This window comes from Aliarcobacter skirrowii CCUG 10374, from assembly GCF_003544835.1.
GTDB classification, from domain to species: Bacteria; Campylobacterota; Campylobacteria; order Campylobacterales; family Arcobacteraceae; genus Aliarcobacter; species Aliarcobacter skirrowii.
Genome location: NZ_CP032099.1, coordinates 1,613,666 through 1,844,351, shown reverse-complemented (window position 1 = coordinate 1,844,351; position 230,686 = coordinate 1,613,666). Strand labels below are relative to the sequence as shown.

233 protein-coding genes, 3 tRNA genes and 1 pseudogene (2 of these 237 cut by a window edge) are annotated in these 230,686 nt (G+C 28.0%); 151 read left to right on the top strand and 86 right to left on the bottom strand.

The genetic code is table 11. The features are described 5' to 3' along the window. A protein-coding gene (locus tag ASKIR_RS09610; RefSeq protein WP_066350439.1) for a sodium-dependent transporter crosses the window boundary here: on the top strand, window positions 1-319 show its end. It extends 1,028 nt beyond the left edge of the window; the window shows 319 of its 1,347 coding nt (coding positions 1,029-1,347); the start codon falls outside the window, past its left edge; the stop codon is at window positions 317-319. Between the two features lie 36 nt (window positions 320-355). Here ASKIR_RS09610 and recA read toward each other — a convergent pair whose 3' ends face one another. Continuing rightward, window positions 356-1,405, bottom strand: a complete 1,050-nt coding sequence (recA, locus tag ASKIR_RS09605) for a recombinase RecA (protein ID WP_066350438.1) — start codon at window positions 1,403-1,405, stop codon at window positions 356-358. A gap of 93 nt (window positions 1,406-1,498) precedes the next feature. Beyond that, on the bottom strand, window positions 1,499-1,687 hold the full coding sequence (locus ASKIR_RS09600) for a hypothetical protein (protein WP_066162194.1): 189 nt from the start codon (window positions 1,685-1,687) through the stop codon (window positions 1,499-1,501). A gap of 108 nt (window positions 1,688-1,795) precedes the next feature. Here ASKIR_RS09600 and pseB point away from each other — a divergent pair, with 108 nt between their 5' ends. From pseB to ASKIR_RS09505, 19 genes are read left to right on the top strand one after another with little or no spacing between them, the layout of a single operon-like run. Next, on the top strand, window positions 1,796-2,788 hold the full coding sequence (gene pseB, locus ASKIR_RS09595; protein WP_066162191.1) for a UDP-N-acetylglucosamine 4,6-dehydratase (inverting): 993 nt from the start codon (window positions 1,796-1,798) through the stop codon (window positions 2,786-2,788). Next, entirely contained in the window at window positions 2,785-3,915 is a 1,131-nt protein-coding gene (gene pseC / locus ASKIR_RS09590) for a UDP-4-amino-4,6-dideoxy-N-acetyl-beta-L-altrosamine transaminase (RefSeq protein WP_066350436.1), read from the top strand. The genes pseB and pseC overlap by 4 nt, the downstream gene beginning before the upstream one ends. Continuing rightward, window positions 3,908-4,606 (top strand): pseudaminic acid cytidylyltransferase, encoded by a 699-nt coding sequence (gene pseF / locus ASKIR_RS09585; protein ID WP_066350435.1) that lies wholly within the window; start codon window positions 3,908-3,910, stop codon window positions 4,604-4,606. The genes pseC and pseF overlap by 8 nt, the downstream gene beginning before the upstream one ends. After that, window positions 4,603-5,514: a UDP-2,4-diacetamido-2,4,6-trideoxy-beta-L-altropyranose hydrolase gene (gene pseG / locus ASKIR_RS09580; RefSeq protein WP_066350433.1), complete on the top strand. Its 912-nt coding sequence runs from the start codon at window positions 4,603-4,605 to the stop codon at window positions 5,512-5,514. Before pseF ends, pseG begins: the two co-directional genes overlap by 4 nt. Then, window positions 5,511-6,536 carry a pseudaminic acid synthase gene (gene pseI, locus ASKIR_RS09575; protein WP_115588083.1) on the top strand — a complete coding sequence of 342 codons (1,026 nt, stop codon included), beginning with the start codon at window positions 5,511-5,513 and terminating at the stop codon, window positions 6,534-6,536. The genes pseG and pseI overlap by 4 nt, the downstream gene beginning before the upstream one ends. A gap of 21 nt (window positions 6,537-6,557) precedes the next feature. After that, window positions 6,558-7,538, top strand: coding sequence for a hypothetical protein (locus ASKIR_RS09570; protein ID WP_066350430.1), 981 nt, complete (start codon window positions 6,558-6,560; stop codon window positions 7,536-7,538). Between the two features lie 12 nt (window positions 7,539-7,550). Continuing rightward, window positions 7,551-8,231 carry a PIG-L deacetylase family protein gene (locus ASKIR_RS09565; protein WP_066350429.1) on the top strand — a complete coding sequence of 227 codons (681 nt, stop codon included), beginning with the start codon at window positions 7,551-7,553 and terminating at the stop codon, window positions 8,229-8,231. Continuing rightward, the gene (locus ASKIR_RS09560) at window positions 8,228-8,767 is read left to right on the top strand and encodes a GNAT family N-acetyltransferase (RefSeq protein WP_066350428.1); all 540 of its coding nucleotides are present in this window, start codon (window positions 8,228-8,230) and stop codon (window positions 8,765-8,767) included. Before ASKIR_RS09565 ends, ASKIR_RS09560 begins: the two co-directional genes overlap by 4 nt. Before the next feature lie 10 nt (window positions 8,768-8,777). Beyond that, a complete protein-coding gene (locus ASKIR_RS09555; RefSeq protein WP_066350493.1) occupies window positions 8,778-9,068 on the top strand; it encodes a hypothetical protein in 291 nt (96 codons plus the stop codon). Continuing rightward, entirely contained in the window at window positions 9,068-9,769 is a 702-nt protein-coding gene (locus tag ASKIR_RS09550) for an SDR family NAD(P)-dependent oxidoreductase (protein WP_066350427.1), read from the top strand. The genes ASKIR_RS09555 and ASKIR_RS09550 overlap by 1 nt, the downstream gene beginning before the upstream one ends. Next, window positions 9,769-11,109 carry an ANL family adenylate-forming protein gene (locus ASKIR_RS09545; protein ID WP_066350425.1) on the top strand — a complete coding sequence of 447 codons (1,341 nt, stop codon included), beginning with the start codon at window positions 9,769-9,771 and terminating at the stop codon, window positions 11,107-11,109. The genes ASKIR_RS09550 and ASKIR_RS09545 overlap by 1 nt, the downstream gene beginning before the upstream one ends. Next, window positions 11,106-11,954: a LicD family protein gene (locus ASKIR_RS09540; protein ID WP_066350424.1), complete on the top strand. Its 849-nt coding sequence runs from the start codon at window positions 11,106-11,108 to the stop codon at window positions 11,952-11,954. The genes ASKIR_RS09545 and ASKIR_RS09540 overlap by 4 nt, the downstream gene beginning before the upstream one ends. 9 nt (window positions 11,955-11,963) lie before the next feature. Beyond that, a complete protein-coding gene (gene aepX, locus ASKIR_RS09535) occupies window positions 11,964-13,256 on the top strand; it encodes a phosphoenolpyruvate mutase (RefSeq protein WP_066350422.1) in 1,293 nt (430 codons plus the stop codon). Further along, window positions 13,256-14,329 carry a thiamine pyrophosphate-dependent enzyme gene (locus tag ASKIR_RS09530; RefSeq protein WP_082946361.1) on the top strand — a complete coding sequence of 358 codons (1,074 nt, stop codon included), beginning with the start codon at window positions 13,256-13,258 and terminating at the stop codon, window positions 14,327-14,329. Before aepX ends, ASKIR_RS09530 begins: the two co-directional genes overlap by 1 nt. Next, window positions 14,326-15,399, top strand: a complete 1,074-nt coding sequence (locus ASKIR_RS09525) for a phosphonoacetaldehyde reductase (protein WP_066350420.1) — start codon at window positions 14,326-14,328, stop codon at window positions 15,397-15,399. Before ASKIR_RS09530 ends, ASKIR_RS09525 begins: the two co-directional genes overlap by 4 nt. Window positions 15,400-15,401: 2 nt before the next feature. After that, window positions 15,402-15,806, top strand: coding sequence for a sugar 3,4-ketoisomerase (locus tag ASKIR_RS09520; protein WP_115588084.1), 405 nt, complete (start codon window positions 15,402-15,404; stop codon window positions 15,804-15,806). Further along, a complete protein-coding gene (locus ASKIR_RS09515) occupies window positions 15,796-16,308 on the top strand; it encodes an acyltransferase (RefSeq protein WP_115588085.1) in 513 nt (170 codons plus the stop codon). The genes ASKIR_RS09520 and ASKIR_RS09515 overlap by 11 nt, the downstream gene beginning before the upstream one ends. Continuing rightward, window positions 16,308-17,411 (top strand): DegT/DnrJ/EryC1/StrS family aminotransferase, encoded by a 1,104-nt coding sequence (locus tag ASKIR_RS09510; RefSeq protein WP_115588086.1) that lies wholly within the window; start codon window positions 16,308-16,310, stop codon window positions 17,409-17,411. Before ASKIR_RS09515 ends, ASKIR_RS09510 begins: the two co-directional genes overlap by 1 nt. Then, window positions 17,395-18,501, top strand: a complete 1,107-nt coding sequence (locus tag ASKIR_RS09505) for a glycosyltransferase family A protein (RefSeq protein ID WP_066350415.1) — start codon at window positions 17,395-17,397, stop codon at window positions 18,499-18,501. The genes ASKIR_RS09510 and ASKIR_RS09505 overlap by 17 nt, the downstream gene beginning before the upstream one ends. On the opposite strand, the gene ASKIR_RS09500 is transcribed toward ASKIR_RS09505, so the two are convergent. From ASKIR_RS09500 to ASKIR_RS09440, 13 genes are read right to left on the bottom strand one after another with little or no spacing between them, the layout of a single operon-like run. Further along, entirely contained in the window at window positions 18,496-19,698 is a 1,203-nt protein-coding gene (locus tag ASKIR_RS09500; protein WP_115588087.1) for a glycosyltransferase, read from the bottom strand. The genes ASKIR_RS09505 and ASKIR_RS09500 overlap by 6 nt on opposite strands. Before the next feature lie 16 nt (window positions 19,699-19,714). Then, window positions 19,715-20,884, bottom strand: coding sequence for a nucleotide sugar dehydrogenase (locus ASKIR_RS09495; RefSeq protein WP_115588088.1), 1,170 nt, complete (start codon window positions 20,882-20,884; stop codon window positions 19,715-19,717). Window positions 20,885-20,909: 25 nt separating this feature from the next. After that, on the bottom strand, window positions 20,910-21,638 hold the full coding sequence (locus ASKIR_RS09490) for a class I SAM-dependent methyltransferase (protein ID WP_115588089.1): 729 nt from the start codon (window positions 21,636-21,638) through the stop codon (window positions 20,910-20,912). Next, window positions 21,628-22,497 (bottom strand): class I SAM-dependent methyltransferase, encoded by an 870-nt coding sequence (locus ASKIR_RS09485; RefSeq protein WP_115588090.1) that lies wholly within the window; start codon window positions 22,495-22,497, stop codon window positions 21,628-21,630. The genes ASKIR_RS09490 and ASKIR_RS09485 overlap by 11 nt, the downstream gene beginning before the upstream one ends. Window positions 22,498-22,512: 15 nt before the next feature. Continuing rightward, entirely contained in the window at window positions 22,513-23,487 is a 975-nt protein-coding gene (locus ASKIR_RS09480; protein WP_115588091.1) for a leucine-rich repeat domain-containing protein, read from the bottom strand. Beyond that, entirely contained in the window at window positions 23,480-23,920 is a 441-nt protein-coding gene (locus ASKIR_RS09475) for a flavodoxin family protein (protein WP_115588092.1), read from the bottom strand. The genes ASKIR_RS09480 and ASKIR_RS09475 overlap by 8 nt, the downstream gene beginning before the upstream one ends. Beyond that, window positions 23,920-24,672, bottom strand: a complete 753-nt coding sequence (locus ASKIR_RS09470; RefSeq protein WP_115588093.1) for a class I SAM-dependent methyltransferase — start codon at window positions 24,670-24,672, stop codon at window positions 23,920-23,922. Before ASKIR_RS09470 ends, ASKIR_RS09475 begins: the two co-directional genes overlap by 1 nt. Beyond that, window positions 24,669-25,499, bottom strand: coding sequence for a class I SAM-dependent DNA methyltransferase (locus ASKIR_RS09465; protein ID WP_115588094.1), 831 nt, complete (start codon window positions 25,497-25,499; stop codon window positions 24,669-24,671). The genes ASKIR_RS09470 and ASKIR_RS09465 overlap by 4 nt, the downstream gene beginning before the upstream one ends. Before the next feature lie 12 nt (window positions 25,500-25,511). Beyond that, window positions 25,512-26,201 (bottom strand): WbqC family protein, encoded by a 690-nt coding sequence (locus ASKIR_RS09460; RefSeq protein WP_115588095.1) that lies wholly within the window; start codon window positions 26,199-26,201, stop codon window positions 25,512-25,514. Beyond that, entirely contained in the window at window positions 26,201-27,283 is a 1,083-nt protein-coding gene (locus ASKIR_RS09455) for a DegT/DnrJ/EryC1/StrS family aminotransferase (RefSeq protein ID WP_228254658.1), read from the bottom strand. The genes ASKIR_RS09460 and ASKIR_RS09455 overlap by 1 nt, the downstream gene beginning before the upstream one ends. Continuing rightward, a complete protein-coding gene (locus tag ASKIR_RS09450) occupies window positions 27,276-28,289 on the bottom strand; it encodes a TDP-N-acetylfucosamine:lipid II N-acetylfucosaminyltransferase family protein (protein ID WP_115588096.1) in 1,014 nt (337 codons plus the stop codon). The genes ASKIR_RS09455 and ASKIR_RS09450 overlap by 8 nt, the downstream gene beginning before the upstream one ends. Next, window positions 28,286-29,311 carry a hypothetical protein gene (locus ASKIR_RS09445; protein WP_115588097.1) on the bottom strand — a complete coding sequence of 342 codons (1,026 nt, stop codon included), beginning with the start codon at window positions 29,309-29,311 and terminating at the stop codon, window positions 28,286-28,288. Before ASKIR_RS09445 ends, ASKIR_RS09450 begins: the two co-directional genes overlap by 4 nt. After that, entirely contained in the window at window positions 29,308-31,182 is a 1,875-nt protein-coding gene (locus ASKIR_RS09440; RefSeq protein ID WP_115588098.1) for a 6-hydroxymethylpterin diphosphokinase MptE-like protein, read from the bottom strand. Before ASKIR_RS09440 ends, ASKIR_RS09445 begins: the two co-directional genes overlap by 4 nt. A gap of 145 nt (window positions 31,183-31,327) precedes the next feature. On the opposite strand from ASKIR_RS09440, the gene ASKIR_RS09435 reads away from it, so the two are divergent. Beyond that, entirely contained in the window at window positions 31,328-33,358 is a 2,031-nt protein-coding gene (locus tag ASKIR_RS09435; RefSeq protein ID WP_115588099.1) for a 6-hydroxymethylpterin diphosphokinase MptE-like protein, read from the top strand. A gap of 85 nt (window positions 33,359-33,443) precedes the next feature. Here ASKIR_RS09435 and ASKIR_RS09430 read toward each other — a convergent pair whose 3' ends face one another. From ASKIR_RS09430 to trmA, 3 genes are all read right to left on the bottom strand, one after another. Further along, window positions 33,444-34,352: a flagellin N-terminal helical domain-containing protein gene (locus ASKIR_RS09430; RefSeq protein ID WP_115588100.1), complete on the bottom strand. Its 909-nt coding sequence runs from the start codon at window positions 34,350-34,352 to the stop codon at window positions 33,444-33,446. Window positions 34,353-34,510: 158 nt separating this feature from the next. Beyond that, window positions 34,511-35,413 (bottom strand): flagellin N-terminal helical domain-containing protein, encoded by a 903-nt coding sequence (locus ASKIR_RS09425; protein WP_115588101.1) that lies wholly within the window; start codon window positions 35,411-35,413, stop codon window positions 34,511-34,513. Window positions 35,414-35,603: 190 nt separating this feature from the next. Beyond that, window positions 35,604-36,740: a tRNA (uridine(54)-C5)-methyltransferase TrmA gene (trmA, locus tag ASKIR_RS09420; RefSeq protein ID WP_066351599.1), complete on the bottom strand. Its 1,137-nt coding sequence runs from the start codon at window positions 36,738-36,740 to the stop codon at window positions 35,604-35,606. A gap of 88 nt (window positions 36,741-36,828) precedes the next feature. Between trmA and ASKIR_RS09415 the strand changes: the two genes are divergently transcribed. The 14 genes from ASKIR_RS09415 to hypF all read left to right on the top strand — a co-directional run bounded on the left by ASKIR_RS09415 (window position 36,829) and on the right by hypF (window position 53,911). Next, the gene (locus tag ASKIR_RS09415) at window positions 36,829-38,424 is read left to right on the top strand and encodes a helicase-related protein (RefSeq protein WP_066162068.1); all 1,596 of its coding nucleotides are present in this window, start codon (window positions 36,829-36,831) and stop codon (window positions 38,422-38,424) included. Window positions 38,425-38,473: 49 nt separating this feature from the next. Beyond that, complete coding sequence (locus tag ASKIR_RS09410) at window positions 38,474-40,408, top strand: ankyrin repeat domain-containing protein (RefSeq protein WP_115588102.1); 1,935 nt, start codon at window positions 38,474-38,476, stop codon at window positions 40,406-40,408. A gap of 12 nt (window positions 40,409-40,420) precedes the next feature. Further along, window positions 40,421-41,722, top strand: a complete 1,302-nt coding sequence (gene glmU, locus ASKIR_RS09405; protein ID WP_115588103.1) for a bifunctional UDP-N-acetylglucosamine diphosphorylase/glucosamine-1-phosphate N-acetyltransferase GlmU — start codon at window positions 40,421-40,423, stop codon at window positions 41,720-41,722. Next, window positions 41,719-42,933 carry a bifunctional phosphopantothenoylcysteine decarboxylase/phosphopantothenate--cysteine ligase CoaBC gene (coaBC, locus tag ASKIR_RS09400; RefSeq protein ID WP_115588104.1) on the top strand — a complete coding sequence of 405 codons (1,215 nt, stop codon included), beginning with the start codon at window positions 41,719-41,721 and terminating at the stop codon, window positions 42,931-42,933. The genes glmU and coaBC overlap by 4 nt, the downstream gene beginning before the upstream one ends. Beyond that, window positions 42,926-43,612, top strand: coding sequence for a di-trans,poly-cis-decaprenylcistransferase (locus ASKIR_RS09395; RefSeq protein WP_115588105.1), 687 nt, complete (start codon window positions 42,926-42,928; stop codon window positions 43,610-43,612). The genes coaBC and ASKIR_RS09395 overlap by 8 nt, the downstream gene beginning before the upstream one ends. A 3-nt stretch (window positions 43,613-43,615) precedes the next feature. Next, on the top strand, window positions 43,616-44,107 hold the full coding sequence (locus tag ASKIR_RS09390; RefSeq protein ID WP_066351575.1) for a prepilin peptidase: 492 nt from the start codon (window positions 43,616-43,618) through the stop codon (window positions 44,105-44,107). Next, on the top strand, window positions 44,104-45,120 hold the full coding sequence (locus ASKIR_RS09385) for an LptF/LptG family permease (protein WP_066351572.1): 1,017 nt from the start codon (window positions 44,104-44,106) through the stop codon (window positions 45,118-45,120). Before ASKIR_RS09390 ends, ASKIR_RS09385 begins: the two co-directional genes overlap by 4 nt. A gap of 3 nt (window positions 45,121-45,123) precedes the next feature. After that, window positions 45,124-45,846 (top strand): tRNA pseudouridine(38-40) synthase TruA, encoded by a 723-nt coding sequence (gene truA, locus ASKIR_RS09380; protein WP_066351569.1) that lies wholly within the window; start codon window positions 45,124-45,126, stop codon window positions 45,844-45,846. 61 nt (window positions 45,847-45,907) lie between these two features. Beyond that, a complete protein-coding gene (locus ASKIR_RS09375; RefSeq protein ID WP_066351567.1) occupies window positions 45,908-47,074 on the top strand; it encodes a hydrogenase small subunit in 1,167 nt (388 codons plus the stop codon). Continuing rightward, window positions 47,074-48,810, top strand: a complete 1,737-nt coding sequence (locus ASKIR_RS09370; RefSeq protein ID WP_066351565.1) for a nickel-dependent hydrogenase large subunit — start codon at window positions 47,074-47,076, stop codon at window positions 48,808-48,810. Before ASKIR_RS09375 ends, ASKIR_RS09370 begins: the two co-directional genes overlap by 1 nt. A 10-nt stretch (window positions 48,811-48,820) precedes the next feature. Then, complete coding sequence (gene cybH / locus ASKIR_RS09365; protein ID WP_066351563.1) at window positions 48,821-49,489, top strand: Ni/Fe-hydrogenase, b-type cytochrome subunit; 669 nt, start codon at window positions 48,821-48,823, stop codon at window positions 49,487-49,489. Next, a complete protein-coding gene (locus ASKIR_RS09360; protein ID WP_066351560.1) occupies window positions 49,486-50,046 on the top strand; it encodes a HyaD/HybD family hydrogenase maturation endopeptidase in 561 nt (186 codons plus the stop codon). The genes cybH and ASKIR_RS09360 overlap by 4 nt, the downstream gene beginning before the upstream one ends. Continuing rightward, window positions 50,030-51,649, top strand: a complete 1,620-nt coding sequence (locus ASKIR_RS09355; RefSeq protein ID WP_115588106.1) for a hypothetical protein — start codon at window positions 50,030-50,032, stop codon at window positions 51,647-51,649. The genes ASKIR_RS09360 and ASKIR_RS09355 overlap by 17 nt, the downstream gene beginning before the upstream one ends. A gap of 12 nt (window positions 51,650-51,661) precedes the next feature. Further along, window positions 51,662-53,911 carry a carbamoyltransferase HypF gene (hypF, locus tag ASKIR_RS09350; protein ID WP_066351555.1) on the top strand — a complete coding sequence of 750 codons (2,250 nt, stop codon included), beginning with the start codon at window positions 51,662-51,664 and terminating at the stop codon, window positions 53,909-53,911. Here the strand turns inward: hypF and ASKIR_RS09345 are convergent. Continuing rightward, window positions 53,892-54,539: a hypothetical protein gene (locus ASKIR_RS09345; RefSeq protein WP_066351553.1), complete on the bottom strand. Its 648-nt coding sequence runs from the start codon at window positions 54,537-54,539 to the stop codon at window positions 53,892-53,894. The two genes, hypF and ASKIR_RS09345, sit on opposite strands and share 20 nt — an antisense overlap. Window positions 54,540-54,656: 117 nt before the next feature. Here ASKIR_RS09345 and hypB point away from each other — a divergent pair, with 117 nt between their 5' ends. The 15 genes from hypB (at window position 54,657) to mltA (ending at window position 66,221) form a co-directional block, all read left to right on the top strand. Continuing rightward, window positions 54,657-55,436 (top strand): hydrogenase nickel incorporation protein HypB, encoded by a 780-nt coding sequence (hypB, locus tag ASKIR_RS09340; protein WP_066351551.1) that lies wholly within the window; start codon window positions 54,657-54,659, stop codon window positions 55,434-55,436. A 128-nt stretch (window positions 55,437-55,564) separates the two neighbouring features. Then, entirely contained in the window at window positions 55,565-55,846 is a 282-nt protein-coding gene (locus ASKIR_RS09335; protein WP_066351549.1) for a HypC/HybG/HupF family hydrogenase formation chaperone, read from the top strand. Window positions 55,847-55,850: 4 nt separating this feature from the next. After that, entirely contained in the window at window positions 55,851-56,975 is a 1,125-nt protein-coding gene (gene hypD, locus ASKIR_RS09330) for a hydrogenase formation protein HypD (protein ID WP_066351547.1), read from the top strand. A 9-nt stretch (window positions 56,976-56,984) separates the two neighbouring features. Beyond that, entirely contained in the window at window positions 56,985-57,125 is a 141-nt protein-coding gene (locus ASKIR_RS10315) for a nucleoside triphosphate pyrophosphohydrolase family protein (RefSeq protein ID WP_164698892.1), read from the top strand. After that, on the top strand, window positions 57,126-58,124 hold the full coding sequence (gene hypE, locus ASKIR_RS09325) for a hydrogenase expression/formation protein HypE (protein ID WP_066351544.1): 999 nt from the start codon (window positions 57,126-57,128) through the stop codon (window positions 58,122-58,124). A gap of 40 nt (window positions 58,125-58,164) precedes the next feature. Then, window positions 58,165-58,506: a hydrogenase/urease nickel incorporation protein HypA gene (gene hypA, locus ASKIR_RS09320; protein ID WP_066351542.1), complete on the top strand. Its 342-nt coding sequence runs from the start codon at window positions 58,165-58,167 to the stop codon at window positions 58,504-58,506. A 90-nt stretch (window positions 58,507-58,596) separates the two neighbouring features. After that, window positions 58,597-59,322, top strand: a complete 726-nt coding sequence (locus ASKIR_RS09315; RefSeq protein ID WP_066351536.1) for a DUF4198 domain-containing protein — start codon at window positions 58,597-58,599, stop codon at window positions 59,320-59,322. 1 nt (window position 59,323) lies between these two features. Further along, window positions 59,324-59,926, top strand: coding sequence for a CbiM family transporter (locus ASKIR_RS09310; RefSeq protein ID WP_066351535.1), 603 nt, complete (start codon window positions 59,324-59,326; stop codon window positions 59,924-59,926). Continuing rightward, window positions 59,923-60,402, top strand: a complete 480-nt coding sequence (locus tag ASKIR_RS09305; RefSeq protein WP_066351533.1) for a hypothetical protein — start codon at window positions 59,923-59,925, stop codon at window positions 60,400-60,402. Before ASKIR_RS09310 ends, ASKIR_RS09305 begins: the two co-directional genes overlap by 4 nt. Next, entirely contained in the window at window positions 60,399-61,043 is a 645-nt protein-coding gene (locus tag ASKIR_RS09300; protein ID WP_066351531.1) for an energy-coupling factor transporter transmembrane component T family protein, read from the top strand. Before ASKIR_RS09305 ends, ASKIR_RS09300 begins: the two co-directional genes overlap by 4 nt. Next, complete coding sequence (locus ASKIR_RS09295) at window positions 61,040-61,690, top strand: energy-coupling factor ABC transporter ATP-binding protein (protein WP_066351524.1); 651 nt, start codon at window positions 61,040-61,042, stop codon at window positions 61,688-61,690. The genes ASKIR_RS09300 and ASKIR_RS09295 overlap by 4 nt, the downstream gene beginning before the upstream one ends. 86 nt (window positions 61,691-61,776) lie before the next feature. After that, window positions 61,777-62,568 (top strand): heat-shock protein, encoded by a 792-nt coding sequence (locus tag ASKIR_RS09290; RefSeq protein ID WP_066162040.1) that lies wholly within the window; start codon window positions 61,777-61,779, stop codon window positions 62,566-62,568. A gap of 9 nt (window positions 62,569-62,577) precedes the next feature. Continuing rightward, on the top strand, window positions 62,578-63,174 hold the full coding sequence (gene grpE, locus ASKIR_RS09285; RefSeq protein WP_066162037.1) for a nucleotide exchange factor GrpE: 597 nt from the start codon (window positions 62,578-62,580) through the stop codon (window positions 63,172-63,174). Between the two features lie 83 nt (window positions 63,175-63,257). Continuing rightward, a complete protein-coding gene (gene dnaK / locus ASKIR_RS09280) occupies window positions 63,258-65,141 on the top strand; it encodes a molecular chaperone DnaK (protein ID WP_115588107.1) in 1,884 nt (627 codons plus the stop codon). A gap of 18 nt (window positions 65,142-65,159) precedes the next feature. Continuing rightward, window positions 65,160-66,221 carry a murein transglycosylase A gene (mltA, locus tag ASKIR_RS09275; protein ID WP_066351603.1) on the top strand — a complete coding sequence of 354 codons (1,062 nt, stop codon included), beginning with the start codon at window positions 65,160-65,162 and terminating at the stop codon, window positions 66,219-66,221. 33 nt (window positions 66,222-66,254) lie between these two features. On the opposite strand, the gene ASKIR_RS09270 is transcribed toward mltA, so the two are convergent. Together ASKIR_RS09270 and ASKIR_RS09265 are read right to left on the bottom strand one after the other, a co-directional pair. After that, a complete protein-coding gene (locus ASKIR_RS09270; protein ID WP_066162030.1) occupies window positions 66,255-66,479 on the bottom strand; it encodes a hypothetical protein in 225 nt (74 codons plus the stop codon). 143 nt (window positions 66,480-66,622) lie between these two features. After that, window positions 66,623-66,865 (bottom strand): hypothetical protein, encoded by a 243-nt coding sequence (locus ASKIR_RS09265; RefSeq protein WP_066162027.1) that lies wholly within the window; start codon window positions 66,863-66,865, stop codon window positions 66,623-66,625. Between the two features lie 73 nt (window positions 66,866-66,938). Here ASKIR_RS09265 and ASKIR_RS09260 point away from each other — a divergent pair, with 73 nt between their 5' ends. From ASKIR_RS09260 to ASKIR_RS09225, 8 genes are all read left to right on the top strand, one after another. Then, the gene (locus tag ASKIR_RS09260) at window positions 66,939-67,742 is read left to right on the top strand and encodes a phosphatidylserine decarboxylase (protein WP_066162024.1); all 804 of its coding nucleotides are present in this window, start codon (window positions 66,939-66,941) and stop codon (window positions 67,740-67,742) included. Then, on the top strand, window positions 67,717-69,102 hold the full coding sequence (locus ASKIR_RS09255) for an EAL domain-containing protein (RefSeq protein WP_174694316.1): 1,386 nt from the start codon (window positions 67,717-67,719) through the stop codon (window positions 69,100-69,102). Before ASKIR_RS09260 ends, ASKIR_RS09255 begins: the two co-directional genes overlap by 26 nt. Before the next feature lie 56 nt (window positions 69,103-69,158). Then, complete coding sequence (locus ASKIR_RS09250) at window positions 69,159-69,383, top strand: hypothetical protein (protein WP_066351514.1); 225 nt, start codon at window positions 69,159-69,161, stop codon at window positions 69,381-69,383. A 52-nt stretch (window positions 69,384-69,435) separates the two neighbouring features. Continuing rightward, window positions 69,436-69,852 carry an ATP-dependent zinc protease family protein gene (locus ASKIR_RS09245; RefSeq protein WP_066162014.1) on the top strand — a complete coding sequence of 139 codons (417 nt, stop codon included), beginning with the start codon at window positions 69,436-69,438 and terminating at the stop codon, window positions 69,850-69,852. Between the two features lie 9 nt (window positions 69,853-69,861). Next, window positions 69,862-70,794, top strand: a complete 933-nt coding sequence (gene rimK / locus ASKIR_RS09240) for a 30S ribosomal protein S6--L-glutamate ligase (RefSeq protein ID WP_115588110.1) — start codon at window positions 69,862-69,864, stop codon at window positions 70,792-70,794. 78 nt (window positions 70,795-70,872) lie between these two features. Continuing rightward, on the top strand, window positions 70,873-71,235 hold the full coding sequence (locus ASKIR_RS09235) for a thioredoxin family protein (protein ID WP_066162008.1): 363 nt from the start codon (window positions 70,873-70,875) through the stop codon (window positions 71,233-71,235). Between the two features lie 8 nt (window positions 71,236-71,243). Beyond that, on the top strand, window positions 71,244-73,019 hold the full coding sequence (dsbD, locus tag ASKIR_RS09230) for a protein-disulfide reductase DsbD (protein WP_115588111.1): 1,776 nt from the start codon (window positions 71,244-71,246) through the stop codon (window positions 73,017-73,019). 41 nt (window positions 73,020-73,060) lie between these two features. Beyond that, the gene (locus ASKIR_RS09225) at window positions 73,061-73,807 is read left to right on the top strand and encodes a sulfite exporter TauE/SafE family protein (RefSeq protein ID WP_115588112.1); all 747 of its coding nucleotides are present in this window, start codon (window positions 73,061-73,063) and stop codon (window positions 73,805-73,807) included. Window positions 73,808-73,843: 36 nt separating this feature from the next. Here ASKIR_RS09225 and ASKIR_RS09220 read toward each other — a convergent pair whose 3' ends face one another. Together ASKIR_RS09220 and ASKIR_RS09215 are read right to left on the bottom strand one after the other, a co-directional pair. Further along, entirely contained in the window at window positions 73,844-75,250 is a 1,407-nt protein-coding gene (locus ASKIR_RS09220) for an anion permease (protein WP_115588113.1), read from the bottom strand. A gap of 68 nt (window positions 75,251-75,318) precedes the next feature. Continuing rightward, on the bottom strand, window positions 75,319-76,608 hold the full coding sequence (locus ASKIR_RS09215) for a tellurium resistance protein TerC (RefSeq protein ID WP_115588114.1): 1,290 nt from the start codon (window positions 76,606-76,608) through the stop codon (window positions 75,319-75,321). Window positions 76,609-76,675: 67 nt separating this feature from the next. Between ASKIR_RS09215 and maf the strand changes: the two genes are divergently transcribed. Then, window positions 76,676-77,224 carry a septum formation inhibitor Maf gene (gene maf / locus ASKIR_RS09210; protein WP_115588115.1) on the top strand — a complete coding sequence of 183 codons (549 nt, stop codon included), beginning with the start codon at window positions 76,676-76,678 and terminating at the stop codon, window positions 77,222-77,224. Here maf and ASKIR_RS09205 read toward each other — a convergent pair. From ASKIR_RS09205 to gap, 10 genes are all read right to left on the bottom strand, one after another. Beyond that, complete coding sequence (locus ASKIR_RS09205) at window positions 77,219-78,361, bottom strand: MFS transporter (protein WP_228254659.1); 1,143 nt, start codon at window positions 78,359-78,361, stop codon at window positions 77,219-77,221. The two genes, maf and ASKIR_RS09205, sit on opposite strands and share 6 nt — an antisense overlap. Before the next feature lie 97 nt (window positions 78,362-78,458). Continuing rightward, window positions 78,459-79,481, bottom strand: a complete 1,023-nt coding sequence (locus ASKIR_RS09200; RefSeq protein ID WP_066351493.1) for a cytochrome-c peroxidase — start codon at window positions 79,479-79,481, stop codon at window positions 78,459-78,461. Between the two features lie 121 nt (window positions 79,482-79,602). After that, entirely contained in the window at window positions 79,603-81,408 is a 1,806-nt protein-coding gene (gene dxs / locus ASKIR_RS09195; RefSeq protein WP_115588116.1) for a 1-deoxy-D-xylulose-5-phosphate synthase, read from the bottom strand. Window positions 81,409-81,415: 7 nt separating this feature from the next. Beyond that, entirely contained in the window at window positions 81,416-82,519 is a 1,104-nt protein-coding gene (gene hisC, locus ASKIR_RS09190; RefSeq protein WP_066409072.1) for a histidinol-phosphate transaminase, read from the bottom strand. An 18-nt stretch (window positions 82,520-82,537) separates the two neighbouring features. Further along, a complete protein-coding gene (gene pheA, locus ASKIR_RS09185) occupies window positions 82,538-83,620 on the bottom strand; it encodes a chorismate mutase (RefSeq protein WP_066351485.1) in 1,083 nt (360 codons plus the stop codon). A 9-nt stretch (window positions 83,621-83,629) separates the two neighbouring features. Then, complete coding sequence (gene lysA, locus ASKIR_RS09180; RefSeq protein ID WP_066409074.1) at window positions 83,630-84,838, bottom strand: diaminopimelate decarboxylase; 1,209 nt, start codon at window positions 84,836-84,838, stop codon at window positions 83,630-83,632. A 24-nt stretch (window positions 84,839-84,862) separates the two neighbouring features. Next, window positions 84,863-85,687: an enoyl-ACP reductase FabI gene (fabI, locus tag ASKIR_RS09175; protein WP_115588117.1), complete on the bottom strand. Its 825-nt coding sequence runs from the start codon at window positions 85,685-85,687 to the stop codon at window positions 84,863-84,865. Continuing rightward, window positions 85,687-86,397 carry a triose-phosphate isomerase gene (locus ASKIR_RS09170; protein WP_115588118.1) on the bottom strand — a complete coding sequence of 237 codons (711 nt, stop codon included), beginning with the start codon at window positions 86,395-86,397 and terminating at the stop codon, window positions 85,687-85,689. The genes fabI and ASKIR_RS09170 overlap by 1 nt, the downstream gene beginning before the upstream one ends. Beyond that, window positions 86,398-87,600, bottom strand: coding sequence for a phosphoglycerate kinase (locus ASKIR_RS09165; RefSeq protein ID WP_066161972.1), 1,203 nt, complete (start codon window positions 87,598-87,600; stop codon window positions 86,398-86,400). An 8-nt stretch (window positions 87,601-87,608) separates the two neighbouring features. Continuing rightward, window positions 87,609-88,607: a type I glyceraldehyde-3-phosphate dehydrogenase gene (gene gap, locus ASKIR_RS09160; RefSeq protein ID WP_066161969.1), complete on the bottom strand. Its 999-nt coding sequence runs from the start codon at window positions 88,605-88,607 to the stop codon at window positions 87,609-87,611. Between the two features lie 90 nt (window positions 88,608-88,697). Between gap and nadD the strand changes: the two genes are divergently transcribed. Both nadD and rsfS read left to right on the top strand, forming a co-directional pair. Beyond that, complete coding sequence (gene nadD, locus ASKIR_RS09155; RefSeq protein ID WP_115588119.1) at window positions 88,698-89,246, top strand: nicotinate (nicotinamide) nucleotide adenylyltransferase; 549 nt, start codon at window positions 88,698-88,700, stop codon at window positions 89,244-89,246. Continuing rightward, a complete protein-coding gene (rsfS, locus tag ASKIR_RS09150; RefSeq protein ID WP_066351473.1) occupies window positions 89,236-89,562 on the top strand; it encodes a ribosome silencing factor in 327 nt (108 codons plus the stop codon). Before nadD ends, rsfS begins: the two co-directional genes overlap by 11 nt. Window positions 89,563-89,578: 16 nt before the next feature. On the opposite strand, the gene argS is transcribed toward rsfS, so the two are convergent. From argS to ASKIR_RS09105, 9 genes are read right to left on the bottom strand one after another with little or no spacing between them, the layout of a single operon-like run. Beyond that, on the bottom strand, window positions 89,579-91,168 hold the full coding sequence (gene argS, locus ASKIR_RS09145) for an arginine--tRNA ligase (protein ID WP_115588120.1): 1,590 nt from the start codon (window positions 91,166-91,168) through the stop codon (window positions 89,579-89,581). 34 nt (window positions 91,169-91,202) lie between these two features. Continuing rightward, window positions 91,203-91,439, bottom strand: coding sequence for a twin-arginine translocase TatA/TatE family subunit (locus tag ASKIR_RS09140; protein ID WP_066161955.1), 237 nt, complete (start codon window positions 91,437-91,439; stop codon window positions 91,203-91,205). A gap of 60 nt (window positions 91,440-91,499) precedes the next feature. Beyond that, window positions 91,500-91,886 carry a fluoride efflux transporter CrcB gene (gene crcB / locus ASKIR_RS09135; protein WP_066161952.1) on the bottom strand — a complete coding sequence of 129 codons (387 nt, stop codon included), beginning with the start codon at window positions 91,884-91,886 and terminating at the stop codon, window positions 91,500-91,502. Beyond that, a complete protein-coding gene (locus ASKIR_RS09130; RefSeq protein WP_066409085.1) occupies window positions 91,876-92,562 on the bottom strand; it encodes a lysophospholipid acyltransferase family protein in 687 nt (228 codons plus the stop codon). Before ASKIR_RS09130 ends, crcB begins: the two co-directional genes overlap by 11 nt. Then, entirely contained in the window at window positions 92,549-93,622 is a 1,074-nt protein-coding gene (locus ASKIR_RS09125) for a hypothetical protein (RefSeq protein WP_115588121.1), read from the bottom strand. The genes ASKIR_RS09130 and ASKIR_RS09125 overlap by 14 nt, the downstream gene beginning before the upstream one ends. A gap of 20 nt (window positions 93,623-93,642) precedes the next feature. Beyond that, on the bottom strand, window positions 93,643-94,314 hold the full coding sequence (purQ, locus tag ASKIR_RS09120) for a phosphoribosylformylglycinamidine synthase subunit PurQ (RefSeq protein WP_115588122.1): 672 nt from the start codon (window positions 94,312-94,314) through the stop codon (window positions 93,643-93,645). Window positions 94,315-94,316: 2 nt separating this feature from the next. Further along, window positions 94,317-94,562, bottom strand: coding sequence for a phosphoribosylformylglycinamidine synthase subunit PurS (purS, locus tag ASKIR_RS09115; protein ID WP_066161941.1), 246 nt, complete (start codon window positions 94,560-94,562; stop codon window positions 94,317-94,319). A gap of 46 nt (window positions 94,563-94,608) precedes the next feature. Then, window positions 94,609-95,562 carry a phosphoribosylaminoimidazolesuccinocarboxamide synthase gene (locus ASKIR_RS09110; protein WP_066161938.1) on the bottom strand — a complete coding sequence of 318 codons (954 nt, stop codon included), beginning with the start codon at window positions 95,560-95,562 and terminating at the stop codon, window positions 94,609-94,611. A gap of 8 nt (window positions 95,563-95,570) precedes the next feature. Continuing rightward, entirely contained in the window at window positions 95,571-96,878 is a 1,308-nt protein-coding gene (locus ASKIR_RS09105) for a S41 family peptidase (protein WP_115588123.1), read from the bottom strand. Window positions 96,879-96,989: 111 nt separating this feature from the next. Between ASKIR_RS09105 and ASKIR_RS09100 the strand changes: the two genes are divergently transcribed. Together ASKIR_RS09100 and ASKIR_RS09095 are read left to right on the top strand one after the other, a co-directional pair. After that, complete coding sequence (locus ASKIR_RS09100) at window positions 96,990-97,568, top strand: hypothetical protein (protein WP_066356628.1); 579 nt, start codon at window positions 96,990-96,992, stop codon at window positions 97,566-97,568. A 3-nt stretch (window positions 97,569-97,571) separates the two neighbouring features. Beyond that, window positions 97,572-98,555 carry a hypothetical protein gene (locus tag ASKIR_RS09095; RefSeq protein WP_115588124.1) on the top strand — a complete coding sequence of 328 codons (984 nt, stop codon included), beginning with the start codon at window positions 97,572-97,574 and terminating at the stop codon, window positions 98,553-98,555. Window positions 98,556-98,559: 4 nt separating this feature from the next. On the opposite strand, the gene ASKIR_RS09090 is transcribed toward ASKIR_RS09095, so the two are convergent. The 5 genes from ASKIR_RS09090 to ASKIR_RS09070 form a co-directional block, all read right to left on the bottom strand. After that, entirely contained in the window at window positions 98,560-99,558 is a 999-nt protein-coding gene (locus tag ASKIR_RS09090) for a tRNA pseudouridine(13) synthase TruD (RefSeq protein ID WP_066161926.1), read from the bottom strand. Then, window positions 99,555-99,926, bottom strand: a complete 372-nt coding sequence (dksA, locus tag ASKIR_RS09085) for an RNA polymerase-binding protein DksA (protein WP_066161923.1) — start codon at window positions 99,924-99,926, stop codon at window positions 99,555-99,557. The genes ASKIR_RS09090 and dksA overlap by 4 nt, the downstream gene beginning before the upstream one ends. Window positions 99,927-100,016: 90 nt before the next feature. After that, window positions 100,017-100,092, bottom strand: a tRNA-Cys gene (locus ASKIR_RS09080). A gap of 45 nt (window positions 100,093-100,137) precedes the next feature. After that, window positions 100,138-100,226, bottom strand: a tRNA-Ser gene (locus tag ASKIR_RS09075). A 13-nt stretch (window positions 100,227-100,239) separates the two neighbouring features. Continuing rightward, a tRNA-Leu gene (locus tag ASKIR_RS09070) sits at window positions 100,240-100,326 on the bottom strand. Window positions 100,327-100,505: 179 nt separating this feature from the next. Here ASKIR_RS09070 and ilvD point away from each other — a divergent pair. From ilvD to ASKIR_RS09045, 5 genes are all read left to right on the top strand, one after another. After that, window positions 100,506-102,194 (top strand): dihydroxy-acid dehydratase, encoded by a 1,689-nt coding sequence (gene ilvD / locus ASKIR_RS09065; RefSeq protein ID WP_115588125.1) that lies wholly within the window; start codon window positions 100,506-100,508, stop codon window positions 102,192-102,194. A 92-nt stretch (window positions 102,195-102,286) separates the two neighbouring features. Next, window positions 102,287-103,705, top strand: coding sequence for a Do family serine endopeptidase (locus tag ASKIR_RS09060; protein WP_115588126.1), 1,419 nt, complete (start codon window positions 102,287-102,289; stop codon window positions 103,703-103,705). A gap of 12 nt (window positions 103,706-103,717) precedes the next feature. Next, window positions 103,718-104,395, top strand: a complete 678-nt coding sequence (locus ASKIR_RS09055; RefSeq protein ID WP_217226786.1) for a response regulator transcription factor — start codon at window positions 103,718-103,720, stop codon at window positions 104,393-104,395. After that, the gene (locus tag ASKIR_RS09050) at window positions 104,392-105,609 is read left to right on the top strand and encodes an ArsS family sensor histidine kinase (protein ID WP_115588128.1); all 1,218 of its coding nucleotides are present in this window, start codon (window positions 104,392-104,394) and stop codon (window positions 105,607-105,609) included. The genes ASKIR_RS09055 and ASKIR_RS09050 overlap by 4 nt, the downstream gene beginning before the upstream one ends. Before the next feature lie 131 nt (window positions 105,610-105,740). After that, on the top strand, window positions 105,741-108,059 hold the full coding sequence (locus ASKIR_RS09045) for a TonB-dependent receptor domain-containing protein (protein ID WP_115588129.1): 2,319 nt from the start codon (window positions 105,741-105,743) through the stop codon (window positions 108,057-108,059). A gap of 36 nt (window positions 108,060-108,095) precedes the next feature. Here ASKIR_RS09045 and ASKIR_RS09040 read toward each other — a convergent pair whose 3' ends face one another. Further along, window positions 108,096-108,566 (bottom strand): hypothetical protein, encoded by a 471-nt coding sequence (locus ASKIR_RS09040; protein WP_115588130.1) that lies wholly within the window; start codon window positions 108,564-108,566, stop codon window positions 108,096-108,098. Window positions 108,567-108,587: 21 nt separating this feature from the next. Beyond that, a complete protein-coding gene (alaS, locus tag ASKIR_RS09035) occupies window positions 108,588-111,143 on the bottom strand; it encodes an alanine--tRNA ligase (protein WP_115588131.1) in 2,556 nt (851 codons plus the stop codon). A gap of 198 nt (window positions 111,144-111,341) precedes the next feature. On the opposite strand from alaS, the gene trxA reads away from it, so the two are divergent. The 4 genes from trxA (at window position 111,342) to purF (ending at window position 114,861) form a co-directional block, all read left to right on the top strand. Next, window positions 111,342-111,659, top strand: coding sequence for a thioredoxin (gene trxA, locus ASKIR_RS09030; protein ID WP_066351435.1), 318 nt, complete (start codon window positions 111,342-111,344; stop codon window positions 111,657-111,659). A 135-nt stretch (window positions 111,660-111,794) separates the two neighbouring features. Further along, a complete protein-coding gene (gene trxB / locus ASKIR_RS09025) occupies window positions 111,795-112,724 on the top strand; it encodes a thioredoxin-disulfide reductase (RefSeq protein ID WP_066351432.1) in 930 nt (309 codons plus the stop codon). 4 nt (window positions 112,725-112,728) lie between these two features. Beyond that, window positions 112,729-113,502 (top strand): 4-hydroxy-tetrahydrodipicolinate reductase, encoded by a 774-nt coding sequence (gene dapB / locus ASKIR_RS09020; protein WP_066351431.1) that lies wholly within the window; start codon window positions 112,729-112,731, stop codon window positions 113,500-113,502. A gap of 12 nt (window positions 113,503-113,514) precedes the next feature. Beyond that, window positions 113,515-114,861 carry an amidophosphoribosyltransferase gene (purF, locus tag ASKIR_RS09015; protein WP_115588132.1) on the top strand — a complete coding sequence of 449 codons (1,347 nt, stop codon included), beginning with the start codon at window positions 113,515-113,517 and terminating at the stop codon, window positions 114,859-114,861. 23 nt (window positions 114,862-114,884) lie between these two features. Here the strand turns inward: purF and ASKIR_RS09010 are convergent, their stop codons facing one another. The 3 genes from ASKIR_RS09010 to ilvC are packed head-to-tail and all read right to left on the bottom strand — an operon-like array spanning window position 114,885 to window position 117,884. After that, window positions 114,885-115,670, bottom strand: a complete 786-nt coding sequence (locus ASKIR_RS09010) for a DNA-processing protein DprA (RefSeq protein WP_066161887.1) — start codon at window positions 115,668-115,670, stop codon at window positions 114,885-114,887. 39 nt (window positions 115,671-115,709) lie between these two features. Continuing rightward, window positions 115,710-116,822, bottom strand: coding sequence for a divergent polysaccharide deacetylase family protein (locus ASKIR_RS09005; protein WP_115588133.1), 1,113 nt, complete (start codon window positions 116,820-116,822; stop codon window positions 115,710-115,712). Between the two features lie 39 nt (window positions 116,823-116,861). After that, window positions 116,862-117,884, bottom strand: a complete 1,023-nt coding sequence (gene ilvC, locus ASKIR_RS09000; RefSeq protein ID WP_066351408.1) for a ketol-acid reductoisomerase — start codon at window positions 117,882-117,884, stop codon at window positions 116,862-116,864. A gap of 89 nt (window positions 117,885-117,973) precedes the next feature. On the opposite strand from ilvC, the gene ASKIR_RS08995 reads away from it, so the two are divergent. Beyond that, window positions 117,974-119,821 (top strand): RNB domain-containing ribonuclease, encoded by a 1,848-nt coding sequence (locus tag ASKIR_RS08995; protein WP_115588134.1) that lies wholly within the window; start codon window positions 117,974-117,976, stop codon window positions 119,819-119,821. Here the strand turns inward: ASKIR_RS08995 and fliW are convergent. Continuing rightward, window positions 119,816-120,190 (bottom strand): flagellar assembly protein FliW, encoded by a 375-nt coding sequence (gene fliW, locus ASKIR_RS08990; protein WP_115588135.1) that lies wholly within the window; start codon window positions 120,188-120,190, stop codon window positions 119,816-119,818. The genes ASKIR_RS08995 and fliW overlap by 6 nt on opposite strands. 66 nt (window positions 120,191-120,256) lie before the next feature. On the opposite strand from fliW, the gene holA reads away from it, so the two are divergent. The 4 genes from holA to rpsR all read left to right on the top strand — a co-directional run bounded on the left by holA (window position 120,257) and on the right by rpsR (window position 122,502). Beyond that, window positions 120,257-121,243 (top strand): DNA polymerase III subunit delta, encoded by a 987-nt coding sequence (gene holA, locus ASKIR_RS08985; RefSeq protein WP_066161875.1) that lies wholly within the window; start codon window positions 120,257-120,259, stop codon window positions 121,241-121,243. An 84-nt stretch (window positions 121,244-121,327) separates the two neighbouring features. Beyond that, entirely contained in the window at window positions 121,328-121,684 is a 357-nt protein-coding gene (gene rpsF / locus ASKIR_RS08980; protein WP_066161872.1) for a 30S ribosomal protein S6, read from the top strand. A 21-nt stretch (window positions 121,685-121,705) separates the two neighbouring features. Further along, complete coding sequence (gene ssb / locus ASKIR_RS08975; protein WP_066161870.1) at window positions 121,706-122,221, top strand: single-stranded DNA-binding protein; 516 nt, start codon at window positions 121,706-121,708, stop codon at window positions 122,219-122,221. A 14-nt stretch (window positions 122,222-122,235) separates the two neighbouring features. Continuing rightward, on the top strand, window positions 122,236-122,502 hold the full coding sequence (gene rpsR / locus ASKIR_RS08970; protein ID WP_066161867.1) for a 30S ribosomal protein S18: 267 nt from the start codon (window positions 122,236-122,238) through the stop codon (window positions 122,500-122,502). A 73-nt stretch (window positions 122,503-122,575) separates the two neighbouring features. Here the strand turns inward: rpsR and cysS are convergent, their stop codons facing one another. Further along, window positions 122,576-123,976 carry a cysteine--tRNA ligase gene (gene cysS / locus ASKIR_RS08965; RefSeq protein WP_115588136.1) on the bottom strand — a complete coding sequence of 467 codons (1,401 nt, stop codon included), beginning with the start codon at window positions 123,974-123,976 and terminating at the stop codon, window positions 122,576-122,578. 1 nt (window position 123,977) lies between these two features. Continuing rightward, entirely contained in the window at window positions 123,978-125,150 is a 1,173-nt protein-coding gene (gene nusA / locus ASKIR_RS08960) for a transcription termination factor NusA (RefSeq protein ID WP_066409121.1), read from the bottom strand. 152 nt (window positions 125,151-125,302) lie between these two features. Between nusA and ASKIR_RS08955 the strand changes: the two genes are divergently transcribed. The 4 genes from ASKIR_RS08955 to ASKIR_RS08940 are packed head-to-tail and all read left to right on the top strand — an operon-like array spanning window position 125,303 to window position 129,060. Beyond that, complete coding sequence (locus ASKIR_RS08955) at window positions 125,303-125,545, top strand: HP0268 family nuclease (protein ID WP_066351399.1); 243 nt, start codon at window positions 125,303-125,305, stop codon at window positions 125,543-125,545. Between the two features lie 19 nt (window positions 125,546-125,564). After that, entirely contained in the window at window positions 125,565-126,869 is a 1,305-nt protein-coding gene (miaB, locus tag ASKIR_RS08950; protein WP_115588137.1) for a tRNA (N6-isopentenyl adenosine(37)-C2)-methylthiotransferase MiaB, read from the top strand. After that, the gene (locus tag ASKIR_RS08945) at window positions 126,869-127,480 is read left to right on the top strand and encodes a lysophospholipid acyltransferase family protein (protein WP_115588138.1); all 612 of its coding nucleotides are present in this window, start codon (window positions 126,869-126,871) and stop codon (window positions 127,478-127,480) included. The genes miaB and ASKIR_RS08945 overlap by 1 nt, the downstream gene beginning before the upstream one ends. A 14-nt stretch (window positions 127,481-127,494) precedes the next feature. Further along, window positions 127,495-129,060 carry a hypothetical protein gene (locus ASKIR_RS08940; RefSeq protein ID WP_066409131.1) on the top strand — a complete coding sequence of 522 codons (1,566 nt, stop codon included), beginning with the start codon at window positions 127,495-127,497 and terminating at the stop codon, window positions 129,058-129,060. A gap of 16 nt (window positions 129,061-129,076) precedes the next feature. Here ASKIR_RS08940 and mqnE read toward each other — a convergent pair whose 3' ends face one another. The 6 genes from mqnE to thiS form a co-directional block, all read right to left on the bottom strand. Then, on the bottom strand, window positions 129,077-130,138 hold the full coding sequence (mqnE, locus tag ASKIR_RS08935) for an aminofutalosine synthase MqnE (RefSeq protein ID WP_066356591.1): 1,062 nt from the start codon (window positions 130,136-130,138) through the stop codon (window positions 129,077-129,079). Between the two features lie 6 nt (window positions 130,139-130,144). After that, a complete protein-coding gene (locus tag ASKIR_RS08930; protein WP_066161843.1) occupies window positions 130,145-130,465 on the bottom strand; it encodes a hypothetical protein in 321 nt (106 codons plus the stop codon). Beyond that, complete coding sequence (locus tag ASKIR_RS08925; protein ID WP_066351379.1) at window positions 130,446-131,108, bottom strand: carbonic anhydrase; 663 nt, start codon at window positions 131,106-131,108, stop codon at window positions 130,446-130,448. Before ASKIR_RS08925 ends, ASKIR_RS08930 begins: the two co-directional genes overlap by 20 nt. Then, window positions 131,095-132,198, bottom strand: coding sequence for an aminotransferase class I/II-fold pyridoxal phosphate-dependent enzyme (locus tag ASKIR_RS08920; RefSeq protein WP_066356589.1), 1,104 nt, complete (start codon window positions 132,196-132,198; stop codon window positions 131,095-131,097). Before ASKIR_RS08920 ends, ASKIR_RS08925 begins: the two co-directional genes overlap by 14 nt. A 157-nt stretch (window positions 132,199-132,355) precedes the next feature. Beyond that, complete coding sequence (locus tag ASKIR_RS08915; protein ID WP_066161832.1) at window positions 132,356-132,688, bottom strand: YraN family protein; 333 nt, start codon at window positions 132,686-132,688, stop codon at window positions 132,356-132,358. Window positions 132,689-132,690: 2 nt separating this feature from the next. Continuing rightward, window positions 132,691-132,891 (bottom strand): sulfur carrier protein ThiS, encoded by a 201-nt coding sequence (gene thiS, locus ASKIR_RS08910; protein WP_066161830.1) that lies wholly within the window; start codon window positions 132,889-132,891, stop codon window positions 132,691-132,693. A gap of 123 nt (window positions 132,892-133,014) precedes the next feature. On the opposite strand from thiS, the gene pyk reads away from it, so the two are divergent. After that, complete coding sequence (gene pyk, locus ASKIR_RS08905; RefSeq protein ID WP_115588139.1) at window positions 133,015-134,496, top strand: pyruvate kinase; 1,482 nt, start codon at window positions 133,015-133,017, stop codon at window positions 134,494-134,496. Window positions 134,497-134,502: 6 nt separating this feature from the next. On the opposite strand, the gene ASKIR_RS08900 is transcribed toward pyk, so the two are convergent. From ASKIR_RS08900 to prpB, 5 genes are all read right to left on the bottom strand, one after another. Next, the gene (locus ASKIR_RS08900; RefSeq protein ID WP_115588140.1) at window positions 134,503-135,723 is read right to left on the bottom strand and encodes a murein transglycosylase domain-containing protein; all 1,221 of its coding nucleotides are present in this window, start codon (window positions 135,721-135,723) and stop codon (window positions 134,503-134,505) included. Between the two features lie 3 nt (window positions 135,724-135,726). Beyond that, window positions 135,727-136,905 carry a 2-methylaconitate cis-trans isomerase PrpF gene (gene prpF, locus ASKIR_RS08895; protein WP_115588141.1) on the bottom strand — a complete coding sequence of 393 codons (1,179 nt, stop codon included), beginning with the start codon at window positions 136,903-136,905 and terminating at the stop codon, window positions 135,727-135,729. A 220-nt stretch (window positions 136,906-137,125) separates the two neighbouring features. Beyond that, window positions 137,126-139,717: a Fe/S-dependent 2-methylisocitrate dehydratase AcnD gene (acnD, locus tag ASKIR_RS08890; RefSeq protein ID WP_066351368.1), complete on the bottom strand. Its 2,592-nt coding sequence runs from the start codon at window positions 139,715-139,717 to the stop codon at window positions 137,126-137,128. 69 nt (window positions 139,718-139,786) lie between these two features. Further along, window positions 139,787-140,896 carry a citrate/2-methylcitrate synthase gene (locus ASKIR_RS08885; RefSeq protein WP_066158764.1) on the bottom strand — a complete coding sequence of 370 codons (1,110 nt, stop codon included), beginning with the start codon at window positions 140,894-140,896 and terminating at the stop codon, window positions 139,787-139,789. A 48-nt stretch (window positions 140,897-140,944) separates the two neighbouring features. After that, window positions 140,945-141,832 (bottom strand): methylisocitrate lyase, encoded by an 888-nt coding sequence (prpB, locus tag ASKIR_RS08880; protein ID WP_066158767.1) that lies wholly within the window; start codon window positions 141,830-141,832, stop codon window positions 140,945-140,947. Between the two features lie 172 nt (window positions 141,833-142,004). Here prpB and ASKIR_RS08875 point away from each other — a divergent pair, with 172 nt between their 5' ends. Together ASKIR_RS08875 and ASKIR_RS08870 are read left to right on the top strand one after the other, a co-directional pair. Continuing rightward, on the top strand, window positions 142,005-142,979 hold the full coding sequence (locus tag ASKIR_RS08875; protein WP_066158770.1) for a hypothetical protein: 975 nt from the start codon (window positions 142,005-142,007) through the stop codon (window positions 142,977-142,979). Window positions 142,980-142,993: 14 nt separating this feature from the next. Further along, a complete protein-coding gene (locus tag ASKIR_RS08870; RefSeq protein ID WP_066351366.1) occupies window positions 142,994-143,932 on the top strand; it encodes a D-2-hydroxyacid dehydrogenase in 939 nt (312 codons plus the stop codon). Between the two features lie 8 nt (window positions 143,933-143,940). On the opposite strand, the gene ASKIR_RS08865 is transcribed toward ASKIR_RS08870, so the two are convergent. Next, window positions 143,941-144,855, bottom strand: coding sequence for a L,D-transpeptidase (locus ASKIR_RS08865; protein ID WP_066351363.1), 915 nt, complete (start codon window positions 144,853-144,855; stop codon window positions 143,941-143,943). A 76-nt stretch (window positions 144,856-144,931) separates the two neighbouring features. On the opposite strand from ASKIR_RS08865, the gene ASKIR_RS08860 reads away from it, so the two are divergent. From ASKIR_RS08860 to ASKIR_RS08850, 4 genes are read left to right on the top strand one after another with little or no spacing between them, the layout of a single operon-like run. Further along, window positions 144,932-146,098, top strand: coding sequence for a MotA/TolQ/ExbB proton channel family protein (locus ASKIR_RS08860; protein WP_066351361.1), 1,167 nt, complete (start codon window positions 144,932-144,934; stop codon window positions 146,096-146,098). A gap of 4 nt (window positions 146,099-146,102) precedes the next feature. Beyond that, complete coding sequence (locus tag ASKIR_RS08855) at window positions 146,103-147,113, top strand: OmpA family protein (protein ID WP_066351602.1); 1,011 nt, start codon at window positions 146,103-146,105, stop codon at window positions 147,111-147,113. Then, window positions 147,091-147,249 (top strand): hypothetical protein, encoded by a 159-nt coding sequence (locus tag ASKIR_RS10310; protein ID WP_164698890.1) that lies wholly within the window; start codon window positions 147,091-147,093, stop codon window positions 147,247-147,249. The genes ASKIR_RS08855 and ASKIR_RS10310 overlap by 23 nt, the downstream gene beginning before the upstream one ends. Next, window positions 147,246-147,668 (top strand): hypothetical protein, encoded by a 423-nt coding sequence (locus tag ASKIR_RS08850; RefSeq protein WP_066158782.1) that lies wholly within the window; start codon window positions 147,246-147,248, stop codon window positions 147,666-147,668. The genes ASKIR_RS10310 and ASKIR_RS08850 overlap by 4 nt, the downstream gene beginning before the upstream one ends. A 3-nt stretch (window positions 147,669-147,671) precedes the next feature. Here the strand turns inward: ASKIR_RS08850 and ASKIR_RS08845 are convergent, their stop codons facing one another. From ASKIR_RS08845 to ASKIR_RS08825, 5 genes are all read right to left on the bottom strand, one after another. Continuing rightward, window positions 147,672-149,591 (bottom strand): methyl-accepting chemotaxis protein, encoded by a 1,920-nt coding sequence (locus tag ASKIR_RS08845; RefSeq protein WP_066351359.1) that lies wholly within the window; start codon window positions 149,589-149,591, stop codon window positions 147,672-147,674. Window positions 149,592-149,700: 109 nt separating this feature from the next. Beyond that, window positions 149,701-150,393, bottom strand: a complete 693-nt coding sequence (locus ASKIR_RS08840) for a class I SAM-dependent DNA methyltransferase (protein WP_066351357.1) — start codon at window positions 150,391-150,393, stop codon at window positions 149,701-149,703. Further along, window positions 150,393-151,001, bottom strand: a complete 609-nt coding sequence (gene hisG / locus ASKIR_RS08835) for an ATP phosphoribosyltransferase (protein WP_066351355.1) — start codon at window positions 150,999-151,001, stop codon at window positions 150,393-150,395. The genes ASKIR_RS08840 and hisG overlap by 1 nt, the downstream gene beginning before the upstream one ends. Then, window positions 150,979-151,614 (bottom strand): type III pantothenate kinase, encoded by a 636-nt coding sequence (locus tag ASKIR_RS08830; RefSeq protein ID WP_066351353.1) that lies wholly within the window; start codon window positions 151,612-151,614, stop codon window positions 150,979-150,981. The genes hisG and ASKIR_RS08830 overlap by 23 nt, the downstream gene beginning before the upstream one ends. Continuing rightward, window positions 151,601-151,933: a hypothetical protein gene (locus tag ASKIR_RS08825; protein WP_066351350.1), complete on the bottom strand. Its 333-nt coding sequence runs from the start codon at window positions 151,931-151,933 to the stop codon at window positions 151,601-151,603. Before ASKIR_RS08825 ends, ASKIR_RS08830 begins: the two co-directional genes overlap by 14 nt. A 70-nt stretch (window positions 151,934-152,003) precedes the next feature. On the opposite strand from ASKIR_RS08825, the gene ASKIR_RS08820 reads away from it, so the two are divergent. The 7 genes and pseudogenes from ASKIR_RS08820 (at window position 152,004) to ASKIR_RS10430 (ending at window position 160,831) form a co-directional block, all read left to right on the top strand. Further along, window positions 152,004-152,774 (top strand): threonine/serine exporter family protein, encoded by a 771-nt coding sequence (locus tag ASKIR_RS08820; protein ID WP_066351342.1) that lies wholly within the window; start codon window positions 152,004-152,006, stop codon window positions 152,772-152,774. Window position 152,775: 1 nt separating this feature from the next. Next, the gene (locus ASKIR_RS08815) at window positions 152,776-153,243 is read left to right on the top strand and encodes a threonine/serine exporter family protein (RefSeq protein ID WP_066351341.1); all 468 of its coding nucleotides are present in this window, start codon (window positions 152,776-152,778) and stop codon (window positions 153,241-153,243) included. Window positions 153,244-153,445: 202 nt separating this feature from the next. Then, entirely contained in the window at window positions 153,446-154,357 is a 912-nt protein-coding gene (locus tag ASKIR_RS08810) for a substrate-binding domain-containing protein (protein WP_066351340.1), read from the top strand. 9 nt (window positions 154,358-154,366) lie between these two features. Continuing rightward, the gene (locus ASKIR_RS08805) at window positions 154,367-156,964 is read left to right on the top strand and encodes a bifunctional diguanylate cyclase/phosphodiesterase (RefSeq protein ID WP_066351336.1); all 2,598 of its coding nucleotides are present in this window, start codon (window positions 154,367-154,369) and stop codon (window positions 156,962-156,964) included. An 859-nt stretch (window positions 156,965-157,823) separates the two neighbouring features. Beyond that, a pseudogene (locus ASKIR_RS08800) lies at window positions 157,824-159,203 on the top strand (methyl-accepting chemotaxis protein); the annotation flags it as partial. Further along, window positions 159,188-159,580, top strand: coding sequence for a PAS domain-containing protein (locus ASKIR_RS08795; RefSeq protein WP_066180922.1), 393 nt, complete (start codon window positions 159,188-159,190; stop codon window positions 159,578-159,580). The pseudogene ASKIR_RS08800 and the gene ASKIR_RS08795, both read left to right, overlap by 16 nt. 3 nt (window positions 159,581-159,583) lie before the next feature. Then, complete coding sequence (locus ASKIR_RS10430) at window positions 159,584-160,831, top strand: methyl-accepting chemotaxis protein (protein WP_115588144.1); 1,248 nt, start codon at window positions 159,584-159,586, stop codon at window positions 160,829-160,831. Between the two features lie 62 nt (window positions 160,832-160,893). On the opposite strand, the gene ASKIR_RS08785 is transcribed toward ASKIR_RS10430, so the two are convergent. Then, on the bottom strand, window positions 160,894-162,723 hold the full coding sequence (locus ASKIR_RS08785; RefSeq protein ID WP_066350343.1) for a menaquinone biosynthesis decarboxylase: 1,830 nt from the start codon (window positions 162,721-162,723) through the stop codon (window positions 160,894-160,896). Between the two features lie 314 nt (window positions 162,724-163,037). On the opposite strand from ASKIR_RS08785, the gene ASKIR_RS08780 reads away from it, so the two are divergent. From ASKIR_RS08780 to ASKIR_RS08685, 20 genes are all read left to right on the top strand, one after another. Further along, window positions 163,038-163,400 (top strand): NADH-quinone oxidoreductase subunit A, encoded by a 363-nt coding sequence (locus tag ASKIR_RS08780; protein WP_066160072.1) that lies wholly within the window; start codon window positions 163,038-163,040, stop codon window positions 163,398-163,400. Then, entirely contained in the window at window positions 163,391-163,906 is a 516-nt protein-coding gene (locus ASKIR_RS08775) for an NADH-quinone oxidoreductase subunit B (RefSeq protein WP_066160075.1), read from the top strand. Before ASKIR_RS08780 ends, ASKIR_RS08775 begins: the two co-directional genes overlap by 10 nt. Then, window positions 163,899-165,533, top strand: coding sequence for an NADH-quinone oxidoreductase subunit D (locus ASKIR_RS08770; protein WP_066350342.1), 1,635 nt, complete (start codon window positions 163,899-163,901; stop codon window positions 165,531-165,533). Before ASKIR_RS08775 ends, ASKIR_RS08770 begins: the two co-directional genes overlap by 8 nt. After that, window positions 165,533-166,018 (top strand): NADH-quinone oxidoreductase subunit NuoE family protein, encoded by a 486-nt coding sequence (locus tag ASKIR_RS08765; RefSeq protein ID WP_066350341.1) that lies wholly within the window; start codon window positions 165,533-165,535, stop codon window positions 166,016-166,018. Before ASKIR_RS08770 ends, ASKIR_RS08765 begins: the two co-directional genes overlap by 1 nt. After that, window positions 166,008-167,267, top strand: a complete 1,260-nt coding sequence (gene nuoF / locus ASKIR_RS08760) for an NADH-quinone oxidoreductase subunit NuoF (RefSeq protein WP_066160083.1) — start codon at window positions 166,008-166,010, stop codon at window positions 167,265-167,267. Before ASKIR_RS08765 ends, nuoF begins: the two co-directional genes overlap by 11 nt. 9 nt (window positions 167,268-167,276) lie before the next feature. Then, window positions 167,277-168,563 (top strand): citrate synthase, encoded by a 1,287-nt coding sequence (locus tag ASKIR_RS08755; protein WP_066350339.1) that lies wholly within the window; start codon window positions 167,277-167,279, stop codon window positions 168,561-168,563. A 21-nt stretch (window positions 168,564-168,584) separates the two neighbouring features. Then, window positions 168,585-170,021 (top strand): NADH-quinone oxidoreductase subunit G, encoded by a 1,437-nt coding sequence (locus ASKIR_RS08750; protein WP_066160089.1) that lies wholly within the window; start codon window positions 168,585-168,587, stop codon window positions 170,019-170,021. After that, a complete protein-coding gene (locus ASKIR_RS08745; RefSeq protein WP_066350337.1) occupies window positions 170,018-171,295 on the top strand; it encodes a complex I subunit 1/NuoH family protein in 1,278 nt (425 codons plus the stop codon). Before ASKIR_RS08750 ends, ASKIR_RS08745 begins: the two co-directional genes overlap by 4 nt. Before the next feature lies 1 nt (window position 171,296). After that, on the top strand, window positions 171,297-171,797 hold the full coding sequence (locus ASKIR_RS08740; RefSeq protein ID WP_066160094.1) for a NuoI/complex I 23 kDa subunit family protein: 501 nt from the start codon (window positions 171,297-171,299) through the stop codon (window positions 171,795-171,797). Further along, window positions 171,797-172,324 (top strand): NADH-quinone oxidoreductase subunit J family protein, encoded by a 528-nt coding sequence (locus ASKIR_RS08735; RefSeq protein WP_066160097.1) that lies wholly within the window; start codon window positions 171,797-171,799, stop codon window positions 172,322-172,324. Before ASKIR_RS08740 ends, ASKIR_RS08735 begins: the two co-directional genes overlap by 1 nt. Window position 172,325: 1 nt before the next feature. Beyond that, the gene (nuoK, locus tag ASKIR_RS08730) at window positions 172,326-172,640 is read left to right on the top strand and encodes an NADH-quinone oxidoreductase subunit NuoK (protein ID WP_066160100.1); all 315 of its coding nucleotides are present in this window, start codon (window positions 172,326-172,328) and stop codon (window positions 172,638-172,640) included. Next, window positions 172,637-174,526 carry an NADH-quinone oxidoreductase subunit L gene (gene nuoL, locus ASKIR_RS08725; RefSeq protein WP_066350335.1) on the top strand — a complete coding sequence of 630 codons (1,890 nt, stop codon included), beginning with the start codon at window positions 172,637-172,639 and terminating at the stop codon, window positions 174,524-174,526. Before nuoK ends, nuoL begins: the two co-directional genes overlap by 4 nt. A 1-nt stretch (window position 174,527) precedes the next feature. Next, complete coding sequence (locus ASKIR_RS08720; protein ID WP_066350333.1) at window positions 174,528-176,015, top strand: complex I subunit 4 family protein; 1,488 nt, start codon at window positions 174,528-174,530, stop codon at window positions 176,013-176,015. Further along, window positions 176,015-177,535 (top strand): NADH-quinone oxidoreductase subunit N, encoded by a 1,521-nt coding sequence (locus ASKIR_RS08715; protein WP_066160199.1) that lies wholly within the window; start codon window positions 176,015-176,017, stop codon window positions 177,533-177,535. Before ASKIR_RS08720 ends, ASKIR_RS08715 begins: the two co-directional genes overlap by 1 nt. Before the next feature lie 172 nt (window positions 177,536-177,707). After that, window positions 177,708-178,508, top strand: coding sequence for a fumarate reductase cytochrome b subunit (locus tag ASKIR_RS08710; RefSeq protein ID WP_066160108.1), 801 nt, complete (start codon window positions 177,708-177,710; stop codon window positions 178,506-178,508). After that, window positions 178,508-180,493, top strand: a complete 1,986-nt coding sequence (locus tag ASKIR_RS08705; RefSeq protein ID WP_066350331.1) for a fumarate reductase flavoprotein subunit — start codon at window positions 178,508-178,510, stop codon at window positions 180,491-180,493. The genes ASKIR_RS08710 and ASKIR_RS08705 overlap by 1 nt, the downstream gene beginning before the upstream one ends. Next, window positions 180,493-181,224, top strand: a complete 732-nt coding sequence (locus ASKIR_RS08700; RefSeq protein WP_066160114.1) for a fumarate reductase iron-sulfur subunit — start codon at window positions 180,493-180,495, stop codon at window positions 181,222-181,224. The genes ASKIR_RS08705 and ASKIR_RS08700 overlap by 1 nt, the downstream gene beginning before the upstream one ends. Window positions 181,225-181,321: 97 nt before the next feature. Then, window positions 181,322-183,661 (top strand): dynamin family protein, encoded by a 2,340-nt coding sequence (locus ASKIR_RS08695; protein WP_115588145.1) that lies wholly within the window; start codon window positions 181,322-181,324, stop codon window positions 183,659-183,661. Then, the gene (locus tag ASKIR_RS08690; RefSeq protein ID WP_066350329.1) at window positions 183,661-185,676 is read left to right on the top strand and encodes a dynamin family protein; all 2,016 of its coding nucleotides are present in this window, start codon (window positions 183,661-183,663) and stop codon (window positions 185,674-185,676) included. Before ASKIR_RS08695 ends, ASKIR_RS08690 begins: the two co-directional genes overlap by 1 nt. Beyond that, complete coding sequence (locus ASKIR_RS08685; RefSeq protein ID WP_066350328.1) at window positions 185,677-186,111, top strand: hypothetical protein; 435 nt, start codon at window positions 185,677-185,679, stop codon at window positions 186,109-186,111. It abuts the gene before it with no gap. 15 nt (window positions 186,112-186,126) lie between these two features. Here ASKIR_RS08685 and ASKIR_RS08680 read toward each other — a convergent pair whose 3' ends face one another. The 6 genes from ASKIR_RS08680 to ASKIR_RS08655 form a co-directional block, all read right to left on the bottom strand. After that, window positions 186,127-187,125 carry a beta-ketoacyl-ACP synthase III gene (locus tag ASKIR_RS08680; RefSeq protein ID WP_066350326.1) on the bottom strand — a complete coding sequence of 333 codons (999 nt, stop codon included), beginning with the start codon at window positions 187,123-187,125 and terminating at the stop codon, window positions 186,127-186,129. 14 nt (window positions 187,126-187,139) lie between these two features. Further along, window positions 187,140-188,171, bottom strand: coding sequence for a phosphate acyltransferase PlsX (gene plsX, locus ASKIR_RS08675; protein WP_066350324.1), 1,032 nt, complete (start codon window positions 188,169-188,171; stop codon window positions 187,140-187,142). Further along, window positions 188,171-188,323: a 50S ribosomal protein L32 gene (gene rpmF / locus ASKIR_RS08670; protein ID WP_066160132.1), complete on the bottom strand. Its 153-nt coding sequence runs from the start codon at window positions 188,321-188,323 to the stop codon at window positions 188,171-188,173. Before rpmF ends, plsX begins: the two co-directional genes overlap by 1 nt. Window positions 188,324-188,335: 12 nt before the next feature. Next, on the bottom strand, window positions 188,336-188,710 hold the full coding sequence (locus tag ASKIR_RS08665; protein ID WP_066160135.1) for a DUF177 domain-containing protein: 375 nt from the start codon (window positions 188,708-188,710) through the stop codon (window positions 188,336-188,338). 6 nt (window positions 188,711-188,716) lie between these two features. Continuing rightward, window positions 188,717-189,130 (bottom strand): nucleoside-diphosphate kinase, encoded by a 414-nt coding sequence (ndk, locus tag ASKIR_RS08660; RefSeq protein ID WP_066160137.1) that lies wholly within the window; start codon window positions 189,128-189,130, stop codon window positions 188,717-188,719. Window positions 189,131-189,203: 73 nt separating this feature from the next. After that, complete coding sequence (locus ASKIR_RS08655) at window positions 189,204-189,476, bottom strand: DUF362 domain-containing protein (RefSeq protein WP_066160140.1); 273 nt, start codon at window positions 189,474-189,476, stop codon at window positions 189,204-189,206. A gap of 166 nt (window positions 189,477-189,642) precedes the next feature. Here ASKIR_RS08655 and ASKIR_RS08650 point away from each other — a divergent pair, with 166 nt between their 5' ends. The 8 genes from ASKIR_RS08650 to ASKIR_RS08615 all read left to right on the top strand — a co-directional run bounded on the left by ASKIR_RS08650 (window position 189,643) and on the right by ASKIR_RS08615 (window position 198,245). Further along, the gene (locus ASKIR_RS08650; RefSeq protein WP_066160143.1) at window positions 189,643-190,239 is read left to right on the top strand and encodes a peroxiredoxin; all 597 of its coding nucleotides are present in this window, start codon (window positions 189,643-189,645) and stop codon (window positions 190,237-190,239) included. 162 nt (window positions 190,240-190,401) lie between these two features. Continuing rightward, complete coding sequence (rho, locus tag ASKIR_RS08645) at window positions 190,402-191,724, top strand: transcription termination factor Rho (RefSeq protein ID WP_066160146.1); 1,323 nt, start codon at window positions 190,402-190,404, stop codon at window positions 191,722-191,724. A 139-nt stretch (window positions 191,725-191,863) separates the two neighbouring features. Beyond that, complete coding sequence (gdhA, locus tag ASKIR_RS08640) at window positions 191,864-193,216, top strand: NADP-specific glutamate dehydrogenase (RefSeq protein ID WP_066350322.1); 1,353 nt, start codon at window positions 191,864-191,866, stop codon at window positions 193,214-193,216. A 101-nt stretch (window positions 193,217-193,317) separates the two neighbouring features. After that, window positions 193,318-194,100 carry a glutamate racemase gene (gene murI, locus ASKIR_RS08635; protein WP_066350321.1) on the top strand — a complete coding sequence of 261 codons (783 nt, stop codon included), beginning with the start codon at window positions 193,318-193,320 and terminating at the stop codon, window positions 194,098-194,100. Beyond that, a complete protein-coding gene (locus tag ASKIR_RS08630) occupies window positions 194,097-195,800 on the top strand; it encodes a DNA polymerase III subunit gamma/tau (protein WP_066350319.1) in 1,704 nt (567 codons plus the stop codon). The genes murI and ASKIR_RS08630 overlap by 4 nt, the downstream gene beginning before the upstream one ends. 11 nt (window positions 195,801-195,811) lie before the next feature. Continuing rightward, window positions 195,812-196,648 (top strand): DsbA family protein, encoded by an 837-nt coding sequence (locus ASKIR_RS08625; RefSeq protein ID WP_066350317.1) that lies wholly within the window; start codon window positions 195,812-195,814, stop codon window positions 196,646-196,648. Further along, window positions 196,648-197,586 carry a hydroxymethylbilane synthase gene (gene hemC / locus ASKIR_RS08620; RefSeq protein WP_115588146.1) on the top strand — a complete coding sequence of 313 codons (939 nt, stop codon included), beginning with the start codon at window positions 196,648-196,650 and terminating at the stop codon, window positions 197,584-197,586. Before ASKIR_RS08625 ends, hemC begins: the two co-directional genes overlap by 1 nt. A 116-nt stretch (window positions 197,587-197,702) precedes the next feature. Then, a complete protein-coding gene (locus ASKIR_RS08615; protein WP_066350314.1) occupies window positions 197,703-198,245 on the top strand; it encodes a hydrolase in 543 nt (180 codons plus the stop codon). A 9-nt stretch (window positions 198,246-198,254) separates the two neighbouring features. Here the strand turns inward: ASKIR_RS08615 and ASKIR_RS08610 are convergent, their stop codons facing one another. From ASKIR_RS08610 to ASKIR_RS08595, 4 genes are read right to left on the bottom strand one after another with little or no spacing between them, the layout of a single operon-like run. Beyond that, window positions 198,255-198,617: an ArsC/Spx/MgsR family protein gene (locus ASKIR_RS08610; protein WP_066350313.1), complete on the bottom strand. Its 363-nt coding sequence runs from the start codon at window positions 198,615-198,617 to the stop codon at window positions 198,255-198,257. An 8-nt stretch (window positions 198,618-198,625) separates the two neighbouring features. Further along, the gene (locus ASKIR_RS08605; protein WP_066160169.1) at window positions 198,626-199,558 is read right to left on the bottom strand and encodes an ABC transporter ATP-binding protein; all 933 of its coding nucleotides are present in this window, start codon (window positions 199,556-199,558) and stop codon (window positions 198,626-198,628) included. Beyond that, window positions 199,555-201,126, bottom strand: a complete 1,572-nt coding sequence (locus ASKIR_RS08600) for an ABC transporter permease (RefSeq protein ID WP_066160171.1) — start codon at window positions 201,124-201,126, stop codon at window positions 199,555-199,557. Before ASKIR_RS08600 ends, ASKIR_RS08605 begins: the two co-directional genes overlap by 4 nt. Further along, window positions 201,117-202,124 carry a Fe(3+) ABC transporter substrate-binding protein gene (locus tag ASKIR_RS08595; RefSeq protein WP_066160173.1) on the bottom strand — a complete coding sequence of 336 codons (1,008 nt, stop codon included), beginning with the start codon at window positions 202,122-202,124 and terminating at the stop codon, window positions 201,117-201,119. The genes ASKIR_RS08600 and ASKIR_RS08595 overlap by 10 nt, the downstream gene beginning before the upstream one ends. Window positions 202,125-202,280: 156 nt before the next feature. Here ASKIR_RS08595 and ASKIR_RS08590 point away from each other — a divergent pair, with 156 nt between their 5' ends. The 22 genes from ASKIR_RS08590 (at window position 202,281) to rimM (ending at window position 223,706) form a co-directional block, all read left to right on the top strand. Then, on the top strand, window positions 202,281-202,850 hold the full coding sequence (locus tag ASKIR_RS08590; RefSeq protein ID WP_066350312.1) for an anthranilate synthase component II: 570 nt from the start codon (window positions 202,281-202,283) through the stop codon (window positions 202,848-202,850). Between the two features lie 3 nt (window positions 202,851-202,853). Further along, window positions 202,854-204,050 carry a glycosyltransferase family protein gene (locus ASKIR_RS08585; RefSeq protein WP_066350310.1) on the top strand — a complete coding sequence of 399 codons (1,197 nt, stop codon included), beginning with the start codon at window positions 202,854-202,856 and terminating at the stop codon, window positions 204,048-204,050. Next, on the top strand, window positions 204,047-204,667 hold the full coding sequence (locus ASKIR_RS08580) for a hypothetical protein (RefSeq protein WP_066350308.1): 621 nt from the start codon (window positions 204,047-204,049) through the stop codon (window positions 204,665-204,667). The genes ASKIR_RS08585 and ASKIR_RS08580 overlap by 4 nt, the downstream gene beginning before the upstream one ends. Window positions 204,668-204,867: 200 nt before the next feature. Further along, a complete protein-coding gene (rpsL, locus tag ASKIR_RS08575) occupies window positions 204,868-205,248 on the top strand; it encodes a 30S ribosomal protein S12 (RefSeq protein WP_066160183.1) in 381 nt (126 codons plus the stop codon). Between the two features lie 15 nt (window positions 205,249-205,263). Beyond that, window positions 205,264-205,731: a 30S ribosomal protein S7 gene (rpsG, locus tag ASKIR_RS08570; protein ID WP_066350306.1), complete on the top strand. Its 468-nt coding sequence runs from the start codon at window positions 205,264-205,266 to the stop codon at window positions 205,729-205,731. A gap of 9 nt (window positions 205,732-205,740) precedes the next feature. Continuing rightward, window positions 205,741-207,849, top strand: a complete 2,109-nt coding sequence (fusA, locus tag ASKIR_RS08565; protein WP_066350304.1) for an elongation factor G — start codon at window positions 205,741-205,743, stop codon at window positions 207,847-207,849. 122 nt (window positions 207,850-207,971) lie between these two features. Further along, window positions 207,972-208,835 (top strand): NAD(+)/NADH kinase, encoded by an 864-nt coding sequence (locus tag ASKIR_RS08560; protein ID WP_066350302.1) that lies wholly within the window; start codon window positions 207,972-207,974, stop codon window positions 208,833-208,835. A 2-nt stretch (window positions 208,836-208,837) separates the two neighbouring features. After that, window positions 208,838-210,370, top strand: coding sequence for an AAA family ATPase (locus ASKIR_RS08555; RefSeq protein ID WP_066160193.1), 1,533 nt, complete (start codon window positions 208,838-208,840; stop codon window positions 210,368-210,370). A gap of 61 nt (window positions 210,371-210,431) precedes the next feature. Continuing rightward, entirely contained in the window at window positions 210,432-213,320 is a 2,889-nt protein-coding gene (locus ASKIR_RS08550) for a methyl-accepting chemotaxis protein (RefSeq protein WP_115588147.1), read from the top strand. 98 nt (window positions 213,321-213,418) lie between these two features. Beyond that, a complete protein-coding gene (locus ASKIR_RS08545) occupies window positions 213,419-214,708 on the top strand; it encodes a peptidase U32 family protein (protein ID WP_066160386.1) in 1,290 nt (429 codons plus the stop codon). A gap of 3 nt (window positions 214,709-214,711) precedes the next feature. Next, complete coding sequence (locus ASKIR_RS08540; RefSeq protein WP_115588148.1) at window positions 214,712-215,968, top strand: glycosyltransferase family 9 protein; 1,257 nt, start codon at window positions 214,712-214,714, stop codon at window positions 215,966-215,968. A gap of 39 nt (window positions 215,969-216,007) precedes the next feature. Continuing rightward, complete coding sequence (gene purE / locus ASKIR_RS08535) at window positions 216,008-216,502, top strand: 5-(carboxyamino)imidazole ribonucleotide mutase (RefSeq protein ID WP_066350349.1); 495 nt, start codon at window positions 216,008-216,010, stop codon at window positions 216,500-216,502. After that, window positions 216,503-216,733, top strand: a complete 231-nt coding sequence (locus ASKIR_RS08530) for a glutaredoxin domain-containing protein (protein WP_066350352.1) — start codon at window positions 216,503-216,505, stop codon at window positions 216,731-216,733. A 1-nt stretch (window position 216,734) separates the two neighbouring features. Beyond that, complete coding sequence (gene glyQ / locus ASKIR_RS08525; protein WP_066350356.1) at window positions 216,735-217,616, top strand: glycine--tRNA ligase subunit alpha; 882 nt, start codon at window positions 216,735-216,737, stop codon at window positions 217,614-217,616. A 134-nt stretch (window positions 217,617-217,750) separates the two neighbouring features. Beyond that, window positions 217,751-218,503, top strand: coding sequence for a Nif3-like dinuclear metal center hexameric protein (locus ASKIR_RS08520; RefSeq protein WP_066160401.1), 753 nt, complete (start codon window positions 217,751-217,753; stop codon window positions 218,501-218,503). Next, window positions 218,496-219,224 carry a zinc ribbon domain-containing protein gene (locus ASKIR_RS08515; protein WP_066350358.1) on the top strand — a complete coding sequence of 243 codons (729 nt, stop codon included), beginning with the start codon at window positions 218,496-218,498 and terminating at the stop codon, window positions 219,222-219,224. Before ASKIR_RS08520 ends, ASKIR_RS08515 begins: the two co-directional genes overlap by 8 nt. Before the next feature lie 57 nt (window positions 219,225-219,281). Then, the gene (gene waaA / locus ASKIR_RS08510) at window positions 219,282-220,376 is read left to right on the top strand and encodes a lipid IV(A) 3-deoxy-D-manno-octulosonic acid transferase (protein ID WP_235657620.1); all 1,095 of its coding nucleotides are present in this window, start codon (window positions 219,282-219,284) and stop codon (window positions 220,374-220,376) included. Beyond that, window positions 220,367-221,119: a pseudouridine synthase family protein gene (locus ASKIR_RS08505; RefSeq protein ID WP_066354943.1), complete on the top strand. Its 753-nt coding sequence runs from the start codon at window positions 220,367-220,369 to the stop codon at window positions 221,117-221,119. The genes waaA and ASKIR_RS08505 overlap by 10 nt, the downstream gene beginning before the upstream one ends. A 149-nt stretch (window positions 221,120-221,268) precedes the next feature. Continuing rightward, the gene (ffh, locus tag ASKIR_RS08500) at window positions 221,269-222,621 is read left to right on the top strand and encodes a signal recognition particle protein (RefSeq protein WP_066350361.1); all 1,353 of its coding nucleotides are present in this window, start codon (window positions 221,269-221,271) and stop codon (window positions 222,619-222,621) included. A gap of 77 nt (window positions 222,622-222,698) precedes the next feature. After that, complete coding sequence (gene rpsP, locus ASKIR_RS08495; RefSeq protein WP_066160414.1) at window positions 222,699-222,926, top strand: 30S ribosomal protein S16; 228 nt, start codon at window positions 222,699-222,701, stop codon at window positions 222,924-222,926. A gap of 6 nt (window positions 222,927-222,932) precedes the next feature. Continuing rightward, entirely contained in the window at window positions 222,933-223,172 is a 240-nt protein-coding gene (locus ASKIR_RS08490; RefSeq protein ID WP_066160417.1) for a KH domain-containing protein, read from the top strand. A gap of 3 nt (window positions 223,173-223,175) precedes the next feature. Then, the gene (rimM, locus tag ASKIR_RS08485) at window positions 223,176-223,706 is read left to right on the top strand and encodes a ribosome maturation factor RimM (protein WP_066160421.1); all 531 of its coding nucleotides are present in this window, start codon (window positions 223,176-223,178) and stop codon (window positions 223,704-223,706) included. A gap of 4 nt (window positions 223,707-223,710) precedes the next feature. Here the strand turns inward: rimM and ASKIR_RS08480 are convergent, their stop codons facing one another. The 3 genes from ASKIR_RS08480 to flgG are packed head-to-tail and all read right to left on the bottom strand — an operon-like array spanning window position 223,711 to window position 225,900. Further along, on the bottom strand, window positions 223,711-224,724 hold the full coding sequence (locus ASKIR_RS08480) for a hypothetical protein (protein WP_066350363.1): 1,014 nt from the start codon (window positions 224,722-224,724) through the stop codon (window positions 223,711-223,713). Next, window positions 224,725-225,096 carry a hypothetical protein gene (locus tag ASKIR_RS08475; protein ID WP_066160426.1) on the bottom strand — a complete coding sequence of 124 codons (372 nt, stop codon included), beginning with the start codon at window positions 225,094-225,096 and terminating at the stop codon, window positions 224,725-224,727. A gap of 15 nt (window positions 225,097-225,111) precedes the next feature. After that, window positions 225,112-225,900, bottom strand: a complete 789-nt coding sequence (gene flgG / locus ASKIR_RS08470; RefSeq protein ID WP_066350364.1) for a flagellar basal-body rod protein FlgG — start codon at window positions 225,898-225,900, stop codon at window positions 225,112-225,114. Between the two features lie 160 nt (window positions 225,901-226,060). Between flgG and ASKIR_RS08465 the strand changes: the two genes are divergently transcribed. The 6 genes in view from ASKIR_RS08465 to fliG are tightly spaced (at most 18 nt apart) and all read left to right on the top strand, a layout consistent with a single transcriptional unit that may run on beyond the window. After that, on the top strand, window positions 226,061-226,432 hold the full coding sequence (locus ASKIR_RS08465; RefSeq protein WP_066350365.1) for a response regulator: 372 nt from the start codon (window positions 226,061-226,063) through the stop codon (window positions 226,430-226,432). 18 nt (window positions 226,433-226,450) lie between these two features. Beyond that, complete coding sequence (locus tag ASKIR_RS08460; RefSeq protein ID WP_066350367.1) at window positions 226,451-227,338, top strand: hypothetical protein; 888 nt, start codon at window positions 226,451-226,453, stop codon at window positions 227,336-227,338. A gap of 14 nt (window positions 227,339-227,352) precedes the next feature. Further along, on the top strand, window positions 227,353-228,072 hold the full coding sequence (locus tag ASKIR_RS08455) for a flagellar hook-basal body protein (RefSeq protein WP_066350368.1): 720 nt from the start codon (window positions 227,353-227,355) through the stop codon (window positions 228,070-228,072). Beyond that, window positions 228,072-228,467 carry a flagellar basal body rod protein FlgB gene (gene flgB, locus ASKIR_RS08450; RefSeq protein WP_066350369.1) on the top strand — a complete coding sequence of 132 codons (396 nt, stop codon included), beginning with the start codon at window positions 228,072-228,074 and terminating at the stop codon, window positions 228,465-228,467. The genes ASKIR_RS08455 and flgB overlap by 1 nt, the downstream gene beginning before the upstream one ends. A 12-nt stretch (window positions 228,468-228,479) precedes the next feature. Then, entirely contained in the window at window positions 228,480-230,195 is a 1,716-nt protein-coding gene (gene fliF, locus ASKIR_RS08445; RefSeq protein ID WP_228137888.1) for a flagellar basal-body MS-ring/collar protein FliF, read from the top strand. Between the two features lie 9 nt (window positions 230,196-230,204). Beyond that, window positions 230,205-230,686, top strand: partial view of a flagellar motor switch protein FliG gene (gene fliG / locus ASKIR_RS08440; RefSeq protein WP_066350370.1) — the beginning only. It continues 529 nt past the right edge of the window; only the first 482 of its 1,011 coding nucleotides appear in the window; the start codon lies at window positions 230,205-230,207; the stop codon falls past the right edge of the window.

Sequence of the window (230,686 nt, the reverse complement as noted above, 5' to 3'; positions counted from 1 at the left end):
AGTATCATCTTTTGCTTATATTATAGGATTTATAGCAATTTTATCCTTTTCAAATGAGTTTAAAGAGTATCTTATTTTTTATGAAAAATCACTCTTTGAGTGGTTGGATTTTTTAACTTCAGCAATATTAATGCCACTTGGTGGAATTGCAATTTCAATTTTTGTAGCTTTTGTAGTGGATAAAGAGATAATTAAAAAAGCATTAATCCCATATTTAGGAGAGTTCTTATTTGCACTTTGGCTTATAGTTTTAAAATACATAACACCATTTGCTATATTTGTTTTGATGTTAAAAGAGGTAGGAGTTGTAAGTTTTTAAGAAGTTTGAGACAATTTAAAATTGTCTCAAAAAGTATTAATCTTCCAAAGAAGAGCTATCCTCTTCACTATCATCGCTTCCTGTAATAATTGCATCATTTATTCCCATAGAGTTTAAAATTTTATCTTCAATCTCTTTTGCAATAGCTGGATTATCTCTTAAGAAGACTTTAGAGTTCTCTCTTCCTTGTCCAATTTTTGTATCACCATAACTAAACCAAGCTCCAGCTTTATCAATAATATCTAGTTTAACACCATAATCAACAAGCTCACCAGTTTTTGAGATACCTTCTCCAAACATAATATCAAACTCAGCTTGTTTAAATGGAGCAGCAACTTTATTTTTTACAACTTTTACTTTTACTCTATTTCCAATTGAGTTCTCGCCCTGTTTTAAAGTTGCAATTCTTCTAATATCAAGTCTTACTGATGAGTAGAATTTTAAAGCATTTCCACCTGTTGTTGTCTCTGGGCTTCCATATCCTGTCATTCCAATTTTCATTCTTATTTGGTTAATAAAAATTACTGTACAGTTCATTTTGCTTAAAAGTCCAGTTATTTTTCTTAAAGCTTTACTCATAAGTCTAGCTTGAACTCCAACTTGCTGATCATCCATATCACCATCAATTTCTACTTTTGGTGTTAAGGCAGCAACTGAGTCCACAACAACTAAATCAACAGCACCACTTCTAATAACAGTTTCAAGTATCTCTAAAGCTTGCTCTCCAAAATCAGGTTGGGAAACAAGTAAATTGTCTGTATCAACTCCAATATCTCTTGCATATTTTACATCTAAAGCATGCTCAGCATCTATAAATGCACAAACTCCACCCGCTTTTTGAGCTTCTGCAATTGCGTGAAGTGTTAAAGTTGTTTTTCCAGAACTTTCAGGTCCATAGATTTCAATGACTCTTCCTTTTGGTAAACCTCCAACACCAAGAGCTAAATCAAGACCAAGTGAGCCTGTACTAATAGCTTCAGTTGGAATTACCTCTTTATCTCCTAATCTAATAAGCGTACCTTTTCCAAAAGCTTTGTCTATTTGTTTAATAGCAAGTTCAAGTGATTTTTTTTGATTTTCATCCATGATTTTTACCTCGTTTTTTGATTTTTCTTTTTATGCCGAAATCTTAGCACAATTTTTTAAAAGTTCTTAAAAATATTACAATTTGCAATATTTTTACTCTTTATTTAAATTTTGAATAGTCTCAATTACCTTTATATGGGCTTTTACTCTTTGTTGCATAGTATGAGATTTTATATGTTTTGCCAATATTTTTGTATATTTTTTATAATTTCTTGAATCTTTTTGTAAAGTTGCAAGTTTTTTTTGAATTTTTAAAATATTTTCAGGTATTACTTCTCTCATCTTCTCTTTTTCCGTAAAATTTGAGTTTATTATTACATAATTAAATAAAATATTAAATAAATTAAAAATTTGATAGAATCTACTTCAAATATTAAAATAAGGCTTTTTATGTTTAATGGTAAAAATATACTTATAACTGGTGGAACTGGAAGCTTTGGTAAAAAATATACAGAAATTTTATTATCAAAATATAGACCAAATAAGATAATTATTTTTAGTAGAGATGAGTTAAAACAGTATGAGATGGCTCAAGAGTTTAATGCTAAATGTATGAGATATTTTATAGGGGATGTAAGAGATAATCAAAGATTAAAACAAGCTACTAAGGATGTTGATTTTATAATTCATGCAGCTGCACTAAAACATGTTCCAATAGCTGAATATAATCCTATGGAATGTATTAAAACAAATATTGATGGTGCTCAAAATGTAATTGAAGCAGCCTTAGAAAACGGTGTAAAAAGAGTAATAGCCCTTTCAACTGATAAAGCTGCAAATCCTGTAAATCTATATGGTGCTACAAAGTTAGCAAGTGATAAGCTTTTTGTTGCTGCTAATAATCTTGTGGGAAATCAAGATATTAAATTTTCAGTTGTAAGATATGGAAATGTTGTAGGAAGTAGGGGTTCGGTTGTTCCTTTTTTCAAAAAATTAATCTGCGAAGGTGTAAAAGAGCTTCCAATAACAGATGAGAGAATGACAAGATTTTTTATAACACTTGAAGATGGTGTAAATTTTGTCTTAAAAAATTTCGAAAGAATGCAAGGAGGAGAGATATTTGTACCAAAAATTCCATCTATGAAAATAGTTGATATGGCAAAAGCATTAGCTCCAAATTTAAGTCATAAAATTATTGGAATAAGAGCAGGTGAGAAACTTCATGAGATTATGTGTCCAGCAGATGATAGTCATCTAACTTTGGAGTTTAATGATCACTATGTAATAAAACCAACTATTAAATTTACAAGTGGGGCAGATTTTTCAAAAAATCTTTTAGGTGAAGTGGGAGTTCCTGTAGAGCAAGGATTTGAGTATAACTCTGGAAACAACACAAAATGGCTAAGTAGTGAAGAGTTTTTGAAAATGGTAGATAAATCATGATAGATTTTATTCCATATGGAAAACAAAGCATTGATGAAGATGATATAAATAGTGTTGTTGAAGTTTTAAAATCAGATTTTTTGACAACTGGTCCAAAAATAAAAGAGTTTGAAGATGAGCTTTGTAAATATACAAATGCAAAATATTGTGTGGCTGTAGCAAATGGAACAGCTGCACTTCACTTAGCTTCTTTAGTTTTATTAAACAAAGGCGATAAAGTAATAACCACTCCAAACTCTTTTGTAGCAACATCAAATAGTATTTTATATGTTGAAGCAATTCCTATTTTTGTAGATATACAAGAAGATGGAAATATAGATTTAGATTTGTGTGAAGAAGAGCTTAAAAAAGATAGTTCAATAAAAGCCTTATATGTAGTAAATTTTAGTGGAAATATAGTAAATCAAAAAAAATTAAAATATCTAAAAGAGAGTTACAATATAAAAATATTAGAAGATTGTGCTCACTCTTTAGGGGCAAGTTTTGGAAATATAAAAGCAGGAAGCTGTGAAAATAGTGATTGTAGTATCTTATCTTTTCATCCAGTAAAACATATAACAACAGGAGAGGGTGGAGCTGTTACCACAAACTCTAAAGAGATTTATGAAAAATTATTAGAGCTAAGAGCTCATGGAATAAAAAGATTTCCTGATACTGCTCCTTGGTACTACGAGATGCACTCTTTAGGATTTAATTATAGAATCACAGATATGCAGGTTGCTTTGGGAATTAGTCAATTAAAAAAACTAGATAGTTTTATAAAAAGAAGAAAAGAGATAGCTTTAAAGTATGATAAAGCTTTTTTAAATAGTTTTGTAAAACCACTTTATAGTTTTACTAATAACTCATCTTATCATCTTTTTGTTGTAAAAGTTGATTTTTCAAAATTAAATATCTCAAAAATAGAACTATTTAACAAAATGAGAGAGAAAAATATAGGGCTTCAACTTCACTATATTCCTATAAATAAACAGCCATACTATAAATATCTTGGATATGGAAACGAAGATACACCTATTATGAATAGATACTATAACGAGTGCTTTTCTCTTCCTATGTACTCAAGTTTAAGCAATGAAGAGCAAGAGTATGTTATTAAAACTTTGTTTGAGGTTTTAAATGTTTAATTGCGTAGCAATAATTCCAGCAAGAGGTGGAAGCAAAAGAATTCCCAAAAAAAATATAAAATTATTTCATGGTAAACCACTTATTGCTTATAGTATTGAGGTTGCTATAAAATCAAAACTTTTTTCTAAAGTTATTGTTTCAACAGATGATGAAGAGATAGCAAAAATTGCTAGAAGTTATGGGGCAGATATTCCATTTATAAGACCAAAAGAGTTAAGCGATGATTTTATAGGAACTGGAGCTGTTGTAAATCATGCTATAGAATTTTTAAAAGCTCAAGGTGAAAAAATAGATTTCGTATGTACAATCTATGCAACCGCTCCATTTTTACAAGAGAAATATCTAATTGAAGCTTACGAAAAATTAAAAAATTCAAATGCAAGAAATGCTTTTTCCTGCACATCTATGCCATATCCAATTCAAAGAACTTTTAAAATAACAAAAGATGAAAGATGTGAAATGTTTTGGCCAGAAAATTTTTCTAAACGAAGTCAAGATTTAGAAGAAGCTTTTCAAGATGCTGGACAGTTTTATTGGACAAATTTAAATGTAAAATCAGATGATATTATATTTGGTAAAGATAGTATTCCAATAATACTTCCTAGATATTTGGTTCAAGATATAGATACACTTGAGGATTGGACTAGAGCTGAATTTATGTATGAAGCTATACAAAAAGAATTAAAATGAATATTTTAATAAGAGCTGATTCATCTTCATATATTGGAACTGGACATATTATGAGAGATTTAGTTTTGGCTAAACAATATAAAAATGAAAATATCATTTTTGCTACACAAGATTTAGTTGGAAATATAAATCATAAAATTATTGAAGCAGGTTATAAAATAGAACTTCTAAAATCAAATGATTTTAAAGAGTTAAATGATTTAATAAAAAAACTAAATATTGATATGGTAATAATTGATAATTATAATATAGATTATAATTTTGAAAAAAAATTAAAAGAAGATAACTCAAGTTTAAAATTTTTTGTTTTAGATGATACTTATGAAAAACATTTTTGTGATATTTTATTAAATCATAATATATATGCAGATGAAAAAAAATATAAAAACAAAGTGCCAAAGCATTGCGAACTGCGATGTGGAGCTAAATATACACTCTTAAGAGATGAGTTTTTGGAAGCTAAAAAAGCCAAAAAGAGAGTAAAGAAAAAAAATAAAACAATATTTTTGGCAATGGGTGGAGCTGATCATAAAAATTTAAATATAAAAATTTTAAAAGTAGTAGAAAAGTTTAAAAAATCTTTGAAAGTAAATTTAGTAACTACAACAGCAAATAAAAATTTAGAAGAGCTAAAAGAGTATTGTAAAGATAAAAAGTGGATAAATCTACAAATTAACTCAAATGAAGTTGAAAAATTAATGAGCAAGAGTGATTTTGCAATTGTAACTCCAAGTGTTACAGCAAATGAGATTTTTTATTTAGATTTGCCTATGATTACTATAAAAACAGCTAAAAATCAAAAAGAGATGTATAAATATTTAAAGAAAAAAGGGTATTTTACAATGAAAAAGTTTGACAAACAAAAGTTAAATAAATATTTAAAACTATTTTTAAAGAGGTCAGTATGAAAATAGGTAATTTTGATTTAAATAAAGATGGAGTTTATATAATTGCAGAACTTAGCGCAAATCATAATGGAAGTTTGCAAACAGCTTTGGATTCAATAAAAGCTGCAAAAGAGATAGGTGCAAATGCAATAAAACTTCAGACATCAAAACCAGATGGAATTACTTTGAACTCAAAAAATAAAGATTTTATGATAGATGGTGGGACATTGTGGGATGGAAAAAATCTTTATGAACTCTATGAACAGGCTTACACTCCTTGGGAGTGGCATAAAGAACTTTTTGATTATGCTAGAAGCATAGATATTGATATTTTTTCAACACCTTTTGATAAAAGTGCAGTTGATTTTCTTGAACAATTTAATCCAAGTGCATATAAAATCGCCTCTTTTGAAATAACTGATTATGAGCTTGTAAGATATACAGCTTCAAAAGCTAAGCCTATTATTATAAGCACAGGAATTGCAACTATTGATGAGATACAAGATGTTGTAGATATTTGTAGAAGTGTAGGAAATGAGAATATTATTCTTCTAAAATGTACAAGTGAATATCCAGCACCATTAAATGAAGCAAATTTAAAAACAATACCAAATATGAAAGATACTTTTGGTGTTGAGGTTGGATTTTCTGATCATACTATGGGGCATATTGCACCAGTAGTTGCTGTATCTTTTGGAGCAAAAGTAATAGAGAAGCACTTTATTTTGGATAAAAATATTGGTGGATTAGATAGTGAATTTTCTTTAGATAAAAAAGAGTTTGAAGAGATGATAAAAGCTGTTAGAGATAGTGAAAAGTTAATTGGAAGAGTTGATTATAGTTTAAATAAAAAAAGAGAAAAACAGCGTCGTTTTGCAAGAAGTTTGTATGTATCAAAAGATATAAAAGAGGGCGAAGTTTTTAGTGAAGATAATATAAAAAGTGTAAGACCTTTTTATGGACTGCATCCAAAATATTTAAAAGATATTTTAGGTAAAACTGCTGGGAAAGATTATAAATTTGGCGATAGATTAACAATTTAGTTGATATTAATTAGGAGCTTTATGATAAAAAAGTATTTAAAATTGTTTGAAGAATCTCTTTTTAAAGTACAACAATATACAAAATTTTCTAATACTCAATGGCAAATTTTTTTAGATAGCTATGAGAAAATTTTTAGAAAAATAGATAAAGAAGTTTTTGTTTGGTACTTTCAAAAAAATAATAGTTTTAATATACTTCAAAAAAATAATGAGTTTATTGGTATTTATGGTCTCATAGAAATAGTTATAAATTATAACTCACAAAATATAAACTCTTTTTTATGCCATAATGTAGGAATAAAAAAAGAGTATTCAGGAAAAGGATTGTTTCAATTTTTAGCAGAAAAGAGTTTAATAAGAAATTGTAATGAGAATAATTTAATTCTTGGTTTTCCAAATAAGGCTTCTTTTAAGGGACATATTAGAGTTGGTTGGGAACAAATATCAAATATGAGGTTTTTAAAATTTGACAATTTATATTCTAATGTTGAACTTTCAACTATTTATAAATTTGAAAATGTAGAAAGATTTGACCATAGACTTGAAAGTGCTATGACTAATTTTAGAGATAATTTTTCAGTATCCTTAGTGAAAGATTATAAATATCTAAATTGGAGAATTGCAAAGCCTAATAATAGTTATAAATGTTTTTTAATAAAAGAAGAAGAATCAATTCAAGGCTATTTAATTTTAAAAGAATATCAATATGAAAATGAAACTAGATTACATTTAGTAGATTTTAATTTTAAAGATGAACATGTGTTAAATGAAATTATTAAATTTTCAATAAAGTATTTTCAAAATGGTAAATATAAATTTATAAATACATGGAGTGTTGAGAACAGCATATATGAGAATATATTTTTTAAAAATAATTTCATAATCCAAACTGATTTCCCATCTTATCCAGTTATATTATTTCAAAAATCTAATGTTTTTTATTTTAACAAAATAGATAAATCTAAAATATTTTTTACACTTTTTGATAATGATGTATTTTAAGTAAGGATAATTATGAATAAAAAAATATTAATAATAGCAGCCCATCCAGATGATGAGGTTTTAGGATGTTTTGGAACAGTTGCAAGACTTATAAAAGAGGGATATGAAGCTTATACTTTGATATTGGGTGAAGGAAAAACAAGTAGAGATGAAAAAAGAGTAGTTGAAAATAAAAAAGATGAAATAGAGATTTTAAATAGCGAAATAAAAAGAGCAAATGATACCATAGGAATAAAAAAAACCTTTATTTATAATTTTGCTGATAATAGATTTGATAGTGTTGATTTACTTGATATTGTAAAAGTAATTTCAAAAATAAAAGAAGAGATAAAACCAGATGTTATTTTTACTCATTATGAAAATGATTTGAATATAGACCATCAAATTACATACAAAGCTGTTATAACTGCAACAAGACCTATGCAAGATGAGTGTGTAAAAGAGATTTATAGCTTTGAAGTTTTATCATCAACAGAATGGAATTATCCATTAACATTCTCCCCAGATACATTTTTTGATATAGAGGATACCTTGGATTTGAAAATTAGTGCTATGAAAGAGTATAAATCAGAACTTTGTACTTATCCACATCCAAGAAGCATTGAAGGAATAGAGCTAAATGCACAATATCAAGGTATGAGAGTTGGCAAAAAATATGTTGAAGCTTTTAAAAGTGTAAGAGTAATAAGATGATATTAAAATTTAAGAATTTTATAAATTTATATGAAGAAGAGAAAATAGATATATTGGTAATAAGGAATAGTAAATATATAAGAGAAAATATGAGTAATGATAATATTATAGAAAAAGATTCTCATTTTAATTGGATTGAAAATTTAGTAAATGATGAAAATAGTAAGTATTTTGCAATTTTTTTTGATAATAAACTTCAAGGTTCGGTATATTTCAATATTAATCAACAAAATGAATGTTTTTGGGGAATATATTTAGATGAAAGAAGTTCAGCTATTATCTCATCTTTAAGTGCGTATATTTTTCTAGAATTTATAATAAACACTATGAGTATTGAAAAAATATTTTCATCTGTAAAAAAAAATAATTCTCAAGCATTAAATTTTAACAAAAATTTTGGATTTGAAATATTCAAAGATGATGAAGATTTTTTTTATTTGAAACTATCAAAAGAAATTTGGGAAAATAGTAAAAAATCAAGATTACTAAAACCAATTAAAAGATATTTAGATAAAATTGAATATTACTTTGAATAGTGAGGAAGAGATGCAAGAAAAAATTGAAAAAATTATAATAGATACTTTAAAAGAGTTAAATGAAGAGTTAGAAAATGAGGCATTTTTGAATCCAAACTCAAAAACAAAACTTTATGGTGGAAATGGAGCAATGGACTCTTTAGCGCTTGTTAGTTTTATAGCTGATTTAGAAGATAAAATTTCAGATAAATTTGAAAAAGATATTATCTTAGCAGATGAAAAAGCTATGAGTGCAAAAACTTCACCTTTTAGAAATATTGAGAGTTTAACTTCTTATATAAAAAGTTTATTGGAAAACTAATGAGTAAAGTAGTTGTTATAACTGGAACTTCAAAAGGAATTGGAAAAGCAATGGCTTTATACTATCTAAATAAAAATTTTGTAGTTGCTGGTTGTAGTAGAAGCAGTAGTTCAATAGATTATGAAAATTATAGACATTTTGAATTAGATATTACAGATGAAAAAGCTGTTGTAAGTATGATAAGAGCTATAAAAAAAGAGTTTAAAAAAATAGATATTCTTATAAACAATGCTGGAATCGCATCTATGAATCATATTCTTACAACTTCAAATGAGTCAATATCAAAACTTTTTAATACAAATTTTTTAGGAACTTTTTTATTTACTAGAGAAGTAGCAAAAGTTATGATGAAAGAAAAATATGGAAGAGTAATAAACTTTTCAACTATTGCAAAACCACTTAGACTAGAAGGTGAAGCTGTTTATGCTGCAAGTAAAGCTGCAATTGAGAGTTTTACTCAAACTTCTTCAAAGGAGTTAAACTCTTTTAATATAACAGTAAATGCTATTGGTCCAACTCCAATAGAGACTGATTTAATAAAAGCTGTTCCAAAAGATAAAATTGAAGATTTATTAAATAAGCAGACAATTAAGAGATTTGGAACATTTGAAGATATTATAAATGTAGTTGATTTTTTTATTGATGATAGAAGTAGTTTTATAACTGGTCAGATAATTTATCTTGGTGGAGTTAATAACTAATGAGTTTTATACTAGAAAAATTTAAAAGTTTTAACTCTAAAAATGCAATAGTTTTTGAAGATAGAATATACAGTTATGAAGAGTTTATTAAGCAAATAAAAGATTATAAAAATATTTTAGATAAGCACAATATATCTTCGAAAGTTGTTGTAATTTTGGGTGATTACTCTTTTTATAATCTAGCACTATTTTTTGCTCTATATGAAAATAAAAATATAATTGTACCAATTACTTCAAATATAAAAAAAGTTCAAGATGATTTTATAAAAGAGTCATTTTGTCAAACTATTATAAAAACTGATGAAAAAAATCTTTTAATACAAAATTTAAAAACTACATTTTCGCATAATATGATAGATAATTTAAGAGAAAAAAATAGTTCTGGTCTTATTCTTTTTTCAAGTGGAAGTACAGGAAAACCAAAGGCTATGGTACATAACCTTGATACTTTAATAAATTCTTTCAAAGATAAAAAAGAGAAATCTATGAATATGTTGGTTTTTTTGATGTTTGATCATATTGGTGGATTAAATACAGTTTTTAATGCTTTATCTATGGGAGCTTGTTTGATTATTCCAAAAATAAAAGATGCAAAAACTATTTGTGAACTTATAGAAAAATATAAAATTATGGTTCTTCCAAGTAGTCCAACTTTTTTAAATCTTATTTTAATCTCTGAAGAGTATAAAAACTATGATTTAAGTAGCTTGCGAATGATTACTTACGGTACTGAAACAATGCCACAATCACTTCTTTTAAAATTAAAAGAAGTTTTTCCAAAGGTTAAATTTTTACAAACATTTGGAACAAGTGAAACAGGAATTAGCACTACTAGTTCAAAATCATCAAACTCTTTATTTATGAAACTTGAAGATATAAATGGTGAATATAAAATAGTAGATAATGAACTTTGGCTTAGAAGTAAAACTCAAGTTTTAGGCTATTTAAATGCTTCAATGGATAGTTTTACAAGTGATGGTTGGTTTAAAACTGGAGATTTAGTTGAGGTTGATGATGAGTATATAAAAATTATTGGAAGAGCTAAAGAGGTTATAAATGTAGGTGGTCAAAAAGTTCTTCCTTCTGAGATTGAATCTATTATTTTAGAGATGGAAGAGATTAGCGATTGTATGGTTTATGCAGAGCAAAATGCAATTACAGGACAAACTGTTGTTTGTGATGTAGTTTTAAATAAGAATATAGAAAATATCAAAAAAAGAGTAAGGGTTTTTTGTAAAGATAGATTAGATGCTTATAAAATACCTACAAAGGTGAATGTAGTTGATAAAACAAATTTTAGTGATAGATTTAAGAAAATTAGAAATAAAGGTAGCATTTGAAAAATATTGTACTATTTGGTAGTGGAAATGGAGCTAAAGAGTATCTTCTTAAAAATAAAGATGACAATATTTTGGCGCTATTTGATAATGATATAAAAAAACATGGAACTTCTTTTGAAGGTATCAAAATTTATTCTCCAAGCAAGATAAATAGTTTTAATTTTGATGAGATAGTTATAGTTTCTCAATGGGCAAAAGATATTTATGAGCAACTAATAAATGAGTTAAAATTAGATAAAGAGAAGATTATTATTCCTGCAAAAAAAGATATAAAAGAAGCAAATAGACCATTTGAAGATAAGCAAACAATAGAGTTAGGGAGAAATATAATTAAAGAGTTTTCAAAATTGGCTATGCAGGATAATATAGTTTTGTATTTAGATTTTGGAACTTTGTTAGGAATTGTTAGAGATAAAGATATTATAGAGTGGGATGATGATATTGATTTTTCTGTATCAAATATATCTAAAGATGTTTTGGATGATTGGGTACAAAATAGTTTGAAAAATTTAAAATTTCCTTATAAAATGTTAATTGAAAATAAAGAATTTTGCTATATGATTAAATTTGAAAATAGTCTTAGGAGTTTTGAAACAACTATTAATCTTAGAGTAACTAAAGAAGATTATTCTATACATTTACCAAGTAAAGGGATGTGGTATGCTTCTAAAATACACTTTGAGAAGTATGATATTGTTAACTATCAAGGGCAAGATGTTTTTGTTCCATATGATTATGAAAATTATTTAACTTTTCTTTATGGTAATTGGAGAATACCAAAAAAAGATATAACAATGGCAGATTATGCAAATTTAGGAAAAGTTGAAATTAATAAATTTATATAAGGGTTTATGATGAGTAAAAAAGTTTATGTAGGAATGAGTGCTGATTTAGTACACCCAGGGCATATGAATATATTAAAAATAGCAGCAGAGTATGGTGAAGTTACAGTTGGACTACTTACAGATAAAGCAATAGCAAGTTATAAAAGACTTCCTTATATGACTTATAGTCAGAGAAAATCTGTAATAGAGAATATCAAAGGTGTAAAAGAGGTAATTCCTCAAAATACTCTTGATTATAGACCAAATCTTGAGCTTTTGAAGCCAGATTTTGTAGTTCATGGAGATGATTGGAAAGAGGGAGTTCAAGCAAAAACTAGACAACAAGTTATTGATACTTTAGCTTTATGGGGTGGAGAATTAATAGAGCCATCTTACACTGATGGAATATCTTCAACAGCACTAAACAAATCTCTAAAAGAACTTGGAACTACTCCTGATATTAGAAGAAGTAGGCTTAGAAGATTAATTGATTCAAAAGAAGTAGTAAGAATTATGGAAACACATAATGCTTTAAGTGGTTTAATAGTTGAAAATATAAAAGCAAATAATGGTATTGAATATGATGGAATGTGGTCAAGTTCTCTTACAGATTCAACTTCAAAAGGAAAACCCGATATTGAAGCAGTAGATGTAACTGCTAGAATAAATACAGTAAATGAGATATTTGAAGTTACTACAAAACCCATGATTTATGATGCAGATACAGGTGGAATAGCAGAACATTTCGCATTTACAGTACGAACATTAGAGCGAACAGGTGTTAGTGCTGTTATTATTGAAGATAAAACAGGATTGAAAAAAAACTCATTATTTGGAACAGAAGTTGAACAAACACAAGATAGTATAGAAAACTTTTGTGCAAAAATAAAAGTTGGTAAAAAAGCACAAATAACAGATGATTTTATGATAATTGCTAGAATTGAGAGTTTGATACTTGATAAAGGTATGGATGATGCAATTGCTAGAGCAAAAGCTTATATAGAAGCTGGAGCTGATGGCATAATGATTCACTCAAGACAAAAATCTCCAAATGAAATATTAGAGTTTTGTAAAATATTAAGAGATTATAATGAGAATATTCCAATAGTTGTAGTTCCAACTAGTTTTAATCAAATAACAGCAAAAGAGTTAAGCCAAGCTGGAGTTAATATTGTAATTTATGCAAATCATATGTTAAGAGCTGCATATCCAGGAATGAAAAATGTTGCAAAATCTATTTTAGAAAATGATAGAAGCCTTGAAGCTGAAGAGCAACTACTATCTATAAAAGAGATTTTAGATTTAATTCCAGGTACAAAATAGTGGCTTTAGATACAAAACTATTTATAAATAGATTAATTGAAAAAGAGTATACGCATTTGTGTGTAGTTCCTTGTTCGTTTGCTCAATATGTTATAAATGAAGCTATAAATAATCCAAATATTGAGTATCTTCCATGTGCTAGTGAAGCAGTTGCTTGCAGTATCGCAGCTGGACTTAAAATGGCTGGGAAAAAACCAATTGTAATTGTTCAATCAAGTGGTGTTACAAATATGGGAAGTTGTATTACAAGTCTATTGAAACCTTATGGTGTTACATTTCCAATTCTATCAAGCTGGAGAACATATAAATTTCCAGATAGTGAAATACAACATCAACACTTAGCAACAGAACTTCCACAACTCATAGAAGCTTATGGATATGAAAATGTTATTTTAGATAATGAAAATATTGATAACGCTATATCTCAAATAAATTTATGTGATACAACAGAAACAATTTGTGTTATAAAAAAAGATAGTTTTACAAAAGTAGAGTTAGAAGATATTCATAAATTAGATTTATCAAATTATACTCCTAGAAGTAAATTTTTAATAGCTTTAAATAATCTATTTAAAAATGATGATACATTATTTATTGGAACAACAGGAAACACAGCCCGTGAGATGTATAGCTTTATGAAAGATACAAATAACTTTTATATGGCTGGAAATATGGGTGGAGCTTTAAGCCTTGGACTTGGAGCTGCAAAAGCTGGTAAAAAAGTAGTAGTTTGTGGTGGTGATGCTGAGTTTGTAATGCATATGGGAGGTATTTGTACAGCTGGAAGATATAAAGATGAGATAGATTTAACATATATTCTATTTGATAATGAATCAAATAAGAGTACAGGTGGTCAAAATACATATCAAAGTCATATAAATTATATTGCTATTGCTAAAGCTTCAGGGCTTAATACGGTAGAGCAAACAGTTATTTCTCTTAATGATTTTTCTAATACAATCAGTGAACTTGACAAGACAAAAGGTCTTAAATTTTTACATGTTAAATGTGGAAATGATGAGGAAACTCCAAGACCACCAATAGAAGTGGTAAAAGTGAGTAAATTTCAATGAATCAAAACTTTTCGTACCATATGCCAACAAAAATAGTATTTGGAGTAAATGAGTTAGAGAATATTTCAAAATATATAAATGGTAGAAAAACTTTACTGATCACTTCACAAGGATTTGTAAAAAGAGGTTTAGTAGATAGACTAAAATCTCTTAGTGATAATATTATAGATGTATTTACAGATGTAAAATCTCACCCAGAGTTTAAAGATTTGGAACTTGCTTATGAAGCTATTCATAAAAATGAGTTTGAGCTTATTTTAGCTATTGGTGGAGGAAGTGTACTTGATGCTTCTAAATACTTTTCAGTTTATGATGATTCAAAAAAAGCTAGTTTTGTAACAGATATTATAAAAGGTAAGCTAGCAAAAAAAAAGTATCAAACTATCCCTATTATGGCAGTTCCAACAACAGCTGGAACAGGAAGTGAAATAACACCTTGGGCAACTATTTGGGATATGGAAGAAAAGAAAAAATACTCTTTACATCTTCCAGAACTATTTTCACAAATTGCACTATATGATTCATCTTTGACTATAAGTGTTCCAAAAGATATTACAATTCAAACAGGACTTGATACTCTATCGCATGCTTTAGAATCTATATGGAATAAAAATGCAAATCCTATAACTATAAACTATGCAATAAAATCAGCAAAAATTATTATGAAATATTTGCCACTTTTAGTAAATGATTTGCAAAATTTAGAGTATAGAACAGAGATTTTAAAAGCTTGTATGTATGCTGGACTTGCTTTTTCTAATACACAAACAGCAATTGCTCATGCTATGAGTTATTATATAACTGTAAACAAAGGTATTCCTCATGGAATAGCTTGTAGTTTTACATTACCAATGATTATTGATAGTGCCATAGGAAAATATGATTTTATAGATAATGCTTTAGAAGAGATATTTGGAGAACTTAATTCAAATTCACTTAGAGAAATGCTAAGAAAATTGGTTATTTCTACAGATTTTGATGATTATGGTATCAATAAAGAAGAATTTAATAATTTAAAATCTTCTTTGAAGAGTAATCAAAGAGCTGGAAATAGTTTGGTAGAGGTTTAGTTATGAAATATGAGCTTGTAAATTTTAGGACTTTAGGGGATGAAAGAGGCTCTTTAATAGCAATTGAGCAAGGGTATAATACACCATTTGAGATAAAAAGAGTTTACTATATCTTTGATACAAAAGAGGGAGTTGAAAGAGGCTTCCATGCTCATATAAATCTTAAACAAATTGCTATAGCTGTAAAAGGTAGTTGTACTTTTGTACTGGATGATGGGGAAAGAAGAGAAGAGATGAAATTGGATAATCCAAACCAAGGACTTTTTATAGAGGGGCTTATTTGGAGAGAAATGAAAGATTTTAGTTCGGATTGTGTTTTGGTTGTTCTTGCAAGTGAACACTATGATGAGAGTGATTATATACGAGATTATAATAAGTTTTTAAAAGAAGTTAAAAATGATTCATAATTTAGCAGATGTTCAATCTCAAAATATTGGTGAAAATACTAATATTTGGCAGTTTTGTGTTGTTTTAAAAAATGCACAAATAGGAAGTAATTGTAATATTAATGCTCAAGTTCTTATAGAAAATGATGTGATTATTGGAGATAATGTAACTATAAAAAGTGGTGTACAGATTTGGGATGGAATAACATTAGAAGATAATGTTTTTATTGGTCCAAATGTAACTTTTACAAATGATTTTCTACCTAGAAGTAAACAATATCCTAAAGAATTTTTAAAAACAACTATCAAAAAATCAGCTTCAATTGGTGCAAATAGCACTATTATTGGAGGAATTACAATAGATGAATATGCAATGATTGGTGCAGGAAGTGTTGTAACAAAAGATGTAGGGACTCAAGAACTTTGGTATGGAAATCCAGCAAAGTTTAAAGGCTATGTTTGTAAATGTGGACAAAAATGTGATAGAACATTAATTTGTGATGAATGTAAGGAAAATAAATAATGATCCCATTTTTAGATTTAAAAGGTTTAAACGCTCAATATAAAGCTGAATTAATTGAAGCTTGTACAAAAGTGATGGATAGTGGTTGGTATATTCAAGGTAATGAATGCAAAGAGTTTGAAAAAGAGTTTGCACAATACTGTGGAACTAAATATGCTATTGGTGTGGCAAATGGTTTGGATGCACTAATCTTAATATTAAGAGCTTATAAAGAGCTGGGAATTATGAAAGATGGCGATGAAGTAATAGTTCCATCAAATACATATATAGCTTCAATTTTGGCGATTTCACAAAATAATTTAGTGCCTATTTTAGTTGAACCAGATATAAATACATATTTGATTGACCCAAATAAAATAGAAGAAAAGATTACTTCAAAAACAAAAGCTATTTTACCAGTGCATCTTTATGGACAAACATGTGAAATGGATGCTATAAATGAGATAGCAAAAAAATATAATCTAAAAGTGATAGAAGATTCAGCTCAATCGCATGGAGCGTATTTTCAAGATAAAAGAAGTGGAAACTTAGGAGATGCTAGTGGATTTAGCTTTTATCCAGGAAAAAATCTAGGAGCATTAGGTGATGGTGGAGCAGTTACTACAAATGATGAAGAGCTAGCAAATGCTATAAAAGCACTAGGAAACTATGGAAGCCATAAAAAGTATGAAAATCTTTACAAAGGGATAAACAGCAGACTTGATGAAATACAAGCAGCGATGCTTAGAGTAAAACTAAGATACCTTGATGAAGAATCAAATAAAAGAAGAGAAATAGCAAACTACTATCTACAAAATATTAAAAATGAAAACATTATTTTACCAACACTAAGAGCTGAGGATAATCATGTATGGCATTTGTTTGTAATAAGAACTTATAAAAGAGATGAACTACAAAAATATTTAAGAGAAAATGGTGTACAAACACTAATTCATTATCCAATTCCTCCTCATAAACAAAATGCTTATAAAGAGTGGAACAATGAAAGTTATCCAATAAGTGAGCAAATACATAATGAAGTATTGAGTTTGCCTATAAGTGGAATTCAAAATTTGGAAGATAGTAAAAATATAATAGAGGTGTGTAATGATTTTAGAAAATGAACCTTTAGTTACAGTAGGAATGCCTGCATATAACCATGAAAAATATATTAAAGAAGCAATTCTTAGTACAATAGAACAAACTTATAAAAATATAGAGTTTATTATAATAAATGATGGTTCAACTGATAATACAGATAAAATAATTAAAGAGTTAGAAAATGATTGTAAGAATAGATTTGTAAATTTTATATATATAAATCAAGATAACAAAGGTATATCATATACATTAAATAAAATATTAAATCTAGCAAAAGGGGAATATATAACTTTTATCTCTTCTGATGATACACAGGTTAAGAATAAAATAGAAGAAGGAGTGAAATTTTTTTTACAAAATCCAGAATATGATTTTTGTTACTCAGGATATAATGACATAGATGATAATTCAAATATTATAAAAACAACTATTCCAGAGAGTAGTTTTGAGTTAGACTTTGAAGAGACTCTTTTTAGAGTTAAGTATTTTAGTTATTTTACATATATGGCTAAAGTTGAGGTATTAAAACAAATAGGTGGATATATAGACAAAATAAAAATAGAAGACATTGAATTAGCTTTAAGAGTATCTTTTAATAATAAAAAAGCAATATATTTAAATAAAGCTTTATATAATCATAGATTGCATCCAAATAATACAGTAAAAAAGCTACAATATATGAAAGATGGAATGTTTGAGATTCTTGATTTATATAAAAAACATCCAAAATATGATGAGGCAATAAAGTTTTGGACAGAAGAATATAAAAAAAGAAATTATCATGAATTTATAAATAGTGCATATAGCAAAATTTCAAAATATAACTCACCTTCTTTAAAGATAATAATTTATGGACATGGAGCATTTGGAAAAATAATTGAATCTTTAATTCAAGATAGTAATTATTGTTTTGTTGATCAATCATCTAATAAAGATTTAGGAGAGTTTGAAAAAGGAGAAGTTTACTCTAAAAAAACTCTCTCTTTAATAGATTTTGACTATATATTTATAAGTGTATTATGGTTAGATTGCAATATAAAAAATGAATTAGAGAAAAAGTATAATATAAATCCTAATAAAATTATACAGTTTGATATTAAGGAATTGTTATAGAGTTAAATCCAATAAAATTAGTCTATCTTTTTCAACATTGTAGCTATTTAATAAGAGATTTGATATCTCTTCTTCTCTTCCAAATACAGTAATAATAATTTTTGTTTTATTATCATCATATTTAGTAAAATTTGAAATAGATACTATTTTTATATCATTTTTTATGATATTGTGTTTGTTTTCATCTTTATCAATTGTAAATAGAATTTTAGATTTATTGAGTTTGTCTGAAACTAAATCCATTCCAGTTCCTGCACCATATAAAATATAGTTTTCATCTCTACTATTTAAATTTTTTAGAAATTCAAACAATCTATTTATATTTTTTGAAAAAACCATATTTTTATTATTAATACTTATATAAAATAGTTTAATTCTATCTGTAGCAATAATATTTTCTTTTATATTTTTTTCAAATTTTATATTATACTCCAAAGTATGTATATCGTTATAGTAATGATTTGTTGAACCATGATGAACACCACTACTATCCATACCAATATTATTTATTAAAGAAGATTTTGGATTTACATATAAACCATTATTTCTAAATATTACTTCATGCCAAAATACAGCCCATGTATTAAATATTTTTCTATAATTTAATAATACTTGTATCCATATATCATTTGTATTATTTAGATTAAATTTTTTTATATCCTCTTTTGTGTATGTATCTATTAATTTTTGTGTATCTTTTTCAAAATATTTCCATTTATTTTTCCAAGTTCCCCATCCCCAGCAATTCATCACTTGATGAAAAATTATATCAGGTAAAGATTCTTTTTCAATAGGAAACATATAACCACTTATTTGCCAAATTCTTTCTTCATTTTCATAAAAATCTAAAGCATCGTTCATAAATTTTAGAAAAAATTTATTTGTAACATGATCATCTTCAAGTACGATAATTTTCCCATATTGATTTACAATTTTAGTCACACCAGATATAATTGAATCAGCTAGACCGATATTTTTATCTTGAAAAGTTAAAATGACTTTTTTAAAACTATTTATAGTTTTTAAATACTCTCTTACTTCATTTACTTTTTTCCAAGATGCTTCATCTTTCCCTCCATCACTAAAAATAAATAGCTCACTTTCTTTAGCTAATTCATTTTTTTGTAACGCCTCTATTGTCTGTTGTGTATGCCAGGGACGATTATATGTAAACAGTACAATTGGAGCTAATTTCATATTTATATATTCCTTTTTAGTCGTCATTCCCAAAAATATCTCTAGTGTAAACTTTATTTTCTACATCTTTAAGGTTTTGGTTTAATCTATTTGCTACTATTACATCTGATACTTTTTTAAACTCATCTAAATCTTTTATTACTTTTGAATTAAAAAAAGTCTCCTCTTCTAGCACTGGTTCATATATTACTACTTCAATACCTTTTGCTTTTATTCTTTTCATTATACCTTGTATTGCAGAGCTTCTAAAATTATCTGAGCCTGTTTTCATTACAAGTTTATAAATACCTACTATTTTTGGATCTTTTTTTATAATACTATCTGCTATAAAATCTTTTCTTGTAGAGTTAGATTTTACAATAGCTTCTATTAAATTACTTGGTACTTCTTTATAATTTGCTAGTAATTGTTTTGTATCTTTAGGTAAGCAGTAACCTCCATATCCAAAGCTTGGATTATTATAGTGAGTTCCAATTCTAGGATCTAGTCCTACACCATCAATTATCTGCTTAGTATCAAGATTGTGTATTTGGGCATAGCTATCAAGTTCATTAAAGTATGCAACCCTCATAGCAAGGTAAGTATTTGAAAATAGTTTAATAGCTTCTGCTTCAGTTGAATTTGTAAATAAAATTGGAATATCTTTTTTTATAGCACCTTGTTCTAGTAGTGAAGCAAAAAGTTCTGCTCTTTTACTTTGTTCACCTACAATTATTCTACTAGGGTATAAATTATCATATAAAGCTTTTCCTTCTCTTAAAAACTCTGGAGAGAAGATTATATTATTTGTATTAAATCTCTCTTTTATGCTTTTTGTATATCCAACTGGAACTGTACTTTTTATAATCATAGTTGCATTTGGATTTATCTCTAGCACATCTTTTATAACAGCTTCAACACTTTTTGTGTTGAAGCTGTTAGTTTCTGCATCATAATCAGTAGGAGTAGCAATAATTATAAAATCAGCATCCTTATAAGCTTCATTCTTATCTAAAGTAGCTTTAAAATTTATATTCTCTTTTTTTAAATACTCTTCTATCTCCTTATCTTCAATAGGAGATATTTTATTATTAATCATCTCTACTTTAGAAGGTATTATATCAAGAGCAACTACAACATTATGTTGAGCTAAGAGTAATCCATTTGATAAGCCTACATAACCTGTTCCTGCGATTGATATTTTCATTTGAATACTCTCTTTATATAAAACTTTATATTAATTTTATTATTTTATCTTTTTGAATAGAATATTCATTAATTAAACTATCTATAACTTCTTCTTCTCTTCCTAAAATACTTATTAAAATAAAATCAAAATCTTTTTTTAAACCATTCTCTATTGAGAATACTTTTTCATTGTTTAATTTATCATAATTTAAATCTATAAAACCAGTTATTTGTTTAGGCATTAAAGATTCTATTATTTTTGCCATTGAACCATATCCATAAATTAAGAATTTATTGCCATTGTTCTTTAATTTTTCTATTTGATTATATAATTTTAATAATTTGTCAACTAAAAAGAATGCAGAACTATCTATTATCCAGTTTTTAGGTCCATCAATAATGCATAAATCATACTCTTCTTCACATTTGTTATTAATACTATTCTCTTTAATTTTATTATGTAAAAACCAGTTATACCCTGTTTTCATTCTATGTACTTCAACATATCGTTCTAAATTACATTTCTTTAATTGTTCTTCACATGATGGTTTGAAATCTTTAGCAACACTTTGTAAATCAACAGCAGTTATTTTGCCAGCACCTAGTTTGTTTAGTGCCGCGGCCATGTAACAAGTTGCAGTTCCATGTGCTATACCAAGTTCTAAGATATTTTGTATTTTATTTTCTATAATAAAGTCATATATATAATTAGCATTTGTTTTGCTTATATAAGGAACCTTATCAACAATATTCGCTACATAATTAAATTCCATTTTCAACCTTTTTTATAACTAAATCTATAGGTTTTAAACCTTTTGTTATATAAAAGTTATACCAAATTAATCCAACTATTAAATTTGATAGATATTTTCCAATTTTAAATTTAGAGTTAATATAATCAATTTTTCTTTTTCTGTGAACTTTATATAAATCAATTATCTCTATATTTACAAATTTTTTTGATAAATAATTAATAATATCTTTAGCTGTAATATATGTGATTGTATTTAATCCAATTATTGGTTTTCCTAGAATTTTTAAATATATTTTTGCCAATGTTCTATTCATTTTTGGTAAAAATGGTATTCTATAGTGAGGCTCATAAAAACCTTCATAATCAGGTGCAAAAATTCTTATTTTGCCACCAACTTTTAGAACTCTAATTAACTCATCTAAACATTTTTTATAGTCATTTGTATGCTCTAAAGTTTGAGCAGACTCTATATAATCAAAAGTTTCATTTTCAAAAGGAAGATTTTCTCCTACTGCTTTAATAAATCTTTGTTTCCACTCTTTTGGATAAGATAACTCTTCTATTTTCATCTCTATATATTGGTGCATCCAACCTTCTGGTTCTATTCCATAAACATCATATCCTTTATGTAAACCACTAAATACAAAGACTCCAGAGCCACATGCCATATCTAATATTTTACCTTTATGATCACCAAAAATTTCTGCTTGTATCCATCTTTTTGTTTGCCAAGAATTTTTGTCGTCATACCAACTATTTGCTTGTTCTATAGCAATATTTTTATCTTTAATTCCAAAATATTTTAGCCCTTCTTCAAATAAGTTTTGTTGTAAAAATTCTTTTGATTTAGACATTCCAAATGATTTATTAATAACCAATATGATACTCCTTATTTATATATTTTTTTCATGAACTCTATCAATAACTACTTCAGGAATATAGCTTAAATCTGGAATTTTAGAATTATTATTAAAGTATCCAAACCAATCAAGACTTTTTAACTCTAATATCTCTTTTGGAAATTCTTCAAAATTATTCCAAGAGAGATTTAATTTTTTTAATTTTTTTAATTTTGAGAAAGATTTAGGTAAAACTTTTAGTTTATTTTGATAAAGAGATAATTGTTCAAGATTTTCTAAATTACCAAAATTAGTTGGCAATGAAGATAATGAATTTTGGTATAACCTAATCATTTTAAGATTTTTAAGCTCACAAAAAGAGTCTGGAAGCATAGTTAGTTTAACTGCAATATTATTTGTAAAATATTCAAGTTTTTGAAGTTTTGAGATATCCTGAGAAATATTTTGAACAGCAGAAAGAACTAAATTATTTAAATTACTTAAATTGTAAATGTAATTTGGAAACTCTTTTAAGAATAATCCATATAAATTTAAAGATTCTAATTTTTCAAGTGTTTGAATAGAATCATTTAAGTTATGGAATTTATTTTTATGAAGAGATAATCTTCTTATATTGGGTATTTTATAAAATAGATTTGGGCATTTAGTTAATTCATTTACTGATATGTTTAAATATTCTAATTTTTTAAAATTACCAATAAAGTCTGGGATTTCTTTTAAATAGTTTGATCCAATATCTAAAAAAGTAAGATTTGTAAGATTTCCCATTGAAGTTGGAAAATTATTTAACTTATTTCTTCTTAAATCTAATTTTTTTAGATTTTTTAATTTACTTATCAATGATATAATATTTTGTTTATCTCTATATGTGTGATTTCTTATTAAACCTTGATAAATATAATTAGGGTTGTTTAAAGAAATTTCTATACATTTGTCATTTTCTATTTTATAATAAAAATCAGACCCAACTAATTTTTTTATCTGTTTTACAATATCAATGTCAAGCATTTATAATCCTAAAATTAAGTTTATCAAGCCATTTTTTAAAAGATTGCCAATCAATTCTTGGTAGAGTATCTAAAGAAAATCCTTTATAATACTCAGTTGCTCCAAGATTTTTAAGATGCCAATCTATTATTTTTTTTGCACCGAATTCAAAGTTATCATAGCCATAATAATTTCCAGTTTCACATATTACATATTTTTTAGATGTTAAATCAAATTTAAAATATTTTAAGAACTCTTCCATATCTTCTTGTAGTTCTTCATCTCCATAAGTTGGGCATATAAAAAAAAGTAATTCGTAATCTAATAAAAATGTACTTATAGATATATCCTTTACATTAAAAATATCATATTCAAAAGAGATATAATCAGATAATTTTTTAACAATTTTTTTTGTAGTTCCATGAGTTGAACCGTATAATAAAGCTATTTTCATTATACTTTCCTACAAATTGAGAATAGTGAACCACAAAGATCTGGATATTCTAAACCAAGCTTGTATAATCCATCAATTTGTTCTTTTTTTAAAATCTCAGTTTCTATTAATTTATCCATTTGAAAATCTGCAAGAATCTTTAACATTATTCCTCCTTGAGAAATATTTACGAAACCCGCTTTTTCAATATCTCTATTTAAATCAACTCTATCATAAACTCTTCTGTGTCCATGATTTAAATCATTCTGTGTTAATTCTTTTAAGCTTGTATAAAATCCCATGTGTATTGCTAATTGTCTTGAAAGTGCATTTGCATTTGGCACTACTATTAGTAATAAACCATCATCTTTCAATACACGATTAGCCATTTTCATAACTTCAATAGGATCTAATACATGTTCTAGAATATAGCTAGCAATTACATAATCATATTTTTTATCTGTTTTAAATTCTTCAAAAAGTGATAGGTTAAAATTAATATTTAATAAGTTATTTTCTTTTGCTCTTGCTTTTGCTTTAGATAAGAATAAATCAGAACCATCTATAACATCTAATTCTTCAACAAGATTACTTAACATTTCTGTCATATATCCATCAGAACAACCAAGTTCCATTGCTAATCCACCATTTAAAAAAGGAGCAAATGTTTTAATTATTAATTCTCTCATAGTTTGAGTTTGTAATGAATGGTCTACTGTATATGTTGAATATACCTTGTTTAAAAACTTTTTTTCTTTTTCTAAATTTTTCATCTTAAAAGTTCCTTTTTAAGTTTTTTTATTGTTACAATTCCACAATCAACTGTTTTCCCTTGTTCAACTCTACCAAAATCTAATTTATTTATAGTAAAATGAGTAAAATATTTGCTACATAATTTTTCTATGAATTCAATCGAGTGTTCACAAAATAGTTTTGAATTAATTTTACATGATTCTTTTATTCCAATATCAAATGTAAAATAAAATCTACCATTAATATTTAATCTAGGTTTAATTTTCTCAAAGAGAGAAGTTAAAGAGGTTTCATCAAAAAATTGTATAACAGAACAAGCATAAATAATATCAAATTGTCTTTTTTCAGACGATAAATATTTTTCTATATCGTTAAGTATTAACTCATTATAAATATTTTTACTTTTACATATTTCTAGCATTTTTAATGATAAATCAACTCCTATTAATAAATCGGTATCTTTATTTATATTTAATGCTTCACCAATTAATCCTGTCCCACAACCTAAATCTAGGATAGTTAGAGAATTTTTCCTACTTTTAATATTTTCAGAAATTTTTTCTAAAAGAAATCTCATTTCACCAGATTGATAGTTTGCTTTCTTTACTGCTAATTCATAATGGTTACTTATATTATCAAATCTTGTTTTGACAAATTCTTTAGAAGTTTTTATAGGTAGATTGTCTTTATAAATTGCCATAACTTCTATAACTCCATTTTTTAATGCAAAATCATCAAAGTATAAATTTTCTTTTATAAGAAATCCATATATTTTTTTGAGTAAATGAGATTTATAAAATTTTTTCATAAGAGTTCTAAGTAATTTTAAATAAAATTTTTTAAACATTACAACTCCATTTTATATTAATTCATATCTATCTAGGATAATTCTAATATCACTCTTTTTATTAAACATTAAAATATCAATAATTGACAGATACGGTATAAAATCATTTTTAAACTGTTTATATTCAACTAATTCTGTTTTTAAAAAATTCAATTCAATTCCATTTTCTTTAAATATTTCTTTATTATATAGTTCTTGTCCACCTATAGTATTTATATATTTTCTAGCATTTAGATTTTTACAAATATCTATAATCTTATCTTGAGCCTTTAAATTAATATCTTTTTTTATATTATTCGAGTACACAAAATTAGTATTTATTTCTAAATACTGAGATATTTTTTCTAAAGAATAACCAATATACTTTGCTAAATTTTTTTCTTTGTTAGTTAATATTTCTTCTAATAAAATTATTACATTTTCAAAAAGAGGAGCTTTTATATAAGATTGTTTAATAGTTTTTAAAATTTTATTTGCATTATTTCCAATCTCTATTTCTTTTATAAGTTTATTCGAGCTTGCCCCTATTAATTCTAATGTAAATTGTTGCGATTTTCCATTTGACAATATAGAATTTCTATTTATATAACCTTGTTTTATAAAATTTACATCATCATATATTACAAAAGTGTCCACAGCATTTATAAGTTGCCAATAGCCAATATATGGGAAAAGATATGGTTGCATTATTGCTAATGTCATTATAAATTATCCTTTATTATTTCAATAATAGTATCTTGGATGTTTTGTTCAAGTTCTGCATAAATAGGCAAACAAAGTATCCTTTTGCTTATATCTCTTGATATTTTGCACTCTTGTTTTGGTTCTATATAATCAAGTGTATCAAGTGAAGGATAAAAATATCTTCTAGGGAATATATTTTTTTTGCTTAAAGCTTTTTGTACTTTTAAAAGTTGCTCTTCATTTTTAAAAACTACAGGAAAGTAACTGTAGTTTTCTATTGCATTTGCATTTTGCTTTTGAAATTGAACTAAATCTTTTAATTCTTTTCTATACTTTTCCAAAATAACTTTTCGTTTTTCTTTTATCTTTTCTATATCATCAAGAATACAAAGCCCCATCGCAGCTTCAAATTCATTCATTTTTGCATTTGTTCCCAAGTGAGGGATCTCTTCTTGATTTTTAATTCCAAAGTTAATAAGATATCTAGCTTTTTGCACAAGCTCATCATCATTTATGATCAAAGCTCCACCTTCAATAGTGTGAAAAAGTTTTGTAGCATGGAAACTAAGAGTTGAAATATCTCCATAGTTTAATACACTTGTATTTTTATATTTTACATCAAAAGCGTGAGCTGCATCATAAACTACTTTTAGGTTGTATTTTTTTGCAATCTTTTTTATATCCTCTACATTGCAAGGATTTCCAAATACATGAGTAGCAACTATAGCAGATGTATTTTTAGTAATTTGCTTTTCTATTTTTCTTGGATCAATATTTAAGCTATTTGGGTTTATATCAGCAAAAATAGGTAAAAGTTGATTTGTAACAAGTGAACTTGTAGTAGCTACAAAACTAAAAGGAGTAGTTATAGCGAAACCTTTTAATTCTAATGTTCTATACGCTATTTCCAAAGCAACTGTACCATTTGCAACTAATACAATATTTTTAACTCCAAGATATTTTGCTAATTTTTTTTCTAGTTTTTGAACTAATGGACCATTGTTTGTAATCCAACCATTTTCATATATCACATCGATATATTTTAAATATTTTTCTTTATTCGGTAGATAGGTTTTTGTTACATTTATAATTTCATTCAAAAATTTTTTTCCATTCCAGATATGATTTATGTTCTGAACAATACTCTTTGATAATCATGTAGTTTTTAATTTTATCTTTTGTAGATATTTCGTTTAAATTATCATAAATAGATTTTATATTATTAAATTTTAAACCTTTATCAAAACAAAATTTACTTAATAAGTTTTCATCAGATAAATAGATAGTTTTACCAAGTCCTAATAAAGTTAAAATATTTCCACCAGCTTGTTGCCTATTGTTGTTAAAAATTGCTATATCTATAGTTTTAAGTAAATCAATATAATCATCATATGTCATTAAATCTAAAATTGGTTTGAATCTATTTCCAAAAATTTTCTGACCTTCCGCAATAATTTGTGTTTTATAATTGCTATTACCATATGAAAGAGGAACTACTATGCTAATATTAGAATAATTTTTTAAAATATAAAATATTTCTAAGTGCCTATTTGTTTCTGTAGCTGAATTTCCTACAAGGATTACTTTGTTATCAACATTCTTAGTTGTAGTTTCAGGTTTTGTAAAACATAAATTAATTGGATAAAATATAAATTCATAAGATTTTGCGGATGTATCATAACAATTTTTGAGGTATAAAAATTCTTGATTATTTGATGTAATACAATACCCCATATTTTTTATAATCTCTTTTCTAATGTTACTTTTAGTTTCAGGAAAATAAAAATCCCCACCCCACATAACCCAATAGCATTTTTTAAGTAATTCTTGATTGAAATAGAGCAATATATCAACTTTGTCTCTCCAAAGTCCATGAAGTATAATTTTTTTTGCCATTTTCATATATTTTAAAAGAGTTATAAATATATCATCATCTGTATGCAAAAATTCTACTTTGTGTTCAGGAGTTAATCCATATTCATATTTTTCACTCGTGATAAATACATAGTGATGATTCTCTCTTCCAAAATTTTTATCTATAAATTCTATGTAGGAAGCTAAAAATTTATCAAGAATCATCACATGTAGTATTTTATGTTCACTCATTTTTGTTCTTCTATGGATTTTTTTACTCTATTTATAATTTCTTTAAAATAAATATGATTTTTATAACCTAATTTTAAATTATAATAAATATAAGCTATTCTAGAAGATTCATCTAAATTAAAATTTATATTTATATTATATTTTTCACTATATGATTTAAAACTTATTGCATTAAAACTATTTCCATATTTATCTATATCATCTTTATTGAAACCTAAATATTCAAGATTATTTAGTAGTTTTTGGAAATATGCTTTATTTTGATTTTCAAACTCTCTTAAAGTAAGATATTTATCTCTATTAAGACCCAAAGGTAATAATGCTATATCGTTAGATTTATATCTTAAAAGATTCATAATAGGCATTTCAAATCTATCTTTAAATGTTTTTTCATAATTGCTTAAATACACTTCCAAGTTTTCAAAAATATCTTTTGCACTTTTTAGTTCTATTAAATTTAAATTGCTATGTTGAAACTTCTCTTTTATCTCCTTTATTGAATTCTTATCAAAATATAAAGCCTTAAAATCATACTCTGGAAAATCTTTTATTATTTTATTTATATATTCTACAAACTCCTCATCTTCCAAATTCTCTTTTGTAGCCAAAAATCCTACACAATTTGGTTTATACATATTTCTTAACTCTTCGCTTAAAGGTTCAGATAGACTATGTAAAAATTTAGCTTCATTAAATTTTTCATGATTTTTATCAATCAAAGTATATGGAGAGTTTAGAAGTTCTTCCCCAGAATGATGATTTTTAAAAGATATAATAGCTTTTTTACCTATATATTGTGTTGGTAGATTATATGTGAAAGCTTTGCTTTCAACATCATACATATCATCGATTTTTTGTATAAACTCATTTGCTTCTATAGTATCAATTAGATTGTCATCTAAAAAAACATCTACTTTTTGCGTTTCATCACTTCCTACTTTTTTTGCAAAACCCAAAAATGAGAAGAAGCTCTCAGTATGAAGAACACCATAAGTTTTACCAGTTTGGATAGGACTAATCATTTTTTACCTTTTAATTTTGCATCGATTTTATCAAATATACTATTAAAACTACTCAAAACTTCAAAAATTTGTTTTTCTAAAATCTCATTTGCTTCATTGCTATTTAAAATAAGATTATAAGGCAATATAAGCTTAAAAAATCTATCAAAAATATTACAAATCATAGAGTTTGGATATTTTTCAAAAACTATTTTAAACTCTTGATGAAATTTTTCTATTTTTCTACTATTTAGTTTTTTAAGTATTTTTTTCTCTTTTTGAATATCTTTTATATCAATTTCTTCTAATGTTTGTTTAGATATTTTTTTAAGATTTTCTAGCATTTCTGTTTTAAAAATTTCTTTATCTATTTGCTCTAAATTACTTTTTAATTTTTCTATTTTTAAAGGGGTAGCACCTTTAAAATATGCACCACTTCCTAAATTATAAACCTTTGAAAACTCAAAGTGTTTAAATATTATATCTTCAGCACTCTCTATCATCTCTAAATACTCTCTAAAAGTAGGCACTTTCTCTTCAAAATTTCCTTTTACATAGATTATATCAGTTCTAAAATCTCCACTATTTTTTGCATTTAGATTTAATTTTCTACTTGATTTATGAGTTCCTACATGAGTTTTGCCATTTTTACTATCAACACTTGCATCAACTCCTAAAAGATAAATCTCTTTAGCTCCAAGTTTTGCAATTATATCAATACCAATATCTCCAACAGTAACACCACTTAAAAAACCATAGTTTGAAAATAGCTCCAAAGCATTTTGCATAAAAAAGATTTTTGTATCTTTTAGTTTTAAAAATAGTTCGCAATCAAGTTTGATTGAAGCTAAAATTATAGAGTCTTTATACATTTTAGAATCTGTATTAAACTGCTCAAGCATTGTTTCTTTTTGACCATCAATAGCTAAAATAATATCTGGAATGATCTCCAAAATTCTAAGGTGTTTTAAAACAGCACTTGAAGCTACTATTATAAATTTATCTTGATTTAGATAAATCCACTCTAGATTTTTTGCCAAAGATACTCCAGCTCCTAAAAAAAGAATTTTTTTATTTTTAAATAAGTTTTGATTTTGTGATAGATTTATAATACTTTTTTTCTCTTCAAAAAAGTAGTTATATCCTCTTTTGAGACTTATTATAAAATCACTAAAAGGATAACGCATTTGAGAACTATGAATAAAAATATTTTGTAACTCTTCTATTAAATATGAGTTGTTTTGATTTGATAATTCAAAATGAATTAGATGATTTAATTCATATCTATCTTCTAAAAACTTTTTGGTGATATTTTCTAAATTAAAACTATCTTCACTTATAGCAAAAAATAGTTTTGAATTTTTACTTAAAGATTCATAGTCACACAAAAACAAAGATAATCTAAAAATTTCAATATTTGGCTCAATTATTAAATAACTTTTAGCATTTAAACTATTGTGAAAATCATTTAAATGAACTCCAAGTAAAGTCCCTATAAATATAAATTTATTGATTTTTATCTCAATATTTTCAAACTTTTTTATATATTCATTTAAATATATATAACTATTTATCTCACCTTCATAATGATTTTTTTTGATCAATTGCTCCATTTTTATAAGAGTAAAAGCATTTGAAAGTGAAAAGTTATTTACTCTATTTAAAGAGTCACTAAAAGGCTCTTTTTTATATAAATTTTGTTTTGTTTTTAAATCTAATAGTTTAAATTCATCATTTATAAACTCTAAAGAGTAATTTTGGATATTTTGTTTCTCGAAAAAAACTATTTTTTCATAAATATTTAAATGATTTTTTTTGAAAAATTCTATATTTTTAAGATATATTTGGCTTAAAGTTTTTTGTAACTCTTCTAGTTGTTTTTGTTTATCCATTTTTTTCTTTCAAATTTTTGTGCAAGATTTTAGCAATATTTGTATATATTGTATATAAAATTTAATTTATATTTATAAGCTATAATATGGCTTTTATAAAAAATATATAAACTTATTAAATAATTCAAATTCTAAAAGGTAAAATATGACGCAAGCTCAAATCCAACTACAAAATGCACTTACAACAACTTTTTTAGCAAATATGGTATTTTTAAATGAGTATGACAATGAACTATATCAAAGAGTTGAAAATCTATCAAGAATGATAGAAACAGGTGAATATCAAGAGAGATACGAGTTGGAATTTGTTATGGAGAATGGAGATTTTGATGCTTTTGATAAGGTCACAAATAGTTATTTGTATGGTAAAAACCCAAAAAAAACAAATGATTCCTTAGTTAGAGAGCTACAAGTAGATGGTAAAAAGGCTATATTCAATGCAGAGGGTTATTTTAAATATAAAGACTCTCCTACGATTGATATAAATTATCAATTTAAAGGTGAATATAGTTCTTTAATTCAAAATATGATGAAAGAGTATTCTAGTGCTTTAAATGATTATTTAGATACATATCAAAATAAAAGATACAAAAGCATTAGTAAATTTGCTTTTTTGGGTGTTTTTTTAGGAAGACATATACCAAAAATTGCACAAAAAATTGATGCTGAAATATATTTAGTTCTTGAAGAGAGTTTGGAGATCTTTAGGTTATCCTTGTTTACAGTAGATTATACAATTCTTGCAAAAAATAGCGGTGTTATTTTTTCAATTATGGAAGAGACAAAACAAATTGAGAGCAAGATTGATAAATTTCTAAATGTGGGACATCTAGAAAACTATCTTTTAAAGTTTTCAACTTTAGGATCAAATTCAAAAAAATTTTATGATTTATTACTTTCACATACATTTTTAAGAAAGGCATCAAGTTATGATTTTACAAGATATTTATATACTTATGTAAATAAAACTACAAAAGCCATAGAAGATGGATATAAATTTGTACTTTTTAATAAAATTAAAGAAAATTTAGAAAGTTTAAAAGATATTCCAATCTTATATATTGCAGCTGGACCATCTTTAGATGATAATTTAGAGTGGATAAAACAAAATCAAGATAAATTCTTTATAGTAACTATAGGATCAGTTTATAAAAAGCTTTTATATGCAGGAGTTAAAGTAGATTTGGTAACTACTGTTGATGAACAAAAATGGTTAAAAAGAAGACAGTTTCCAGATGAGATTATGGAAAAAATAGATTCAAATACATCTTTTTTGGCATCATCTTTTACAACATCTAAAACTTTGGAGGCTTTAAAAGATAAAAATCTTTTTATTTTTGAAACTTATGAAGCATTTTTTACAGATAATTACTGTTTTGATGGTTTTAGTATTGGCGAGCTTACTATAGATATAATTTTGCAATTAAATGCAAAAAATATATATTTAGTTGGACTTGACTTAGCTTTAAACCAAAAAACAGGTGAAACACACTCAAGTGAAGCAGCATCTGGAGTTTCAAAAATAGATATTAATAAAGAAAGAGTTGATGAAAAATTAAGTGATAAAAGTATTGTTAAAGTTAAAGGAAATATGAAAAAAGAAGTTAAAACTATTGAGTTTTACTATGGTTCTATCAAAGAAGTTGAGAAAAAAATAGTAAAAAAAGAAAAAGATGTAAGCATTTATAATTTATCTCAAAATGGAGCTTTTTTTGAAGGTACAATTCCTTTAAACATAGATGAAATTGAGATAAATAATTTAAAAAATATAGATAAAAAATCACTAAATTTTAAAAATATTTTAAATAATTTTTCTCAAATCTTTTTAAATAATTTAGAAAAAGAAGAACAAAGTAAGAATATTGAATTTATAAATAATATTACAATTAATCACTTAAACCTTATAAAAGAGAAAGATTTTTCTAATTATGATGAGTTAAATACAGAGTTAATATCTCTTATTCAAAATATTGAAAAACAAAAGATTTTACCTCTATACAAAGTTCTTCTAAATTATTATGAAATTGTAGTACCTTATTTAAACTACCATTTTAATGATATAAAGATAAATCAAGAGTATAAAAAGGTTAATAAAATAAAAAGTATCTTCTCTTCACAAATTGAGAATCTAATAAATGACTATATTTTATGTATAGAAAGATTAATAAAGACTTGAAACAAAAAAAGTTTCAAATCTTTTTAAAAAATAAACTAATAGTATATGAAATATAAACTACACATTAAATTTTACTAATCTTAGACTACTGAAGTAGTCTAAGAACGTTTTGTGAAACAGCGTTAGATTGACTAATAGCGTATGAACCAGCTTGAGAAATGATATTTAGCTTATTAAAGTTTGCAGACTCTTGTGCATAATCAACATCTCTTAAAACAGATTCTGCATTTTTAATATTTGTTGCTTGAGTCATTAAGTTTCTAATAGCTGATTCAACTTGGTTTTGAGTAGAACCTATATCTCCTCTATATCCATTTAATTGAGTAATAGCATTATCAATTAATCTTTGTCCACCAGATGCCATTTCTCTTGTAAATGCAACAGCACCAGCAACTTGTGTGAAACCAGGAGTTGCATTGTATAGTGCACCTGCAGATACATTAGATTTTAGAGTATCAAGACTCAATCCAGTAATATTTGATTGAATAGTATTTGTACTAATCATATCGCTTGTACTCTCTCCAATTTGGAAACTTAAACCTTCAGTTGCATTTTTTGAAGCTGCTGCTGTTCCCATACCAGCTTGTAAAAGAGCAGTTCCATTATAGTTAGTTTGGTTTGCAATGTTATTTAACTGATCTAATAGTTTGTTAACATCTTTTGCAATAGCAACTCTACCAGCAGTTGATGTAGTTGAAGTATTTGCTTGAATTAGTTTTGCTTTAATAGTATCAAGAATAGTTGATTGCTCAGCCATAGATTTATCAGCAATTTGAAGTAAAGCAACAGCAGAGTTACCGTTTGCGATACCTTGATTTATAGAAGTAACCTGAGTTCTTAATTTATCAGCAATAGCAAGACCAGAAGCATCATCACTAGCTTTATTGATTTTTAATCCAGTAGAAAGTTTCTCTAAAGAGTTTTTAATACTATTATTAGTATTTGTTGCTGCTTCTTGAGCTGTTAAAGATGAAACATTCGTATTAATTTTCATAAATATGTCCTTAGTTTTGGTTTATTTTGGTGTAAATAAAACTTAATGACACAATTATTGCAAACTAATTCATAAAATTAGTTTAAATTAAAATTAAAATTGAAAAAAGTGGAGAAAAATCCCCACTTTTTAATAAAAGAGAACTTAAGACTAATTAACTATTGAAGTAGTCTTAGAACATTTTGTTGAGTAGCATTAGCTTGACTTATTGCATAAGATCCAGCTTGAGAAATGATATTCAACTTATTAAAGTTTGCAGACTCTTGTGCATAATCAACGTCTCTAATTACAGACTCGGCTGCTTTAATATTTGTTGATTGAGTCATCAAGTTTCTAATAGCTGATTCAACTTGGTTTTGAGTAGAACCTATATCTCCTCTATATCCATTTAATTGAGTAATAGCTTTATCTATTGCAGCTTGACCAGCACTTGCATTCGCTTTTGTAAATACTGTACCAGTATATTTACCATCAGCACCAAGAGTAGCATTTGCTCCAGTAGAAGCAGCAGTTTTAAGAGTAGTAAGCTCTAGTCCTGTAACGTTAGCTTGGATAGTTTTAGTTTCAATAATATCAGAAGTACTTTCACCAATTTGGAATTTTAATCCTTCAGATTTTGCAATACCAGCAGTACTTGAATCAGGTGCTGCTTGTAATAAAGCTGTACCATTATAGTTAGTTTGTTTTGCAATATTATTTAATTGGTCAAGAAGTTTTGTAACGTCTTTCGCAATAGCAACTCTACCAGCAGTTGAAGTTGTATCAGTATTTGCTTGAATTAGTTTTGCTTTAATAGTATCAAGAATAGTTGATTGCTCAGCCATAGATTTATCAGCAATTTGAAGTAAAGCAACAGCAGAATTACCATTTGCAACACCTTGATTAATAGATGTAACTTGAGTTCTTAATTTATCAGCAATAGCAAGACCAGAAGCATCATCAGAAGCTTTATTTATTTTTAAACCAGAAGAAAGTTTTTCTAAAGAGTTAGAAATATATTTATTTGTGTTTGTTGAAGCTTCTTGAGCTGTAAGTGAAGATACGTTTGTATTAATTCTCATAATAAATCCTTTTAGATTTTTAAACAATTTGCAATATTTTTTAAAATATTACAACCTAAAACCTTCTTGTCTCTTTTTATAAAAAAGGTTCAAGCATAGAGCTTTTAAACTCTTCGGATTGAATCCAACCCTAAATTGATAAAAGAATTATTATATAACTTTTCTTAAAATTAGATTAAATCTGTAAATGCTATTTTAATTTTTTTAAAATAACTCCAGACTCAATATGTTCACTATATGCAAACTGGTCAAATAGGGCAAATCTTAATACTTTGTGAGTTTTTAAAAGCTCTTCTAAGTCTCTGTGAAGAGTTTGTGGGTTGCAAGAGATATATATTATATTAGTAAAGTTTTTTGCTAAAGCTCTTGTGGTATCATCAAGTCCACTTCTTGGTGGATCCATAAAAATAGTATCAAAATCATAAGATTTTAAATCTATATTTTTTAATCTATTAAAAGCTCGAACTTCATTTAAAGCCTCAACGAACTCTTCAGAGCTCATTCTTATAAAATTTATATTTTCAATATTATTTAAAGCACAATTTCTTAAAGCTGATTTTATAGATGTTTTTGAAATCTCTGTTGCTAATACTTTACTGAATTTTTTAGATAGTGGAATTGTAAAATTTCCACCACCACAATAAAGCTCACATAAATCTTTATTTGAATCTTTTGTATTGTTTAAAACCCACTCAATCATTTTTATATTTACAGAAGTATTTGGTTGAGTAAAACCATTCTCTTCATAGGCAAATTTGAACTCTTGACCATTTATATTTAAACTCTCATTTATAAAATCGCTACTTAAAACTATTTTTTGTTTTCTGCTTCTTCCAATTATTTTTATATTTAATTTTTGCTCAATTTCACGTGCAAGATTTATCCACTCATCTTCAAGTTTTTTGTGATAAATCAAAGTTACAAGCATATCAGAAGTTGAACTAACTAAAAACTCAATAGCAAAAAGCCTAAAAGATAAAATCATAGATTTTTCAAGCTCAGTTAAGAGTTTTGGCATAAGATTTTTTATATCTTCGCTTACAATCTCACATGAGTCAATTTTAAGAATCTCTTTATTAAAATCATTCATAGCGTAAGTTAAAATATCTTTTTGCTCATTTTCATCTTTTTCCCACCAAACTCTAAATTCTGCTCTATTTCTAAAGTTTGAATCTTTGCTTTTTATAATATCTAAAGCTATTTTTGAAAAATCAATCAAAGATGAAAATCTATCTTTTTCTCTAGCTATTTTATAGTTTAGTTGCTCTTCATAAGTTTTATTATAGAGTGTACAAGAGGCACAAAGCCCAAAATATTTACAAGTCATAAAGTTTTATCCTTTTGTTTAAAAGGAATATTATAAGAAAATATTGGTAAAAGTAGATATAATTTAAGAATTTTAAAAAAGAAGAGATATGGAAAATAACTGGCAAGAACAACTAAAAGATTTATTAAATTGTGATTTAAAATCACTTTATCCACTAGCAAGAACTATAAAAAGAGAATTAGAGTTTTATGTAGGACCAACAAATAGTGGAAAAACATATAATGCTATGAAAAAATTAAAAGAGGCAAATAGTGGATTATATCTTGCACCTTTGAGGCTTTTGGCACTTGAAGGGTATGAAGATTTAAAAGAGTCAAATATTGATGCTTCATTAATCACAGGTGAAGAGCAGATTTTAAATGAAGAAGCAGCTCATATTTGCTCAACAATTGAGATGATAGATTTTGACCTTGAAGTTGATGTTGCCATTATTGATGAAGTTCAAATGCTTGAAGATATTGATAGAGGTTGGGCTTGGGTAAATGCTATTATTGGAGTTCCTGCAAAAAAAGTTATTATGACAGGAAGTGTAAATGCGCTTGATGCTGTTAAAAAAATAGCCTCATATTTGGGTGAAGATTTAAATATCATAAGACATAAAAGAAAAAATGAATTAAGAGTTTTACCAAAATGGACACCACTTGATAAACTTGAAAATGGAACTGCTTTAATAGCATTTTCAAGAGCCGAGGTTTTAAAACTAAAACAAAAACTGCAAAAAAAATATTCCGTATCTGTAATTTATGGAAATTTATCACCTGAAGTACGCCGTGATGAGGCCAGAAGATTTAGAGATGGGCAAACTCAGATTTTAATTGCAACAGATGCTATAAGTATGGGGTTAAATCTTCCAATTAAAACAATACTTTTTACAACTGATACAAAATTTGATGGTATTTCAAAAAGAAAAATAAGTGTAAATGAGATAGTTCAAATAGCAGGTCGCGCTGGAAGATTTGGACTTTTTGAAGCAGGATATTTAGGAGCTACACGAAGAGATGTTTTAGAGTATATCAAAGATGAGTTTGAAGCACCAATAAAAACTATAAAACCACCATTTAAAGTAAAGATAAACAACTCTCAGCTAGAAAATTTATCTATGCATTTAAAGACAAAATCCTTAGCAAAAGTTTTAAACTTTTTTGCTTTAAATATGAAATTTGCTGGTCCTTTTGAAGCTGCAAATCTATCTAGTATGCTTGAAACTTCAAGAATTGTTGATAGCAAAGATGGTTTGAGTTTAGAAGAGAAATATCTTTTAGCTCAAGCTCCAATTACTACAAAATCAACTATTATAGTTCAAGCATTTAATTCATATATTGCAAGTGTTATAAAAAAACGACCAAATCACTATAAACCATCAATTACCTTGCCAAAAAAGGCAATTACACAAAAAGATTTGCTTTTGGTTGAAGATGAGGTAAAAAAAATATCTTTATATCTTTGGCTTTCGTATAAGTTGCCAGAAATTTTTCCAGATCATGAAAAAGCCTATATTTTAAGAAACTCATTTAATGCATTTATTGAAAAATCTTTAAAAGGTGTTTTAATAGATGATAGAGATGTTGAAAAACCACCTTTTAAAAATAGAAATATTAAAAATAGAGCTAGCACAAAAAAGCAAGAGGATAAAAGAGAATTTAGTGATAAAAAAAGATATAGAAAAAGTTTTAATCGAAATTAGGTTAAAATATAAGCTTATATAAAAATGGATTTGAATAAGGAATTTTATAGTGTTAAGCTACTTCAAAGCAGATAGTGAATCTTTACTTAAAGAACTATTGTCAGATAGTGTAAATGAAAACAAAGTAAAAAGTTATATAAATAAAGGTGTAGATATAAATGCTATTGATGATAGAGGTAAAACTATACTTTTTCAACTTGCTTTTAAGAAAAAATTCAATTCAATTAAACTTTTAATAAAACTAGGGGTAGATTTGTACAAAGAGGATAACACAGGGGCAACAGTACTAAGTAATGCTTGTGAAAAATATGATTTTGAAGCAGCAAAATTTTTATTACAAAATGGTTATGATATAAATAGTAAAAATAGTAAAGGAAGAACTGTTTTACAAGAACTTGTAAGAGTTGCAAATCTAAAAGCATACTCTTTTTTGCAAGATTTTAATCCAGATTTTGATTCGGTTGATAATAGTGGAAAAACAGTTCTATTTGATGCAGTTTTAAGTAAAAATCTGGAACTTGTTGAAGATGTTGTAAAAAAGATAAAAGATATAAATGTAGTTGATAATAATGGTCAAAATGCACTTTTTTATTCTGTTTTGCAAGAAAATTTGCGAATATCTTTGGTTTTAATGGCAAAAGGTATTAATATAAATGCTATTGATAAAAATGGACAAAATGTACTTTATAATGCTGTTCTTTTAGGTCATAGAAATAAAATTTTACTAAATCATTTAATTGATAGAAGAATTGATTTAGGTGTTGTTGATAATAGAGGAATGTCTATTGTTGATGAGATTTTTTATATTACAACTTTACAAAAACATGATAAAGATATTACAGATAAAAAATATTTAGCAATCAATCAAAATGATAACTATATCTCTTTAGCAGAGCAGGTTTTAGGTTTTTCTTCAAGTGTAAACTCTATTGGAAAAGATGGTAAAACAACTTTACAAAAAGAGTTAGAGAAGAAAAATTTTGCTTTTGCAGAGATTTTAATAAGAAATAAAGCTGATATTGAAGTCTTAGATGAAGATGGAAGAAGTATTTTACATCAAGAGATTTTAAAAGGTTTTTCAAGTAGAAGAGTTGTTGATTTTCTTTTAGTAAATGGTGCAAATGTAAATCAAGTAGATAATTATGGGAAATCTATTTTAGAAAATTTAATTGAGTTGTATCTAGCTTCAACTGGGCAAAAAACTCCTGAAAAACAGCTTGAAAAGTATGTTCAAGAGAATGGCGATTTTGATTTTTATATTAAAAAAATATTGGCTCAAGGAGTTAATGTAAATCTAAAAAAAGCCAATGGACGAAATATTTTATATGAGTTAGTAAAATATAGTTGTGAACCTATTATTAATACTCTTGTAGAGTATGGAGTAGATGTAAATTGTGTTGATGAGAATGGAATTACACCAATAGCGTATATGGTAGAAGAGGGATTAAAGCTTCTTAATCCAAAAGAGCAAGCAGAGTTTTTAAAAAATCTTCAACTATTTTTAAAATATAAAGTAAGTCTTGATATTCAAGATAAAGATGGAAGAACTGTAATTCATAAAGCTGTAATTGCTGATAATCTTCAGGTTGTTGAAAAACTTATGATAAAAAAAGCAAATCTTGATATAAAAGATAATCACGGAAGAACTGCTCTTCATCACACTCAATGGAAAGGGAATTATGAGATTGCAAGATGGCTAATTTCAGCAGGGGCTAATTTAAATGAAACTGATAATAGTGGATTTAATATTTTAAATTATGCTGCAATTTTAGGTCATATTAGACTTGTAATTACTCTTATTTCATCTGGTGCTTTACTTTATAATAAACATCAAAAGAATAAAAAAATTGCACAATTTTTTAAAAGCAAAGAGAGAGTTTTAGATAGATATCTAGAAGCTACAAATGTAAGTGATGATAATATGCGAAATGCATTAAGTGAGCTTGTAATGAATTTTAGAAAAGAGATAAACGAAGCTTTATAAAAAGGAATAAATTTGAATAGATCAATAATAATACTTGCAGCTGGGCAAGGTACTAGAATGAAATCAGATACACCAAAAGTTTTACATAAAATTTCTGGAAAACCAATGCTTTACTACTCTATAAAAGAGGCTTTAAAATTGAGTGATGATATAACGGTTGTTTTATATCATCAGTTTGAAAAAGTTAAAACTGAAATTGAAAAATATTTTTCAAATATAAATTTTGTAATTCAAGACCATAAAAACTACCCTGGAACTGGAGGGGCAGTTATGGGAATCGTTCCAAAATATGAAAAAACTTTAGTTTTAAATGGTGATATGCCACTTATTCAAGCAAGTGAGTTAGAAAAATTTGATATTCCAAATGCAACAATTGTAATGTCTGTTTTAGAATTAGATAGTGCAGATGGTTATGGAAGAGTAATAATTGAAAATGGAGATGTCAAAAAAATAGTTGAGCAAAAAGATGCAACTATTGAAGAGCTAAAAATCACAACAGCAAATGCTGGAATTTATCAGTTTGAAACAAAGTTTTTACTTGAAAATTTACCAAAACTAAATAACAATAATGCACAAAAAGAGTACTACATAACAGATTTAGTTGAAATTGCAATCAATCAAGGAAAAGTGTTAAAACCTTTGATTGTAAATGAAGAAAATTTTAAAGGTGTAAATTCAAAAGTAGAACTCTCCGATGCTGAAGTAATTCATCAAAATAGAATTAAAAAAGAGTTTTTAAAAGCTGGAGTAATTCTTCGATTGCCTGATACTATTTATATAGAAGAGGGAGTTACTATTGAAGGTGAAAGTATTATTGAAAATGGTGTAAGTCTGCTTGGAAACTCAAAAATTATAAACTCACATATAAAAACAAATAGTGTAGTTGAAGACTCAATTGTAAAAGATAGTGATGTTGGACCAATGGCACGAATACGACCAGATAGTGAACTGAATAAAACACATATTGGAAATTTTGTAGAGACAAAAAAAGCTAAATTAAATGGTGTAAAAGCAGGTCATCTATCATATCTTGGAGATTGTCTTATAGATGAAGGCACAAATATTGGTTGTGGAACAATAACTTGTAATTATGATGGGGTAAATAAACATCAAACAACTATTGGAAAAAATGTTTTTGTTGGAAGTGATACACAATTTGTTGCACCTGTAAATATTGAAGATGATGTATTAATAGCAGCTGGTTCAACAGTTACTGGAAATGTAAAAAAAGGTGAATTGTATTTGACACGAGCAAAAGCAAAAACTATTGATGGTTATTTTTATAAACATTTTTCATCTAAGAAGAAATCGTGATTTTAAAAGATAAAAATATACTTTTAGCAGTAACTGGCTCAATTGCAATATATAAAAGTTTAGAGTTAATAAGACTTTTTATAAAAGCTGGTGCAAATGTAAAAGTAATTTTAAGCGATGGTGCAAAAAAGTTTATAAATCCAATAACATTTGAAGCAATTTCACAAAACAGAGTTTTAGATGAGAGTAGTGAAAGCTGGGATAAAAGCCAAAACTATAATCACATAGATATAACAAAATGGGCTGATATTTTACTAATTGCTCCAGCAACTGCAAATACTATAAATAAGATATCTTGTGGTATTGCTGATAATTTGTTACTTCAAACAGTGCTTGCTTGTAAAAAGAAAATTATTATTGCACCTGCTGCAAACACAAATATGATTGAAAATCCTATTACTATTCAAAGTATTAATAACTTAAAAAATTTAGGATTTGAAGTTTTACAAACTCAAACAAAAGAGTTAGCTTGTAAAGATGTTGGAAATGGTGCAATGCTTGAGCCAATAGATATTTTTCATAAAACTTGCAAAGAACTTTTAAAAACTTCATATTGGGAAAATAGAAGAGCTGTTTTAAGTGGTGGTGGAACTTTAGAAAAAATTGATGATGTAAGATATATCTCAAATTTTTCAAGTGGGAAAATGGCATCAAATTTAGCAACAGCGCTTTATTATTTGGGTGCAGATGTCACTTTAGTCTCAAGTAGAGGTTTTGAAAATATACCTTATGAGATAGATTTGAGAGTTTCATATAGTTCGCAAGAGATGTTTGAAAATTTGAAATTAGCTTTAGATAAAAAATTAGATAAAAAGAGTTTTTTATTTATGGTAGCAGCAGTTAGTGATTATATTCCAAAAGAAAAATTTGATGGGAAATTAAAAAAAGAGAAACTTGGAGAAACTTGGAGTTTAGAGCTTAGTAAAAATATTGATATATTGGCAAATTTAGATAAAAAAGATATTTTTTCTATTGGTTTTAAAGCAGAGATGGATAAAAAAGAGGCAAAATCAAATGCACAAAATATGCTAAAAAATAAAAATCTTGATGCAGTTTGCCTAAATATTTTAGATGAGTCTAATGTTTTTGGAAGTGATACAAATAAAATAGAGCTTTTATTAAAAGATAAAAGTTTTGATTTTTATGGAAATAAACTAAATATCTCTTTAGAAATTTTAAATAGATTTGAAAAAGAGTTTACAAATGAGTAGTTCAAATCCCCCATCTCATCTTGCAATAATTATGGATGGAAATGGAAGATGGGCAAAACAAAGAGGTCTTAAAAGAACAGCTGGTCATGAAGCTGGAGCAAAAACTGTAAGAGAGATTACAGAGTATTGTGCAAAAATAGGTGTTAAATACCTTACTTTATATGCGTTTTCAACAGAGAATTGGAATAGACCAAAACTTGAAGTTGAGTATTTAATGAAGCTTTTGGAAAAGTTTTTAAAAAATGAGTATGAAACTTTGATGAAAAACAATATAAGATTTAAAGCAATAGGAGATTTAAGTAGATTTTCAAAGAGTTTACAAAAAAGTATAAAAGATATTGAAGAAAAAACATCAAAAAACTCTGGACTTACTCAAGTATTAGCTTTAAATTATGGTTCAAAAGATGAGATAATTAGAGCTATAAAAAAATTAAATGAGAAAAATCTTGAAATAAATGAAAAAAACTTTGAATCTTGTCTTGATACAGCAGGATTTGGAGATGTTGATTTGCTTATACGAACAAGTGGAGAGATTAGACTTTCAAACTATTTATTATGGCAAAATGCTTATTCTGAGATGTTTTTTACAAACACACTTTGGCCTGATTTTAGTGTTGATGAGCTTGAAGATATTATTATTGAGTTTAATAAAAGACAAAGAAGATTTGGAGGTTTATAAAATATGCAAACAGTTTTAATAGCACTATTTTTTCTAAATCTTTTGGTTTTAGTAATTTATGATTTTAAGTATAAAGCAGTTCCTGATTACCTTTTATTAGTTGCTCTATTTTTATCATTTTTTATAAGTGAGTATAGTTTTATCGACTCTTTAAAAAATGCATTTTTTATCTCTGGAGCATTTGTTTTATTAAATTTTGTCGTTACTTTTTATATACAAAATATTAAATCAAGATTTTTAAAAGATGAGAGTTTAAAAACAAAAACAGCTTTAGGTGAGGGAGATATACCACTTATTGCATCTTTTGCAATAATAGTTGGTTTAGAAGAGGTTGTTTTTTTAGTTTTTTTATCTGCACTTTTAGCAATAGTTTTATATATTTATAGAGTAAAAAGGTTTAAAGATGGTGAAATACCATTTATTCCACCTCTTGCAGTAGCATTTTTACTTGAGTATTTTTTAAATTTATCAATATTTTTCAAGGGATTGTTTTGAGATTAAATAACTATTTACATTCACAATTAAGTATTACATTTTTTCCTATATTTTTGGGACTATTTTTTATTACAAGCGTAGTTTTTTTGGTAAGAATTGCATCATTAACATCAGTTATTACAATGAATTTTTATGAGCTTTTAACACTTTTTAGCTATTCATTACCTCAAATTCTGTTTTATACTCTTCCAATTACATTTTTTATCTCTTTAGCAATTAGTGTTTCAAAACTATCAAGTGAGTATGAACTAACAGTTATTACATCTTTTGGATTAAATCCAGTTAGGGTTTTAAAGATTTTTTTCCCAATTACTATTTTGCTCTCAGCTATGCTTTTGGTAATCTCTTTGGGGCTTATTCCAAAAACAAAATATTTGACAAAAACATTTTTAGATTTTAAGAAAAAAGAGGCAAATTTTAATATAAAAGAGAGTGAATTTGGTCAAAAGTTTGGAGATTGGCTTATTTATATCTCAGAAAAAGATGATAAGAAATATAAAGATGTAAAACTTTTCAAAACTGAAAAAGATAAAGAGCAGTTTATTATAAGTAAAGAGGCACATCTTTTAAATCAAGATGGAAATTTAAGTTTTAGATTAGATGATGGAAAAGTTTTTATAATTGATATAGATGAAGTAAATCAAATTGACTACTCTAAAATGTATATAAATGATTCAATAGCTAGTTCAAATTATGAGGAGTTCACAAATAGCTATAATTTTTGGAAAAATAATTTTAAAATTAATAAAGATATTGATGATTTCACATTTTTTATACTAACATCAATTTTCCCTCTAATATCACTATTTTTTGTAATAGTATTTGGATATTTTAATCCAAGATATGAAAAAAATAGAACAACAGCTTATGCAATTGTTACAGTTGTAATTTATTATATTTTAATCAAATATATAGCAGATAAGTTACTTTTTCATTCACTTTATATTATCCCATTTATTTGGATAGCCTCTAGTTATCTTTTATATAGCAGAACTATTAAAAAAGAGTATTAAAAATTGAATCTAAAATTTACAATATCTTACGATGGAACTGCTTTTTGTGGAAGTCAAAAACAGCCAAACAAAAATACAGTTGAAGATGAGCTTTTAAAAGTCTTTAAATCAATAAATATTGATACAAAAATTATTTTAAGTGGAAGAACAGATAGAGATGTTCATGCTACAAAACAGGTTTTTAATGCTTTTATTCCAGATTATTGGAGTGATTTTGAAAAATTTAAAAAGATAATAAATAAAAGAGTAGATAAAGCAATAAAGATTTTAAATATTTCAAGAGTTGATGATAAGTTTCATGCAAGATTTAGTGCAAAAACAAGAACTTATAGATATTTAATCACAACAAAACCTACAAATCCATTTAATCAAAAATATATTACTTATGTAAAAAGTGTAGATGAAGAGCTTTTAAAACTTGCTATAAAAGAGTTTGAAGGTGTTCATGATTTTGTATATTTTCATAAAACTGGAAGCGAAAAAGAGAATACAATAAGAGAGATATTTAAGACAAAATTCTATAAATATAGAGATATTTATGTATTTAATTTTACAGCAAACTCATATTTAAGAAGTCAAATTAGATTGATGGTTGGATTTTTACTTGAAATAAATAGTAAAAAACTCACAATTAATGATTTAAAAAAACAGTTAAATTGTGAAAAAAATATATTCAAAACTCCAATAGAACCAAATGGTTTATATCTATCAAAAGTAAAATATTAAATGAATAGTAAACATAAAGAGGATAGAATAGAGAACAAAAAATAAAACACAGGAGCATTTTTTGAAAAATAGTGAACTTTATAACAAATTATCTAATCGTTTAAAACAATTAGAGAGCTTAGAGGGATTTAAAGAAGAGAAGACTTTGGCCTCTCATTTGGAAGAAAAAGGTGTTTCAAGAAGAGACTTTATGAAGTGGGCTGCTGCTATGACTGCTATGTTAACACTTCCATCAAGCTTCTCTCCATTGATTGCAAAAGCAGCAACTTTGAGTGATAGATTACCAATTATTTGGTTACATATGGCGGAGTGTACAGGATGCAGTGAATCACTACTTAGAACAGATGCCCCAACTATTGATTCACTTATTTTTGATTATATATCTTTAGAGTATCATGAAACTTTGATGGCAGCATCTGGATGGCAAGCTGAACATAATCTTGAATCAGCTATTGAGAAATATAAAGGAAGATATATTTTAATGGTTGAGGGTGGAATTCCAACAGGAGAAAATGCTACTTTCTTAACTATTGGTGGTCATGGAAAAACAGGTGAACAAAGTGCAATAGAGGCTTCAAACAACGCTTTAGCAATATTTGCAATAGGAACTTGCTCATCTTTTGGTGGCGTTCAAGCAGCAATTCCAAATCCAACAGGAGCTCAAGCTTTATCTAAAGTTACTAATAAACAAGTAATAAATGTTCCAGGTTGTCCACCAAGTGAAAAAAATATAGTAGGAACTTTGCTTCACTATATTCTTTATGGAACTTTACCAGCCCTTGATGCTTATAATAGACCAAAGTGGGCTTATGGTTTAAGAATTCATGACCTATGTGAAAGAAGAGGTCATTTTGATGCTGGAGAGTTTGTTGAAGAGTTTGGAGATGAAGGTGCTAAAAAGGGGTATTGTTTATATAAAGTAGGGTGTAAAGGACCATATACTTTTAATAATTGTTCAAAAAACAAGTTTAATTCTCATATGTCTTGGCCAATTCAAGCAGGGCATGGCTGTATTGGGTGTAGTGAACCAAACTTTTGGGATACTATGGGACCTCTTGAAGAGCCAGTTGCAAATAGATTATATAATACAGTATTTAAAGGACTTGGAGCAGATGCAACTGCTGATAAAATAGGAGTTGGATTGCTTACTATTACAGGAATTGGTATTGCAGCACATGCAGCTATTTCAAGATATAAAAATCCAAAAGATTCACAAGGAGAGCAATAATGTCAAATAAAAGAGTTATAATTGATCCAATTACAAGAATTGAGGGGCATTTAAGAATAGAAGTTGAAGTTGATGAAAATAATGTAATACAAAAAGCTTATTCATCTTCAACTTTATGGAGAGGTTTGGAAACTATTGTAAAAAATAGAGATCCTAGAGATGCAGGTTTTTTAATGCAAAGAATTTGTGGTGTTTGTACATATTCACACTATAAAGCTGGAATTGAAGCTGTTGAAAATGCTTTAGGAATAGTTCCACCTTTAAATGCAAAACTTACAAGAAGTTTAATGTCAATGGCACTTTTTATGCATGATCATGTTGTTCATTTTTATCATCTTCATGGGCTTGATTGGGTTGATATTGTTTCTGCTCTTGATGCAGATGAGAAAAAAGCTTCAAATGAGGCATTTAAATATGCAGATTTTCCAATAGCAACGGGAGAAAATGATTTAAAAAAAGTTAAAACAAGAGTAAAAGAGTTTGTAGAAAAAGGGCAATTAGGACCTTTTGCAAATGCTTATTGGGGGCATAAAACTTATAGATTATCTTCTGAACAAAACTTGATTTTATTATCTCACTACTTAAAAGCTTTAGAAGTTCAAAGAGATTTAGCAAAACTTATGGCTATTTTTGGAGGGAAACAACCACATCCACAAAGCTTAAGTGTAGGTGGAGTGACATGTATTATGGATTTATTGGATCCATCAAGAATGGGAGAGTATTTAACACTATTTAAAAATGCAGCAGAGTTTATAGAAAATGCTTATCATGCTGATATTGTAATGGCTGCAAGTGTATATAAAGATGAGTTATCAGTTACAAAAAAAGCTGGAGTTATGAACTTTATTGCGAATCAAGAGATGATGTTAAATCAAACAGAGTTTTTATTTGATTCTGGAATTATTTTTGATGGTGATTTATCAAAAGTTTTTGAAATAAATGAAGATTTAATAACAGAAGAAGCAACTCACTCTTGGTATGAAAATGATGAAGCACTGCACCCTTATGATGGGAAAACAAATCCTAAATATACAGGTTTAAAAGATATGAAAACAGTTGGAATGAATAAAGAACTTGTAGATTCTAAAGTCTTAGATGTAAAAGGTAAATATTCATGGATAAAATCTCCAAGATATGACGGAAAAGCTATGGAAGTTGGACCTCTTGCTTGTATATTGGTATCTTATGCAAAAGGAAATAAAAGAGTAGTTCCAATAGTAGATGAATTTTTAGCAAAAACAAAATTGCCAAAAAGTGCCTTATTTACAACTTTAGGAAGAACAGCTGCTAGAATGCTTCAAGTAAAAGCTATTGCAAAACATGGATTAGAGACATTTAATACTTTAATTGAAAATTTAAAAGTAGATGAAACTACTTATACATCTTATAAAATAGATAAAAACAAAGAGTATAAAGGAAGATATATGGGAGATGTTCCAAGAGGAATGTTATCTCACTGGGTAAGAATAAAAAATGGAGTTATTGAAAACTATCAAGCTGTTGTTCCTTCAACTTGGAATGCAGGACCAATTGATGCAAAAGGGCAAATGGGACCTTATGAAGCAAATTTAGTTGGTTTAAAGGTTCAAGATATATCTCAACCTCTTGAAATTATTAGAGTTATTCATAGCTTTGACCCTTGTATTGCTTGTGCTGTTCATGTTATGGATCAAAAAGGTAATGATTTAGGAACATATAAAGTAGATCCATTATATGGTTTTTCTTGTAATAGTTAAGGAATAAACTATGATAAAAAAACATTATGAATACTCTGTATGGTTAAGAATAACTCACTGGATTAGAGTTTTAGCTATTACAGCTCTAACTTTTACAGGATTTTATTTGGCATATCCATTTATATCTCCTTCTTTAAATGGCGGTGAGCCAACAAACTTTTTAAATGCTTTAATGAGAAGTTGGCACATAATTTTTGGTTTTTTACTAATTTGTGTGACTATTGGAAAAATATATCTATTTTTCTTTGATAGACAAAGTAAAAAAGAGAGATTATCTTTTTGGGATTTTATATCACCAAAAATGTGGATAAAACAGATTAAATACTATATTTTAATAGGTGAACATACTAAACTAAAAGGGATATATAATCCACTACAATTTATGGCATATTCAGCTATTTATATCTCTTTAATAGTTATCTCATTAACTGGATTGATTTTATATATACATGTTTATCATGATGGTTTAGGTGGATTTTTATTTGATATTTTAAGACCAATTGAGGTTTTAATGGGAGGTTTAGCTGTTGTTAGAGAAGTTCATCATATTTTCATGTGGATTTTTTTGATATTCTTGCCTATACATATCTATTTGGTTGTATTTAACTCAATTTATGGAAAAAAAGGGGATATGGATTCAATTATCTCTGGATATAAATGGGAAGATGACCATAAATGAATATCTTAATTTTAGGAATAGGAAATATCCTATTCCAAGATGAGGGAATAGGAGCTCATTTTGTTCACTATTTAGATGAAAAGTATGAGTTTGAATCTTCAAAAAATAGTTTAACTTTAGTTGATGGTGGAACTTTGGCTCAAAGACTTATTCCTTTAATTATAAAATATGATGAGGTTTTAGTAGTTGATTGTATTGATTCATTAAACTCAAATGCTGGAGATGTTTTTTTCTTTGATTATCGAAAAGTTCCATCAAATATAAACTGGCAAGGAAGTGCTCACGAAGTTGAGATGCTTCAAACATTAAATATGATTGAAATGAATGGTGATTTACCAACAACTTATGTTTTAGGCATTGTTCCTAAAAGAGTTGCAGATGATACTACATTTGATTTGAGTAGTGAAATTATAGAAGCTTCTAAAACTATGGAAAAAACGATAATAGATTATCTTTTAAAACACGATATAAAAGTAGTAAAAACAGAAGATGTTAGCATAGAAGATATAGCTAAGATTTCATTTAAAAGAGATATGAAAAATGGTCCTAGAGTTTAAGTTTAATTATAAATCAAGCAATAAAACTTTGATGAAGTTTTTAGATTTTGTTGCAAAAAAGTTTGATTGTGAATATAAAATATATCAAAAATTAGATTTTGTTTATCTTTATATAGAAGCTGAAGAGAAAATATTAGAAGATTTTTCAAATGCTTTATCTTTGTATGTTCCTATTTCAATTTTTTATTATGGATTGGAAGTTGAAGTAGTTGAGAAACTGCCTCTTGAAACTTCAAGCTCTTTTGATGAAGAGAGTATAATCTCTTTTTCTCCAAGTGTAATAAAAGAAGTAGAAGATAAAGATAGTATAGATTTTTATAATGCTTTTAAATCTTGTGAAGTTTCTAAAGGTTTTGAAGATGCAACTTTTATTTTTGAAAATCAAAAAGTAAAATCAGATAAAAAACTTTTTGAAAAATTAAGCTCTTTAATATATGAAGGTAAAAAAATCAAAATAAAAACTCTAAGTGGAACTTTTGTATTCTCAAAAGTAGAAAATATAGACAAAAGCAGTGAACTTTTAGTTGTAAGCTTAGAAAATATAAGTAGCTTAGTTGTAGAGGATATTAATTCAATCGTTGCACTTGCAACTATTGAAAAACCAAAGATAGAGTTTAGAATTAATGAGATTTATAGATTAAAAAATAAGATTGATAAAAAAAGTATAGATATAAGATATTCAAATGATTTAACACTATATTTACTAACTCTTGAGCTAAAAAAATTAAAGATTGATTTTTTAAATATTGAAAATGAAGATGCAAGTTTTGACTATTTTTTAGATGTAAAAAGTAAAAATAGTATAAAGCTTGATATTCCAAAAATATTATGTTTTGATAATAAAAAACTTATTTTAGAATCAAACTCATATCCAAAAAAGCTAGATATAGTTTTTAATAAATTTCAAGAAAAAGATAAATCTCAGTTTATGACTCTTTTAGCAGAGAGTGAACTGTTTGAGAAATCTATTATAAATTTTTATATTAGCTTTTCAAACAAAAATAAAATCTCTTACTACTCAAAAAATGGTTTAGTTGATATTTTAGAAGATTTATATATTCCAAGTTCAATAGAGGAGATTTTTGAATCTATAAAAAAAGATATAAAGGGCGAAAAGCTTCTAAAAAACTATAAAAATAAGTTTGAAAATATTTACAATAAAGCATTAAATACAAAAATAGATTTTCTTGAAAAAACATTTTTTACATATTTTAAAATAGCAAAAATTATACTAGATTTTGAAGATGATATTATTTTCAATGCTTCAAGCTCTTTGCTTGAAAAAGGACCTAGAATTGATTATAAAATTTTTGACGACAAAAAAGTTTTTAATAGAAAATTTGATTATCTACCACTTATAAAATCAGCTATGAGTTTTAAACTAGCAGGAGTTGATGAACAGACTATAAGTTTGGGTTTTATTGAAAGTTTTGCCCACTTTATAGCAAATGAGATTGATAATTTACATGGAAATTATGAACTTGATGGTGTTAGTTTATGTGGAGATATGTTTGCAAATATTAGATTCAATCAACTTGTTGAAAAAAGCATAACAAAAAACTTCAAAATCTACTACAACAAAGAGTTTGTAATTCAAAAATAGGTATAAAATTTTATGATAAATCAAAAAATATCTATTTTTGGACTTGTTCAAGGTGTTGGGTTTCGACCATTTATCTATAATCTAGCAATAAAATATAATATAAAAGGCTGGATTAAAAATGATGAAAATGGAGTTGAGATTCAAGCTTTTGCCAAAAAAGAAGATTTAATAGAGTTTATAAAAGAGATTAGATTAAATCCCCCAACTTTAGCCAAAATATTTGATATAAAGATTGAAAATTTAGAGTTTAAAGAGTATGATAAATTTGAAATTGAAAAAAGTTCAAATTCAAATATTAAAAATAAAAGTGCCCTTATTTATCCTGATATATCAATTTGCGAAGATTGTATAAAAGATATTTTTGATAAAAATAGTTTTAGATATAACTATGCTTTGACAAATTGTACAAATTGTGGACCAAGATACTCAATAATCAAAGATATTCCTTATGATAGAGTAAATACTTCTTTAAAAGAGTTTAGCTTATGTAAAAATTGTCAAGATGAGTTTGAAAATCCTAAAAATAGAAGATATCACGCACAAGCAATCTCTTGTGAAGAGTGTGGACCAACTACTTTTTTATATGATAAAAATCAAAATTTAATATCTAAAAAAATAGATGCTATAAATCAAGCATCAAACTATATAAAAGATGGAAAAATTTTAGCTATCAAAGGTATATCAGGTTTTCATATTGTTTGTGATGCTACAAACTCAAAAGCAATAGAAAAAATAAGAGAGTTTAAAAAAAGAGCCTCAAAACCTTTTGCTGTGATGTTTAAAGATATAGAAAATTTAAAAGATTATGGATATTTTAATAAGCTTGAAGAGAAGATTTTAAACTCAAAACAAAAACCAATACTCTTATTGAAAAAAAGAGAAAATAGTGATTTATCAAAGCAAATAGCTCCAAATTTAGAGATTATTGGCTCTTTTTTACCAAATAGTGCTTTGCACTATCTTCTATTTAAAAATTTAGAAAAACCAATCTTGGCAACAAGTGCAAATTTAAAAGATGAGCCAATAGTTACAAAAAAAGAGGATATATTTTTTAAACTTGCTAATTTAGTAGATTTTGTACTTGATTATAATAGAGAAATAGTAAATAGTTGTGATGACTCAATAGTTCAAATAGTAGGCAAAAAAGTTTTGAAACTTAGAAATAGTAGAGGTTTTGCTCCAAATATTTTGCAAGTAGAAAAAAAGTTTTCAAAAAAAGTTTTAGCTTTAGGTGCAAATCAAAAAGCAACTTTTACTATAGCTTTTGAAAATAAGATTATAACAACTGTTTATTTAGGAGATTTAAACTCAATAGCTTCAATAGAAAATTATAAAAAAACTCTTAAAAATTTTCTTCATTTTTATGATTTTAAACCTGAAATTATAGTTTGTGATAAACATCCAAATTATGAGACTACAAAAATTGCTTTAGAGTTTGTAAAAGAGAATAAAAATTTAAATTTAATTCAAGTTCAACATCATTATGCTCATATTTTAGCTGTTTTAGCAGAGAAATCTTTAAAAAAAGATGTTTTAGCATTCTGTTTTGATGGAACTGGATATGGTGATGATGGAAATATTTGGGGTGGAGAAGTTTTTATAGCAAATCAAAAGGAGTATAAAAGAGCTTATCACCTAAAATATTTTAAACTTTTAGGTGGAGAGTTAGCTATAAAAGAGCCTAAAAGAGTAGCTTTATCACTACTTTTTGATAACTTCTGCCTTGAAGAGATTTACTCTTTACCTTTGGAATTTTTAAAAATATTTGAAAAAAATGAGATAAAAAATTTACACACAATTTGGCAAAAATCTTTAAATTCACCCCTTTCAAGCTCTTTTGGAAGAGTTTTTGATGCCGTTTGTTCACTTGCTAATACTCTTCATATTCAAGAGTATGAAGGACAAACAGGTCTTTATTTAGAAAATTTATATGATGCAAATATAAAAGATGCTTTCTCTTTTGATTTGATTGACAATATTATAGATATTTCACCAATGATAAAAGAGCTTGTATTCGAAAAAGATAAAAAAATTATTGCTTCAAAATTTATAAATACTCTTGCAAATATAATTTTTGATATCTCAAATTTATACAAAGATTTAGCTATTGTTTTAAGTGGTGGAGTTTTTCAAAATAGAACTTTACTTAAAATTGTATTTGAAAAACTAAAAGACAAAGAGATTTATATAGGAGAAAATTATAGTGTAAATGATGAAAATATATCTTTGGGACAAGCTTTTTTCACTCTTGAAAATATATAGAGTTTAAAATCTCTATTTGCTCACTTTTTTTGTAGTTAAATCTAAATTCACACTCTTTTAAGTAGTAGAAAAAATTTTCTTCATTTACTCCTTTATATTTTTTTAACTCCTCTTCAAGAAACTCCCAAAATAGTTTTAGAGTTGTTTTATGAGAATTTTTTGATTGAAGTTTGTACCAAAGAAGATATTGAAAAAAATCCTCATCATTTGTAGCAAAAGTTCTATACTTTATATTTGGCATAAGAAGTGTATATACTTTTTGATTTGAGTAAAATCCTATTATATTTGTAGCCTCATCTAGTGATTTTATTTTTTTACTCTTTCCTCTTTGTTTGAAGTAATAAAACTCTTCATATTCACTATAATCATGTATAGAATCTTGATAAGAGTTTTCCAAAAATATAGCTATTTTTTTTCTAAACAGATCAAATCTATCTTTTATAGTTTTGTAGTTTAGCTTTAACTCTTTTGAGCTTTGAAGTGCATTTTTGTTTTCACAAAATTTTTCTATGATTAATTTATCTTTAGCTATCTTTTTCAAAGATAGTTTTTTTGCACATTTTGTGCATTTTATATAATCATTTGCTAAATTATAAAAGTTTCTATTTTTGCAGTTTGGACAAATCATAAAAATAGTTTATCAAGTTTGTTCTAAAAATATATAAGTGATGTAAACTATTATATTATATTTAGCCTTTTTGGGTTAAACTAAATAAAATATTGAATAAAACAAAAGGGAATAAAAATGTGTAAAGATTGCGGTTGTACAATAGCAGGACAAGAACATAATCATCATGAACATGAGCATCATCATTCAAACGAAAATCATCATTCGCATATAAATGAGAATATTCATCATAATCCTCAATTAAATGATGCAAAAACAATTTCGGTAATTCAAAAAATTTTAGATAAAAATGATCATGAAGCAAGACATAATAGAGCTCATTTTGATAATCATAAAGTTTTAGGAATAAATCTTATGTCAAGTCCTGGAAGTGGAAAAACTACACTTTTAGAGAATTTAGTAGATATTGCTGATTTTAAATTTGCAGTTGTAGAGGGTGATTTAGAGACTTCAAGAGATGCAGATAGATTAAAAGCAAAAGGAATAGATGCAGTTCAAATACAAACAGGAAGTGCTTGTCATTTAGATGCATTTATGGTTCATAAAGGTTTGCATAACTTATCTTTAGAGAATATCGATGTCTGTTTTGTGGAAAATGTAGGAAATCTTGTATGTCCAGCATCTTATGATGTAGGAACTCATTTAAACATTGTTTTAGTTTCAGTTCCAGAAGGTGAAGATAAAATAGCAAAATATCCAGTTATGTTTAGAAGTGCTGATTTAATACTTTTTACAAAAACTGATTTGCTTCCATATTTTGAATATGATATAGAAAAAGAGAAAACAGAAGCTAGAAAACTAAAACCAAATGTAGATATTTTGGAAGTTTCTATAAAAGATAAACAATCACTTCAAAATGTTGTTGATTGGATTAATTTTAAAAGAAAAATGCGATGATATTTGTAAAATCAATTTCATTCATTTAGGCTTCACGATGGGTACCCAAAAATCAAAGATTTTTACCCTTGCGTTGCAGAATCATTCATAAAATTGTTTTACAAATAATAGATAAAAGGAAAAATTGTATGTGTTTATCAATACCATCAAAAATAAAAAGTATAGACCCTGAGATGAATACTTGCGTAGTTGATACTATGGGAGTAGAAAGAAGTGCTAGTTTAGATTTAATAGATGAAGAGGTAAAAGTAGGAGATTATGTTTTAATTCATATTGGTTTTGCTATGAATAAAATAGATGAAGAGTATGCCCTAGAATCACTAAAGCTTTATGAAAAGATAATAGAAGAGATTGAGCAAGAGGATAGGTTAGCAGAAATTGAAGAGTCTCAAAATTGTCAAAACAGATAGTATCATGGAAAAAGAGTTACAACTAAAAGATTTATATGATGGCTTTCGTGATGCTAAAACTATAAAAGCATATAAAAAATTAATAGATGAAGATTTAAAAGATTATGATAAAACTATAAATATTATGGAAGTTTGTGGAGGGCATACTCATACTATTATGAAGTATGGAATACCACAACTAATAAATAAAAAAATAAATTTTATTCATGGACCTGGTTGTCCTGTTTGTGTTATGCCAAAAGATAGAATAGATAGTGCTTATATTTTAAGTTTACAAAAAGATCTGATACTTGTAACACTTGGAGATATGATAAAAGTTCCAGGAAGTAAAGGGAGTTTACAAAAAGCAAGAAGCCAAGGTGCTGATGTGAGATTTGTTTATTCTCCAATGGATTGTTTAAAAATAGCAGATGAGAACAAAGATAAAATAGTAGTCTTTTTTGCAATAGGTTTTGAAACAACAACTCCAATGACATGTGCTTTATTAGAACAAGTGATAAAACAAGATATAAAAAATATTCTATTTTCTATAAATCATATAACAGTTCCAGAGGTTATGAGAGTTTTAGTAGAAGATAAAAACTGCAAAATAGATGCTTTTTTAGGACCATCTCATGTAAGTGTTATTAGTGGAAGCAAAATATATGAAGAGTTCCCAAAAAATTATAATAAACCAGTTGTTGTAAGTGGATTTGAACCAGTTGATGTTATGCAAAGTATCTCAATGATAGTAAAACAGTTCAAAGAAAAAAGAGCTAATTTGGAAATCGAGTATAAAAGAGTTGTATCTTATGATGGAAATCTAAAAGCTCAAGAGCTTATAAACAGATACTTTAAAAAAGTTCCTTTTAAATTTAGAGGAATAGGTGAGGTTGAAAATAGTGGTTATGAACTAAAAGATGAGTTTGATAAATATAATGCAAAAATAGTTTATAAAGATATATTACCAACACAAGAAGTAAAAGAGAATAAAGCTTGTAAATGTCCTGAGATTTTAAAAGGTGTTGCAAAACCAACTGATTGCAAAATCTTTGGAACTGTGTGTACTCCAACAAATCCTATTGGTTCTTGTATGGTGAGCTCAGAGGGTGCTTGTAGTGCTTATTATAAATATGGGAATTTACTATAAAGAGATAACATGGATATAGAACAAATAAAACAAAGAATACAAAAGTTTAGTGATGATAGAAATTGGGATGAATTTCACAATCCTAAATATCCAATTGAGACATCTCAAAGTGGAAGTAAAAAGTATAGTAAAAGTAGGGAAAACAGATAAATGACAAAAACAATAACATTAGCACACGGAAATGGTGGAGTTGAAAATAGTGAGTTAATAAAAGAGGTTTTTTATAAAGCTTTTAAAAATGAGATTTTAGAAAAGAGTGAAGATGCAGCAGTTATTCAAAATGGAACATTAGCATTTAGTACAGATAGTTTTACAGTTACTCCTCTTTTTTTTAATGGAGCAAATATAGGAAAACTTGCCATTTGTGGAACTTGCAACGATTTAGCAATGATGGGAGCAAAACCAAAATATCTTACTTGTTCAGTTATCATAGAAGAGGGATTTGAAGTAGAACAGCTTGAAATTATTGTAAACTCTATGAAAGAAGAGTTAGCAAAAAATGAAGCGATAATTGTAAGTGGTGATACAAAAGTAGTTCCAAAAGGTGCTGTTGATAAGATTTTTATAAATACAACTGGTATTGGAGAAGTTCTTTATAGTGGAATTAGCTCAAACAATATTACACAAGATGACTTAATTCTTGTAAGCCGTGACATAGGAGCTCATGGAGCTACAATATTTACTGCACGTGAAGGTATAGATATGAACTCAAATTTAAAAAGTGACTGTAGCTCTTTATATCCTTTAGTAAAAGCCTTGATAGATGCTAACATTAAAATAACAGCTCTTAGAGATGCTACAAGAGGAGGAGTGAGTGCTGTATTAAACGAATGGGCGAAGCAATCAAATATTTGTATAGAAGTAGAAGAAGAACAAATTCCTATTAGTGATGAGGTAAAAGGAATTTGTGAAATGCTTGGATTTGAAGCTACAAATTTAGCAAATGAAGGAACATTTTTACTCGCAATTTCAAAAGATGATGCTACAAAAGCTATTGAAGTTTTACATACTTTTCCTGAAGCTTCAAACGCTTCTATTATTGGAAAAGTAACTTCTCAATACCCACAAAAAGTTATTTTAAATAGTTCTTGGGGAACAAAAAGATTTTTAGATACACCAACTGGTGAACTGCTTCCAAGGATTTGTTAATTGCTTACTTTTGAATGATAGATTTAAAAAGGAGACTATTATGCACGAATACTCAATTGTTCAATCACTACTAGAGAGTTGCGAAGAACACGCAAAGTCAAATGATGCAAAAAAAGTTACAAAAGTAGTTGTAAAAATTGGAGTTTTAAGTGGAGTTGAGCCAGAACTTCTTCAAACAGCTTTTGATACTTTTAAAGAGAAAACTATTTGTGAGAGTGCAGAATTTTCAATAAATATTCAAAAAGTTGAGATTTTTTGTAATAGATGCAATGCTAATTCAACGTTACAAAAAAATGAGTTTGCTTGCCCAAAATGCCAAAGTGTTGATTTAAAAGTAACAGATGGTGAAGATATGTATCTTATGAGTTTGGAATTAGAGTAATCTAGTTCTAAAACTATATAAGAAACTATAAAATTTATATTCTATAAAGTAAAGCCAATTATAATCAGCAAAAAATAAAAAGGATAAGCCATGAAAAAAGTAATTTCAGCTTTAGCATTAACAGCTCTTTTTGCAAATGCACATTTTTTAACTCTTCTTCCAACTAGTGATAATATCGAAGATAAAAAAGATGCAAATATCAAAATAGAGGCTATGTTTATTCACCCTTTTGAACAAAGTGGTATGAATATGGAGAAACCAAAAGGTATTTTTGTAAATAACAGTAAAAACTCTCTACCTTTAAAAGAGAGAAAAAAGTTTGAACACAAAGCTTGGGAAACTTCATATTCAATAGATAAACCAGCAGTTTATAAGTTTTTTGTACAACCTGAGCCTTATTTTGAAGAGTCAGAAGGTTTATTTATAAGCCATGTTCCAAAAGTGATAGTTAGTGCTTTTGGTGTTGAAGATGGATGGGATGAGCCAATTGGTTTAAAATATGAGATAGTTCCACTTACAAAACCTTTTGCTCTTTATGCTGGAAATATTTTTCAAGGTATAGTTTTAAAAGATGGAAAACCACAAGCAAATGTTGAGGTAGAAGTTGAACTTTATAATGAGTTTGATTTAAAAGCTCCAACATCTTCACATATTACTCAAAGTATTAAAACAGATAAAAATGGAGTTTTCTCTTTTGTGATGAATCATAAAGGTTGGTGGGGATTTGCAGCACTTATTGAAGAGGGAGAAAAAGAGCTAAATGGTAAAAAATACCCTATTGAAAATGGTGCATTACTTTGGTTAAAAGCTTACTAAAATGCATATTAGTGATGGTATTTTAACTCTTGAAGTTACAGTAGTTTCGACTACTGTTGCTACTTTATTTTTAATATACTCTTTTAAAAATTTATCAAATGATAAAATAGCACTAGCGTCTGCTTTTAGTGCTCTTTTTTTTGTAGCTTCATTTATTCATATACCCTTTGGATTTACTCAAATTCATCTAATGCTTTTAGGTTTTATTGGAATTTTTTTGGGAAGTGTTGCAATATTTTCTATATCTTTGGCACTTATTTTACAAGCTTTGCTTTTGGGGTACGGAGGAGTTAGCTCTTTAGGAGCAAATGTTTTAATAATAGCAATTCCCGCATATTTTGTATTTTTATTATTTAAAATTAATATTTTAAAAAAGTTAAATGAAAAAATAAAGTTTTTTATAATTGGATTTAGTGGAGTTTTTTTATCAGCTATTATGATGTTTATTCTTTTGGTTTTTTCAAAACAAGAGTATAAAAATGCAGCATATTCAATAGTTCTTGTAAATATTCCAACAATGATTTTAGAAGGGTTAATTACACTTTTTTTGTTTTTATATATAAAAAAAACAATGCCAAATTTATTTAAAGGATTAAATATATGAGATTTTTTTTGATTTTATTTTTACCAATATTTCTATTCGCTCACAAGGTGAATCTATTTTTAGACTTAAAAGATGATAATCTTTATATCAACTCATATTTTGCAAATGCTAAGCCATGCAAGAGTTGTAAATTTAAAATTGAATCAGATGGTTTAGTTTTTGAAAGTAGATTAGATGAAAATGGTGAGTATAACTATAAAAGCTCAAATGATTTTTTCAAGGTTACAGTTGATGCAGGAAGTTCGCACTTTGTTAGCAAAGATATAAAAGTTTTAAAAAAGATTGCTGAAGTTGAAAATAAAGAAAAAATAGAAGAAGATAAAAAAATTAAAGAGTTATTAGAAGAGAATACTTTTTTAAAAAACAGAATAGAGGTTTTAGAAACACAACTAAACTATTTTGAGATATTTAAAATAGCTTTTGGATTGATTTTGATAGCTTTTATATTTTTAATAATAAAAAGAGTTAAAAGTTGAGTTTAAATCCAGCTATCTCTTTGTTGAGTGCAGTTGGATTTAGTTTGATTTTGAGTTTCTCAAAATTTGAACTATTTTTTATACTTCCTCTGATTTTTCTTATATATTTAAACTATAAAAATATTTTAAATATTTTAAGAAAACTACTATTTTTAAACTTTTTTGTGCTTGTATTAACTCTTTTTTTATATTTTGAAACTAATATAAATGAAGCTTTAAATCTCTTTTTAAAAGTAAATTTCATACTTTTATTTAATCTTTTACTATTTTACTCTTCAAATGGTTTTGATATTGTAAAAGCTTTTATGATTTTAAAATTTCCTAAAAAGTTTAATTCTACTTTATATTTTACTGTTAAATCTATTTTTGATTTAAATATGGAGTTTAAAAATATAAAAGAGTCTTTAAAGGCCAGAAACTTTAAAGCAAAAACAGATATTTTTACATATAAAACCTACGGAAATATTTTTGGAATACTATTTTTAAAAACTATTAAAAATAGTGAAAAACTAAAAGATAGTTTTAAAGCAAGAGGTTTTAAAGGTGAAATTTTTATAAATTATGAAAATAGTTTTAGTTTAGTTGATTCTATTTTGATATTTTTAATATCAATTATAATTTTTTTAAAGGTAGTTTTATGAGTTGTTCAATAAATTTAAAAGATATTTCATATAAAAAAGATGAGAAGATTTTATTTGAAAATGTAAGTTTTGATTTAGGACACAAAGAGAAAATTGCTATTATTGGTAAAAATGGAGTTGGAAAATCAACACTTCTTAAAATAATAGCTGGTTTAAAAAATCAAAACAGTGGAACAATAGATATTTTTCATAATAAAATCAACAAAAAAGAGGATTATGAAAAATATAGAGATGAAATAGCATATTTACCTCAAGATATAGATAACTTTTTTTTGTCTATTACTGTAATTGAAGATGTTATGTTCTCTTTATTGGCTTTGGGAGTAAAAAAAGCTGAAGCATATAAAAAAAGCTTAGATATCTTAAAAAGCTTAGATATTTTGCATTTAGAAAATAGAGTAATTTATGATTTAAGTGGTGGAGAGAAAAAACTCGTAGCTTTAGCAGCTATTTTAATAAAAGAGCCAAAAATATTACTTCTTGATGAGCCAACAAATAACTTAGATGATGATGGTGAAAAAAAGCTTATTGATATTTTAAAAAGTATAGAAAAATCAATGATAATTGTATCTCATCAAAAAACCTTTATAGATAGCTTAGTTGAAAAGATTTATATATTAGAAGAGAAAACTTTAAAAGTTTACTAATATAATACTTGACAAACATTGACTCAATAAGCTATAATTCTTTAGCAGTTTAAACATTAGAGTGCTAAAAGATAGAGAGGTTAATTTTGTTAGATAAAAAAGAGTTTTTATTACAATCAATTATAAAAGCATATATCGAACATTTAGAACCAATTGGTTCAACTCAATTAAAATCTATGTACGATCTAGAGTACTCAACTGCTACAATCAGAGGTTATTTTAAAAAATTAGTAGATGAGGGTTTTTTAGCTCAAGAGCACATAAGTAGTGGAAGAACTCCTACAAATGAAGCTTTAAAACAGTATTGGATAGATAGACTTAATTTCTCGCTTGGTGGAGTTAATATCAAAGCGATAGAAGAGATGTCAAAAAGAGTTGGTCTTTGTGTTTTTCTAAAAAGAGATAACAGTGATATTTTAAAAAATTTAATAAATGTTGAAAATAGATACATAATCTTAGAGTTTTCAAGTTTTGCAGTTACTATAAAATATAGTAGTGCACTTTTTAAATTTTTAGGTGATTTTGTACAGATTTCTTTAAATGATATTTTAAAAGTATCAAAAGAGGTTGGAGCTTATGAACTTTATACAAATATCAATGATAGTTTACAAAGTAAAGATTTAAAAATTTTTAACTATAAAGAGTTTTTATCACTAGCTTTAGAAAAAGATTTTGATGAGTTCACGATAAATAGATTTTTAAAAGGAACTATTTTGGATGAGTTAAAAGAGGGCTTATATTTTGATGGTTTTCTACCTCAAAACTATATAGCAATATGTAAATTGTGCAAAATAGACAATGAAGAGACAAAAATGTTTGTCATTGGTGAATTATCAAAAGATTATGAATATTTTTTTAAACAAATTATAAATTTTTAAGGAGAAAAAATGAGCGAAAACAAAAATGAAGAGCTTTTAAAAGAAGAGAATAATATTGAGTGTAATCAACAAGAAATTGATGATAAAAATGATTGTTGTGAAAAAAAAGATGAGTGTTGTTCTGGTGAAAAAAAAGAGGATAGCTTAGAAGATGTTATAGCTAGGCTTGAAGATGAGTTAAAACAGAGTGAAGATAAATTTTTAAGAGTACATGCAGATTTTGAAAATATTAAAAAAAGATTAGAAAGAGAGAAATATCAAGCAATTGATTATGCAAGTGAAAAGTTTGCAAAAGATCTGTTAACTCCTCTTGATACTTTAGAGATGGCATTAGCATCTGCTAATGCAAATATTAGTGCCGAAGAGTTACTTCCAAAACTAAAAGAGGGAATTGAACTTACAATTAAAAGTTTTATAACAACTTTTGAAAAGCACAATATTACAAAAATAGATACAGATGGTGAGTTTGATCCAAATGTTCACAATGCAGTTATGCAAGTTGATAGCCCTGAGCACACATCTGGACAAATTGTAAATGAGTTACAAAAAGGTTATATGTTAAAAGATAGATTGCTTAGACCTTCAATGGTTAGCATAGCAAACTAAAAATTTGACCGAAAAGTCATTAAACTATAGAATTTAAGATTATTTACGAATTTAAAAAGAAAATTTAATAAAAGGAAGAAAAAATGAGTAAAGTTATTGGTATAGATTTAGGAACAACAAACTCTTGTGTTGCAGTTTATGAAAATGGTGAAGCAAAAATTATTCCAAACAAAGAGGGTAAAAATACTACTCCATCAATAGTTGCATTTACAGATAAAGGTGAAATTTTAGTTGGAGATCCAGCAAAAAGACAAGCTATTACAAACCCTGAAAAAACAATTTATTCTATTAAAAGAATTATGGGTCTTATGATGAATGAGCCAAATGCAAAAGAGGCTCAAGGTAAAGTTGGATATAAAATTGTAGATAGAAATGGAGCAGCAGCAGTTGAGATTGCTGGAAAAGTTTATACTCCTCAAGAGATTTCAGCAAAAATTTTAGGAAAATTAAAGGCTGATGCTGAAGAGTATTTAGGTTCAAAAGTTACAGATGCAGTTATAACTGTACCTGCATATTTTAATGATGCACAAAGAAAAGCGACTCAAGAAGCTGGAACAATTGCAGGTCTTAATGTATTAAGAATTATCAATGAGCCAACAGCAGCATCACTTGCTTATGGACTTGATAAAAAAGGTGAAGAGAAAGTTTTAGTTTATGATTTAGGTGGAGGAACTTTTGACGTTACAGTTCTAGAGATTGGTGATGGAACATTTGAAGTATTAAGTACAGATGGAAATGCATTCTTAGGTGGAGATGATTTTGATAATGCAATTATTGATTGGCTTGCAAAAGAGTTCAAAGATGAGAATGGATTTGATATTAAAAATGACAAAATGGCACTTCAAAGATTAAAAGATGCTGCTGAAAATGCTAAAAAAGAGCTAAGTAGTGCTGAAAGTACAGAGATTAACTTACCATTTATCTCTATGGGAAATGCAGGACCAGTTCACTTAGTTAAATCTCTAACAAGAGCAAAATTTGAGTCAATGACTGAACATTTAATCAATGAGACTTTAGGTCACATCAAAACAGCTTTAAAAGATGCAAATTTAGATAAAGGTGAAATTGATGAGATTATCATGGTTGGTGGATCTACAAGATTACCAAAAGCAAATCAAGTTGTAAGAGATTTCTTTGGAAAAGATTTAAACAAAGGTGTAAATCCAGATGAAGTTGTTGCTGCTGGAGCTGCTGTTCAAGCTGGAGTTTTAAGAGGTGATGTTAAAGATGTTCTTTTATTAGATGTTACGCCACTTTCTTTGGGAATTGAGACTTTAGGTGGAGTTATGACAAAACTTATTGAAAAAGGAACAACAATTCCAGTTAAAAAATCTCAAGTTTTCTCAACAGCTGATGATAATCAACCAGCAGTTTCTATTCATGTTTGCCAAGGAGAAAGAGAGTTTGCAAAAGATAATAAATCTTTAGGTATGTTTGAATTATCAGATATTCCAGCAGCTCCAAGAGGTGTTCCTCAAATTGAAGTAACATTTGATATTGATGCAAACGGTGTTTTAAATGTAAGTGCAAAAGATAAAGGTACTGGAAAAGAGAATAAAATTACAATCTCTGGAAGCTCTGGATTAAGTGATGATGAGATTGCAAAAATGGTAGCTGAAGCTGAAGCAAATAAAGAGACAGATGCTAAGAAAAAAGCTTTAATTGAAGTTAGAAATCAAGCAGATGCTATGCTTCACTCTACAAGAAAAACTTTAGAAGAGAATGAAAATGCAATTAGCGAAGATGAGAAAAAAGCTATTATTGATGCAGCAGCAGATTTGGAAGAGACTTTAAAAGATGAAAATGCTACAAAAGAGCAAATTGAAGAGAAGTTAAAAGTTTTAACTGAAAAATCTCATAAATTAGCAGAAGCTATGTATAAAAAAGATGGTGAGCAAGGACAAGGTGGACAAGCAAACCAACAAGCAAAAAAAGATGACGATGTTATCGATGCAGAGGTAGAGTAAAACTCTACCTTGATGCTTATGAGAAATTTAAACTTAATAGCTCTTATTTTTATATCTCTGTTTTTTATCTCTTGTTCTCAAAAAGAGATAAGTTTTCAAAAAACACCATTTTCAAAAATTGATGGTTTTTTTGATGATGACTTAGAACTTGCCTTTGAAGTATTTAAAAAAGATTGTGAAAAATCACAAATAAATCCAAAATTTACAAATGTTTGTAAACTCTCAGAAAATTATAACAATGCCCAGAAGTTTTTTACTGAAAATTTTGAAGCCTATACTATTGTTGATAGAGATAAAAACAAACAAGGTTTAATTACAGGATATTATGAACCACTCTTAAAAGGTAGTTTTGAAAAAACTTCAAGATATAAATATCCAGTTTATGGTTTACCCCAAGATTTAGTAATTTCAGATGATAGTAAATTAAAAGATTATAGAAATGTAGGAAGAGTTGAGAACAATAGATTAACCCCATACTATACAAGAGCCCAAATAGAGTCAAAAGTGAGCAAAAGTTTAGAACCAATACTTTATGTAGATAATAAAATTGATCTATTTTTTCTTCAAATTCAAGGAAGTGGAAGAGTTGAATTAGAGGATAAAACTTTGATAAATTTAGCTTGGGTTGGTCAAAATGGAAGAGCCTATAAATCTATTGGTAAATATTTGGTAGAAAATGGAATTTTTACTCTTGAAGAGATTGATGGTATAAAAATAAAAGAGTATTTAAATGAAAACCCACAAAAAGTTGATGAGATTTTAAATATAAATGAGAGTTATATATTTTTTAAAATATCACCAAACATAGCAACAGGAGCTTTAAATACAGTTTTAACACCAAAAAGAAATATTGCTGTTGATAGAAGATTTATTGAACTTGGAACTCCTATTTTTATAAAAACAACAAATCCAGTAACAAAAGAGCCTATAAAAAAACTCGTAGTTGCTGCTGATGTAGGTGGTGCAATAAAGGGTGAAATTAGAGCTGATTTTTATTGGGGATTTGGAGAAGAGGCTAGTTTAAACTCTCACAAAATGAGAGAATATGGTGAAATAATAGTTTTAGAACCAAAAAAATAGTTTAGTGTAGTTTCCTACACTAAACCAAACTAGCTATTTACTTTTTTTAATAGCTTTTTTTATCAAACTTTGTTTGTTTTTAAGTCTCTTTGCTCTTTTTTTATCTTTTTTAGATGTTTTTTTAAGTTCAGACTTTAGTTTTGAATTTTTTGATTTTAATTCATCAACAAGTTTTTTAGACTCTTTTTTTTGTGATTTGCTTAGCTCATCTTTTTTTGTAAGCTTTACAAGCTCTTTAATTGCTTTTGTAGTTTTCATTTTATACTCCATATTATATTTTTGTTTACAAAACTTAGTAAACTACCTTCTTTGCACCATTTTATAAAAAATAATACTGAAGATAGGTACATCCTACAGAAGCAACTCTTAGTTTAAGCTTACTTGTTAATATAAAACTCAATTTACATACAGCAGCCATTTCCACAACAAGATTTTATTGGTTCATCTTTGTAAACTTTAATTACAAAATTATTAAGCATCTCTTGAAGCTCAAATGAGTGTTTTTTGCAAAAAGTTCTATTCATAATATTTTTTATCTCAATAGCTTTTTCTAAAGCCACATCTTTTGAACTAAATGTAAGATTATTTTGTAGTGAACTTTTATAAAAGCAGTCACATCTATCTTGAATAACAATTTTATACATAAATATCCTTTTAAAAGCAAAACTCTAGCAAAAAATAGGTAAAATATTAGACTAATTTTTTACGGGGGCTTAAATGCATATTACAAATCTTATATCACAATACTTTGGGAAGTTTGCAAAAAAAGAGTTTCCAAGACCTATTCAAAAATTTATCAATAGTTCTTATGCAAAATTGATGAAGCTAGATTTAAAAGAGTTTAAAAATGCAAAACATTATAAATCATTAAATGAGCTTTTTACAAGAGAGTTTATAATACAAAGAGATTTTGATAAAACTTCTAATATTTTTATATCACCAACAGATAGTTTAATTACTCAATGTGGAAAATTAAATAAAGATATTGCACTTCAAATTAAAGGGATGCAATATAGTGTTGAAGAGCTTTTAACTTACTATTGTAGTGAAAATTTTCAAAGAGTAGAAAATGGTGATTTTATGAACTTTTATCTATCACCAAAAGATTATCACAGATATCACGCTCCAATTGATTTTAAATTAAAAAAACTAATACATGTTCCTGGAAAACTATATCCAGTTAATTTAAAATACCTAAACAAAGAGTTTGAACTTTTTGTTCAAAACGAAAGAGTTATTTTAGAGTGCGAATCAAATAGTAAAATCTTTTATATGGTCTTTGTAGGTGCACTAAATGTTGGTCAAATGGTTTTTGAGTTTGAAAAGCAAGTTGAAACAAATCGTGATACAAAAGAGATAAAAGTTTATAACTATGACAACATTGAATTTTCAAAAGGTGACTGCTTAGGTTACTTTAAGATGGGTTCAACGGTTGTTATGCTTTGGGAAAAAGATTTTGTAAATTTAGAAGATTTATTAAATCAAGATGTAAAGTTTGGTCAAAAAATTGCAAACTTTTAATCTTTTATATCTATTATTAATAATAAGTTCAAGTTTATCAATAATATTTATATATTTGTACATAAAATCTTTATTGAATACAAAAAATGTATGCAATAAAGTTATTGTAGATGCAAAAAAAGAGGTAGAAGAGAGACTTTATAAAGATGAGCTTACATCTTTACAAAATAGAAAAGCTCTTGAAGATAGTATAAGAGATCAAGAGTCAGTTGTTGTAATTCTTTTAGATTTAGATGCTTTTGAAGATTTAAATGAGATTTATGGTTTTATAAATGCTGAATTAGTTTTGGTTGAAATAGGAAAAATATTAAAAGAGTTTGAGATAAATTATGAAGTAACTGCTTATAGATTAAGTGGAGATATTTTTGCTTTAGCAAATACAAAGAATATGGCTATTGAAGATATTTTTATTTTAATAGAAAAACTTAATCAAACATTTTTAAATAGAAAAATATATGTTGAAAAATTAAAAGATAATATAACAATCTCTATGACTCTTGGAGTCTCAATTTTCCAAGATGAACCAATAATAACAGCTGCAATGGCTTTAAAAAAAGCGAAATCATTAAATCAAAGTTATTTTATATACAACAATGAACTTGATTCAAAAGAGTTGATTATTCAATCTTTATATTGGAGAGAGAAGATTAAAAAAGCTGTAGAAGAGAATAGAATAGTTCCATATTATCAAGCAATATTTGATAAAGATAAAAATATTAAAAAATATGAAACTCTTATGCGAATTGAAGATAAAGATGAAGACAATCTTCCTATAATAGTAACACCTGATAAATTTTTAGGTATATCATTTAAAACAAAGCAGTATCTACAACTTTCTAAAATTGTAATATCAAGAAGTTTGGATAATCTTTTAAAAACTGATAAACAAATTACAATTAATCTTAGTTTCAAAGATATTTTAAACTATGAATTTGTAGATTATTTAGAAGATAAACTTTTAAGTTTAGAACAAAGTGTTAGACAAAGATTGGTTTTTGAAATTTTAGAGAGTGAAACTGTAAGTGATTATGATTTTTTAGAGGAGTTTGTTTTAAAATATAAAGATTTGGGTGTAAAAATAGCTATTGATGATTTTGGAAGTGGTTACTCAAATTTTTTAAGAATTATTAGAATAAAACCTCACTATGTAAAAATAGATGGAAGCTTAATAAAAAACATAAATGTAGATCAAAACTCTTATGAGATTGTAAAATCAATAATAGCATTTTGTAAAACTTTAAATATAAAAACAGTTGCTGAGTTTGTTCATAGTGAAGAGATTTTTGATATTTTAATTAATTTAGAGGTAGATGAGTTCCAAGGATTCTATTTGGCAAGACCTGAGCCAATTTTTAACTAATTTAAATATATACAAAAGAAACTTTATGTAGAATTTAAAAAAATTAAGGAGATAAAATGTCAACAACTACAAAAATAGCTGAATTTGATTTAGCAGGAACAAAAAAAGGAAAAATAACAGTTTCAAATGTAAGTGAGCCTTATGGAGCAAATACTGCTGATATAGTAAGTATTGGAATCTCTTTAACAGGTGAAGATGTTCAATGGAAATCTCATATTCCATACGATAATATTGATGAGGTTATTTTAGCTTTACAAAAAGCAAAAGAGTTAAAAAAGTAGAGCTAAGTTTTTTATTGTGATATAATTTGCTTTATTTTAAAAAAGGGTGATTATGTCACAGCTGCAAATAATAGGAAGAGTAGAGCCTATATCTATTTTGGATTTAGAACTTTTTGATTTAGATGCAAAAATTGATACAGGAGCTTACTCAAACTCACTTCACTGCGATGATATCTTTGTAGATGATTCTAATTTTGTACACTTTAGACTACTAGATAAAATTCATCCCTCTTATCATAATAAAAGAGTAAAAATGCCACTTTTCAAAATAAAAAGTGTTAAAAGTTCAAATGGAGTTGTTCAAACTAGAGCCTCTATAAAAGTTAAAGTTGAATTTGCTGGAAAAATCTATCAAACAGTAGTATCACTAACTTCAAGAGCAGATATGAAATACCCTATGCTAATAGGTAGAAAGTTTTTGCAAAATCGTTTTTTAGTTGATGTTTCAAAAAAAAATATATTAAAATAGGAAACTATAATGTTAATTTATATCTTGTCAAGAAATGAGAATCTTTATTCGACAAAAAGATTGTATGAAGAGGTTTTGAATAAAGGTTGGGAAGCAAGAGTTATTGATTATTTAAAATGTACAATTGAGATTATGAAAAATGAGCTTGTTGTAAATTATGAAGGAGAGGTTTTAAAAGTTCCAGATGCAATAATTCCAAGAATTGGAGCAAGTAGAACATTTTTTGGTGCAGCAATAGTAAGACACTTTGAGATGCAAGATGTATTTTCAACAACTGGAAATTTAGCACTTACAAGAAGTAGAGATAAGTTAAGAAGTCTTCAAGTTCTATCAAAAAATGGTGTTGATTTACCAAGAACAGTTTTTGCATCAAATAAATCAAATGCAAAAGATGTAATAGCTTTAAGCGGTGGAACACCTTTGGTTTTAAAAATTTTAGAAGGGACACAAGGGGTTGGAGTTGTTTTAGTAGATAGTAAAAAAGCTGCAAAATCTGTTCTTGATGCTTTTTATGGAATGGATGTAAATTTGCTTGTTCAAGAGTATATTGAAGAGGCAAATGGAAGTGATATTAGAGTATTTATAGTTGGTGGAGAGGTCGTTGCTGCAATGAGAAGGCAAGGAGCTGAAGGTGACTTTAGATCAAATCTTCATCAAGGTGGAAATGCCTCTATTTATAAATTAAATAGAAAAGAAAAAACTACAGCACTTGCAGCTGCTAGAGCTATGGGACTTGGAGTTTGTGGTGTTGATATGATAATTTCAAAAAGAGGACCTTTGGTTATGGAGGTAAACTCAAGTCCTGGACTTGAAGGAATTGAGAAGTCAACAAATATTAATGTAGCTCAGAAAATTATAGATTATATTCAAAATAGCGTAAATCCAACTACTACAGATAATCAAAAAAGAAAAAAATTAAAAAAAGATAGTATTGGTGCATAATTAAAAGTTATAATTCTTAAAGCAAATTGTTTACTATTATTTAATATAATATAAACTATTTTTAAAAAAGGATTATAAATGATTAAAATTTTTATTTTTGCACTACTTTCTTTAATCTCTTTAAATGCATATGAAAAGTTAAATATTGATAATTTTGATGAAAAAATTAAGGGTAAAAATGCAATTATTGATTTTTATGCCTCTTGGTGTCCACCTTGTAAAATATTAGCAGTAAATTTAGAAGATTTCGAAATTATAAAACCTGATAATGTAGAGATTTTTAAGGTTAATATTGAAGATGAACTAGTTTTAGCAAAAAGATATGGAGTAAAAAAATTACCAACTTTAATATACTTTAAAGATGGTAAACCAATTAAAGAGTATGTTGGAATAAAAACACCTCAAGAGCTTTTAGAGAGTTCAAAAATAGATTTTAAGTAGGATAGAAAATGAAAAAAATATTTCTCTTTTTAGCACTTTTTGTCTACTCTTTTTCACTAGATTTTGAAAATAGAGTTTTAGAACCAGAAGAGGCTTTTAAAGTAAATTTTGTACAAAATGAAGATAACTTAGTTATAAAATTAGAGTTAGGAAAAGATATATATTTATATGATGATAAACTCCAAATAAATATTACAAAACCAAAAAAAGTTGAACTTTTAAAAGAGTTAGAACTTCCAAAACCAGTTGTTTATGATGATTTTATTGTTCATTTTGATGATTTAAATATAAATATTTCATATAGTTTATTAAAATCAAAACTAGATTCAAATAAGTATGAAATTGAGTTTAAATTTCAAGGTTGCTCAAAAGCAGGGCTTTGTTATGCTCCTATGAGTGAAAAAACTATTATTGATTTAAATAATGTAGTTGTTCAAACTTTAGAGGATAACTTAAATAAAAGAGACGAAAAACCAGTTTTAAAAGAAGTTTTAGAAAATGAAAATTTAAGTGAAACAGACTCAATAGCAACTGTTTTAAAAGATTCTAGCACAATTCTTGTTCTTGCAACATTTTTTGGATTTGGTCTTTTATTAGCATTTACCCCTTGTGTTTTTCCTATGATTCCAATTTTGTCTTCTATTATTGTTAAAGCTTCTCAAAATGAGAGTATGAGTGCCAAAAAAGGCTTTTTAATGTCTTTTGTTTATGTTTTAGCTATGAGTTTTGCATATTCATTAGCAGGAGTTATTGCAGGAATTTTTGGTGCAAACTTACAAGCTAGTTTACAAAATCCTTATGTCTTGGTAGTTTTTGCACTTATATTTATAGCTCTTGCTTTTTCAATGTTTGGATATTTTGAAATAAGACTTCCAGCATCTTTACAAACAAAGATAAATAAAACAACTGATGGTAAAGAGAAGCAAGGAATGTTAGGAATTGCTATTATGGGATTTTTATCAGCACTTATTGTTGGTCCTTGTGTTGCTCCTCCACTTGCAGGAGCATTAGTTTATATAGGACAAACAGGAGATGCACTTCTTGGTGGATTGGCACTTTTTGTAATGAGTTTAGGAATGGGAGTTCCCCTTCTTTTAATAGGAGCTGGAGCTGGTAAATTTATGCCAAAGCCAGGTGGTTGGATGCAAGGTGTTACAAAAATATTTGGAATAGTGATGTTAGCAGTTGCTATTTGGCTACTTGAAAGAGTTATTAATCCAAGTATAACTATATATTTATGGGCACTTTTATTTTTAGGAACTGGTATTTATTTAAAAATATATACGCATTTAATCTTTGAGTTAATAAGATTAGTTATAACAATTATTGGAGTGATTTTACTTGTAGGTGCTATTAGTGGTGCTACAAATGTTTTAAAACCACTTGAAAAGTTTACAAGTAATAAATCTTTTGTAAAAGAAGATGAGCTTAAATTTATAAAAATAAAAAATATAAAAGAGCTTGAAGATGCAATTTTAAAATCTTCAAACCCTATAATGCTTGATTTTTGGGCAACTTGGTGTGTCTCATGCAAAGAGTTAGATGAGATTACTTTTAAAAATGATGAGGTTATTAAAAGACTTCAAAATTTTACACTTTTAAAAGTTGATGTTACACAAAATAGTGATGATGATAAGGCAATTCAAAAAAGATTTGGAGTTGTTGGACCACCTGCGTTAATATTTTGGGATGAGAATAAACAAGAGGTAAAAAGTGCAAAGATTGTTGGATATAAAAATCCAAAAGAGTTTTTAGAAATCTTAGATAAAAACTTCAAGAATTAAATATCTTTAATATATAATAAATCCTTTTTTTAGGATTTATTATGGAATTTACTACAGAATTTTTAATTTTTGCTTCTATTGTTATTTTTTTATCGGCATTAGTTCAAGCTACTATTGGTTTTGGCTTTCCTATGATAGCAACTCCTCTTCTTGCAATGGTGACAGATATGAAAACAGCTGTTATATATGTTGCGATTCCTACTTTAGTATTAAATTTAAGTGTATTAATTATTGAAGGAAATTTTTTACAAACCATAAAAAGGTTTTATCTTTTGGCTATTATTGCAATGATTGGAAGTGCAATAGGGACACAAATTTTGATTTATAGTAATTCTGAAGTATTTAAATTTCTTTTAGCAATTTCAATTCTTTTTTATCTTTTTAGCCAAAAAATATCTTTTGAAATGCCTTGGGTAAGAAGTAAACCAAATTTAGCAACTTTTATTTTTGGTTTAAGTGCTGGAGTTATTGGTGGTTTAACAAATGTTATGGCATTAGTATTAATTATCTATTCTTTAGAATCAAGACATACTAAAAAAGAGATAATTCAATCTACAAATCTCTGTTTTATGTTTGGAAAAATTATTCAAATAGCTATTTTCATAGCTCATGGTTCATTTACTCAAGAGATATTAGAAATATCTTTATATAATCTTTTAATTGTTGGAATCTGTTTGATGATAGGTTTTAATTTAAGAAAAAAGATAGCTTCAGATAGTTACTTTAAATTTATAAAAGCTTTTTTATTTTTTATGGCAATAGCTTTGATTTTACAAACAATTTTTTAAATTGAAGATGGGATATTAGCCCATCCTCATAATATATTACATAAATATAAATACACCTAAAATTATAAATATTAGATATAAACCACCAAATATTGCTCCTAATCCCCACCATTTTGCTTGAGAGATATATCCAGCACCATACCAAATTGGGTTTGGTCCACTTCCATAAGGAGTAATAATTCCCATAACTCCTAAACTTCCTGCAAGTAAAACCATAAATGGAATTATTTGATCTGCTGGTATAAATGTTGTTGCAATAACCATAAATAATGGAACTAATGCAGTAACATGAGCAGTTGTACTAGCAAAGAAGTAGTGAAGTACATAAAATAAAACAAGTAGAGATATTATTAAAGCCATTGTATCAAGTCCTGATAGCATAGATTCAGAGTTTTTACCTATAAAATCTAAAACACCAACTCTTTTTAATCCATCGGCTAGTGCAACTAAAGTGGCGAACCATATAAATACATTAAATGCAGCTTTTTCACTTAGTAAGTCATCCCAAGAGATAATTCCTGTAAGAACCATAACAGTCATAACACAAATAGCAGTTGTTGTAGCATTTATTCCTATCTCTTTTCCAAAAATCCAAAGAACTAAAGCAACAACTGCAAGTCCTGCCATTAAATACTCTTTAAATGTAACATTTCCTAGTTTTTTTAACTCTTCAGCTGCCCATTTTGGAGCTTCAGGAGATTTCTTTTGTGTTGGTGGATAAATAACATAAGTTAACCAAGGCGTTAGCAAAAATAGTGGAATCATAATTGGAACCATTATAGTTGCCCACTCCATCCAAGTAAGTGTATGTTGTGTATGTCTTCCCATTAAATCAACTGCAAGTAAGTTTGGAGCAAGAGCTGTTAAAAACATAGAGCTTGTTACAGAAGTTGAAGCTATTGCTACCCAAGTAATATAAGATCCAATTTTTCGTGGCTCATTATTTGGTAGTGAGTTGAAAATTTGAGGAATATTAATTGCTATTGGATAGATAGTTCCAGCACTTCTTGCTGTATTTGAAGGCATAAATGGAGCTAAAACTAAATCAGAAAATGCAACTGCATAACCTAAACCTAAAGTGCTTTTACCCATATATTTAACCATTAGCAAAGATACTCTTTTTCCAAGACCTGTTTTTTTGTAACCAAGTGCAAACATAAAAGCCGCAAATATTAACCAAATAACACTATTGCTAAAACCAGATAGAGCCCAGTTTATACTCATTGTTGGATTTCCAATTAATCCTAATGCAGCTATTAAAGCCACACCTGCAAAACCAATTAGTGCTGCTGGAATTGGTTCAAGAATAAGTCCAACAACTACAGCTAAAAATATTGCTAAAAAATGCCATGCATTTTGTGACAAGCCTTCTGGTGCTGGTATAAACCACATAACAACTGCTACAAGAACAGGTATTAGTAGTTTTATATTTCGTGACGACATAAAAACTCCTTATAAAAAAATTAAGTAATTATAATATATTTTTATTACAATCTTATTATAAGATAAAATTAAATGTTTAAAAAATGCGATAAAAGATATAAAAATATAAGACATACAAAATAAATCTTGATTGCATAAACAATATTTAATTTAAAAATCTCTTTTGGATTGCAAGAGTATCTTGAACTTAAAGTTAGATTTAACCCAGATATTGGAGAGGTTGATACTGTTGTTGCCCATGACATTAAAAAAGTCATAGCAAGAAGAGTGTGATTTGCGTTGACAAAAAAATCTCCCAAAATTGATATAGATATAATTGGATGAATTCCAATAAAACCTAAAATTATAAAAGTAAGTAAAACAATTGAAGCTGTTTTGTAATCAAAAATTTCAAAAGGGAGTTTAAAATCAAATGATAAAAGAGTAGTTCCTATAAAAATTCCAAAAATACCAGCCACTAAAAATAGTGTTAATTCACTCTTCATTTTTGGTAAGTCATCAATAATATAAAATTTTAATATTTTAAAACTTTCAAAAAAACCTTTTTTTATAGGTAAAATAAAAAGAGTAAGAAGTAAAGAGAAAAGTGAGATTAAAACAATAATTTTAAGATCTTCGTAAAAATGGTGAGTAAATAGAACAAAAATAGCTAATAGAAGTGGAATAAAAAGTGTTTGTAAAGACAAAGGATAGCCTTGAAATGTTGATAAATCAAACTTTTTATTGTAGTTTACTTCAATTAGCGTAATTATAAAAGTTGCTATTGCTAAAAATATTCCAAAAAAGATTATTGTAAGCGTTTGTAAATTTGGAGCATAAGTAATAGCAGCTGCAAATGCCACAAAAAAAGGTGACCAGTAAGCATCACTTGCAAATGATCGAGTAAGTAAAACTATTTGTAAAGTACTCAATTTCCCTTTTTTGTACATTTTATCAGCAACCAAAAGTAGGGCTGATAGATTTATAACTGAACCAAATAGATGAATACTTAAATATGTTTTTATAAATGAGCTTTTTCCACTTGGAAGTTCAATACCCTTTTCACTTCTAGGAGTTGCAATAAGTTTTAAAAATCCAACTGCTATTAAAAGATTTAGAAGATATAAATTTATACTAAATGCTTTGTAAAAATCTATTTTTATATCATTAAAATAGCAGTATAAAAGGGATAAAAAGGATAAAAGTAGAAGTATTGATATAAGTTTTCTCTTTTTTAATGTAAAAAACAAAATTGTAGCAGCTAACCAAATTGATACAACAGCTACTATTTGAAGATTTTCATTAAAAAAGTATGAGTAGAGTGTAAAAATAAATGATAAAAATATTAAAAATCCTGAAAATCTTGAAAGTGCCAACATAAAAATCCTATATCTTAAAATCGTATTATATTAAAACTTAGTATAATTCAAGGAAAAAAGGAAAAAATTGATAAGACTTGGTTCAAATTCGCCAACAAGAGCAAAGATACTAAAAGATTTTAAGATTGATTTTATACAAAGTGGTGGAAGTTTTGATGAGGATAGTATAACAACTTCAAATCCTAAAGAGTTTTGCTATGCTGCTACAAAGAGAAAATTTGATGAGTTGTATAATAGATATGGGATTGAAATACCACTTTTGGTTGCTGATAGTGTAGTAACTTGTGAAGGTAAACTTTTAAGAAAAGCAAAAGATTATGAAGATGCAAAAAATATGCTAGAACTTCAAAGTGGAAATAAAACTTCTGTAATTACTTGTATGATTTATAAATCAAAATCTATTGAGTTAATTGATATATCTATTACAAGTTATGAGTTTAAAAAATTTGAAGAAGATGATCTTTTAAACTATTTAAAAAGTGGTGAGTGCTTTGGAAAAGCAGGAGCAATTATGGTTGAAGGTTTTTGCAAACCTTATATAAAAAAGGTATCTGGTCTTGAAACTACAGCTATGGGACTTAGCATTGAAAAATTAATACCTTTTTTAAAATTATAAATTTTTAAAAAGTTCTTTGTTTAAAGCTACAACTAAAGCTACAACTAAAAGTAAAATCACAAATACAATTAGCATTATATTCCAATTAAATGCTTTGTATATCATTGATGGAACAAGTGAGCCTGTTGCTCCTCCTAGATAGTAAAAGGTTAAATACATTCCAGAAGTTAAAGATTTTTGTGATTTTTGAATAGAGTTTGCAAGTTGAGTGCTAACTGTATGAGCTGTAAACATTCCTATACAAACTAAAAATAGAAGTAAAAAAAGATATAAAATATTTTCTATAAATAGTGATGATATAGTAAAGATAAAAAATATTGTTGCATATAATATGGTATTTATTTCACCCTTGAAAAAATTTACTATTTTTTTAGAGTTTAATGATACTAAAATTCCCATTCCATATCCTAAATATAAAAGAGCAATTTGAAACTCAGAAAAATCACTTGATAACTCTTTTGCTCTAAAAGGAAGCACATTTAAAACACCTGAGAATACAAAAAATATACAAAACATTACAAAATATACTATTACAAATCTTCTATCTTTTAATATGTTTAAGACATCTAAAATTTTTGGTTTTATAATATTAGCTTCACCATTAAAGTTTAGTTTTTTAATTAATAAAATAGAGATAAATATAGCAAATGACAAAGAGTAAAATACATATTCATAAGAAAAAGTTGTTGCAATAAACCCTGAAAAAACTCTTCCAACAAGTCCTCCAAAAACTGTTCCAGCAACATAAATAGACATATTAAATTTAATATTATCTTTATCTATATTTGCCAAAATACTCATAAGTGAAGTTAAAATTGCTGGAATTACTAATGCTTCACAAACTCTAAAAAATAAAAATAGTTCATAACTATTTGATAAACCTAAAAAAATATTTGTGATTAATAGAACTATTGATGCATTTATTAACATCTTTTTTGCACAAACTTTCTCTAAAATATAACCGTATATTATTGGTGCAACTGCTAAAAAAAACAAAATAACAGCTGTAAAAAGTGAAGCCTCTGTAATAGTTACTTCAAATTTTGTGGCTAAAAGTGGTTGAAGTGGTTGAGTTGCATACATTACAGACATTGTAACAATTAGTCCATATATGATAATTAATAGATTACTTTTCAAAATAGATTACCTAGCCTTTAAAAAAGCTAATTCTACTCTTAAAAATATTTGTTTAAAGTTAAGCAAAATAGTAAAACTAGGGAAAAATCCCTAGTTTTTAATCAAATGAAGGTTTTGGAGTTTTATCGTTTGATTCTGGAAGTTGTGGATAAACAATAGCTGGTTTTTCACCTGTTAATGATTTTAAGAAAGTTACAATTTTAGAAGCTTCTTTATCAGAAATTTCTATTCCTAATTGTACAGAACCCATCTCTTTAACTGCCTCTGCTAAAGACCAGATTTGTCCATTGTGGAAATATGGAGCTGTTTCAGTTATATTTCTTAAAGATGGAGTTTTAACCATACCGTTCTCATCACCTGTAAAGTCACCAACACTTATAAATTTGTATTGGTTTGCAACTTGGAATGGTTGCATTGTTCCACCAAGAGCAATTCCTGTGTGACAAGCCGTACAACCTTTATTTAAGAATAACTCTAATCCCTCTTTTTCAGCTTTTGTTAAAGCATTAGCATCACCTTCTAAGAATTTATCAAATCTTGATGGTGTAACTAAAGTTCTTTCAAATGTAGCAATTGCACTTGTGATTTTATCAAAATCAACTTTTGTATTTTTCCCATAAGCTTTTTTAAACTCATCTACATAAGCTGGAATTGAATTAATTCTCTCTTCAACAAGTGCTGGAGGTGCAGCCATCTCTGGACCTGCTTGAATTGGACCTGCTGCTTGATCAGCTAAGTGAGGGCTTCTTCCATCCCAAAATTGTGCTTTAAAAAATACTGAGTTATAAACTGTTGGAGAGTTTAAGTGGTGTGGATTTGCAGTCCATCCATGTCCAATTGCAACAGGAACACCATCAGCTCCACCAAGTGCTAGATTATGACATGTGTTACAAGATATTAAATTACTTCTTGAAAGTCTTGGATCAAAATATAATTTTTTTCCAAGTTCAACTTTTGCATCTGTTATTGGATCTGCTTTATCATCAATTAATTTCATTAAAGCTTTTTTATCCGATGGGATAGGCTCCAAACCAAAGTTTTTTGATTTTGTGATTAATGCTTGATCAGCAAAAAGTGTAGTTGCACCTAAAAATAGTGCTAAAGAAATTTTTAGTTTCATATAAAATCCTCCTAAATGATTTAAGAAATCATAGGAAAATTTTTATTAATTAGAGCTTAGTTTTATCTATTTTTATAAACAATATTATAATTTTTACTTATAAAATAGGAGATAAAATATCCTATTTTATCTTTTCAACTAACTGTTTTGGAAGAAGACCTAAAGAGTCTTCAACAAGCTTAGTGTCGCCGTGTTCTATAAAATTATCTTCAAATTCAAATGATTTTAAAGAGATATTTTTTATATTCTCTTCATTTAAAGCCTCTAAAATAGCACTTGCTACACCGCTTTGTTTTTGTGAATCACTAAAAACATACCAAGAGTCATATTTTTTTGATAAATCTTTTAAGATATTTTTATCTATTGGTTTTATAAATCTTAAATCTAATATTGCTATATCTTCACTATGAAGCTGTTCAACTTCAATGGCTTTTGATACACCACTTCCATATCCAATGAAAAGCTTATTTGAAGTTCCATTTTTAAGTAGTTCTGCTTTTCCTAACTCAAATTTAGAAGCTTTGTACTCTAAATCTTTAAATGAACCTCTTGGATATCTAATTGCACAAGGACTATTTAAAGCATAGGCAAACTCTAAAGATAGTTCCAATGTTTCGTTATCTCTTGGAGCAAATAAAATCATATTTGGAATAAATCTTAAAAAACTAATATCAAAAGCTCCTTGATGAGTCTCACCATCATTTCCAACAATTCCAGCTCTATCCATTGCAAAAACAACAGGCAGATTCATAATACAAACATCATGAATTATCTGATCAAAACCTCTTTGTAAAAATGTAGAGTAGATTGTAACAAAAGGTTTAAATCCCTCTTTTGCCATAGCTGCCATTGAAGTAACTGCATGTTGTTCAGCAATTGCTACATCCCAAAAACGAGAAGGAAACTCTTTCATTAATTTATCCATTCCAGTTCCACTTGGCATGGCGGCAGTTACACCAACAATATTTTCATATTTTTTTGCTAAATTTAATAAAGAGTTAGAAAATACTTCAGTTGCACTTATTTGTGTACTTTTTTTGATAAACTCTCCATCTTCAACATTAAAAGGACCAACTCCATGCCACTTTTCATGTTGTCCTTCAGCAATTTTATAACCTTTTCCTTTTACAGTTCTTGCGTGAACAATTACTGGTTTATTCATAGATTTAGCTATTTCTAAAGTCTCTATAATCTCTTTTATATCATGTCCATCAATTGGACCTATATAATCAATTCCCATCTCTTCAAATAAAATACCAGGAGTTATTAGTTTAATTGAGCTCTCAATTCTTTTTGCTAAATAAGTTGTACCTTCTGGCATATTGTTTCGTATAAACTTATCAACTGTTGCTTTAAAACTTTGATAAGTTTTTCCAGCTAATATTTTTGATAGATATTTTGAAATTGCACCAATTGGTTTTGCAATACTCATTTCATTGTCATTTAAAATTATTACAACTGGAAGTTTTAAATCTCCTAATTCGTTTAGAGCTTCATAAACCATTCCAGCGCTCATAGAGCCATCTCCAATCATAACAACTGGAACTCTATTTTCACCTTTTAGTTTTATAGCTTTTGCTGCACCAACTGCAAGTGAGATAGAAGTTGAACTATGACCAGCTACAAAGTAATCAGCAGAGCTCTCATTTGGTTTTGTAAAGCCACTTAATCCACCAAATTGTCTAATTGTTTCAAACTCATCCCATCTAGAAGTTAAAAGTTTGTGAGGATAACATTGATGAGAAACATCAAATATAAATGGATCACTATTTACATCAAAAACTTTGTGCATTCCAATAGTTAATTCAACAGCACCAAGTGTTGATGAGAAGTGCCCACCTTTTCTTGATACTACATCAATTATTCGCTCTCTTATTTTGCAAGATAGCTCTTTTAACTCTTCGATTGATTTATCTTTTATTTGCATTTTAAATCTATTTTAACTCTTCTAAAACTTCAGTCAGCAGTTTAAAAAACTTAGTATTTTGTGCTTGAGTACCAATTGTAACTCTAATTGCATTTAGACCATAACCTGTTAAATCTCTAATAATCATCCCTCTTTCTAAAAGTTTTTGAGCAATCTCTTTTGAAATAAAGTTTTTGAATAAAATCGTAATGAAGTTTGTATATGAAGGTATATATTCAAAACCATTGTCTTGGCAATATTTTTCATATCTTTTCATCTGTTTAAAGTTTTTTTCAATACAATCATCTACAAACTCTTGATCTTTTAAAGCTTCAATAGCTGCTGCTAAGCTTAAAGTTGTAATATTAAAAGGAGCTCTTATTTTATAAAAAGTTGAAATAATATCCTCATTTGCTAAACCATAACCAACTCTCATTCCTCCAAGAGCATAAGCTTTTGAGAAAGTTCCAAGATAGATTGCATTTGGAAATTTTTCTATTAAATCTTTTGGAGAGATTCTTTTTTTCTCATCTTTAAAACTAGCATACTCTTGATATGCACCATCAACTACAACTAATGTGTTTTTATCAATAGTTTCTAAAAATTCATAAACTTCATCTTTATCTAAACACTCCCCTAATGGATTGTTTGGAAGACAAAGAAAAATTACATCAGCTCCATGTTTTTTATAAAGTTTACTAAACTCTTTTAAGTTGTGTTGAGAAGATTTTGTTTTGATAATCTTTGCACCAACTTGTTTTGAATATATTTCATACATAGCAAATGTTGTTTGAGCCATTAAAACTTTTGAATTCTTTTTACATTTTGCATGAACTGCAAACTCTAAAATTTGATCACTTCCAGAACCAATAATTACATTTTTGCTATTAAGATTGAACTTATTTGCCAAAGCCTCTTTTAATTCAAACATAGAGTCATCTGGATATAAGTACATATTTTTTGCAAGACTTTCAATTTTTGCAACAACTTTTGGGCTTGTCCCATAAGGATTCTCATTTGATGCAAGTTTTACAACATCTTTTTGATTAATTCCATACTCTCTTACAACTAACTCAATTGGTTTTCCAGCCTCATAAGTTGATAAATTCTTCAACACTTTATTAAATTTCATTTTAGCTCCTTGCTTAATTTATATATCTTTTATCTCTTTTACATAAGAGCCTAAAACCTTTATACTACTCTTATGTTTATCTAAAACCTCTTTAACATTTTCATCATCTTTATGTCCATCAAAATCTATAAAAAATATAGATATTCCTTCAACAATATGAGATTTTATTTTTGTTAAATTTATTCCAGCATCGTTAAAATCATTTAGAAATTTTACAAGTGCTCCTTGAGTATCTGGAAGATTTACCAAAATAGATGTTTTGTCATTTCCACTTTGAGAATTTTCAAAATCACTTAATATGAAGAATCTTGTTTTATTGTTATCTTTATCTTCAATATTTTCAAATAAGATTGGAAGATTATAAAGTTTTGCTGCAACATGAGAACATATTGCTGCACTATTTGCTTCAATTGCTGCTAATTTTGCAGCTTTTGTTGTTGATTCAACTGGAATTAATTCAACTTCATTTAGTCCAAAATTATTTAAAAATTTTCTACATTGATCAAATGCTATATCTTTTGAATATATTTTTTTTATATCGCTTATTTTATCACAAGTTGTTGCAAGTGTGTGATGAATATTTAATACAACTTCAGCAACTATTTTTGAGTTAAAATTTGTAAATCCATTTATTGTGTCATTTACAATTCCATTTGAAGAGTTTTCAATTGGTACAACACCAAATTTTATCTTTTTTGACTCTAACTCTTTAAAAATTCCCAAAATTGAGCTAATAGATACATAAGAGCTCATAGCTCCAAATCTACTCTCAGCTGCTTGATGTGTAAAGCTTCCTTGAGGACCTAAATAGCCAATATTTTCTGGTAGTTCAATATTTCTTGATATTGCAAAGATTTCTAAAAACAGAGCTTCAATAGCACTTCTATTTAAAAGACCATTTTTTTCTTTATTAATTTTATCAAGTCTATCAATAATAGCCTTCTCTCTATCAGGTCTATATATTGCACCACCACTTTTTGCTTTTAAAGCCCCAACTTTATGAACTAGCTGCATTCTTTCATCTAAAAGCTCAAGAAGTCTATTATCAATATTATCAAGCTTATTTCTTAATTCAAGTAAGCCATCTTCACAACTTGCCATTCAAAATCCTTATTTTATAAACTCTTCTTCTAAAGCAATTAAATCTTCAAATTTTTCTCTTCTTCTAATTAATCTATCAACACCATTTTCAACTGCAATCTCTGCAACTCTTCCTCTTGTATTGTAGTTACTAGACATTGTAAATCCATAGGCTCCAGCACTGTGAATTACCACTAAATCATCACTTTGTGTCTCTTGTAAATCTATATTTTTTGCAAAAAAATCTCCACTTTCACAAACAGGTCCTACAAGGTTACAATTTGAGAAGTTTTTATTATCATTTAAAACTTCAATTTTATGATAAGCATTATATAAAGCAGGTCTTATTAAATCATTCATAGCTCCATCAACAATAACAAATCTCTTATTTCCGTTTATTTTTTCATATAAAACTTTTGTTACAAAATATCCAGAGTTTCCAACAATAAATCTTCCTGGTTCACAAATAACAGTTAAATCAAGACCAAACATAGAGTCTAAAATTGATTGTGCATACTCATATGTATCAATTAATTTCTCTTCATCATAGATAATTCCTAAACCACCACCAACATCCATAAATGATAGTTCAATTTTTATAGCTTTTAAGTTTCTTACTAAGTCAGCCACAATTTTAACAGCATCTTTAATTGGTTGAAGTTGAGTAAGTTGCGATCCAATATGACAGTGAATTCCAGTTGGTTCTAAAAAATCACTATTTTTACACTGAATATACATTCTTTTTGCTGTATCAATATCTACTCCGAACTTATTTTCATGTAGTCCTGTTGAGATATATGGATGAGTTTGTGGGTCAATATTTGGATTTACTCTTATAGAGATTCTTGCAACTTTGTTTAACTCTTTTGCTATTGTTTCAACTTTGTTCAACTCAGCAGCACTCTCTACATTTATAAGTAAAATATCTAAAGTTAAAGCCTCTTTAATCTCTTCATCACTTTTCCCAACACCTGAGAAGATAATTTTATATGAAGGAATTCCAACTTTTAAAGCTCTTTTTACCTCTCCAATACTAACACAATCAGCTCCTGCTCCTAAGTTTGCAAGATGTTGTATTACACTTAAATTCGAGTTTGCTTTAACTGCATATGCAATTAGAGATTTTCTTGCTCTAAATGACTCTTTAAGCTCAGTATACTGTTTTTTAATGTAATCAAAATCATATACATAATATGGTGTTTGATATTTTTGTGCAAGTGTTTTAAAATCTATATTCATAATTCTCCTAATTAAAGTTTATATCTATTTATCAGTTCCATTCCAAGCAATTTTTGGTTTTCCATCTTCAAACTCAACTGCTGGCATACCCATTATATTAAATCCACTATCAACATGGTGAATTTCACCAGTTACCGCACTACTTAAATCGCTAAGCAAGTACATTCCAGAGTTTCCAACTTCATCAATTGTTACATTTTTCTTTAATGGAGAGTGAGCCTCATTCCATTTAAGCATAAATCTAAAATCACCAATTCCAGCAGCTGCTAAAGTTTTGATTGGACCTGCACTAATAGCGTTTACTCTAATTCCATCTTTTCCTAAATCTTCTGCTAGATATTTAGTAGTCATATCTAAAGCTGCTTTTGCAACTCCCATTAAGTTATAGTTAGGAATATATTTTTCTCCACCATAATAAGTTAATGTTAAAATTGAAGAGTTAGAAGATAAAAGAGGTTTTAACTCTTTTGTAACTTCAATTAATGAAAATACAGATATATCCATTGCTATATCAAATGCCTCTTTTGAGATATTGTGGAATCTTCCACTTAAACCCTCTTTTGGAGCAAAAGCAATTGAGTGAACAATAAAATCAATCTCGCCTAAATCTTTTTGTAAAGATTCTCTTAAAGCAACTATCTCTTCAGGTTTAGAAACATCACAAGGATAAACTAAATTAGAGCTTCCAAACTCAGCAGCTATTGGTTCAACTCTTTTTTTAAGAGCATCATTTAAATATGTAAATGCAATTTGAGCACCTTGTGCAGCACAAGCTTTTGCAATTCCATAAGCAATTGATTTGTCATTTGCTACACCTAAAATAACACCTTTTTTACCCTTCATTATCATTATAAATCCTTTGTATTTTCTAAAATTTGTATAAAATCATCTATTTGCCAAGATGCAGTTCCAATTAGTGCTCCATCAACATTTTTTATAGAGCAGATATCTCTTACATTTTCAACTTTAACACTTCCACCGTAAAGAAGAGGTTTGTTGATTTTTGATTTTATTGCATTGTGAACTTTTTTGATATCTTCGTTTGTTGCAGTAACACCTGTACCAATTGCCCAAACAGGCTCATAAGCAAGAATTAAATTTTCATAGCTTGTATCAATACCAACAAATTGTTCAAAAATATACTCTAAAGTTTTGTCTAAACCTTCATTTTTAACCTCTAAAGGCTCTCCAATACAGTAGATTATTTTAAAATCTAAGTTTTTGTAAAACTGATATTTTTTTGCAATCTCTTCTTGAGACTCATTTAAAATATGTCTTCTTTCACTGTGACCTATTAATATAGTTTTAATTCCAAACTCATCAATTTGTAAACTTCCAATCTCACCTGTAAAAGAGCCATATTCTACAGCATAAGCATTTTGAACACCAATTTTAAGATTTGAAACTATATTAAAAGAGTCTAAAGAGCATGAAGTTGGAAATACTAAAACTTCATTTTGAATACTTTTTTCAATCATAAAAGAGTTTAATTTTTCAATATACTCTTTAGTACTCTTTCTTGTATGGTTTGTCTTAAAATTACTTGCAATAATTGCCATTTATTTATCATCCTCAATAACTAAAGCTTTAACTCCAGGAAGAATTTTTCCTTCAATTAACTCTAAAGATGCTCCACCACCAGTGCTTATAAATGTCATATCATCTTCATCACCAGTAATTCTTACTAAATCAGCTGTATCTCCACCACCAACAACAGTTGTTGCATATGAACTTGCTACTGCGTGAGATATTTTTGTACTACCTTTTGCAAATTTTTCCATCTCATAAACACCCATTGGACCGTTCCATAAAATAGTATTTGCATCATTTAAAACTTCACTAAATAATAAGGCAGTTGCTGGTCCTATATCAAGCCCTATCCAAGATTTTGGTATCTCTTGAACTGGAACAATTTTAGCAATAGCTTCAGCATCAAAAGCTTCAGCAACAACAATATCAACAGGAAGATATAGTTTTGTATCTTTTTGTTTTGCTAATTCCATAATTTTTAAGGCTTCAGGAATTAAATCCTCTTCAACAAGTGATTTTCCAATTTCATATCCTAAAGCTTTTAAGAATGTAAATGCCATTCCGCCACCAATTACAATTTTATCAACTTTTGGAACAAGGTTATAAAGTGCTTCAAGTTTTCCAGATACTTTTGATCCTCCAACTATTGATACAAATGGTCTTTTAGGATTTTCAACAATATGGTGGAAAAATTTAATCTCTTTTGCAAGTAAAAATCCAGCAGCTTTATGATTTATATCAAAATATTTTGCAATACCTTCAACAGATGAGTGAGCTCTGTGAGATACTCCAAAAGCATCATTTACATAAACATCAGCCATTGAAGCTAATTTTTTACTTAACTCTTCATCATTTTTTGTTTCACCAGCTTCAAATCTCATATTCTCTAAAAGCATTATTTCACCAGATTTTAACTCTTTTGCCATTTGTAGAGTTTTTTCACAAACTACATTTGGAGCTAATTTTATCTCTTGCTTTAATAAAATATGTAATCTTTTTGCAATTGGTGCTAGTGAGTATTTCTCTTCAAAACCACCTTTTGGTCTTCCAAAGTGGCTAGCTAATATAACAGAGCAATCATTATCAATACAATATCTAATTGTATTTAAAGCACTTCTAATTCTTCTATCATCTGTAATGTTATTGTACTCATCAACTGGAACATTAAAGTCACATCTAATAAAAACTTTTTTACCAGCAATATCTATATTTTTAATCTCTTGTAACTTCATTTTATCCCTTATTTTTTCGATATATAAACAGCTAAATCTACAAGTCTAGCAGAATATCCCCACTCATTGTCATACCAGCTCATAACTTTTATCATATTTCCACCAATAACTTGAGTTAAATCAGTAGCAATAATTGTAGAGTTTGTATTTCCTATTAAATCACTTGATACAAGCATTTCATTATCAACTGCAACAATACCAGCTAACTCTTTTGATTTTTGAGTAAATAAAGCATTTATCTCATCTTTTGTAGTATCTTTTTTGATTACAAAGTTTACATCTACCATAGATACATTTGGAGTTGGAACTCTTACGCTTTGACCATGAAGTTTTCCATCAAGTTGAGGCATAATAAGTCGCATAGCTTTAGCTGCACCTGTGCTTGTAGGAATCATATTTTGTGCACCAGCTCTTGCTCTTCTTTTATCAGATTTGTGTTTTACATCTAATATATTTTGGTCATTTGTATATGAGTGAATAGTTGTCATTAAACCTTTTTCAATTCCAAAAGCATCATCTATAATTTTAGCTATTGGTCCAAGGCAGTTTGTAGTACAAGATGCATTTGAAACTATATTTTCACCACCATAAGTTGACTCGTTTACACCCATAACATAAGTTTTTGTATCATCTTTTGCAGGTGCACTCATAACAACTTTTTTAGCACCATTTTTTATATGAACTTGGCATTTATCTTGAGTTAAATATGCACCTGTACACTCTAAAACAATCTCTGCACCACAATCTTTAGTAAATGTTAGCTCATTTGCATCTCTAGTTGAGTATAGTTTTGCATTAATTTTCCCCATTTTTAGGAAACCATTCTCAACTTTAACATCACCATTAAAAGTTCCATGAACAGTATCATATTTTGTAATATACTCAAGCATTGAAGCTTCAGCAGTATCATTAATAGCAACCAGTTCAACATCATCTCTGTTGGCAATAATTCTAGCCACACATCTTCCTATTCTTCCAAATCCATTTATTGCAACTTTAATAGCCATCTAATCCCTTTATAAAAATTCTAAATAGCAAATATTTTATCGAAAAATTGCTATAATATAATTTAATTCATAAATTGAGGTAAGTTTTTTTTGAAAATTGCAATTTTTGGTGGTAGTTTTGACCCAATACATTTAGCACATGAAAAGATAGTTAAGACTGCACTAGAAGTTTTAGATATTGATAAATTAATCATAGTTCCAACTTATCTAAATCCATTTAAAAAAGATTTTTTATTTGAGCCAGAGATTAGATTCAAGCTTTTAAAAAAAGTTTTTGAAGATGATAAAAGGGTTGAGGTTTGTGATTATGAGATTAAGCAAAAAAAACTAAGCTACACTTATGAGACTATTAGATATATTAAAAGTTTATTAAATCCTAGCAAAATCTACTTCATAATAGGTGAAGATAACCTAAAATCTCTTTATAGATGGCACAATATTGATGAGCTAAGAGAGAATTTAGAGTTTGTTGTGGCTAAAAGAGCTGGATATAATCTATTATCAAGTGAGTTTAAAACTCTTGATATAAATATAGATATTAGCTCTACAAGACTGCGTGAAAAATTAGATTTAAACTATGTTCCAAAAGTTATTTGGGAAGATTTAAAAAACTTAAAAAAGGAAAAAATTGAAAAATAGAGTAGAGAATATAAAAGCTATTTTAGAAGATAAAAAAGCTGTTGATGTTGAACTTTTTGATTTAAAATCAAAAGAGTATTTAGTTGATTATGTTGTAATTGCTACAACTTTAAATCCAAAGCATGGTGCTGCACTTTTGGATTATTTAAAAACAGATTTAAAACCAAAAGGTGAAGAGTTTTTAAGAGTTGATGAAGATGAGAATTGGACTGTTATTGATTTAGGAGATATTTTTATTCATTTAATGAGTGAAAAATATAGAGAAAAATATAACTTAGAAGATTTTTTAGAAAGCTTTGCAAAGCCTAAAAACTGATTCTTAACAAAAGAGATTACATAATCTCTTTTGCTTCAATCCCAAGAAGTTTAAGTCCTGTTTTTAGACTTAACTTTGCCATACTTAGAACTTTTAAGTAAGTTTTTTCTTCACTACTTCCAATAATTTTGTGCTCATTATAAAACTTATGTACGCTAGAAGCTAGATTGTATAAGTATTCAGTAATTTTTTGCATATCTCTTTTAGAAAATGCATCCTCTAAAACAGATTTTAAAAGAAGTGATTCATAAACTAAATTTAAGGCTTCACTATTTAAAGCTTCAAAGCTCTCATCTTTTATATCTTCAAAACTTAAATTTGATTTTACAAAGACTTGATTTATTCTTGCATGCGCATAGTTTATATAAAAAATTGGATTACTTGAGTCTTGATTTTTTAACATATCAATATCAAACTCCAAGTGAGTATCACTTTTTTTAGTTAAGAATATAAATCTTAATGCATCACTTCCAATCTCAGAAGTTATATCAGACATTAATATGACATTCCCAGCTCTTTTACTCATTTTATAAGGTTGTCCACCTTTAAGTAGCTGAACCATTTGAGATAAAATAACTTCAAGTTTAGAAGAGTCATTTCCTAAAAACTCAATAGCAGCTTTTACTCTTGTAATATATCCGTGGTGATCAGCTCCCCAAATATTTATATATTTGTCAAACTCTCTATCAAATTTATTTTTGTGATAGATTATATCTCCAGCTAGATATGTTGGAATTCCATTTTCTCTTACAACAACCCTATCGCTATCATCACCAAATTGTGTTGATTTTAGATAAACTTTTTCATCTTTTGTGTAAAGTGAACCATTTTTTTCTAAAACAGTTTTTGTATTTTCCCATGAGCTATAAAGTGATTTTTCAGATACAAAGTTTTGGAAATTTATTCCTAAATCACCTAAATCTTTTATGATTATTTGCATTACTATATCTTTTGCAAAAATTGCCATCTCTTCAAATCTACTCTCATCATAGATAATATCTTTTCCATATTTTTCTATAATTTTTTCGGCAATTTCGATTAAATACTCACCTCTATAGTAGCTCTCTGGATACTCTACAGTTTCATTAAAAATAAAATCTCTAGCAGCCAAACTAACGCTAATTCCTAGAAGTTGCATTTGAGCACCAGCGTCATTTATATAATACTCAGTTGTAATTTCATAGCCTAGATATTTACCAACTTTATATAAAGTATCTCCAAAAACAGCCCCTCTTGCATGTCCAATATGAAGAGGACCTGTTGGGTTTGCACTTACATACTCTAGAAGTATCTTTTCAGTTTTTGCTTCACCTTTTGCAAAATTTTCACCACTTTGTAAAGCTTCATTTGTAAATTTTTCTATAAATTTTTTAGATAGTTTAAAGTTTATAAAACCTTTTACAGCTTCAACTTTTTCAAAAATATTTGGATTTTGCAACTTTACAGCCAACTCTTCAGCTAAAATCATAGGAGATTTTTTTAACTCTTTTGCTAAAGAGAATGCAACTGGTGTTGCAAAATGACCAAGTGAGCTATCTTTTGGCTTCTCTAATACAATATCTTTTTGTAAATTTTTTTCAATAAAATCTTTAACTATATTTTGCAATTTAATCTCTTTGTAGGTGTTTTAAGACAAAGGCTTAAGCCTTTGTTTTGTCTTCAGTTTTAGTAGCTTCTACTTTATTATCAGCTTTTTTTTCACTATCTTCGATTTTTGAAGCTGTAGCACTCTCTTCATCTTCATCTTTTATAGCTTTTTTAAAGTTTTTAATACCACTTCCTAAACCTTTTGCAAGTTCAGGTATTTTTTTACCACCGAATAATATTAGTATAATTAAAACAATTACTAGTAATTGCATACCACTTGGCATACCCATAATAATTCCTTTTTTTTAAGATAAAGAATATTATATCTTTTTGTAGCTTAAAATTTTTTTCTATTTAAAAATAAATTGTGCAATTTTTACACCAAGAAAAATTGCAAATATAGAACCAGAAATATTTAAAATAATATTTAATATTGCTAAATTTAAAGAAGAGTTTAATAGTAAATAGCTGTCAAGTGCAAAAGTTGAAAATGTTGTAAGACCACCTAAAAAACCTGTAATTATAAGAAATCGTACGTTTTCAGAAACAATAAAATTAGATATATAAAAATAGACAAAACCAAGTATTAGTGAACCTAATATATTAACTATTAAAATGCCTAAAGGAAAATCAACTGGATAATATTTTGTTTGGTAAAAAACAGTTATGGCTCTTAAAATCGAGCCGACTGCTCCACCAATACCAATTGCAATAAGAGTTTTAAACTCAAGAAACATAGTTTTTATACTCTTTGTAAAATACCTCTTTCATATTTTTTTCAGTATCTTCATACCAAGAGCTATCTTTACTAGCTTGAACTGGTTCTAAAAATACAACTTTTACAACTCCTGAAGATGCTTCCAATCTTTTTGAATCTACAATATTTCTAGTATTAAACATAACAACAGGTTGAACTTTTAGGTTATATTTATTTCCAAGCATTTTAGCTCCTGCTTTAAAATCACCCATAAAAGTTCCATCTCCTCTAGTTCCTTCTGGGAAAATTGCTATTGGACGACCTTTATCTAACCTATCTTTTGCTTCACTTAATAGATGAATTAAACCAGCTTTATTCTCTCTATCAATACTAATCATTCTTGGAGCTTTTATAATATGACCAAAAAAGAACATATCAGTTATCTGTTTTTTTGCAACCCAAGCTATGTTTCTTTTGTGAATATACTCCATTACTATAATATCAAGCATTGATTGATGATTTATTAAAATTAAATCACAACTCTCATCAAGTTTACCCTCAATTTCAAGCTTAATTCCCAAAAAGTACATCTGAATAGTCATCCAAATTTTAATAACTTTATGAGCGTTATTTCTAAATATATACATAAAAAATATAACAAATGCAACTGTTATTGAAAACTGAATTGCTACAAAAAGACCTCTAATTTTTTTCAAAACTCTCCTCCTTGATCCAACCAATAAAACTGTTATCTAAACCTAAAACTTTTTTAAATTGCCCTTTTTTCTCTAATACTTCAACTCTCTCTTTGTTTGTTGTCTTAAAAAATATTGTTGAGTTTTTTGTAGGAAGAATATATATAAATGAACCCTCGCTTACATAACCTTTTTGATTTGGAAAATTATAAATAATTGCAAATATAAGTGAAATAAACATAAGTGTAAATATAATTTTGTTTTTTCTTTTCCAAATAAATAGTAGGAAAAATATTACAAAAACAACAATGGCAGCGATTTTTTTATATTTTTCAAATGTTGAATCATTTGGATTTAAATCAGTTTGTGTACTTACTAACTCATTTTGTAAAATAAGTGGAACCTTCATCTCCACAAAACTATTATTTTTGCTATTAAAATATGTAAATATAAGATTTTTTTGATAAATTGGTGTTACAAAATAGTAAACTAAATTTTCAATATTCTCTATCTCTTTAATTGATGAGATTCCTTGCTCTTCTATCTCATTTAAATGAAAATTTCCCAAATTTGAGTTTTTTGCATCTATATCTACAATTGTAAGAGCATCTTTATTGTTATATTGTTTTGTTTTATATGCTTTTATAACTAAATCATCAGCAATAATATTTGTAAATCTCTTATCACTTTTTCCAATCTCTAAATAATTTATACTACTTAACTCTAAAATATCATTATCAATAACTTCATTATAGTTTAAAAGTGAGATATTTATAATTGGAAGTTTAAAATTAGGGCTTAAAACTTGAAGATAGTAACTATTTTCATACTTATTATTTGATATTTTTTTCCAAGGAGAGTTTGGATTTATGATATCTATATCTTCCATTTCAAAGAATTCAGTTTTTAAATCTGTAAAATTTGAAGTTGTTACTAAAGCTTCAACTTTTATCTCAAATTTTTGATTGGCATATATATTTTTTGGTATTTTTGAAAATGATAAATAGAGATTTTTTGATGCAAATAGATTTACAGTAAGAAGAGTTGAAAAAAGTATAAATAAAGATATTAATTTTTTCATATTATTTAAAGTAGAAAAATCTACTTTAAAAATCCTTTCAACATATTAATACCATCTGTTGAACCCAAAATATCTTCAATTGCACGTTCAGGATGAGGCATTAAACCAAATACATTTCTCTCTTTATTGCAAATTCCTGCGATATTTGAAACACTTCCATTCATATTTGTAACTTCACCATCTTTTGTACAATATTTTAATAATATTTGATTATTAGCTTCAAGCTCTTTTAATCCAGTTTCATCAATATAGTAGTTTCCATCATGATGAGCTACTGGTATATTAACAACATCTCCAACATTTAAAAGTCTTAAAAATTCATTGTTATTATCTATAACTTTTAAGTGATGATGTTTTGATATAAAGTGTAAAGTATCATTTCTTTTCATTGCACCTGGAAGTAAACCAGCTTCTAAAAGAATTTGAAAACCATTACAAATTCCTAATACTTTTCCACCATTTGAAGCAAATTTTTTAACATCTTCCATGATATTTGCAAATCTAGCAATTGCACCACTTCTTAAATAGTCACCATAAGAAAAACCTCCTGGAACAACTACTAAATCAGTGTTTTCTGGAAGTTTACCCTCTTTGTGCCAAATAACTTCAACTTCACAACCAAGTTTATCAAATGCATATTTTGCATCAAATTCACAGTTTGTTCCTGGAAATTGTAGAACTGCTACTTTCATAATTAACCAACTATTTCTATTGTGTAATCTTCAATTACAGTATTTGCTAAAAGCTTTTCACACATTTTTGTAACTTCTTCTTTTGCTTTATCTTTATCGTTTGAATTTAACTCAATAATAATCTGTTTTCCAACTCTAACATCAGATATTAAATCTTTAAATCCTAAAGTTCCTAAAGCATGATTTATTGCTTTTCCTTGATCATCTAATACACCTTTTTTTAAACCTACATTTACAATTGCTTTCATATTTTATACCTTTACTTATATTTTTTTTGGGATTATATCTAATATTTTATTTGCTTAATCTTTCTAAAATTGTTCTATATCCATTTAAAATTTTATCTTTAATCTCTTGTGGAACAACAACTTCTAACTTTTCACCAGCTTTTAAAGATTTAGCTTTTTCTTTCCAATTCTCTTTTTTACCAAAATCTCTTAGAATTTGTTTATCCATAGATATGAAATTACCTTTTTCAAAATCTTCTAATGCTATAAATCTTGAGCTTTCAGGTGTTAAAACTTCATCGCCTAAAACCCAATTTCCACTCTCATCAACAAAAATCTCAAATTTTGTATCAACTACAACAATTCCTCTAGCTTGTGCAAAAGATGTAAACTCTTTAAAAACTCTCTCTAAGTTTGAGATTATTTCAGGAAACTTATCTTTTACTTTTTGTGAATTTAAAGGCTCATCTTTAATTCCTTTTGTAGTAGGAGTAAAGATGGGATTTTCAAATTTATGCCACTCTTTTAAATCATTTGGAAGATTTAATCCATAAGGGTCTTTATTCTCTTGTAGAGCTTGAAATAGCGAACCTGTTAAATAGTTTCTAAATATTAGCTCAAATTGAACAGTTTCGCCATCAATTTCAGCTTCAAGAGGTTTACATAGTTTCATAAGCTGGCATCTTGGTGAAAGTGAAATATCATTTGAAATTTTTTCATCTAATATCGCTGTTCTTATTCCAGCTTTTTTTGCAAAATCTGCGCCAAAATTTGATATTTGAGTTTGAATTATTCCTTTACCTTCAATTTGAAAATTAAGTGGAATATCAAAAACAGATGTTCTATCACTTCTTACAAGTAGAGTTTTAGGTTCATCTCCTGGGCAACTATAAAGGTCTGCATTTTTTCCTATATAAAAAAGGTTATATCCTGCATTTTCTAACTCATCAAAACCTTTTTGTGTAGTTGTTTTTTTATTGTCTGGCCAAAGTTTTAACTCTTTTATTTTTTCTATATTCATTTTTCTTCCTAATTTTTATTCATAATTATTAAACTTTTTAAAATTGCTAATGATGTATTTAGCTGGTTATCATTTAGCAGCTCCTCTTTTGAAACTATTTTATTTGAATCATTTTTTGATGATTTTGAATCATTTTTTGATTTTTTATCAACTTTATCTAGCTCACCTTCAAGATGTCTTTTTAAATCAGCCTCTTTTATTCTAAAAGCAGAATCTTCATCTTGTGTAACTTTCCCAGCACTTGCAATTATATCTGGAGTTACACCAAGAGCTTGAATAGTTCTTCCACTTGGAAGGTAGTACTTTGCAATTGTTAATTTAATATTTTCAGTTTGTTCATCATTTATTGGCAGTACTGCTTGAACAGAGCCTTTACCAAAAGTTTTTTCACCAATAATTACAGCTCTTTTATGATCTTGTAGTGAACCACTAACAATCTCTGAAGCTGAAGCAGAACCCTCATTTACTAAAATTACAAGTGGTAAATCTGATTTAAAGCCAAATTTAGTTGCTTCAAACTTCTCTTCAGACTCTTTGTCTCTCCCTTTTTGAGAAACAATTGTTCCTGATTTCACAAATAGATCAACAACCCCAATTGCTTGACCTAAAAGTCCACCTGGATTGTTTCTTAAATCCAAAATAATACCTTTTGCGTTTGGATTATTTTTAATAGCTTTTTGTAGCTCTTCAGTTACTTTAGCATCAAAACTAGAGATTCTAATGTATAAAAGATCTTCATCTTCAACTGTTTTTGCAAATACAGATTGAACTTTTATAATATCTCTTTGCATCTTTATCTCAATTGGTTTTAATTCACCCTTTCTAACAACTGTAATAGATATATCAGTTTTTGGTTTTCCTCTCATAATGCTTACAGCTTCATCTAAAGTCATTCCTAAAGTTGCTTTGTCGTCAATTTTTAAGATTATATCAGATGCTTTAACACCAGCTTTATATGCTGGAGTGTCATCAATTGGTGAAATTACAGTTAATGCACCATCTCTCATTCCAACAGTAATTCCCAATCCACCAAATTCACCAGCTGTTGTAATACTCATCTCATTTGAAGCTTTTTTGTCTAAATAGCTTGAGTGAGCATCTAGCTCTTGCATTAAACCTTTTAAAGCTTTATCAATAATCTCTTGAAGTTTTATATCATCAACATAATACTTTTCAACTGTTCCAATAACTTTTGTTAATTTTGTTAAAGACTCAAATCTTGTTTGGTCTGAAGTAGCTGTCTCATTTTTCTCTTTTGCGAATAAAGAAATTGTTAAAAATAGTGATAAAATAGAAGTTATAATTAGTTTTTTCATAATAAATTACCTTTAAAATTAATGGCTACAATTATACAAGAAAAAAAATAAAAGTAAGGTTTTATCAATATTTTTGTAGAATATTGTTTATTTTAAAAAAAGGTTAGATAAATGAGTATAAAAGATGATGTAAACTATCTAAAAAATGAATTAAACAATGAAGAGAAACTTTTAGAGAATTTTGTAAAGCTAGAGAGATTTTTCAAAAAATATAAAAAAATTATATATGTGTTGATACTCTTAGCAATTATTACTCCTATTGCAATTTTTACAAAAAATAAGATTGATCAATCAAATTTATATAAAGCAAATATAGCATTAAATAACTATTTGGAACAAGGTGACGAGAGCTCTTTAGAGTATTTGAAAAATAAAAATCAATCTTTGTATGAAGTGGCACTTTTTTTAACAGCAAAAAAAGAGTTAAGTGAAATAAATATCTCTTCTAAATATTTAAAAGAGCTATTAGAGTATCAAATTGCTGCAAAAGAGATGAATTTTGATAAGTTAGATGCTTTAAGAAAAAATGATGATTTTTTGATTAAAGATTATGCGATACTACATGAAGCTATTATTTTAGTAAATCAAGAAGAGTATGAAAAAGCAAAAGCTATCTTAGAAGAGATAAATCAAGATTCAAAAGTTTATGAACTGGCAATTTTATTAAAACATAATCTAGTAACGAAGTAAAATATGAGATATATAATTAGTGCAATTTTTATAATTTTTGTTTTTAATGCTTGTTCAGGTAAAAAATATTTTGAACCAGAAGAGTTAAGTAAAGGTTTAAATCTTGAAAAAAACTCTATAAAAAGTGATATAAAATCAATGAATAAAATTGGTGCAACTTTAGAAGATGGTAAGTTTATAACAAAATTAGGAGTTAGCGAAGATAAGCTAAAAGAGGGTTTTGATTTTATAAATTTAACAGATGATCAAAAAATTATAGCAACAAACAATTTAGACAAAATTTTGATTGACAAAATAGAGATTACAACTTCAAATCCAGTTGTTGCAGCTAGTTTAGTTGAAGATAAATTAGCAATTTTATACTCAAATAATAGTATTGAATTGGTTGATGTAAATACAAATAAAACATTATTTAAAGAGTATTTTCCTCTCTCTTTAGCAAATGATACAAGAGTTACAAACCCTTACTTTATGGGAAGTTTGGTTCTTTTTCCAACTTTAAATGGAAGATTGGTAATAGTATCTTTAGTATCAAATGAGATTGTAAGAAACATAGCAATAGATCCAGATAATGAATTTAATAACATTATAGCTTTAGGATTTGTTGATGAGGGAGAGAGTTTAGTAGTTGCAAGTTCAAATAAAATTGTATCTATATCTCCAAGAGAGGTATTTACAAAAGATTATAATATTAGAGATGTTATTTTTAAAGATAACTATATTTATTTAGCAAATATTGAAGGTGAAATTTTTAAATTAAATAGTTCACTAGAAGAGTTGTCAAGTATTAAGTTTAAGTATGCTAAATTTTTTGCTCTAGCTTTTGGAACATCTTTATATGCTCTTGAATCTCAAGGTTATTTGATTAAACTTGATGAGAATTTAGATAAAAATGAGATTTATAGATTTAAATTTGATAATAAACAAAGAGTTATAGCTATTGAAAATAGACTATACTATGAAGATAGATATATAACTCTTCCTTAAGTATTTAGCCAAAATTTCTATTGGCTAAAGCTTCAATTAAAACTGTAGCATAAGAGCCTTTTGGAAGTATAAAATCTAAAAGAGCCTCTTTTTTCTCCTTATTATATTTTGTAGATAAAATTTCTGGAAATACAATAGCTTCTCTTCTGTAACCTTTTTCTCTAATATCACTATTATCATATTTTTGCTCTATTTTTAAAGCTTCATCTCTTGCTTTAAAAACATCATTTCCAGGTAGAAGTCCTGTTGGAGTTATTTTTTTATCTTTAAAATCATTTATAATCTTTTCATTTATAGCTTTTGGTGTAAAAAGTTTAGAGCTTTCTATGTCATAAAATATATCACCATTTAAAAGTTTAAATTCACTTTTGTTTAGTTTTAATCTTTCAACTAACCAAGCATTAAAATATGTGCTTTGGTAAGCACTTATAAGCATCTTAGCTACTTTTTTATCTTTTACTTTATAATCATCAAAAAGTAGTTGTTTTGCTTTTTCTAAATTCTCTTCAACCTCTTTTCCAAATCTTTGAAATCCAAAATAGTTTGGCATACCAAACTTGCTAATATCTTTTAAAACTTTATCTATAGTATAAAGCTCTTCAAGTTCAACATCTTTTAGATTTATCTTAAATCGATTCCCTTTTAAATCACCAATATTTAGTTTTTTATTATGTAAACCTATTTCAAAAATCTCTATTTTCTTAGATTTATAATTTTTGATATCTTTTTGATATTTTTTAGGTATTGAAATATATTGAGTTGTTGTTGCATTTTTATCTTTTAATCCAGCATAACCAATCTCATTTGAAAATACTCTAAGATGTTTTGCAACTTTATCTATAAGTTCCCAAGTGTCGCAATTTTGTTTTACTATTTTTAGTATTAAAAAGTTCCCAAAACCTGAAAACTCTATAGGCTCTTCTTCAACTATAAAGTCTTCAATATTTTGAAAAAAATTGAAATTTAATTTTTTATCGTGTAAAAAATACTCTCTTTTTATCAAGCTTTTGCTCTTTTTTGCTCTTCTTGCTCAAAAACTGTTCTGCACTCTGTACAAAATCTAGCAAATGGTTTTGCTTTTAATCTTCCAATTGGAATATTAACTCCACACATATCACAAATTCCGTAGCTTCCATCTGCTATTTTTTTTAGAGCAGTTTCAATCTGTTTTAACTCTTCTAGTTGATGATTGGCAATCATACCTTGTGTAAATGAATCACTAACAAAATCAGCATAATCTAAATCGTCGTTTAAGTCTTGATCTTTTAGTTGTTCTATACTATCTCTACTATTTTTTACATTTGTAAAAATAGTATCTTTTCTTTGTAGCAATATCTCTTTTAACTCTTCAATTTGGCTTTTGTTTGCCATATTCCCCTCCAAAATTTTAAAAGTGATATTATATCAAAAAAAGTAGTTAATAAGCTTAAAATTTATTTAAAGTAGTATTGAAGTTCGATTTGGAGGAGGTAGTCGGACTCGAACCAACGCATGTCGGATTTGCAATCCGAGGCATTACCAACTTTGCTATACCTCCAACAGTAAGTTATAAATTGGATTTATTCATTTGTATGTAAGCAAATGGAGGAGAGCGAGGGATTCGAACCCTCGGAGGCTTTCACCTCGCCGGTTTTCAAAACCGGTACATTCGACCAACTCTGTCAGCTCTCCATCATTTAAAAAATGGTGCGAATGGTGAGAATCGAACTCACACTCCGAAACCGGAACGGGATTTTAAGTCCCGCGCGTCTACCTATTCCGCCACACTCGCATAATTTTAAGAACTCTATTTTAAGTTACTTCTTAAAATGGACTGGAATTATAGTAGCTTTTTTTTCATTTGTCAAGAGTTTTTAAAAAAATTTTAAAATATTTTTTATTTAATAAAATATGAAAAGTAATATATGTATAATCTATGAAATTTTTAAAATAATTCACAAAAGGATAGTTATGAGAAGTGATGAGATAAAAAAGGGTCATAATAGAACTCCACATAGATCTTTATTAAGAGCAACAGGGTTAAAAGATGAAGATTTTAATAAGCCATTTATTGGAGTTGCAAACTCTTTTATAGAGATTATTCCAGGACACTTTTTCTTAGATAAGGTTTCAAAGATTATAAAAGATGAGATAAGAGCAAATGGATGTGTACCTTTTGAGTTTAATACAATAGGTGTTGATGATGGTATTGCAATGGGTCATGATGGAATGTTGTTTTCTCTTCCAAGTAGAGAATTAATTGCAAACTCTATTGAAACTGTTATGAATGCACACAAACTAGATGCAATGATTGCTATTCCAAATTGTGACAAAATAGTTCCAGGTATGATTATGGGAGCTTTAAGAGTAAATGTTCCAACTGTTTTTGTAAGTGGTGGAGCTATGCAAAAAGGTTACACAAAAGATGGAATACCAATAGATTTAGCAACTGCTTTTGAAGCTGTTGGAAAATTTGAAGCTGGTGAGATGAGTGAAGAGGAGCTAAAAGATATTGAGTGCAATGCATGTCCAGATGGAGGATCTTGTTCTGGAATGTTTACTGCAAACTCTATGAATACACTTATGGAAGCCATGGGAATTGCACTATCTGGAAATGGAACAATCTTAGCACTTACAAAAGAGAGAGAAGAGTTATATAGAAAAGCAGCAAGAAGAGTTTGTGAAATTGCTCTTGATAAAGCAAATATTGAAAAATTTAGATTAAGAAATATTTTAAATGAAAAAGCTGTAAGAAATGCCTTTGCTGTTGATATGGCAATGGGTGGAAGTTCAAACACTGTTTTACATATGTTAGCAATTGCAAAAGAGGCAGGAGTAGATTTTGAATTAAAAGATATAAATGCTATATCAAAAAGAGTTTCACATATTGCAAAAATATCACCATCTTTAAGCACTGTTCATATGGAAGATATAAATAAAGCTGGTGGTGTAAATGCTGTTATGAAAGAGATGACAAAAAGAGGTGATGATATTTTATTAGATAACCTTACAGTTACAGGTGAAACAGTGCTAGAAAGAATTAAAGATGCAAATATAAAAGATACAAATATAATTCACACTATAGACAATCCTTATTCACAAGTTGGTGGATTAGCTATTCTTTATGGAAATCTAGCACAGCAAGGTGCTGTTATAAAAACAGCTGGAATTACAGGAGCTAGAGCTTTAAAAGGAACAGCTGTTTGTTTTGATGGGCAAGCTGAAGCTATAAAAGGAATTGTTGAAGGTAGAGTAAAAGCTGGTGATGTTGTTGTAATTAGATATGAAGGTCCTAAAGGAGGTCCTGGTATGCAAGAGATGCTTGCTCCTACAAGTTTAATTATGGGAATGGGGCTTGGAGATAAGGTTGCACTTATAACTGATGGAAGATTTAGTGGAGCTACAAGAGGTGCTTCTATTGGGCATGTTAGTCCAGAAGCTGCTGAGGGTGGAATGATTGGATTATTAAAAGATGGAGATATTATTCATATCGATGTTGATAAATATATTTTAGAAGTTGAATTAAGCGATGAAGAGATTGCGAAAAGAAAAGCTGAATTTATACCTTTAAAAAAACCAATCAATTCATCATGGTTAGGTCAATATAGAGCTTTAGTAACAAATGCAAGTAGTGGAGCTGTTTTAAAAACAGATTTATAACAAAATAATTAACTATATGTTAATTATTTATTGGAAAACAGTTTACATAGTAGCACTATAATTTTCTAATAATTTATCAAATAAGGATTAAAATGATTAAGAAGATAGTTGTTGTTTCTTTGGTTTTATCAACTCTGCTATTATCAAAAAATATAGAGTTTGAAGAGATGGATAAAAATCCAAATAGAGTAGCACCAAATTCACAAAGTGAGATTTTATCTTTTAATAGTAGTATAAACTCTTCTTTAAATTCAGTAGTTAATATATCTACAAAAAGAAGTGTAAATGCAGCTTCTAATGTTCCATTTCAGATGCTTGATGACCCATTTTTTAGGAAATTTTTTGGTGATGAGTTCTCTAATCAATTTAAACAAAATAGAGTACAAAGATCTTTAGGTTCGGGTGTAATTGTTACAAAAGATGGTTACATTATTACAAATAATCATGTAATTGAAAATGCAGAAGAGATATCTGTAACTATTGCTAATGATCCAATGGAGTATAGTGCAACTTTAATAGGAAGAGATAAAGATAGTGATATTGCAGTTATTAAAATTGATACAAAAAAGAGCCTAACTCCAATAAAACTTGGTGATTCAAGCACTTTATTGGTTGGTGATGTAACTTTTGCTATAGGTGATCCTTTTGGAGTTGGAACAACTGTTACAATGGGAATAATATCTGCTTTAAATAAAAACAAAGTTGGAATCAATAAATATGAAAACTATATTCAAACAGATGCATCTATAAATCCTGGAAATAGTGGAGGTGCTTTAGTTGATAGTAGAGGTGCTTTAATAGGAATTAATACAGCGATATTATCAAAAAGTGGTGGAAATGATGGAATAGGTTTTGCTATTCCTGTTGATATGGTAAGAGATGTTGTAACAAAACTTGTAACTGATGGTAAAGTAGTAAGAGGATATCTTGGGGTTATGATTGCTGATTTAGATAAGGATACTCAGCAAGTTTATAAAAGAAAAGAGGGGGCTATTATTTTAGATATTTCAGCAGATACACCAGCTGCTCAATATGGTCTAAAAAGAGGAGATTTAATATACTTAATAGATGATAAAGTTATAAAAGATAGAACAACTTTACAAAATGCAATAGCATCTTTTAAACCAAATGAGAAAGTTGTATTTGGAGTAGAAAGAGATAGAAAAGATTTAAAAATAGAGGTTGTATTAGGTGACAGATCAACAATTGAAGGTGTATCTTCAAGTGATAGAAAAATATTAGATGGATTAAAAGTTAGCACAATTAATGCTGATATGATAAAAAAATATAGATTATCTTCAGATATAAATGGAATGCTAATAACAGAAGTTGAACCAAAATCAAAAGCAGAGAAAGTTGGATTTTTAGCTGGGGATATTATAATTCAAATAGAGGATATTGAAATTAAAAATTTCGAAAATATTCAAACAGCTTTAAAAAAGTATAAAAATGATTATAAAAGAGTTTATGTAAATAGATATGGTCAAACTTTAATGCTTGTAACTCAATAAAAAGGATAACACATAATAAAAGTACTTATGATAGAGGATGATTTAGAGTTAGCTCAAATCATCACAGATTATTTAAAATCGTTTGATATAGATGTTACAAATACAGATAGTCCATATATTGGACTATCTATGCTTGATATAAATAAAGATTTTCAACTTATAATTTTGGATTTAACACTACCTGAAATTGATGGTTTGGAACTTATTCCAAAAATTAGAGAAAAATCTCAAATTCCAATTATTATAAGTTCAGCTAGAGATGATATTTTGGATAAGGTTATGGGATTAGAAAGAGGTGCTGATGATTATTTGCCAAAACCTTATAATCCAAGAGAGCTTCAAGCAAGAATCAAAACCATTTTAAAAAGAGTTGATTCACAAGCTAGTATAAAAAAAGATAAAAATAATTCACCATTTGAGTTAAGAGAGAAAGATATGCAAATATTATTTAAAGGTGTATCTCTTTCTTTAACATTGGCAGAATATGATATATTAAAACTACTTATTCAAAGAAATAAAGGTGTTGTTTCAAGAGAAGATTTTATATATACAAGTGATAATATAGAAGATGATTCATCTTTAAAAAATATAGATGTGATTATCTCAAGAATTAGAACAAAGATAGCAAAAATTGATGATTCTCAACAATATATTAAATCGGTTAGAGGTATTGGTTATCAACTAATATGATAAGAAATATCTCTATATCTACATTTGTAAATATAATATTTGCATTTGCTTTTTTTGGAATTTTTATAACTTTTGCAATATTTATAAGATATGACAAACAAAGACACGATTTAAATTTACAAAATAGATATGAGCTAATCGCTGAAAACTTTTTGATTCTTTTTCAAGATCACCCAACTGCTTCAAAGTTAGATGAACTATATAAAAAATTAAATGTAAAACCAATAAATAGTGTTGAGAGAAAACTTGAAATTATTAATAATGCTCAAGAGTTAACAATAAATAAGAACTATTCAGGAACTTATAGAGTCTATAAGTTTGATAATATGTATTATGTATATGTGCAACAGTATGGTTACAATGTGATGATAAAAGACTCCAAACAGTACAATTACAATGTTGCTTTTATAGTTGCTGGTTTGATACTCTCAATTGCTATTTTTTTACTTCTTTATGAGATTATAAATAGAAAACTAAGACCTCTAAAAGAGTTAAATAGAAAAATTATAGAGTTTTCAAATGGAAATAAAGATATAAAGTTAGAGTATAAGAGTCGTGATGAGGTAGGCACTATTGCAAAAAATTTTAATGAAGCTATAAATATAATAAATAATCAATCAAAATCAAAAGATCTATTTATGAGAAATATGATGCATGAGCTTAAAACTCCTATTACAAAAGCTATGTTTATTGCTGAAACTTTAGAAGATGATAAAACCAAAGAGAGTCTTCAAAAAGCTTTTAGAAGAATGGATGATATTATAAAAGAGTTAGCAACTGTTGAAAAATTAACTTCAAAAAATACGATGCTATATAAAGAGAGAATAAATTTTAATACAGTTTTTGAAAAATCAATTGAACTTTTAATGATAAATCAAGATAAAATTGATAAAAAAATAGAAGATTTTGAGTTTGAAGTCGATATATATATGATATCAATTGCTTTGAAAAATTTAATTGATAATGCTATTAAATTTAGTACAGATAAAAAAGTTATAGTTGAAGCAGATTCAAAATCAATAAAAATTATTTCAAAAGGGAGTGCTTTGAAAAATGATTTATCATTTTATACAGATGCTTTCTATCAAGAAGAGAAAAGAAGTAGTGGATTTGGCTTGGGGCTTTATATTGTAAAAACTATTGTAAACTTACATAAATTTAAATTAAAGTATCTTCATAAAGATTCTTACAACTATTTTATAATCATCCTGTAAATTTTTAATAATTACTATCATTTTCAACTCATTTTAAGTTTTTAATTATATTATTCCATTTATCTTTTATTAATAATTAATATCGATTATTAATAATTATCTCAAATATAATTTAAATTGAAGGAATAAATATGCGAATAAAATTGGCTCTAAGTGTTGCTACTTTAATTTTTGGTGGTGTTGCTTTAAATGCAAATGAGACAACAAAACTTGACTCTGTACAAGTTGTAACTTCTGCTTCAGGATATGAACAAAAAATAACAGATGCACCAGCAAGTATATCTGTAATAACTCAAGAGGATTTACAAAGTAAACCTTATGCAAACTTGCTTGATGCAGTTAAAGATATAGAGGGTGTTGATATTGGTGAAACAACAGATAAATCAGGTCAAGGTACAGTTAGTATTAGAGGTATGGGAGCTGATTATACTCTTGTACTAATCGATGGGAAAAAACAAAATAATAATGGAGATATTTATCCAAATGGTTTTGGTGGATTACAATTTGCAAATATTCCACCACTTTCAATGATTGAAAGAATAGAGGTGATTCGTGGACCTATGAGTACACTTTATGGTGCAGATGCTATGGGTGGAGTTATAAATATAATTACTAAAAAGATTTCAAATGAGTGGACAGGTTCAATATCTCATAGTAGAACATTTCAATCAAAAAGTTATTGGGGGGATAAAGATACAACAGATTTTGCAATTATGGGTCCAATTATAAAGGATAAATTAGGAATTAGTTTAAGGGGAAGTTTTTATGACAATGAAAAATCAAATCCACAATGGGCAAAAGATAGTTTTAATAATAATGGAGCAATAGAAGATTCTAGTAAAGATAATAGTAGTTTTGGTGGAAATGGTAAAACTATGGATAATCAAAATTGGACTTTTGGTACAGGTTTAACATTTACTCCAAATGAAAACCATACTATTAAAGCAAATTTTGATATAGCAAAACAGAAGTATGATAATAGTTCAGGAAGTGTTGGAACGGTTGATAGTAGAGAAAGTTTATTGTATTTTGACAATAAAGGTTCTCTATCTCCAAGAGTAGGATATGCCGAAACACAAAGAATGCAAAGAGAGCAATATTCACTTGATTGGGAAGCAGATTGGGATTTAGGTAAAAGTACAGTTGGAGTTCATCATATAAAAAGTGAGAATTTAGGAAGAAGCTTACCTTTAGATGCTGCTGAAAGAATTAGAATGACAGAATTATATACAAATGAAGGAGCTATATATGATCCTAGTAAAAATAGTTGGACCAAGGCAGGTGGTATTTCTTATGATGATTTAAATGCTGCAGATCAAGCTTTTATTGATAGTTTATTACCAAGACCTACAAGAAAATTAGAGTCAAAAAATACAACATTTAATGCAAAATATGAGTTACCTTTAGAGAGTCATTTTATAGTTGTTGGAGCTGAATACTTAAAAGCTGAACTAACAGATGGAGTATTTGGTATGGATAAAGGATTATCAAATCAATCAAAAGAGTATTATCAGTTAGGACTTTTTGCAGAAGATAGTTGGAATATTGTAGATCCTTTAACACTTACTTTAGGAGCTAGATATGATAAACATGAAGATTTTGGAAATCATGTTAGTCCAAGAGCTTATTTAACTTATGTAGCAACTCCTAATTGGACTTTTAAAGGTGGAATTGCAACTGGATATAAAACTCCTAAAACAACAGATTTACAAGAAGGAATAGTTGGATTTGGGGGTCAAGGTACATCTCCTATGATAGGAAATCCAAATTTAAAACCAGAAAAATCTGTTAGTTATGAAATAGCAGCTTATTATGAACATGAAAACAAACATAATTTTAATATTACACTGTTTCAAAATGATTTCAAAGATAAAATCGAGAGTAGTAATAATTTAAAAGGAAGTGCTGGATCTGAGTGGGCATCATTAGGATATGCAGATTTAACTCAAAATCAAAATGTTGGAGAAGCTACAATAAAAGGAGTTGAATTAACTGGAAAGTATTTTATATTAGATAATTTATCACTAAAAGCTAATTGGACATATATGGATTCAGAAATAAAATCAAATGATCCATCTACAAATAAAAAACCATTAACAAGTAGTCCAGAGCAGATGTATAATGTTACATTAGATTGGAAATTAAATAATAAGTTTAACACTTATTTACAATATTCAGGTGAAATAGATAGATTTAATACAAGATATAAAGAAGGTAATGAGTATAAAGATTTATACTACAAAGATTACTCTATTATGAATTTGGGAGCTAGTTATAAACAAAGCAAAAATATGACTTTTAATGCAAGAATTAATAATTTACTAGATAAAAATTTTATGGAGTATAAAGCAGTTGCAAAAGGCTCAGGAAGAACTCCTTATTACTACAGTCAATATAGTAATATAACTCCAGAGAGAAATTTCTGGATTAGTATGAACTACACATTCTAAAACTCAAAAGACTCAAGAAGATTTTTCTTGAGACTTTTAAAATCCTCTTAAAACAATTCCTAAATAAATCTCAATTAAACCTAAAAAGATATTTATAGGTATTAGATATTTTGAAATAGGTTCTAAAGTTTTTTTAGTTAAAACAAACTCATTTTTTTTAAAATATTTTTCTGCTTTGTGTCGTTTAATAAAAATAAATATAAAAATTAGAGTCATAGCTAGAAGTATAATCTCTTTAGCTATAGCAAAACTATTTGCTTTTAAATCAAAAGAGATATGCATAACAATAGCACTAAAATATATAAGTACAATTGAAATAATAACCATATAAAAAAACTTTTTTAAGTTCTCCAATGTTCTTTCCAATCTAACTTTTGCTTCATCAATTTTTAGTATAGAGTAGTGAACAGCAAATCTCATTACTATCATTCCACCAATCCAAATAGCAACAGAAATAAGATGTAAAAAGAGTATTAAAGATGGATATTTCCCAAAAAATTCAATCATAAATCTCCTTTTACTCTATTTTTATAATTTAGATTTTGCCCAAGAGATAGCTTTTTCTTTAGCTTCTTCAATTTTACTAGCATCTTTTCCACCAGCAGTTGCAAAATCTGGTCTTCCACCACCATTTCCACCAAGGATTGTTGCAATCTCTTTTATCCAATCACCAGCTTTTATAGATGTATTTTTACTTCCTGCAACTATTGTCACCTTATCATCTTTTACTTGAAGTAGTAATATTGCTAATTTCTCATTTGCATTTTTACTATCGTCAACAATTTTTTTCAAATCACCATTTTCAACTATGTTAACTATTAGTTTTACATCACCAATTAACTCTTCTTTTAAAGTTGTAGATGCTTGATTTTGTGAGTTTTTAAGCTCATTTTTAAGCTCTTTTATCTCATTTTTTAGTTTTTTTACACCAGCTATTAAATCGTTTGATTTAATCTCAGCTTGAAGCTCATTTAGTCTATTTAACTGCTCTTTTGTGTATCTAAATGCACTAGCTCCAACAACAGCCTCTATTCTTCGTATTCCTGCACTAACACCTTGCTCTTTTACTATGTAAAAACTTCCAATTTCAGATGTATTTTTTACATGAGTTCCTCCACAAAACTCAATAGAAACATCCTCACCAAAGCTTACAACTCGCACAATTTCACCATATTTTTCACCAAACATAGCAATCGCACCTTTTTTCTTTGCAAGTTCAAGTGGAAGCTCTTCAACTTCTCCTTCTAATGCTCTTGCAATCATAGAGTTTACTAAATCTTCAACTTCATTTATCTGCTCACTTGTCATAGCTTTTGGGTATGTGAAGTCAAATCTAAGTTTTGATGAGTCATTAAATGAACCAGCTTGAGAAACGCTATCTCCTAAAACCATTTTTAAAGCTGCTTGAAGTAAGTGAGTAGCACTGTGATGTTTTGCAACCTCGTGTCTATTTATAACAACTGCTTCAATATTTTGGTTTTGAACTAGTTTTGCATCTTTAACATCAACTTTTGATAGATTTAGATTATGGAATTTTGAAGTTTCTAAAACCATTGCGTTTTTACCTTCAAACTCTATTGCTCCAATATCTCCATTTTGTCCACCGCTTGTTGCATAAAAAGGAGTTTTATCTAAAAGTACCCAACCAATTTGATTCTCTAAACTATTTACCTCTTTAAAATTCTCATCTAATAAAGCTTTAATTTTTGAGCTAAATGTTGTATTTGTATATCCTACAAACTCATTTTCTCCATACTTTTCAATTAAATCTTTAAAATCTCCCTCATTTGCACTATCTCCACTACCTTTCCAAGCAGCTTTTGCCATAGCTTTTTGATTTGTCATAAGCTCTTCAAATTTATCTAAATCTACTTTTAGACCTTTGTCTTTTAGCATATCTTGTGTTAAATCAAGAGGGAAACCATAAGTATCATATAGTTTAAATGCAACTTCTCCACTAAATATATCTTTTGTATTTTCTAATTCATCATTAAATAGTGTAATTCCAGCATCAATAGTTTTAAGAAATCTCTCTTCTTCTAAAGTTAGCTGCTCTTTTATATAGTTTGCATTCTCTTTTAATTCAACATAGTGTCCACCCATGATATCAACCAATGTATCAACAAGTTGTGCCATAAATGGTTTTCTAAGACCTATTAAATATCCATGTCTAACTGCACGTCTTAAAATTCTTCTTAAAACATAAGGTCTTCCTTCATTCCCAAACAAAATCCCTTGAGATAACATAAATGAAGTTGCTCTTAAATGGTCTGCAATAACTCTATAAGATCCAATATTCTCTTTAGTTGCTTTTTTATTTGCAACTTTCTCTAAAGCTTCAATTATAGGTTTGAAGTTTGAAGAGTCAAAGTTGTTAAATACACCCTCTTTAATTGCTATAACTCTCTCTAAACCCATTCCTGTATCAATAGATGGTTTTGGAAGTGGAAGAAGTTCTCCATCTTTTGTTCTCTCATATTGCATAAATACAAGATTCCAAATTTCCAAAAATCTATCACCATCTCCACCCATCTTATCTTCAGGAGTGTTAAAATGCTCTTCCCCCTGATCATAGAAAATTTCACTACAAGGACCACAAGCGCCTGTATCTCCCATTGACCAAAAGTTATCTTTATCTCCAAATCTCATAATTCTATTTGGATTTATATGTTTAGACCAAATATCAAAAGCTTCATCATCGTTTTCATGAATCGTAACCCAAAGTTTTTCAATTGGAAGCTTTAGATTAACTGTTACAAACTCCCAAGCATAAGCAATTGCATCTTCTTTAAAATAATCACCAAATGAGAAGTTTCCAAGCATTTCAAAAAGTGTATGATGACGTGCTGTGTAACCAACATTTTCAAGGTCATTGTGTTTTCCACCAGCTCTTACACAAAGCTGACAAGATGTTGCTCTTTTATTTTGTGGAGCTGGAACACTTCCAGTGAAAATATCTTTAAATTGTACCATTCCAGCATTTGTAAACATAAGCGTTGGATCATCTGGAACCAGTGGCATTGAAGATACAACTTCGTGACCTTTACTTTTAAAAAACTCTAAATACTCTTTTCTTATATCCATTAATTTTTCCATATATTTAAATAAGCGCAAATATATCTAAATTTTGATTTAGCTTCTATTAGTAAAATAGAAAAATTATTAAAAAGCTTAAATATAAAACAAAATTTAAGTTTTTTAAAGTTATAATCTTATGTTTTAGTTATAGGAATATAATTTTAACTTATGAGTGAAATTAAAAATTAATAAAAAGGATAAAAAATGGCAAAATATATAGAATTAACAGCAGCAAATTTTGATGAAGTAACAAGCAAAGGTGTATCAATGGTAGACTTCTGGGCTCCTTGGTGTGGACCTTGTAGAATGATTGCTCCAGTTATTGATGAATTAGCAGGAGATTTCGATGGAAAAGCAAATATCTGTAAAGTAAATACAGATGAGGAGCAAGATTTAGCTGTAAAATACGGTGTTAGATCTATTCCTACAATTATATTTATGAAAGATGGAAAAGTTGTTGACCAATTAATTGGTGCATCTTCAAAACAAGCATTTACTGATAAAATTAACTCTTTATTATAATATTTAATTATATATTTGATAAGGAGAAAGGAAGGTGTTTTACATCTTCCTTTTTTTAATTCAAATCATTTAAGATAGATATAAAATATTAAATGATAAAATTTTTCCATTAATTTAAATAACAAAGGAGTTAACATGTTAGATTTAGCAATTATTGGTGGTGGACCAGCTGGACTTACAGCTGGATTATATGCAACAAGAGGTGGATTAAAAGATGTAGTTATGTTTGAAATGGGAATGCCAGGAGGACAAATTACAGGTTCATCTGAAATTGAAAACTATCCAGGACAAGGCTCTGTTATGAGTGGTATGGATTTAATGGCAACTTGGCCAGAGCAGTGTCAAAAATTTGGATTAAAACATGAAATGGCAGAAGTTTCAAATGTAACAAAAGTTGGAGATATTTTTAAAATTACAACTTCAGATAAAAAAGAGTTTGAAGCAAGAGCAGTTCTATTTGCAACAGGTTCAGTTCCAAGACGAGCTGGATTTAAGGGTGAAGATGAGTTTTTTGGAAGAGGAGTTTCAACTTGTGCAACTTGTGATGGATTTTTTTACAAAGGAAAAGAGGTTGCAGTAATTGGTGGTGGAGATTCAGCTTTAGAAGAGGCTTATTACTTATCAAAAATGTGTAAAAAAGTATATTTAGTACACAGACGTGATACATACAGAGCCGCTCCAAGTACAATAGCTCATGTGAAAAATACAGAAAATATTGAAGAAGTTACAAATGTTTCAGTTGAAGAAGTTTATGGAGATATGAGTGGAGTTTTAGGATTAAAAGTAAAATCAAATGTTACAGGTGAAATTAGAGATTTACCAACTCCAGGTGTTTTTGTATTTGTTGGAAGAAATGTTTTAAATGCACCTTTAAAACAAGCTGATGGATCATTTTTATGTGAAATGAGCCAAAATGGTGAAGTTGTGGTAGATTTAAAAATGAGAACTAGTGTAAAAGGTCTTTGGGCAGCTGGAGATATTAGAATTGATGCAGCAAAACAAGTTGTTTGTGCAGCAGCAGATGGTGCAACTGCAGCTGTTGATATAATTGAGTATTTAGGATAAATATATGGTTAAAATAGGTATTTTAGGAAGTTCAGGAAGAGTTGGAAGCTTATTAATCGATGATTTAAAAAATGATAAAGAGGCAAAATTAGCTTGTGTTCATGTTTTTAGTAAGATTGATAAGATTTTACCAGAAGATACAGTTGTAACAAATGATATAAATGTATTGTTTGATGAGAGTGATGTAATAATAGATTTTTCACAACCTATTGCAACTGAAGAGTTATTAAATGCTGTTGTAGAAGGTAAAAAAAGAAAACCTCTTGTAATTGCAACAACTGGATTAAATAAACACCAGCAAAACTTACTTCTTGAAGCTAGTAAGCTAGTACCTATTTTATACGCTACAAATATGAGCTTAGGAGTTGCAGTTTTAAATAAACTTGTAGCTCTTGCATCGAAAACTTTAAGAGATTTTGATATAGAAATAGTTGAACAGCACCATAGAAATAAGATTGATTCACCATCAGGAACAGCTCTTACTTTAGGTGAATATGCAGCAAATGCTAGAGATTTAAATTTAGATGAAGTTAGAATTTCGGGTCGTGATGGACAAATTGGAGCTAGAACAAAAGATGAGATAGCTGTTATGGCTATAAGAGGTGGAGATATTGTTGGAAGGCACACGGTTGGTTTTTATAATGATGGAGAGTTTTTAGAGTTAAACCATACAGCAACAGCTAGAAATACTTTCTCAAAAGGTGCATTAAAAGTTGCAAAATGGCTTGTGAATAAAGATGTAAATCTTTACTCTATAAATGATGCTTTAGGTTTATAAAAAGGATAACAAATGTGTGCAATAGTAGGAATTTATGGAAATGATAATGCCGCAAGATTAGCTTCAATGGCTCTTTTTGCAATGCAACATAGAGGTCAAGAGGCAACAGGTATCTCATCATCTTGTAATGGAAAGATATATACAAAAAAAGATAGAGGTTTGGTTTCTGAAGTATTTAATGATGAAGCTTTGGCATATTTAAAAGGAAATATGGCAATTGGTCACAACAGATATGCAACAGCTGGAAGTGATTCTGTTTTGGATGCACAGCCTGTTTATGCTAAATATAAGTTGGGTGAAATATCAATTGTTCATAATGGAAATCTTATAAATAAAGATGAGGTTAGACAAGATTTAATTGATAAAGGTGCAATATTTCAAACAGGAATGGACACTGAAAATCTTATTCATCTAATAGCAAAAAACACAAAAGATCATCTAAAAGATAGAATTATTGAAGCTTTAAATAGAACAATTGGAGCGTACTGTTTTATAGTTCAAAGTAGAAGCAAACAGTTTGTAATAAGAGATAGATATGGAATTAGACCTCTGTCTTTAGGAAAATTAAAAAGTGGTGGATATATAGTTGCAAGTGAAACTTGTGCTTTTGATTTATTAGATGCTGAATTTATTAGAGATGTTAAACCTGGTGAAATGTTAATATTTAGTGAAGAGTCTGATATAGAATCAATTCAACTTTTTGAACCAGAATTTAGACCTTGTGCATTTGAATATGTATATTTTGCAAGACCTGATTCAGTAATTGACGGTAAAAATGTATATACAACAAGAGAGAATATGGGTAAAGCACTAGCAAAAAATGATTCTAATAGTAAAATAAAATATGATATGGTTGTTCCAGTTCCAGATAGTGGGGTTCCAGCAGCTCTTGGTTATGCAGCACAAAGTGGAATACCATTTAAATATGGAATTATTAGAAATCACTATGTAGGAAGAACATTTATTGAACCAACTCAAGAGATGAGAAATAGCAAGGTTAAAATGAAACTAAGCCCTATGAGTTCAATTATTGCTGGGAAATCTTTACTTGTAATTGATGATTCAATTGTAAGAGGAACAACTTCAAAAAGAATAGTAAAAATGCTAAAAGAGGCAGGTGCTAAAGAGGTACATTTTAGAGTGGCAAGTCCTGAGATTAAATTTCCTTGTTTTTATGGAATAGATACTCCAACAAAAGAGGAGTTAATCGCTACAAGAATGACTAAAGATGAGATTTGTAAATATATAGAGGCTGATAGCTTAGAGTATTTATCAATTGAAGATTTAGTTAAGGCTATTGGAGATAATAGACACTATGCTTTAGAGAGCTTTGATGGCGATTATTTCGTAAAAGCATAAAAAGAGCTTCTAGCTCTTTTTTATTAACTACAAAAAATCTTTCCATCTTTTATATAAATCTTCCCATCCAACTCATACTCTAAAATCTTATTTGAATATTTTAAAATAGCATCATCATATCTAGGAGAAGTTTTGCAGTACTCTAAAACTTCATCAATACTATTTAAATTTTTATTTAATAATCCAATACCAACAAAATCTTCAATAAACTCATCAATGTCATAAATAGGTTTTGCTAAACCTTTTTTTAATAAATTATTTGTTCCTAAACTATCATTTATTCTATGTGCTAATACATAAATATCTTTTTTTTGTTTTAGTGCAAACTCTACAGAAGTGATACTTCCACTATTTAAATCAGCCTCTGTTACAATTAATTTCTCACCTAAAGATACAACAATCTCATTTCTTAAAACAAATGTATAGTTTCTAGCTTTTTCACCCTCTTTAAAACTAGAAATAATAAGACCATTTTTTTCAATATCCGCAATTTGATTTCTATTTACACTTGGATATCTTATATCTAAACCATTCGCAACAACTGCAATAGTATTGTTTGAACCAGCTGCACTATGTGCAATGCTGTCAACTCCCATAGCAGCTCCACTAACAATACAAATATTATTTTGAGATAATTTTGAAGATAGTTTATGCGTAAACTCTTTGGTGTAAGAGTTTGGTCTTCTAGTACCTACAATTGAAATTTTTCTTTTTTTCAAAAGCTCTAAATTTCCAATGTAATATAGCTCTTGTGGATATTTTTTCATCAAGTTTAATTCATCTATTTTAAAATTAACTAAATTTATCATAGTTACTTCCTAAAATTTTTTTAAAGTTTAACTAAAATTTTATAAATATGGAAGTTGATTTAAAAATATTGGTTCAACATCTTCAAATAGATATTTTGATTCTTTTAACACCTTAAAAGTAACATCATAAGGATGTCCAATAGCAATAGCAAATCCCTGTTTTTTTGCTATTTTTATTGCCTCTTTTAGTTGATTTTGAATTTTAGTAAAGTCTCTTTCATTATCCAAAAATGTATCTCTTACAATATATGGCATTTTATATTTTACACTTAACTCTTTTGCAACAGAGTTTGGTGAAGTTTTACTATCAACAAATATAAAATTATATTTTTTTAATGCACGAAATAGTCTATCCATAGCTTCATAATTTTCTGTAAAAACAGAACCTGTATGGTTATTTGTATAAATTGCATTTGGAAATATTTTTCTTAACTCTTTTACTCTAGATTCAATTTTTTTATAAGTATCATCAATATTTAATGTCTTTATCTCTACACTTTTAAATGCACTTGAAGCTTGAAGTGGGAAATGTATCATATAAAAATCTAATTTTGATGCAATTTTTGCAGAGTTTATATGCATTGGTGTTGGTGGTAGAAATGACATAGTTATTGGATAACCTATATCTAAAATCTTATTTATATGAGTTTGACTTACAACATCATCTATTACAATTACAATTTTAGCTTTACTGTTTTTACTTGGAATAAATTTATCTTTTTTTGTAACTATACCTTTGTCATCACTTTTTCTAATATCTTTTTTTTCTATTATCTCTTCTTGTGTTTCAATTATAGGTTCTTCATATAAATTTTTCTCTTTTTTCTCTTGTATCTGTAAAGATTTTTCAAAGAGTAAAACATCATCTTTTAAACCTTTTGTCTCTAAAATTTCATTCATAACCTCGTCATTTGAATACTCTTTTTTATCTTGTAATACTTTAGGAGTATCAATAACTACTGATTTTTCAAGACTTTTATTTAATAAGAAATATGAAAAAGATAGCAAAATTACAATTAAAAAAAGAGCTACTAAAAAGTTTCTAGCTAATACTTTTCTAGTTACATTTCTTTTAACAACAGCACTTTTTCTAGCTGTTTTAGTTCTTTTTTTAGTTGAATTGTTTTTTGTTTTTTGATTGTTTTTATTCATTATAAAGCTTTATTTTAAGAGGATAACCTCTTAAAATAATTAGTTAGTCTCTTGATTTACTATTTTTTTAGATGCAATCCATGGCATCATATTTCTAAGTTTTACACCCGTTTGCTCAAGTAAAGAGGCTCTTGTATTTGCTCTTTCAGCATTCATTCTTGGATATCCAGCTTGTCCTTCAAGTATGAAATCTTTAGCAAATACACCATTTTGAATCTCTTTAAGAATTTGTCTCATAGCTTTTTTAGACTCATCATTGATAACTCTAGGACCAGAAACATAATCTCCATATTCAGCTGTATTTGAAATAGAGTATCTCATATCAGCAATTCCACCTTCATACATTAAGTCAACAATTAGTTTTAACTCATGTAAACACTCAAAGTATGCCATTTCTGGCTCATAACCAGCCTCTGTTAATACTTCAAATCCAGCTTGAACTAAAGCAGTTGCTCCACCACAAAGAACAGCTTGCTCTCCAAATAGGTCTGTTTCAGTCTCATCTTTGAAAGTAGTTTCAATAATTCCAGTTCTTCCTCCACCAATTGCGCTAGCATACGCAAGAGCTACTTGTTTTGTATCACCAGATGCATCTTGATGAACTGCGATTAAATCTGGAATTCCTCCACCTTTAACAAACTCACTTCTAACTGTATGTCCTGGAGCTTTTGGTGCAATCATCATGATATTCATGTTTGCAGATGGGATAATTCTTTTATAGTGAATATTAAATCCGTGTCCAAATGCTAAATAAGCACCAGCTTTTAAATTTGGTTTAATCTCTTTTTCGTAAATCTCAGATTGACTCTCATCTGGTAATAAAATCATTACAACATCAGCAATTTTTGTAGCTTCAGCTACTGTTAAAACTTTAAAACCTTTAGCAACAGCTTTATTCCAAGAAGATCCACCTTCTCTTAATCCAACAACAACTTCAACACCGCTATCTCTTAAGTTTTCAGCGTGTGCATGACCTTGTGATCCAAATCCAATCATCGCAACTTTTTTTGATTTTATTAACTCAATATTACAATCTTTGTCGTAAAATACATTTACTGCCATTTCTAGTCCTCTATTTTTGAAAATTTTGTAAGATTATACAAAACCTTAACTAAATATAATATAATGATAGAATTAAAAAAGGATTTGAGTTGTTAAAAGAGATATTTATAAAAATTGAGAAAGAGATTTTTGAGTTTCAAAATAGTGAATTAGAAATTTTAGAAAAATATATTAAAGATAAAATAGTTATAAAAAAAGATAATAGATATGAGATAAATTCTAAATATAAGATTGGAATTTTAAAAATAGAGAAGAATTTTGCAATATTAGAGGATTTAACTAATCCAATAAAAAATATAAAATTGGAGTTAGATAGTTTAAATGGCGCATTTAACAATGATTTAGTATTAGCAAAGCGTATATTTAATCCAAGAAGTAAAATAAAAGCAAAAATTGAAAAAGTATTAGATGGTAAAAAAGCAGAAATTTTAGTCTATGTTAAAGATAAAACATTTATTACTTTAAAAGAGAATATCTTTTTAAATAGTTCTAAGGCTTTTAAATATAAAGATAGTGATGTTTTAATAGTAGATAATAAAGAGTTTGAAGAGATTGAGTTTATTGGAAATTTAAATGATGCAAAAATAGATGAGTTTATCTCTTTATATCTACATGAAGAACTTTATAGAGATAAACAAAGAGTTGAAGCTGATGATTTTATTGAAGATATAGAACAAAGAGTTGATTTAAGAGAATTGCCATTTTGTACAATAGATCCAAATAGTGCAAAAGATCATGATGATGCTATATATTTTGATGAGAAAAATAGCACACTTTTTGTAGCAATTGCAGATGTCTCATATTTTGTAAAAGAGGGTAGTCCTTTAGATAATTTAGCTTTTAAAAAATCATCTACTATATATCTGCCAAGTAGAACTTTGCCAATGTTACCAGCAACATTGAGTGAAAATTTGTGTTCACTTAAAGAGTGCGAAGATAGATATGCCTATGTTTTTAAATTGAAATTAGATTTAAAAAAGTTAAGAGTTGAAAAGAGTGAACTTTTTACAGCAATTATAAAAAATCATAGAAATTTCTCTTATGGTAGAATTGATAGAGTTTTAGAAGGTAAATTTGATTTATATAATAGTTTAGAAAAAGAGATTTTTGATTATTTACTACCTTTATATAAAATTACAAAAAAATTTAGAACAGATAGATTAAAAATAGGTTATGACTTTAGAACTGTTGAGAATAGATTAAAATTAAAAAACTATTTATTAGATTCAATTGAAGTTGAAAACTCTACACCATCTCATCAATTAATAGAGGAGTGTATGTTATTAGCAAATATTGAAGCTAGTAAAAAAGTTGGAAATTTAGGAATATTTAGGATTCATGAAGAGCCAAATTTTAAAGCTTTATCAAAGCTAGTTGATGATGTAAATATTTTAGGTGTAAAAGTAAAACTTCAAGAAAATGTTCACAAAACTATTACTCATATTCAAGAAGAATCAAGTAGGGCGCTAATTAGAGATGAAGTTGATGAGCTTATTATTCAAAGTCTTACTCAAGCAAAATATAGCTCAAAAAATTTAGGTCACTTTGGTTTAGGATTTAAATCATACTCTCACTTTACAAGTCCTATTAGAAGATATTCAGATTTAGTTCTTCATCGTATTTTAAAAACCAAAAAATTACCAAAAAATATAGATGATATTTGTACTCATATATCAGAGCAAGAGAGAAAAATAGATAAACTTGTTTGGGATTTTGAAGATAGAAAATATGCAAGATGGGCATATGATAATATTGATAGTGAAATTAAAGTAAAAATAGTTGATACAGAAAGAGCTAAAGCTGTTTGTTATGATAAGATAATCGGATTAAAAGTAGTTTTAGAGAACTATAAAGGTCAAAAACTTTTTTCAAAACATAAAGTTAAAATAGTATCAAGTGATTTAGCAACTAAATTAATAGTTGCTAAAATATTATAAGTTTATACACTTATTTAAAGATGCTAAATAAGGTTCAACTTTTTCGCTTGTAACATATTGACCAACAAGTCTCTCTTTTTCATGTACAAAAATAGGAGCAACAAGATTTATAATTGAGTGTTCAACTGGATTTTGTGATACTAAAACAAAATATGTAGAAAAATCATCTTTTGTTTTAATCTTTAATTTATCTAAAGATACTTGATCAATTTCAAAATCAAAAGATACTCTACTTAATATATTGATGTTTACTATAGAAATTTTTGAACCATCTTCAAGTTTCAAATAAGAAAAATATTCATCAATTTTTTCTATATCCAGTTTTTCGTTATTCTCAAATCCTAAAATTGGTAAAACAATTTTATACATTTATGACCCCTTTTGTTAGAATAGAAAAAATTATATTGAAAGTAAACTTAGGATACTATTTTATTTATGTATAAAAGTGAATTTGATAAATATTTAAAAAGTGGCAAAAAATTTAGCTCATATATGTTTTATGGACAATCTACATTTATGGTGGAGTTTTATTCGTCTATTATTGCAAAAATAGTTGCAAAAAATGAGGATATTGAAAAAATATATTATGATGAGTACAATTTTAAATATATTCAAAATAGACTTCTTCAATCATCACTTTTTTCATCATCAAATATAGTCTTACTAAAAATAGCAAAAAAAATTCCTAAAAAAGAGTTAGATGCATTGGTTTTAGCTGCAAGTACAAATCAAGATAGTACATTAATAGTTGCATGTTTTGGAGATGATGCTGATTTTAAATCTATGGAGAGTAGTTTTAATACTAAAACTAATTCAGCTTTTGTTAGATTTTTTCCTTTAAAAGATAGCGAAGCAATAACATATTTAGAGAATGAAGCAAAAATTATTGGACTTGATTTTGAAAAAAGTGCATTAAATCATCTATTTTTTATGCATAAAGGTGATTTAAATCTTTGTGTAAATGATTTGAATAAATTAAAAATATTAAATGATAAAATAACTTCAAAAGATGTTGATATTCACTGTTTTGGACTTGGGCTTGTAAACTTTGATAATTTTTTACATGAACTTTTAAGCTTCAAAGATGTAACTTCTGATTTAGATCTACTTTTAGAAGAGGGGATGGATAGTGTTTTTATTGTAAATCAAATTACTCAATTTGTTCATCAACTTTTTTTAATAAGCTCTTATGCTAGAAGCTTTGGAGCGCCAAATGCTATTGAGATATTAGGATTTAATCCTCCAAAAGATATTTGGGAAAAAAAAGCAAGACTTGCAATAAACACAAATCCTAAAAAATTCTTAAAAATATATGATTTTTTATTAAATTTAGAACTTGACCTAAAAAATTCTAAAAGAATTTCAAATCCATCTCTTTTTTTACAATCAAGTATAAGAAAATTTACAGCTTTATTTAGATAAAATCTCACACTTTACAAAAAAATAATCCTTGCTGATAGGTCTAGGAAGTGTAAAGAAAATCGGCAGAATCTAAAAGGAGAACGAATGTCTAAATTAAAACATTATGAAACAATGTTTATTTTAAAGCCTACATTAACTGAAGAAGAGACTGTAGCACAGCTTGAAGGAATTAAAGCTCTATTTGAAAAAAATGGTGCAGAAATTGTTTCTACAGATAATATTGGTATTAAAGAGTTGGCTTATGAAATAGCTAAACAAAAAAGGGGTTACTACTATGTAATCTATTTTAAAGCTCCAGCTGCTTCACTTGCAGAAATCGAGAGAAATTATAAAAATAATGAAAACTTAGTAAGATTTATTTTTATTAAATATGAGAGTAAAAAAGAGATTGCTTCTTGGACAAAAATGAGCGACGACGCTCTTAAAAAAGCAGCAAAATAATCTTAAAACAAGGAGCCTTTTATGTACAATAAAGTAATAATGGTAGGAAATCTTACAAGAGATATTGAACTTAAATATCTTCCAAGTGGTGCGGCAGTTGCTAGAAGTTCTATTGCAACTTCATACAAATATAAAGCACAAGATGGAAGCCAAAAAGAGGAAGTTTGCTTTTTGGAGTTTAATATTTTTGGCAGAATTGCAGAAGTTGCTAATCAGTACTTAAGAAAAGGTTCAAAAGTTTTACTTGAAGGAAGACTAGTTTATGAATCTTGGACAGCTCAAGATGGATCTACTAAAAATAGACACACTTTAAGGGTTGATGAGATGAAGATGCTAGATAGTAAGGGTTCAAATGAAGGCTCTGGATATAACAACCAGTCTCAATCTTATGGTAATTCAAACCAAAACAACTATGGTGTACAAGCACCTAAAGATTATGAACAACCTTCTTATGATAACTATGGTGGTGGAGCTATGAAGCCAAATAAGGCTTCAAATATTCCTGAAATTGATATTGATGACGAAATACCGTTTTAGAAAAAGGAGATAATATGTCAGAAAAAAGAAAATATGGAAAAAAATCTTGTAAATATACAGAGATGAAAGTTGATTTTATTGATTATAAAAACATCGAGCTTTTAAAAATTTCTATGAGTGAAAGAGGTAAAATTATGCCAAGAAGACTTACAGGAAACTCTAAAAATGCTCAAGAAATGGTAGAAAAAGCAATTAAAAGAGCAAGACACATGGCACTTGTTCCTTATGTTGTAGATACTCAAAATCTTACAGATACAGCTTACTCAAAATCATTTTTATAATAAATGATTACAAACGAAACAAAAGTTTCGTTTGTTAAGCTTAAAACTTTTAAATTAAAATTTTTTTAAAATCTTATAATTTTTCCCAAACAGTTCCATTTATATTATCCATAATAGATATTCCAACTCTATTTAACTCATCTCTTATTGCATCAGCTTTTATAAAATCTTTATCTATTTTAGCTTCAGCTCTTTGTTTTAAAAGTGAATCTATTTGATTTTTTAACTCTTCATCAACTCCAAATTGAAAATAAGCAAAAGCATCACTTCCACCAATTCCTAAAGCTTTTTCAATATAAGCTATATTTGAAACAATAGTTTGTTTTAGATTTTTATCTTTAGGATTTAAATCTAATTTATCATTTGAGTTATTTATAAATTCATCAATAATAGACAATGCAACTGGAGTATTAATATCATCATTTAAAGCTTTTAATAAACTATTTTCAAAAATTTTATCTTGTAGTTTTGATTCAATACCATAAATTCTCTTTTTTAATCTATAAAGCTTGTCTAATCTTCTTTTAGAAGTTATTAAATCCTCTTCATTAAAGTTTATATCAGCTTGATATTTTGCACTTAACAAATAGTATCTTACAACCTCTGCGCTATAAGATTTTAAAACATCTTTTAAGAAAAATGAGTTTCCTAAAGATTTACTCATTTTCTCGCCATTTATATTTACAAAACCATTATGAAGCCAATACTTAGCTAGATTTTGTCCACTATCGCATCTTGTTTGACTAGCCTCATTTTCATGGTGAGGAAATAGTAAATCAGCACCACCACAGTGAATATCTATTTGATATGGTTCGTCACTATAAGCTAGATGTTTTTTAATCATAGCACTACACTCTATATGCCAACCAGGTCTTCCTTTACCAAAGCTTGATTCAAATGCTACATCATCACTTTTTTCAAACTTCCAAAGTGCAAAGTCTGCACTATTTCTTTTTTCAATATCACCTTCAACTCTGGCTTTTGAATCTTCACTTATTTTATTTGATAAACTACCATATAATTTATCTTTTGAAACATCGAAATATACACTAGTTTGTGTTTTATATGCAATATCTTTTTTGATTAAATTTTCAATCATATTCTTCATGGCTTCAAGATTTAAAGTGGCTTTTGGTTCTAATGAGTTTGGTAAAACATTTAAAGCTTCCATATCTTTTTTATATAAATCTATATAAAAACTTGTAATATCTTCTAGACTTTTACCACTTTGATTCATTTTTTTGATAATTTTATCATCAATATCAGTAAAATTCTTTGTCATAATAACTTCATATCCGTTTAGTTTTAAAACTCTATGAAGAAGATCAAAAGCAATAGCACTTCTAGCATGTCCTAGATGAGAGTTGTCATAAACAGTTGGACCACAAACATATATTTTTACAATACCATCTTTTATTGATTTAAATTCAACTTTTTCTTTTTTTGATGAATCAAATAAAAATATCTTTTCCATACTATTTAAATAGTGCCTCTAGTGATGAAACATCAGATTTTGTCTCTTCTTTTTTTGTCTCATTATCATTTAAATTTATGTTTGTACTACCAACCTCTTTAATCTCAATATCATATTTTGTAAGCATAGAAGCTAATCTAATATTAAGTCCCTCTTTTCCAATTGCTTTTGATTTTTGTTCACTATTTATTGTTACAATAGCTTTACCTTTTTCACCATTTTTAGGCTCAGTTTCAACAACTACACTATTTACAATTGCTGGACTTAAAGCTCTTGCAATAAATATTTCAGGTGTACTTGAATACTCAACACAATCAATATTTTCTCCATTTAGCTCTTTTGAAACAGAGTTTATTCTAACCCCTTTTACTCCAACAACAGCACCAATAGCATCAATTGTAGGACTTAAAGAGTTAAGCGCAATTTTAGATCTAGTTCCTGGAATTCTAGCACTTGCCTCTATTATAATTTTTTCATCTTTAAGCTCAGGAACTTCAACTGTTAATAGATTTTCTAAAAATTTAGGACTAGTTCGTGATAAATCAACTATTAAACCTAAGTTTTTATCAATATTTACACCTCTTACAACAGCTTTTAAAGTATCTCCTACTTTAAATTTTTCACCTTTTATTCTATTTTTTCTTTGTAAGATACCTTTGATTTCACCAATTTCAATAAAAGTATTATCAGCTTTATCAATTCTTGTAACTACAGCAGATACAGTTTTTCCTACTTTTTCTTTATATTTTGCCATAATATTTTCTTCAATAAATCTTTGAAGTCTATATTCAAAATTGCTTGAAAGAATAACAGCTGCATTTCTTCCCATATTTTCAAACTCTAATTCATAGCTTAAAAAATCTCCAAGTTCTAAATCACTATTTATAGCTTTAGCTTCATCTATTGATATAAAATTCTCTTTATTTAAAGGTTTTCCTTCACTATCAACACAACCATCTTGAAGCTTCTTGTCATCATTTGCAACCACTTCAATTTTTTGAAAAAGAATTAATTTTTTATTTGCTCTATCTATTTTTGCATCAAATATCAAAGAGTGGTCAACCATTTTTTGAGCAGTTTTTATTAAAGCCTCTTTTAAAGCTGCTTCTACATCAGTAATTTTAAGACCCTTTTCATAAGCAATAGAGTCTAAAATATCAATTATTTTATCCATAAATGTACCTTTATTTGTTTTTAACATTGAAATGGTGAGTTTGATTTTCAATGCAAGTTTTAGAGCAATAGTATATCTAATTTACCTTTTATAGAAATTAAAGCAATTATTGAATAAAATGTCCGATTAATTATAAAAAAAAGGTTTAATAAATGGAATTACTACTTGCTAGAAATGAATTAAATGAGAAGCCAAAAAAAGTTCAATTAGATAAGATTAAAGATGAACTAAAAAAAGAGGCTCAGAAGATTTTTTATTTTGATAGAGACAACTCACACAAAGATATGATGGCTTTAGTTGAATCTTTAGAAAAAGAGGGTTTTAATATCTACTTTAGAGAGATAAAGTATGGTTTAGCAGATGATGAGTATATGTATGAGGTTCATGCTCTTTAATTTTTTGAGTATATAAAATATGAGTAAAAAACTATTTATACAAACTTTAGGGTGTCAAATGAATGACACCGATAGTAAACATATACAAGCTGAACTTGAAAAACATAAAGGTTATACAGCTACACAAAATATTGAAGATGCAGATTTAATAATCATAAACACTTGCTCTGTTAGAGAAAAACCTGTTCAAAAACTTTTTTCTGAAATTGGACAATTTAACAAAAAGAAAAAAGAGGGTGCTAAAATTGGAGTTTGTGGATGTACTGCATCGCATTTAGGTCAAGATATAATAAAAAGAGCACCATATGTAGATTTTGTATTAGGAGCTAGAAATATATCAAAAATCAAAGATGTAGTTGATATAAAAGGTGCCGTTGAAATTAGTATTGAAAATGATGATTCACAATATGATTTTGCAACACCAAAAACAAATAATTATAGAACAAGTGTTAATATATCTGTTGGTTGTGACAAAGAGTGTACATATTGTATAGTTCCAAGCACAAGAGGAGAAGAGATATCTATTCCTCCTTTTATGATAGTTTCACAAATACAAAAAGCTGTTGATAATGGTGCTGTTGAAGTTATGCTTTTGGGACAAAATGTAAACTCTTATGGAAAAAGATTTAGTAATAGCTCAGATAAATATAGTTTTACAAAACTTCTCCAAGATATTTCAAAAATAGAGAAACTTAAAAGAATAAGATTTACATCTCCTCATCCTTTACATATGGATGATGAGTTTATAGAGGAGTTTGCAAGAAATCCTAAAATTTCAAAATGTATTCATATGCCACTTCAAAGTGGTTCAAACTCTATTTTAAAAGCTATGAAAAGAGGATATACAAAAGAGTGGTTTTTAAATAGAGCATTTAGATTAAGAGAGCTTATTCCAGAACTTAGAATTACAACAGATATTATTGTCGCTTTCCCAGGTGAGAGTGATGAGGATTTTAGTGATACTATTGATGTTGTAAATCAAGTTAAATTTGATCAAATATTTAACTTTAAATACTCAGCACGGCCAAACACAAAAGCACTTGCTTTAAAAGATATTGAAGTTTCTGATGAGGTTGGAAGTGCAAGACTTGAAGAGTTAATAGAGCTTCATAAAAGACATTTAGAACAAACTATGCCAAAAATGGTTGGAGAGACTGTAAATGTTTTAATTGAGAGTCTAAAACCAAATGGTGAAGTAAGTGGATATACAGATAACTACTTTTTAGTTTTTGCAAAAGGAAGTGATGAGCTTTTAGGTAAGTTTGTAGATGTAAAAATAACAGAAGCAACAAGAACATCACTAAAAGGAGAAGTTGTAGCATAATGTGGAAAAAATTTAAAAAAAGATTTGCTCCTAAAATTTTATATTATTTAGTAAAGTTTATATATGCTACAAACAAAAAAGTTTATCACCATCCAAATGATGATAAAGAACCTTTTATAATTTCAATGTGGCATGCAGATTTGATGTCACAACCATATAATTACTTTGCATTTAAAAAAAATGGTATTGTAAAGGCTATGATTAGTGAAAATAGAGATGGTGAAATTATTTCTAAATTGGTTGAAAACTTTAATATAGGTTCTATTAGAGGATCATCTTCAAAAGGTGCAGCTAAAGTCTTAATAAGTGCATTAAAAGAGTTAAAAAATGGAAACGATATAGCAATTACTCCTGATGGTCCAAGAGGTCCTAGATACAGTATTGCAGATGGTATTGTTGCGATTGCACAAAAAAGTGGAAAAAAGATTAGATGTTTTAATGCGATTCCTACAAAGTATTGGCAATTTAACTCATGGGATAAATTTATTCTTCCAAAACCTTTTGGTAGGATTGATTTTTATATAAGCGAACCCTTTAGTGTAGATAATTTGGAGCTAGATGAAGCAAAAAAAGTTATAAAAGATAAGATGTTAATTCACTCTTTAGATTAATTTAGGAAATAAAAATGTTTAAAAAAGATACTCTGTTTATAAATCTTATAAAGCAAAACAATCAGCTAAAAATAGAACAAAAAAAATTTAAAAAAGATACTCCTATAAAAGTTTCAAGTTCAACATATTTAGTAGATGAGGATATAATTCCTTCAAATATTTCACAAAAATTAAATGCCATTCAAACATCACAGGAGTCATATTTAAGCACTTTATTATTGAGTGATACTACAAAAATTGTTCCTAAAAAAAGTGCTAAAGTAAAAGATTGTACGATTATTGATTTTGATTTAAGACATGATATTGTTGTTCTTGATACTACTTTATTTGAGACTAAAAACTATTTTGCATCTTGTGGAATAGATTTTATATATTCAGCATTTCACATAATGAAGCAACATATAATTAGACATACACCAAAAAGTGAACTAATAGTATTTATTTATAATAGTAGAGCTTATATTTTAATAGTTGATAAGCATAGTAATATTATCTATAACGAAGTTATTCCATTGCTTAGTTTTGATACGGTTAAAAAGACACATTTTTATGAAAATGATATAGAGGGTCAAAAACTTTTTGATGAGCTTTATTATCTTGAGTTAAATAATATTTTACAAAATGTCCTTTTAACATTTCACAAACAAAGAGATGATATTTTTGTTCAAAAAATATCTTTGCTTTTACCATTAAAAAATCTATCAAAAGAGCAGATAAATAGTTTAAGTCAAGAGTTAAAACTAAAAATTGATGATTTTACTGTTGATATTGATAAAGAGCTAGATATTTTAACTAAAGAGAATTTAGGAGTTAATAGTTTTGTAAAACCAAGAGCTAAAAAAGTAAAAAATGATCCAAGATATATTATTTTAGTATTTTTATTTGCATTTCTGATTTATGGTGCATATTATGTATTCAAAGATATAAACTTTATTAATCTTGCACAACAACTAGATTTAATTAAAAAAGAGAAAAAAGTAGAGATTAATCTTCCAAATCATGTAGAAGCAAATGAGTTATTTGCTCAAAAGATTCAAAATATATTTCAAACAGTTCCGCAAAAAGTGATGATTAACTCAATGAAACTAGATAAAAATAGTTTAGAGCTTGAAGTTTTGGTAAAAGATGATACAAATTTAAAACTATTTACAAGTTCACTTAGTGGAATTTATAAAAATTATAAAATGAATAAGCTAGATAATAATCCTGAGGATTTTAGTGTAAATTTGAGCTTTGAAAATGAAATAGACTCTTTAGATTCTATGAAAAAATCTATAAAAATAGAGTATATGAGTGATGATATATTTACAATTGATGAGATAAAAGAGCATCTACAAATACTTTTAACTCAAAATAGTGAGATAGTTTTTGTAAAACAAGAGAGAGTAGATGAGTTAAATAAGCTAACATTTAGTGCGAAAATTAATAATTCAAATCCTCAAGAGTTCTTTGATTTAATAGCTAAGTTAAATGAAGAGTTGTACTCTATAAACTTAAGTTTTCCTATTCTTATGCAAAATAATCAAGAAGATGGAATAGAGATTAAATTTTATTTAGACTATTTTCAAAAGAGAGATTAAATTTTAATCTTCTCTTTTAATATATTTTTAACTCATTATAAATACTATCTCTTTCAACTGGTATAAATCCAGAGTTTTTTATTAAATCAATAAATTCACCTACAGAAACCCCATTTTTACTAGCAGCTCCAGCTGCACTTTGAATTGACTCTTTTTCAATAGTTCCATCAACATCATTTGCACCAAACTCTTGAGCAATAAGTGCTAATTTTACTGTTGAAGTTGCCCAATATGCTTTTATATTTGGAATATTATCAAGAAGTAGTCTTGATATTGCATAGGTTTTTAAAATCTCATTTGCAGTTATTGGTTCTTTTACTTTTAAGTAGTTATTTTCTGTTTGAAATACAAGAGGAATAAATGCATTAAAACCACCTGTTTTGTCTTGAAGCTCTCTTAATCTTAAAATATGGTCAACTCTATGCTCTTTAGATTCTATATGTCCAAAAAGCATTGTTGCATTACTTTTTTTACCTCTTTTGTGCCAAAGTTCATGAATTTTCAACCAATCTTCACTACTAACCTTTCCACCACAAATTCTTTTTCTAATCTTCTCATCAAAAATTTCAGCTCCACCACCTGGCATAGAGTCAACACCACTTTGAATCATAGTATCAATAAGCTCTTCATAGCTTAAGTTGTATTCACTACTTAAAAAATGAATTTCAGCTGCTGTTAAGGCTTTTATGTGAATTGATGGAAACTCTTTTTTTATTTTTTTAAAAATATCCATGTACCACTGTAGTCCAGTGTGAGGATTGTGCGCTGAAACTATATGAACCTCTTTAATTCCATTTTTTGATGAGTCTCTAACAGTTTGTATCATCTCTTCATGAGTTAGAGTATATTGATTTGGATTTTTTCTTGTAGCACTATATGCACAAAATTGGCAAACATCTTTACAGATATTTGTTGGGTTAATGTGCCTATTTATATTAAAATATGTTTTTTTTTGATGTTTTTGCTCTCTTATTTTATTTGCATAATACCCTAAAGTAATAACATCCAAATCATAAAGTTTTACCCCATCTTCAAAATCTAATCTAATATTTTTCTCTAATTTCTCTTCTAAAGTCATAATTTCCTACTTACAATCTATATCTTTGATATAGTTTCCATTTTTATCTCTATAAATAAAACCAATACAGTTTTTATTTAAATCTAAATCATCAAAAACAACTTTATAAACAGTAGTTTTAAACTTTGTTTGCATATCTTCAACACTTTGTTTATTTACAACTTTTAGATTTTTTATATTTTTATGATCAAGTTCAAATAAAACTTCACTAAATTTTTCAACTTTTAGAGTTTGAAGAGTTACAAAAGTTAAAATTCCAAGAATAACTATAATTGATATAGTTATTACAGTTTTTTTAGGTAGTTTTCTAGTTTGTTGTTGATTCATTTTGATACTCTTGTATTGGTTTAAAAGAACAATCATTTCCATCATAATACTCTATATTACCATCTTCAATTTTGTAATACCAACCATGAATTTGAAGTTTTCCCTCTTTTATTTTTTGTACAATATAGGGAAATGTTAAAAGGTTTTCCATTTGATATACAATTGAAACCTTCTCTGTTGTTCTGTAAATTTGTTCTTTATCATTTTTGTTTAAAGTTGCTAAAAGTGTGTACTCTTTGGCTTTTTTCCCAAGCTCTAACCACTTTTTAATATTTACTAAATCAGGAGAATCTCCTAAATCTTGATATAGACTCTTACAAGCTCCACAATGAGAGTGTCCACAAACTATAATATGTTTTACATTTAAAATATTTACAGCATATTCAATAACAGCACTTGTTCCATGAAAATCCTCATCAGGATTATAAGGTGGCACAAAATTTCCAACATTTCTTAAAATAAACATATCACCTGGTTTTGTATCAAGAACCAAATCAGGTGTCACTCTACTATCGCTACAACCAATAAATAAAATCTCTGGATGCTGTCCTGTGTCTGCAAGCTGTTTTAAATCTGCTTCATATTTAGAAAATCTAACTTCTCTAAATTTTTTATTACCCTTTATTAAATCATTTATCTGCATTTAATTCCTTTATCAATTTACAAACGCTTTTTAACTTATTGTTACTAATATCGATTTTTGCAATAAGTCTAATAATAGCACTTTTAACTGTTGGTTGCCTTATTGCTCCAACTAAAAATCCACTCTTTTTTAAGCTCTTTTGGATCTTTAAAACTTTTTTATTATCATTTACTAATATTGGAATAATAAGTGATTTTGAATCTATTCCTAAATAGCTTTGGATTATACTTAAGTTTTTATTAATTTTTTGTTTTAGTTTTTGCTTGTTATTTAAAATATATTTTAAAGATTCCAATCCAAGGGCTGTGTCAAAAAGTGAAGGAGCTGTTGAATATATAATCGGTTTTGCTCTATTTTCTAAAAATTTTATGATATCTTTTGAGGCTAATATATATGCTCCATAAGAGCCGTAAGCTTTTCCTAAAGTCCCCATTTTTATATGATTTTTTTCAATTTTTATATTATAAAAATCAAAAATTCCTAAAAGATTATCTCCAATTACTCCAGAACTATGAGCTTCATCTACCACTAAAATAGCCTTGTATTTATTGGCTATTTCAAAAATCTCTTTTTTTGCTAAATTACCACTCATAGAGTAAACACCCTCTATTGCAATAATCTTTCTTCCACTGTTATTTGATGATAAAATTTTATTTTCTAAATCTTTCTCATCATTATGCAAAAATGTAACTACTTGATTTTTATCTAAAAGTTTTGAGGCTAAAATACCACTTGCATGATACTCTTCATCAATAAAAAGCATATCACCTTTTCGAACCAGCGCTTCTAGCAAAGAGATATTTGCTAAAAAACCACTTCCAACAATAATTGCATCTTCAAAACCATTTGCAAAAGAGAGTTTTTTTTCAAAATCTTTATGAATTTTTGAATAACCATTTACAAGCATTGATGCTTTTGGTGCAAAGTAGTTGTTTTTTAAAACTCTTTTATATGCTTTTTCAAAAAGTTTTCTATTTTTTGCTAATCCTAAATAGTCATTTGATGCTAAATCTAATAATTGATTATTAAATAGAACTCTATTTCTTGTTCTATTTGCTTTTTCTATTGCTTCAAGCTCTTTTTTATACAAATTCACTCCATTAATTAATAGATATAATAGCTAAAAATTGATTAAATTTTTAAAATGCTAGTTTTTTGCTATTACAAGATTGTAAAATCTTTTTTGTATTTCAAAGTACACTAAAACAAGCCAAAGATGTTTTTGCGACCTTCATCTTTGGCTATTTTTATAAAGTTATATTCTCTAAAAACTCTATTCTATCTTCATTTACAACTATTGCATCAATACAAAAATTAACATCTAAATTTTTAATTTGTAAATAGTAAAGAGCACTTCTTTTTACTTTTGATAACTTAGAATTTGTTAGATTTGATATTGCAGTTTCATAATCTTCACCTGATTTTACTTCACAAAAGTGATAAACACCATCTTTTATTGCAATAATATCAATTTCGCCTATTTTTTTTGCATAAAAATTTGTCTCTACAACTGTAAAGCCAAGCTCTTGCAGAAAAAAAACTGCTCTTTCTTCTGCAAAATCTCCCTTAGCTCTACTCATATTTATGCACCTGTAGCGAAAGTTAAAAGTTCAATAGTATCATTTTTTTGTGGTATATAATTGCACCATTCATCTCTTTTTACAATATCCATATTAACTGCACAAGCCATAATTTCATCAATATTTTTTAAATTTTTTATTATCTCTTCTAGTGTTAAATTACTCTCTATTTTTTGTAATTTACCGTTTATTATTACTTCCAAACTCTCTTCCTTTAAAAAATGGGAAGAAATTATACTCATAAAATTCTTAATAGTTGGTTTACACCATCTGTAACTAAAGAGTAACAAATAAAAGAGTATAATCTCATATTTAAAGGAGATTAAATGCAAAAAAAGACAAAAATTTTAGCAACTTTAGGACCTGCAAGCAATAGTTTAGAGATGATTGAAAGATTAATTGATGCTGGTGCTAATATGTTTAGACTGAATTTTTCACATGGTAGTCATGAGTATCATCAAGAGACAATTGATAATATTAGAACTGCAATGAAAAATAAAAATAAAATTGTAGGAATTTTACAAGATATTTCTGGACCAAAAATAAGAGTTGGAGAGCTAAAAGAGCCGTTTAACTTAAAGAGTAAAGATACTATAACTTTTGAAAAAGAGGAGATTGTTGGATATAAAAAATCTGAAAATGAGTATGTTGTATCTATTAATTATCCATATATTTTAGAGAAAATAGAAAAAGATGAGTATATCTATTTATATGATGGAGTTATAAAAGCAAAAGTTATTGAGACTAAACCAAAGGTTGTTGCTCAAATCGAAAACTTTGGAACATTAAGTTCAAGAAAGGGTGTTAATTTTCCAAATACTGTTATAAATATTGAAGTTATTACAAAAAAAGATGAAGCTGATATTGCATGGGGAGTTAAAAATAGAGTTGACTATTTTGCAATCTCTTTTGTTCAAAATGCAAATGATATGAAAAGAGCAAGAAAGCTTCTAGGAAATTATAATGGAAAATTAATAGCAAAAATTGAGAAGTTTGATGCTGTTTCAAATATAGATGAGATTATGGATAATAGTGATGGAATAATGGTTGCAAGGGGAGATTTAGGAATTGAAGTTCCTTATTATGATGTTCCTACTATTCAAAAAATGTTGATTAAAAAATCAAATGAAAGAGGAATCCCTGTAATTACTGCAACTCAAATGCTTCTGTCTATGACTCAGAATGAAAGAGCAACAAGAGCTGAGATTTCAGATGTTGCAAATGCTGTTTTAGATGGAACTGATATTGTAATGCTTTCTGAAGAGAGTGCTGTTGGAGATAATCCAACAAATGTTGTTGAGACTATGCAAAATATTATTAGCCAAACAGAAAAAATTTATGACCATACAAAAAGAGACTCTTTGCCATATTTAGATGAGTTTGATGTGATTCAAGCAACAGTTACAAAACTTGCTGATGATTTAAATGCTTGTGGAATTTTATCTTTAACAAGTACAGGAAACTCTGCTAGAAAGATGTCAAGATATAGACCAAAAACACCACTTTATACATTTACGCACAATAAAGAGACTTTGACACTTTTAACTGCAATTTGGGGAGTTGAACCAGTTGCTGTAATTAAAGAAGCACAGGCATCTAAAATGATTCAAAAGATGTTAAGAACATTAGAGAAAAATGGTGTTTTAAATAAACAAGGATTGTATATTTGTACAGTTGGATATCCAGTTGGACTTCCAGGAAGTACAAATACAATAAAAATTTTAACACCAAGTGAAATAGAGTACTATATGAACTTTAAAGAGAATAGACAAAAAGCTAAGAAGAGTAAAAAAGAGGCTAAGAGCTAGAGATATCTAGTTCTTACCATAAATTTCTGAATAAGAGTGCATTCTAGCAGTTACTTTTTGTAGATAGTTTTTAGTCTCATCATAAGGTAAATCTTTTAAGAGTTTATTATAGACCTGTTTTGGAGTCATTGAGTTTATTATTGGTGCTGCATTTGCCATATTTGTTGTTTTTGAAAAAGTTCTAGCAACATTTCCAGCTCCTGTATTATAAGCTGCAATTGCACAATATAAACGACTTTCATCATTTGTTATTCTTGATAGATATTTATAATATAACATATGTAAATATGCTGTTCCCATTGTTATATTGTTTGTTGAGTTATAAAGATATGTATCGCTTACAAGTTTTTCCTCTTTATATAAGAAATTATAAACATCTCTTCCAGCAGAGCTTGGAACTATTTGCATAAGACCAAAAGCTGGGATATGTGATCTTGCTTTTGGATTAAAACTACTTTCAGAGTGCATAATTGCAAATATTAAACTTTTTGGAATCTCTCGTATTTTTCCCTGTTTTGTAACTTCACTTTCATACTCTTTTGATTTTTTAACCATGGCATCACTTGGCATTGCTACAACTACACTATAAACTTTTTGATTTGGTACTTTTGGATTATTTCGTACCTTTATTGTTTGATTGTTTATATTTTTATTTGTATAGAGATTTAACTCTTTATTTGTTGGTTTTTTACCAAATATAACATTTGATAAAATAGACTCATTTTTTAAAGATGAGCTTACAATACTACTTTTTGGTTTTATATTTGATAGTTTTTTTTCAAATGGATCTATACGATTAAACTCATCTGTATCAATACTTGCAAGAAGAGCTAACTCTTTTTTTAAATTTTTACTAGCCTCTTCATAAGAGCTTGCTATTGTTTCAACAACAATTCTTTCATTTTCAAAATCTATTTCACCTCTAGTTTTTTTATCATCTGTATAATTTACTAAAGATTTTGCAGTTGGCATTTTTGCAACTTCCCAAAGTTTTGATGCTTCGTTTTTAAACTCATCAAAAGCTTCTTGTTGAGCCTTTTTATACTCTTCAAACTCTTTAAGAGAGTTTTCTTTATAAAGATTAAAAGAGTTTAAATCTCTATTTTTTTGTGCATTAAAAGAGTCTATTCTTTTTTGAAAATTACTCTCTTGCTCTTTTTGATACTCTTGAAAATTTTCTGCTTGTAATAAACCTATAAATAAGGCAAGAAGAGTTATTTTTCTCATTTTTTATTCCATTATATTTGCGGGTGCGTAAACTTCACCCTTCATAATAATTCTTGCACTTCGGCTCATTGTAGCTTTATCAACTATATATTTTCCGTTCTCTTTTTTGATAACTGCTCCAACCTTTAAAGTTCCAGATGGATGACCAAACTCAACAGCAGTTTTCTCACCTCCACCAGCAGCTATATTTACTAAAGTTCCTTCAATACAAGCAGCAACTCCAATAGCTACTGAAGCTGTTCCCATCATTGCATGGTGAAGTTTTTGCATAGATAAAGCACGTACGTGCAGGTCAATTTCGCTAGCTTTTACCTCTTTTCCACTTGAAGTAGTAAAATCAGATTTTGGAGCTACAAAAGCAATTTTTGGAGTGTGTTGTCTTGTCTCTGCTTCTTTTAAATCACTTATAAGACCCATTTTTAAAGCACCATAAGATCTTATTTTTTCAAATCTAGCTAAGGCTTGGGCATCACTATTTATATCAGCTTGAAGTTCTGTTCCTTTGTATCCAATATCAGCAGCATTTAAAAATATTGTTGGAATTCCAGCAGTAATCATAGTTGCTTTAAATGTTCCAATACCTGGAACTTCTAAATCATCTACTAAATTTCCAGTTGGAAATAACTCTTCACTTGGATCAACAGGTTCTGCAAATTCTAGTAAAATCTCTTCTGCTGGAAAAGCAACACCATCAATATAGTAATCTCCCATCTCTTTTACTTGTCCATCAACCATTGTTACATAACAAAGAATTGTTTTTTTGATATTTGCTTGCCAAATTCTTACACAACAAACACCATTTTGCGGAACATTATCAACAAGCCCTTCATGAATAGCAAAAGGTCCAACTGCTGAACTTAAGTTTCCACAATTTCCACTCCAATCCATAAAATCTTTGTCAATTGCAACTTGTCCAAAATAGTAATCAACATCATGATTTGGAACAGTTGATTTACCAACTAAAATTGCTTTAGAAGTAGAAGAAGTTGCTCCTCCCATACCATCCATTTGTTGTTTATAAATATCAGGACTTCCAACTATTCTTTGAAGAAGTTTATCTCTTTTTACTCTGTCCTCTTGTGCTTCTTTTGGAAGGTCTGCTATATTAAAAAATGTACCTTTTGAAGTTCCACCTCTCATATATGTTGCTTTTACTCTTATTTGTGGTCTATAACTACTCATATTTTCTCCTAAAATTTAAACTTAGTAAAAAAATCAATAAATTCTTTTACTAAATCTAGTTTGTTTAATTAAAAAAGGGGACACTTTGTTTTTTTAGGAAAGAGATTTCTGTAAATAAATTTCGTTAAAAAAATAACGGGTGTCCCGATTTTACCTGCATAAAGCAGGATTACATCTTTTGTTACTTTTCTTTGTAAAAAGAAAAGTAAGAGCTTAAGTATTATTTATTTTCAGCAATAACATCTTTTGCGAATTTTTGTAAAATTCCACCAGCTTTGTAAACTTCAACTTCTGCAGTTGTATCTAATCTACAAGTTACTTTGAACTCTACTTTTTCACCATTTGCTCTAGTCATAGAAACTGTTAAATCACCTCTTGGTTCAATGTTTCCTAAGATATCAAATGTCTCTGTTCCATCTATGTTGTAAGTGTGTCTTGTATCACCTTTTTTAAATTGTAGTGGTAAAACACCCATTCCAACAAGGTTAGTTCTATGAATTCTTTCAATTGATTCAGCAATTACAACTTCAACACCTGCAAGTCTTACACCTTTAGCTGCCCAATCTCTTGAACTTCCTTGACCATAGTTTGTTCCAGCAACGATAATTAATGGTTGTTTTCTTTCCATATAAGTCTCTATTGCTTCCCACATTCTTGACTCTTTGCCTTCTGGCATAATTTTTGTTAGGCTTCCTTGTTTAACTTTACCATTCTCATCTTTAACCATCTCATTATATAGTTTTGGATTTGCTAAAGTTGCTCTAAGAGCTGTGTTATGGTCACCTCTATGTGTTGCATAAGAGTTTAAATCCTCAAGTGGCAATCCCATTTTTAAACAATACTCACCAGATGCACTATTTGCTTGAATAGCATTTGAAGGTGATAAGTGGTCTGTTGTAATATCATTTGGGAATACTCCAAGTGGTCTTAAGTTTTTAAGAGCTGGCATACTCATAAATGCATCTTCCCAATATGGTGGTTTTTGAATATATGTTGATTTTGCATCCCATTTATAAAATGGCTCAGCTTTTTCACCTTTGTCTGATTTTGCAAACATTGGGTCATATATTTTTGCAAACATCTCTGGTTTTACAGATTTGTAAACAATTGCATCAATCTCTTCATCACTTGGCCAAAGATCTTTAAGTCTTACTTCATTTCCATTTTTGTCAATTCCAATAACACCTGTTTCAATATTAACTCTAATACTTCCAGCAAGTGCATATGCAACTACAAGTGGAGGTGAAGCTAGGAATGCCTCTTTAATAAATGGGTGAATTCTTCCATCAAAGTTTCTATTTCCTGATAAAACAGCAGTTGTATAAACACCACTTGCAGTTGCTTCAGCTTCAATTTTTGGATCAAGTGCACCACTCATACCATTACATGTTGTACAAGCAAAACCTACAATTCCAAATCCTAATTTCTCTAATTCACCTAAAAGACCAGAATCTTTTAAATATATTTCAGAAACTTTTGAACCAGGAGCAAGTGAAGATTTTACCCATCTTTTTCTGCTTAATCCAAGCTCATTTGCTTTTTTAGCTAATAATCCAGCTGCAACAACGTTTCTTGGATTTGATGTGTTTGTACATGATGTAATAGCAGCAATTAAAACCGCACCATCTGGCATAACATCATTTGAAATTTCGATTTTTTTAGCAATTCCTCTATCATCAAGAGCTGATACAGGAAGAAGTTTATGTGGTTGAGATGGACCTGCTAATGTTCTTGTAACAGTTGTTAAATCAAATTTAATTGTTCTTGCATATGTTGCTTCTGATAAAGTATCTGCCCATAGACCATTTGCTTTTGCATAAGTTTCAACTAATTTTACTTGCTCAGGAGATCTTCCAGTGATTCTTAAATAGTCAATAGTTCTATCATCAATAGCAAACATAGCAGCACTTGCACCATACTCAGGAGTCATATTAGAAATAGTTGCACGATCTCCTAAATCAAGATATTTAATTCCGCTTCCATAGAACTCTAAATATGCAGAAATAACATTGTTATCTCTTAAAAATGAAGTTAAAGATAAAGCTATATCAGTAGCCGTAATTCCAGCTCCTCTAGTACCAGTAATTTCAACTCCAATGATTTCTGGAACTCTCATATAAGATGGATTTCCAAGCATTACATTTTCAGCTTCAAGTCCACCAACTCCAACAGCAATAACTCCAAGAGCATCAACATGAGGCGTGTGTGAATCAGTTCCAACAAGTGTATCAGGAGATGCGATACCATCAATATTATGAATAACTGGAGACATTTTCTCAAGATTAATTTGGTGCATAATACCATTTCCTGGAGGAATAACATCAACATTATCAAATGCTTTTTTAGTCCAGTTTATAAAATCAAATCTATCTGCATTTCTTCTATCTTCAATATCTCTATTTTTTTGGAAAGCATCTGGATCAAATCCACCACACTCAACTGCTAATGAGTGGTCAACGATTAATTGAGTTGGAACAACTGGATTAATTTTTTGTGGATCTACACCTTTGCTTGCAACTGCTTCTCTTAACCCTGCTAAATCAACGAAAGCTGTAAGCCCTAAGATATCGTGACAGATAACTCTTGATGGATACCAAGGGAAATCTTTGTCTGTTCTTTTTTCTATTAATTGAATAAGTGAATCTTTTAAATCAACACTAGGACATTTTCTAAGTAAGTTTTCTGCTAATACTCTTGATGTGTAGTTAAGTTTTGCAAAAGAACCAGGTGTGATATCTTCAACTGCACTTTTTACATCATAGTATTTAACATCTAAACCATCTAATTGTTTAAGATATTTTTCGTTTGTCATTTTATTTTCCATATTTTTAAATTTGATTATAAAAAAAAATTTAGGCTAAATTTAGCCTAAATTTAAAGATTATTTTCTATCTTTTAGAGGAACAAAAGCTCTAGGCTCTGGTCCTGTGTATTCAGAACTTGGTCTGATTATTCTATTGTTAGCTCTTTGTTCAAATGCATGTGCAGCCCATCCAGCAGCTCTTGACATAATAAATAATGGTGTATAGTAAAGTCTTTCAATTTCCATATAGTGGTAAATTAATCCGCCAAAGAAGTCAATATTATCTGGTAAACCTTTTTCAGCTTTTACTTTGTCTCTAATTGCTGTTGCAATATCAAATAGTTTTGGATCTGAAGTTTCTAACTCTTTTAACTCTTTTGCTAATTCAAAACCAACTGGGCTTCTTGGGTCTAGATTTCTATAAACTCTGTGTCCAAATCCCATAATTTTCTCTTTTTTAGCAAATAGTTCATCAACAGATTTAAGTGCATGCTCAACATTGTCAAATTGAAGTACAAATTTAATAGCAACTTCATTTGCTCCACCATGTAAGTGACCTTTTAATGTCCCAATTCCTGTTGTCATACAAGAGTAGATGTCTGATAGAGTTGATGCTGTAATTCTATTTGCAAAAGTTGATGCATTGAACTCATGCTCTGCATAAAGTGTAAGCATCGCATTCATAGCTTTTACTTCAACTGCTAGAGGCTTTTTCTCTTTAAGTCTTTCTAAAATAAATCCAGCAATTGTTGTCTCTTCAGATTTTAGGCAAATCTCTTTACCATTTTTGTGCCAGTGGTGCCAGTAAACTAAAAATGATGGGAATGCTCCTAAAAGTCTAATAATTTTAGCCATTTGATCAGAAAAATCTTCAGCTTCTGGTTCAACACATCCTAGTGCTGCTGTTGCAGTTTTCATAACATCCATTGGGTGTGATGATGCTGGGATTGATTTTAAAACATTTTTAACTGAAATTGGTAACTCTCTACCTGCAATTATTTTTCTTCTAAAATCTTTTAATTGTGCAGCATTTGGTAATTCACCAACTAATAATAGATATGCTACCTCTTCAAAATCTGTGTTTAAAGCAAGGTCTGCAATATCATAACCTCTATAGTTTAAACCATTTCCTAAACCGCATGTACAAATAGCTGATTGTCCAGCTGTAACTCCTGCTAATCCGCTCATAAATTCTCCTTAGTAATATCTATATTAAATTTTTATTGTAAAAGCTAATTACTTAGCTTTTCCTTTTGAAAATAGTTCATCCATTTTTTGCTCATAAGAGTGGTAGTTTAACATATCATATAACTCCATTCTTGTTTGCATTGTATTAATAACACCCTCTTGAGTTCCTTTATCTTTTAACTCTTGGTAAACATTTAATGCAGCTTTATTCATTGCTCTAAATGCTGAAAGTGGGTAAAGAACCATTGCAATTCCAACACTTGCCAACTCTTCAGTTGTAAATAAAGGAGTTGCTCCAAACTCTGTAATATTTGCTAAAACTGGTACAGTCATAGCATCTGTAAACTCTTTATACTCTTTTAAAGTATGTACAGCTTCAGCAAAAATAGCATCAGCACCAGCTTCAACATAAGCTTTAGCTCTAGCAATTGCAGCAGCTTGACCTTCACTAGCATGTGCGTCAGTTCTTGCAATAATATAGAAATCTGGGTCTAACTCTTTTTTAGCATCAACAGCAGCTCTGATTCTATCACACATCTCTTCAGTAGATACTAACTCTTTATTTGGTCTATGACCACATCTTTTAGCAGCAACTTGATCTTCAATATGCATTCCAGCAGCACCACTTCTAATAAACTCTTTAACAGTTCTAGCCACATTAAATGCATGTCCCCAACCTGTATCTGCATCAACAATTAGTGGTGTATCACAAATAGAAGTAACTCTTCTAATATCAATACAAACATCTTCAATCATTGTCATACCTAAGTCTGGTAAACCATAAGAAGCATTTGCAATTCCTCCACCACTTAAGTAGATTGCTTTGTGTCCTACTTTTGTTGCCTGTAATGCTTGGTACGCATTAATTGTTCCAACAATTTGTAGTGGACTTGAAGCTTTTAGGGCTTCTCTGAATTTTTTTCCTGCACTTGTCATTTCTATATCCTTTAAAAATATTGTCCAAAAATTATATCGATTTTGATTTCTTTTGTATGTACTATTTTATAATCCAAAACTACAATTTTTATACAATATTTTTAAAATGTACAAAAGTTGTTTTTATGTGTTTTTTTTGTACAATATGCAAAAAAATTATTAAAGGGAGCTTATGGATTTTAAAAATTCAATAGATAAATTTATAGAGATTTACAATAGATCAAATCTTAGTATATCTAAATTTGCTAGTTTAATTGATAAAGATAGAAGAACTATAACATCATGGATTGATAGAGTTAGTGGTATTGAAATAAGTAGTGAAATTAAAGCAAAAATTTGTAAAGAGTTTAGATACCCTGAATATATTTGGGAAGATGCTTGTTATGGTGAAGAGTTTTTAAAATCAATCACTTTAATTCCTCAAAAAGAGGTAAGAATTATTGATGAGGATTATAAAGGAAGATTGCAATATATAATAGAGCATGAAAAAAATAGAAGATTTGTAATTCAAGCTCAGTTTCCAGGTCCTATGTATAGAGATAGTGCTGTTAGAAGAGTTTATAAAACATCTACAAGCCCTGATATTGAAGAGCTAAAGCAAGAGAGAATTGATCAAATGTTAAGATATGACTATGATACAACAGAGTGGTACTCTATAAAATCAGTTTTAAGTTTTTGTTTTGCAAGTATTGGAAATTTTTTTACAAAAGATGAAAAAATAAAGATTTTAGAGCTTATGTATGAGCTTTTTAATAATAATTATAATAAAAAATTGTTTCTTTTTGACTCATTCTCTAGAAAAATATATGGGATGGAGACAACATATATATCTATAAATGTAAAAAATAAGATTCTATTTTTTAAATCACCAATTGAGTCGGTATTTATTGAAATAAGAAATAAAAATTTAGTAGAAAGAATGCATAAATACTATAGCTCACCAATAGAAGCTCCATCTCATGTAAATTTTTTGGATTCTGTGAAAATTTTAAAGATACTTCAAGATGCACTCAAATACAATAACACGATTACTCAAGCTTATGAGACAATCAATAGAGAGACAAATTATGGAGAGCTTTTTTACAATAATTTAAGTATAGATTTACAAAAGCAGGTTAGTTTACCAAAAACTTCGCATAGAAGATAATGAAAGGATTAAATATGAAAATAGTAATTTTGGATAGAAAAACATTAGGATTTGATATAGATGTTTCAATTTTTAACAAATTTGGTAGTGTTACATCGTATGATGTTACAAAAAAAGATGAGACAAAAAGTAGAATAAAAGATGCTGATATTATCTTAACAAATAAGGTTTATGTAGGAAAAGATGAGTTAGAGAACTCTAAAGTAAAACTAATTTGTATAACTGCAACAGGCACAAATAATGTTGATTTAAATTATGCAAAAGATTCAAATATTGTGGTTAAAAATGTTGCTGGATACTCAACAAGCAGTGTTGTTCAACTTGGATTCTCTATGATTTTATATTTTGTTCAAAAATTAAACTACTACAAAAATTATGTAGATAATGGTAATTGGCAAAATAGTGATATTTTTACACATATTGATATGCCATTTTATGAACTTGATAATAAAAGAGTTGGAATTATTGGTCTTGGTGAGATTGGTAGAGATTTTGCAAAAAAAGCAAAAGCTTTTAACTGTGAAGTTGTTTACTACTCTACAAGTGGTGAAAATAAAAATAGCGAGTATAAAAGTTTAAGTTTGGAAGAGTTATTAAAAACAAGCGATATTGTCTCAATTCATGCACCTTTAAATGAAAAAACAAAAGATTTATTAAAATATAAAGAGCTAAATATGCTAAAAGATGGAGCAATTTTACTAAATCTAGGTCGTGGTGGAATTATAAATGAAGAGGATTTAGCAAAAATACTAGACCAAAGAGATATTTTGTGTGGTTTAGATGTTTTAAGTTTGGAGCCAATAGCAAAAGATAATCCACTTTTAAAAGTAGTAAATAAACAAAGATTACTTTTAACTCCTCATATAGCTTGGGCTAGTGTTGAAGCTAGAAAAAGATTGGTTGAGAAAGTTGCTTTAAATATTGAAGAGTTTTTAAAACAGAGTGGTTACTAGTAACCACTTTAAGATAGTATTACTTTTACCTTATGCAAACCATAAATAATAGAGAAATCCTCTATTAAATTTGCAAGTTCAACAACCTCTTCATTTTTCATTCTAATACATCCAGCACTAACACTATATCCAAGAGTGTTTTCATTTAAAGTTCCATGAATTCTATAAGTAGAGTTCCCATCAACAATATGAGATAGATTTAATTTTGCTTCACCCATATAGTTATATTTATGGTTTGGAGGAACTACATCTGGCAAGATAATTCCTCTTTTGGCAAAACTTTTTTTAGTATCAGATGTTGGATACCAAACAGGATTTAAAGATATTTCTGTAATAAAACCAAGACCTTGAGGTTTTTTGATACTATTTTTTCCAGTTGAAACGACATAACTTCTTAGAAGTATCTCTTCATTACTCTTTTTAGCAAAAAGTTCCATAATATTATTTTGTGAATCAACTTTTAAAATTAACTCATCAAAATCAAAATTGTTTATAGCTCTTTTTCTATTTTTTAGGCTATTTTTTGAGTTGTTTTTTTGATTATCAAACTCTTTTAAACTAACATTGTATAAATCTTCTAAAATATTATTTTGATCTAAATCTATAAAAGATTTATTATTGTTTAGTTCATTTAAAATATCTTCAGTTAACAATTTTGGATATGCTTTTTGCTCTTTTAAATAAGAAGATCCATTTTTTAAACTCTCTTTTGCTTTTTCTAAATTATCAAAGATATTTAAATTTGTAAAATATCTATTGTTTTTTTTAACTATAAAAGCCTTTTCTTTCATACTTTTTTCAATTTTATTTTGACAAGCTTTTGCATATTCAAGTGTAGATGTAACACAAACTCTAATTGTATAGTTTGTAATATTTGCAAATAAAAAATTGATTGAAAGTATTGATAAAATTAATATTTTCATAAAGATTCCCTATTTTTTTATATTTTATTTATTTATGATAAAATGTGAACCATTTTAAAACTTTTAAGGAAAAAATATGTTTAAATCTGATGATTTGACTTTGTTAAACTCTAAATTTATTACAAAATGTAGCCCATTTATGAAAATATTTACACTATTTTTTACTCCAGCACTACTTTTTGCTTTGGTTTTATTGTGCTATTTTGATTATCTACCTCTTAAAATTGAGATTCATACAGTTATTTTAATAGGATTTATATTTTTTATCTATCTATTTTTTATACCACACAACGCATATTTAGTATCATGTAAATTTAAAACAAGATATGAAAATATGAAAAATGAGCTACTTGAGTATGTTAATAATAATCTTTTAACAATTGATAATCAAACAAAAGCAAATGGAAGTGTTGATGATTTTTTAAAAGAGTACACAAGCAATTTAAGAAATAGTAATTTTTCAAATATTGCTGGTGGAATATTTCCTACATTAGGTATTTTGGGAACTTTTATATCTATTGCTATTACAATGCCAGATTTCAGTTCAAGAGATAGTATTGCTTTGGATTTAGAGATTACAAAACTTTTAGGTGGAGTTGCAACTGCATTTTATGTATCTATTTATGGAATTTTTCTATCTATTTGGTGGATATTTTTTGAAAAATTTGGAATGAGTAGATTTTCAAAAGATAGTTATATAATCAAAGAGAGTACAAAAAACTTTTTTTGGACAAAGATTGATATTGAATCAATTCATATAAAAAGCAATATCGATAACTTTTCAAAAATAAATGATATTTTTAAAGAGTTAACATCAAGCAAAGTTATGAAAACTCTAAATGATAGTATTGAAACTAGATTTGAAAATTTAGAGAGAGTTTTAGAAAAAGAGCTAGATTTATCACATAAAATTGATAAAAATATCTCAAATTTTGAAAGATTACTTAGTAGTGCAGAGAGCCTTAATTATAAAATCAAAAATCAAAATGATATTTTTATAGATATGTCAAATGATTTAAATAAAAATATTATTGAGTTAAACTCTCATATGAACAATTTAAGTAGTGAAAATCTAAAAGCTATATATTCAAATATAGTAAAAAGTATAGAGACGATGAAAGGTGATATAGAGAAAATTGAGTGGAAATATAAAGAGGGATTAAAAGAGTCACTAAAACAAATAGATGAACAAACTGTTGCTATTGTTCAAAACTTATCAATATTTAAAGATTTATCAAAGTAGAAAAATGTATAAAAATAGTAGTGAAAAAGAGGATAATTTTTGGGTTTCATATGCTGATTTAATGGCTGGATTACTATTTGTTTTTATTCTTTTAATTGCTTTAATTGTTGTTAAATATATTTATACTCAAAATACGCTTGAAAATAGTGAAGATAAAAATAGTGAACTTGTTTTAAAACTTAAAACTACGCAAGATCTATATAGTAAAAGTTTAGAAAAGATATTTCAACTTGAAAATAACTTAAATATTGTTCTAAATGAACTTGATACTTCAAGTTTAATTCAGTTAGAACTTGATGAAGAGATTCAAAAAGTAAAAGAGGAAAAAGAGAATCTTGAAAATATTTTACAAGATATTGTTAAATTATTTATTGAAATTGATGAGAAACAGCAAAAAAGTTTAGATGAGATTATTATAAAAGAGCAAGAGATTTTAAAACTTCAAAATGATTTTCAAATAGTAAAAAATAAATTAAACTCTCTAAGCGGAATAAAGTTTGAACTCATCTCAAAAATTAGCCAAAAACTAACGAATTCAATACAAATTGATAAAAAAAGTGGAGCTATAAAATTCTCATCAAATATACTATTTGATAAAAACTCTTTTACACTAAAAGAGCTCTCTAAAAAAGAGTTGAAAGATGTTTTAAAAAATTACTTTGATTTACTATTAAAGGATGAAGAGATTAATAGATATATTGAAAATATAATCATTGAAGGTTATACAGATAGTGATGGAAGCTATCTTACAAATCTATTTTTGTCTCAAAGAAGAGCTTTGAGTGTTATGCAGTTTTTATATGAAGAGAAGATTGTGGAGGCTGAGCTTTTAAATAGTTTTGTAAGCTCAAGTGGAAAATCATCTTCAAATTTGATTTATGATGAAAATGGTGTTGAAGATAAAGATGCTTCAAGAAGAATAGAGATTAAATTTACAATAAAAAATGAAGCTGCCATTAAAGAGCTTCAAAACTATTTAAAAAGAGATTTAGATGAAAATGAAAATAAGCAATAGTATCTATACTCCAAAAAATCTTGAGAACCTTTCAAGTGAGATAAAAAAACTTTTAGCTGAAAAAAAAGAGAGTAAAAAAAACTCTATTTTTAGTTTTTCAAAAAAAATATTAAATAAAAAAGATGACAAAAAATGACCTATGAAGAGTGGTTTTTAAAACAAGGCAAACTTCATAAAACTGTTTTAAAAAAGTTAGAAAATTTAAGTAATGAAGAGATTATAGAGTATTTTAAATTTGAAAATATGCTTAAGAATGAACCAGATTTTTGTCCTTTATATAAAGAGAGTAAAAAGTGCCACGATATGGAAGATTTAAACTGCTATTTGTGTGCTTGTCCACACTTTAGATTTAATGATTTAGGTATTAAAAAAACAGAGGATAATAAAATTTTATACTCAGTTTGTAGCATAAACTCTAAAAAAGGTAGCCAGTTTTCTACAAATAGTGCTATTCATCAAAATTGTTCAGATTGTTTAATTCCTCATAAAAAAAAGTTTATAAAAACAAATTTTAATAGGGATTGGTTTTTTATTATGAGAGAGGTTAGAGTTTAATCTCTAAAATCTCTTCTCATTTACATCATCAATAATAAGTTTTGCTATATTATTTGTTGAAATTGCTATATCTTTTGTAGCACTTGTAACATTTGCATTCTCTTGAGTTTTTTGATCAAGCTGAGATACTGCACTATTTATCTGCTCAATTCCTAATAGTTGCTCTTTACTTGCATTTTCAAAATCTTTTATTAAATTTATAGTCTCTTGAATATCACTATTTAACTCTAAATAACCATCTATCATCTCATTTGCAACAGTTTTACCACTATTTGCTTTTTTTGTAGCTGATTCAACTAACTCTTTTATCTCTTTTGCAGCTTCTGCACTTCTACTTGCAAGATTTCGAACTTCTTGAGCAACAACTGCAAACCCTTTTCCAGCTTCCCCAGCAGTTGCTGCTTCAACAGCTGCATTTAGACTTAAAATATTTGTTTGAAATGCAATATTGTCAATAACTGTAATAGCTTCATTTATAGAAGTTACTTCTTTATTAATCTCTTCCATTGCCTGTGCTGTCTGTTTTGCTAAATTCTCACCAGAAGTTGCTTTTGATGTAACACTCATAGCTATATTTGACATCTTTTCAACATTTTGTGTACTACTTCTTAAATTTGAAGTCATCTCTTCAAGTGAAGCAGCCGTTTCTTCAAGATTTGCAGCTGTTGTTGTAGAGCTTTCATTTAGTTTTTCAACATTCTCCAAAAGAGTATTTGAACTTTGTGATAGTGTTTCTCCATTGTTTTTATTCTCTATTAACATTTTTGTAATAGATGAACCTAAAGTATTTACACCATTTGCAAGTTTCAAAATATGATTAGATATTTTTGAAGTATCAACTTTATTCATATAGTTATATCTACTATACTCATCAATAACTTTTAAAATATTTACAATATTTTGTTCAAGCTCTTGGGCCATTTGATTAATAACAGATTTTAGTTTTATTAAGTTTTGTTCTTCAACCTCTACATTTAATCTTTGAGATAAATCTCCTTTTTGAAACTTTCCTAAAATTTCTATACTATTATTTATAAAAATATTATTATCTTCAATCTCTTTTCTAGCTATCTCTATGTTTTCATCAAGAGTTTTAGACATTTGACCAATCTCATCTTTTGAGTAGTTTTTTATTCTATTTACTGTTTTACTATCACCATTTAAATATTTGAAAAAAGTTTCAAGTGTATTTTGAAAAATATTTAGTGGTTTTAAAATAATTTTGTTTATTGAAGGTATTATTATTATAATCAAAACAATATTTAAAACTATTGTTACAAAAATTGCTATCCAAAATAGTTTGTCTAAATCTTTTATAACCCTATCTTGAACAAGATTAATCTCTCTTTTTATATCATCTGCATATATTCCTGTTACTAAAACCCAATTAAACTCTGGAATATAGATAGAAGAGGCCATTTTTAAAACAATCTCTTTTGTTGCAGGGTTTTCATAGTGATAATATACATATTTTGCATCTTTTGCATATTTAATTAAATCTTCTCTAAAAGCATAACCTTTTATATCAGGAGCTTTAATATTTGTTTTTTGATTATTTAATTTTGGATTTGCTGGATGAAATGCAAAATAGTAATCTTCACCTCTTTTTTCATAAGCAAAAAAGTAACCACTTTTATCATCTAAGTATCTAATCCCAGTTAAAAGTTCAATAACTTTCTCTTTTGCTATTTCTACATCTTTCTCTTTTTTAATAATTGTATTTATTAAAGATTGTACAACTTCAAATTGATGTTTTATTAAAGACTCTTTTTCTCTTGTGATACTTTTTTCGAATCTTTCTAAAGTTGTATCCAATGTTTTATGAGTTCCCTCAAAATTTATACCAGAAAGAATAAAAACACCTATAGAAAAAGGTAAAATTATTATTGCTAGAAGCTTTATTTTTAATGAATTTATCTGCATATGATCTCCTTGATTATAGAAGATTCTACTTTGAAAAATTGAAATATAAGATTAAAATAAGATATTTTTATGATAATTATAAGTAGCTTGTTTCAAAGCTACTCATAAACTATTTTTTACAAATAAATATTAGTTTATCTGCTTTTTCATCTGAATGTAAGAAAAACTCTTTAATATCAACTATAGTAAAACCAGATTCTTCTAAAAGCTCTTTTAAAAACTCTTTTGAGTGATACTCTTGAGTGATACTATCTTGCTCTTTTGAGAAAAGGTTGTTACCTTGTTTTTCAAAAAGTGTTATATTTGTTTGAAGTTTACTATTTTCAAAAAAAGCATCAATTGCTATAAATTTATCTTTAATATCTATATTTATTGACCCTTGTGCAATCTCATCAAAACCAAAATATGTATTTACATCAAAAATAAAATAACCATCTTTATTTAAAATATTTTTTGTATTTATAATAAAATCTTCAAGCTCATTTTTAGGAATATAGTTTAAAACATCAAAAATTGCAGTTGCACAATCAAACTTCTCTTTTATATCTTTTATATCAATTTTCTTTGCATTTAAACCTTTTTCTTGGCAAACTCTTATCTGCTTGCTACTTAAATCAACTCCTAAATAGTTCTTCTTATTTGCTTCTAAATTATTTAAAAAATAGCCTTGACCACAACCTATATCAATAATATTATCAAGATCATTTACCATTATAAATTTTAAAAAATCTTTGTGAAGATGGTAAATCTCCTCTTCAAAATCTAAATATGGCTCAATTTTTGAGTATAGATCTAAACCCATTATAAAAACTTCTCTAAATTATCTTTTAGATTAAAAATTAGCTCTTTTTTTGCATAAAATGAGTTTTTATTTGCTATTAGATGTGCGCTACTCTCCATAATTGTAGGTCCTACTTCTAAACCATTTTGTTTCATAGTTTCGCCTGTTTCAACAATATCAACAATACAATCACAAAGTCCAACAAGTGGTGCAAGTTCAATAGAACCATAAAGTTTTATTATCTCAACAGCCATAGCTTTTTCTTCAAAAAATTTTTTAGCTATTTTTTCATGTTTTGTTGCTATTGTGATTTTACTTTTATCAAAATTTAGTTTTTCACCAGCTCTAAGTCCAAATGCAACTTTACATCGTCCTAGTTTTAAATCTAAAAGCTTGATTAAGTCGTACTCTTTTTCTTCTAAAACATCAAGACCAACAACTCCTAAATCAGCAGCTCCATGCATAACATAAGTTGGTACATCTTGATTTCGTACATTTAAAAACTTAAAACCACTTTTTTCTAAGATTAGTTTTCTATCTTCAAAAACAAATCTCTCTCCAAAAGCTTTTTCAAATCTATCAAGAGTCTCATCAGCAATTCTTCCCTTAGGCAATGCAATTGTTAGCATCTATTATCCTTTTCATATTTTCAAATATTAAATCTTTTTTATATTGGCTATTTTCAAAAAATGAAGATAAAAACTCTCCATCTCCGCCTGTGAATATTATATTTTTATCTTTACAAATCTCAATTATTGGTGAAATGATAGATTTTAATAAAGCAAAAAAAATAGCATCTTTTGTATGAAGCGGTATTTTATCTAAATTAATATTTTTTTCAAAATCACTTCTATCTATCTTTAACAGAGGCGAAATATTTTCATAAGCTTTTAAAAAACTCTCAACTCCTAAAAATATATAACCACCTTTGTGAACAAAATTTTCTATAATATCAACTGTTATCGCACTTCCAGCATCAATAATAACTGCATCTTTTTGAAAACTAGATGCTACAACTCTATCAATTCCCATACCTTTATAAGAGGTTGTAAAATCTATAAAAGTGCTTAAATCTTTTGCATTTGGGTTTTTTTCTAAAAGCTTTTTTTCTGCTTTTTCATTTACACTTATATAAAAAATCTCATCATTAAATTTTGGAATCTCATCATCTTTAAAGTAGTTTTTTATCTCATTATTTATAAAAAATTTTGTGCTTGTATTTCCAATATCACTTAAAATCAACTCTTACGCTCCATTTTAAATCTTTTAAATACTCTTTTGCTTTTGAACAAATTGGGCTTTTTATTAAAAGCTCTTTTACCTTAAAATTGTGTCCAACAAAACTTGATAAAATATTTGAAAATTCAATTAACTCTTCAGCACTTTTTTTTATAAATCTACTTTTTGAATCAATAACAAAAATTGCATAATATTTTAAATCAGTTGTTGTTCCAACAAAAATTTTTATCTTTTTTCTACTATTTAGCTCTTTTGGTAAAATCTCTTTAAAGTCTTTAAATAGTATATTTTTTTTTGTAAAAAACTCTGTAACTTCTCTCATTTATATCCTTAAAACATTTATTATAACAAACTTTAGTATAATTTCTAAAACTAATGAAGCAAGAAATAAAATGAAGAATTTAAGTTACGAAGAACAATCAATAATTACAAGAGGTATTATAAAAGCTGCTGTTTTAATGAGTGAATATGGAGCTGAAAGTATTTTAATAGAGCAAACAGCTCAAAGACTAGGTCGCGCACTTGGTGCTGCTAGTGTTGAGTTATCACTAATTCCATCAGCAATTGTTTTAACTACACTTTATGGTGAACAATCAGTTACAACAACAAGAAGAGTTCATCATAAACCTATAAACATGAGCATAGTTTGTGAGATTCAAAATATTGTTTTAAAAATGGAAAAAAATGATCACGATATAAACTACTTATATGATATTTTAAAAAATTTAGAGACAAAGTATTACAATAGGTGGTTAGTTGTTTTTATGGTTGGACTTGCTTGTGCATCTTTTGCATTTTTGCAAGGTGGAGATTATTTTGCAGTAGCAACTACTTTTGTTGCAGCTTTTGTTGCAATGTTTGTAAGACAAGAGCTTGCAAAAAGAAGATTTGTGATGATTATTACATTTGGAATAACAGCATTTGTAGCTACTATTATTGCAGCAATGGCTAAAATATTTGCTATAACATCTACACCAAATATAGCCTTAGCAGCCAGCGTTTTACTATTAGCTCCTGGATTTGCTTTTGTTAACTCATTTTTAGACTCTTTTAAAGGCTATATGATGATGGGTTGGGGGCGATGGATGGATGGAATGATTTTAACACTAGCTTCAACAGTTGGAATAATATTAGCAATTGCAATTTTGGGTTTAGGAGGATAATTTGGAACTTTTGATTCAACTTTGTGTTCAAGCAGTTTTTGCTGCTATTGCATCTTTGGGTTTTGCAATGGTATTTAATGTTCCAAAACATACACTTAAATATTGTGCTTTTGGTGGAGCAATTACTTACAATTTTAGAACTATCTTTTTAGAACTTGATTTTGGAATAGAGTTAGCTACTTTTTTAGCAAGTGCAATTATTGGGGTAGTTGCTTTATATTGGTCAAGAAAATATAAAGTTCCAAGACCTGTTTATACGGTTGCATCTATTATTCCAATCTTACCTGGAACTTATGCTTTTAATGCAATGGTTACTTTAATAAGTATAAATAGATTTGGCGCAAAACCTGAACTGGTTGAGTTATTTATTCATGATGGATTAAAATCAATATCTATACTTTTTGCAATAACTTTTGGACTTGTTTTACCATCTTTATACTTTTTAAGATTAAATAGACCAGTAATATAAAAATATAATAGGTAAAAAGAAGAAAACATTATAAGAAATAGTAATAAGAGAATAGATACTCTTAGAAAAAATAATATTTTAAGTTTATATAAGATAACATTTTTCCTTGATAAATTGTCTTCTTAAGGGTATAAATTAAAAAAATAACTAATTTTTTATATTTAATAAAAAAGATTTATACATTTTGACAACAAGGAAAAAAATGAATAGAAACTCTCTTAGTAAAATTATTTTAGCGCTTTTAGTAGGATTTTGTTTTTTAGAAGCCAAAACTTATAAAATAGGATTCGCGCAAGATACATTAGCAAATGATTGGAGAAAAGCTCAAGCTGAACAATTAATTTACTACTCTAAAAAATATGATTTTTTGGAAGTTACAGTAACAGATGCAAAAGGTTCTGTTGCTAATCAAATAGCATCTATAGAGAAATTTATAAAAGATGATTATGATTTTATTGTAACAAGTCCAATAAGTCCTAGCATAACTTCAAAAGTTTTAAAAAAAGCGATAGATAAAGGTATAAAAGTTATATTATTAAGTAGAGGAATTAGTGAAGATAATTATACATCATTTATCGCTCCTGATAATTATAAAATAGCTCAAGAAGCTGCTAAATATCTTTTAAAAAAAATAAATTATAAAGGGACAATTCTTATGTTGCAAGGCTTAGACAAAGTAACTTCTACAACTTTAAGAGAAGAGGGTTTTGAAGATATTGCAAATAAATATAAAGATATAAAAATTATAAAAGTAAGAGCCAATTATCTTAGATATGATGCGATAAAAGCAATGGATGAAATTTATGATAAAAATATTCATTTTGATGCAATATATTCACAAAGTGACAGTATGGCAGCAGGAGCTAGAGTTGTAATTGATAAAAGAGATGACAGAAGAGATATTCCTATTATTGGAATAGATTATATAAGTGAAGCTAGAGATGCAATTTTAAATGGTAAACAGTTAGCTAGTTTTATCTATTCAACTTGTGCAAAAAAAGGGATTGAAACAATTGTATCTTTAATTGAAGGCAAAGAAGTTCCAAAAAATTTAATTATAGATACTATTATGGTAGATAAAGATAATGTCAAGTTTCAAAAGCCAATTTTTTAAGAGTATTAAATGAAACTAAAAACAAAAAGCTTAATAAATATAACTATATCTACAGCTTTAGTATTTTTTCTATCAGGTTATTTTACATTTAACTATTTTGAAAATATATTAAAACAGCAGATAAATAAAGATATAGAAAATGATTCCAAAAAAATTCAAAACTTTTTAAGTAACATAGAAAAAAATCAGCTAGAGGTTATAAATAGTATAGAAGATGATGATAAAATTTTATCAATTTTAAATCTAATATCAAATTATGAAGATAAAACATATTATAGTGATTTTATTTTTAATACAGAAAAAGAGTCTCTTATACAATACTCTCAAAAATTTGCAAAAGATGGTGAAAATATTTTAATTGAATTTTTTGACAAAGATAACAGTTTAATTGCGAAGATTTCTTTTAATAAAAGAGTTGATGAGAGTGTTTATGTAATTTATGATGATGGTAATGCTTTTATTAAAAATTTAAAAGATAAAACATTAACTCCTTTAGAAAATAAGATAAATAAGTGTTTAGGAACAAATTATAACTATATAAACAACTACTATACTATATGTCATAAAAAAGAGCTCAAACAAGATAGTTCAATTTTAGGTTATGTAAAAATAAGTTATTTTTTAAATCAAGAAGAGCTTGAAAAATTAAATCTAAATCTAAATCATCCACTATTTTTAAATCAAGGAAATCAAGAATATGAATTTTATTTAAAATTAAATGGTAATAAAGATATCTATTTAATACACAATGTAGATATGAGTTCTTTTTATGATAAAAAGGAAGAACTTATTTTAAATATGTTTATCTCTATATTACTGTTGATAATACTATTTTCAATTCTTTCAACACTTTTTATAAATAAAAATATTTTAAAGCCACTTTTTAAATTAAAAAGTACATTAGAATCAGTTTTAAATAAAAAATATAAACCTATTGAGATAATAAATGATGATGAAATTGGAGAAATTTTTAAGGCAAGTAATAAAATATTTGAAAAACTTTGGGATAACTACTCAAATCTTCAAAGTTATGAAAAAAGTATAGATACTTCAAATTTAGTTACTAAATTTGATACTAATGGATATATAACTTATGCAAATAAGTTTTTTTGTGATATTACAGGATATGAAAAAAAAGATTTAATTGGAAAAACGCATGAAATAATAAGGAATTATGATATGCCAGATGAGTTTTTTGAAGATTTATGGAAAACTATAAAGCAGGGTATTATATGGAGAAATATAGTAAAAAATAGAACAAAAAATAATGGTTATTATTGGGCTGATACAGTTATTAGTCCAATTATAGATATAAATGGAGTTATTACTGGATATATAGCTGTAAGTAGAGATATAACAGATTTTGTACATAAAAATGAAGAGCTTGAGTATCGTGCAAACTATGATTTATTAACTAGTCAATATAGTAGAAATAAACTACTTGAAGATATAGAAAAATTTATATCTCCTATTTTAATAGTTATAAATATTGATAGATTTTTACAAATAAATGATTTATTTGGTCATAAATTTGGAGATGAAGTTTTAAAAAAATTTAGCCAATTTCTTAAAAGTGAGTCTATTAAAGAGTTTAAAAATTTTGATCTTTATAGATATGGAGGAGATGAGTTTGCTATTTTATTAGAAAATTATAATAAAGATTCACTTTTATCCTCTGTTAGAAATATTTTAAGAAATTTAGAAAATAAAATTATTGTAATTGAAGATAAAGAGATTAATTTAAATTTAAGTTGTGGTATATCTTTTGAAAAAACTGATATTTTATTAAGTGCAGAAATGGCTTTACAAATATGTAAAAAAAATAGAGTAGATTTAGTAGTGTATGATGAAAATATTACTCCACATAAAGAGTATAAAAATAATATTTTATGGTCAAATAAGATTAAAAAAGCTATTGAAGAAGATCGTGTTATTCTATTTTTTCAAGCAATTGTAAATAATAAAAATTTGAAGCATGAGAAATATGAGGTATTAATTCGTATAAAAGATACAGATGATAATATCATATCACCATTTTTCTTTTTAGATATTGCTAAAAAAACAAAACAGTATCTTAAGTTAACTAAAATTGTTATAGATAAAAGTTTTGAAATGTTTAAAGATAAAGAAGTTGAATTCTCTATAAATTTAACAAATGAAGATATATCTAACAAAGAGATTAATGAATATATATTTAAAAAATTTGATGAGTATCCTAATATTGCTAAAAAACTTGTTATTGAGCTGGTTGAATCTGAATCAATAGTAGATTATAAAATTGCTATTGAATTTATAAAAAGAGTAAAATCAAAAGGTTGTAAAATTGCAATTGATGATTTCGGTAGTGGTTATAGTAATTTTGAATATTTAGTAAAATTAGAAGCAGATTATATTAAAATCGATGGCTCTTTAATTAAAAATATAGTTACTCAAAAAGAGTCATTTGCCGTAGTTTCAACAATAGTTAATTTTGCAAAGCAGATGGAGATTAAAACAATTGCAGAGTTTGTTGAGAATGAAGATATATACAAAATCATTAAAAACATAGGTGTTGATTTCTCTCAAGGTTACTACTTTGCTCAACCAAAAAAGGAGTTAGAGCAGTAAAAATAATTTATTTAAATTTCTATAATTTTTAAATTTTTATCAAAATTTAACTATAAAATAATATTTATTTACTATTTTAATAATTTATTTATATGAGTTTTATTATTAAAAAAGCCTATATAAATGGATTATATTGATTGTATAGTTCATAATATTAATAAAATAACATTAAATTATAGAATTAATACATAATTAATACATAATTTAATATTATTTTTAAAAATTAAACAAAGGTCGCACAATGTTAAGTAGAATAAATACAAAAATGAAGCTACTACTATTTCCAATTATATTTTTGTTAATAGTAGTAACAGTAGGTGCTGTATATATACATTACAGCAGTATAGCAGATGCAAGAAATACAGCTGCAATAAAAACTGATATTTTTATTCAAAATATACTAAAAGGTAGAATATCAGTATATCAATTTCTAAGAGATCCAAGCCAAGAGGCTGCTTTAAAAGTTAAAGAAGATTTTAAACTACTTCAAAATGATGTTGAATCATTTAAAACTACACTATCATCAGAAAAAAATATAAAACTATCAGATGAGATAATCTATTTATCTAAAGCGTATGTTAACTATTTTGATAATTTTGCACAAACTAGAATCACAAACTTCCAAAATGGAATTCTGCAAGAGACAAGTGATGTGCTTGAGAAAATTTCTCAAATGGTTAAAATAGGTTTAGAACTAGAAGATAAACTTCATGAAATTAATATAAGTGCAATAAAGTTAAAAGAAGAGTCAAATGAGTTTTTAAATAATTTGTTAATTACAATCTCAATTATTGTAATTTTACTATTTTTAATTTTCTCTTTATATATTTCAAAAGTAATAATAGACTCTTTAGATAGATTCAAAGATGGTCTTTTAGGTTTTTTTGCATATTTAAATAGAGAAGCAAATGATACTACTCTTTTAGATGAAACTTCTAAAGATGAGTTTGGAGTTATGTCAAAAGTTGTAAATGAAAATATTTTAAAAACAAAAAAAGGTATTGAAGAGGATAGAGTTTTAATAGATGAAACAATAGCTGTTTTAGGTGAGTTTGAACAAGGTGATCTTTGTCAAAGACTTAATATTGATGTATCAAATCCAGCTTTAAAACAGTTGAAAAATGTGATAAATAGTATGGGTGATGTTTTAGAAAAAAATATTGAAAATATTTTGGATGTTTTAGAGAAATATTCATCATACAACTATTTAAGTAGAGTATCTACAAATGGTTTAAAAGAGCAACTATTAGAGTTGGCAAATGGTATAAATAGTCTTGGAGACTCTGTAACTAATATGTTAGTAGAGAATAAAGCAAATGGTATGACACTAGATGAAACTTCTGATATTTTATTAATAAATGTCGATAAACTAAATATAAGTTCAAATGAGGCAGCAGCATCTTTAGAAGAGACAGCAGCTGCTCTTGAAGAGATAACAAGTAATATTAGAAATAATACACAAAGTATCGCAAAGATGTCACAACTTGCAAATGGAGTAACAAAAGCTGTAACAGATGGACAAGAGATGGCAAATCAAACAACAACTGCAATGGATGAGATAAATACACAAGTAAATTTAGTAAATGAAGCTATTGGAGTAATAGATAATATTGCATTTCAAACAAATATTTTAAGTCTAAATGCAGCTGTTGAAGCTGCAACTGCTGGAGAAGCTGGAAAAGGGTTTGCAGTTGTTGCTCAAGAGGTGCGAAATCTAGCAACAAGAAGCGCAGAAGCTGCAAAAGAGATAAAAGATATTGTTGAACTTGCTACAGTAAAAGCAAATGAAGGTAAAAGTATTGCTACAAATATGATTGAAGGGTATAAAAACCTAAATAATAATATCTCTTCAACAATGAATTTAATAGCAGATATAGAAAATGCATCTAAAGAGCAACTTCTAGGAATTGAACAGATAAATGATGCTGTAAATCAACTAGATCAACAAACACAACAAAATGCAATGGTTGCTAGTCAATCTCATGATGTTGCTGTAAGTACAGATAAAATTGCAAAACTTATAGTTTCAGATGCAAACTTAAAAGAGTTTGCTGGTAAAAATGAGGTAAAAGCAAAAGATTTTGGTATGGATAAAGAGCTAAAAGAGCATATTTTATCAAGTGGGAAAAATACAAAAACTATTAATAGCAATAAAGAGATTTCTAAACCAAAAATTAGTAGCACAAAAGAGATAAAAGCCAACTCTAAAATTAGGGATGATGAATGGGAGAGCTTTTGAGAAAAGAGGTCTTTTTAGAGCAGGATACAATTATTGTCTCTCAAACAAATTCAAAAGGAGAGATAATATTTGCAAATGCTGATTTTTGTAAAATTGCTGGGTTTAGATTAGATGAACTAGTTGGAAAACCTCATAATCTTGTACGAGATAAAGATATACCATCATGGGCATTTGAAGATTTATGGAAAACAATAAAAGCTGGTAAAATATGGAAAGGTATTGTTAAAAATAGAACTAAAAATGGTGGTTTTTATTGGGTAAATGCTACTGTTTTTCCTTCAAAAAACTCAAATGGCGAGATTAGATATGTATCTGTTAGAGTTAAACCAACAAACAAAGAGTTAGAAGAAGCTAAAAAACTCTATAAAATTGGTTGATTTATGTTTTTAAATAGTTCTGACAGTGAAGTATTGAATGCTTTAGATGAGATTGAGAGATATTTAAATGGTGAAGAGAACTATATAAATATTAAAGCTTTTAAAAAAAATAGTCAAATAACTAAAAAAATAACAAATATCTGTAACATTTTAAATAAAAAAAATGATGAAGAACTACAGATATTTGGTGAGATTATGTTGGTTTCTGAAAAACTTGCAAGTGGAATTTTAGATGATAATATAAATTTTACATCTAGTTCAAATTTTAAATTAAACTATATTGCAAAAACTATAAATAGTTTAGCAAAAGATTTAAAAAATAGTATTGAACAGATAAAAAAGACTCTTTTACTTTATGGAGAGTATAACTATATTTCAAAGCTAGATGAGAGTTTAGTTCAAAATGATTTTAGAGTTTTATTTCAAGAGATAAATAATTTAAGACAAACTATTATAAATATGTTAATTGAGAATAAATCAAATGGCTTAACTCTACAAAATAGTTCAGAAGTTCTTCTAAAAAATGTTGATAAATTAAATTTTTCATCCTCAAAAGCTGCTTCATCGCTTGAAGAGACATCGGCTGCTTTAGATGATGTTACATCAAATATTAGAAAAAATACTAATAATATTTTAAAAGTTTCGGATTTATCCAAAAATATTGTCTCTTGTGCAAATATAGGTGAAGATTTGGCACTTAAGACTTCAAAATCAATGCAAAATATTGCTAAAGAGGTAAATTTAGTAAATCAAGCAATAGCTGTAATAGATAGCATAGCTTTTCAAACAAATATTTTAAGTCTAAATGCAGCAGTTGAAGCAGCAACTGCTGGAGAGGCTGGAAAAGGTTTTGCAGTTGTTGCTGGGGAGGTTCGAAATCTTGCAAGTAGAAGTGCAGAGGCAGCTAAAGAGATAAAAACTATTGTAAATAGTGCAACTTTAAAAGCAAATGAGGGCACAGATATATCAAATGATATGATTGATGGATATAAGCAGTTACATTTAAGTATAAATGAGGCTATCTCTTTAATATCAGATATTCAAGTTTCAAGCCAAGAGCAGTTAAATGCTGTTGAGCAGATAAATAGTTCAATATCTTTATTAGATAAACAGACTCAAGAGAATGCAAATATTGCTGCACAATCTCATGAAGTTGCAGTTACTACAGATTTTATCTCTAATCTAATTGTAAAAAATGCAAATGAAAAAGAGTTTGAAGGTAAAAATGATATAAAAGCAAAAGTTTTGTAAGTTTTTATTAAAAGACTCTATTAAAATTTTAAATAGAGTCTTTTAGTTACTACTATATAAAGTTAAATTTTATCAATATCAAAAAGATAGAATTTTTTTATAAATTCATTATCTATATCTATAATTTTTCTCTCATTAAGGCTTTGTAAAACAGATTTTGTACAGTTTACATCTCCTGGCCAACGTCTAGTAAAACCATCTAAAGAGTTTTTATTTGTTCCATCAAGACAGATAGTATTTCCTTCTATATATAAATCTCTACTTGAATCCATATTATTTGTAACTCTCCAAATTAACATATAAGGATTTTCTATATCATTTGTTTTGTAATCAACAATTACTAAAATTTTTATATGAGAAAATAGAGGTTTTAACTCTTCAAAAAGATATTTTTGACTTCTAGTTTTATCTACACTTATAACACAAATTGGATTTTTTGTATCTTTGTAGTACTGTTTTAAGCCTTTTATATCACTTGAAATATTTTTCATTTTACTTAAAAGCTCATTATCTTCTAAAAGAGTGATTCCTAGTTCATCTATCTCATCACCTGTACAATCAAGTCCAAGTTTTCCACCAACTGCAAATTTAGGAGAAGCGTGGTCAAGATGATCTGTAGCACCTCTTGAAACTAAAATATCATCAACATTAACTCTATTTAAAATATATCTTATTATCTCATCATGTGAAGTTAATTTTGGAGCATCAGAGTTTACAAAGATTGCATGTTTTACAAAACTCATCTGTCCTACACCCCAAAATGCATGCATCATTTGACTTGCATGTCCTGGATAAAATGTATCTATTTTCGCCAAAATAAGATTGTGATAAACACCATTTTCAGGCATATAATAATCAACTAAATCAGGTGCAGTTGTTCTTAAAAGTGGTAAAAATATTCTCTCTGTTGCATAGCCCATATATTTATCTTCTAAAGGTGGTTTTCCTACAACTGTTGCTAAAAATACTGGATCTTTTTTGCTTGTAATTGCACTTACCTCCATAAAAGGAAACTCTTCATCTAAAGTATAATATCCTGTATGATCTCCAAAAGGACCCTCTATTTTTAACCTACTTGTATCTACAAATCCTTCTATAATATAGTCATTGTCTTCAGGAACCCAAATATCATTTGTAATAGATTTTACAAGCCTTGCTGGGGAGTTTTTAATAAAACCATAAAGCATAAGCTCAAAAACTCCAATTGGAAGTGGTGCTTGTCCACACCATATATACATAGGATCTCCACCAATTCCAATACTTACAGGCATTTTTTTACCAGCTTTTTTATATTCATGGAAGAAATGATTACTATCTTTGTGTATTTGCCAATGCATTCCAAGAGTGTTATCAGGAAATACTTGAAGCCTATACATTCCTAAATTTTTAAGTTCACCATTTAAACTTTGAGTATAAACTTGCCCCATAGTAATAAAAGCTCCACCATCATCTTCCCAAGTTTTAATAACTGGCAAATCACTAAGTTTTGCATCAGCTCCTAGCTTTATAATCTCTTGACAAGAACCTTTACCTTTAATTTTTTTTGGAATTGTGTTTTTAAGTGAGAATAGCTTACCAATAGTTGAAAGTTTTTCACTAAATGTAACAGGTGGTTTTAGCTTTAAAAGTGATTCAATCTCATTTGCTATTTTATCGCCATCTCCAATAAATAGTTTAACCGCTTCTTCATTACAAAAAACATTCATTAATACAGGTTCTTTAAACTTTTTATTCTTTTTTCTATCAACTACATTTGTAAATAAAATTGCTTTTGAATCAGGTTTCTTAACCTCTACATAAGCAACATGTGGAATTTCTAAATTTATATCAAGTTCATCATCTATTATCTTTAAAAGATTGTGTTTTTTTAAAAGTTCAATAGCTTTTTTCATCTCTACCTCTACTTAAATTATTTTGGTTTTAACTTTAGCATTATATTTATTAATGCTATCTTTCATTTGTGAGAATTAATGTTATGTTTCATTTTGTATCAATTAAAATAGCTATTACTTTTTTTCACATATTAAAATTAGAAGCCGATTAATTGGGCTTTATAAAATATAAAAAGTTAAAACAAATCATATTTTTTTGCCTTTTTTACACACTAAAATATAATTTTTGTTCAAAAGTATAATAAATATTTGTTTACTTCATAAAATTTGTGTACAATCAAATTTGATTTTTAATTTTTGAACTAGGAAAAAAGATGTCAGCTGAAATAGTCTTATCTTCTGTAGTTTTTGTTGTAATAGGTTTGATACTAGCAGGTGTTTTTGTACTTACAAAATTCATAGGACCTAACAATAAAAACTCAGTTATAAAAAACAATGTTTATGAAAGTGGTGTTACAAATCCTATAGGAACAGCAAATGTAAGATTTTCTATTAAGTTTTATCTTGTAGCAATCTCATTTTTACTGTTTGATGTTGAAGTAATTTTTATGTTTCCTTGGGCTGTAAATGTTGTTGAACTGGGCTATGCGGGATTAGCTAAAATGTTCATCTTTATGGGGTTACTATTTATTGGGTTAATCTATATTTATAAGAAAAAGGCTTTATCATGGGATTAGGAGTTGAGTCAAGTTTAGGTGATAATATACTTACAACAAAACTAGATGCTGCAGTTAATTGGGGAAGATCTTATTCGCTTTGGCCAATGGCATTTGGAACTGCTTGTTGTGGTATTGAGTTTATGGCAGTAGCTGCTGCTAGATATGATGTTTCAAGATTTGGTGCTGAGGTTGTAAGATTCTCTCCAAGACAAGCAGATTTACTTATTGTTGCTGGAACAATCTCTTATAAACAAGCTCCAATTTTGAAAAAAATTTATGAGCAGATGTGTGAACCAAAATGGGTTATATCTATGGGTGCATGTGCTTGTAGTGGTGGTTTTTATGATAACTATGCAACTGTTCAAGGAATTGATCAAATAATTCCTGTTGATGAGTATATAGCTGGTTGTCCTCCAAGACCTGAAGCTGTACTTGATGCAATTATGAGAATTCAAGAGAAAGCTAAAAACGAATCAGTTTTAAAAGATAGAGTTAAAGAGTATAAAGGATTTTTAGATGCTTAAGTGTGATTTATTAGTTGATTCAAAAGATTTAAGATCTACTCTTTTAAATTTAAAAAATAACCAAGATTTTACTATTCTTTTAGATATGACTGCAGTTGATTATCTAAAATTTCCTGACTCTACACCTTCTAGATTTGCAGTTGTTTATGTTTTAAGAAGCAGTGATTTTAAAAAAGAGACAACTGTAAAGGCTTTTGTAAGTGATGATACTTTGAGTGTTGAATCTGTTCATGATCTATTTGCTTCTGCAAACTGGGCTGAAAGAGAGGCTTATGATCAATATGGTATTAAATTTTTAAATCATCCAAATTTAAAAAGAGTTTTAAATCATAAAGAGTTTGTAGGGCATCCTTTAAGAAAAGATTACAAAATTACAGATGGACAAATAAGCAAAGAGACTGATGATTTAATGGATGAGATGACTCCTTTGTTAAAATCAAAAGGGTACTCTGATCAAGAGATTGAAGATTTAATGCTTTTAAATGTTGGACCATCACACCCAGCAAGCCATGGAACTATTAGAAACTTTTTAGCAATGGAAGGCGAAACTATAACAGCTTGCGTTACTGAGATTGGATATTTACATAGAGGTTTTGAAAAAGCTTGTGAGCATCATACATATTCTCAAGTAATACCTTATACAGATAGATTAAACTACTGTAGTGCTATATTAAATAATATTGGTTGGGCAAAAGCAGTTGAAGAGATGTTAGATATTGAGATTACTCCACGAGCAAAGATGATTAGAGTGATTATTGGTGAGTTAAGTAGAATAATTGACCATATTGTTTGTAATGCTGCAAATATGGTTGACCTTGGTGGATTAACAAGCCTTTGGTATCTATTCTCAGCAAGAGATAAAGCATATGATCTATTATCAAAACTTACAGGTGCTAGACTTACAAATACTTACACAAGAATTGGTGGATTAGAGTTTGATCTATATGATGGTTTTGCAGCTGATTTAGAAGATGTTTTAAAAGCTACAGAGAGTGGTGTTGATGATGTATTGTCACTAATCGCACACAATAGAATATATCATGATAGAACTCAAGATGTTGGAGTTATTAAAGCTGATTTTGCTTTAGCAAATGGAATTAGTGGACCAAATTTAAGAGCAACTGGTGTTGCACACGATTTAAGAAAAGATAAGCCATATTATGGATATGAAAACTTTGATTTTGATGTAGTTGTTGGAAGTCATGGAGATGTTTATGACAGAATGATGTGTAGATTTGAAGAGATTACTCAATCAATTAAAATTATTAGACAAGCTATGAAAAATCTTCCAGATGGTGCAATAAATGTATATGCCCCAAATGCTGTTTTACCACTTAAAAAAGATGTTTATGGAAATATTGAAGGTTTAATGAATCAATTTAAGCTTACATTTGAAGGAATTATGGTTCCAAAAGGTGAATACTATAGCTCAACAGAGGCTACAAATGGTGAGTTGGGATTTTTTATTGTAAGTGATGGAAGTGGAAGACCTTATAAAGTAAAATGTAGACCACCATGTTTTTACTCACTTGCAGCTTATTCAAAAATTGTTGAAGGTACAATGCTTGCAGATGCTGTTGTTACAATGGCTAGTTTGAATTTTATTGCTGGGGAGTTTGATAGATAATGAGTAGTTTTAAATATACACCGCAAAATGAAGAAAAATTTCAAGAGTATGTTTCAAGATATCCAAAAATTGACTCTTGTATGTTACCAGCACTTTGGTTAGTTCAAGAGCAAGAAGGTTGGGTAAGTCCTGAAGCTATGGTTTATGTAGCTTCAAGAGTAGGAAAAAGTCCTATGCAAGTATATGAAGTAGCAACTTTTTATACAATGTTTAACTTAAAACCAAAAGGTAAATATCATATTGAACTGTGTAAAACAGTATCTTGTATGTTAATGGGTGCAAGAGAACTTAAAGCTTATATAAAAGAGACTTTAGGGCTTGAACCTGGTCAAACAAGTGCTGATGGACTTTTTACTTTTAGTGAAGTTGAGTGTCAAGGTGCTTGTGGAGATGCTCCAATGATTGCATTAAACAATGTTTATCATGGAAAATTAACAAAAGAGAAGTTAGAGAAAATAATTTGGGAGTGCAAAAATGATAACTAAAATAGTAAGTAAAAATTTTGATATCCCAAATTCACACAAACTTGAAGTTGCCCTTGCAAATGGAAGATACTCTTCTATTGATAAACTTTTTACTATGAAACCTGAAGAAGTTACTGCTGAAGTTACTGCATCAGGGCTTAGAGGAAAAGGTGGAGGAGGAGCTGCTTGTGGACCAAAATGGGAACTTATGCCACCAGTTGATGGAAGACCAAGATATCTAATAGTAAATGGGGATGAGAGTGAACCAGGAACTTTTAAAGATAGACAAATTTTCCAATATGACCCACACCTTTTAATAGAAGGAATTATCTGTACTTGTTGGGCGATTCAAGCAAATCATGCTTATATTTATATAAGAGGTGAGTATAAGTTTTTTATTGATAGATTAAATGAAGCTATTCAAGAGGCTTATAAAGCAAAAATTATTGGTGATAAAATCATGGATAAATATGATTTTAAAGTTGATATTACAGTTCATAGAGGTGGAGGAGCATATATTTGTGGAGAGAAATCTGCACTTATTGAATCACTTGAAGGAAAAAGAGGACATCCAAGACTTAAACCTCACGGAAAAGAGTGTGAGTGGTTTTATGATAATCCAGCAACAGTAAATAATGTTGAAACTATATCATCTGTACCAAATATAGTTGAAAATGGAGCAGAGGGTTATACAAAATATGGTACACCAAAATCTCCAGGAACTATGCTTTTTGCAATATCAGGACCTGTTAAAAACCCAGGTGTTTATGAACTTCAATATGGAAATAAAATGATTGATTTCTTAAATGAAGTTGGTGGTGGGATGCTTGAGGGTAAAAAGTTAAAAGCAGTTATTCCAGGTGGAACATCATGTCCAATACTAACAGCTGAAGAAGTAGAAAAAGCTGTATTAGATTATGAATCAATGTGGGATATAGGTTCAACTTTAGGTACAGGAGGTATGATTGTAATTGATGATAGTGCATGTATGGTTGATGTTGCTAAAAATATTATTGAGTTTTATCATCACGAATCTTGTGGACAATGTACACCTTGTAGAGAGGGTTGTGGTTGGATTGATAAAATTATAAGAGATATATTAGAAGGTTGTGGAACTTCAAATGATCTACAAACTATTTTAGATGTGTGTGAAACAATGAATGGAAAAACAGTTTGTGTTTTTGCACCAGCTGTTAAAGATATTATTGCAAGTATTATTAAAAAGTTTAGAAGCGAATTTGACGCTTATATTAAAAATAATCAAAACTAAGGAGAACAAATGGCAAAAAATACAATGACTTTTACAGATAACAGAACTGGTAAATCTTATGAGTACAATATTATTGATGGTACAAGAGGACCAAGTGTTGTAGATATTTCTACTTTTTATAAAGACTCTGGAATGTTTACATTTGACCCAGGATATACTTCAACAGCGGCTTGTGAGTCAAAAATTACTTTTATTGATGGTGAGAACTCTGAACTAAAATATAGAGGAATTGATATTGCTGATTTAGCTGGTAAACACTCATTCTTAGATGTATCATATCTACTGATGAATGGAAGATTACCAACAAAAGATGAGTCAAAAAATCTTGATTTAGAGATAAGACATAGATCTTTTGTTGATGAGGGAATTATTAGACTATTTGATGCACTTCCAGATGGAGCACACCCAATGGCAACAATGGCATCTGCAACAATGGCTCTATCTGCATTTTATAAAGATCATTTACATTTAGAAGATGAAGATGAGTATAGAACAATGCAAAATAGAATTATGGCAAAAATGCCTACAATTGCAGCAATGGCTTATAGAAACTCAATTGGAACACCACTAATTTATCCAGATATAAATAGATATTTCACAGAAAACTTCTTATATATGCTAAGAGCATATCCAGGTGGGAAAATGAAATATTTAGGAAATGGTAAAAATCAAGAGATTACTCAAATAGAAGTTGATGCACTTGATGCTATTTTAACACTTCATGCAGATCATGAACAAAATGCTTCTACAACAACAGTTAGAAATGTTGGATCAACTGAGGCTCATCCATATGTTGCAATAGCTTCTGGTATTTCAGCACTTTGGGGAGCGGCTCATGGTGGAGCAAATGAAAAGGTTATGGATCAACTAAGAATGATTGGTGATATTAAAAATGTACCTTCATTTATAGCTAAAGCAAAAGATAAAAATGATCCATTTAGACTTATGGGGTTTGGACATAGAGTTTATAAAAACAGAGATCCAAGAGCAGATACTCTAAGAGATTTACAAGGTAAATTAAGAGAGAAATTAAATCTTGATTCAAAACTTATTGATATTGCAACAGCAGTTGAAGAAGCAGCTTTAAGTGATGATTACTTTAAAGAAAGAGGTCTATATCCAAATATTGATTTTTATTCAGGAGTTATATTAACAGCACTTAAAATTCCAGTAGAGATGTTTACACCAATATTTGTTATAGGAAGAACTCCAGGATGGATTGCTCAATGGGCAGAGTTCAAAAGAGATCCAAAACATAAAATTGCTAGACCAAGACAATTATATACAGGTAAATAAATAATAAGGGGATATGAATTTATGGCTGATCAAGTTAGTATAACAATTAATGGAGTTCAATTTCAAGCTACTAAAGGTAGCTTGTTGATTGATAAATTATTGGATGAGAAAATCCATATCCCTCACTTTTGTTATCATCAAGCGTTGGGAAAAGATGGAAATTGTAGAATGTGTATGGTTGAAATAGAGGGTCAAAAAAGACCTCAAATTGCATGTGATACACCAATAAAAGATGGAATGGTTGTAAGAACAAAGGGTTCAAATATTGAAAAAGTTAGACGTGATATATTAGAACTTGAACTTATAAATCATCCAATTGACTGTCCTACATGTGACCAAGCAGGAGAGTGTAAACTTCAAGATTACTATATGGAATCTGGATTTTATGCTTCAAGAGTAAATCTTGATTATAAAAATAACGCAGACAAAAGAGTTGATTTGGGTTCAAATGTAATGCTAGATCAAGAGAGATGTGTTTTATGTCTTAGATGTGTGAGATTTTGTAAAGATATTACAAAAACAGGTGAGTTAGGTGTAATTAGTAGAACTGATCACTCTGTAATTGGAACTTTCCCTGGAAAGCCACTTAATAATCCTTATGCTATGAATGTTGTTGATTTATGTCCAGTTGGAGCATTAACAAGCAAGGATTTTAGATTTAAACAAAGAGTTTGGTTTTTACAAAGTTTTGAGGCTATTTGTAATGGTTGTTCGAAAGGGTGTAATATAAATGTAGATCATAGAAAAGAGAAATATAAAGATGATATGATTTATAGATTTAGACCTAGAGTAAATAAGGCAGTAAATGGTTGGTTTATGTGTGATGAGGGAAGATTGTCTTATCATAATGAATCAAATAATAGATTCGAAACAGCTTTAATAAATAATAGTGAATCAAACATTTCAAATACTATTGCAAATATCTTCAAAGAGTTATCTACTTCAAAAGATATTTTAATGCTTTTAAGTCCAAATCTATCTTACGAAGAGATGGCAAATTGTAAAAAATTGTGTGAAAAATTGAATATAAAATTAAGTGCTTACTCTCCAAACACTTATGATGAGAGTTTTGCTGATGATTATTTAAGAAAAGCAGATAAAAGTGCAAATAGAGCCTCATTTAAAGAGTTAAATATAGATGAAACTAAAGAGTATTTTGAATCAGCTTTAAATAGCTCAAAAACTATATTTATTATAGAAAATAGTTATTTTGAAAATAATTTAGAGGCATTAAAAGATAAAAAAGTAATATCTTTATTCTCTCATAACTGTTTAACAATAGCAAAATCAAATATAGCTTTAGGTGTTGCATCTTTTTATGAAAAAAGCGGTACATATATAAATTGTGATGGAATTAGACAAAAAGTTGTTTCAAAAATAGATAGAAATAAGCCTATGAAAACTATAACTACAATTATAGAAGATATTAAATATATGATTGAGAAGGGAACTATATGAGTAATACAATTATTATTCTAGTAAATATTATCTTAGCCGTAGTTCTTGCAGTTGGACTTACTCCTGTTTGGGTTTGGTGGGAGAGAAGAATTGCTGGATTTATACAAGATAGAAGTGGTCCAAATAGATGTAATATTGGACCTATGAGATTAGGTGGACTAATTCAAGCTTTAGCAGATATGTTAAAGCTTGTTTTTAAAGAGGATTTTACTCCAGCTCATGTAAGACATAAATTCTTTTTTACAGTTGCTCCTGTTGTTGTTTTTATGGCTTCTTTTCTTACATTTGCGGTTATTCCTTATGCTGATGTTTTAGTTATTGATGGAGAAGCTCATACAATGCAAGCAATTCCAACAGAGCTTGGAATTATGTGGTTTTTAGCATTTGCAGGGCTTAGTGTTTATGGAATTATTCTTGGTGGTTACTCATCTGGAAATAAATATGGACTTTTAGGTTCTATTAGAGCTTCAGCACAAGTTATATCTTATGAAGCTGCAATGGGATTAGCTTTGATCTCTATAATTATCTCTTATGGTTCAATTCATCTAACTGATATGGTAAATGCACAAACTGGAACTTATCTTGGAGTTATTCCAATGTGGGGAATTTTTATTCAACCACTTGCTGCAATTATTTTTATTGTTTGTTCATTCGCTGAAACAAATAGAGCTCCATTTGACTTAGCAGAAGGTGAAAGTGAGATTGTTGCTGGATATCATACTGAGTATAGTGGTATGAAATTTGGACTTTTTCAAGTTGGTGAATATGCTGCTATGAGTGCTTCAAGTGCACTAATAGTAACTTTACTTTTTGGTGGATATCAAATCCCTTGGATGGATACAGCTTCTATAAAAGAGAATATTGATTATGTGATTATGGCACTAGTTATTCTTCTTCCTATTAAAGTATTTATATTTACAAGATGGATGAAGAAAAATAATAAAGCTGTAGGAAATGATAGAAGTAGAGAAAAAGAGACAAAAATTTTAACTTTTGTTTTCTGGACATTATGTTTAGGAGTTGTGGCACTTTTAGTTTCATTTTTAACAACAGGTCTTGGAGAAAATGGAGTTAATATTGCAACAGCAGTTATTCAAGTTGGAGTATTTTTAACAAAATTCTTCTTAATGGCATTTGTTTATATTTGGGTTAGATGGACACTATTAAGAGTTAGATATGATCAACTTCAAATGTTAGGATGGAAAGTTTTAATTCCATTAGCACTTTTAAATATAGTAATAACAGCAACATTTGTTGTGGTAATAGGAAATTAAGATGGCAGTAAAAGTAGTACCAAGATATGGAAAATCGTTAAAAGATAAGTTATTTCTTCCAGCAATTGCTGGAGGAATGAAGACAACTTTCAAGCACTTCTATAAAAATTTAAAAGATCTTGATAACTTAAATACTTTACAGTATCCAGAGGTTCAGCCAAGTGATATTACTGAAAGATATAGAGGGGTTCATAGACTTACAAAACATGATGATGGAACTGAGAAGTGTGTTGCTTGTTTTATGTGTGCAACTGCTTGTCCAGCTGAGTGTATTTTTATAGAGGCTGAAGAGAGATTTGACGGAGTTGATGAAAAAAGACCAAAAGAGTTTAAAATTGACCTTTTAGAGTGTGTTTTCTGTGGATATTGTGTAGAGGCTTGTCCTTGTGATGCAATTAGAATGGATACTGGAATTTTTTCATTTACAGCTTCTACAAGAGAAGAGTTTGTACTAGATAAAAAAGCTCTTATGAAAAATGAGAGATCAAAGGATTTTGAATAATGGCTGATATAATTTTTATTGCTTTAGCATTTTTTGCAATTACAGGTGCAATTGCTATGCTTGTATATAAAAGCCCAATGTATAGTGCATTAGGTCTTCTAATTACAATGTTAAGTATTGCTGGGATGTTCGCACTTTTAAATGCAACACTACTTTTTATGGTTCAAATAATAGTTTATGCAGGAGCTATTATGGCACTACTATTATTTATTTTGATGTTCTTAAATATTAAAGATGAAGATCTTCCACAAGAACCAGCAAAATATAAATTAATAGCTTTGGGTGTAGCTTTAATGATTCCATTAAATATCTTAGTTTTAAAAGCTGTTTCAAATCTTCCATCAAAGGATTTGTATCCAATAGAAAATAGTGATTTTGGAGATATAAAACCTGTTGGAATGATACTTTATAATGAGTGGATTATAGCATTTGAATTAATCTCAATTCTTCTACTAATTGCTCTTGTAGGTTCTGTTGTTCTTGCTAAAAAAAGAGATACAAAACTAATTTCAAAGGGGGATGAATAAGATGATGACACTAAATTCATTCGCATTTATATCAATGATACTTTTTTCAATTGGTGCAATTGGAGTAATATCAAGAAGAAATATATTTGTTGTTTATATGTCAATTGAACTTATGTTAAATGCAATTACACTGTTTTTAGTAACTTTTGCAAGATACTACTTTGATATAGATCCACAAATTATAACTATTATGGTTATATCAATTGCTGCTGCTGAAGCTGCAATATTCTTATCTGTAATTATTCTTCTATTTAGAGCTAAAAGATCACTTGATACAGATATCTTTACATCTTTATCTCAAGGAGAAAAAAGATGAGTACAAATTTACTAATATGGATAATCTTAGCACCACTTATTGGTGCAATATTAAATGGTGGTTTATACTTTTATAGTATTAAAAAACAAAAAGTTTCTGAACTCTATTTTGCAGCTATAGGAACAGTTACACCATTTATAGCATTTATTATTACACTTTGCCTATTTTTAAATATGGTAAGTGAAAATATAGTTTATAATCAATACCTATTTACTTGGTTAAATATTGGTTATTTAAACATTGACATGGCACTTTTAGGTGATAATCTATCAATTTTTATGTCAATGTTTGTTACATTTGTTGGTTGGTTAATTCATATTTACGCAGTTGGTTATATGAGAGGTGATGAAGGGTTTGGTAAATTCTTTGCTTACTTTAATCTATTCTTAGCATCTATGTTAATTCTAGTTCTTGCTGATAACCCAATTATTTTATTTATTGGTTGGGAAGGTGTTGGAGTTTGTTCATATCTTTTAATTAAGTTCTATTATGGAAGTAAAGAGAATGTTGAAGCTGCAAATAAAGCATTTATAGTTAATAGAGTAGGTGATTTTGGATTTTTACTAGGAGTTGCAGCACTATTTTTTGCATTAGGAGAAGTTGATTTATCTTTCTCTTCAATTGAAGAAAATTTAACAAATGTTTCAAATGGTTGGTTAATAGTAATTGGTATATTACTATTTGTTGGAGCAATGGGTAAATCAGCTCAAATTCCACTATATACATGGCTTCCAGATGCCATGGCAGGTCCAACTCCAATTTCAGCACTAATTCACGCTGCTACAATGGTTACAGCTGGGGTTTATATGGTTGCAAGATTTCACTTTTTATATAGTGGAATTGAAGAGATTGGAATTTTTATTGCATATATTGGAGCATTTTCAGCTCTTCTTGCTGCAGTTATTGCAACAAGACAAACAGATATTAAAAAGATACTTGCTTACTCAACAATGAGTCAATTAGGTTATATGTTTATAGCTGTTGGTTTAGGTTTCTATGCAAGTGGACTTTTCCATGTATTTACACACGCATTCTTTAAAGCAATGTTATTTATGGGAGCTGGAGGAGTTATTATTGCACTTCACCATGAGCAAAATATATTTAATATTGCAAAACATAGAGCAAAATTACCAATTATATCTGCAACATTTTTAATTGGTGTTATTGCAATATCAGGTATTCCTCCATTTTCTGGATTTTTCTCAAAAGATACAATTCTAGCAGCAGCATTCCAAGAAGGACAATATCTAATTTATGGTTTAGCACTATTTACTGCATTTTTAACAGCATTTTATATGTTTAGACTCTATTTTATTGTATTTGTTGCACCAAATAAAAGCGGTCATAAAGATTATGTATATACAAGTAGAACAATAACTTTCCCTCTTGTAGTTTTAGCAATTGGAGCAGTTGGAGCAGGTTTTTTAAACTTCCCAGCAGTATTTGGTGGAACTCATTTAGTTGATACTTGGTTAAGCTCTCTTAACTCAAAAGCAATTACTTTATCTCATAGTACAGAGTATATATTAATGGCACTTTCAGTAATAGTTGCTGCAAGTGGTATATTTATTGCTTATAAGAAATATGCAAATTATGATTTAGATAAACCAGAGTTAGAGACAGGATTTATTGGAAGAAAACTTTATGTTGATGAGTTATATGATTTACTATTTGTAAAATCTACAAAAGCTCTATCAAGATTTATTGATAAAGTTGTTGACGATAAGATTATTGATGCCTTTATTATGAAGTCTTCAACAAACTTTGTTGAGATTGGTAAAAAAGTTGCATTAATTCAAAATGCAAATGTACGATTCTATGCAGCATTTATGCTAATTGGAATGGCTTGTATATTTGTTTATTTATATATTTCATTAGGGTTATAATATGAGTGCAGATATTCTTTCATTTATTATATTTTTACCAGCTGTTGTAGCAATTGGATTAATGATTACTACAAAAGATGTAAATACAATTAGAAATATAGCATTTTTAACAACAACTGTTATTTTAGCACTTGTATTAAAAATCTATATAGAGTTTGAGCCAAGTGCTGGTATGCAGTTTGTTACAAATGTATCTTGGATAGAAACTTATGGTATTAATTACTATATTGGATTAGATGGTTTCTCTTTAACAATTCTTATGATGATTGCAATTTTAATTCCAACATCATATCTTCTTTTATGGGAAGGTAAAACTAAAGGTTATTGGATAAATATGCTTTTAGTTCAAACAGGAGTTACAGGAGCTTTATTATCACTTGATTTAATACTATTTTATTTCTTCTGGGAAATTATGCTTCTACCAGTATTTTTAATGATTGGTCAATATGGATTTGGAGATAAAGTATTTACAACAATTAAAGTAACAGTTTATACAATGGCTGGATCACTTTTAATGCTTGTAGGTATTTTATATCTTGGAGTTGCTTACTTTAATGAGTTTGGAGTTTGGTCATTTGCTTATGATAATTTAATGATGGTAACAGAGCTTGATAGATCAACTAGAGTTTGGTTATTTTTGGCATTCCTAGCAGCATTTGCTATTAAAGTTCCACTTTTTCCACTACACACTTGGATTATGGAGACATATAAAAATGCTCCAACAGGTGCTGTTTTTTTACTATCATCAATAATGGCAAAACTAGGAGTTTATGCAATTGTTAGATTCTTAATTCCAATTTTCCCAGATATTTATGTTGAATATGCTACTTGGTTTGTAATTCTTGGTCTATTTGGTTTAGTATATTTTGGAGTTGCAGCTCTTATGCAAGACGATATTAAAAGAATGTTTGCATACTCTTCAGCTTCTCACTTAAGTTTTATTGCTGCTGGTATATTTTCACTAAATAGTTATGGTATTAATGGAGCACTATATTTAGTAATTGCTCACGCAATTGCAACTGGAGCACTATTTTTACTTGTTGGTTTAATGCAAGAGCAAACTGGATTTAAAACAATTAAAGATTTAGGTGGAATTGCAAAAAAAGCACCAATATTTACATTTATTTTTGCAATTATGCTTTTTGCAAATGTTGGATTACCTGGAACAAATGGATTTGTATCTGAACTTTTAATTATTTTTGGAGTATTTAATTTTAATCCTTATTTAGGAGCAGTTGCAGCACTATCTGTAATTATTGGAGCTTCATATATGTTGTGGATGTTTCAAAGAGCAATATTGCAAGATAGACCTGAAGGTTCAGCAGAACTTAAAATGAGAGATTTAAAAATAAAAGAGATTGTTGGATTAATTCCATGGGTTATTTTAGTGTTTATAATGGGTGTTTATCCAGAGATTTTTATTGATAAATTTGAACCAACAGTTACTCACTATTTACAAGATATTTTACAAATTGGAGCAACAAAATGATGAGTGAATTTATATATTTAATGCCAACTTTGTTGGTATTGTTTGGAGCTATTACACTACTTTTTATGAGTATGTATGATAACATTACTATAAAGAGCCATATATTTGTATCATCACTTTTTTTAGTTGTTGCTTTGGTATTTACACTTTTTAATGTAAATACACTATATTCAGTTCAACCATATGAAGGATTTTTGAATAATGTATTAACATTTGATACTTTTTCAAACTTCTTTAATATTCTTCTAATTTTAGGAACACTTCTTACAATTTTAATTGGTGAACACTATATTCAAAATAGAAAATATTTTAAAGGTGAGTTTTTTAGTATTTTATTATTTGCTCTATTTGGAATGATGGTTTTAGCACAAGCAAATGAACTAATAACTGCATTTATTGCATTAGAAATTGCATCATTTAGTGTTTATATTATGGTTGGATACAATAGAGATGACTCTAAAAGAGTTGAAGCAATTTTTAAATATTTAGTTTTAGGTGCTTTTATTGGAGCATTCTATCTTCTTGGAACTGTATTAGTTTATGGAGCAGTTGTAAGTACAAATTTAGCTGATATATACAGTTATGTTATAAATCCAAATAGTCAAACTTTACCATTAGTTTATATAGGATTAACACTAATTTTATTTACATTTTTATTTAAAATTGCTGCATTTCCATTCCAATCATGGGTACTTGATATCTATAGAGGTGCTCCAATAGTTATTACAGCATATATGGCATCAACATTTAAAATTGCAATTTTCTCATTCTTTTTAAGAATAATGTTAGAGTATATATCTCCAATAGTTGATTTTTGGGATGGAATATTACAAGTAATTATTATATTGACTTTAGTTTTTGGAACATGGTTAGCAATCACTCAACAAATAGTAAAAAGAATGTTAGCAGCTTCATCAATTGTTCATACAGGATATTTACTACTAGCATTTTTAGCATTAACATATGCCGATGATAGAATTATAAATATTGATGCTGCTTATTCAATAATGTTTTATCTAATTGCTTATTTATTATCAGCTCTTGGAACTTTTGGTTTAGCATCTCATATAATTTCTGATACAAATACAAAAGTTACTTATGATGATTTTAAAGGTTTAGCAAAACAAAGACCATTTTTAGCAGCAATGATGACAATATTTCTTTTATCACTTGCTGGAATTCCAGGAACTATTGGTTTTATAGGAAAAATTTATGTATTTACTGAAACAATTAAAGCTGGATATATTGCTATTGCTGTTTTAGCAATAGTTGCAACAATTATATCTATGTACTACTACTTAAGATTAATTGCAGTTATGTATTTTTATCCTGCAAATAGTGAGTGCAAAGGTGAAGAGTTTGATGATAGTAGAGTTTCAACTTATGCAACACTTTTTGTAGCTATTTTAACGCTGATTGGAGGAATTGGATCTGCTATTGTATTCTTTATACCTGTATTAAATATTGATACATTAATTAATTTTGCACAAGTAGCAGTACAATCTCTTTTTTTAAAATAGAGTATAATTTTTACACACTTATTAAATAAACATTTAGCCTTTAATAGGCTAAATGTAACTTTTCTACAATCTTACAGATAAAACCGATAAAATAACATTTACTTGATATATATTAAATCTATATTTGGATATTATTTTATGTAAAAATTAAATCTTGAAGAAAGGATAGGATATGAGTGACCTAGTAGAGGGTTATTTAGGAAAAACAACAGAGGGTAAAAAGAGCAGACTTCCTGCAAAACTTGATTTTATTCAAAGTTTTACAGGTGGATTTTTAGCTCTATTTATGTGGGCACATATGTTACTTGTTGCATCAATTTTAGTGTCAAATGATTTTATGTACCAAGTTACTAAATTATTGGAGGGTAGCTTTATATTTGAAGGTGGAAATCCACTTTTAGTATCTATTGCTGCTTTAATTATTTTTATTATTTTTATAGTTCATGCAGCTTTAGGTATGAGAAAATTACCAGGGAATTTTAAACAGTATCAAGTAATTAAAGCTCATTCAAAAAGTATGGGTCATGATGATACAAAACTTTGGTTTACGCAAGCATTTACAGGTTTTGCAATGTTCTTTTTGGGTTCAGTTCATTTATATGTAATTATGACTCATCCAGATCAGATTGGACCATATGAAAGTAGTGCTAGAGTTTGGGATGAGTATATGTGGCCACTATATATTCTTTTACTATTAGCAGTTGAATTCCACGGAACAATTGGTCTATATAGACTTTGTGTAAAATGGGGATGGTTTGATGGTGAAAATCCAAAAGCTACTAGAAAAGCACTTAAAAAAGTTAAATGGGCTTTAACAGTGTTTTTCTTAGTTTTAGGATTTGCTTCATTAGCAGCTTATATGAAAATAGGTTATGAAAACTCTAAAAATAATATTCCAAGAGATTCATTCCAGCCATCTGCTAAGATTATGAATTATGAAATGAAAACTAAAAGTGTTGGAGGAATCGCATAATGAAAATTAATTACTGTGATGCATTAGTAATTGGTGGAGGACTTGCAGGTCTTAGAGCTGCTGTTGCTACACAAAAAAAAGGTTTAAGTACTATTGTATTATCTTTAGTTCCAGTTAAAAGATCTCATAGTGCTGCTGCTCAAGGTGGTATGCAAGCATCTTTAGGAAACTCTAAAATGAGTGATGGTGATAATGAAGATTTACACTTTGCAGATACTGTAAAAGGTAGTGACTGGGGATGTGATCAAGATGTTGCTAGAATGTTCGTACACACTGCACCAAAAGCTATTAGAGAGTTAGCAGCTTGGGGGGTTCCTTGGTCAAGAGTTGAAAAAGGTACTAGAGAAGCTGTTATTAATGCTAAAAAAACAACTATAACAGAAGATGAAGATAGACACGGACTTATCACTTCAAGAGATTTTGGTGGTACTAAAAAATGGAGAACATGTTACACAGCTGATGCAACAGGTCATACAATGTTATTTGGTGTTGCAAATGAAGCTTTAAAACATAATGTTGATATTAGAGATAGAAAAGAAGCAATTAGCTTAATTCATGAAGATGGAAGGTGTTATGGAGCAGTTGTTAGAGATTTAATTACAGGTGAATTAGAAGCTTATGTTGCAAAAGGAACTTGTATTGCAACAGGTGGATATGGAAGAGTATTTAAACAAACTACAAATGCTGTAATTTGTGAAGGTACAGGTGCTGCTATTGCTTTAGAGACTGGAATTGCAACATTAGGAAATATGGAAGCTGTACAATTTCACCCAACACCAATCGTTCCATCTGGAATTTTATTAACAGAAGGTTGTAGAGGAGATGGTGGAATTCTAAGAGATGTTGATGGTCACAGATTTATGCCAGATTATGAGCCTGAGAAGAAAGAATTAGCATCAAGAGATGTTGTTTCAAGAAGAATGATTGAACATATTAGAAATGGTAAAGGTGTTCCTTCTCCTTATGGATACCACGTATGGTTAGATATCTCTATTTTAGGAAGAGAGCATATTGAGAAAAACTTAAGAGACGTTCAAGAAATTTGTCAAATTTTCAACGGTATTGATCCAGCTGATGAGGGTCCAAAAGGTTGGGCACCAGTTCTTCCAATGCAACACTACTCAATGGGTGGAATTAGAACAAAACCAACTGGTGAGTCACAAAACCTAAAAGGTCTATTTGCTTGTGGAGAAGCTGCTTGTTGGGATATGCACGGATTTAACAGACTTGGAGGAAACTCAGTTTCTGAAACAGTTGTTGCTGGTATGATTATTGGAAACTATTTTGCAGATTTCTGTTTAGAAAATGATGTAACAATTCCAACTTCTGTTGTTCAAAAATTTGTTGATGAGCAAGAAGCATATATTGATGAGATTTTATCTTACAATGGAAATGAAGATATCTTCAAAATTAAAAATAGAATGAAAGAGTTAATGGATGAGAAAGTTGGTATCTTTAGAAGTGGTGAACCACTAAAAGAGGCTGTTGAAGAGTTAAAAGAACTTTTAGCTAAAACTAAACAAATCACAGTTAAATCAAAAGAAAAAGCTGGAAATCCAGAACTTGAAGAGGCATATAGAGTTCCAAAAATGTTAAAAGTTGCACTTTGTGTTGCTAAAGGTGCAAGAGATAGAACTGAATCAAGAGGTGCTCACTATAGAGAAGATTATTTAATGAGAGATGATAAAAACTGGTTAAATAGAACTTTAACATCTTGGCCAAATAAAAATGATATGGAACCAACTATATCTTATGAGCCACTTGATATTATGAAAATGGAGATGCCACCAGCGTTTAGAGGTTATGGTGCGAAGGGTATGATTATTGAGCATGAACAATCAGCAGTTAGACAAGCTCAAGTTGATGAGATTACAGAAAAAATGCAAAATGAAGGTAAAGATAGACATGAAATTCAAGATGCATTAATGCCATTTAATTTACCAATGAACTACAAAGAGAAAAACGAAAGAGCAGGAGATAAATAATGAGCGCACAAAAAGGTAGAGAAATTACAATTTCAGTTCTTAAATATAATCCTAGAAGTAAGGTTTCAAAACCTCACTTTGTAGAGTTTAAATTAGAAGAGACTCCAGGTATGACTCTTTTTATTGCATTAAACTTAATTAGAGAAAATTATGATGCTGATTTATCTTTTGACTTCGTATGTAGAGCTGGAATTTGTGGAAGCTGTGGAATGATGGTAAATGGAAAACCTGCACTTGCTTGTAGAACACTAATTGCAAACTATCCAACTGGAAAATTACAATTAATGCCTATGCCTGCATTTGAACTAATCAAAGATTTATCAGTAAACACAGGTAAATGGATGGATGCTATGAGCAAAAGAGTTGAATCTTGGATTCACTCAAATGAAGAGGTTGATATCTCAAAAATGGAGCAAAGAGTTGATCCAAAACTAGCAAACGATACATTTGAACTTGATAGATGTATTGAGTGTGGTATTTGTGTTGCTTCTTGTGGAACAATGCTAATGAGACCAAACTTTGTTGGACCAGTTGGATTAAATAGAATTGCAAGATTTGATATAGATCCACATGATAATAGAACTGCGGAAGATTTCTATGAGTTAGTTGGAGATGATGATGGAGTATTTGGTTGTATGTCATTAATGGCTTGTGAAGACCACTGTCCAAAACATTTACCACTACAAAATAAAATTGCTTACTTAAGAAGAAAATTAGTAGCACTAAGATAAAAATTTATGAGAGTTTTACTCTCATAAATCTAAATAATAGAAAAAGTTAAATATCATATTTAAATGGTATTTAACTTTTTTTATTTTAGGAGAGAAGATGAGTTTAGCAAGTGACTATTTTTTACTTTATCATGGATTAATATTTGAAAAGAGTTTAGATTTAGAGCCTTTAAGAGATAATTTAGATGATAATCATTTAACAATTTTTGCACTTATAATTTGTGCAAATCGAAAAAACTACAATAAGTTTATAAACTTAGAATCATTTAAAGATTTATGTAGACAGCTAGATATAAAACCTCCAACAAGTTTAAGTGAGTTAAATCATATTCAATATGAAATTGTTGATAATATTGCAAAAAATAGTACAAAAAATAGCTTAGATACTATTCATAACTCACTTTCATACTTAAAAGATCAACATATAATAAACCAAGAGAGTTATACAAAACTTACTTCACTATTTGATTATAAAGAGTTAAATTTAAATATTGAAAAGATTGATACGAAAGAAGAGATTGAAAAAATTTCATATAAAGATTTAAAAGCCAATTTTGAGAATTTAATAAGAGATTTACAAGAGTATATAAAAAGTAGTGAATTAAAAAATGAGCTTGCAACTATAAATGAGTATTTAAATAATCAAAAATTTTCTATTGGAATAACAGGTGTTATGAATGCTGGAAAATCAACTATGTTAAATGCTTTAATGGGAAAAGAGATTTTAGGAAGTGCGGTTGTTCCTGAAACAGCAAATTTAACTATAGTAAAACATAATCCTACACCAAATGCAAAAGTTTTTTATTGGGATAAAAAAGAGTGGGAAAAGATTGAAAATAGTGCAAAAAATTTAGAGAGTATGAGAGAGTTTGTTGAAGAGACAAAAAGAGTATTTAAAGATGATTTAAAAAATTATATAAAAGATAGTTCAAGATTTGATGAAGTTGATATAAACGATTTAAAATCTTACACATCAGCAGATCATAGTGGAAAAAAATGTAATCTTGTAAAATATGTAGAGTTAGGTGCTGATTTAAAGTTTTTAAGTGATGGTATTGAAATAGTTGATACACCTGGACTTGATGACCCTGTAATTCAAAGAGAGGAGATTACAAAAGAGTATATAAGTAAGTGCGATATGATGTTGCATCTTATGAATGTGTCGCAAAGTGCAACATTAAAAGATGTTGAGTTTATAATTGATGCTGTTTTATATCAAAATATCTCTAAACTATTAGTTGTAATTACACGAGCAGATACTGTTTCTAAAAAGAGTTTGGAAGAGGTTATAAACTATACAAAAACTTCAATTCAAAGACAACTAAAAGCACAAAATAAAGATTCACAACTTGACCATATTTTAAAAAGTATAAAATTTATTCCAATTTCTGGATACATGGCACTTCTTCATAGAACAGGAAGAGAAGATGAGGCTTTAAAAGCTGGATTTAAAATCGAAGATACTGGAATTTTAGAGATTGAAGAGTATTTATATGAATCACTTTTTGGTACAAATTCACAAAAAGGTGATTTGGTAATTCAATCAACAAAAACTCAACTTTCAAGACTATTAGAGAAACAAATAAGCTTTTTTAATTATGAGTTAAAACTTCTTGGAAAATCAAAAGATGAATTAGAAGCTGAACTATCTGAGCTTAAAAAAAATAAAGAGAAAAAACAAAGAGTTTTATTTAGCATAAAAGAGGATATAAACTTTTATAAAAGCGATGCAAAAAACTACATAGAGTCACTTGATACATTTTTGCAAAGTGAGTTAATTGAGCTTCAAAATGTTGTAAAACAAAGAGTTATAAATGATGCTAGATATAGTTTTCAAAAAGATAAAAAAAGAGCAGATGAGCAAAGAGTAAGAACTATTGTTCAAACAGCAATTAAAGATGGAATAATTGATATTATTAGAGATTATAGATACAAATTTATAAAAAAATCTCAAACAATTGGTGAGCAGTGTGAACAAAAATATCATGATTTAGGATTTACTTTAGGACATAAAAATGATAATTTTGATGCTAGAGGATTTTTCCAAGATGATTTTAAAAGTGGGTTTTTAACTTCAAGCAATGAAGTATTGGTAAATTTAATTGTAAAAGAGACAAATAACTCAAAAGAGTCCAAATTAAATGAACTAGAAAGAGCTTTACAAGATATTATAAAATCAGAGTTTGAACCAATTGTAAAAGATATTCAAAGTAAAGCAAAATCTTTAAGTCAAATTTTAATTGATAACTTCTTTAAAACTTTAAATACTCCAGTTATTGCTTATGAACAGAAGATAAAAAATGATGAAGAAACTTTGGAAAAAGAGCTACAAAACTTCAAAGAAAATGACGAAAATAGGGCTAAAAATTCAGTCTTAATACATCAAAATATTAAAAAACTAGAGTCAATATTAACAGATATTAAAGGATTAAATTAATGAGTGCAAATTTAAATATCTTAAAAAATTTTATTGAAGAGTATAACCAAAATCTAAGTGATAAAGAGATTGTTTATGAAGATGGATTAGTTGGAGAGATTAAAAAAACGATAGATAAACTTTTAGATGAGAAGTTTTTACCATCAAGTGAATTAAAAACAATTTTAAATAAACAGATTCGTCGTGCTAGATATCCTATGGAAGTTGCAATTACTGGACAATTTAGTGCAGGGAAATCGACTTTTTTAAATGCACTTTTATCTAGAAATATTTTACCAACTGGTATTACACCTGTTACTTCAAAAGTAAATTTTATAAATTATGGAGATGAGTTTAAATTAAAAATAACTTACTACTCAGGAGCAACAGAGTATGCACCAATTGAGAGTATTGCTGATTTTACAGATCAAAGACAAGATGATATGAAAAATATCAAATACTTAACACTTTATGCTCCAATGCCAATTTTAAAAGATATCTCATTTGTTGATACTCCAGGACTTAACTCACAATCTCAAAGTGATACAGATGTTACAAGAAGAGTTTTAAAAGATGTTGGTGGAATTATATGGCTTACACTTATTGATAATGCTGGAAAGCTATCTGAGGCTCAAGTTTTAGAAGAGTATATGCAACATTTTAAAAATAAATCTTTATGTGTTTTAAACCAAAAAGACAAATTAACTCCACAGCAAGTTGAGACAACAACAAACTATGTAAAAGAGAAATTTAGTAAATATTTTGCAAAAGTTGTTCCAATATCTGCTATTAAAGCTTTAGAAGGAAGAGCTAGTCATAAAGATATATTAATTGAAGATCAAAATAGAGATTTTATAAATAGTTTAAAAAATGAGCTTAAAGACTCAAATGAGAGCAAAATTGACTCTTTATTAAGTGAATATAAAAACAGCATTAAAAATATAAAAAATAGTGATACAAGTGATAATACAAAACTTCTTGAAGAGTCAAATATTCAAGAGGTTTTAGATTTTATTAATAATTCAATAAGACCACAAGCTCAAGAGGCAAAAGAGTTTGCAATTAAAAAAGATTTAAGAAGTTTTTGTGATATTTTAATAAAAGAGTATGAGACAATTTTAAAAGTATATGATGCTTTAGTTGAAGTTTTAACTAACACAGAAGAGAAAGTTTTAAAAGCTTTTGATGAGATATTATCAAAATATTCAAAAGATCTATTTACAATATATAACTCACTAATTTCAGTTATGGAAAAAATAGCTCATGAAACATTTAAAAATATCAAAACAAAGAAAGCTTTTAGATTTGATGAGTCTAAAAATTTCTTTGGTGAAAAGATAGAAAAAGTTGAATATGAAACTTACTGGATTGATTCAGATGCAGTTTATAAAGCTCTTTTTTATGATGATCAAACAATAGATAAGATGTTTAAGCGTTCAATTAAACTCCTTAAAAATGTTGAACTAGATAGCGATGAGGCATTTAGAGATGTTTATAGAATGATTAGAAATGATGTTGTAAATTGGCAAGAGCCTTATGAACTTATAAGAAAGAATAGAGAGATTGCATCTGATGCTGAGTTTTCAAATACAAGACACTTTGCAGCAAAAGTTTATGAAAATGTTTTAAGAGAGTACCATAAAGCAATATTAGAGAATATTTCAGCTTTAAGAAAGAAATTTGCATATTTTAATGGAGCTTTATCTTATTCATATATTCAAACAACACAAGCAACTATTGCACACTTTGAGCAACAAATTATTGAAAGTGAAGAGTTATATAAAAAAGAGCCAACTAGATTTTCAATCTCTCATCCAAGAGAAGATGAGATAGTTGCAAAATTAAAAGCAAACTTTGCATTTGAAAAAATTGAGGATTTTTTGACATCAAAAAGAAATTACCTATTTAAAATTATAAAATACTCTAAAGAGCAATATTTAGAGATAAATCAAGATAGAATAGAGTTTGTAAAAAATAGAAAGAATCAATATTTAGAAAAAATTAAAGACTTAGAAAAGATAAAAAGTGAGATTTAAATGTTAAAAAATATATTAAGAAATCAAAAATATATAGATATATCTTCAAAAAATGTAAAAGAGTCTATAGAGTTTTTACTTGAAGAACAGATACATTTTGGAATAGTTGCAAATATTAAAAATATTAGTTTTGATCCAAAATTACCAGAAGAGATATCAAAAAATCTAAATGAATACTCACTATTTTCACTGGCTGGTTATACTTTTGAATCAGCACATACAAATGAAAATGATTTATTTTTTGAAGCTGGATTTGGGCAAGATAATTTTGGAAGTGTGCTAAAAGTTCCATTTGAATCGATATTTCAAGTAATTGTAGATGAAAATATTTTAGTTTTAAATTTATGTGCAACTATAGAAAAAGAGAGTAAAGAATCAAAGAAGAACTCTTTTGATGTTTTTAAAAATAATCCAAATAATAAAAAGTTTAACTAAAAAATAGTTTTAAAACTATTTTTTAGGTGAGAATTTAAATAGAGCTGATCCCCATGTAAGACCACCACCAAAGGCATCAAATAAGACTGTATCACCAGCTTTAATTCTACCTTGCTCAAAAGCATAATTCATAGCCATAGGAATTGATGCGGCTGAAGTATTTGCATATTTATCAACAGTTACAACAGTTTGTTCATCTGTTAAATTCAAAGCTTCTCCAACTGCTTTTATAATTCTATAGTTCGCTTGGTGAGGAATAAAATGATTTATATCTTCATTTGATAAATTATGTCTTTTCATCATCTCTTGTACATCTGAAGTTAAAGTTTTAACAGCTAGTTTAAAAGTCTCATTCCCCTTCATAGAGATACATGCCATTTTTGCATCTAAAACCTCTTGAGAACAAGGATGTTTACTCCCTCCACCAGCTGTTTTTATTAAATCTTCATAAGTTCCATCACTAGAGCAACTAACATCAATAATAGCTTCGCTTTTATCATCTGTAGCACTAATAATTGCAGCTCCAGCGCCATCTCCAAATATAAAACAAGTCGTTCTATCTTCATAGTTTAAAATTGAACTATATTTCTCAGCACCAATAATCAAAACATTTTTCTTCAAACCTGACTCAATAAATGCTTTTGCAATATTTAAAATATATACAAATCCTGTACAAGCAGCACTAACATCAAATGCCATAACATTTGTAATACCAATTTTAGATGCAATCAAACAAGCAGTTGAAGGCATACATAAGTAATCAGGAGTAACAGTTGCACAAATAATCAAATCAATCTCATCTTTTGATATATTTGCTCTTTGTATAGCAAGTTCAGCAGCTCTTGCTCCTAAATCAGAAGAAGCTTCCTCTTTTTCAGCTAATCTTCTCTCTTTTATACCTGTTCTTCTTGTAATCCACTCATCAGTAGTATCAATAATTTTTTCAAAGTCTGCATTTGTCATAATCTTTGGTGGAATGTAAGCACCAATAGATCTAAAAGCTGCATATATCATAAATTAATCCTTCATTATAAAGTAGTTGCAGTTGTTTCGCAATTACTCTCTTCTTTAGCAGAATATTTTGCTAATCTCTTCTCAATAATATCTTCAAGATTTGAACTAGCAGATAAAAGTGATTGAAATATTGCATTTTTTATAGCTTTTGGATTTGATTTTCCATGAGATATAATAACAGGTGCTTTAACTCCAAGTAATGGTGCTCCACCATATTCAGCATAATCAACCTTTACTTTTAGATTTTTAAATACTTTTCTCATTAAAACTGCACCAGTAATTGCAATTAAAGAACGCTTTAAATCTTTTTTCATAATTTTACTAATTGTATCAGCAACACCTTCTGCTGTTTTTAATAGAATATTTCCTACAAAACCATCACAAACAACAACATCAACAGTTCCTTTGAAAATATCATTACCTTCAACATTACCAGCAAAGTTTGGAATTTTAGAGATTAGTTTATAAGCTTCTTTCGTAACTTCGTTACCCTTGCTCTCCTCTTCACCATTACTTAAAAGTCCCACTATTGGTTCATCTAATCTTAATACAGTTTGAGCATAAGCTTGACCCATAACTGCAAATTCAAATAAATTTTTAGCATCACTATCTACATTTGCTCCAACATCAAGTACTAAAGTATTTTGATTTTCACTTGTAGGCATTAGTGTAGCAATTGCAGGTCTACTTACACCTTTGATTCTTCCAATTCTTAAAGTAGCCAAAGACATAGTAGCTCCTGAATGTCCAGCAGATACAACAGCATCAGCTTTTCCTTCACGAACTAATTCAATTGCTTTATAAATTGTTGACTCTTTTCTTTTTAATGCATCAGTTGCATGATCATTCATACTAATTACATCTTTAGTATCAATAATTTCAATTCTATTTAAAAAGGTAGTAGGGATTAGTTTTGATAAAATATCTTTATCACCAACAGCAAGTGCTGTAAAGTTATTGTTGTTTCTAATGGCTAATATAAGCCCTTCTATAATTGGCTCAGGACCGAAGTCCCCGCCCATTGCATCTATTGCTATTCTTATCATTAGTTTTTATATTCACCAGTGTTTGGATTAACCATATGAGGCATTTTCCAAGAACCATCACTATCTTTTACAGGTTTTTTAAGTGTAATTTTATAATGTGTTCTTCTTTTAGCCGCTCTTGAGTGTGAAACTCTTCTTTTTGGTACTGCCATATTATTCTCCTTTTAAAATTCTTTTTCAAAATTAGTGTTGTCATTTTTGCAATCACTACATAAATAGTAATCACTTTTTATACTATTTATTTCACTTTTAATAATTTCATCAAAATCAATAATTTCATCAACTTCAATTACTAAAAAATCATCCTCTATGCCTTTAAAAATACCATTTGATATAAGAAGATTTAAATCTTCATTTAACTTTAACTCTATATCTTTAGGACATCTAGAACAATCAACTAAAACTTCACCTGTAAGTTTTGCTTCTATTTTTACTAAACTAGGTGAAATTCTACAAAAAGTACCTTCAATATTTACTGAATCAAAAGATACTTTTAAATCTTTTTTATCTTGTGGTACTTTTTTAAACTCTATTTTCATAGTTTATTAACAAATCTCTCTTTGTGAGAAGAAAAATGCAATTTCGATTGCAGCATTTTCTAATGAGTCACTTCCGTGAACTGCATTTGCATCAATTGATTCAGCAAAATCAGCTCTAATTGTTCCAGCTGCTGCTTCTTTTGGATTTGTTGCACCCATTAACTCTCTATTTTTTGCCATTGCATTTTCACCTTCTAAAACTGAAACTACAACTGGTCCAGAGATCATAAATTCAACTAAATCTTTGAAAAAAGGTCTACTTGCATGAACTGCATAAAAAGCTTCAGCATCAGCTTTGCTTAATTGCATTTTTTTAGTAGCTGCAATTTTTAAACCAGCACTTTCAAATCTGTCTAAGATTTTTCCTACAACATTTTTTGCTACTGCATCTGGTTTAATAATTGATAGTGTTCTTTCCATCTTTAATTCCTCTTTATTTTTTTAAGTCGCGGATTATATCTGAAATCTTATAAAAAAGCAAGTTTTTTAATAATTATTCAACTACTGGTTCTCCAGCAGCTCCTCTATCATCTTTCTCAATTTTACTAGAACCTGCTTCATCCCAAACTATACAACCCTCTGTAGGACAAGCATCAGCACATGCAGGTGCATCATTGTGTCCAACGCACTCTACACATTTATCTTTATATACATAATAAATATCTTCACCTGTTGGGTTATCATCATTATCAACAATTGCTCCAACTGGACACTCATCTAAACAAGCATCACAGCTTATACAAATATCAGTAATTAAAACTGCCATATTAATATCTCCATAATTTTTTTAGAAACTTTAGCTAAGTAAAAATAAAAATATTATTAAAGATAATTTTTATCTTTTAAAAAACTTTTTTATATTTAAGCTATTTCTAAATTTTTTTTGTTAAAATTCCACCATCAATTTAAAATTTATTACAAAAGGATTAAAAATGTTAGTTACAAAAAAAGCTCCTGATTTTACAGCTACAGCTGTTTTAGCAGATGGAATGATAGTAGAAGATTTCAATCTATACAAAAATATTGGAGAAAAAGGTGCGGTACTATTTTTCTGGCCTTTAGACTTTACTTTCGTTTGTCCATCAGAAATTATTGCATTCTCAAACAGAATTAAAGAGTTTGAAGATAGAGGAATTCAAGTAATTGGTTGTTCAATTGACTCTCAATTCTCACACTTTGCATGGAGAGAAACACCAGTTGCAAATGGTGGTATTGGAAGAGTAAAATTCCCAATGGTTGCTGATATTACAAAACAAATTGCAAAAGATTATGATGTATTATTTGGTGAATCAGTTGCATTAAGAGGATCTTTCTTAATTGATAAAGATGGAACAATTAGACATGCAGTAATCAATGACTTACCACTTGGAAGAAATGTTGATGAGATGATTAGGATGGTAGATGCAATGTTATTTACTAACGAGCATGGAGAAGTTTGTCCAGCTGGATGGCAAAAAGGTGACGAAGGTATGAAAGCAGACAAAGATGGTGTTGCTGAATACTTAGGAAAAAATTCAGAAAAATTATAATATTTAATTTATCTTTACAAAAGAGGCAGTAACTGCCTCTTTTTCTTTTTTCTTGACAAATTATAAAATATTAATTAAAATTTCACTTTACTTTATTACAAAGCTACAAAAAACTACAAAAAATAGATATATTTCTATCTAAAATCAAAGGTAACAACTTTTATGGAAGAATCTAAAGAAGAACAAAAAACGAAAACTACAAAAAAAACAAGAACCCATGTACCTGTTGAAGGTTATAGGATAGAACAATTAAGAGAACTTCCTCTTGAGACTCTAATTGATATTGCAAATGAACTTGAAGTTGAAAATCCTCAAGAGTTAAAAAGACAAGATTTAATGTTTATGATACTTGCTTCTCAAATTGATGCAGGTGGCTTCATATTATTTACTGGTATTTTAGAGATAAAAGAGGGTGGATTTGGTTTTTTAAGAGCAATTGATGGAAATTTTTCTGATACATCAAATGACTCATATGTTAGTGCTACACAAATTAGAAAATTTGCATTAAGAACAGGTGATATTGTTACAGGGCAAGTTAGACCACCAAACAAAGATAGTGAGAAATATAATGCACTACTTAAAATTGAAGCAATAAATTATCTACCAGTAAAAGATTCTAAAAATAGACCTCTATTTGATAATTTAACTCCTTTATACTCTACTACAAAATTTAAGTTTGAATTTGATTCACAAAAATTAACAGGGAGAGTTTTGGATCTTTTTGCTCCAATGGGGAAAGGACAAAGAAGTTTAATAGTGGCACCTCCAAAAACTGGTAAAACAGAACTTTTAAAAGAGTTAGCACACGCAATATCAAAAAATCATCCAGAAGTTACTTTAATGGTTCTATTAATTGATGAAAGACCTGAAGAGGTTACTGATATGCAAAGAAGTGTAAAAGGTGAAGTATATAGTTCAACATTTGACTTACCAGCACACAATCATGTTAGAGTTGCTGAAATTGTTATTGAAAAAGCAAAAAGAGTTGTAGAGATGAAAAAAGATGTTGTAATTTTACTTGACTCTATTACAAGATTAGCAAGAGCTTATAATACTGTAACACCATCATCTGGAAAAGTTCTTTCAGGTGGAGTTGATGCAAATGCTTTACACAAACCAAAAAGATTTTTTGGAGCTGCAAGAAATATAGAGGAGGGCGGAAGCCTTACAATTATATCAACTGCACTTATTGATACTGGTTCAAAAATGGATGAAGTTATTTTTGAAGAGTTCAAAGGAACAGGAAACTCTGAGGTTGTATTAAGTAGAAATGCAGCTAATAAAAGAGTTTATCCAGCTATTGATATTGTTAAATCAGGAACTAGAAAAGAGGAACTTCTTTTAAGCCCTGATATTTTACAAAAAACATGGATATTAAGAAATGCAATGGCAGAGATGGATGAAGTTGATGTTCTTAAATTTTTATATCCAAAAATGCAAAAAACAAAAAATAATGATGAGTTTTTTGCCTCAATGAATGAGTAATAGTTACTTAAAATCTTCTTAAAAATGTATATAAATGTAAAATATTTACAAATTTGTAGATATTTTACATCTTTTTCAGCAAAATCAAATAAAACCTCTGGTAAGATTGTTTCCCGAAATTTGAACTAAAGGAAGGACAATGGCAAACTTAAAAGAGATTTTAGAGTATCTAAAAAGAACTAGCCCAGCACAAAATGAGTTTCATCAGGCCGTTGAAGAAGTAGTACACTCACTTGAACCACTATTCGATAAATATCCAAAATACAAAGACCAAAAAGTGTTAGAAAGGTTGTTAGAACCTGAAAGACAAGTAATGTTTAGAGTAACATGGATTGATGATAAAGGTGAAATCCAAATCAACAAAGGTTATAGAGTACAGTTTAGCTCAACATTAGGACCATATAAAGGTGGATTAAGATTCCATCCTAGTGTAAATACTGGAATTATTAAATTCTTAGGATTTGAGCAAATATTCAAAAATGCTTTAACTGGTTTACAAATTGGTGGTGGAAAAGGTGGAAGTGACTTTGATCCTAAAGGAAAAAGTGAAAATGAAATCATGAGATTTTGCCAAGCCTTTGTAACAGAACTTTATAGACATATCGGTGCAACTACAGATGTTCCAGCAGGAGATATTGGAGTTGGTGGAAGAGAAATCGGATATATGTTTGGTATGTATAAAAAATTAGCAAACAGATATGATGGAACTTTTACAGGTAAATCTTTAAAATGGGGAGGTTCGCTAGCTAGAACTGAAGCAACTGGTTATGGTTGTGTATATTTTGCAAAAAATATGCTTGATGCTAGAGGAGAGACTCTTAAAGGAAAAAGATGTGTAGTATCAGGTTCTGGAAACGTTGCAATTTACACAATTGAAAAACTGTATCATTTAGGTGCACTACCTATTACTTGTAGTGATTCAAAAGGTATGATTTTAGATGAAGAGGGAATTGATTTAGATTTACTTAAAGAGTTAAAAGAGAATCAAAGAGCAAGACTTACAGAGTATGTGAAATATAGAAAAAATGCAAAATATACTCCTGTGGAAGATTATCCAGTTGGAAGAAATGCAGTTTGGTCTGTTCCTTGTTTTGCAGCATTCCCAAGTGCTACTCAAAATGAGTTAAATTTAGAAGATGCAAAAGAGCTTATTAAAAATGGATGTTTTTGTGTAAGTGAAGGTGCTAATATGCCATCTACAAATGAAGCTGTTGATTATTTTGTTGAGAAAAAAATAGCTTATGGACCTGGAAAAGCAGCAAATGCTGGTGGTGTTGCTACAAGTCAATTAGAGATGGCACAAAATGCAGCTATGATTAACTGGACATTTGAAGAAGTTGATTCAAAACTAGAGCAAATTATGTTAGGAATTTTCCAAAGAGTTAGTAAAACTGCTGAAGAGTTTGGACAACCTACAAACTTTGTTTTAGGTGCAAACATAGCTGGATTTAGAAGAGTAGCTGATGCTATGATTGAACAAGGTGTTGTTTGATAAAAATATAGCTTAAGGAAACCCTTCCTTTTGCTTAAAACTTGACTGTTTCTTATCGTTTTTTAGCTATAATTTTGCGAAAAAATTAAATAAGGAATAGTTTGAGAGTAGGACTTTTTGACTCAGGTATTGGCGGATTAACAATACTAAATTCTATCGTAAAAATGGTAAATCACACAGAGTTTTTTTATGTTGCAGATACATTATATACTCCTTATGGAGAGAAAGAAAAATCAATTATTTTAAAAAGATGTGATGATATTACAAACTACTTATTAGATAATTATAAAATTGATATTTTAGTTATTGCTTGTAATACTGCAACATCTGTTGCAATAAAACATTTAAGAGAGAAGTTTAAAGATTTACCAATTATTGGAGTTGAACCAGCACTCAAGCCTGCTATAAATTTTTCAAAAAATTCAAATATTGCTATTATGGGAACACCATCTACAATAAATGGTGAAAAATATAAAGAGTTAGTTGCAAATTTGACAAAAGGTAAAAAGTTAAATTTGTACCATATTCCTTGTTCTGGTTTAGCAAAAGAGATAGAAGATGGAGAGGTAAATAATCCTAAAACAAAAGAGATGCTAAAACTATATTTAGAACCTTTAAAAGATAAAAATATTGATAGTTTAGTTTTAGGTTGCACACACTATCCAATAATTAAAGATGAAATAAGCTCATTTTTTAATAACAATATAACACTTTTTGATTCAGCAAATGCAGTTGCAAAAAGATTATTTGAACTAAGTTTATTAAAAGATTATGGAAGACATAGCTCAAATATCACTATTTTATATAGTAGTAAGATAAATTTCGATAAGGTAAAATTTATTTTAAAAGATAGTAAATATGAGCTAAGCGAGTGTAAAATATGAGTGAAAATATAGTAGAAAATAGAGTTTTAGCTCTAAAATATAGACCAAGAAGATTTGAAGATTTAGTAGGACAAACTACAATTTCTCAAACACTATCTTTGGCTTTAGATTCAAATAGATTATCTCATGCTTATTTGTTTTCAGGATTAAGAGGAAGTGGAAAAACAAGTACAGCAAGAATAATGGCAAAATCATTTTTATGTGAAAAAGGACCTACTAGCAAACCTTGTGAAGTTTGTGAACACTGCCTTAGTGCAAATAGTGGAAGACATCTTGATATTATAGAGATGGATGCTGCTAGTAATAGAGGAATTGATGATATAAAAGATTTAATAGAGCATACAAAGTATAAACCAAGTAGTGCTAGATTTAAAGTTTTTATAATCGATGAGGTTCATATGCTTACACCTCAAGCATTTAATGCACTTTTAAAAACTCTTGAAGAGCCTCCAGGATTTGTAAAATTTATACTTGCAACTACAGATGCATTAAAATTACCAGCTACAATTTTAAGTAGAACACAGCACTTTAGATTTAATAAAATTTCTCAAAGTGATGTTGTAAATCATATTTCATCAATTTTAAATAAAGAGCAGATATCTTTTGAAAAACAAGCACTTGAGATTATTGCAAAAAGTGGACAAGGAAGCTTAAGAGATACATTAACACTTCTTGATCAGGCTATAATTTTTTCAAAAGCAAATATAGATGTTGCAAGTGTTGTTGATATGTTAGGACTTATTGATCCACAAATGATGGATAAAATATTTAAAACAGTTTTAAATAAAGATGATTTTAATCCACTTTTAGAAGAGTTGCAAAATTATGAAGCAAATCAGATTTTAAATGAGATGACAAACTATTTAAAAACTGCAATGCTTGAAAAAGATAGCAGATTTAATACATTTTTTTATGAGAGATTTTTTAGAATAATTGGTGATTCAAAACACCTTTTATCTCTTAATAGTGATGATAGTTTTGTTCTTATTTTAACTTTTATGAAACTTATAGAGGCTACAAATTTAAAAAGTATTGATGAGATTTTAAATCAAGTTGAATCTATAAAACCAATTCCTGATAAAAAAATTGAGCAAATAATTGAATCAAAAAAAGAATTAAAAATAGAAACAAAAACAAATCCTCAAGTAGTTCAAAAAAGTTTAGAAGCACAAGTTGTTACAACTGATGTTGATGAAGTTGTTTATGAGGCTATTGAAGAAGAGAGTGATATTTTTATGGATAAGTATCAAATCTTAATTGAGAAGCTTTACGATAGAAGTAGTGAACTTGGAGAGTGTTTTGAGAGAAATTTTATTTATAATGGTTTTGAAAATGAGACTTTAAACATTGTATCTTATGCAAAAGATGAGGATAGAAACTTTTTATATAAACATTTTAATCTAATCAAAACATTTACTTGTGATATTTTTGGAGTAAATACTAAAATAGATTTTAAAAAGGATGATGCCACCATAAACGAAACATCAAAGCCAATAAAAGAGCTAAATGAAGTTTTAAATCCTAAAGAAGAGGAGAGTTTTGCTACAAGTTCAGGTTGTGTTGCAAGTAGTTTGGATAGTAGTGTTGAAAGCTTAAATCAAAAAGAGCTTGAGGTAAAAGATCTTTTAGATACAAAGATGATAAATCAAGCAAAAGAGCTTTTTGATATTAAAAGAATTGTAGTAAAACCAAAAATTTAATAGGAGAGATTATGAAAAATATATTTAAATTGGCACTTTTTTTTGCTATTTTTTTTAATGTAGTTTTTGCAAATGATAACTTAGTAATTGAGTTTGAGAAAAAAAGATTGAGTCAAAATCCAAATATTGTTTTAAATAGTGTAGAGGTTTTTTATAAGAAAAAACTTGATATAAAAGGTGATTGGAGTGCATATGTACTAAATTTAGATTTAGATACACAAGATGGAAATATGAGAGTAAAAGATATTCTGTTTTCAAATAATCAAGTGGTTACCACTGAACTTTTTGATTTAAAAAGTGGTACCTCTTTTGGTTCTAATATTGCACCTGATATAAATGAGAGTTATTATGATAATTCAAGATTAATTGCTGGAAAAAGTAACGCAAAAAATAGATTAGTTGTTTTTTCAGATCCATTATGCCCATTTTGTCAACACTATATTCCACAGCTTATAGATTTTGTAAATAAAAATGAAGAGAATATTGCTTTATACTACTATGCTTTTCCACTTACAAGAATTCATAAAGCATCAAATGATCTATCAAAACTAATAGAAATAGCTAAACAAGATGATAAAAATATTATAAAAAAAGCTTATGAGATAAGATGGGAAAAATATTTTGATGTAAATAGTGAAGATAGAAAACTTATCTTAAATAGTTTTAATAAGGCTTTAAAAACTAATATATCATTAAAAGAGCTTGAAGATGAAAAATATCAAAAAGCTTTAGAAGATGAGGTTTTAATGGCTGAAAAACTATTGATTAATGGAACGCCAACTATTTATGTAAATGGTAAAAAAGATAATACAAAAGAAGAGTATAAAAAGTTAAAAGGAGTTAAATAATGCAAAAATTAGTTATTGCAACAAGAAGAAGTCAATTAGCACTTTGGCAAAGTGAGTATATAAAAGCCGAGCTTTTAAAACACTATCCAAATATGGAAGTAGAGCTTCAAGAGTTTACTACAAAAGGGGATAAGATTTTAGATGTTCCTTTGGCAAAAATTGGTGGGAAAGGGCTTTTTACAAAAGAGCTTGAAGTTGCAATGCTTGAAGGAAGTGCTCATTTAGCTGTTCACTCACTAAAAGATGTACCAACACAGTTTGAAGATGGTTTAGTTCTTGCTGCTGTTTCAAAGAGATTTAATCCACAAGATGCACTTTTAAGTAACAAATACAAAACAATTGAAGAGTTACCAAAAGGTGCTGTTGTTGGAACTACAAGTTTAAGAAGAAGAATGGCTATAAAGATGTTAAGACCTGATATTGAACTTAAAGATTTAAGAGGGAATATCAATACAAGAATAGCAAAACTAAATGCAGGTGAGTATGATGCAATAATACTTGCAGCAACAGGAATTGAGAAACTACACTTAGAAAATGAGGTTAAATATTTTACTCCAATTTCAACAGATGTTATGATTCCATCTATGGGACAAGCAACTTTAGGAATTGAGACAACAAATGATCCAAAAATAATAGAGATAGTAAAAGTTTTAAATGATAAAAATGCACAAATTGAGTCAACAATAGAAAGAGGTTTTGTGGATACTCTTCAAGGTGGTTGTCAAGTTCCAATTGGTGTAAAAGCAACAATTTTAGATGAAAAAAGTGTAAAAATATCTGCAATTGTTGGACTTCCTGATGGAAGTGAATATATAAAAGATGAAAAAATTATAGATATAAACTCTTTTGAGAGTGCTGGAAGAGATTTTGCAAATGAGTTTATAAAAAAAGGTGCAGTTGAGCTTCTAAAAAGAGCTGAAGCTATGGCTTTTAAATAATAATTTCTATGATTTAAAAGCTAGTTTCTAGCTATACAATTACGATATATTTCTTTTTCAAGACTTTATTAAATGAACGGTTCCTTTAAAATGGGAACCATTTAAAAGGAGAAAATATGAGAATAAATTTAGAAGATACACTTTTTTGTTTAGTTGATGTTCAAGAAAAACTTTTCCCACATATTGGAAACAAAGATGAGCTTTTAAGAACTCTTCCAATACTTGTAAAGGGTATGAAAACTTTGAATGTTCCTATTATTGTAAATGAGCAGTATAAAAAAGGAATTGGGGAAACAATAGAGCCTTTAAAAGAGCTTGTAAATGAGTATGAAGCCTATGAAAAAACTACTTTTTCAGGATGTCAAAATAGTGATATTTTAAATGCTTTTAAAAAATCTGGTAAAAAAAATATTGTTGTTGCTGGAATAGAGACTCATGTCTGTGTTCTTCAAACTTGTATTGATTTGCTTGAAAATGGATTTAATGTTATTTTAGTAACAAACTGTTGTGGAAGTAGAACAAAGCTTGACCACAAAATGGCAATAAAAAGATTAATTCAAGCAGGTGCAATTCCAACTACTTATGAATCAATTTTATTTGAGCTAACTTTAGATTCAAAGAATCCAAACTTTAAAGCGATATCTAACTTGATAAAATAGAACTTTGCATTATTTGCAAAGTTCTTTTAATGCATCTTCAATTTTCAGTGGTGGTCGTACTATAAAAGCCTTGTTTTTACCAACTAAAATTGGTCTTTGTATTAAGATTGGGTTTTGTACAACAATTTCAATTAGCTTCTCTTCATCTTTTATATTTTCTAGTTTTAAATCTTTGTAAATCTCTTCTCTTGTTCGCACTAAATCAAAAATGGAGATATTTAATTTTTTTAAAATCTCTTTTAGTTCATTTTTTGATGGTGGATTTAGTAGATAATCTCTTATTGATATTTCAAAACCATTTTGGTCTAAAAAATCTTTTGCACTATTTGATTTTGAGCAAGAGATATTGTGCCATAACTCTAATTTTTGCATTTAAACTCCTAAAATCTTATAACTCTATTTTCAAGTTTTAGTTTTACTTTTTGATTAACTTCAATTGTATCATCAAAGCTATGTATTAAAAACTCTTGATTATTTGCAAAAACAACAACTTCATAAAAGTTTCCATAAAAAATTATCTCTTTTATAACACCTTCAATATCACCATCATCTGATATTTTTATATTTTCAGGTCTTATATATAAGTTCTCATCAATCTTTGTAACTTTTCCTAAAAAGTTTGCACAATATAGATCAACTGGTCTATTATAAAGCTCTTTGCAAGTTCCAGTTTGCAAAATATCACCACCATTCATAATAGCAATTCTATCAGATAAGAAAAAGGCATCCTCTTTATCGTGAGTAATGAATAGTGCAGTTATGTTAAACTCTTTTATTGTCTCTTTTAGCTCAACTCTTAAAATATTTCTAAGCTCTGTGTCAATATTGCTTAAAGGCTCATCAAGAAGAAGAATTTTTGGTTTGTTTATCAAAGCTCGTGCAAGTGCAACTCGTTGTTGCTGACCACCACTTAGTTCGTGTGGATATTTATTTTCATGACCTTTTAGTTTTGTTTTTTCTAAAATCTCTTTTAATTCATCTTTACTAGCATTGCTTCCAAAAACTATATTTGAAGCTACATTTAAGTGAGGTAGCAGAGCATAATTTTGAAAAACAATTGCAGTTTCTCTTTTGTTTGGTTCTATATTTGTTTTATTATCAAAAACAACTTTACCATCTATTTTTATCTCTCCACTATCAGGTTTTTCAAGTCCTGCTAACATTCTTAAAAAAGTAGTTTTTCCGCTTCCACTTGTTCCTAAAATTGTGAATATTTCACCCTCATATAAATCAAAATTTATGCTATTTGCAACACAAATATCACCTTTGCAAAATATTTTTCTTAAATTTTTTATTTCAACTATTTTTTTCATTTTGTTTTTCTTCTTTTTGGTTTATAAGCTAAAAATATAACTGCAATTGCAGTAGTGGTTACTAAAATAAGTGATGGGAAACCTGTTTTATAAAGCATCTCATTACTTGCTAATTCATAAATTCTAACTGCTAAAGTATCAAAGTTAAATGGTCTTAAAATCAAAGTTGCTGGTAACTCTTTTGCAATATCTATGTATAAAATTAAAAATCCACTTAATAAATATGGTTTTAATATTGGAAGATAGATTTTAAATATTGATTTGGCTTCATTTTCACAAAATATTCTTGATACATCATCAATAGATGATGGAATTTTGCTAAAACCGTTTTCAACACTTCCAACACTTGCTGCAAAATATCTTGTAGTGTATGCAAAAATCAACACTATAAATGAGCCACCAAAAAACATCACTCCTAAACTTCTATCTATAAAATTTGAGATAATAAGCAATCCAACAGCAACAACAGCTCCAGGAATTGAGTAACCTAGCATTGATAATTTATGAGTTGCGTATGATATTTTTGTTGGGAAAAATCTTAAAAAATATACTATTAAAAATGCTAAAGATATTATAAACAAACTTGAAGCTATATTTAAACTTAAAGTATTAAATAGATACTCAAATGCTGTAAAATCAAGTGTAAAAATATCTAAAAATGCCCAATAAATTAAAATAGATGTTGGAATAAAAAGAGTAATTAAAGCAACTATAAAAGAGATTAAAAATGCAAAAAAGTTCTCTTTTCCTTTTAGCTCTATTTTTGATACTTTTTCGCTACTATTTGTTGAGCTTGAAAAACGAAGTTTTTTTCTAATATTGTACTCTACTAAAAGAAGTGAAAATACAAAAATAAGAAGAACAATAGCTACATTTATAGCTCCAACTAAATCATCAAGTCCAAACCAACTTTTAAAAATACCAACACTAAAAGTCTCAACTCCAAAATATAAAACTGTTCCATAATCACTTAAAGTTTCCATAAGTGCTAGTAATGCTCCACCAAAAAGTGCTGGATATGCAAGTGGGAGATATATTTTGAAAAAGGCTTTTGTAGAACTTATTTTTTGCAAAGATACAAGTTCAAAAATAGATTTTGAAATAGAGCCAAAAGATACTCTTGCCATGATATAAACATATGGAAACATTGCAATTGAGAATATAAAAATTGCTCCATACATATTTAAGATATCAACTTTTAAAGCAGGATTTGCAAATATTTGAGAAAATATTCCTCTGTACTCAAAAAATCCAACATAAGTGTAACCTAAAATATAAGCTGGATATGCTAAAGGAAGTACAAAACACAAAGCAAAAAACTTGCTTCCAAAATATGTAAATCTTGCACTTAAATATGAGGTAATTGTTCCTAAAATTAGTACACCAAAAAGTGTACCAATAAGTAATATGGTACTATTTTTACTATATTCATAAATATAACCATCTTCTAAAAAAGTTTTAGAAAAAGAGCTATTTATAAAGAAGTAAAGTATTAAAATAAGAATGGGAAATGATATACTTAAGCCCAAAATTGGGGCTAAGTATTTTTTAAAACTTTTTATCTCCATCTTCCTTTAGAAGCTATCTCTACAGCCTCTTGCGTATATTTTCCAACTTCATTTAAAGGAATTGTATCCTCTTTAAACTCTCCCCAAGAAGCAACTGTTCCAGCTGGTTTTACCTTTGGATTTACAGGATATTCATAATTTCCTTGAGCCAATTCACCTTGAGCTTCAATACTTGTTAGATACTCAATTAATTTTATAGCATTATCTTTATTTGGAGAGAATTTTGTAATACTAGCTCCTGAGATATTTATATGAGTTCCTGTTGTCTCTTGAGCTGGGAAAAATATGGCTAACTCTTTTGCAATTTGTGCATCTATTTTATCTTCACTATTTGCCATAACTCCAAGATAATAAGAGTTTACAATAGCAATATCAGCTTCACCAGATGCTACAGCTCTAATTTGATCTCTATCACTTCCTTTTGGATTTCTTGCAAAATTATCTGAAAGCCCTTTTGCAAACTCTAAAGCTTTCTCTTCTCCATGATGAGCAATAATTGAAGCCATAAGAGATTTATTGTATGCGTGAGTTGATGTTCTAGTTATTACTTTTCCTTTAAATTGTGGTTTTGTAATACTAAAATAGTCACCCAAATCTGCTTTATTTACATTTTTTGGATTATAAACAAAAATTCTAGCTCTTTTTGTAATTGCAAACCAGTTACCATCTTCATCTCTTAAGTGAGTTGGTATATTTTCATTTAAAGTTTTTGAGCTAACACTTTGAGTTAATCCTCTTTGTTTTGCTAAATATAAATTTCCAATATCAGCAGTTATTAAAATATCAGCTGGACTATTTGCACCCTCAATTGATAGTCTTGAAACAAGCTCTTCAGCTTTTGCAGTTACAAGATTTACTTTAATTCCTGTTTTATTTTCAAAATCTTTAAATATCTTTTTATCTGAATCATAGTGTCTTTGTGAATATACATTTACTTCATTTGAAGCAAAAAGTATTGATGAAAAAAATATTGAAATTAGCGCTATTTTCTTAAACATTTTATCTCCTTTTTTTATATCTATTTTGAAATTTCGAAATATTATAGTAACAAAGCTTTGAAGTAACTTAGTATTAAGAATGATTATCAGATATTTTTTATTTAAATTTATAAATAATTGGTATAATAACACATTTTTTAATAGGAAAATAAATTTATGATTTTAATGATTGATAATTATGACAGCTTTACTTACAATATTGTTCAATACTGTTTAGAACTAAAAGCTGATTTGAAAATAGTAAGAAATGATGAGTTAACTTTAGAGCAGATTATAGAGTTAAATCCAAGTAAAATTATAATCTCTCCAGGACCAGCTACTCCAAATGAAGCTGGAGTTTGTTTAGATGTAATAAAATATTTTAGTGGCAAAAAACCAATTTTTGGTATATGTTTAGGACATCAAGCAATAGCACAAGCTTTTGGAGCAAAAGTAGTTCGTGCAAAAAATTTGATGCATGGAAAAACTTCAAAAATAAAAGTATTAAAAGGTACAAAGATATTTGATGGTTTACCAAATGAGTTTACACAAACAAGATATCACTCTTTAATAGTTGAAAAACAAAATCTTCCAGAAGAGATAATAGTTACTTCAAAAAGTTTGGATGATGATGAGATTATGTCTTTAGAGATTAAAGATAAAAATGTTTTTGGAGTACAATTTCATCCTGAATCTATATTAAGCGAATATGGACATAAGATGTTTGAAAATTTTTTAAAGGTTTAAATTATGTTTTCAAAAGTAGCCTATAGCACTCTTTTTTATATTGTTCTAGCTTTTATTTTATATATGATGTTTATTCAAGTAAATGATGTATTAAGTATCTCATATAAAGAGGCTCTAAACTACTTTGAAAATTTTTCTGTTTTAACGCTTTTAATAAAAATATCTACAGCTTTTTTTGGACAAAATGATTTAGCACTTAGATTTCCTTTTGTAATTTTCTATTTTTTAAGTGTAATTTTAATGTATAAAATTACAGATGATTACTTTAAGCTACCAAAAGATAGATTTATTACAATTTTAATTTTTATGTTTCTACCAGGACTTTTAAGTGCAGCTATTCTTGTAAATAGTGCAATAGTTGTTACATTTTTCACACTTTTATATATCTACTATTATAAAACTTATAATAAACATCTATACTATCTTTTACCATTTTTACTCTTAGTTGATAACTCATTTGCTATATTGTTTGTAGCACTATTTTTATACTCATTTAGAGATAGTGATAAAAAGCTTATGTCTATATCTTTGGCTTTAGCAATTATCTCATTTTTTGTTTATGAATTCACAGTTGAAGGGACTCCAAAAGGGTTTTTGCTTGATACATTTGGAATATATGCAGCTATCTTTTCTCCAATACTATTTTTATACTTTTTATATGCAATATATAGAACAGCTGTAAATAAAAAAGTTGATTTAATCTGGTATATAAGTGCTACAGCATTGGTATTGTCAATAATATTATCTTTTAGACAAAAAGTTTATATTGAAGATTTTGCTCCATTTGTTGTAATTTTTGTACCTTCAATGATGGTTATATTTTTTCACGCATATAGAGTTAGATTAAAAGAGTTTAGAAGAAATTACAATATTTTTGCCTATTTTGTACTATTTTTTCTATTTCTAAATGTTCTGTTTACTTTTGTAAATAAACCACTTTATCTAATTTTAGATAAACCAACAAAACACTTTGCAAATGAGTACCATTTTGCAAAAGAGTTGGCAAATGAGTTAAAATTAAGAGGAGTTGAAAATATTGTTACTAGTGATAAAGTTTTAGCTTTGAGATTAAGATTTTATAAAATTGGTGATAAAGAGGATTATTTTTTATCTTCACATGAATTTTATAATTATGATGAAAAAATTGTAATAACATATTTTGGTAAAGAGATGCTGACTTTTTACCTTAAAAAACTATGAAGAAGTCATTTTTTATTTTAGAACTTATTATAATTTTAATTATATTTTCAATAATTTATTCAACTATTTATATAAAAGATTCAACTTATAAATTTAATCTATTTGTCTCTAAAATAGAGTTATATCTTAATTTTTTAAGATATAAAGCTTTAATTGATGATAAAACGGATTTAGAAAATTCTATTTGGCATAAACAAAGATGGACAATGAAATTTTTAAGATGCAGAGAAAACGAAGGTGGTGGAGTTTATATCTCAATTTATACTGATAATAATACTTTAGGGCATACAAATAAAGAGGAAGCCTTAAAAGATCCACTAACAAATAGATATATTACAAATTCAAATTTTTGTAAAGATGATGATAAATATAGCTCTTTTACACTTTTAAGAAACTACAATGTAAAAAGTGTAGATATATCTTGTAATAGTACAACATCACTTGGACAAATCTCTTTTGGTGAAGATGGAAGAGTATATTCAAAATTATCAAATGTTGATAATGAAACTTATGAATATGAGATAACAAAACCTTGTTTTATAAAATTTACTTCAGATAATAATTATGAAAAAGAGATAATAATCTATCCTAAAACTGGTTTTATAAATAGATTTTAGATTAAAATATTTTAAAAATATCTAGTTTTGAATATTTTAATAAAGTAAAGTTTAAGAGCAATTAGATATAATGCAAAACTTTTTTAGAAAACACTCAAAGGTTTCCTAGAATGGTAGTATCGTTTCAAATATATTTTGAAAATTACGAGAAGCATGAGTAGGGCTATAGCTACTCAAACCAAATATTATAAAGGAAAGAAATGCCTACTATACAACAGCTTATTAGAAAAGAGCGAAAAAAAGTGGTTGAGAAATCAAAATCACCAGCTTTAAAAAAATGTCCACAAAGAAGAGGAGTATGTACAAGAGTATATACAACAACTCCAAAAAAACCTAACTCAGCTTTAAGAAAAGTTGCAAAAGTTAGATTAACTACTGGAATTGAAGTTATTTCATATATCGGTGGAGAGGGTCATAACCTTCAAGAGCACTCAATTGTGTTAGTAAGAGGGGGAAGAGTAAAAGATTTACCTGGGGTTAAATACCACATTGTAAGAGGTGCGTTAGATAGTGCTGGAGTTAATAACAGAACTGTATCTAGATCTAAATATGGTACAAAAAGACCAAAAGTTAAAAAATAAGTAGAAGGATAGAAAATGAGAAGAAGAAAAGCTCCAGTTAGAGAAGTAATGGCTGATCCTATCTACAATAGTAAAGTTATTACAAAATTTGTTAATGCAATTATGCTAGATGGTAAAAAATCTGTTGCAGAAAAAATCCTTTATGGTGCAATTGAAAACCTTGATAAAAGAGGTGAAGAAAAAGGTATTGAACTTTTTGAAAGAGCAATTGAAAATGTTAAACCTCTTTTAGAAGTAAGAAGTAGAAGAGTTGGAGGAGCTACATACCAAGTTCCTGTTGAAGTTAGAGCTGTAAGAAGACAAACTTTAGCACTAAGATGGCTTATTGATGCTTCAAGAAAAAGAAATGAAAGAACAATGGTAGAAAGACTTGCAAACGAACTATTCGAAGCTGCAAACGAAAGAGGAGCATCTTTTAAGAAAAAAGAAGATGTACATAGAATGGCAGAGGCTAATAAAGCATTTGCACACTACAGATGGTAGGAATTAAATATGGCAAGAAAAGTACCCTTAAATAGAGTTAGAAATATTGGTATTGCTGCACACATTGATGCAGGAAAAACAACAAGTACTGAGAGAATTCTTTTTTATACAGGAATCTCTCACAAAATTGGTGAGACTCATGAAGGTACAGCAACAATGGACTGGATGGAGCAAGAGCAAGAAAGAGGTATTACAATTACTTCTGCTGCTACAACTTGTTTTTGGAATCACCCAAAAACAAATGAGCAACTACAAATAAATATCATTGACACTCCAGGTCACGTTGACTTTACTATTGAAGTTGAGAGATCAATGAGGGTTCTTGATGGTGCTGTTGCAGTATTTTGTTCAGTTGGTGGGGTTCAACCACAATCTGAAACAGTTTGGAGACAAGCAAATAAGTATGGAGTTCCTAGAATTATCTATGTAAACAAAATGGATAGAACAGGTGCAAACTTCTTTAGTGTAATGAATCAAGTAAAAGATAGATTAAAAGCAAATCCGGTTCCACTTCAAATTCCAATTGGTGCAGAAGACCAATTTAGAGGAATGGTTGATTTAGTAAAAATGAAAGCTTATACTTATACTCTTGATGCACAAGCTGGTGAGATGTATAAAATTGAAGATATTCCTGCTGATTTAGTTGATACAGCTGCTGAATACAGAGAAAAACTAATCGAAGCTGCTGCTGAATCAAGTGATGAGTTAATGGATAAATACCTTGGTGGTGAAGAGTTAACTGAAGAGGAAATCACAGCTGGAATTAAAAAAAGATGTTTAGCTATGGAAATTACTCCTATGGTTTGTGGAACATCATTTAAAAACAAAGGTATTCAACCACTTCTTGATGCTGTTGCTATGTATTTACCAGCTCCAACAGAGGTTGCTGATATTAAAGGTGAAACTCAAGATGGTGAAGCTGTAATTGTTCCTTCAACTGATAAAGGTGAAGTTGCAGCTTTAGCATTTAAAATTATGACTGACCCATTTGTTGGACAATTAACATTTACAAGAGTTTATAGAGGAATTTTAGAGTCTGGAACTTATGTATTAAACTCTACAAAAATGAAAAAAGAGAGAATCGGAAGATTACTTAAAATGCATGCAAACTCTAGAGAAGAAGTTAAAGAACTTTATGCTGGAGAAATTGGTGCAGTTGTTGGTCTTAAAGATACAATTACAGGTGATACACTAGCAAGCGAAAAAGATCCAGTAATTCTAGAGAGAATGGATTTCCCAGATCCAGTTATTAGTGTTGCTGTTGAGCCAAAAACAAAAGCTGACCAAGAAAAAATGGGTATTGCTTTAGGAAAACTTGCTGAAGAAGATCCATCATTTAGAGTAAATACTGATGAAGAAACAGGTCAAACTATTATTTCTGGAATGGGTGAATTACACCTTGAAATTCTTGTAGATAGAATGAAAAGAGAGTTTAAGGTTGAAGCTGAAGTTGGTGCTCCACAAGTTGCATATAGAGAGACTATTAGAAATGCTGTTAAACAAGAGTACAAATATGCAAAACAATCTGGAGGTAAAGGTCAATATGGACATGTTTACTTAGAGATTAAACCTCTTCCTGCTGGAAGTGAACCAACATTTAAATTCAATAATGAAATTAAAGGTGGGGTTGTACCAAAAGAGTATGTTCCAGCTGTTGAAAAAGGTGCATTTGAAGCAATGCAAGGTGGTATCTTAGCTGGTTACCCAATGGTTGATATTGAAGTTACACTTTATGATGGAAGTTACCACGAAGTTGACTCATCTGAAATGGCGTTTAAATTAGCTGCTTCAATGGGATTCAAACAAGGTTGTAGAAGTGCAGCTGCAGGTGCTGTTTTACTTGAGCCAATGATGAAAGTTGAAATTGAGACTCCAGAAGAGTACATGGGAGACGTTATTGGAGATTGTAATAAAAGAAGAGGACAAGTTCAATCTATGGATGACAGAGCAGGTATCAAACTTGTTACTGCTATGATTCCATTATCAGAACTATTTGGTTACTCAACAGATTTAAGATCTATGTCTCAAGGTAGAGCAACATACTCAATGTTGTTTGATTCATACCAAGAGGTTCCAAGAAATGTATCTGAAGAGATTATCAAAAAAAGAAATGGATAATTTAAAAAATTAAGTTTTTCTAAAAGGGGATGTGCTTTTGCATATTCCCTTTTTTTATTAGATTTATATGAGATATTTAATACAATTGATTTTTCATATAAATTTAAAAAAAGTTGGATGAATTGAGATTAGAAAAAAGTTGCGAACACTTAAAAAAAATTGAAAATATTGGTGTAGTTCTTAAACCAAATAGTCCAGAATTAAAAGATGCTTTTTTAAGAGTAGAAAAACTATTTTTGGACAAAAATATAGATTTGATTTTAGAAAAAAGTAGTGCACAAATGATTTCTCAAAATGGATTAGATTTTGATTTAATGTGCCAAAAATCTGATTTTTTAATCTCTATTGGAGGAGATGGAACACTTCTTGGAGTAGTTAGAAAATCTTTTAAATATAATCTTCCAGTTTTAGGAATAAATTTAGGAACTTTGGGATTTTTAACAGATTTAAAACTGGAAGATTTACCATGTTTTATTGAAGATTTGCTAATAAATGATTATAAAATTGAACCAAGAATGATGATAGAGGCACAAATAGGAGATAAAAAATTTATAGCATTTAACGATATAGTAATATCTAGAAAAAATCTATCTTCAATGCTTGAGATAAAAGCAAAAATTGATAAAAAAGAGTTTAATACATATTATGGTGATGGTTTAATAGTATCAACTCCAAGTGGCTCAACTGCATATAATTTATCTGTTGGTGGACCAATTGTTTATCCACTTACAAATGCATTTATAATAACTCCAGTTGCAGCTCACTCACTAACTCAACGACCAATAGTTGTACCAGCTGATTTTGAAATTGAGTTTAAAACACCAAGTGATGAAGCGACTGTTATAGTTGATGGTCAAGATCTGTACGATTTAAAGCAAAATGAGATTGTAAATATTAAAATATCAAAAAAGAGTGCAAAGATGCTTTATAGAACAAAAAGAGACTTTTTTAAAGTTTTAAGTGAAAAATTAAGATGGGGTAACTAAGTTTGATTACAAGAGTTTATATAAAAAATTGTTTAAGTTTTAAAGAGCTTGAATTAGAGTTTAATAGTGGATTAAATATCTTTACAGGTCCAAGTGGAGCTGGAAAATCTATCTTAATGCAAGAGTTTTTAGCACTTTTTGGATTAAATGAGATAAAAAGTGAGTTAGCTGAGCTAAATATAAATAATTCAAAAATAAAAAATGAAGAGTTTGATATAAACTTTGAAGAGGATATTGTTTTCAAAAGTATTAAAAAAGATAAAACAAGATATTTTCTAAACAATCAAAGCATATCAAAAAAATCACTAAGTGAGATATCAAATAGTATAATTAAATATTTAAGTTTAAAAGATACAAGTGATTTTAAAAGTGAAGTTTTAATAGATTTTCTAGATAGGTATGCAAGTAAAAATTTTAGTGGATTTAAAGTACTTAAAGATGATTTTGTAAATAACTATAAAGAACTTGTTGAGATAAAAAAGAGATTAGATAAATTAAATGAAGATGAGAAAAAGTTAGAAGATTTAAAAGAGTTTGCAAGATTTGAGATATCAAAAATAGAAGAGATAAATCCAAAATTAAATGAGTATGAAGAGTTAAATAGTCTAAAAAAAGCTCTTGCAAAAAAAGAGAAGATAGAGAAAGCTAGTTTAAAAGCTACAAAAATATTTGAGCATGTTAGTGGAGTTAATGAACTTTTAGAAATTTTAGAGATAAATAGTGCATTTTTTGATGAAGCTATAAATGAGCTAAATAATATTTTAGAAAAATCTAATGACACTTTAGGAGAACTTGAAGATATTGATATTGAATCAACTCTTGATAGAATTGAGAAAATATCAAATCTAATAAAAAAATTTGGTTCAATAGAAGATGCTCTTAAGTATAAAGAGCAAAAACAAAAAGAGCTAGATAGTTATATGAATATTAGTTTTGAAAAGAGTGATTTAGAGAAAAAATATCAATCTTTGCAAACTTATGTTTTAGATTTAGCAAATAAGATGAGTGATTACAGAAAAGAGGGATTAATAAGACTTGAAAAAGATGTAAATTATTATTTAGAATTTTTATATTTAAGTAGTGCAAAAATTGATTTAAAAAATCAAGAGCTTGATAGTAGTGGAGTTGATTACATAGATTTTAAGTTAAATCAAGTATCTTTGCAAACAATAAGTTCTGGTGAATACAACAGATTAAGACTTGCACTTTTAAGTGCAATTTCAAAACTTGATATTGGTGAAAATGGAATTTTGTTTTTAGACGAAATAGATGCAAATTTAAGTGGAAAAGAGAGTGAAGCAATAGCAAATGTTCTTATAAGTTTAAGTAAAAATTATCAAATATTTGCAATTTCACATCAAATACAACTTGCATCAAGTGCAAATCAACACTTTTTGGTTGAAAAAATCAATGGAGTTTCAACTGTAAAAGAGTTAAATAATAGTGAAAGAGTAAATGAGATAGCAAGAATGATAAGTGGTGAAAATGTTACAAATGAAGCAATAGAGTTTGCTAAAAATATAATAAAATCTTAATTTTTATACAATTTTTATAATAAATGGTATAATCAAACATTTGTTGAAATGGAGAGATAAGATGATAAATAATATATCAATAAAAGCTAAACTTTTAATATTATCAATTCTTACTATAGTTATAATTTCACTTGCAGTTGCATTTGTTGCTATTTACTCTATAAAAGAGTATTCAAATGAGGGAATTGAAAACTATAAAAAAGAGGCTTATGCAAAAAAAGAGGAAGAGCTTAAAAATTATGTATCTTTAGCTATGAAAACAGTTGAAGCATATCATGCAAGAACTGATATAGAAAAAGTTAAACTTGAGTTAGAAGATGAACTTAAAAAACAGACTATGTTTTTGTTCACTATTTTAGAAGGTGAGTATCAAAAATATAAAAATACAATATCAGATAGTGCTTTAAAAGAGAGATTAAAAAATATTGTAAACTCTACTAGATATGGTTCTACTGGATATTTTTGGATTAATGATTTGGATGCAGTTGTTTTAATTCATCCAATAAATCCATCTTTAAATGATAAAGATATGTATAACTACAAAGATCCAAAAGGAAAGCAGATTTTTAAAGAGTTTGCATCTATTGCCAAAAAAGATAAAGAGGGATTTATTGATTATGTTTGGCCAAAACCAGGATTTACTGAACCACAATTAAAAGTCTCTTTTGTTAAACTATTTGCTCCTTATAATTGGGTTATTGGAACAGGTGAGTATGTTGAAAATGCTACAGCTAGAATTCAAGAAGAGGCTTTAAAAACAATATCTGATATGAGATATGCAAATAATGACTATTTTTGGATAAATGATTCTCATCCAAAAATGATTCACCACCCAACAAATCCAGCTCTAAATGGAACAGATTTAAGCACATATGCAGACCCTTATGGAACTAAATTATTTGTAGAGATGTCAAAAATTACAAATGAGAAAAAAGAGGGTGGACTTGTAAAATATTATTGGGATAAACCAAATAAGAAAAATGATCCAAAAGAGAAGTTTTCATATGTTCAAAGGTTTGAACCTTGGGATTGGATAATTGGAACAGGTGCTTATGTTGATGATATAGAAGAAGAGATTGCTTTAATGCAAGCTAGTGCAAATAGCAAAATAAATTCTATAATATATAGTATTATTGGGTTCTCTTTGTTAATTATGCTTATTGCTAATTTAATATATAGCTATTTAGTAAATCACGCAATTATAAGACCACTTGATGAGCTTGATATAGCAATAAATGATATATCAAGTGGAAATGAACAAACTGATAGAATTAAGAAAAAATCAAATGATGAGATTGGAAAGATTGTTGATAGTTTTAATGGGTATATTCAAAAATTAAAAGATGGATATATAGAAGATGGTAAAGTAATTGCAAATGTTGATGAGGTTATTGAAAAAATATCTCAAGGATTTTATGTATATAAAATTGAAAAAACATCTTCAAATCCTCAAATTCAAAGTTTAAGAGACTCTATAAATGAGATGATTGAAAAGACTAACCAAAATCTTAATACTTTAAATAATACTTTGGTTGAATATGGTAGTTCAAACTTCTCAGATAGTAACTCACAAATTGATGTTACAAAAGTAAATGGAATTATGTCTTCTTTAGCTACAAGTACTCAATTAATCGGTCATACTGTATCTGAATTTTTATCAATGATAGTATCAACTGGAACAAAATTAAATGATGATACAGCAGTTCTTTCAAAATCTGCAAAAGAGTTATCAACTTCAGCAACAGAACAAGCTGCAAGTTTAGAGCAAACAGCTGCTGCTATTGAAGAGATTACATCTATTATTAAGCAAAGTGTTCAAAAGACTTCTCAAATGTCAATTTTGGCTTCAGAGCTTCAAAAATCATCAAAGCAAGGTGAGACTTTAGCTTCAAAAACAAATGACGCGATGGATCAAATTAATAAAGAGGTTAGTTCAATAAATGAAGCTATTGAGGTAATTGATCAAATAGCATTCCAAACAAATATCTTAAGTCTAAACGCAGCAGTTGAAGCAGCAACTGCTGGAGAAGCTGGAAAAGGGTTTGCTGTTGTTGCTCAAGAGGTGCGAAATCTTGCAAATAGAAGTGCAGAAGCTGCAAGAGAGATTAAAAATATTGTTGAAATAGCAACTTCAAAAGCAAATGAAGGTAAAGAGATAGCAAATAGTATGAAAATTGGCTATACAGAGTTAAATAAAAGAATTGATGAGACTATTGTTTTAATAGAAGATGTATCAAGAGGTACAAAAGAGGAAGAGATAGGAATACTTCAAATAAATGATACTATTAATGTTCTTGATAGAGTAACTCAAGTAAATGCTAGCTCTTCAAGAGTTATAAGTAATCTTGCAAGTGAAGCATCAAGTTTATCAAGCAATCTATTAAAAATAGCAGATAGAGCTAAATTTAAACAAGTAGATCCTAATATTATTGAAGATATAGATTTAGTATTTAAAGTTTCAAAACTAAAAAATGACCATGTAAAATTTAAGCTTACAAACTTTGATAAAATTGGTCAAGGAAAAACTGCTTGGAGTGTAACAAAACCAACAGAGTGTGACTTAGGAAAATGGATTATAGAGCAAGAAAAAAATGGTTTAGTATTTACTAAAAATCAAAATTGGAAAACTTTAAAAGAGTATCATGAACTTGTTCATACAAGTGTTCAAGAGTATATTAATGAGGATTGTAAAAAGAACTCTGATAAGAGTAGATTAAAAGAGTTATCAAAACAACTTGATACATCAATTTTTAAAGTATTTAAATCACTTGATCAAGTTAAAATTGATAATATATCTAAAAAAGTTAATTCAAATATAGAGACAACAAAACCTGAGACAAATAAACCAAAAGAGATAGTAACAAAGGCTAAAGATGTAAAAATCTTAGAGCAAAAACCAAAACAAGAGTTTAAAGCTTCAAAATCTGATGATGAGTGGGAGAGCTTCTAAAGCTCTTTGCTTGTCGCAAAACTTAAGATTTATCAAAAAAAAGATACAATCCCCTAAAAATTTAAATATTTTATTATATAAAAAATCAAAGGAATTTTATGAGTAAGCAAAAAGTTGAGTTGCTCTCACCTGCTGGAAATTTAGAAAAATTAAAAATTGCAATAAATTATGGTGCTGATGCTGTTTATGGTGGAGTTAGCCACTTTAGTTTAAGAATTAGAGCTAGTAAAGAGTTTACATTTGAGACATTTAAAGAGGGAATTGATTATGCACATGAGCGAGGGAAAAAAGTTTATGCAACAATAAATGGTTTTCCTTTTAATGCTCAAATTGAGTTATTAAAAAAACATATAGCCTCTATGGCTGCACTGAAACCAGATGGTTTTATAGTTGCAGCTCCAGGAGTTGTAAGACTTTGTAGAGAGATTGCTCCCCAGATTGATATACATCTTTCAACTCAAGCAAATGTTTTAAACTATCTTGATGCTCAAGTTTTTTGGGATATGGGAGTTAAAAGAATTGTTGTAGCAAGAGAGATATCTTTAAAAGATGTAATAGAGATTAAAAAACATCTTCCAGATATGGAGATAGAGATATTTGTTCATGGTTCTATGTGTTTTGCATATAGTGGAAGATGTTTAATTAGTGCTGTTCAAATGGGAAGAGTTCCAAATCGTGGAAGTTGTGCAAATGATTGTAGATTTGAATATACACTTTATGCTGGAAATGATGAGCATGGAAGCTTGTTTAGACTTGAAGAAGAACCTGGTGTTGGAACATATATTTTTAACTCAAAAGATATGAACCTTGCATCTCATATTAAAGAGATACTTGATAGTGGTGCTGTGGATAGTTTGAAAATAGAGGGAAGAACAAAATCTCCATACTATGCAGCAGTAACTGCAAAAGCTTATAGAGAAGCTATTGATGACTATTATGAAAATAAATTTGATGCTTCAAAATATCAAAAAGAGTTGCATACAACTAAAAATAGAGGGTTTACAGATGCTTATTTAATTCATAAGCCATTTGAAAAACTAGATTCTCAAAATCACGATTATGCTTTAAGTAAAGGCTCATTTGAAGTAACAGGTTTAGTATCTGAAGATGAAGAGCATTTTTATTGCAAGTATAAAGTTTATCCAAATGAAGATATTGAAATTTTCACTCCACATAACACAGTTCTACATGAGTGTGAAAATGAGATTGGAAAAGTGTTTAAAAAAGAGAATGGACTATATTATATAAATTTTAAAAAGATTTTAACACAAGATAATAAAGAGCTTGAAAGCGTTCATAGTGGAAATGTAAATAAAATAAAACTTCCATGCAAATTACCCTATTTAACAATGTTTAGAGTAGAAAATATTGATAGTAATATAGAATAAGATATGGTTTTTTTTAGAGTTACAAATAGTATAAATATAAAAATAACAGATGGTACAATACTAAAATATGATAGATTTAAAGCACCAGTTGGTTTAGAAAATGAGACGGTTTATATTACAACATATGATGATTTTAAAGATTTACAAGATATTTTTTCAAAAGTTGATAAAAATAGATATCTTGCTAAGATTTTAAATGAAAAGAGTGTAAAAACTAATCCAAATTTTCCAACTGAAATTGGGATTAGCTTTGAAAATGAGTATAAAACAAAAGAAGAGTTCAAAGATAATATTTTTTTTGATATAAAACCTAGTTCGCTTTTATATAGTCTTAATAGTTTTCACAAACCAATTGTTAAAGTTGCTCTTATTGGAAGTTTAGGCTCTACAATTAGCGATATGATTAGCTCTATGGCAGCACTTAGAATTTTTTATGAAGAGTTAAAAAATATATACTCAAAAGTTGAACTTGATATTTTTATAAAAGCTTCAAATAATAGTTATTATAAAAGAGATAAAAGTATTTATGAAACTCAAAAATATATAAATGGAGTATATCCACTTGCAATAAATAGTAAAACTATTTGTAAGTATGACTATTTTGTTGATAATAGTGTAGATATTAGTAAGATATTAGATATAAATATAGTAGATGCATGGCTTTATAAGTTTGGAATAGATTATAAAAAAATTCCAAGTTCTAAAAAATATAGTGAACTTAATTGTGAACATTTTGAATTATCAAAAGGTTTAAGTCAAAAAATTATTGATGCTAAAAAAAGAGGTAAATTATTACTTTTTCATCCTTATAGTGCAACTATAAATAAATCAATTCCTCAAAATTTTGCTATTGAAATTTTAAAAGGTTTAATAGATAAATTAGATGATTATGTGATTATAACAACACTTTTAATTGATCCAAAAATAAAATCTGAAAATTATATAGATTTATCAACATATTCAAAAACAATAGAAGATTTTATCTATATTGTTTCATCTATGGATAAGATAATAACAGCATACACTTCAGCTCTTCATATAGCAGATGCTTTTATGATACCAACTCTTTGTATAGCAACTTTTAAAGATTATGAAGAGAGTTTAAAATATTATAACTACACTAAAACAATCTATGTAAAAGATAGTTCAAAAAATTTATCAAAGTTTATTTATGAAAATGATACTTTAACTATAAATAAGTTTGAAGAGTGGCGAAATCTAAAAATAGAAGATATTATAAAAACCTTAGAAAATTTTTGATATAATGTATATCTAAAATTTTAAAAATAGGATAAGAAAATGAGATTTATTTCGATTATTATGGGTAGCAAATCTGATTATGATATTATGAAAAATTGTGCTGATACTTTTGAACAGTTTAATGTAAAATATGAATTAATTATATCTTCAGCTCATAGAAGTCCTGAAAGAACAAAAGAGTATGTTAAAGATGCAGAAGAGAAAGGTGCAGTTGCATTTATTGCTGCAGCTGGAATGGCAGCTCATTTAGCTGGTGCATTAGCAGCAACTACAACAAAACCTATTATTGGAGTGCCTATGAAAGGTGGTGCGATGGATGGTATGGATGCTATGCTTTCAACTGTTCAAATGCCAGCTGGTATGCCAGTTGCTACTGTTGCTTTAGGAAAAGCAGGTGCAATTAATGCTGCTTATTTAGCAATGCAAATTTTAGCTATTAATGATAAAGATTTAGCTGCAAAATTAAAAGAAGATAGAGTTGTAAAAGCTAAATTAGTTGAAAGTGATTCAAAAGATATAGAAGTAATTTTATAAATGAAACCTATTGCACTATTTACTATTCCAAATTGTAAATGGTGTAAAGAAGCTATAGTATACTTAAAGAGCAAAAATCTTAAATATAATCATATAGATTTAACAAAAAATAAAAAAGCTTTAAATGATTGTCAAAAAAGATGTCAAGGTGCACCTGTTTTTTTAATTGGAAATAGTTGGATTTGTGGCTTTGATAAAGAGAAATTAAATAAAGAGTTAGGAATAAAATAGAATGCTTACTTTTTCACAAATGTTATTAAAACTTCAAGAGTTCTGGGCAAAAGAGGGGTGTAATATTGTACAACCTTACGATATTGCTGCAGGTGCTGGAACATTTCATCCAGCAACACTGCTTAGAAGTCTTGATTCAACTCCTTGGAGTGTTGCTTATGTTGCACCATCAAGAAGACCAACAGATGGAAGATATGGAGAGAATCCAAATAGATTAGGAAGTTACTATCAGTTTCAAGTATTAATAAAACCAAGTTTAGAAAATATTCAAGATTTATATTTACAATCTTTAGAGTATTTAGGACTTGATTTAAGCAGGCACGATATTAGATTTGTAGAAGATAACTGGGAGTCACCAACTCTAGGAGCTTGGGGACTTGGATGGGAAGTTTGGCTTGATGGTATGGAAGTTACACAATTTACATATTTTCAACAAGTTGGAGGACTTCCTTGTGATCCTGTTGCTGTTGAGATTACTTATGGAACAGAGAGACTTGCTATGTATCTTCAAGGAGTTGATTCTGTTTTTGATATTGTTTGGAATAAAAATAAGCATGGAATTACAACTTATGCAGATGTTCACAAAGAAGCAGAGTATCAATTCTCTAAATATAATTTTGAAGTAGCAAATACAACAAAACTATTTAGAGATTTTGAAGAGGCATTTAATGAGTGCAAATCTTGTTTAGAAGCACAACTTCCACTTCCTGCATATGATCAATGTATGATAGCAAGTCACGCTTTTAATACTTTAGATGCAAGAAAAGCAATAAGTGTTACAGAGAGACAAAACTATATTTTAAAGGTGAGAGAACTTGCACAAGCTTGTGCTGTTATGTATAAAGAGCAGGAAAAAATGCGTCAAGAAAGAGTTAGGAGCTAACTCTTTTAGTATTTTTTACCTTTTGCAGAAAGTTAAGAACTTTCACAAAAGGCTGGTGCGAACTAACGAAGTGTATCAATCGTAGCGAATGAAATGAGCTAGATTGTTGTGAGATGAACAATAGGAGTAATTTATTGAAAATAGAAGATATTTATAACTACTTAAATGAGCTTTCTCCTTTTGAGTTTCAAGAAAAATGGGATAACTCAGGACTTCTTGTTGGAAATATGAGTGATAGTTTTGAAAGTTTATATCTAAGTATGGATTTAGATTTAGATTTGGTAAAAAATTTAAAGCCAAACTCTTTAGTTATAACTCATCATCCATTGATTTTTAGTGGATTAAAAAGAGTTAATTACGATACTTATAGCACTAAAATTTTAAAAGAGTTGATAAAAAAAGATATTGCACTAATTTCTATGCACACAAATATTGACAAAACGCATTTAAATAGATTTGTAGTTGAAGAGATTTTAGGTTTTAAAATAGTTAATCAAAATGAGTTTATTGCAAATTGTGAAATCAATATGAGTTTTGATGAGTTATTAAACTATCTATCAAAAAAATTAAATTTAAAAAATTTAAAATATGTTAAAACAAAAGAGAGTATTAAAACTATTGCAATTTGTACAGGAAGTGCAATGAGTTTAATAGATGAGGTTAAAGCAGATTGCTTTATAACAGGTGATATTAAATATCACGATGCAATGGAAGCAAAAGCAAGAGATTTGTCCTTAATAGATATTAGACACTATGAGAGTGAAAATAGTTTTAATATACTTTTAGAACAATTGTTAAGCCAGTATTTGAAAAAAAATAAATTAAAAGCTATAATAACAGCTTCAAAAAATCCATTTGAGTTTTTTAAAGGAGAAACCGTTGAATAAGTATTTACAAGACTTAGTAACTTTATCAAAATATGATACAAGCATAAGTCAATTTGACCCAAAAATCGAGCAACAAAAAGCAAAATTAGCAGTTTTTGTTGAGACAGCAGAGGCATTAAAAACTTCTATAAATAGTGTGTATCTTGAGATTGATGAACTAAAATCAAAAAGAACAAAAAACAATATTCATCTATCAGAGTTAAAAACAAAACTAGATCAAATTGCTAAAAAAAATAAAGATGTAACAAATGAAAAAGAGTTAAAAGCTTTACAACTTGAAGAAGAGATTGCAAAAGAGCAGGTTAGTTTTGCAAATGAAGAGATTGAAAGATTAGATAAACTAACAGTTGCAAAAGAAGAGAGCTTAAAAGAGCTTCAAGCAAAACTTAAAGCAGAAGAGAGTGATATTGAAGAGATTAAAGTTGTTGTTGACCAAGAGATTGAAGCAATAAATAAAGATAGAGATGTAGTTTATGCAAAAAGAAATGAACTTTTAGGAAATTTTGATAAAAAAATCTTAACATTTTATGAAAAAATTAAAAGATGGGCAAAAGATACAGCGGTAGTTCCTGTTAAACAACAAGCTTGTTTTGGATGTTTTATGAAAATAAGCGACAAAACTTATGCAGAAGTTATAAAAGGTGAAGAGATTGTAAACTGTCTTCACTGTGGAAGAATTCTTTATAAAGGTGAAGAAGAAACTGTTACAAAAGAGGCTTAAAGCTTGAGCCTCTTTACCCTTTTTTATAATCTAATTTTAATAATTACATATATATTATTGACTCCATATTTACTATATAAAAAAAGAGAAGATAAGTATAAAGATGCAATTCCTGCAAAATTTTTTTTAAAAAACAATTCAAAGTTTGATTTTAGTGGTATTTGGTTTCACTCATGTTCAATGGGTGAAGTTAAAGCTATAAAACCTTTAATAGAAGAGTTTGAAGCTAAAGCAAATATTAGTGTTATTACAAATACAGGATTTGAAGAGGCAAAAACAGTAAGCCAAAATGTAAGATATCTTCCTTTTGAGATTTTCCTTCCTTTTTGGATAAGCAAACAGAAAGTTTTGGTTGTTATGGAGGCTGAACTTTGGTATATGTTATTTTTATGCGCAAAAAGAAAAGGTGCAAAAACTTTACTTATAAATGCAAGGATTTCAGATAGATCTTATAAATCATATTTAAGATTTAAGTTTTTTTATAAAAAAATTTTTGAAAATATAGATAAAGTTTTTGCACAAAGTCAACTTGATAAAAAAAGATTAGAAGAGCTTGGGGCTAAAAATGTTGAGGTTATTGGAAATATAAAATTAGCACAACTTCCACAAAAAAAGCTAGATTTAAAAAAACCAAATTCAAAGGTAATTGTTGCAGCAAGTACACATGAAGGTGAGGAGGAGCTTGTTTTGAGCTCTTATAAAAAAGAGTATGGAAAACTAATAGTTGTTCCAAGACATCCTGAGAGATTTTTAAAAGTTGAAGAGTTAATTAAAGATTATATAAAAGACAAAGAGATAAGTTTTCATAAATATAGTTTAAAAGAGGATTTTTCAAGTGATATTATCTTAATTGATAAAATGGGAATGCTAAATGATATCTACTCTATTGGGGATATTACAATTCTTGGTGGGGCATTTGCAAATGTAGGTGGTCATAATCCAATAGAACCAGCATATTTTGGAAATATTATAATAAGTGGTAAAAATATATTTAATCAAAAATCACTTTTTGAGTGCATTAAAAATTACTATTTAATAGAAAAAAATGAGTTAAAAGAGTATCTTGAAAAAGCATCTACTCTTTTAAAACCAGAACTTACAAAAGAGGGTTCGTTTGAGCCTATAATTAAGGAGATAGAAAAATGGCAGTAGAGTTTGATAAAGCATATAAACTTCTAGCAATGCAAGAGAGAATTTCAAATGCAAAGGCAAAAGAGCTTATTGATAAAGGTTTAGTAACAGTTTCTGGGAAAAAACTTTTAATAGCACGAGGTGAGATAAGAGTTGATACTAAATTTAGTGTAAAAGATATTGCAAAAATAAAAGTTATATTTGAAGATAAAGATATTTTAGCAGTTGATAAACCAGCTTTTTTAACAGCAGATGAGGTATCAAGAAAATTTGAAAATGCAATACTTTTAAATAGACTAGATAAAGAGACAAGTGGAGTTATGCTTTTTGCAAAGAATGAAGAGTTTCAAAAAAGAGCTATTAAAGAGTTTGCGCAAAATAGAGTTTATAAAGAGTATGTTGCTATTGTTGAGGGAAAAGTTATCGAAGAGTTAGTAATTGATAAACCAATTTTAACTACAAAAGATAGAGGAATGGCTAAATCAAAAATAGACAAACATGGAAAAAGTGCAAAAACAACTCTTATTCCAATGCTTGTAGAGGGAAATAAATCAAAAGTTAAAGTGGTAATTGAGAGTGGAAGAACTCATCAAATTAGAGTTCATTTAGCAGCTTTAGGATTTCCTATTATTGGAGATAGTTTATATGGAAGAACTGCTTCAAATGTAAATAGGGTTTTGCTTCACTCAAAAGTTACAAAAATATTTGATTATGTTTTCGAATCAAAAGAACCAAAAGAGTTCAAGGTGTATGATTTTAGTTAATTTTAAGGTTTAAAAAAGTAAAAAGTCCATAGAATAGGGCTTTAGTTATTTTTCTAATCTAAAAAATTACTTAAAATAATCCTTTTATTTAATCTAAAATAAAGCAAAAAAGATGTAATATCTCAAAATTAAAATTATGGAGTGTAAAATTGTTTGATTCAATAACTAGCTCAATTCGAGGTGTTGTAAATAAGATAAGACATCAAGATGATGTTGCATCATTAAGTCGTGCTATTAGTGAGCTAAAAAAAGCATTTTTAAAAGCTGATGTTCACCATAAAACGACAAAAGAGTTATTAGCTAATATTGAGTTGGGTGTAAAAAATATTGGAATTGGACAAGATAACTTCATAAAAGTTCTAAAAGAAGAGCTTGAAAAAGTTTTAACAGCAAATGGAAATCAAGGTTTTGTATTCTCTTCAACTCCTCCTACAAAAATTTTAATGACAGGTCTTCAAGGAAGTGGTAAAACTACTACAACTGGAAAATTAGCAAACTATTTAAAACTAAGAAATAAAAAAGTTTTAGTAGCTGCTTGTGACTTACAAAGACTTGCAGCTGTTGAGCAGCTAAAACAGATTGCAAAACAAATTGATGTTGATATCTATTTTGATGATAATGAGAAAAATCCTATAAAAATTGCACAAGCTGCAGTTGAGAAAGCAAAAAAAGAGCATTATGATGTTGTTTTAATAGATACAGCTGGAAGACTTGCTATTGATGATGAGCTTATGAGTGAGCTTAAAGATGTTAAAGATGCTATAAATCCAAGTGAGATTTTTTATGTTGCAGACTCTATGACAGGTCATGATGCAACAAAAACAGCAACTACATTTAAAGAGAAAATTGGAATTGATGGAGTTATATTATCAAAATATGATGGTGATACAAAAGGTGGAGTTGCACTTAGTATTGCTCACCAAGTAGAAGTTCCATTAAGATTTATTGGTATTGGTGAAAAAATGCCAGATTTGGAAGTTTTTATTCCAGATAGAGTTGTTTCAAGACTTTTAGGACTTGGGGATATTGCTGGGCTTGCTGAAAAAACAGCTACTTTAATAGATGAGAAAAAAGCAAAAGAGGTAAGTAGAAAGATAAAAAAAGGTGAATTCAACTTTAATGACTTTTTAGAACAGCTTCAAATGTTAAGTAAACTTGGAAGTTTAAAATCTATTATGGGAATGATTCCAGGCTTATCAAATATGATGCCAGCTTTAAAAGATATGGATTTTGAAAACTCTAAAGAGATAGTTAGAATTAAAGCTTTAATTAGTTCAATGACTCAAAAAGAAAGAGTTAATCCAGATTTACTAAATCCTAGTAGAAAAAAAAGAATCTCAGCAGGTGCTGGTTTAAGTGAAGTTCAAGTAAATAAGATTTTAAAACAGTTTAAAAATGCTTCAAAAATGGCAAAACAGCTTTCAAACAAAGGTGGAATGAAAGGTTTTACAAATATGTTGTCTCAAATGGGACCAAATGGAATGCCAAAAATTCCAAGATAGAATTAAAAATAGTGCTGAGCTATAAACTTTTTTGGAGTTTAAAGCTCAACACTATAAATTTAAAAAAGGACAAAACAATGACAGTGATTAGATTAACAAGAATGGGAAGAAACAAAAAACCATTTTATAGAATAGTTGTAACAGACTCAAGAAAAAGAAGAGATTCAGGATGGATTGAATCAATTGGTTACTACAATCCAGTAGTTGAGCCACAAGTTTTCAAAATTGATGAAGAGAGATATAACTATTGGCTAAGTGTTGGTGCTAAACCATCAGAAAAAGTTAAAAAATTAACTTCAAAATAGTATCAAATGATTACAAACTTTATAGAAAACTATGCAAAACTAATAGTTTCAATTCCAGAAGATGTTGAGATTTCTCAAGAGAGAGTTGATGAGAACTTTATTTTAATCACTCTTAGTGTAAATAGTTTGGATATTGGTAAATTAATTGGTAAAAATGGAAATATGATAAATGCTCTAAAAACAATTGCAAATGGTTGCAAGGCTAAAGATGGAGTATCTTATAAAATCCAAGTAGTAGCAAAGTAGTTTATGAATAATAAGGTTTATGTAGCAAAATTAGGAAAAGCAGTAGGATTAAAAGGTCATTTAAGACTTTTTATTGACTCTGATTTTCCTGAGCAATTTAAAAAAGGCTCAACTTTTCTAACAAATAAAAATTTCCAACTTACAATCTTAGAGTATCTAAAAGATAGAGATCTTGTATCTTTTGAAGGTTTTAGTGATATTGAAAGTGCTAAAAAACTTACAAATACAGAGTTATACACTACAATCGAGCAGACTAAAGAGTTTTGTAAATTAAAAGATAACGAGTTTTTTTGGTTTGATTTAATATCATGTGAAGTTTATGAAGATAGCTTAAAATTAGGTGTTGTAAGTGATGTTCACAGATTTCCATTAAATGATTATTTAGAAGTTAAAACAGATTCGCAACTTGTAGAAAAAGGTCTTCCAAAAATCTTTTTAATTCCTCATATATTTGAAACTTTTATTCAAAGAGTTGATATTGAAAATAAAAAGATATTTGCTATAAATGCTTTTGATATTTTAGAAAACTCTTAAAAAATTAGTAGTTGCATCTTTTATTAAACTCTTCTTTTTCCATCTCTAGATTGTATGCTTCACTAAAACCAGCTTCTAAGAGTCTATTTAAAAGATTCTCTTGCTTCGTGTTATCTTTAAATGGTCCAAAATATATCTCAATATTACCTAATGAGTCTCTACAAAGCAAAACAGAACTATCTATGTTATAAATTTTGTTATAGTAAGATTTTTTTAGATTTCCTTTTATTTTTGCAACACTTATTATTTTTAAAAATTCATATTTATTAATATCCGAAGCTTTTGTATCTTCATTTTTAGATTCATCCTCAAAAACAATTAAAGATTTTGACTCTTTTGATATCTCAATCTCTTTTTTCGTATTATTAGTAAGCTCTTCTTTTTCATCTTCTAAAATAGTTTTAGTCTCTATTGGTTCATCACTGTTTTCTATAGTTTCACTCTCTTTTGTTTCACTATTGATTTCAATATTTTTTTCTTCAACATCATTTAAAACTAATACTTCATTATTAACACTCTCTTGAGTGCTATTTATAATATTTTCTGTTTTAGAATCATTTGATTCAACAAAAATAGATGAAGCATTACTTGATTTTTTTTCTTCTTTTTCCAATAATGATAACTCTTCTAAAGCTTTTTGTTCTAAGCTTTTATTAGTTAATAGCTCTAACTGCTCATTTAATTTATCTGGTTCAAGATTATTAAAGTCAAATTTAAAATCACTCTCTTCATTTTGGACAGTTTGATTTTCATTTAGTTGTTTATTCTCTGCAGTTTCTATATTTTGTTCAATTTGGCTTGCTACTTGAGCACTAGAAGTTTCTTCAACACTATTTGGCTTTTTAGTTAGTATTAAAACTAAAATAATAAGTAGAAATATAACAAGGATTGCTATACCAGCTATTAAAGCTTTTTTTATTAAATTTGCTTTATTTAAACTATGATTAGTTTTATTCTCTTTGTTATCTTGTTCATCAACACTATTAGAAGCTTCTTCGTTTTTTATATCTTCAGCCATTTAATCCTCTTTAAATTTAGATTCTTTAATTTTTTCATAGTATTTTCTTCTATACTCTTTTAGCTCTTCTTTTTTTCTCTCTCTGTACTCTTTATCATACTCAAGCCTTTTCTCTTTATTTTGCTCATAGTACTCTCTTTTTTTCTCTTGATACTCTTTTATCTTATTTTTTATTATAGACTCTCTACTAAATATATACTCTTTTTGACTTTTTGCAATAGATTTCATCTTTAGCAAAAAGCCATCATCTTTTAGTTCATCTTCGTAATCTATCTCTTTATTAAGCTTACTCTTTAGGTAGTAGGCTCTTTTTTTTAGTTTGTGCCTACTTAGGTTTCTCTCTCTTCTTTTTTTTAGCTCTTCAAAATTCATAACTATTAAATATTATTAATTTTTCAATCTATTTACAGTATCCAACATACCATCAGCAGTTGTAATTGCTTTTGAGTTTGCTTCATAAGCTCTTTGAGCAGTAATTAAATCTACCATCTCATTTACAAGTTTTACATTTGAACTTTCAAGCATAGATTGTCTAAGTCCACCAAACTGTTCAGTTAATGGTTCACCTTCTAGTACATCACCACTAGCATCAGTTTGTAAAAATAAAGAGTCTCCAAGTGGAGTTAAACCAGAAGGATTTATAAAATCTGCTAAAATAATTTGACCAAGTTCAATAGTATCTCCAGTTTGAGGATCTTTTGCTGTTACAAATCCATCATTTCCAATACTTATATCTTTTACATTCTCAGGAACTACAATTTGTGGCTCTAGTAAATAACCATTTCCATTTACAACATTACCATCAGCATCTAATTTAAAATTTCCATTTCTACTAAATGCAATCTCTCCGCTTGGAAGAACTATTTGAAAAAAACCTCTTCCAGTAATTGCAATATCAAGTGGATTACCAGTACCTTTTAGATCACCTTCTGTGAAATTTTTTTGAATATTTGAAAGTCTTACTCCAAGTCCCACATCAATACCTGTTGGATTCATAGTATCAATAGTAGTTTGACCTGCTGTATAGTTTAAAGATTCATAAATTAGATCTTGAAACTCTGCTCTATCTTGTTTAAAACCTGTAGTATTAACATTTGCAATGTTATTTGATGTTACATCAATTTGATGCTGCATAGCATTCATACCAGTTGCAGCTGTATAAAGACCTCTAATCATAGAATTCTCCATTTTTGAAATTAACTTAGATTGTACTAAAAGAAGGATTAAATTAAGATAAAGCTATTTAATTTAATAGTTTTAGTTTTAAGTAAAAATTTAAAACATTTTTTATATAATGCATACTTTATAGAAATACTTTAATATAAAGAGGCAAAAAATGAGAATTCTAATAGTTGATGATAGCTCAACAATGAGAAGAATTATTGGAAATGTTGTAATGCAACTAGGATTTAGTAAGGATAACTTCGATGAAGCTGAAGATGGATTAAAAGCTTGGAAACTTCTTACTGAAGGAAATTATGACATTATCCTAACAGACTGGAATATGCCAAATATGAATGGTTTGGAGTTGGTTAAAAAAGTTAGAAGTGAAGGAACTCACCAAAAAACTCCAATTATTATGATTACTACTGAAGGTGGTAAAAGTGAGGTTATTACAGCTTTAAAAGCAGGTGTAAATAACTATATTGTAAAACCTTTTAATGCAGAGGTTTTAAAAGAAAAACTAGATGGTGTATTAAAAAAATAGTCAAATAAAGGTTTACTTATGGGAATGAGTCAAGAAGATATAGAGGCTTTAATGGGTGGAATTGATATTCCAACTGATGAACCAAAAGAAGATATTAAAGTTGAAGAAAGTTTAGATGAGAATGTTAAAACAGAAGAACTAGAAGCTATTTTAAATAGTACGATACAAAGTGAACAAACTAATACTAACTCTTCAAAAGATAGCAAAATTGAAGAGATAGGCACTTTACTTAACGAAATAGAAAATATAAATCCAGAAAGCTCTATTAAAGAAGACAATAAAGAGCAAAATAGTTCAAAAAAAGATGAACCTGAAAATAAGAGTATAGATAAAGATGAGATTGTCAAAGAGTGGTCATCTTCAAAAATAAATGAGGGAGTTTTTCCTTTTCCAGCTGAAAATGATACAAAAGTAGTAAGCCAATTAAGTCAAGTTGCTAATGATTCTGAAGAAAAAGTTTCACAAATTTTTGATGTATTAAGTCTAGCTTTAGATAATAATAATGACATTAGAAAAAAAATAAAAGGTTTTGAAGAGATTGCAGTTTCTCAAATGGCATTTTTGAATCTTTTATGTGATAAATTTCCAAATGTTTCGCAATTTAATGAACAGTTAGAGAAAATAAATCAATTGCAGTTAGATTTAAAAGATTTGAAAACTCTTTTAGACAATGAAGATGTTCATATATTCCAAGGTATGGAATTAATGCAATTTAATGATATAAATAGACAAAAAATAGAGAGAGTTATGTCAGTTATTAGAAAATTATCACTATATTTGAACAATCTTTTTGAAGAAGATGCTCCAAAAGATATACCAATGGCAAAACATATTCATGGCGATACAGATACTGAAGATTTAGTTGGTGATGATTTAGATAAACTAATTGCTGAATTCAATAAATAGAAGGAAACTTTAAAATGAATCAAGGAATGTACCCATTAGCAGCATCTATGATAAATCAAGTAAATAGGTTGGATCAGATAAGTAATAACTTAGCAAATGCTGATACAATAGGATTTAAACAAGAGGGAACTGCTGAAACAACTTTTAATTGGTACTTAAAGAGAATGGAAAATAGTAGTAATAAAAAGTTTGTAGAGTCTATTACTATAAATAATATTCCAAAAATTGATACAAGATATACAGATCCTCATATGGGAGCAATTAGAACTACTGGAAATGAGTTAGATTTTGCTTTAAACTCTTATGATACTTTTTTTAAAATACAAGATCAAAATGGTGATATTTTATATACAAGAAATGGAGCATTTAAGAATTTAGATGGTTTTTTAGTTGATGGAAATGGAAACAATGTTTTAAATGCTGATAATGAGGCAATTGTAATAGAAGAAGGATTTGAATTTCAAATAGGAGTTGCACAAACTTCATTTAAAAATTTAGAAAAAGTTGGAAATAATAACTATACGGCTATAAATTTAGATGAAGTTGAAGATTTAGAGAATAATGATAACAGAATTATAAAAGGATCTGTTGAGCAATCAAATGTAAATAGAGTCTCTACAATGGTAGAGTTAATTGATGCGCATAGAAGATTTGAACAATCACAAAAAGCTATTAAGACAATTGATGAATTAAATGCTGGATTAATAGAAAAAGTTGGAGGGAATACTAGATAATGCACGCAAGTAATGTATCAGCAAAACTTTTTGAGCAGTTAAACTTTAGAGGTGAGAGACAGAAGGTAATATCAAGTAATATTGCAAATATTAATACACCAAACTATAAAACTAAAGATTTGGTTTTTGAAGATGAGTTAAAACAACAGCAACTTATTCAAATGACAAGAACTTCATCTATGCATATGCAAAATATTGATTATAAACCAAATTCAAATCCAAGATTGATACAAGTTCCTGACTTAATAGAACAAAACGATGGAAATAATGTAAATCTTGATAGTCAAATTAGTGAACAATCAAAAAATAAGATAATTTTTGATGCTATACAGACATCTATAAAACGAGATTCAAAACTATTTAGATCAGTGATTGATTCATCTGGTAAAAATTAATTAGGATAGATATTGCTAGATCAACTGATAAAATTTATAAATAACTTTAATAAAGCTCAAAAAATGGCCATTTTTGGTGGAATAGGTTTGTTGGCACTTTTGATTATAGGTTTTTTAATATTTACAACTGTAAAAAGTAAAGAGAAACAATACAACTATATTATAGCTTCAAACCTTACTCAAGCAGATGTTATGAGAGCAACTGAGGAGCTTGAGGGTGCTGGAATTGATTTTATAGTAACAGGTTCTGGAAGTGATTTAACTTTAAGAACAACCCAACAGTTTGTAAATATTGCAAAAATAAAATTAGTAACTAGTGAAGCATCTTCAAATAAACATGTTGGTTGGGAGATTTTTGAGAAATCAACTATTGGAACTACTAATTTTGAGAATAAAGTTAAATATTTAAGAGCATTAGAGGGAGAACTAAGCCGTAGTTTAGAGTCACTTTCAAGTGTTTTAAAAGCTGATGTAAAAATTGCAATTCCAAAAGAGACAATATTTACTGAAAAAAGAGCACAAACAACTGCTTCGGCTGTTATTACTTTAAAGCAAGGTCTATTTTTAACACAAAAACAAATTGATGGTATTAAAAACTTTATAGCTTCAGCTGTTCCTGAATTAAAAAATGAAAATATACAATTAATTGATAGTGAGGGTAATTTACTCGAGCTTAGCACTGAAGATATAAATAGACAACAATCAACTGTTCAAACAAAGTTTAAAGATAAAGTTGAAGAGGATTATGAGAAAAAGATTATATCTTTACTTGAGCCTGTTGTTGGATTTGGAAGAGTTGTTGCTAAAGTTAATGTTGTTTTAGATTTTGTAAAAAAAGATATTGAAGAGGAGATTTATAGTCCAGAAGGAACTATTAGATCTCAACAAGTAATTGAAAGTACAAGTGATTCGACTGGTTTGCCAAATGATATGCAAGTTGTTGGAGTTGATAATAATATTCAACCACCACAAATTGCAAGTGATGGAAACAAACTCTCTTCTAGTAGCGAAAGCTCAAATACAGTTACAAATTATGAGATATCTAGAAAAATAATATCTCAAAAAGATTCAAATTTTTCAAATATAAGAAGAGTTACAGCATCTGTTACTTTTGATTCAACTGTATTAGAAAATCATCCTCAAAAAGATGTTTTCTTGGCTAATCTTCAATCTTTAGTCGAAGATGCAATTGGATTTGATAAAAATAGAGGAGATAAAGTATCTGTAAAAGATTTTAAGTTTTTAACTCTTAAATCTTATGATGCAAATGGTCAAGCTATTGATGAATTTGGAAATGTAATAGGTGGTCAAAATGAGTATTTTGATGCATCTACAATAAAGACAATATTGGATGAGTATAAAGATTACATTCAATATTTAATAATAGGAATAATACTATTTATATTTTATAGAAGATTTGTATCAAATAGTGAATTAGTAATTTTAGGTGAAGGTAAAAAAGAGGAACTAAGTATTGATGATGAAGATTTAGTAAAAGATATGCTTGCTGGACTTGATGATGAACTTGATCAAAATACAGCTCAAGGAAGATTAAAATCAAAAGTAAAAAGTCAAATCTTAAATAATATTGATGGACTTGATGAAGAGTCTGCAGCAAAATATGAGGTGTTTATTGAAGAGCTAGATAGAGAGATAAACAATAACCCAGCTGATATAGCAAGAATGATAGAGTTGCTATTAAGCGAAGGTAATGTAAATTTTAAATAAGGATAATAAATGGCAATTAATCCATACGGCGAAATTGATGTCTTAAAAGGTCTATCAATGATTGAAAAGGTTGCTAGGTTTTTTGTTCTTATTGGAGAAGAATCAACTGTAAAAATCTTTCAATTTTTAGATAAAGAGTATGTAGAACAAATTTCAACAGCAATTACTCAAATTCAATCAATAAATAAAGAGGTCTCTTTAGCAATTCTTGAAGAGTTCCATTTATACACAAGAACAAAAGGCTTTATAAGTTCAGGTGGTTACGATTTTGCAAAAGAAATTTTATATAAATCTATCGGGCAGGAAGCAGCAGATGAAGTTTTAGAAAAACTTTCTAGAATGAAATTAGCAAATCAAGCATTTTCATATCTTGATGGAGTTAATCCAAAACAGTTAAGCGATTTTATTAAAGATGAATCACCTCATACAATTGCAGTTATTCTATCTCATATGGATCCATCAAAATCAGCTGATGTTTTAATGGAATTAGA

Excerpts from the sequence above, each read along its gene's own strand:
- recA (WP_066350438.1), bottom strand. The coding sequence starts at position 1,405 with ATGGATGAAAATCAAAAAAAATCACTTGAACTTGCTATTAAACAAATA.
- ASKIR_RS09600 (WP_066162194.1), bottom strand. The coding sequence starts at position 1,687 with ATGAGAGAAGTAATACCTGAAAATATTTTAAAAATTCAAAAAAAACTT.
- pseB (WP_066162191.1), top strand. The coding sequence starts at position 1,796 with ATGTTTAATGGTAAAAATATACTTATAACTGGTGGAACTGGAAGCTTT.
- pseC (WP_066350436.1), top strand. The coding sequence starts at position 2,785 with ATGATAGATTTTATTCCATATGGAAAACAAAGCATTGATGAAGATGAT.
- pseF (WP_066350435.1), top strand. The coding sequence starts at position 3,908 with ATGTTTAATTGCGTAGCAATAATTCCAGCAAGAGGTGGAAGCAAAAGA.
- pseG (WP_066350433.1), top strand. The coding sequence starts at position 4,603 with ATGAATATTTTAATAAGAGCTGATTCATCTTCATATATTGGAACTGGA.
- pseI (WP_115588083.1), top strand. The coding sequence starts at position 5,511 with ATGAAAATAGGTAATTTTGATTTAAATAAAGATGGAGTTTATATAATT.
- ASKIR_RS09570 (WP_066350430.1), top strand. The coding sequence starts at position 6,558 with ATGATAAAAAAGTATTTAAAATTGTTTGAAGAATCTCTTTTTAAAGTA.
- ASKIR_RS09565 (WP_066350429.1), top strand. The coding sequence starts at position 7,551 with ATGAATAAAAAAATATTAATAATAGCAGCCCATCCAGATGATGAGGTT.
- ASKIR_RS09560 (WP_066350428.1), top strand. The coding sequence starts at position 8,228 with ATGATATTAAAATTTAAGAATTTTATAAATTTATATGAAGAAGAGAAA.
- ASKIR_RS09555 (WP_066350493.1), top strand. The coding sequence starts at position 8,778 with ATGCAAGAAAAAATTGAAAAAATTATAATAGATACTTTAAAAGAGTTA.
- ASKIR_RS09550 (WP_066350427.1), top strand. The coding sequence starts at position 9,068 with ATGAGTAAAGTAGTTGTTATAACTGGAACTTCAAAAGGAATTGGAAAA.
- ASKIR_RS09545 (WP_066350425.1), top strand. The coding sequence starts at position 9,769 with ATGAGTTTTATACTAGAAAAATTTAAAAGTTTTAACTCTAAAAATGCA.
- aepX (WP_066350422.1), top strand. The coding sequence starts at position 11,964 with ATGAGTAAAAAAGTTTATGTAGGAATGAGTGCTGATTTAGTACACCCA.
- ASKIR_RS09525 (WP_066350420.1), top strand. The coding sequence starts at position 14,326 with ATGAATCAAAACTTTTCGTACCATATGCCAACAAAAATAGTATTTGGA.
- ASKIR_RS09520 (WP_115588084.1), top strand. The coding sequence starts at position 15,402 with ATGAAATATGAGCTTGTAAATTTTAGGACTTTAGGGGATGAAAGAGGC.
- ASKIR_RS09515 (WP_115588085.1), top strand. The coding sequence starts at position 15,796 with ATGATTCATAATTTAGCAGATGTTCAATCTCAAAATATTGGTGAAAAT.
- ASKIR_RS09510 (WP_115588086.1), top strand. The coding sequence starts at position 16,308 with ATGATCCCATTTTTAGATTTAAAAGGTTTAAACGCTCAATATAAAGCT.
- ASKIR_RS09505 (WP_066350415.1), top strand. The coding sequence starts at position 17,395 with ATGATTTTAGAAAATGAACCTTTAGTTACAGTAGGAATGCCTGCATAT.
- ASKIR_RS09500 (WP_115588087.1), bottom strand. The coding sequence starts at position 19,698 with ATGAAATTAGCTCCAATTGTACTGTTTACATATAATCGTCCCTGGCAT.
- ASKIR_RS09495 (WP_115588088.1), bottom strand. The coding sequence starts at position 20,884 with ATGAAAATATCAATCGCAGGAACAGGTTATGTAGGCTTATCAAATGGA.
- ASKIR_RS09490 (WP_115588089.1), bottom strand. The coding sequence starts at position 21,638 with ATGGAATTTAATTATGTAGCGAATATTGTTGATAAGGTTCCTTATATA.
- ASKIR_RS09480 (WP_115588091.1), bottom strand. The coding sequence starts at position 23,487 with ATGCTTGACATTGATATTGTAAAACAGATAAAAAAATTAGTTGGGTCT.
- ASKIR_RS09475 (WP_115588092.1), bottom strand. The coding sequence starts at position 23,920 with ATGAAAATAGCTTTATTATACGGTTCAACTCATGGAACTACAAAAAAA.
- ASKIR_RS09470 (WP_115588093.1), bottom strand. The coding sequence starts at position 24,672 with ATGAAAAATTTAGAAAAAGAAAAAAAGTTTTTAAACAAGGTATATTCA.
- ASKIR_RS09465 (WP_115588094.1), bottom strand. The coding sequence starts at position 25,499 with ATGTTTAAAAAATTTTATTTAAAATTACTTAGAACTCTTATGAAAAAA.
- ASKIR_RS09460 (WP_115588095.1), bottom strand. The coding sequence starts at position 26,201 with ATGACATTAGCAATAATGCAACCATATCTTTTCCCATATATTGGCTAT.
- ASKIR_RS09450 (WP_115588096.1), bottom strand. The coding sequence starts at position 28,289 with ATGAGTGAACATAAAATACTACATGTGATGATTCTTGATAAATTTTTA.
- ASKIR_RS09445 (WP_115588097.1), bottom strand. The coding sequence starts at position 29,311 with ATGATTAGTCCTATCCAAACTGGTAAAACTTATGGTGTTCTTCATACT.
- ASKIR_RS09440 (WP_115588098.1), bottom strand. The coding sequence starts at position 31,182 with ATGGATAAACAAAAACAACTAGAAGAGTTACAAAAAACTTTAAGCCAA.
- ASKIR_RS09435 (WP_115588099.1), top strand. The coding sequence starts at position 31,328 with ATGACGCAAGCTCAAATCCAACTACAAAATGCACTTACAACAACTTTT.
- ASKIR_RS09430 (WP_115588100.1), bottom strand. The coding sequence starts at position 34,352 with ATGAAAATTAATACGAATGTTTCATCTTTAACAGCTCAAGAAGCAGCA.
- ASKIR_RS09425 (WP_115588101.1), bottom strand. The coding sequence starts at position 35,413 with ATGAGAATTAATACAAACGTATCTTCACTTACAGCTCAAGAAGCTTCA.
- trmA (WP_066351599.1), bottom strand. The coding sequence starts at position 36,740 with ATGACTTGTAAATATTTTGGGCTTTGTGCCTCTTGTACACTCTATAAT.
- ASKIR_RS09415 (WP_066162068.1), top strand. The coding sequence starts at position 36,829 with ATGGAAAATAACTGGCAAGAACAACTAAAAGATTTATTAAATTGTGAT.
- ASKIR_RS09395 (WP_115588105.1), top strand. The coding sequence starts at position 42,926 with ATGAGTAGTTCAAATCCCCCATCTCATCTTGCAATAATTATGGATGGA.
- ASKIR_RS09390 (WP_066351575.1), top strand. The coding sequence starts at position 43,616 with ATGCAAACAGTTTTAATAGCACTATTTTTTCTAAATCTTTTGGTTTTA.
- ASKIR_RS09370 (WP_066351565.1), top strand. The coding sequence starts at position 47,074 with ATGTCAAATAAAAGAGTTATAATTGATCCAATTACAAGAATTGAGGGG.
- cybH (WP_066351563.1), top strand. The coding sequence starts at position 48,821 with ATGATAAAAAAACATTATGAATACTCTGTATGGTTAAGAATAACTCAC.
- ASKIR_RS09360 (WP_066351560.1), top strand. The coding sequence starts at position 49,486 with ATGAATATCTTAATTTTAGGAATAGGAAATATCCTATTCCAAGATGAG.
- ASKIR_RS09355 (WP_115588106.1), top strand. The coding sequence starts at position 50,030 with ATGGTCCTAGAGTTTAAGTTTAATTATAAATCAAGCAATAAAACTTTG.
- hypF (WP_066351555.1), top strand. The coding sequence starts at position 51,662 with ATGATAAATCAAAAAATATCTATTTTTGGACTTGTTCAAGGTGTTGGG.
- ASKIR_RS09345 (WP_066351553.1), bottom strand. The coding sequence starts at position 54,539 with ATGATTTGTCCAAACTGCAAAAATAGAAACTTTTATAATTTAGCAAAT.
- hypB (WP_066351551.1), top strand. The coding sequence starts at position 54,657 with ATGTGTAAAGATTGCGGTTGTACAATAGCAGGACAAGAACATAATCAT.
- ASKIR_RS09335 (WP_066351549.1), top strand. The coding sequence starts at position 55,565 with ATGTGTTTATCAATACCATCAAAAATAAAAAGTATAGACCCTGAGATG.
- hypD (WP_066351547.1), top strand. The coding sequence starts at position 55,851 with ATGGAAAAAGAGTTACAACTAAAAGATTTATATGATGGCTTTCGTGAT.
- ASKIR_RS10315 (WP_164698892.1), top strand. The coding sequence starts at position 56,985 with ATGGATATAGAACAAATAAAACAAAGAATACAAAAGTTTAGTGATGAT.
- hypE (WP_066351544.1), top strand. The coding sequence starts at position 57,126 with ATGACAAAAACAATAACATTAGCACACGGAAATGGTGGAGTTGAAAAT.
- hypA (WP_066351542.1), top strand. The coding sequence starts at position 58,165 with ATGCACGAATACTCAATTGTTCAATCACTACTAGAGAGTTGCGAAGAA.
- ASKIR_RS09315 (WP_066351536.1), top strand. The coding sequence starts at position 58,597 with ATGAAAAAAGTAATTTCAGCTTTAGCATTAACAGCTCTTTTTGCAAAT.
- ASKIR_RS09310 (WP_066351535.1), top strand. The coding sequence starts at position 59,324 with ATGCATATTAGTGATGGTATTTTAACTCTTGAAGTTACAGTAGTTTCG.
- ASKIR_RS09305 (WP_066351533.1), top strand. The coding sequence starts at position 59,923 with ATGAGATTTTTTTTGATTTTATTTTTACCAATATTTCTATTCGCTCAC.
- ASKIR_RS09295 (WP_066351524.1), top strand. The coding sequence starts at position 61,040 with ATGAGTTGTTCAATAAATTTAAAAGATATTTCATATAAAAAAGATGAG.
- grpE (WP_066162037.1), top strand. The coding sequence starts at position 62,578 with ATGAGCGAAAACAAAAATGAAGAGCTTTTAAAAGAAGAGAATAATATT.
- dnaK (WP_115588107.1), top strand. The coding sequence starts at position 63,258 with ATGAGTAAAGTTATTGGTATAGATTTAGGAACAACAAACTCTTGTGTT.
- mltA (WP_066351603.1), top strand. The coding sequence starts at position 65,160 with ATGAGAAATTTAAACTTAATAGCTCTTATTTTTATATCTCTGTTTTTT.
- ASKIR_RS09270 (WP_066162030.1), bottom strand. The coding sequence starts at position 66,479 with ATGAAAACTACAAAAGCAATTAAAGAGCTTGTAAAGCTTACAAAAAAA.
- ASKIR_RS09265 (WP_066162027.1), bottom strand. The coding sequence starts at position 66,865 with ATGTATAAAATTGTTATTCAAGATAGATGTGACTGCTTTTATAAAAGT.
- ASKIR_RS09260 (WP_066162024.1), top strand. The coding sequence starts at position 66,939 with ATGCATATTACAAATCTTATATCACAATACTTTGGGAAGTTTGCAAAA.
- ASKIR_RS09250 (WP_066351514.1), top strand. The coding sequence starts at position 69,159 with ATGTCAACAACTACAAAAATAGCTGAATTTGATTTAGCAGGAACAAAA.
- ASKIR_RS09245 (WP_066162014.1), top strand. The coding sequence starts at position 69,436 with ATGTCACAGCTGCAAATAATAGGAAGAGTAGAGCCTATATCTATTTTG.
- rimK (WP_115588110.1), top strand. The coding sequence starts at position 69,862 with ATGTTAATTTATATCTTGTCAAGAAATGAGAATCTTTATTCGACAAAA.
- ASKIR_RS09235 (WP_066162008.1), top strand. The coding sequence starts at position 70,873 with ATGATTAAAATTTTTATTTTTGCACTACTTTCTTTAATCTCTTTAAAT.
- dsbD (WP_115588111.1), top strand. The coding sequence starts at position 71,244 with ATGAAAAAAATATTTCTCTTTTTAGCACTTTTTGTCTACTCTTTTTCA.
- ASKIR_RS09225 (WP_115588112.1), top strand. The coding sequence starts at position 73,061 with ATGGAATTTACTACAGAATTTTTAATTTTTGCTTCTATTGTTATTTTT.
- ASKIR_RS09220 (WP_115588113.1), bottom strand. The coding sequence starts at position 75,250 with ATGTCGTCACGAAATATAAAACTACTAATACCTGTTCTTGTAGCAGTT.
- ASKIR_RS09215 (WP_115588114.1), bottom strand. The coding sequence starts at position 76,608 with ATGTTGGCACTTTCAAGATTTTCAGGATTTTTAATATTTTTATCATTT.
- ASKIR_RS09200 (WP_066351493.1), bottom strand. The coding sequence starts at position 79,481 with ATGAAACTAAAAATTTCTTTAGCACTATTTTTAGGTGCAACTACACTT.
- dxs (WP_115588116.1), bottom strand. The coding sequence starts at position 81,408 with ATGCAAATAAAAGATAAATCAATCGAAGAGTTAAAAGAGCTATCTTGC.
- hisC (WP_066409072.1), bottom strand. The coding sequence starts at position 82,519 with ATGAAATTTAATAAAGTGTTGAAGAATTTATCAACTTATGAGGCTGGA.
- pheA (WP_066351485.1), bottom strand. The coding sequence starts at position 83,620 with ATGGCAAGTTGTGAAGATGGCTTACTTGAATTAAGAAATAAGCTTGAT.
- lysA (WP_066409074.1), bottom strand. The coding sequence starts at position 84,838 with ATGAATATAGATTTTAAAACACTTGCACAAAAATATCAAACACCATAT.
- fabI (WP_115588117.1), bottom strand. The coding sequence starts at position 85,687 with ATGATAATGAAGGGTAAAAAAGGTGTTATTTTAGGTGTAGCAAATGAC.
- ASKIR_RS09170 (WP_115588118.1), bottom strand. The coding sequence starts at position 86,397 with ATGGCAATTATTGCAAGTAATTTTAAGACAAACCATACAAGAAAGAGT.
- ASKIR_RS09165 (WP_066161972.1), bottom strand. The coding sequence starts at position 87,600 with ATGAAGTTACAAGAGATTAAAAATATAGATATTGCTGGTAAAAAAGTT.
- gap (WP_066161969.1), bottom strand. The coding sequence starts at position 88,607 with ATGGCTATTAAAGTTGCAATAAATGGATTTGGAAGAATAGGAAGATGT.
- ASKIR_RS09140 (WP_066161955.1), bottom strand. The coding sequence starts at position 91,439 with ATGGGTATGCCAAGTGGTATGCAATTACTAGTAATTGTTTTAATTATA.
- crcB (WP_066161952.1), bottom strand. The coding sequence starts at position 91,886 with ATGTTTCTTGAGTTTAAAACTCTTATTGCAATTGGTATTGGTGGAGCA.
- ASKIR_RS09125 (WP_115588121.1), bottom strand. The coding sequence starts at position 93,622 with ATGAAAAAATTAATATCTTTATTTATACTTTTTTCAACTCTTCTTACT.
- purQ (WP_115588122.1), bottom strand. The coding sequence starts at position 94,314 with ATGAAAGTAGCAGTTCTACAATTTCCAGGAACAAACTGTGAATTTGAT.
- purS (WP_066161941.1), bottom strand. The coding sequence starts at position 94,562 with ATGAAAGCAATTGTAAATGTAGGTTTAAAAAAAGGTGTATTAGATGAT.
- ASKIR_RS09110 (WP_066161938.1), bottom strand. The coding sequence starts at position 95,562 with ATGAATATAGAAAAAATAAAAGAGTTAAAACTTTGGCCAGACAATAAA.
- ASKIR_RS09105 (WP_115588123.1), bottom strand. The coding sequence starts at position 96,878 with ATGAAAAAACTAATTATAACTTCTATTTTATCACTATTTTTAACAATT.
- ASKIR_RS09100 (WP_066356628.1), top strand. The coding sequence starts at position 96,990 with ATGAGTATAAAAGATGATGTAAACTATCTAAAAAATGAATTAAACAAT.
- ASKIR_RS09095 (WP_115588124.1), top strand. The coding sequence starts at position 97,572 with ATGAGATATATAATTAGTGCAATTTTTATAATTTTTGTTTTTAATGCT.
- dksA (WP_066161923.1), bottom strand. The coding sequence starts at position 99,926 with ATGGCAAACAAAAGCCAAATTGAAGAGTTAAAAGAGATATTGCTACAA.
- ilvD (WP_115588125.1), top strand. The coding sequence starts at position 100,506 with ATGAGAAGTGATGAGATAAAAAAGGGTCATAATAGAACTCCACATAGA.
- ASKIR_RS09060 (WP_115588126.1), top strand. The coding sequence starts at position 102,287 with ATGATTAAGAAGATAGTTGTTGTTTCTTTGGTTTTATCAACTCTGCTA.
- ASKIR_RS09050 (WP_115588128.1), top strand. The coding sequence starts at position 104,392 with ATGATAAGAAATATCTCTATATCTACATTTGTAAATATAATATTTGCA.
- ASKIR_RS09045 (WP_115588129.1), top strand. The coding sequence starts at position 105,741 with ATGCGAATAAAATTGGCTCTAAGTGTTGCTACTTTAATTTTTGGTGGT.
- ASKIR_RS09040 (WP_115588130.1), bottom strand. The coding sequence starts at position 108,566 with ATGATTGAATTTTTTGGGAAATATCCATCTTTAATACTCTTTTTACAT.
- alaS (WP_115588131.1), bottom strand. The coding sequence starts at position 111,143 with ATGGATATAAGAAAAGAGTATTTAGAGTTTTTTAAAAGTAAAGGTCAC.
- trxA (WP_066351435.1), top strand. The coding sequence starts at position 111,342 with ATGGCAAAATATATAGAATTAACAGCAGCAAATTTTGATGAAGTAACA.
- trxB (WP_066351432.1), top strand. The coding sequence starts at position 111,795 with ATGTTAGATTTAGCAATTATTGGTGGTGGACCAGCTGGACTTACAGCT.
- dapB (WP_066351431.1), top strand. The coding sequence starts at position 112,729 with ATGGTTAAAATAGGTATTTTAGGAAGTTCAGGAAGAGTTGGAAGCTTA.
- purF (WP_115588132.1), top strand. The coding sequence starts at position 113,515 with ATGTGTGCAATAGTAGGAATTTATGGAAATGATAATGCCGCAAGATTA.
- ASKIR_RS09010 (WP_066161887.1), bottom strand. The coding sequence starts at position 115,670 with ATGATAAATTTAGTTAATTTTAAAATAGATGAATTAAACTTGATGAAA.
- ASKIR_RS09005 (WP_115588133.1), bottom strand. The coding sequence starts at position 116,822 with ATGAATAAAAACAATCAAAAAACAAAAAACAATTCAACTAAAAAAAGA.
- ilvC (WP_066351408.1), bottom strand. The coding sequence starts at position 117,884 with ATGGCAGTAAATGTATTTTACGACAAAGATTGTAATATTGAGTTAATA.
- fliW (WP_115588135.1), bottom strand. The coding sequence starts at position 120,190 with ATGTATAAAATTGTTTTACCAATTTTAGGATTTGAGAATAACGAAAAA.
- holA (WP_066161875.1), top strand. The coding sequence starts at position 120,257 with ATGTATAAAAGTGAATTTGATAAATATTTAAAAAGTGGCAAAAAATTT.
- rpsF (WP_066161872.1), top strand. The coding sequence starts at position 121,328 with ATGTCTAAATTAAAACATTATGAAACAATGTTTATTTTAAAGCCTACA.
- ssb (WP_066161870.1), top strand. The coding sequence starts at position 121,706 with ATGTACAATAAAGTAATAATGGTAGGAAATCTTACAAGAGATATTGAA.
- rpsR (WP_066161867.1), top strand. The coding sequence starts at position 122,236 with ATGTCAGAAAAAAGAAAATATGGAAAAAAATCTTGTAAATATACAGAG.
- cysS (WP_115588136.1), bottom strand. The coding sequence starts at position 123,976 with ATGGAAAAGATATTTTTATTTGATTCATCAAAAAAAGAAAAAGTTGAA.
- nusA (WP_066409121.1), bottom strand. The coding sequence starts at position 125,150 with ATGGATAAAATAATTGATATTTTAGACTCTATTGCTTATGAAAAGGGT.
- ASKIR_RS08955 (WP_066351399.1), top strand. The coding sequence starts at position 125,303 with ATGGAATTACTACTTGCTAGAAATGAATTAAATGAGAAGCCAAAAAAA.
- miaB (WP_115588137.1), top strand. The coding sequence starts at position 125,565 with ATGAGTAAAAAACTATTTATACAAACTTTAGGGTGTCAAATGAATGAC.
- ASKIR_RS08945 (WP_115588138.1), top strand. The coding sequence starts at position 126,869 with ATGTGGAAAAAATTTAAAAAAAGATTTGCTCCTAAAATTTTATATTAT.
- ASKIR_RS08940 (WP_066409131.1), top strand. The coding sequence starts at position 127,495 with ATGTTTAAAAAAGATACTCTGTTTATAAATCTTATAAAGCAAAACAAT.
- mqnE (WP_066356591.1), bottom strand. The coding sequence starts at position 130,138 with ATGACTTTAGAAGAGAAATTAGAGAAAAATATTAGATTAGATTTTGAA.
- ASKIR_RS08930 (WP_066161843.1), bottom strand. The coding sequence starts at position 130,465 with ATGAATCAACAACAAACTAGAAAACTACCTAAAAAAACTGTAATAACT.
- ASKIR_RS08925 (WP_066351379.1), bottom strand. The coding sequence starts at position 131,108 with ATGCAGATAAATGATTTAATAAAGGGTAATAAAAAATTTAGAGAAGTT.
- ASKIR_RS08915 (WP_066161832.1), bottom strand. The coding sequence starts at position 132,688 with ATGAGTAGAGCTAAGGGAGATTTTGCAGAAGAAAGAGCAGTTTTTTTT.
- pyk (WP_115588139.1), top strand. The coding sequence starts at position 133,015 with ATGCAAAAAAAGACAAAAATTTTAGCAACTTTAGGACCTGCAAGCAAT.
- ASKIR_RS08900 (WP_115588140.1), bottom strand. The coding sequence starts at position 135,723 with ATGAGAAAAATAACTCTTCTTGCCTTATTTATAGGTTTATTACAAGCA.
- prpF (WP_115588141.1), bottom strand. The coding sequence starts at position 136,905 with ATGAGTAGTTATAGACCACAAATAAGAGTAAAAGCAACATATATGAGA.
- acnD (WP_066351368.1), bottom strand. The coding sequence starts at position 139,717 with ATGACAAACGAAAAATATCTTAAACAATTAGATGGTTTAGATGTTAAA.
- ASKIR_RS08885 (WP_066158764.1), bottom strand. The coding sequence starts at position 140,896 with ATGAGCGGATTAGCAGGAGTTACAGCTGGACAATCAGCTATTTGTACA.
- prpB (WP_066158767.1), bottom strand. The coding sequence starts at position 141,832 with ATGACAAGTGCAGGAAAAAAATTCAGAGAAGCCCTAAAAGCTTCAAGT.
- ASKIR_RS08875 (WP_066158770.1), top strand. The coding sequence starts at position 142,005 with ATGGATTTTAAAAATTCAATAGATAAATTTATAGAGATTTACAATAGA.
- ASKIR_RS08870 (WP_066351366.1), top strand. The coding sequence starts at position 142,994 with ATGAAAATAGTAATTTTGGATAGAAAAACATTAGGATTTGATATAGAT.
- ASKIR_RS08865 (WP_066351363.1), bottom strand. The coding sequence starts at position 144,855 with ATGAAAATATTAATTTTATCAATACTTTCAATCAATTTTTTATTTGCA.
- ASKIR_RS08860 (WP_066351361.1), top strand. The coding sequence starts at position 144,932 with ATGTTTAAATCTGATGATTTGACTTTGTTAAACTCTAAATTTATTACA.
- ASKIR_RS08855 (WP_066351602.1), top strand. The coding sequence starts at position 146,103 with ATGTATAAAAATAGTAGTGAAAAAGAGGATAATTTTTGGGTTTCATAT.
- ASKIR_RS10310 (WP_164698890.1), top strand. The coding sequence starts at position 147,091 with ATGAAAATGAAAATAAGCAATAGTATCTATACTCCAAAAAATCTTGAG.
- ASKIR_RS08850 (WP_066158782.1), top strand. The coding sequence starts at position 147,246 with ATGACCTATGAAGAGTGGTTTTTAAAACAAGGCAAACTTCATAAAACT.
- ASKIR_RS08845 (WP_066351359.1), bottom strand. The coding sequence starts at position 149,591 with ATGCAGATAAATTCATTAAAAATAAAGCTTCTAGCAATAATAATTTTA.
- ASKIR_RS08840 (WP_066351357.1), bottom strand. The coding sequence starts at position 150,393 with ATGGGTTTAGATCTATACTCAAAAATTGAGCCATATTTAGATTTTGAA.
- hisG (WP_066351355.1), bottom strand. The coding sequence starts at position 151,001 with ATGCTAACAATTGCATTGCCTAAGGGAAGAATTGCTGATGAGACTCTT.
- ASKIR_RS08825 (WP_066351350.1), bottom strand. The coding sequence starts at position 151,933 with ATGAGAGAAGTTACAGAGTTTTTTACAAAAAAAAATATACTATTTAAA.
- ASKIR_RS08820 (WP_066351342.1), top strand. The coding sequence starts at position 152,004 with ATGAAGAATTTAAGTTACGAAGAACAATCAATAATTACAAGAGGTATT.
- ASKIR_RS08810 (WP_066351340.1), top strand. The coding sequence starts at position 153,446 with ATGAATAGAAACTCTCTTAGTAAAATTATTTTAGCGCTTTTAGTAGGA.
- ASKIR_RS08805 (WP_066351336.1), top strand. The coding sequence starts at position 154,367 with ATGAAACTAAAAACAAAAAGCTTAATAAATATAACTATATCTACAGCT.
- ASKIR_RS08795 (WP_066180922.1), top strand. The coding sequence starts at position 159,188 with ATGGGAGAGCTTTTGAGAAAAGAGGTCTTTTTAGAGCAGGATACAATT.
- ASKIR_RS10430 (WP_115588144.1), top strand. The coding sequence starts at position 159,584 with ATGTTTTTAAATAGTTCTGACAGTGAAGTATTGAATGCTTTAGATGAG.
- ASKIR_RS08785 (WP_066350343.1), bottom strand. The coding sequence starts at position 162,723 with ATGAAAAAAGCTATTGAACTTTTAAAAAAACACAATCTTTTAAAGATA.
- ASKIR_RS08780 (WP_066160072.1), top strand. The coding sequence starts at position 163,038 with ATGTCAGCTGAAATAGTCTTATCTTCTGTAGTTTTTGTTGTAATAGGT.
- ASKIR_RS08775 (WP_066160075.1), top strand. The coding sequence starts at position 163,391 with ATGGGATTAGGAGTTGAGTCAAGTTTAGGTGATAATATACTTACAACA.
- ASKIR_RS08770 (WP_066350342.1), top strand. The coding sequence starts at position 163,899 with ATGCTTAAGTGTGATTTATTAGTTGATTCAAAAGATTTAAGATCTACT.
- ASKIR_RS08765 (WP_066350341.1), top strand. The coding sequence starts at position 165,533 with ATGAGTAGTTTTAAATATACACCGCAAAATGAAGAAAAATTTCAAGAG.
- nuoF (WP_066160083.1), top strand. The coding sequence starts at position 166,008 with ATGATAACTAAAATAGTAAGTAAAAATTTTGATATCCCAAATTCACAC.
- ASKIR_RS08755 (WP_066350339.1), top strand. The coding sequence starts at position 167,277 with ATGGCAAAAAATACAATGACTTTTACAGATAACAGAACTGGTAAATCT.
- ASKIR_RS08750 (WP_066160089.1), top strand. The coding sequence starts at position 168,585 with ATGGCTGATCAAGTTAGTATAACAATTAATGGAGTTCAATTTCAAGCT.
- ASKIR_RS08745 (WP_066350337.1), top strand. The coding sequence starts at position 170,018 with ATGAGTAATACAATTATTATTCTAGTAAATATTATCTTAGCCGTAGTT.
- ASKIR_RS08740 (WP_066160094.1), top strand. The coding sequence starts at position 171,297 with ATGGCAGTAAAAGTAGTACCAAGATATGGAAAATCGTTAAAAGATAAG.
- ASKIR_RS08735 (WP_066160097.1), top strand. The coding sequence starts at position 171,797 with ATGGCTGATATAATTTTTATTGCTTTAGCATTTTTTGCAATTACAGGT.
- nuoK (WP_066160100.1), top strand. The coding sequence starts at position 172,326 with ATGATGACACTAAATTCATTCGCATTTATATCAATGATACTTTTTTCA.
- nuoL (WP_066350335.1), top strand. The coding sequence starts at position 172,637 with ATGAGTACAAATTTACTAATATGGATAATCTTAGCACCACTTATTGGT.
- ASKIR_RS08720 (WP_066350333.1), top strand. The coding sequence starts at position 174,528 with ATGAGTGCAGATATTCTTTCATTTATTATATTTTTACCAGCTGTTGTA.
- ASKIR_RS08715 (WP_066160199.1), top strand. The coding sequence starts at position 176,015 with ATGAGTGAATTTATATATTTAATGCCAACTTTGTTGGTATTGTTTGGA.
- ASKIR_RS08710 (WP_066160108.1), top strand. The coding sequence starts at position 177,708 with ATGAGTGACCTAGTAGAGGGTTATTTAGGAAAAACAACAGAGGGTAAA.
- ASKIR_RS08705 (WP_066350331.1), top strand. The coding sequence starts at position 178,508 with ATGAAAATTAATTACTGTGATGCATTAGTAATTGGTGGAGGACTTGCA.
- ASKIR_RS08700 (WP_066160114.1), top strand. The coding sequence starts at position 180,493 with ATGAGCGCACAAAAAGGTAGAGAAATTACAATTTCAGTTCTTAAATAT.
- ASKIR_RS08695 (WP_115588145.1), top strand. The coding sequence starts at position 181,322 with ATGAGTTTAGCAAGTGACTATTTTTTACTTTATCATGGATTAATATTT.
- ASKIR_RS08690 (WP_066350329.1), top strand. The coding sequence starts at position 183,661 with ATGAGTGCAAATTTAAATATCTTAAAAAATTTTATTGAAGAGTATAAC.
- ASKIR_RS08685 (WP_066350328.1), top strand. The coding sequence starts at position 185,677 with ATGTTAAAAAATATATTAAGAAATCAAAAATATATAGATATATCTTCA.
- ASKIR_RS08680 (WP_066350326.1), bottom strand. The coding sequence starts at position 187,125 with ATGATATATGCAGCTTTTAGATCTATTGGTGCTTACATTCCACCAAAG.
- plsX (WP_066350324.1), bottom strand. The coding sequence starts at position 188,171 with ATGATAAGAATAGCAATAGATGCAATGGGCGGGGACTTCGGTCCTGAG.
- rpmF (WP_066160132.1), bottom strand. The coding sequence starts at position 188,323 with ATGGCAGTACCAAAAAGAAGAGTTTCACACTCAAGAGCGGCTAAAAGA.
- ASKIR_RS08665 (WP_066160135.1), bottom strand. The coding sequence starts at position 188,710 with ATGAAAATAGAGTTTAAAAAAGTACCACAAGATAAAAAAGATTTAAAA.
- ndk (WP_066160137.1), bottom strand. The coding sequence starts at position 189,130 with ATGGAAAGAACACTATCAATTATTAAACCAGATGCAGTAGCAAAAAAT.
- ASKIR_RS08655 (WP_066160140.1), bottom strand. The coding sequence starts at position 189,476 with ATGGCAGTTTTAATTACTGATATTTGTATAAGCTGTGATGCTTGTTTA.
- ASKIR_RS08650 (WP_066160143.1), top strand. The coding sequence starts at position 189,643 with ATGTTAGTTACAAAAAAAGCTCCTGATTTTACAGCTACAGCTGTTTTA.
- rho (WP_066160146.1), top strand. The coding sequence starts at position 190,402 with ATGGAAGAATCTAAAGAAGAACAAAAAACGAAAACTACAAAAAAAACA.
- gdhA (WP_066350322.1), top strand. The coding sequence starts at position 191,864 with ATGGCAAACTTAAAAGAGATTTTAGAGTATCTAAAAAGAACTAGCCCA.
- ASKIR_RS08630 (WP_066350319.1), top strand. The coding sequence starts at position 194,097 with ATGAGTGAAAATATAGTAGAAAATAGAGTTTTAGCTCTAAAATATAGA.
- ASKIR_RS08625 (WP_066350317.1), top strand. The coding sequence starts at position 195,812 with ATGAAAAATATATTTAAATTGGCACTTTTTTTTGCTATTTTTTTTAAT.
- hemC (WP_115588146.1), top strand. The coding sequence starts at position 196,648 with ATGCAAAAATTAGTTATTGCAACAAGAAGAAGTCAATTAGCACTTTGG.
- ASKIR_RS08615 (WP_066350314.1), top strand. The coding sequence starts at position 197,703 with ATGAGAATAAATTTAGAAGATACACTTTTTTGTTTAGTTGATGTTCAA.
- ASKIR_RS08610 (WP_066350313.1), bottom strand. The coding sequence starts at position 198,617 with ATGCAAAAATTAGAGTTATGGCACAATATCTCTTGCTCAAAATCAAAT.
- ASKIR_RS08605 (WP_066160169.1), bottom strand. The coding sequence starts at position 199,558 with ATGAAAAAAATAGTTGAAATAAAAAATTTAAGAAAAATATTTTGCAAA.
- ASKIR_RS08600 (WP_066160171.1), bottom strand. The coding sequence starts at position 201,126 with ATGGAGATAAAAAGTTTTAAAAAATACTTAGCCCCAATTTTGGGCTTA.
- ASKIR_RS08595 (WP_066160173.1), bottom strand. The coding sequence starts at position 202,124 with ATGTTTAAGAAAATAGCGCTAATTTCAATATTTTTTTCATCAATACTT.
- ASKIR_RS08590 (WP_066350312.1), top strand. The coding sequence starts at position 202,281 with ATGATTTTAATGATTGATAATTATGACAGCTTTACTTACAATATTGTT.
- ASKIR_RS08585 (WP_066350310.1), top strand. The coding sequence starts at position 202,854 with ATGTTTTCAAAAGTAGCCTATAGCACTCTTTTTTATATTGTTCTAGCT.
- ASKIR_RS08580 (WP_066350308.1), top strand. The coding sequence starts at position 204,047 with ATGAAGAAGTCATTTTTTATTTTAGAACTTATTATAATTTTAATTATA.
- rpsL (WP_066160183.1), top strand. The coding sequence starts at position 204,868 with ATGCCTACTATACAACAGCTTATTAGAAAAGAGCGAAAAAAAGTGGTT.
- rpsG (WP_066350306.1), top strand. The coding sequence starts at position 205,264 with ATGAGAAGAAGAAAAGCTCCAGTTAGAGAAGTAATGGCTGATCCTATC.
- fusA (WP_066350304.1), top strand. The coding sequence starts at position 205,741 with ATGGCAAGAAAAGTACCCTTAAATAGAGTTAGAAATATTGGTATTGCT.
- ASKIR_RS08550 (WP_115588147.1), top strand. The coding sequence starts at position 210,432 with ATGATAAATAATATATCAATAAAAGCTAAACTTTTAATATTATCAATT.
- ASKIR_RS08545 (WP_066160386.1), top strand. The coding sequence starts at position 213,419 with ATGAGTAAGCAAAAAGTTGAGTTGCTCTCACCTGCTGGAAATTTAGAA.
- ASKIR_RS08540 (WP_115588148.1), top strand. The coding sequence starts at position 214,712 with ATGGTTTTTTTTAGAGTTACAAATAGTATAAATATAAAAATAACAGAT.
- purE (WP_066350349.1), top strand. The coding sequence starts at position 216,008 with ATGAGATTTATTTCGATTATTATGGGTAGCAAATCTGATTATGATATT.
- ASKIR_RS08530 (WP_066350352.1), top strand. The coding sequence starts at position 216,503 with ATGAAACCTATTGCACTATTTACTATTCCAAATTGTAAATGGTGTAAA.
- glyQ (WP_066350356.1), top strand. The coding sequence starts at position 216,735 with ATGCTTACTTTTTCACAAATGTTATTAAAACTTCAAGAGTTCTGGGCA.
- ASKIR_RS08505 (WP_066354943.1), top strand. The coding sequence starts at position 220,367 with ATGGCAGTAGAGTTTGATAAAGCATATAAACTTCTAGCAATGCAAGAG.
- rpsP (WP_066160414.1), top strand. The coding sequence starts at position 222,699 with ATGACAGTGATTAGATTAACAAGAATGGGAAGAAACAAAAAACCATTT.
- ASKIR_RS08490 (WP_066160417.1), top strand. The coding sequence starts at position 222,933 with ATGATTACAAACTTTATAGAAAACTATGCAAAACTAATAGTTTCAATT.
- rimM (WP_066160421.1), top strand. The coding sequence starts at position 223,176 with ATGAATAATAAGGTTTATGTAGCAAAATTAGGAAAAGCAGTAGGATTA.
- ASKIR_RS08480 (WP_066350363.1), bottom strand. The coding sequence starts at position 224,724 with ATGGCTGAAGATATAAAAAACGAAGAAGCTTCTAATAGTGTTGATGAA.
- ASKIR_RS08475 (WP_066160426.1), bottom strand. The coding sequence starts at position 225,096 with ATGAATTTTGAAGAGCTAAAAAAAAGAAGAGAGAGAAACCTAAGTAGG.
- flgG (WP_066350364.1), bottom strand. The coding sequence starts at position 225,900 with ATGATTAGAGGTCTTTATACAGCTGCAACTGGTATGAATGCTATGCAG.
- ASKIR_RS08465 (WP_066350365.1), top strand. The coding sequence starts at position 226,061 with ATGAGAATTCTAATAGTTGATGATAGCTCAACAATGAGAAGAATTATT.
- ASKIR_RS08460 (WP_066350367.1), top strand. The coding sequence starts at position 226,451 with ATGGGAATGAGTCAAGAAGATATAGAGGCTTTAATGGGTGGAATTGAT.
- ASKIR_RS08455 (WP_066350368.1), top strand. The coding sequence starts at position 227,353 with ATGAATCAAGGAATGTACCCATTAGCAGCATCTATGATAAATCAAGTA.
- flgB (WP_066350369.1), top strand. The coding sequence starts at position 228,072 with ATGCACGCAAGTAATGTATCAGCAAAACTTTTTGAGCAGTTAAACTTT.